General features: G+C 60.2%; 201 protein-coding genes, 5 tRNA genes, 1 other RNA gene and 2 pseudogenes (1 of these 209 only partly in view). 85 read left to right on the forward strand and 124 right to left on the reverse strand.

Going from position 1 to position 228,674, the window contains the following annotated elements; translation table 11 throughout:
• Positions 1–462: the 5' portion of a LysR substrate-binding domain-containing protein gene (locus ACJ8IJ_RS03765; protein ID WP_015378413.1), read on the reverse strand. The gene continues 435 nt to the left of window position 1, outside the view; the window shows 462 of its 897 coding nt (coding positions 1–462); the start codon lies at positions 460–462; the stop codon falls past the left edge of the window.
• A 115-nt stretch (positions 463–577) separates the two neighbouring features.
• Here ACJ8IJ_RS03765 and ACJ8IJ_RS03770 point away from each other — a divergent pair, with 115 nt between their 5' ends.
• Positions 578–1,213, forward strand: a complete 636-nt coding sequence (locus tag ACJ8IJ_RS03770; protein ID WP_033632636.1) for a flavodoxin family protein — start codon at positions 578–580, stop codon at positions 1,211–1,213.
• An 8-nt stretch (positions 1,214–1,221) separates the two neighbouring features.
• On the opposite strand, the gene ACJ8IJ_RS03775 is transcribed toward ACJ8IJ_RS03770, so the two are convergent.
• From ACJ8IJ_RS03775 to ssuD, 8 genes are all read right to left on the reverse strand, one after another.
• Positions 1,222–2,439 (reverse strand): acyl-CoA dehydrogenase family protein, encoded by a 1,218-nt coding sequence (locus ACJ8IJ_RS03775; RefSeq protein WP_015378415.1) that lies wholly within the window; start codon positions 2,437–2,439, stop codon positions 1,222–1,224.
• A 17-nt stretch (positions 2,440–2,456) separates the two neighbouring features.
• Positions 2,457–3,887: an MFS transporter gene (locus tag ACJ8IJ_RS03780; RefSeq protein WP_286093429.1), complete on the reverse strand. Its 1,431-nt coding sequence runs from the start codon at positions 3,885–3,887 to the stop codon at positions 2,457–2,459.
• A gap of 183 nt (positions 3,888–4,070) precedes the next feature.
• Positions 4,071–4,946 carry a MetQ/NlpA family ABC transporter substrate-binding protein gene (locus ACJ8IJ_RS03785; protein WP_015378417.1) on the reverse strand — a complete coding sequence of 292 codons (876 nt, stop codon included), beginning with the start codon at positions 4,944–4,946 and terminating at the stop codon, positions 4,071–4,073.
• Positions 4,947–4,948: 2 nt separating this feature from the next.
• On the reverse strand, positions 4,949–5,653 hold the full coding sequence (locus tag ACJ8IJ_RS03790) for a methionine ABC transporter permease (protein WP_425326760.1): 705 nt from the start codon (positions 5,651–5,653) through the stop codon (positions 4,949–4,951).
• Positions 5,650–6,669, reverse strand: a complete 1,020-nt coding sequence (locus ACJ8IJ_RS03795; protein WP_021505840.1) for a methionine ABC transporter ATP-binding protein — start codon at positions 6,667–6,669, stop codon at positions 5,650–5,652. The genes ACJ8IJ_RS03790 and ACJ8IJ_RS03795 overlap by 4 nt, the downstream gene beginning before the upstream one ends.
• Before the next feature lie 7 nt (positions 6,670–6,676).
• The gene (locus ACJ8IJ_RS03800) at positions 6,677–8,083 is read right to left on the reverse strand and encodes an LLM class flavin-dependent oxidoreductase (protein WP_004940847.1); all 1,407 of its coding nucleotides are present in this window, start codon (positions 8,081–8,083) and stop codon (positions 6,677–6,679) included.
• Positions 8,084–8,167: 84 nt separating this feature from the next.
• Positions 8,168–9,547, reverse strand: a complete 1,380-nt coding sequence (locus ACJ8IJ_RS03805; protein WP_442518272.1) for an FAD/NAD(P)-binding protein — start codon at positions 9,545–9,547, stop codon at positions 8,168–8,170.
• Positions 9,547–10,719: an FMNH2-dependent alkanesulfonate monooxygenase gene (ssuD, locus tag ACJ8IJ_RS03810; protein WP_004940843.1), complete on the reverse strand. Its 1,173-nt coding sequence runs from the start codon at positions 10,717–10,719 to the stop codon at positions 9,547–9,549. Before ssuD ends, ACJ8IJ_RS03805 begins: the two co-directional genes overlap by 1 nt.
• Positions 10,720–10,998: 279 nt before the next feature.
• Between ssuD and ACJ8IJ_RS03815 the strand changes: the two genes are divergently transcribed.
• On the forward strand, positions 10,999–12,912 hold the full coding sequence (locus tag ACJ8IJ_RS03815; RefSeq protein WP_286093432.1) for a sigma-54-dependent Fis family transcriptional regulator: 1,914 nt from the start codon (positions 10,999–11,001) through the stop codon (positions 12,910–12,912).
• Positions 12,913–12,996: 84 nt separating this feature from the next.
• On the opposite strand, the gene ACJ8IJ_RS03820 is transcribed toward ACJ8IJ_RS03815, so the two are convergent.
• From ACJ8IJ_RS03820 to ACJ8IJ_RS03845, 6 genes are read right to left on the reverse strand one after another with little or no spacing between them, the layout of a single operon-like run.
• Positions 12,997–14,109, reverse strand: a complete 1,113-nt coding sequence (locus ACJ8IJ_RS03820) for an alkylhydroperoxidase domain protein (RefSeq protein WP_442518273.1) — start codon at positions 14,107–14,109, stop codon at positions 12,997–12,999.
• Positions 14,106–15,149, reverse strand: coding sequence for a putative FMN-dependent luciferase-like monooxygenase (locus tag ACJ8IJ_RS03825; RefSeq protein ID WP_015378423.1), 1,044 nt, complete (start codon positions 15,147–15,149; stop codon positions 14,106–14,108). The genes ACJ8IJ_RS03820 and ACJ8IJ_RS03825 overlap by 4 nt, the downstream gene beginning before the upstream one ends.
• Complete coding sequence (locus ACJ8IJ_RS03830; RefSeq protein ID WP_442518274.1) at positions 15,146–16,804, reverse strand: dipeptide ABC transporter ATP-binding protein; 1,659 nt, start codon at positions 16,802–16,804, stop codon at positions 15,146–15,148. The genes ACJ8IJ_RS03825 and ACJ8IJ_RS03830 overlap by 4 nt, the downstream gene beginning before the upstream one ends.
• Positions 16,801–17,691 carry an ABC transporter permease gene (locus ACJ8IJ_RS03835; RefSeq protein WP_015378425.1) on the reverse strand — a complete coding sequence of 297 codons (891 nt, stop codon included), beginning with the start codon at positions 17,689–17,691 and terminating at the stop codon, positions 16,801–16,803. The genes ACJ8IJ_RS03830 and ACJ8IJ_RS03835 overlap by 4 nt, the downstream gene beginning before the upstream one ends.
• The gene (locus ACJ8IJ_RS03840; protein ID WP_004940833.1) at positions 17,688–18,632 is read right to left on the reverse strand and encodes an ABC transporter permease; all 945 of its coding nucleotides are present in this window, start codon (positions 18,630–18,632) and stop codon (positions 17,688–17,690) included. Before ACJ8IJ_RS03840 ends, ACJ8IJ_RS03835 begins: the two co-directional genes overlap by 4 nt.
• Positions 18,633–18,641: 9 nt before the next feature.
• The gene (locus ACJ8IJ_RS03845; protein ID WP_049186176.1) at positions 18,642–20,267 is read right to left on the reverse strand and encodes a TIGR04028 family ABC transporter substrate-binding protein; all 1,626 of its coding nucleotides are present in this window, start codon (positions 20,265–20,267) and stop codon (positions 18,642–18,644) included.
• A 175-nt stretch (positions 20,268–20,442) separates the two neighbouring features.
• Between ACJ8IJ_RS03845 and ACJ8IJ_RS03850 the strand changes: the two genes are divergently transcribed.
• Positions 20,443–20,685 (forward strand): hypothetical protein, encoded by a 243-nt coding sequence (locus ACJ8IJ_RS03850; protein ID WP_004940831.1) that lies wholly within the window; start codon positions 20,443–20,445, stop codon positions 20,683–20,685.
• Positions 20,686–20,698: 13 nt separating this feature from the next.
• On the opposite strand, the gene ACJ8IJ_RS03855 is transcribed toward ACJ8IJ_RS03850, so the two are convergent.
• Complete coding sequence (locus ACJ8IJ_RS03855; RefSeq protein ID WP_049186193.1) at positions 20,699–21,328, reverse strand: alanyl-tRNA synthetase; 630 nt, start codon at positions 21,326–21,328, stop codon at positions 20,699–20,701.
• 86 nt (positions 21,329–21,414) lie between these two features.
• Here ACJ8IJ_RS03855 and ACJ8IJ_RS03860 point away from each other — a divergent pair, with 86 nt between their 5' ends.
• Entirely contained in the window at positions 21,415–22,350 is a 936-nt protein-coding gene (locus ACJ8IJ_RS03860) for a LysR family transcriptional regulator (protein WP_250602222.1), read from the forward strand.
• Here the strand turns inward: ACJ8IJ_RS03860 and alkB are convergent.
• Complete coding sequence (alkB, locus tag ACJ8IJ_RS03865; RefSeq protein ID WP_325961683.1) at positions 22,333–22,980, reverse strand: DNA oxidative demethylase AlkB; 648 nt, start codon at positions 22,978–22,980, stop codon at positions 22,333–22,335. The two genes, ACJ8IJ_RS03860 and alkB, sit on opposite strands and share 18 nt — an antisense overlap.
• Positions 22,981–23,119: 139 nt before the next feature.
• Here alkB and rarD point away from each other — a divergent pair, with 139 nt between their 5' ends.
• A complete protein-coding gene (gene rarD / locus ACJ8IJ_RS03870) occupies positions 23,120–23,998 on the forward strand; it encodes an EamA family transporter RarD (RefSeq protein ID WP_004940827.1) in 879 nt (292 codons plus the stop codon).
• A gap of 1 nt (position 23,999) precedes the next feature.
• Here rarD and dhbA read toward each other — a convergent pair whose 3' ends face one another.
• The 11 genes from dhbA to citC all read right to left on the reverse strand — a co-directional run bounded on the left by dhbA (position 24,000) and on the right by citC (position 35,162).
• A complete protein-coding gene (dhbA, locus tag ACJ8IJ_RS03875; protein ID WP_004940826.1) occupies positions 24,000–24,758 on the reverse strand; it encodes a 2,3-dihydro-2,3-dihydroxybenzoate dehydrogenase in 759 nt (252 codons plus the stop codon).
• A 100-nt stretch (positions 24,759–24,858) separates the two neighbouring features.
• Positions 24,859–26,049, reverse strand: coding sequence for an isochorismate synthase (locus tag ACJ8IJ_RS03880; protein ID WP_261281013.1), 1,191 nt, complete (start codon positions 26,047–26,049; stop codon positions 24,859–24,861).
• Between the two features lie 189 nt (positions 26,050–26,238).
• On the reverse strand, positions 26,239–26,931 hold the full coding sequence (locus tag ACJ8IJ_RS03885; RefSeq protein WP_021505851.1) for a 4'-phosphopantetheinyl transferase family protein: 693 nt from the start codon (positions 26,929–26,931) through the stop codon (positions 26,239–26,241).
• Between the two features lie 161 nt (positions 26,932–27,092).
• A complete protein-coding gene (gene agp, locus ACJ8IJ_RS03890; RefSeq protein WP_280631426.1) occupies positions 27,093–28,322 on the reverse strand; it encodes a bifunctional glucose-1-phosphatase/inositol phosphatase in 1,230 nt (409 codons plus the stop codon).
• A gap of 146 nt (positions 28,323–28,468) precedes the next feature.
• Positions 28,469–29,932 (reverse strand): anion permease, encoded by a 1,464-nt coding sequence (locus tag ACJ8IJ_RS03895; protein WP_015378437.1) that lies wholly within the window; start codon positions 29,930–29,932, stop codon positions 28,469–28,471.
• A gap of 25 nt (positions 29,933–29,957) precedes the next feature.
• Positions 29,958–30,842: a triphosphoribosyl-dephospho-CoA synthase CitG gene (citG, locus tag ACJ8IJ_RS03900; RefSeq protein WP_004940819.1), complete on the reverse strand. Its 885-nt coding sequence runs from the start codon at positions 30,840–30,842 to the stop codon at positions 29,958–29,960.
• Positions 30,823–31,371, reverse strand: a complete 549-nt coding sequence (citX, locus tag ACJ8IJ_RS03905; protein WP_004940818.1) for a citrate lyase holo-[acyl-carrier protein] synthase — start codon at positions 31,369–31,371, stop codon at positions 30,823–30,825. The genes citG and citX overlap by 20 nt, the downstream gene beginning before the upstream one ends.
• 3 nt (positions 31,372–31,374) lie before the next feature.
• On the reverse strand, positions 31,375–32,880 hold the full coding sequence (citF, locus tag ACJ8IJ_RS03910; protein WP_442518396.1) for a citrate lyase subunit alpha: 1,506 nt from the start codon (positions 32,878–32,880) through the stop codon (positions 31,375–31,377).
• Positions 32,880–33,800, reverse strand: coding sequence for a citrate (pro-3S)-lyase subunit beta (gene citE, locus ACJ8IJ_RS03915; RefSeq protein ID WP_044030873.1), 921 nt, complete (start codon positions 33,798–33,800; stop codon positions 32,880–32,882). Before citE ends, citF begins: the two co-directional genes overlap by 1 nt.
• Positions 33,784–34,092, reverse strand: coding sequence for a citrate lyase acyl carrier protein (gene citD / locus ACJ8IJ_RS03920; protein WP_004940811.1), 309 nt, complete (start codon positions 34,090–34,092; stop codon positions 33,784–33,786). The genes citE and citD overlap by 17 nt, the downstream gene beginning before the upstream one ends.
• Positions 34,092–35,162 (reverse strand): [citrate (pro-3S)-lyase] ligase, encoded by a 1,071-nt coding sequence (gene citC / locus ACJ8IJ_RS03925; protein WP_280631425.1) that lies wholly within the window; start codon positions 35,160–35,162, stop codon positions 34,092–34,094. The genes citD and citC overlap by 1 nt, the downstream gene beginning before the upstream one ends.
• Before the next feature lie 313 nt (positions 35,163–35,475).
• Between citC and dpiA the strand changes: the two genes are divergently transcribed.
• From dpiA to ACJ8IJ_RS03940, 3 genes are all read left to right on the forward strand, one after another.
• Entirely contained in the window at positions 35,476–36,162 is a 687-nt protein-coding gene (gene dpiA, locus ACJ8IJ_RS03930) for a two-component response regulator DpiA (RefSeq protein WP_004940807.1), read from the forward strand.
• A 102-nt stretch (positions 36,163–36,264) separates the two neighbouring features.
• Positions 36,265–39,354 carry a beta-galactosidase gene (locus tag ACJ8IJ_RS03935; RefSeq protein WP_442518275.1) on the forward strand — a complete coding sequence of 1,030 codons (3,090 nt, stop codon included), beginning with the start codon at positions 36,265–36,267 and terminating at the stop codon, positions 39,352–39,354.
• A gap of 114 nt (positions 39,355–39,468) precedes the next feature.
• A tRNA-Asn gene (locus ACJ8IJ_RS03940) sits at positions 39,469–39,544 on the forward strand.
• 94 nt (positions 39,545–39,638) lie between these two features.
• On the opposite strand, the gene ACJ8IJ_RS03945 is transcribed toward ACJ8IJ_RS03940, so the two are convergent.
• Positions 39,639–40,472 (reverse strand): oxidoreductase, encoded by an 834-nt coding sequence (locus ACJ8IJ_RS03945; protein ID WP_004928681.1) that lies wholly within the window; start codon positions 40,470–40,472, stop codon positions 39,639–39,641.
• 105 nt (positions 40,473–40,577) lie between these two features.
• Here ACJ8IJ_RS03945 and ACJ8IJ_RS03950 point away from each other — a divergent pair, with 105 nt between their 5' ends.
• On the forward strand, positions 40,578–41,498 hold the full coding sequence (locus ACJ8IJ_RS03950; RefSeq protein WP_015378444.1) for an AraC family transcriptional regulator: 921 nt from the start codon (positions 40,578–40,580) through the stop codon (positions 41,496–41,498).
• Positions 41,499–41,693: 195 nt separating this feature from the next.
• On the opposite strand, the gene ACJ8IJ_RS03955 is transcribed toward ACJ8IJ_RS03950, so the two are convergent.
• From ACJ8IJ_RS03955 to ACJ8IJ_RS03975, 5 genes and pseudogenes are all read right to left on the reverse strand, one after another.
• Positions 41,694–42,680, reverse strand: a complete 987-nt coding sequence (locus tag ACJ8IJ_RS03955; RefSeq protein ID WP_280631423.1) for an aldo/keto reductase — start codon at positions 42,678–42,680, stop codon at positions 41,694–41,696.
• A gap of 25 nt (positions 42,681–42,705) precedes the next feature.
• A complete protein-coding gene (locus tag ACJ8IJ_RS03960) occupies positions 42,706–43,734 on the reverse strand; it encodes an alpha/beta hydrolase (RefSeq protein ID WP_004928673.1) in 1,029 nt (342 codons plus the stop codon).
• Between the two features lie 34 nt (positions 43,735–43,768).
• Positions 43,769–43,897: pseudogene (locus ACJ8IJ_RS03965) on the reverse strand (alcohol dehydrogenase); the annotation flags it as partial.
• A gap of 16 nt (positions 43,898–43,913) precedes the next feature.
• Complete coding sequence (locus tag ACJ8IJ_RS03970; RefSeq protein ID WP_071591411.1) at positions 43,914–45,131, reverse strand: MFS transporter; 1,218 nt, start codon at positions 45,129–45,131, stop codon at positions 43,914–43,916.
• Between the two features lie 184 nt (positions 45,132–45,315).
• Positions 45,316–45,609: a cyclophilin-like fold protein gene (locus ACJ8IJ_RS03975; protein WP_442518276.1), complete on the reverse strand. Its 294-nt coding sequence runs from the start codon at positions 45,607–45,609 to the stop codon at positions 45,316–45,318.
• A gap of 227 nt (positions 45,610–45,836) precedes the next feature.
• Between ACJ8IJ_RS03975 and ACJ8IJ_RS03980 the strand changes: the two genes are divergently transcribed.
• From ACJ8IJ_RS03980 to ACJ8IJ_RS03990, 3 genes are all read left to right on the forward strand, one after another.
• Entirely contained in the window at positions 45,837–46,736 is a 900-nt protein-coding gene (locus ACJ8IJ_RS03980) for a LysR family transcriptional regulator (protein ID WP_004928662.1), read from the forward strand.
• 176 nt (positions 46,737–46,912) lie between these two features.
• Positions 46,913–47,431, forward strand: coding sequence for an NUDIX hydrolase (locus ACJ8IJ_RS03985; protein WP_015378447.1), 519 nt, complete (start codon positions 46,913–46,915; stop codon positions 47,429–47,431).
• A 567-nt stretch (positions 47,432–47,998) separates the two neighbouring features.
• The gene (locus ACJ8IJ_RS03990) at positions 47,999–49,705 is read left to right on the forward strand and encodes a hemolysin (RefSeq protein WP_442518277.1); all 1,707 of its coding nucleotides are present in this window, start codon (positions 47,999–48,001) and stop codon (positions 49,703–49,705) included.
• Positions 49,706–49,755: 50 nt separating this feature from the next.
• Here ACJ8IJ_RS03990 and ACJ8IJ_RS03995 read toward each other — a convergent pair whose 3' ends face one another.
• Entirely contained in the window at positions 49,756–50,328 is a 573-nt protein-coding gene (locus tag ACJ8IJ_RS03995; RefSeq protein ID WP_442518278.1) for a hypothetical protein, read from the reverse strand.
• A gap of 128 nt (positions 50,329–50,456) precedes the next feature.
• Here ACJ8IJ_RS03995 and ACJ8IJ_RS04000 point away from each other — a divergent pair, with 128 nt between their 5' ends.
• Positions 50,457–51,347: a LysR substrate-binding domain-containing protein gene (locus ACJ8IJ_RS04000; protein WP_442518279.1), complete on the forward strand. Its 891-nt coding sequence runs from the start codon at positions 50,457–50,459 to the stop codon at positions 51,345–51,347.
• Here ACJ8IJ_RS04000 and ACJ8IJ_RS04005 read toward each other — a convergent pair.
• The 3 genes from ACJ8IJ_RS04005 to ACJ8IJ_RS04015 all read right to left on the reverse strand — a co-directional run bounded on the left by ACJ8IJ_RS04005 (position 51,344) and on the right by ACJ8IJ_RS04015 (position 53,896).
• Positions 51,344–52,072 carry a PA1136 family autoinducer-binding transcriptional regulator gene (locus ACJ8IJ_RS04005; RefSeq protein WP_049187905.1) on the reverse strand — a complete coding sequence of 243 codons (729 nt, stop codon included), beginning with the start codon at positions 52,070–52,072 and terminating at the stop codon, positions 51,344–51,346. The two genes, ACJ8IJ_RS04000 and ACJ8IJ_RS04005, sit on opposite strands and share 4 nt — an antisense overlap.
• Positions 52,069–52,944: a glyoxalase III HchA gene (hchA, locus tag ACJ8IJ_RS04010; RefSeq protein ID WP_004928649.1), complete on the reverse strand. Its 876-nt coding sequence runs from the start codon at positions 52,942–52,944 to the stop codon at positions 52,069–52,071. The genes ACJ8IJ_RS04005 and hchA overlap by 4 nt, the downstream gene beginning before the upstream one ends.
• Before the next feature lie 121 nt (positions 52,945–53,065).
• A complete protein-coding gene (locus tag ACJ8IJ_RS04015) occupies positions 53,066–53,896 on the reverse strand; it encodes an alpha/beta fold hydrolase (protein ID WP_044030866.1) in 831 nt (276 codons plus the stop codon).
• 199 nt (positions 53,897–54,095) lie between these two features.
• On the opposite strand from ACJ8IJ_RS04015, the gene ACJ8IJ_RS04020 reads away from it, so the two are divergent.
• From ACJ8IJ_RS04020 to ACJ8IJ_RS04040, 5 genes are all read left to right on the forward strand, one after another.
• Positions 54,096–55,520, forward strand: coding sequence for a coniferyl aldehyde dehydrogenase (locus ACJ8IJ_RS04020; protein ID WP_442518280.1), 1,425 nt, complete (start codon positions 54,096–54,098; stop codon positions 55,518–55,520).
• A 259-nt stretch (positions 55,521–55,779) separates the two neighbouring features.
• Positions 55,780–57,975 carry a catalase/peroxidase HPI gene (gene katG, locus ACJ8IJ_RS04025; RefSeq protein ID WP_131164918.1) on the forward strand — a complete coding sequence of 732 codons (2,196 nt, stop codon included), beginning with the start codon at positions 55,780–55,782 and terminating at the stop codon, positions 57,973–57,975.
• 524 nt (positions 57,976–58,499) lie between these two features.
• A complete protein-coding gene (locus tag ACJ8IJ_RS04030; protein ID WP_165491282.1) occupies positions 58,500–59,399 on the forward strand; it encodes a glyoxalase in 900 nt (299 codons plus the stop codon).
• A gap of 45 nt (positions 59,400–59,444) precedes the next feature.
• Positions 59,445–60,731: an alginate export family protein gene (locus tag ACJ8IJ_RS04035; RefSeq protein ID WP_442524988.1), complete on the forward strand. Its 1,287-nt coding sequence runs from the start codon at positions 59,445–59,447 to the stop codon at positions 60,729–60,731.
• Positions 60,732–61,232: 501 nt separating this feature from the next.
• A complete protein-coding gene (locus tag ACJ8IJ_RS04040) occupies positions 61,233–62,615 on the forward strand; it encodes a serralysin family metalloprotease (RefSeq protein WP_442518282.1) in 1,383 nt (460 codons plus the stop codon).
• Between the two features lie 104 nt (positions 62,616–62,719).
• Here the strand turns inward: ACJ8IJ_RS04040 and ACJ8IJ_RS04045 are convergent, their stop codons facing one another.
• The 6 genes from ACJ8IJ_RS04045 to ACJ8IJ_RS04070 all read right to left on the reverse strand — a co-directional run bounded on the left by ACJ8IJ_RS04045 (position 62,720) and on the right by ACJ8IJ_RS04070 (position 69,639).
• A complete protein-coding gene (locus ACJ8IJ_RS04045; RefSeq protein ID WP_442518283.1) occupies positions 62,720–63,772 on the reverse strand; it encodes an NAD(P)H-dependent flavin oxidoreductase in 1,053 nt (350 codons plus the stop codon).
• A gap of 96 nt (positions 63,773–63,868) precedes the next feature.
• Positions 63,869–65,479, reverse strand: coding sequence for an MFS transporter (locus ACJ8IJ_RS04050; RefSeq protein WP_154871071.1), 1,611 nt, complete (start codon positions 65,477–65,479; stop codon positions 63,869–63,871).
• Complete coding sequence (locus tag ACJ8IJ_RS04055) at positions 65,472–65,897, reverse strand: DoxX family protein (RefSeq protein WP_049187890.1); 426 nt, start codon at positions 65,895–65,897, stop codon at positions 65,472–65,474. The genes ACJ8IJ_RS04050 and ACJ8IJ_RS04055 overlap by 8 nt, the downstream gene beginning before the upstream one ends.
• 9 nt (positions 65,898–65,906) lie before the next feature.
• Positions 65,907–66,737, reverse strand: coding sequence for an alpha/beta fold hydrolase (locus ACJ8IJ_RS04060; protein WP_049187888.1), 831 nt, complete (start codon positions 66,735–66,737; stop codon positions 65,907–65,909).
• Between the two features lie 142 nt (positions 66,738–66,879).
• Positions 66,880–68,277, reverse strand: a complete 1,398-nt coding sequence (locus tag ACJ8IJ_RS04065; protein WP_004928618.1) for an MFS transporter — start codon at positions 68,275–68,277, stop codon at positions 66,880–66,882.
• Between the two features lie 171 nt (positions 68,278–68,448).
• The gene (locus ACJ8IJ_RS04070; protein ID WP_033632605.1) at positions 68,449–69,639 is read right to left on the reverse strand and encodes a sugar transporter; all 1,191 of its coding nucleotides are present in this window, start codon (positions 69,637–69,639) and stop codon (positions 68,449–68,451) included.
• A gap of 260 nt (positions 69,640–69,899) precedes the next feature.
• On the opposite strand from ACJ8IJ_RS04070, the gene ACJ8IJ_RS04075 reads away from it, so the two are divergent.
• The gene (locus tag ACJ8IJ_RS04075; protein ID WP_342577922.1) at positions 69,900–70,586 is read left to right on the forward strand and encodes an aspartyl/asparaginyl beta-hydroxylase domain-containing protein; all 687 of its coding nucleotides are present in this window, start codon (positions 69,900–69,902) and stop codon (positions 70,584–70,586) included.
• A 17-nt stretch (positions 70,587–70,603) separates the two neighbouring features.
• On the opposite strand, the gene ACJ8IJ_RS04080 is transcribed toward ACJ8IJ_RS04075, so the two are convergent.
• Positions 70,604–71,536, reverse strand: coding sequence for an aromatic alcohol reductase (locus ACJ8IJ_RS04080; protein WP_442518284.1), 933 nt, complete (start codon positions 71,534–71,536; stop codon positions 70,604–70,606).
• Positions 71,537–71,622: 86 nt separating this feature from the next.
• On the opposite strand from ACJ8IJ_RS04080, the gene ACJ8IJ_RS04085 reads away from it, so the two are divergent.
• Positions 71,623–72,045, forward strand: coding sequence for a winged helix-turn-helix transcriptional regulator (locus ACJ8IJ_RS04085; protein ID WP_004928603.1), 423 nt, complete (start codon positions 71,623–71,625; stop codon positions 72,043–72,045).
• A gap of 30 nt (positions 72,046–72,075) precedes the next feature.
• Here the strand turns inward: ACJ8IJ_RS04085 and ACJ8IJ_RS04090 are convergent, their stop codons facing one another.
• From ACJ8IJ_RS04090 to ACJ8IJ_RS04110, 5 genes are all read right to left on the reverse strand, one after another.
• The gene (locus ACJ8IJ_RS04090; RefSeq protein ID WP_004928599.1) at positions 72,076–72,792 is read right to left on the reverse strand and encodes an ABC transporter ATP-binding protein; all 717 of its coding nucleotides are present in this window, start codon (positions 72,790–72,792) and stop codon (positions 72,076–72,078) included.
• Positions 72,789–73,664 (reverse strand): ABC transporter ATP-binding protein, encoded by an 876-nt coding sequence (locus ACJ8IJ_RS04095; protein WP_342577484.1) that lies wholly within the window; start codon positions 73,662–73,664, stop codon positions 72,789–72,791. Before ACJ8IJ_RS04095 ends, ACJ8IJ_RS04090 begins: the two co-directional genes overlap by 4 nt.
• A complete protein-coding gene (gene livM, locus ACJ8IJ_RS04100; protein WP_342577486.1) occupies positions 73,661–74,947 on the reverse strand; it encodes a high-affinity branched-chain amino acid ABC transporter permease LivM in 1,287 nt (428 codons plus the stop codon). Before livM ends, ACJ8IJ_RS04095 begins: the two co-directional genes overlap by 4 nt.
• Before the next feature lie 10 nt (positions 74,948–74,957).
• Positions 74,958–75,872, reverse strand: a complete 915-nt coding sequence (locus ACJ8IJ_RS04105) for an ABC transporter permease subunit (protein WP_004928592.1) — start codon at positions 75,870–75,872, stop codon at positions 74,958–74,960.
• Between the two features lie 123 nt (positions 75,873–75,995).
• The gene (locus ACJ8IJ_RS04110) at positions 75,996–77,114 is read right to left on the reverse strand and encodes a branched-chain amino acid ABC transporter substrate-binding protein (RefSeq protein WP_033632602.1); all 1,119 of its coding nucleotides are present in this window, start codon (positions 77,112–77,114) and stop codon (positions 75,996–75,998) included.
• Between the two features lie 433 nt (positions 77,115–77,547).
• Between ACJ8IJ_RS04110 and ACJ8IJ_RS04115 the strand changes: the two genes are divergently transcribed.
• Positions 77,548–77,623 (forward strand) — tRNA-Asn (locus ACJ8IJ_RS04115).
• Positions 77,624–77,814: 191 nt separating this feature from the next.
• Here ACJ8IJ_RS04115 and ACJ8IJ_RS04120 read toward each other — a convergent pair.
• From ACJ8IJ_RS04120 to ACJ8IJ_RS04150, 7 genes are all read right to left on the reverse strand, one after another.
• Positions 77,815–78,942, reverse strand: a complete 1,128-nt coding sequence (locus ACJ8IJ_RS04120) for an NADH-dependent flavin oxidoreductase (protein ID WP_021505879.1) — start codon at positions 78,940–78,942, stop codon at positions 77,815–77,817.
• Between the two features lie 50 nt (positions 78,943–78,992).
• Positions 78,993–79,643 (reverse strand): flavodoxin family protein, encoded by a 651-nt coding sequence (locus ACJ8IJ_RS04125; RefSeq protein ID WP_076740657.1) that lies wholly within the window; start codon positions 79,641–79,643, stop codon positions 78,993–78,995.
• Positions 79,644–79,663: 20 nt separating this feature from the next.
• A complete protein-coding gene (locus ACJ8IJ_RS04130) occupies positions 79,664–80,497 on the reverse strand; it encodes an SDR family NAD(P)-dependent oxidoreductase (protein ID WP_442518285.1) in 834 nt (277 codons plus the stop codon).
• A gap of 64 nt (positions 80,498–80,561) precedes the next feature.
• On the reverse strand, positions 80,562–81,290 hold the full coding sequence (locus ACJ8IJ_RS04135) for an SDR family oxidoreductase (RefSeq protein WP_242517194.1): 729 nt from the start codon (positions 81,288–81,290) through the stop codon (positions 80,562–80,564).
• Between the two features lie 42 nt (positions 81,291–81,332).
• Complete coding sequence (locus tag ACJ8IJ_RS04140; protein WP_015378474.1) at positions 81,333–81,968, reverse strand: SDR family oxidoreductase; 636 nt, start codon at positions 81,966–81,968, stop codon at positions 81,333–81,335.
• Positions 81,969–81,983: 15 nt separating this feature from the next.
• Positions 81,984–82,919, reverse strand: a complete 936-nt coding sequence (locus tag ACJ8IJ_RS04145) for an alpha/beta hydrolase (protein WP_442518286.1) — start codon at positions 82,917–82,919, stop codon at positions 81,984–81,986.
• On the reverse strand, positions 82,919–83,839 hold the full coding sequence (locus ACJ8IJ_RS04150; protein WP_031300707.1) for an alpha/beta hydrolase: 921 nt from the start codon (positions 83,837–83,839) through the stop codon (positions 82,919–82,921). Before ACJ8IJ_RS04150 ends, ACJ8IJ_RS04145 begins: the two co-directional genes overlap by 1 nt.
• Before the next feature lie 138 nt (positions 83,840–83,977).
• On the opposite strand from ACJ8IJ_RS04150, the gene ACJ8IJ_RS04155 reads away from it, so the two are divergent.
• Positions 83,978–84,886 (forward strand): LysR family transcriptional regulator, encoded by a 909-nt coding sequence (locus ACJ8IJ_RS04155; protein ID WP_004935498.1) that lies wholly within the window; start codon positions 83,978–83,980, stop codon positions 84,884–84,886.
• A 122-nt stretch (positions 84,887–85,008) separates the two neighbouring features.
• Here ACJ8IJ_RS04155 and ACJ8IJ_RS04160 read toward each other — a convergent pair whose 3' ends face one another.
• Entirely contained in the window at positions 85,009–85,311 is a 303-nt protein-coding gene (locus ACJ8IJ_RS04160; RefSeq protein ID WP_004935502.1) for an XRE family transcriptional regulator, read from the reverse strand.
• A 4-nt stretch (positions 85,312–85,315) separates the two neighbouring features.
• Positions 85,316–85,668: pseudogene (locus tag ACJ8IJ_RS04165) on the reverse strand (type II toxin-antitoxin system RelE/ParE family toxin).
• A 438-nt stretch (positions 85,669–86,106) separates the two neighbouring features.
• Between ACJ8IJ_RS04165 and ACJ8IJ_RS04170 the strand changes: the two are divergent.
• Both ACJ8IJ_RS04170 and ACJ8IJ_RS04175 read left to right on the forward strand, forming a co-directional pair.
• Positions 86,107–87,402 (forward strand): MFS transporter, encoded by a 1,296-nt coding sequence (locus ACJ8IJ_RS04170; RefSeq protein ID WP_004935508.1) that lies wholly within the window; start codon positions 86,107–86,109, stop codon positions 87,400–87,402.
• 26 nt (positions 87,403–87,428) lie between these two features.
• Positions 87,429–88,235 carry a substrate-binding domain-containing protein gene (locus ACJ8IJ_RS04175; RefSeq protein ID WP_280631407.1) on the forward strand — a complete coding sequence of 269 codons (807 nt, stop codon included), beginning with the start codon at positions 87,429–87,431 and terminating at the stop codon, positions 88,233–88,235.
• Here ACJ8IJ_RS04175 and ACJ8IJ_RS04180 read toward each other — a convergent pair.
• From ACJ8IJ_RS04180 to ACJ8IJ_RS04190, 3 genes are all read right to left on the reverse strand, one after another.
• Entirely contained in the window at positions 88,210–89,109 is a 900-nt protein-coding gene (locus ACJ8IJ_RS04180) for a LysR family transcriptional regulator (RefSeq protein ID WP_015378480.1), read from the reverse strand. The genes ACJ8IJ_RS04175 and ACJ8IJ_RS04180 overlap by 26 nt on opposite strands.
• A gap of 103 nt (positions 89,110–89,212) precedes the next feature.
• A complete protein-coding gene (locus tag ACJ8IJ_RS04185) occupies positions 89,213–89,578 on the reverse strand; it encodes a diacylglycerol kinase (RefSeq protein ID WP_004935528.1) in 366 nt (121 codons plus the stop codon).
• Between the two features lie 219 nt (positions 89,579–89,797).
• Positions 89,798–90,922 (reverse strand): hypothetical protein, encoded by a 1,125-nt coding sequence (locus tag ACJ8IJ_RS04190; RefSeq protein ID WP_016927031.1) that lies wholly within the window; start codon positions 90,920–90,922, stop codon positions 89,798–89,800.
• Positions 90,923–91,660: 738 nt separating this feature from the next.
• Here ACJ8IJ_RS04190 and ACJ8IJ_RS04195 point away from each other — a divergent pair.
• From ACJ8IJ_RS04195 to spt, 4 genes are read left to right on the forward strand one after another with little or no spacing between them, the layout of a single operon-like run.
• Entirely contained in the window at positions 91,661–93,400 is a 1,740-nt protein-coding gene (locus tag ACJ8IJ_RS04195; RefSeq protein WP_033645743.1) for a fatty acyl-AMP ligase, read from the forward strand.
• Positions 93,397–94,311 carry an NAD-dependent epimerase/dehydratase family protein gene (locus ACJ8IJ_RS04200; protein WP_004935535.1) on the forward strand — a complete coding sequence of 305 codons (915 nt, stop codon included), beginning with the start codon at positions 93,397–93,399 and terminating at the stop codon, positions 94,309–94,311. The genes ACJ8IJ_RS04195 and ACJ8IJ_RS04200 overlap by 4 nt, the downstream gene beginning before the upstream one ends.
• 31 nt (positions 94,312–94,342) lie before the next feature.
• Positions 94,343–94,603 carry an acyl carrier protein gene (locus tag ACJ8IJ_RS04205; RefSeq protein WP_004935539.1) on the forward strand — a complete coding sequence of 87 codons (261 nt, stop codon included), beginning with the start codon at positions 94,343–94,345 and terminating at the stop codon, positions 94,601–94,603.
• The gene (spt, locus tag ACJ8IJ_RS04210; protein WP_004935542.1) at positions 94,590–95,762 is read left to right on the forward strand and encodes a serine palmitoyltransferase; all 1,173 of its coding nucleotides are present in this window, start codon (positions 94,590–94,592) and stop codon (positions 95,760–95,762) included. The genes ACJ8IJ_RS04205 and spt overlap by 14 nt, the downstream gene beginning before the upstream one ends.
• A gap of 70 nt (positions 95,763–95,832) precedes the next feature.
• On the opposite strand, the gene ACJ8IJ_RS04215 is transcribed toward spt, so the two are convergent.
• A complete protein-coding gene (locus ACJ8IJ_RS04215) occupies positions 95,833–96,564 on the reverse strand; it encodes an ATP-binding protein (RefSeq protein ID WP_015378484.1) in 732 nt (243 codons plus the stop codon).
• Positions 96,565–96,936: 372 nt separating this feature from the next.
• Here ACJ8IJ_RS04215 and ACJ8IJ_RS04220 point away from each other — a divergent pair, with 372 nt between their 5' ends.
• The 8 genes from ACJ8IJ_RS04220 to ACJ8IJ_RS04255 all read left to right on the forward strand — a co-directional run bounded on the left by ACJ8IJ_RS04220 (position 96,937) and on the right by ACJ8IJ_RS04255 (position 104,380).
• Positions 96,937–97,662, forward strand: coding sequence for a lipoprotein (locus ACJ8IJ_RS04220; protein WP_033645744.1), 726 nt, complete (start codon positions 96,937–96,939; stop codon positions 97,660–97,662).
• 30 nt (positions 97,663–97,692) lie between these two features.
• Positions 97,693–98,487 (forward strand): hypothetical protein, encoded by a 795-nt coding sequence (locus ACJ8IJ_RS04225; RefSeq protein WP_442518287.1) that lies wholly within the window; start codon positions 97,693–97,695, stop codon positions 98,485–98,487.
• 72 nt (positions 98,488–98,559) lie between these two features.
• Entirely contained in the window at positions 98,560–99,897 is a 1,338-nt protein-coding gene (locus ACJ8IJ_RS04230) for a lipopolysaccharide biosynthesis protein (protein ID WP_004935553.1), read from the forward strand.
• Positions 99,894–100,763: a hypothetical protein gene (locus ACJ8IJ_RS04235; protein WP_442518288.1), complete on the forward strand. Its 870-nt coding sequence runs from the start codon at positions 99,894–99,896 to the stop codon at positions 100,761–100,763. The genes ACJ8IJ_RS04230 and ACJ8IJ_RS04235 overlap by 4 nt, the downstream gene beginning before the upstream one ends.
• Before the next feature lie 20 nt (positions 100,764–100,783).
• Entirely contained in the window at positions 100,784–101,350 is a 567-nt protein-coding gene (locus ACJ8IJ_RS04240; RefSeq protein WP_325962340.1) for a YtfJ family protein, read from the forward strand.
• Between the two features lie 28 nt (positions 101,351–101,378).
• Positions 101,379–102,449, forward strand: a complete 1,071-nt coding sequence (lptF, locus tag ACJ8IJ_RS04245) for an LPS export ABC transporter permease LptF (protein ID WP_131164934.1) — start codon at positions 101,379–101,381, stop codon at positions 102,447–102,449.
• On the forward strand, positions 102,446–103,525 hold the full coding sequence (lptG, locus tag ACJ8IJ_RS04250; RefSeq protein WP_015378490.1) for an LPS export ABC transporter permease LptG: 1,080 nt from the start codon (positions 102,446–102,448) through the stop codon (positions 103,523–103,525). Before lptF ends, lptG begins: the two co-directional genes overlap by 4 nt.
• A 102-nt stretch (positions 103,526–103,627) precedes the next feature.
• Complete coding sequence (locus tag ACJ8IJ_RS04255) at positions 103,628–104,380, forward strand: glycosyltransferase (RefSeq protein WP_197753348.1); 753 nt, start codon at positions 103,628–103,630, stop codon at positions 104,378–104,380.
• A 64-nt stretch (positions 104,381–104,444) separates the two neighbouring features.
• Here ACJ8IJ_RS04255 and ACJ8IJ_RS04260 read toward each other — a convergent pair whose 3' ends face one another.
• On the reverse strand, positions 104,445–105,752 hold the full coding sequence (locus tag ACJ8IJ_RS04260; RefSeq protein WP_442518289.1) for a serine hydrolase domain-containing protein: 1,308 nt from the start codon (positions 105,750–105,752) through the stop codon (positions 104,445–104,447).
• Between the two features lie 107 nt (positions 105,753–105,859).
• Between ACJ8IJ_RS04260 and ACJ8IJ_RS04265 the strand changes: the two genes are divergently transcribed.
• Entirely contained in the window at positions 105,860–106,753 is an 894-nt protein-coding gene (locus tag ACJ8IJ_RS04265) for a LysR family transcriptional regulator (protein ID WP_442518290.1), read from the forward strand.
• Positions 106,754–107,041: 288 nt separating this feature from the next.
• Here ACJ8IJ_RS04265 and ACJ8IJ_RS04270 read toward each other — a convergent pair whose 3' ends face one another.
• Positions 107,042–110,884: a hypothetical protein gene (locus ACJ8IJ_RS04270; RefSeq protein WP_442518291.1), complete on the reverse strand. Its 3,843-nt coding sequence runs from the start codon at positions 110,882–110,884 to the stop codon at positions 107,042–107,044.
• A gap of 376 nt (positions 110,885–111,260) precedes the next feature.
• Between ACJ8IJ_RS04270 and ACJ8IJ_RS04275 the strand changes: the two genes are divergently transcribed.
• Positions 111,261–112,265: a LacI family DNA-binding transcriptional regulator gene (locus ACJ8IJ_RS04275; RefSeq protein ID WP_004935582.1), complete on the forward strand. Its 1,005-nt coding sequence runs from the start codon at positions 111,261–111,263 to the stop codon at positions 112,263–112,265.
• A gap of 6 nt (positions 112,266–112,271) precedes the next feature.
• Here ACJ8IJ_RS04275 and araD read toward each other — a convergent pair whose 3' ends face one another.
• The 8 genes from araD to ACJ8IJ_RS04315 all read right to left on the reverse strand — a co-directional run bounded on the left by araD (position 112,272) and on the right by ACJ8IJ_RS04315 (position 121,199).
• Positions 112,272–112,964, reverse strand: coding sequence for an L-ribulose-5-phosphate 4-epimerase (araD, locus tag ACJ8IJ_RS04280; RefSeq protein WP_033632583.1), 693 nt, complete (start codon positions 112,962–112,964; stop codon positions 112,272–112,274).
• Entirely contained in the window at positions 112,958–113,827 is an 870-nt protein-coding gene (locus tag ACJ8IJ_RS04285) for an L-ribulose-5-phosphate 3-epimerase (RefSeq protein ID WP_442518292.1), read from the reverse strand. Before ACJ8IJ_RS04285 ends, araD begins: the two co-directional genes overlap by 7 nt.
• Entirely contained in the window at positions 113,814–115,301 is a 1,488-nt protein-coding gene (locus tag ACJ8IJ_RS04290; RefSeq protein ID WP_442518293.1) for an FGGY-family carbohydrate kinase, read from the reverse strand. The genes ACJ8IJ_RS04285 and ACJ8IJ_RS04290 overlap by 14 nt, the downstream gene beginning before the upstream one ends.
• Before the next feature lie 8 nt (positions 115,302–115,309).
• Positions 115,310–116,299 carry an ABC transporter permease gene (locus ACJ8IJ_RS04295; RefSeq protein WP_004935592.1) on the reverse strand — a complete coding sequence of 330 codons (990 nt, stop codon included), beginning with the start codon at positions 116,297–116,299 and terminating at the stop codon, positions 115,310–115,312.
• The gene (locus ACJ8IJ_RS04300) at positions 116,296–117,786 is read right to left on the reverse strand and encodes a sugar ABC transporter ATP-binding protein (protein ID WP_442518294.1); all 1,491 of its coding nucleotides are present in this window, start codon (positions 117,784–117,786) and stop codon (positions 116,296–116,298) included. Before ACJ8IJ_RS04300 ends, ACJ8IJ_RS04295 begins: the two co-directional genes overlap by 4 nt.
• A gap of 53 nt (positions 117,787–117,839) precedes the next feature.
• Positions 117,840–118,757 (reverse strand): ABC transporter substrate-binding protein, encoded by a 918-nt coding sequence (locus ACJ8IJ_RS04305; protein ID WP_049189180.1) that lies wholly within the window; start codon positions 118,755–118,757, stop codon positions 117,840–117,842.
• Between the two features lie 136 nt (positions 118,758–118,893).
• The gene (locus ACJ8IJ_RS04310) at positions 118,894–119,961 is read right to left on the reverse strand and encodes an erythritol/L-threitol dehydrogenase (RefSeq protein WP_004935601.1); all 1,068 of its coding nucleotides are present in this window, start codon (positions 119,959–119,961) and stop codon (positions 118,894–118,896) included.
• Positions 119,962–120,245: 284 nt separating this feature from the next.
• Positions 120,246–121,199, reverse strand: coding sequence for a LysR family transcriptional regulator (locus ACJ8IJ_RS04315; RefSeq protein WP_442518295.1), 954 nt, complete (start codon positions 121,197–121,199; stop codon positions 120,246–120,248).
• Positions 121,200–121,339: 140 nt separating this feature from the next.
• Between ACJ8IJ_RS04315 and ACJ8IJ_RS04320 the strand changes: the two genes are divergently transcribed.
• Positions 121,340–122,521: a M20 aminoacylase family protein gene (locus ACJ8IJ_RS04320; protein WP_442518296.1), complete on the forward strand. Its 1,182-nt coding sequence runs from the start codon at positions 121,340–121,342 to the stop codon at positions 122,519–122,521.
• A gap of 22 nt (positions 122,522–122,543) precedes the next feature.
• Positions 122,544–123,332, forward strand: coding sequence for an ABC transporter substrate-binding protein (locus ACJ8IJ_RS04325; protein WP_015378505.1), 789 nt, complete (start codon positions 122,544–122,546; stop codon positions 123,330–123,332).
• Between the two features lie 158 nt (positions 123,333–123,490).
• Here the strand turns inward: ACJ8IJ_RS04325 and tmaR are convergent, their stop codons facing one another.
• The 3 genes from tmaR to ACJ8IJ_RS04340 form a co-directional block, all read right to left on the reverse strand.
• Positions 123,491–123,808, reverse strand: coding sequence for a PTS system regulator TmaR (tmaR, locus tag ACJ8IJ_RS04330; RefSeq protein ID WP_004935612.1), 318 nt, complete (start codon positions 123,806–123,808; stop codon positions 123,491–123,493).
• A 160-nt stretch (positions 123,809–123,968) separates the two neighbouring features.
• Entirely contained in the window at positions 123,969–125,036 is a 1,068-nt protein-coding gene (locus tag ACJ8IJ_RS04335; RefSeq protein ID WP_437188619.1) for an FUSC family protein, read from the reverse strand.
• A 94-nt stretch (positions 125,037–125,130) separates the two neighbouring features.
• Positions 125,131–125,898: an N-acetylmuramoyl-L-alanine amidase gene (locus ACJ8IJ_RS04340; RefSeq protein ID WP_021505907.1), complete on the reverse strand. Its 768-nt coding sequence runs from the start codon at positions 125,896–125,898 to the stop codon at positions 125,131–125,133.
• Positions 125,899–126,073: 175 nt separating this feature from the next.
• On the opposite strand from ACJ8IJ_RS04340, the gene ACJ8IJ_RS04345 reads away from it, so the two are divergent.
• Entirely contained in the window at positions 126,074–126,820 is a 747-nt protein-coding gene (locus ACJ8IJ_RS04345) for a S24 family peptidase (RefSeq protein WP_004935623.1), read from the forward strand.
• Positions 126,821–126,856: 36 nt separating this feature from the next.
• Here the strand turns inward: ACJ8IJ_RS04345 and ACJ8IJ_RS04350 are convergent, their stop codons facing one another.
• Positions 126,857–127,966 carry an SDR family oxidoreductase gene (locus ACJ8IJ_RS04350; RefSeq protein ID WP_049189265.1) on the reverse strand — a complete coding sequence of 370 codons (1,110 nt, stop codon included), beginning with the start codon at positions 127,964–127,966 and terminating at the stop codon, positions 126,857–126,859.
• A 258-nt stretch (positions 127,967–128,224) separates the two neighbouring features.
• Between ACJ8IJ_RS04350 and ACJ8IJ_RS04355 the strand changes: the two genes are divergently transcribed.
• The 3 genes from ACJ8IJ_RS04355 (at position 128,225) to sbcB (ending at position 130,192) form a co-directional block, all read left to right on the forward strand.
• The gene (locus ACJ8IJ_RS04355; RefSeq protein WP_044030834.1) at positions 128,225–128,431 is read left to right on the forward strand and encodes a hypothetical protein; all 207 of its coding nucleotides are present in this window, start codon (positions 128,225–128,227) and stop codon (positions 128,429–128,431) included.
• A 54-nt stretch (positions 128,432–128,485) separates the two neighbouring features.
• A complete protein-coding gene (locus ACJ8IJ_RS04360) occupies positions 128,486–128,674 on the forward strand; it encodes a DNA polymerase III subunit theta (protein ID WP_004935635.1) in 189 nt (62 codons plus the stop codon).
• A gap of 90 nt (positions 128,675–128,764) precedes the next feature.
• Positions 128,765–130,192, forward strand: a complete 1,428-nt coding sequence (gene sbcB, locus ACJ8IJ_RS04365; RefSeq protein ID WP_442518297.1) for an exodeoxyribonuclease I — start codon at positions 128,765–128,767, stop codon at positions 130,190–130,192.
• 71 nt (positions 130,193–130,263) lie between these two features.
• On the opposite strand, the gene ACJ8IJ_RS04370 is transcribed toward sbcB, so the two are convergent.
• Together ACJ8IJ_RS04370 and ACJ8IJ_RS04375 are read right to left on the reverse strand one after the other, a co-directional pair.
• Positions 130,264–131,631: an APC family permease gene (locus ACJ8IJ_RS04370; protein ID WP_004935642.1), complete on the reverse strand. Its 1,368-nt coding sequence runs from the start codon at positions 131,629–131,631 to the stop codon at positions 130,264–130,266.
• A gap of 535 nt (positions 131,632–132,166) precedes the next feature.
• A complete protein-coding gene (locus ACJ8IJ_RS04375; protein ID WP_031300715.1) occupies positions 132,167–133,585 on the reverse strand; it encodes a glutamine synthetase family protein in 1,419 nt (472 codons plus the stop codon).
• Between the two features lie 395 nt (positions 133,586–133,980).
• On the opposite strand from ACJ8IJ_RS04375, the gene puuR reads away from it, so the two are divergent.
• The 5 genes from puuR to ACJ8IJ_RS04400 all read left to right on the forward strand — a co-directional run bounded on the left by puuR (position 133,981) and on the right by ACJ8IJ_RS04400 (position 140,434).
• Positions 133,981–134,538 (forward strand): HTH-type transcriptional regulator PuuR, encoded by a 558-nt coding sequence (gene puuR / locus ACJ8IJ_RS04380; RefSeq protein ID WP_004935648.1) that lies wholly within the window; start codon positions 133,981–133,983, stop codon positions 134,536–134,538.
• 157 nt (positions 134,539–134,695) lie between these two features.
• The gene (locus ACJ8IJ_RS04385) at positions 134,696–136,207 is read left to right on the forward strand and encodes a sugar ABC transporter ATP-binding protein (RefSeq protein ID WP_004935652.1); all 1,512 of its coding nucleotides are present in this window, start codon (positions 134,696–134,698) and stop codon (positions 136,205–136,207) included.
• Complete coding sequence (locus ACJ8IJ_RS04390; RefSeq protein WP_004935654.1) at positions 136,204–137,199, forward strand: ABC transporter permease; 996 nt, start codon at positions 136,204–136,206, stop codon at positions 137,197–137,199. The genes ACJ8IJ_RS04385 and ACJ8IJ_RS04390 overlap by 4 nt, the downstream gene beginning before the upstream one ends.
• A gap of 243 nt (positions 137,200–137,442) precedes the next feature.
• Positions 137,443–139,431 carry a ligand-gated channel protein gene (locus tag ACJ8IJ_RS04395; protein ID WP_004935657.1) on the forward strand — a complete coding sequence of 663 codons (1,989 nt, stop codon included), beginning with the start codon at positions 137,443–137,445 and terminating at the stop codon, positions 139,429–139,431.
• A gap of 55 nt (positions 139,432–139,486) precedes the next feature.
• On the forward strand, positions 139,487–140,434 hold the full coding sequence (locus ACJ8IJ_RS04400; RefSeq protein WP_131164947.1) for a siderophore ABC transporter substrate-binding protein: 948 nt from the start codon (positions 139,487–139,489) through the stop codon (positions 140,432–140,434).
• Between the two features lie 33 nt (positions 140,435–140,467).
• On the opposite strand, the gene ACJ8IJ_RS04405 is transcribed toward ACJ8IJ_RS04400, so the two are convergent.
• Entirely contained in the window at positions 140,468–141,256 is a 789-nt protein-coding gene (locus ACJ8IJ_RS04405; protein ID WP_004935663.1) for an ABC transporter ATP-binding protein, read from the reverse strand.
• Positions 141,253–142,335: a FecCD family ABC transporter permease gene (locus ACJ8IJ_RS04410; RefSeq protein ID WP_031300718.1), complete on the reverse strand. Its 1,083-nt coding sequence runs from the start codon at positions 142,333–142,335 to the stop codon at positions 141,253–141,255. The genes ACJ8IJ_RS04405 and ACJ8IJ_RS04410 overlap by 4 nt, the downstream gene beginning before the upstream one ends.
• Before the next feature lie 364 nt (positions 142,336–142,699).
• Here ACJ8IJ_RS04410 and ACJ8IJ_RS04415 point away from each other — a divergent pair, with 364 nt between their 5' ends.
• Positions 142,700–143,800, forward strand: coding sequence for a GGDEF domain-containing protein (locus ACJ8IJ_RS04415; RefSeq protein ID WP_004935670.1), 1,101 nt, complete (start codon positions 142,700–142,702; stop codon positions 143,798–143,800).
• Between the two features lie 46 nt (positions 143,801–143,846).
• Here the strand turns inward: ACJ8IJ_RS04415 and ACJ8IJ_RS04420 are convergent, their stop codons facing one another.
• From ACJ8IJ_RS04420 to ACJ8IJ_RS04430, 3 genes are all read right to left on the reverse strand, one after another.
• The gene (locus ACJ8IJ_RS04420) at positions 143,847–145,325 is read right to left on the reverse strand and encodes an amino acid permease (RefSeq protein ID WP_033632569.1); all 1,479 of its coding nucleotides are present in this window, start codon (positions 145,323–145,325) and stop codon (positions 143,847–143,849) included.
• 221 nt (positions 145,326–145,546) lie between these two features.
• Entirely contained in the window at positions 145,547–146,413 is an 867-nt protein-coding gene (yieE, locus tag ACJ8IJ_RS04425; RefSeq protein WP_015378518.1) for a DNA-binding transcriptional regulator YeiE, read from the reverse strand.
• A 98-nt stretch (positions 146,414–146,511) separates the two neighbouring features.
• Positions 146,512–146,709 carry a hypothetical protein gene (locus tag ACJ8IJ_RS04430; RefSeq protein ID WP_442518298.1) on the reverse strand — a complete coding sequence of 66 codons (198 nt, stop codon included), beginning with the start codon at positions 146,707–146,709 and terminating at the stop codon, positions 146,512–146,514.
• 191 nt (positions 146,710–146,900) lie between these two features.
• Between ACJ8IJ_RS04430 and ACJ8IJ_RS04435 the strand changes: the two genes are divergently transcribed.
• Both ACJ8IJ_RS04435 and nfo read left to right on the forward strand, forming a co-directional pair.
• Entirely contained in the window at positions 146,901–147,974 is a 1,074-nt protein-coding gene (locus ACJ8IJ_RS04435; protein WP_044030827.1) for a YeiH family putative sulfate export transporter, read from the forward strand.
• Between the two features lie 98 nt (positions 147,975–148,072).
• Positions 148,073–148,912, forward strand: coding sequence for a deoxyribonuclease IV (gene nfo / locus ACJ8IJ_RS04440; RefSeq protein WP_004935697.1), 840 nt, complete (start codon positions 148,073–148,075; stop codon positions 148,910–148,912).
• Between the two features lie 60 nt (positions 148,913–148,972).
• On the opposite strand, the gene fruA is transcribed toward nfo, so the two are convergent.
• The 3 genes from fruA to fruB are packed head-to-tail and all read right to left on the reverse strand — an operon-like array spanning position 148,973 to position 152,738.
• A complete protein-coding gene (gene fruA, locus ACJ8IJ_RS04445; protein WP_442518299.1) occupies positions 148,973–150,655 on the reverse strand; it encodes a PTS fructose transporter subunit IIBC in 1,683 nt (560 codons plus the stop codon).
• A gap of 11 nt (positions 150,656–150,666) precedes the next feature.
• A complete protein-coding gene (fruK, locus tag ACJ8IJ_RS04450) occupies positions 150,667–151,608 on the reverse strand; it encodes a 1-phosphofructokinase (RefSeq protein ID WP_004935702.1) in 942 nt (313 codons plus the stop codon).
• On the reverse strand, positions 151,605–152,738 hold the full coding sequence (gene fruB, locus ACJ8IJ_RS04455) for a fused PTS fructose transporter subunit IIA/HPr protein (protein ID WP_004935705.1): 1,134 nt from the start codon (positions 152,736–152,738) through the stop codon (positions 151,605–151,607). Before fruB ends, fruK begins: the two co-directional genes overlap by 4 nt.
• A 247-nt stretch (positions 152,739–152,985) precedes the next feature.
• Between fruB and ACJ8IJ_RS04460 the strand changes: the two genes are divergently transcribed.
• The 3 genes from ACJ8IJ_RS04460 to torA all read left to right on the forward strand — a co-directional run bounded on the left by ACJ8IJ_RS04460 (position 152,986) and on the right by torA (position 157,289).
• The gene (locus ACJ8IJ_RS04460) at positions 152,986–153,408 is read left to right on the forward strand and encodes a nucleotide triphosphate diphosphatase NUDT15 (RefSeq protein ID WP_004935707.1); all 423 of its coding nucleotides are present in this window, start codon (positions 152,986–152,988) and stop codon (positions 153,406–153,408) included.
• A gap of 233 nt (positions 153,409–153,641) precedes the next feature.
• Positions 153,642–154,802: a NapC/NirT family cytochrome c gene (locus ACJ8IJ_RS04465; protein ID WP_031300724.1), complete on the forward strand. Its 1,161-nt coding sequence runs from the start codon at positions 153,642–153,644 to the stop codon at positions 154,800–154,802.
• Between the two features lie 12 nt (positions 154,803–154,814).
• Positions 154,815–157,289 carry a trimethylamine-N-oxide reductase TorA gene (gene torA, locus ACJ8IJ_RS04470; RefSeq protein WP_442518300.1) on the forward strand — a complete coding sequence of 825 codons (2,475 nt, stop codon included), beginning with the start codon at positions 154,815–154,817 and terminating at the stop codon, positions 157,287–157,289.
• A 237-nt stretch (positions 157,290–157,526) separates the two neighbouring features.
• Here the strand turns inward: torA and ACJ8IJ_RS04475 are convergent, their stop codons facing one another.
• Positions 157,527–157,781 carry a YkgJ family cysteine cluster protein gene (locus ACJ8IJ_RS04475; protein ID WP_015378527.1) on the reverse strand — a complete coding sequence of 85 codons (255 nt, stop codon included), beginning with the start codon at positions 157,779–157,781 and terminating at the stop codon, positions 157,527–157,529.
• Positions 157,782–158,046: 265 nt separating this feature from the next.
• Here ACJ8IJ_RS04475 and mtr point away from each other — a divergent pair, with 265 nt between their 5' ends.
• Positions 158,047–159,291, forward strand: coding sequence for a tryptophan permease (gene mtr, locus ACJ8IJ_RS04480; protein ID WP_442518301.1), 1,245 nt, complete (start codon positions 158,047–158,049; stop codon positions 159,289–159,291).
• 126 nt (positions 159,292–159,417) lie between these two features.
• Positions 159,418–159,990: an elongation factor P-like protein YeiP gene (gene yeiP / locus ACJ8IJ_RS04485; protein ID WP_004935725.1), complete on the forward strand. Its 573-nt coding sequence runs from the start codon at positions 159,418–159,420 to the stop codon at positions 159,988–159,990.
• Positions 159,991–160,032: 42 nt separating this feature from the next.
• On the opposite strand, the gene uxuA is transcribed toward yeiP, so the two are convergent.
• Complete coding sequence (gene uxuA / locus ACJ8IJ_RS04490) at positions 160,033–161,223, reverse strand: mannonate dehydratase (RefSeq protein ID WP_004935728.1); 1,191 nt, start codon at positions 161,221–161,223, stop codon at positions 160,033–160,035.
• A gap of 292 nt (positions 161,224–161,515) precedes the next feature.
• Here uxuA and ACJ8IJ_RS04495 point away from each other — a divergent pair, with 292 nt between their 5' ends.
• On the forward strand, positions 161,516–162,988 hold the full coding sequence (locus ACJ8IJ_RS04495; protein WP_442518302.1) for a mannitol dehydrogenase family protein: 1,473 nt from the start codon (positions 161,516–161,518) through the stop codon (positions 162,986–162,988).
• A 62-nt stretch (positions 162,989–163,050) separates the two neighbouring features.
• Here the strand turns inward: ACJ8IJ_RS04495 and ACJ8IJ_RS04500 are convergent, their stop codons facing one another.
• Complete coding sequence (locus ACJ8IJ_RS04500) at positions 163,051–163,359, reverse strand: type 1 fimbrial protein (protein ID WP_004935734.1); 309 nt, start codon at positions 163,357–163,359, stop codon at positions 163,051–163,053.
• Positions 163,360–163,677: 318 nt separating this feature from the next.
• Between ACJ8IJ_RS04500 and ACJ8IJ_RS04505 the strand changes: the two genes are divergently transcribed.
• The 8 genes from ACJ8IJ_RS04505 to yejF all read left to right on the forward strand — a co-directional run bounded on the left by ACJ8IJ_RS04505 (position 163,678) and on the right by yejF (position 174,047).
• Positions 163,678–164,652, forward strand: coding sequence for a CobW family GTP-binding protein (locus ACJ8IJ_RS04505; RefSeq protein WP_004935738.1), 975 nt, complete (start codon positions 163,678–163,680; stop codon positions 164,650–164,652).
• A gap of 77 nt (positions 164,653–164,729) precedes the next feature.
• Complete coding sequence (locus ACJ8IJ_RS04510) at positions 164,730–165,440, forward strand: phosphatase PAP2 family protein (protein WP_442518303.1); 711 nt, start codon at positions 164,730–164,732, stop codon at positions 165,438–165,440.
• A 410-nt stretch (positions 165,441–165,850) separates the two neighbouring features.
• Positions 165,851–166,426 carry a bifunctional murein DD-endopeptidase/murein LD-carboxypeptidase gene (mepS, locus tag ACJ8IJ_RS04515; protein WP_025303553.1) on the forward strand — a complete coding sequence of 192 codons (576 nt, stop codon included), beginning with the start codon at positions 165,851–165,853 and terminating at the stop codon, positions 166,424–166,426.
• A gap of 411 nt (positions 166,427–166,837) precedes the next feature.
• Complete coding sequence (locus ACJ8IJ_RS04520) at positions 166,838–168,430, forward strand: cyclic di-GMP phosphodiesterase (RefSeq protein WP_442518304.1); 1,593 nt, start codon at positions 166,838–166,840, stop codon at positions 168,428–168,430.
• A gap of 82 nt (positions 168,431–168,512) precedes the next feature.
• Positions 168,513–170,321, forward strand: a complete 1,809-nt coding sequence (locus ACJ8IJ_RS04525) for an extracellular solute-binding protein (protein WP_021505924.1) — start codon at positions 168,513–168,515, stop codon at positions 170,319–170,321.
• A gap of 9 nt (positions 170,322–170,330) precedes the next feature.
• Positions 170,331–171,422, forward strand: a complete 1,092-nt coding sequence (locus ACJ8IJ_RS04530) for a microcin C ABC transporter permease YejB (RefSeq protein WP_004935753.1) — start codon at positions 170,331–170,333, stop codon at positions 171,420–171,422.
• Positions 171,419–172,444: an ABC transporter permease gene (locus ACJ8IJ_RS04535; RefSeq protein WP_015378535.1), complete on the forward strand. Its 1,026-nt coding sequence runs from the start codon at positions 171,419–171,421 to the stop codon at positions 172,442–172,444. The genes ACJ8IJ_RS04530 and ACJ8IJ_RS04535 overlap by 4 nt, the downstream gene beginning before the upstream one ends.
• A 1-nt stretch (position 172,445) precedes the next feature.
• Complete coding sequence (yejF, locus tag ACJ8IJ_RS04540; protein ID WP_060559957.1) at positions 172,446–174,047, forward strand: microcin C ABC transporter ATP-binding protein YejF; 1,602 nt, start codon at positions 172,446–172,448, stop codon at positions 174,045–174,047.
• Positions 174,048–174,055: 8 nt separating this feature from the next.
• On the opposite strand, the gene ACJ8IJ_RS04545 is transcribed toward yejF, so the two are convergent.
• The 3 genes from ACJ8IJ_RS04545 to rsuA all read right to left on the reverse strand — a co-directional run bounded on the left by ACJ8IJ_RS04545 (position 174,056) and on the right by rsuA (position 176,946).
• On the reverse strand, positions 174,056–174,400 hold the full coding sequence (locus ACJ8IJ_RS04545) for a YejG family protein (protein WP_004935763.1): 345 nt from the start codon (positions 174,398–174,400) through the stop codon (positions 174,056–174,058).
• 594 nt (positions 174,401–174,994) lie between these two features.
• Complete coding sequence (locus ACJ8IJ_RS04550) at positions 174,995–176,191, reverse strand: Bcr/CflA family multidrug efflux MFS transporter (RefSeq protein WP_015378537.1); 1,197 nt, start codon at positions 176,189–176,191, stop codon at positions 174,995–174,997.
• Positions 176,192–176,232: 41 nt separating this feature from the next.
• Entirely contained in the window at positions 176,233–176,946 is a 714-nt protein-coding gene (rsuA, locus tag ACJ8IJ_RS04555) for a 16S rRNA pseudouridine(516) synthase RsuA (RefSeq protein WP_442518305.1), read from the reverse strand.
• 319 nt (positions 176,947–177,265) lie between these two features.
• Between rsuA and ACJ8IJ_RS04560 the strand changes: the two genes are divergently transcribed.
• Both ACJ8IJ_RS04560 and rplY read left to right on the forward strand, forming a co-directional pair.
• Positions 177,266–179,023 carry a DEAD/DEAH box helicase gene (locus ACJ8IJ_RS04560; protein WP_442518306.1) on the forward strand — a complete coding sequence of 586 codons (1,758 nt, stop codon included), beginning with the start codon at positions 177,266–177,268 and terminating at the stop codon, positions 179,021–179,023.
• Positions 179,024–179,185: 162 nt separating this feature from the next.
• The gene (gene rplY / locus ACJ8IJ_RS04565) at positions 179,186–179,470 is read left to right on the forward strand and encodes a 50S ribosomal protein L25 (protein WP_004935776.1); all 285 of its coding nucleotides are present in this window, start codon (positions 179,186–179,188) and stop codon (positions 179,468–179,470) included.
• A gap of 84 nt (positions 179,471–179,554) precedes the next feature.
• Here the strand turns inward: rplY and yejK are convergent, their stop codons facing one another.
• The gene (gene yejK / locus ACJ8IJ_RS04570; protein WP_004935779.1) at positions 179,555–180,562 is read right to left on the reverse strand and encodes a nucleoid-associated protein YejK; all 1,008 of its coding nucleotides are present in this window, start codon (positions 180,560–180,562) and stop codon (positions 179,555–179,557) included.
• 211 nt (positions 180,563–180,773) lie between these two features.
• Here yejK and ACJ8IJ_RS04575 point away from each other — a divergent pair, with 211 nt between their 5' ends.
• The 6 genes from ACJ8IJ_RS04575 to ACJ8IJ_RS04600 all read left to right on the forward strand — a co-directional run bounded on the left by ACJ8IJ_RS04575 (position 180,774) and on the right by ACJ8IJ_RS04600 (position 184,603).
• Complete coding sequence (locus ACJ8IJ_RS04575) at positions 180,774–181,001, forward strand: YejL family protein (protein ID WP_004935782.1); 228 nt, start codon at positions 180,774–180,776, stop codon at positions 180,999–181,001.
• A gap of 9 nt (positions 181,002–181,010) precedes the next feature.
• Positions 181,011–182,792 carry an LPS biosynthesis-modulating metalloenzyme YejM gene (gene yejM, locus ACJ8IJ_RS04580; protein WP_442518307.1) on the forward strand — a complete coding sequence of 594 codons (1,782 nt, stop codon included), beginning with the start codon at positions 181,011–181,013 and terminating at the stop codon, positions 182,790–182,792.
• Positions 182,793–182,870: 78 nt separating this feature from the next.
• Positions 182,871–182,947: transfer RNA gene (locus tag ACJ8IJ_RS04585), tRNA-Pro, on the forward strand.
• Positions 182,948–182,987: 40 nt separating this feature from the next.
• Positions 182,988–183,106, forward strand: a non-coding RNA gene (locus tag ACJ8IJ_RS04590) — RtT sRNA.
• 814 nt (positions 183,107–183,920) lie between these two features.
• Positions 183,921–184,295, forward strand: a complete 375-nt coding sequence (locus ACJ8IJ_RS04595; RefSeq protein WP_275094996.1) for a hypothetical protein — start codon at positions 183,921–183,923, stop codon at positions 184,293–184,295.
• 71 nt (positions 184,296–184,366) lie between these two features.
• Positions 184,367–184,603, forward strand: a complete 237-nt coding sequence (locus ACJ8IJ_RS04600; RefSeq protein WP_275094997.1) for a hypothetical protein — start codon at positions 184,367–184,369, stop codon at positions 184,601–184,603.
• A 489-nt stretch (positions 184,604–185,092) separates the two neighbouring features.
• Here the strand turns inward: ACJ8IJ_RS04600 and ttrA are convergent, their stop codons facing one another.
• From ttrA to ttrB, 3 genes are read right to left on the reverse strand one after another with little or no spacing between them, the layout of a single operon-like run.
• Complete coding sequence (gene ttrA / locus ACJ8IJ_RS04605; protein ID WP_442518308.1) at positions 185,093–188,164, reverse strand: tetrathionate reductase subunit TtrA; 3,072 nt, start codon at positions 188,162–188,164, stop codon at positions 185,093–185,095.
• Positions 188,157–189,182 carry a tetrathionate reductase subunit TtrC gene (gene ttrC, locus ACJ8IJ_RS04610; protein WP_442518309.1) on the reverse strand — a complete coding sequence of 342 codons (1,026 nt, stop codon included), beginning with the start codon at positions 189,180–189,182 and terminating at the stop codon, positions 188,157–188,159. The genes ttrA and ttrC overlap by 8 nt, the downstream gene beginning before the upstream one ends.
• The gene (ttrB, locus tag ACJ8IJ_RS04615; RefSeq protein ID WP_131164960.1) at positions 189,179–189,916 is read right to left on the reverse strand and encodes a tetrathionate reductase subunit TtrB; all 738 of its coding nucleotides are present in this window, start codon (positions 189,914–189,916) and stop codon (positions 189,179–189,181) included. Before ttrB ends, ttrC begins: the two co-directional genes overlap by 4 nt.
• Before the next feature lie 229 nt (positions 189,917–190,145).
• Here ttrB and ttrS point away from each other — a divergent pair, with 229 nt between their 5' ends.
• The 3 genes from ttrS (at position 190,146) to ACJ8IJ_RS04630 (ending at position 192,772) form a co-directional block, all read left to right on the forward strand.
• Positions 190,146–191,864: a tetrathionate respiration histidine kinase TtrS gene (gene ttrS, locus ACJ8IJ_RS04620; protein ID WP_239664327.1), complete on the forward strand. Its 1,719-nt coding sequence runs from the start codon at positions 190,146–190,148 to the stop codon at positions 191,862–191,864.
• Positions 191,839–192,438: a tetrathionate respiration response regulator TtrR gene (gene ttrR / locus ACJ8IJ_RS04625; protein WP_021505932.1), complete on the forward strand. Its 600-nt coding sequence runs from the start codon at positions 191,839–191,841 to the stop codon at positions 192,436–192,438. Before ttrS ends, ttrR begins: the two co-directional genes overlap by 26 nt.
• 91 nt (positions 192,439–192,529) lie before the next feature.
• On the forward strand, positions 192,530–192,772 hold the full coding sequence (locus ACJ8IJ_RS04630) for a DinI family protein (protein WP_004935803.1): 243 nt from the start codon (positions 192,530–192,532) through the stop codon (positions 192,770–192,772).
• A 141-nt stretch (positions 192,773–192,913) separates the two neighbouring features.
• On the opposite strand, the gene ACJ8IJ_RS04635 is transcribed toward ACJ8IJ_RS04630, so the two are convergent.
• The 18 genes from ACJ8IJ_RS04635 to ACJ8IJ_RS04720 all read right to left on the reverse strand — a co-directional run bounded on the left by ACJ8IJ_RS04635 (position 192,914) and on the right by ACJ8IJ_RS04720 (position 209,492).
• Complete coding sequence (locus ACJ8IJ_RS04635) at positions 192,914–194,935, reverse strand: phage tail fiber protein (RefSeq protein WP_442518310.1); 2,022 nt, start codon at positions 194,933–194,935, stop codon at positions 192,914–192,916.
• Entirely contained in the window at positions 194,932–196,092 is a 1,161-nt protein-coding gene (locus ACJ8IJ_RS04640) for a tail fiber domain-containing protein (RefSeq protein ID WP_131164963.1), read from the reverse strand. Before ACJ8IJ_RS04640 ends, ACJ8IJ_RS04635 begins: the two co-directional genes overlap by 4 nt.
• Positions 196,093–196,217: 125 nt before the next feature.
• Entirely contained in the window at positions 196,218–196,850 is a 633-nt protein-coding gene (locus ACJ8IJ_RS04645; protein ID WP_131164964.1) for a hypothetical protein, read from the reverse strand.
• A gap of 310 nt (positions 196,851–197,160) precedes the next feature.
• The gene (locus ACJ8IJ_RS04650) at positions 197,161–200,328 is read right to left on the reverse strand and encodes a host specificity protein J (protein WP_442518311.1); all 3,168 of its coding nucleotides are present in this window, start codon (positions 200,326–200,328) and stop codon (positions 197,161–197,163) included.
• A 54-nt stretch (positions 200,329–200,382) separates the two neighbouring features.
• Positions 200,383–201,000 (reverse strand): tail assembly protein, encoded by a 618-nt coding sequence (locus ACJ8IJ_RS04655; protein ID WP_080116077.1) that lies wholly within the window; start codon positions 200,998–201,000, stop codon positions 200,383–200,385.
• A gap of 28 nt (positions 201,001–201,028) precedes the next feature.
• On the reverse strand, positions 201,029–201,388 hold the full coding sequence (locus ACJ8IJ_RS04660; RefSeq protein ID WP_131164966.1) for a hypothetical protein: 360 nt from the start codon (positions 201,386–201,388) through the stop codon (positions 201,029–201,031).
• Positions 201,389–201,424: 36 nt separating this feature from the next.
• Positions 201,425–202,129: a C40 family peptidase gene (locus ACJ8IJ_RS04665; RefSeq protein WP_004935819.1), complete on the reverse strand. Its 705-nt coding sequence runs from the start codon at positions 202,127–202,129 to the stop codon at positions 201,425–201,427.
• A gap of 9 nt (positions 202,130–202,138) precedes the next feature.
• On the reverse strand, positions 202,139–202,891 hold the full coding sequence (locus ACJ8IJ_RS04670; protein ID WP_342577689.1) for a phage minor tail protein L: 753 nt from the start codon (positions 202,889–202,891) through the stop codon (positions 202,139–202,141).
• 9 nt (positions 202,892–202,900) lie between these two features.
• Positions 202,901–203,239 carry a phage tail protein gene (locus ACJ8IJ_RS04675; protein WP_004935824.1) on the reverse strand — a complete coding sequence of 113 codons (339 nt, stop codon included), beginning with the start codon at positions 203,237–203,239 and terminating at the stop codon, positions 202,901–202,903.
• Entirely contained in the window at positions 203,239–205,530 is a 2,292-nt protein-coding gene (locus ACJ8IJ_RS04680; RefSeq protein ID WP_442518312.1) for a phage tail tape measure protein, read from the reverse strand. Before ACJ8IJ_RS04680 ends, ACJ8IJ_RS04675 begins: the two co-directional genes overlap by 1 nt.
• Complete coding sequence (locus tag ACJ8IJ_RS04685; protein WP_019453673.1) at positions 205,523–205,744, reverse strand: hypothetical protein; 222 nt, start codon at positions 205,742–205,744, stop codon at positions 205,523–205,525. The genes ACJ8IJ_RS04680 and ACJ8IJ_RS04685 overlap by 8 nt, the downstream gene beginning before the upstream one ends.
• Before the next feature lie 17 nt (positions 205,745–205,761).
• Positions 205,762–206,127: a hypothetical protein gene (locus ACJ8IJ_RS04690; protein ID WP_004935834.1), complete on the reverse strand. Its 366-nt coding sequence runs from the start codon at positions 206,125–206,127 to the stop codon at positions 205,762–205,764.
• Positions 206,128–206,252: 125 nt separating this feature from the next.
• Complete coding sequence (locus ACJ8IJ_RS04695) at positions 206,253–206,708, reverse strand: major tail shaft subunit (protein ID WP_004935838.1); 456 nt, start codon at positions 206,706–206,708, stop codon at positions 206,253–206,255.
• 41 nt (positions 206,709–206,749) lie between these two features.
• Positions 206,750–207,142: an HK97-gp10 family putative phage morphogenesis protein gene (locus tag ACJ8IJ_RS04700; RefSeq protein ID WP_265260997.1), complete on the reverse strand. Its 393-nt coding sequence runs from the start codon at positions 207,140–207,142 to the stop codon at positions 206,750–206,752.
• Positions 207,139–207,528, reverse strand: a complete 390-nt coding sequence (locus ACJ8IJ_RS04705; RefSeq protein WP_442518313.1) for a hypothetical protein — start codon at positions 207,526–207,528, stop codon at positions 207,139–207,141. Before ACJ8IJ_RS04705 ends, ACJ8IJ_RS04700 begins: the two co-directional genes overlap by 4 nt.
• A gap of 56 nt (positions 207,529–207,584) precedes the next feature.
• On the reverse strand, positions 207,585–208,025 hold the full coding sequence (locus ACJ8IJ_RS04710) for a lysozyme (protein WP_442518314.1): 441 nt from the start codon (positions 208,023–208,025) through the stop codon (positions 207,585–207,587).
• Positions 208,022–208,333 carry a phage holin family protein gene (locus ACJ8IJ_RS04715; protein WP_028127738.1) on the reverse strand — a complete coding sequence of 104 codons (312 nt, stop codon included), beginning with the start codon at positions 208,331–208,333 and terminating at the stop codon, positions 208,022–208,024. The genes ACJ8IJ_RS04710 and ACJ8IJ_RS04715 overlap by 4 nt, the downstream gene beginning before the upstream one ends.
• Positions 208,334–209,129: 796 nt before the next feature.
• Positions 209,130–209,492, reverse strand: coding sequence for an antiterminator Q family protein (locus tag ACJ8IJ_RS04720; RefSeq protein ID WP_033632532.1), 363 nt, complete (start codon positions 209,490–209,492; stop codon positions 209,130–209,132).
• Positions 209,493–209,733: 241 nt separating this feature from the next.
• On the opposite strand from ACJ8IJ_RS04720, the gene ACJ8IJ_RS04725 reads away from it, so the two are divergent.
• Entirely contained in the window at positions 209,734–210,411 is a 678-nt protein-coding gene (locus ACJ8IJ_RS04725; RefSeq protein ID WP_049189214.1) for a S24 family peptidase, read from the forward strand.
• A gap of 75 nt (positions 210,412–210,486) precedes the next feature.
• Here the strand turns inward: ACJ8IJ_RS04725 and ACJ8IJ_RS04730 are convergent.
• The 4 genes from ACJ8IJ_RS04730 to blaSPR all read right to left on the reverse strand — a co-directional run bounded on the left by ACJ8IJ_RS04730 (position 210,487) and on the right by blaSPR (position 212,146).
• Positions 210,487–210,562 (reverse strand) — tRNA-Thr (locus tag ACJ8IJ_RS04730).
• A 6-nt stretch (positions 210,563–210,568) separates the two neighbouring features.
• Positions 210,569–210,656: transfer RNA gene (locus tag ACJ8IJ_RS04735), tRNA-Ser, on the reverse strand.
• Positions 210,657–210,814: 158 nt separating this feature from the next.
• On the reverse strand, positions 210,815–211,144 hold the full coding sequence (gene osmE / locus ACJ8IJ_RS04740; RefSeq protein ID WP_004935874.1) for an osmotically-inducible lipoprotein OsmE: 330 nt from the start codon (positions 211,142–211,144) through the stop codon (positions 210,815–210,817).
• A gap of 102 nt (positions 211,145–211,246) precedes the next feature.
• Complete coding sequence (gene blaSPR, locus ACJ8IJ_RS04745) at positions 211,247–212,146, reverse strand: SPR family subclass B3 metallo-beta-lactamase (RefSeq protein ID WP_442518315.1); 900 nt, start codon at positions 212,144–212,146, stop codon at positions 211,247–211,249.
• 82 nt (positions 212,147–212,228) lie between these two features.
• Here blaSPR and ACJ8IJ_RS04750 point away from each other — a divergent pair, with 82 nt between their 5' ends.
• On the forward strand, positions 212,229–213,131 hold the full coding sequence (locus ACJ8IJ_RS04750) for a LysR family transcriptional regulator (RefSeq protein ID WP_015378549.1): 903 nt from the start codon (positions 212,229–212,231) through the stop codon (positions 213,129–213,131).
• Positions 213,132–213,137: 6 nt separating this feature from the next.
• On the opposite strand, the gene ACJ8IJ_RS04755 is transcribed toward ACJ8IJ_RS04750, so the two are convergent.
• The gene (locus tag ACJ8IJ_RS04755) at positions 213,138–213,605 is read right to left on the reverse strand and encodes a nuclear transport factor 2 family protein (RefSeq protein ID WP_131164972.1); all 468 of its coding nucleotides are present in this window, start codon (positions 213,603–213,605) and stop codon (positions 213,138–213,140) included.
• 104 nt (positions 213,606–213,709) lie between these two features.
• Between ACJ8IJ_RS04755 and ACJ8IJ_RS04760 the strand changes: the two genes are divergently transcribed.
• On the forward strand, positions 213,710–214,288 hold the full coding sequence (locus ACJ8IJ_RS04760) for a TetR/AcrR family transcriptional regulator (RefSeq protein ID WP_049189216.1): 579 nt from the start codon (positions 213,710–213,712) through the stop codon (positions 214,286–214,288).
• On the opposite strand, the gene ACJ8IJ_RS04765 is transcribed toward ACJ8IJ_RS04760, so the two are convergent.
• Positions 214,282–214,698 carry a VOC family protein gene (locus tag ACJ8IJ_RS04765; RefSeq protein ID WP_442518316.1) on the reverse strand — a complete coding sequence of 139 codons (417 nt, stop codon included), beginning with the start codon at positions 214,696–214,698 and terminating at the stop codon, positions 214,282–214,284. The genes ACJ8IJ_RS04760 and ACJ8IJ_RS04765 overlap by 7 nt on opposite strands.
• A 153-nt stretch (positions 214,699–214,851) precedes the next feature.
• A complete protein-coding gene (ompC, locus tag ACJ8IJ_RS04770; RefSeq protein WP_004935890.1) occupies positions 214,852–215,982 on the reverse strand; it encodes a porin OmpC in 1,131 nt (376 codons plus the stop codon).
• Between the two features lie 695 nt (positions 215,983–216,677).
• Between ompC and ACJ8IJ_RS04775 the strand changes: the two genes are divergently transcribed.
• Genes ACJ8IJ_RS04775 through rcsB form a run of 4 tightly spaced genes read left to right on the forward strand, consistent with a single transcriptional unit; the run spans position 216,678 to position 221,660 of the window.
• Positions 216,678–217,085 carry a DUF4186 domain-containing protein gene (locus ACJ8IJ_RS04775; protein ID WP_152733910.1) on the forward strand — a complete coding sequence of 136 codons (408 nt, stop codon included), beginning with the start codon at positions 216,678–216,680 and terminating at the stop codon, positions 217,083–217,085.
• Positions 217,086–217,139: 54 nt separating this feature from the next.
• Positions 217,140–218,294 (forward strand): MFS transporter, encoded by a 1,155-nt coding sequence (locus ACJ8IJ_RS04780; RefSeq protein WP_442518317.1) that lies wholly within the window; start codon positions 217,140–217,142, stop codon positions 218,292–218,294.
• A 20-nt stretch (positions 218,295–218,314) separates the two neighbouring features.
• Entirely contained in the window at positions 218,315–221,017 is a 2,703-nt protein-coding gene (gene rcsD / locus ACJ8IJ_RS04785; RefSeq protein WP_442518318.1) for a phosphotransferase RcsD, read from the forward strand.
• Positions 221,010–221,660 carry a response regulator transcription factor RcsB gene (gene rcsB / locus ACJ8IJ_RS04790; RefSeq protein WP_004935900.1) on the forward strand — a complete coding sequence of 217 codons (651 nt, stop codon included), beginning with the start codon at positions 221,010–221,012 and terminating at the stop codon, positions 221,658–221,660. The genes rcsD and rcsB overlap by 8 nt, the downstream gene beginning before the upstream one ends.
• Positions 221,661–221,721: 61 nt before the next feature.
• On the opposite strand, the gene rcsC is transcribed toward rcsB, so the two are convergent.
• Both rcsC and gyrA read right to left on the reverse strand, forming a co-directional pair.
• Complete coding sequence (gene rcsC, locus ACJ8IJ_RS04795) at positions 221,722–224,583, reverse strand: two-component system sensor histidine kinase RcsC (protein WP_131164974.1); 2,862 nt, start codon at positions 224,581–224,583, stop codon at positions 221,722–221,724.
• Between the two features lie 166 nt (positions 224,584–224,749).
• The gene (gene gyrA / locus ACJ8IJ_RS04800) at positions 224,750–227,392 is read right to left on the reverse strand and encodes a DNA topoisomerase (ATP-hydrolyzing) subunit A (RefSeq protein WP_004935906.1); all 2,643 of its coding nucleotides are present in this window, start codon (positions 227,390–227,392) and stop codon (positions 224,750–224,752) included.
• A gap of 212 nt (positions 227,393–227,604) precedes the next feature.
• Here gyrA and ubiG point away from each other — a divergent pair, with 212 nt between their 5' ends.
• The gene (ubiG, locus tag ACJ8IJ_RS04805; RefSeq protein WP_154871019.1) at positions 227,605–228,330 is read left to right on the forward strand and encodes a bifunctional 2-polyprenyl-6-hydroxyphenol methylase/3-demethylubiquinol 3-O-methyltransferase UbiG; all 726 of its coding nucleotides are present in this window, start codon (positions 227,605–227,607) and stop codon (positions 228,328–228,330) included.
• Positions 228,331–228,674: the final 344 nt, after the last annotated feature.

Genomic DNA, 228,674 nt, shown 5'->3' on the forward strand with positions numbered 1-228,674 from the left:
CGCGGGATAATGCGCGCGGCTGTAGCGCACCGCCACATCCACGCTGGCGTCCTGCTGCAGGTCGATCACCTCGGCGCAGGCCTCCAGGCGCACCAGATAGTGCGGATGCGCCTGGTAGAAACGCCCCAGGCGCGGCACCAGCCACAGCGCCGCGAACGAGTGCGTGACCGAGACGCATAGCGAGCCGCTGCTGGGCTGCGGCCGCAGGCCCTCAAGCGTGGCGGCGACGTCCAGCAGCGCGCCGTGCACTCCGGCAAACAGCGTTTCGCCCTTCGCCGTCAGCCGCACGCCGCGCGGCACCCGCTCGAACAGCGCAAAACCCAGCTGCTGTTCCAGCGCCTTGATCTGGTGCGAAATCGCCGTCGGCGTCACCGCCAGCTCGGCCGCCGCCAGCTTGAAGCTGCGCAGGCGAGCGGCGGATTCAAAGGTGCGTAACGCGTTGACGGGCAGCGTAGCGAACATGGCGAAGCCTCTTGGGATGAGTTGAATTCATCCTGGCAGAAAAACCGTCATTTGTCGCCTGCATACATTCGCTTCTAGATTAAGGCTGAGTTCACTTCACACCAAGGAGCATGACATGAATACAGCTCATCAATCCAAGCGCCTGGTGGTGCTGGTCGGCAGTCCGCGCCGCGACGGCAACAGCGCCACGCTGGCGCAGGCGATCATGGCGGGCGCCGCCGAAGCCGGCACTTCCGCCAGCCTGCATTTTCTCGACGATTACCTGAGCGGTTTCCTGAGCGATGAACGCCATACGCCGCCGCCGGCCGATCGCTACGCCGAGCTGTTCCTGGAGCACTTCCTGCCGGCCGACGGCGCGGTATTTTGCACGCCGATTTACTGGTACGGCATGTCGGCGCAAACCAAGGCCTTTTTCGATCGCTCGTTCAGCTTCTATTCCAACGCCTACCCTCAGGCGGAACAGGTGCACCAACGCATGAGCGGCAAACGCATCGGGCTGGCGGTGGCGTCGGAAGAAACTTATCCCGGCGCGGCGCTGGGCATCGTGCATCAGATCCAGGAGTTCAGCCGCTACACCCATTCCGCCTTCGTCGGGCTGGTGCACGGCGCCGGCAACCAGCGCGGCGAGATCGCCCGCGATCCGCGCAACCCGCTGCGGGCCGCCCGCGAGTTGGGGCGCGAGTTCTTCACCCGCCCCTACTCGGATTATCAGATGGACAGCCCGCGCAGCACGCAGGTTTGGACGGAATAGCCACGGCCTCAACCGCCACTGCCGATTTGCCAGATAAAGGTCGGCGTATGGCGGTTAATTTCCCAGTCACCGATATTGCGCGCCTTGTAGATCACCGGATTATGTGAAGAGAGCGTGCGCGCATTGCGCCAGTGGCGATCCAACGCCTTGCCGGTACGGGTATCTGAAGCGCCGAGCGCATTGAACAATTCACCGGCGGCGCGCTGCACCCACTCCCCGGCGATGACCTGCGCCCTGGCCGCGTCCAGCTCCGCCGTCACGTTAAGCGCCTGCAGCAGCGCTTCATCGCCGGATCGATGCGCCTCGTAAGCCTGCTGCAGCGAGGAAGTCGCTTTTAGCACCGTCGCCTCGACCGCATAGGCCCAGGCGCTGATTTGCCCCACCACCTGCTGGATCTGCACGTCGTCCTTCACCCAACCGGCGTTGCCGTGGCTATAGATCCTTTTACGTTGCCTCACGCCCTCGCCGACGTCTCGCAGCACCGCGCGGCCGATCCCCGCCAGCGTCGCCAGCAACACATGCTGATAGAACGCAGTTTGGTAGCGGAAGCGCTCGGCAAAGTCATAGACGTGCGCCTGCTCGACCTGCGCATCAATAAAACGCGTGGTGCCGCTGCCGGTAGTGCGCTGGCCAAATCCGTCCCAGTCGTCGTCGCGCTCTACGCCCGGCTGGGCGACGTTCACCAAAGCGATCACCGGGCCGCCGCTGTCGCTGCGCTCGGCATACACGTCGATCCAATCGGCAAACAGACTGCCGGTGCTGTAAAATTTCTCGCCGTTGAGCGACCAGCCGTCGGCCTGCGGCGTTACCCGGGTATTAACCTGCCCCAGCTTCACGCCGCCGATCTCGGTCCAACCGCTGCCGACCAGCTCGCCGTCGAGAAAGCGTTCGAACCAGCGATCGCGCTCCGGTCCGTCCGGCGCGTTCAGCCGATCTTCCACGAAGGCGAAATGCGCCCGCAGCGCCTGCGGCAGGTTAGAGTCCGCCTCCGCCAGTTCGGCCAGCAGTTCGAACAGCTGCGGCAACGAAGCGCCGTCGCCGCCCTTTTCACGCGGGATGCGCACCCTGCCGAACCCCGCCTCTTTCAGCCAACGGATCGGTTCATGCGGCAGCGTGCGCGACAGCTCGCGCTCCACCGCCCCAGCGGCGATTTCGGCGAAGATCGGCCGAAAACGCGCGGCCAGCTGTGCGTAGTCTGCTCCGGTGGATAACAGGTGTTGCGTCATGTCAGTGTCCTCTGTGGTTAAGCGCGATCGGCCAGATCGTCGATATCGTGCGCCGTCGGTTCGAAGCGAATGATCAGCAGGAAGACGATGGGGATCGCCGCCGCCAGTGAAACAATCCAAAACATGTCGGTGCCGAAGCGCGCCTGCAAAATCGGCAGAATAAACAGCGCCAGCGCGCTGCCGATACCGGACAGCGAACGGCCGAAACCGACGCCGGTGGCGCGGATCGCCGTCGGGTAAGAGAGCGCCGGGTAAATCATCATCTGCGCGCCGGGGCCGAAGCCTTCGGCGAACAGCCATAGGCCCAACATCAGGATCGCCAGCCCAACGCCGAACGCCGCCTGTGGATGCCCGATCAACGCCAGGGCAATCAGCGCGATAAACTGCAGCGCAAATCCGGCGATCGCCACGTGGCGCGAAGGATACTTCCATGCCAGACGCATGCCGAGCAGGCCACCGGTAAAGGCGAACAGCACGTTCAGCCCGAGCGAGGCGGAGAGGGTTTCAAACACCCCGGCGCCGAGAAACTGCGCCAGAATCGACGGCAGAAAGAAGGCGATGGCGGTGTATTCAAAGGAAATGCAAACGTTCATCACGCAGGAGACCAGAGTGCGCTCGCGGTACGGCTTGCGGAACAGCACGCGGAAGCTGACCTTCGCCGCCGCCGGTTGGGCGGCGTCAGGTTCCGCCTCATGGGCGGCGATGCCGTATGACTCGCGCAGGATGCGCGCCGCCTCTTTCAAATCGCCCTGGTTAGCGGCCCACAGCGGCGACTCGTTCATAAACTTACTGCGCACCATGATGATCAGCAGCGCCGGCACCGCGCCGAAAATCAACGAGGCGCGCCACAGCCAGTTCGCATGTTCGGCCGGCAACAGAAAATAGAGCGCAAAGATGATCAGAAAACACATCGACGAAGCGGCGTACCACATCGGGCACCAGGCCGCCAGGCGCGACGCCTTGTTGGCCTTGCCGGAGAATTTGGAGAATTCGGCCAGATAGGCCATCGCCACCGGCAAATCGATGCCGACGCCGATACCCATCAAAAAGCGCGCGCCGATCAGCACCCAGACGTTGGGCGCCAGCCCGGCGGCGATGGCGGAAACCACAAAAAACAGCATATCGGCCATAAACACCTGATAGCGGCCGTACTTGTCGGTCAACCAGCCGCCGACCAGGTTGCCAAGAATGGTCCCGACCATGATCGAAGAAGTTACCACCCCGGTCAGCAGCGGGCTGAGGCTGAATTCACGCACCACGTCATCGATGCCGTAAGACAGCGTGGTCAGATCATAGGCATCGAGAAAAACACCGCCCAGCGCCAACAGCACGATCATGCGCGCATGGGTATTTTTCTCGCTGCGTTGGTTAATCAAACGCGCCACATCGCTGGCGGAGCCGATGGGCGCAGATAACGGCGGCGCGGTATCGATATTTAAGGTACTCATAGCTTCCTCGTTGTAATTGGCAGGTGACACCTCGTTTATAGGGTGAAAAAATTACGCCGACAAACAACAAATTATTCTATAAATATCATTAATATCAATAAATTAAACTCAGTTACAGCGTAACAGAAGCGCCGGATTAACACGCGTTAATCCGGCCTTTATCACGGCCATTTCGGGCGGGGATTATTCTGCCGAGACCGGCACCAGCACGCCTTTCACCAGCGGGTCGTCGGTGTTTTTCAGCCACGCCTGCAACCTGGGATCGGCAAACGCCCGCTGCAGCTTGCGAATATTTTCGTCCTGCAGATAGGGCGTGCCAATCACCAGCTGCGAAGCGAAGGTCTTCGGCGCCGGTGGGAACAAGATGCCCTTCTCACGCGGCACCTTGCCGGCGTCGAACTGCGACACATAGCCAATGGCCGCATCTACCGAATTCAGCGCGCGCGGCATGGTCAGCAAATCCAGCTCCTTGAAGTTAAAATGGCGTTTGTTCTCGCGAATGTCTTTCAGCCTGGCGGTGCGCGCCTCGATCGCCGGATCCAGCCCGATCAGTCCAATGCGCTGCAGCAGCCACAACGCCTGCCCCTGATTGGCGCCGTCGTTGGGCACCACGATCTCCGCGCCGTCCGGCAACTCGGCGATCGACGTATAGCGGTCGGAATAGATGCCGAACGCCCACTGAAACACCGGCAGCGTCGGGGTCAGCTTAAAACCGTTGGCCTCCACCACCTGCTTTAGCCACCACTGGTGCTGGTAGATCGTGGCGGCGTACTGCCCCTGCGCCACCGCACGATCGGCCTGCACCGGATCCTGCAGGCCAACCGCCTCCAGCCTGAGGCCGTAATCCGGCGCGATATGCTCGCCGACGTACTCGATCACCCGCTGCTCTCCGGCCATCGCCGGCTCAAAGTGCACTTTCAGCGTGCTGCCGAACTGCACCGTCTGCTGCTGGCGGGCGCTGAAGTGCCAAACCGCGGCGGCGATAATCGCCACCGCCGCGATACCCACCGGCCACGGCCAGCGTTTCTTCTTCACTATCTCAAAATCGTGATTAGGCATGATTAAAGGGTTTCCTGATGATGACGCAACGCGGCGACCAGGCGGTCACCAATAAACTGAATCAGTTGGATCGTGGCGATCAGCACCACAATGGTGGCGATCATGATGTGATTGTCGAAACGCTGGTAGCCGTACACCACCGCCAGATAGCCGATGCCGCCCGCGCCAATGGTGCCGGCGATGGCCGAATACTCGATCATCGAGATGACGTTCAGCGTGATGGCGGCGACGATCGCCGGCAGCGCCTCGCTGAGCTGCGCGCGGGTGACTATCTGCCAGATCGAACCGCCGGACACCAGCCCCACCGCCGTCACCTCCGGCGGCAGTTCACGCAGCGCGTTCTCCACCAGCCGGCCGAAGAACGGAATGCCGGCGACGATCATCGGGATCACCGCTGCCGGAATGCCGATGGTGGTGCCGGTCAACCAGAAGGTGAACGGAATAATCGCCGCCATCAGCACCAGAAACGGCAGCGAACGGCCCATGTTCACCAACCAGCTCAGCGCGCGATTCAGCGCCGGGCGCGGAAACAAGCCGCGCGATGAGGTGTTGAACAACACCACGCCGACGGCGCCGCCAATCGCCACCACAAACAGCATCACGATGCCGACCATCAGCCAGGTTTCGCCGTAGGCCGGCAGCATCAACAGATGGATCTCGCGCCAGGGTGTGTCCTGGCTCATCACGCTGTCAGACAGATTTTTCATACCGCCTCCTTCAACGCCGCCGGCTGTTCCAGCACCTCGGCGAGAATGCCCAACCGCCGCAGCTCGTCCTGCAGTTCAGCCACCGAACGCGAACCGCCGCCAAAACGCACCGCAATCTCCAACCGCCCGGCCAGGCTGCCGCCCACCACTTCAACGTGGCCGCCCAACAGATCGATCTGCAGGTCGAGTTGGCGGCTGATGCGGCTGATCCAGTCGGTGGCCGCCGGCTGACGGGCGCAGTAGGTTACCTGCAGCCGCAACGCGGCGTCGGACGCCAGCGTCTTCAGCGGGAACAGCCGGCGGCCCAGCGAGGAATCGGGCGCTGCCAACAGCTCGCGCACCGGCCCTTGCTGCACAATCACGCCGTCGCGGATCTCGGCCACCGCGTCGGCGGCGTCGCGCACCGCATCCATCTCGTGGGTGATCAGGATGATCGACAGGCCATACCGATCGCGCAGCTGTTTAAGCAGGCTGAGAATGGCCCCGGTGGCGTCCGGATCCAGCCCGGAGGTGGCCTCATCCGCCAGCAGCACCGACGGATTCAGCGCCAGCGCGCGGGCGATGCCGACCCTTTGGCGCTGGCCGCCGGACAGCTGCGCCGGGTAAAACGCCGCCTTGTCCGCCAGCCCCACCGCCGCCAGCAGGCTCTTTACCCGCTTGTCGATATCGCGCGGCACCACGCCCAGATAGGTCAACGGCAGCGCTACATTCTGCCAGGCGGTTTTGCGCTGCAGCAGCGCGGAAGACTGGAACACCGTGCCTATCGCCCGCCGCTCCCTGCGCAGCGCCTCGCCCGCAAGCCGCGACAAGTCCTGGCCGTTCACCCGGATACTGCCGCTGCTCGGCCGCTCCAGCAGGCTGATGCATTTCGCCAGCGTCGATTTGCCCGCCCCGCTGGGGCCGACCACGGCGGTAATCGATCCGGCCGGCACCCGCAGCGAAACGCCCTTCAGCACCTCAATCCGGCGCCCGTCCGGCGCGCGGTAAGCCTTGTGCAACTCCTCAATCTCTATCATCGCATCCTCACTTGACGCTCAGTGCATCGGCCAAGGACGCGCCGGCCGGCCAGCGGTAGCCCACCGCCGGGTGCGGCTCCGCCAGGCGCGGCCCCTGATTGAACAATTTTTCTCGCAGAGTGCCCGCCGTGTAGTCGCGCTTGTACGCTCCGCGTTTTTGCAGCTCGGGGATCAGCAGTTCCACCACGTCGGTGAAGGTTTCATGGGTAACGGCGTAGGCCAGATTGAAACCGTCAACATCCGTTTCCTCCACCCACGCCTGCAGTTCGTCGGCCACGGTTTGCGGGCCGCCCACCAACAGCGGGCCGAAACCGCCGATGCCGACCCATTCGGCGATGCCCTGTACTGTCCATTCACGGCTGGGATCGGCGCTGGAGAAAGTTTCCACCGCCGACTGAATGGCATTGGTGTGCAGATGCTTCAGCACCTGATCCGGCTGATACTGGCCGAAATCGATGCCGGTCCAGCCGGACACCAGCGCCAGCGCGCCTTCGTAGCTGGTATAGGATTTGTATTCCCGCCATTTTTCCTGCGCCTGTCGGTCCGTTTCACCGACGATCACCGTCTGCAGGTTGAAGATCAGGATGCTGCGCGGATCGCGCCCGGCCTCGGCGGCACGGCGGCGGATATCGGCCACGGTTTTTTTCAGCAATGTTTTCGAAGGAGAGGCGACAAACACGCATTCGGCGTGCTCCGCGGCAAACTGCTTGCCGCGGCTGGAAGCGCCGGCCTGATACAGCACCGGCGTGCGCTGCGGCGAAGGCTCGCTCAGGTGAATGCCCGGCACCTGGAAGAACTCGCCCTTGTGGTTGATCGGATGAATTTTCGCCGGATCGCTGAAGATGCGCCGCTGACGATCGCGCAAAATCGCGCCGTCTTCCCAACTGCCCTCCAGCAGCTTGTAAACCACCTGCAGGTATTCATCGGCGTAGTCGTAGCGCGCATCGTGATCGGTCTGCGCCCGGTGGCCAATATTGCGCGCGCCGCTCTCCAGGTAAGAGGTGACGATATTCCAACCGATGCGCCCCTTGGTCAGGTGATCAAGCGTCGACAATCTGCGGGCGAAAGGATAAGGGTGCTCGAATGACAGCGAGGCGGTCAGCCCGAAGCCGAGATGTTCGGTAACCAGCGCCATCGGTGTCACCAGCGCCAGCGGATCGTTAACCGGCACCTGCGTCGCCTGGCGGATCGCCGCGTCGCCGCTGCCGTTAAGCACGTCGTAAATCCCCAGCACGTCGGCGATAAACAATCCATCGAACTTGCCGCGTTCCAGCAGGCGCGCCAGATCGGTCCAATATTCGAGATCCTTATACTGCCAGGAACGGTCGCGCGGGTGCGCCCACAGCCCCGGCGACTGATGGCCGACGCAGTTCATATCAAAAGCGTTAAGACGAATTTCACGTTGCGATGACATAGCGAGCTCCACAATTATCTGCCGGCCACGGACGGAGCCGGGCCGGATGGGGGGTCTTAGGGTGTTAAAAACGGGAATGGACGATCAGTTTGCAGCCGGACATCGCGCCAGCAGGTATTGCGCGACGCTTTGGGCGTGTTCCGCCACCTGCGGCAGCCCCATCAGTTCGCCGAAGCGGCCGCGCGCCGCCGGGCCGGCCACCAGCAGGCGCGGGTTGGCAAGGCCGTCGCCGCCGATCGCCTGGCTGTCGGCATTGACCCACAGCCCCAATCCCTGCGGATCGGCGCGCAGCGCCCCCTGCTCCGCCAGCGAACTGAGCAACGGGCTGGCGGCGATCAGGCCGGCATGAGCCGGCCCCGTAGCGATCAGCAACCGCTGCGCCTGCAGCGCCCGCTCTGCGCCCTGGCGCGGCAGAATCGTCAAGCGCACGCCCTGCGGCGTGGGTTCCGCCCGCCGCAGACGAGCGGCCAATACCTGCAGCGTGCCCGCTGCCTGTTGCTCCATCAGCAGCGTGCTCACCTGCGGCGCAAGGCGATAGCGGTGCACGTCCCAATAGGCGCGCAGATGCCGCAGAAAGCGCTGCTGTTCGGTCAGCGTCAACGCTTGCCACAGGCGCTGGCCCTGGGCGCGCACCGCGTCCAACACTGCCTGCCACGGCACCCGTTGCCGAGCGGCGCGCGCCACCTCAAGGCGCACCTGCCGCACCCCGTCACGCAGTCCGGATGGCGGGGTAAACGACCACGTCGGGTACTCCCCTTCGGCATTGGCACGCGGCAGCAAGCCGTGACGAGAGAGCGCGGTAATCGGCCCGCGATGCCCGCGGCGGTGCAACGCCGCCACCGCATCGGCCATCGTCAGCCCGCTGCCGACGATCGCCAACGATTCATCGGGTTCAATCTCATCCAGCGCCCCCTCCACCCAGGGATTGGCGATCAAACGCGCGTCGCGCGCCAGTTCCGGGGCGATCTGCCGCGGCAGCGCGGGCGGCGGATGGCTGGTCGCCAACACCACATAATCGCCCCACAGCCGTTCGCCGCCGGCGGTGATGACGGACGCGCCCTGCGCCTGCGGCTGCAGGTGCTGCGCCCGATCGCGCAGGTGCCGCAAGCGGGCCTGGCCCGACTGCGCCGCCTGATGAAAACGTTCCTCGACATAGCGGCCGAAGGCGCCGCGCTGCGGATAGGCTTTACCGTCGCGCCACAACGCCTGCGGATCGGCCGCCAGCCCGCCGCCCTCGCGGAACCAGCGGTCAAAATCCCCCGCCGGTTCATCCGCCAGCTGCATCCTATCGGCCGGGACGTTGATGCGGTGAGTCGGCTCGGTGGTCGAATACGCCACGCCATAGCCCGGCGCGGCGCGCGGTTCGATCACCGTGACATCCACCGCTCCGCGCGCCAGCTGGATCGCCAGCGCCGCGCCGGTGAAACCGCCGCCGATAACGATAATATGGGCACGCTTCGCCATCAGCCCTCCCGCTGCGCCGGGCCGGGACGACGATCGCCGCCGATGGTTTCGCCAAACGGGCCGGTATTGATCGTGCGAGCCGTCTGATGAGCCGACTGCGCCAGCGGCAGCAGCGGCATCACCAGCTCGGCGAAGCGGTGGGCCTCTTCCAGATGCGGATAGCCGGAAAGGATGAAATTGTCGATGCCCAGCGCCTGATACTCGCGTATGCGCGCCGCCACCTGCTGCGGATTGCCCACCAACGCGGTGCCGGCGCCGCCGCGCACCAGGCCGACGCCGGCCCACAGGTTGGGGCCGATGCGCAGACTCTCGCGCGAACCGCCGTGCAGTTCGCTCATGCGGCGCTGGCCGGTGGAGTCCATGCGCGCAAAGATCTGCTGCGCCGCCGCGATGGTGTCGTCATCCAGATGCGCAATCAGTCGCTCGGCCGCCGCCCAGGCTTCGTCTTCAGTTTCGCGCACAATAACGTGCAGGCGAATGCCATAGCTGAGTTTACGCCCCTGCCGCTCGGCGCGCTGGCGCACCGCCGCCAGCTTTTCCGCCACCTGAGCCAGCGGCTCACCCCAGGTCAGGTAGGTGTCGATCTGCCCGGCGGCGATGTCGAGCGCTTCCGACGATGAGCCGCCGAAATAGAGCGGCGGGCCGTTTTCCTGCACCGGCGGGAACAGCAATTCGGCGCCTTCGACGCGAATATGCTTACCGCTGAAATCCACCTTCTCCCCTTGCAACAGCCGTTGATACACCGTGAGAAATTCCTGTGTCACCTCATAGCGTTCGGCATGGCTGAGGAAGATGCCATCCCCTTTGTTTTCCACCGGATCGCCGCCGGTCACCACGTTGATCAGCAGGCGTCCGTCCGACAGCCGATCCAGCGTCGCCGCCATGCGCGCCGCCAGGCTCGGCGGCTGCAGGCCGGGGCGCACCGCCACCAGGTAGCGCAACCGGCGGGTGATCGGCGCCAGCGCCGCCGCCACCAGCCAGGAATCCTCGCAGCTTTTACCGGTTGGGATCAGCACGCCGTAATAGCCGAGGTTGTCGGCGGCCAGCGCCACCTGCTGCAAATAAGGCAGGTCCACCGGGCGCCCGCCCTGCGCCGTGCCCAGATAGCGACCGTCGCCGTGGGTCGGCAGAAACCAGAAAACGTTGATGCGATCTTTCACTGACTCAGTCATTTATGCCTTTCCTATATAACTATTTTCATTATTTATCGATAGAAAAACTTTGCTTGGTTATAAAAAGAAAAGCAGGATGCGTGCCACATTGCAGATTTAAAAAAACCAATGCATATCAATATATTGATGAGATATCGACGTCAAAACGCTGCTGCATTGGCAGCAGGCGGCGGCGGAAAGCTGTTGCCAATGCAGCACCGTGCGCCTTTTATCCTCTCGCGGCGGCTCATTGGCTGGGATAAGATTTTTTTCCCCATCGTCGTCAGACAGGAGACGCCCATGTACGATCCCCAACCGTTCGCTGCCGACAAACCGGTGCTGATCGATCCGGCGTCGCTCGCTCTGCAAAGCGTGCTCGATCGGCTGGCTCCCACCGACGCCACCGTGCTGATCGTCGGTGAAACCGGCACCGGCAAAGAAGTGGTGGCGCGCTATCTGCACCACCACAGCGCGCGCCGCCATCAACCTTTCCTGGCGGTCAACTGCGGCGCGCTGACGGAAAGCCTGGCGGAAGCCGAACTGTTCGGCCATGAGAAAGGCGCCTTCACCGGCGCCGTCGGCACTCATCAGGGCTGGTTCGAAGCGGCGGAAGGCGGCACCCTGCTGCTGGACGAGATCGGCGAGCTGAACCTGTCGCTGCAGGTCAAGCTGCTGCGCGTGCTGCAGGAGCGGGAGATCACCCGCGTCGGTTCGCGCAAACCGCTGAAGATCGATGTGCGGGTCATCGCCGCCACCCACGTCGATCTGGCCGGCGCGATTCGCCAACGGCGGTTCCGTGAAGATCTCTATTACCGCCTGAACGTGGCGGCGGTGACTTTACCGCCCTTGCGCCAGCGGCCGGACGATATTCCGGTGCTGGCCAGACATTTTCTTGCGCTGTACGCCCGCCGTCTGGAACGGCCACTGCCGCGGTTGACGGCAGAAGCGCAGCAGACGCTGCTGGACTACCCTTGGCCCGGCAACGTGCGCGAGCTGGAGAACACGCTGCATAATGCGGTCTTGCTGAGCCAGGAGGGGGCGATCGCCCCGCAGCAACTGCAGCTCACCCATCGCCTGACGGATAACGACAGCGGCGGCGATGACGCCATCGATCGCTTTGTGCAGCAGCAGTTGCAAGGCGACAGCGCGCAGCTTTACCAACGGGTGCTGGATGCGCTGGTGCGCAACGCCTTCGAACGCAGCGGCGGCAACCAGCTGCAAGCGGCGTCGTTGCTCGGCGTCAGCCGCAATACCCTGCGCACCCATTTGGCGCATCTTGGTCTGATCAAACCGCGCCGCCGCAGCGCCGGCGCCCCCTCACATTCACCGGCCATCAGCGCAGCGCCGCTGCCCGAACGCGAACTGCGCATCGGCTATCAAAAGTTCGGCAACCTCGGGGTGCTCAAGGCGCGGCAAAGCCTGGAACAGCTCTTCGCCACACAGCGCATCAGCGTGCTGTGGAGCGAGTTTCCCGCCGGGCCGCAGCTGCTGCACGCGCTCGACGGCGATGAGATAGACTTCGGCACCACCGGCGAAGTGCCGCCGATCTTCGCCCAGGCACAGGGCAATGCGCTGGTGTACGTCGGTTTTGAGCCGCCGGCGCCGCAGAGCGTGGCGATGGTGGTGTCGCAAGACAGCCCGATACGCAGCGCCGCCGATCTGCGCGGCAAACGCATCGCGCTCAACAAAGGCTCCAACGTGCACTATTTATTGCTGCAGATGCTGGACGAACAGGGATTGACGTTGAACGACGTGCGTATCGTCTACGCGCCGCCGAAGTATCCGCTGTCGGCGACCGACCTGCAGGCGGTGGACGCCTGGATGATGTGGGATCCGCTGCTCAGCGACGCGCAACGCAACGGGGAACTGCGCGTGATCGCCGACGGCACCCAGCGGGTGCTCAATCAGCAATTCTACCTGGCGCGCCGCGACTTCGCCGAGCGTTCGGGCGATCTATTGCGGCCATTGATGCAGGCGCTGCAGCACACCGGCCGCTACATCAGCGCGCAGCCGAGAGAAGCCGCTCGTCACCTTTCCAACGAACTGGGGCTGGCGAGCGCCTCGCTGGAACTCGCGCTGTCGCGCCGCAGCCACGAGATCCGTGCCATGGATTTGCAGGTGATCCGCCAGCAGCAAAGCATCGCCGACCGCTTCTACGCCCTCGGGCTGCTGCCCAGAGCGATCGCCGTACGCGAGGCGGTCTGGCCGCTGTGATCCCCTGCCGAAGGCGCCGACGCCAGATGTCCGGTGGATCCCGGGCGGCAGCCGACAATGCCGCCGCCTGAAAGAGGGCAGAGATCAGATATAAGGTTCGCCCAGCGTCAACATCAACCGGTTGGCCCAGGCGAAAAACGCCGTCGCCTGCACCAAATCCAACAGCGCCAGCTCATCCAGGCCCTGAGCGCGCAACGCCGCCAGTTGCCCGGCGTCGGCCTGCGGCGGCGTGGCGGATAGCGCGGCGGCAAAGGTTATCTGCGCTTGCCAGGCGTCATCCTGCCCCTGGCTTAACGCGCCGCCCGGCGCCACCGCCAGCAACCGATCTATCTCGGCTTCGCGCTTCGACAGCTGCGCCGCCTTGCGCGCATGCACCGAGGCGCAGTAGATGCAGCCGTTCACCTTGCTGGCGACCGTCGCCGCCAACTCGCGATCCTGCCGCGACAGCCCGCCGGAGGTATAAAAAATCGCCCGGTCCGCCAGCGTGCGTTGTTCCAGCACCGGATGGTTGCGCGCCAACAGGCGGAAGTAATCGGAATCGGCGTGGCCAAACCGCTCTAGCAACGCCCGGCCGGAGTCATCGAATTCCGCCAACGGCTTGGCGGCGATCCACGGCTCCCACCCCAGTTCTTGCCGGGTAAACGCCGGCGGCGCGTGACGGCCGCCTCGCGTCGCGCTCTCCGTTCGCCAGCGGCCGGCCGTTACCGGCTGATGCGCCGCAGCGTCGTCCGTCTTGCCGCCCAACAACCGGTAGCCACGCAGCAAGCGGCTTTGGAAACTGACAAAGGCGATTAACTGCGACAATGTGACGATGGCGTCCAGCGACCAGCCGGCCTGCCGCAGCGCCTGCAAGTGCTGGGCGTTGGCGTTGGCCGGTTGAAACGCCAAACGTTCTGCATGCGCCAACGCCGCCGGCAGCCGCTCGTCTTCCGGCGCTTCGTCCTGACGTTCCAGCAGAGCAACGTAATGCGCGGCCAAGCGCGGCTCGCCATGCCATTCACTGATGCGCTGAGCCAACCGCAGCCGCTGCGCCAGCGGGAAATCGCCGGCGTCCGCAGGCGCAAACAGCGCCAGATAGCTGGACTGAACGGCATCGGTCGCCGCCTGCCGGGTGGCTCTGGCCTGCGCCAGCGTGGAATCCGGCGCAATCTCGGCCAGTTCGGCCAGCAGATCGACCTGGTGCGGTAATGTCGTCATAGCTTTTCCTCAACGTGATATTCATAAGCAACGGCGGGCGTGCCGCGCCGCCAGCCCAGTTCAGGGGCCACGTGGCGGGCGATAAGATCGATAGAACGCAGAATATGGGCGTGCGGCGGGTCGATGGAGTGCACCTGAAACGCCAGATCGGTGACGCGCGCCAGCGCGCTGTCCCGTTGCAGCGAGGCTATCACCTGATCTGGCGTGCCCAAGTGCACGTCGAAAGCGCGGATCAGGCCGTCGAGCGACGTATCGGCCAACCGGTGGCCGCTGGCGCGCATCCGCTCCAGCCCACGGCTCAACCCGGCCGTGGCGAAGTCGCGTGCCTGCTGGCCGTTCTCGCTGACAAACGCAGTGCGCGACCCCATGATGCGCGGCGCCACCCCTGGCGGCAGCGCCGCCAGATAAGCGTCAATGATCGGATTCTGCAGTTCGTCCAGCGGCAGGTCAGGCGCGTCCGCCGGGCGCGGCTGCGTGCGCGACAGCATCAGGCCGTCACCGGCGCGGCCGGCCCGTTCGCCCCCTTCCACCGAGAACGTGGCCTGCCAGACGCGCTGCGCCAGCTGCGGCGCCGCCGGGTACAGCCGGTTGTCTTCGCCGCCCAACGCCTCTCCGCGCCAGGCGCTCAGCAACGTGCGCAAATTCTCGGCGAATGCCGTGTTGCGCTGCCCGGCGTCGAGACCGAAAGCGGCGAAAGAAGACGGCGTGCCGCCGCCGGCCACGCCCACCTCCAGTCTGCCGTCGGACAACAGATCCAGTACCGCAGTGTCTTCCGCCACCCGCAGCGCCGACTCCATCGGCAACGTGATCACCCCGGTGCCCAGCCGGATACGGCGGGTGCGTGCCGCCGCCTGCGCCAAAAACACCAGCGGTGATGGCAGACCGCCCTCATCGGCATGAAAGTGGTGCTGCGCCACCCAGGCGGTGTCGAACCCGGCTCGTTCGGCGTGCACGATCTGTTCGGTCGCCAGCCGGTAGCGCTCCTGCGCGCTGCCCTGATCCAGCAATCGGGTGAAGAAACCGAGTCTTTTTCCGCTCATATCGCCTCCTCGAATTTTGGCTGTCCGGCATGCGATGCGCGGCCGGGAATGGCGGCGATCAATTGGCGGGTGTAATCGCTCCCCGGCATGGCGAACAACTCGGCGGTGGCACCGTCGTCTACCCGTTCACCGCGGTGCAATACCGAAACACTGTGCGAAATCCGCCGCACCGTCGCCAGATCGTGAGAAATAAACAGGTAGGTCAGGTCCCGTTCCTGCTGCAACTCTTGCAACAAATGCAGGATCTGCGCCTGCACCGTGACGTCGAGCGCCGACGTGGCCTCATCCAATACCAATATTCGCGGTTGCAGCACCAGCGCGCGGGCAATCGCCACCCGCTGACGCTGGCCGCCGGACAGTTCGTGCGGCCTGCGGTTCAGCAAATCGGGCGGCAGCGCGACCCGTTCGAACAGCTCACGCACCCGCCGATCGCGCTCCGGTTTGCCGATCGGCGCGAAATTCAGCAGCGGTTCTTCAATCACCCGATAAAGAGTCTGTTTGGGATCGAGCGAGCCGAACGGATTCTGATAAACCAGCTGAATGCGCTGCCGAAACTGACGCAGCGCTTCGCCCCTGAGACCGATAACATTGACGCCGTCGATCAGGATCTGCCCGGCATCCGGCCGCTCGAAGCCCAGCAGGCAACGCGCCAGCGTGCTTTTGCCCGACCCGGACTCTCCCACCAACGCATGGGTGGTGCCGCGCGGCACGCTGAATGACACGCGATCCAACGCGCGGAATCCCTGGCCGCCGGACAGCCGAAAATCCTTAACCAGCGCCTGAACCACGATCGCCGGCGGCTGCCCGCTGCGTTTCTGCGGCGGCGCAACGGCGCCGCTCAATGAAGGCGCATCGGCAAACAGTTTACGGGTGTATGCGCTGGCAGGCGCGCGCAGCACCTCGGCGGTAGCCCCCTGTTCCTGCACCCGGCCGTGGCGGAACACCAGCAGCCGATCGGCGCGTTCCGCCGCCACGCCCAAATCGTGCGTCACCAGCAGCACTGCAGTGCCGAATTCGCGCCGCAGCTCGTCGATCAGATCGAGAATGCGTTTTTGCACCGTCACGTCCAGCGCGCTGCTCGGTTCGTCGGCAATGATCAACGCCGGCTGCAGCGCAATGGCGATGGCGATCAATACCCGCTGCTTCATGCCGCCGGAAAGTTGATGCGGAAACTGGCGCGCCCGCAGTTCCGGGTGCGTCAGCCCGACGCGGGTCAACAGTTCCGTCACCCGCTGTTGTACCTGCCCGCGCGGCAACCGGCGGTGAATATTGACGATCTCCGCCACCTGCTCGCCGATGGTTTTTACCGGGTTGAGCGAGCTGGCGGGATCTTGCGGGATCAGGCTGATTTGCGCCCCTCTCACCGCATCCAGCCGCCGCGATGACCAGCCGGCGATATCGGTGCCGTGCAGCCGGATGGCGCCCTGTTCAAGGTGGCCGTTGTCGGCCAGCAAGCCGATGATCGCCTGCGCCGTGGTGGTTTTGCCGGAACCGGATTCGCCAACCAGCGCCACCACCTCCCCCGGCTCAATCGTGAACGACACCTCATGCACCACCCTTCGCCTGCCTTCGTTGCCCTGATAGGCGATGGAAACCTTGTCCAGCGCCAGTACCGGCGGCCGCGCCGCCCGTTGCCATGCCGCTTGCATGCTCATCGCGCTTTTCCTCCCAGCGAACGGCTGATGCGGTTAGCCGCCAACACCACCGCCACCACCACCATGCCCGGGAAGGTGGTCAGCCACCAGGCGGTGGAAATGTAGTTGCGCCCTTCGGCGATCAGCAGCCCCCATTCCGGGGTTGGCGGCGGAGTGCCGTAACCGAGGAAGCTCAGGGTGGCGATCGCCAGGATCGCACTGCCGAACTGCAGCGCCGAGAAGGCGATCACCGAAGTCAGCGAGTTCGGCAGGATATGCCGCCACAGCACCGCCCAAAAGCTGCCGCCGCTGCCGTAAGCCGCTTCAACGTAATCGCTGTGCCGCACTCGCACCACTTCCGCCCGTGCCAGACGGGCAAAGTTGGCAACCGAAGTGACGCCCACGGCGATGGCGGCGTTGACCGTACCGAAACCAAGCAGGATGATAATGCTCAGCGACAGCAGCAGGCCGGGGATCGACAGCAGCACATCGACGACGCGCATCACCGCGTCGTCCGCCACGCCGCCCAACGCGCCGGCGATCAGGCCGAGCGCGGTGCCGAACACCAACCCCAGCGCCACCGCCACTACCGCGCCGGCCAGGGTTTGCGACGCGCCGTACACCATGCGCGCATACAGGTCGCGTCCCAGTTGATCGGTGCCAAGCCAATGAGCACCGCCGGGCGCCAGTCGCTGCGCGCCGGCAATGCCTTCGGTGCCGCTGTAGGCGGTAAACAGCTGCGGCGCCAACGCCCACAGCACCACCAGCGCAATGACCGCCCAGGCCAGCAAAAGCGTCAGAGGGACACGGCGGCGGCTCGAACGACTGGCGGGCAGCGCGCCTTCACTTTCAGCGCCGGACAGATCGCGCTCCGGAACCGTGGCTTTTTCAAAGGAGATACTGCTCATAGGGATGCTCCTGCCTGGGTTTTCAGCCGCGGATCCAGCAGCGGGAACAGCAGATCCACCAGCAAGTTGATGATGACGAAAGCGGCGGCCGAGATCAGCACTATCGCCTGCAGCACCGCCACGTCCTGATTGACCACCGCTTGCTGGGTCAATTGCCCCAGGCCGCTGCGGCCAAACACGGTTTCGGTGATCAGCGCCCCGGCGATCAGTTCGCCGAACAGCATGCCGGCGATGGTCAGCGCCGGCAGCATGGCGTTACGCGCCACATGCCGCCACAGCACCCCGCTGCGGCTGGCGCCCTTGGCCCGCGCCACCGCGACGAACGGCTGGGTTTGCACCGCATCGATGCTGCGGATCAGAATTTGCGCCAGCGGCGCGGAGATCGGCAGCGCCAGCGTCGCGATCGGCAAAATCACCCCCTGCCACTCGCCGGGGTTAATGATCGGGATCAGCTTCAGGCGGAACGAAAAGAGCTGAATCAGCACAATGCCCAGCCAGAAGGTGGGCACTGAAACGAACAGCGACGGCAGCATCTGCAGCGCCGAACGCAGCCAGCCGAAGCCGGTCAGGTTGGAAACAAAAGCGATAATCAGCGCCAGCAGCAACGCCACCGCAAAGCCCAGCACCGCCAACTGCAGCGTGGCGGGCAGATTAGCCGCCAGCAGCGCGGTAACCGGCACCCCGGCCTGCATTGAGAAGCCCAGATCGCCATGCAGCACGCTGCCCAGGGTATGCAGATACTGCCGCCACAGGGGGACATCCGCGCCATAGGCCGCGCGCATGTCGGCGATCTGCGCCGGACTCAGCCCCATGTCCGGGTTCTGGAATTTGATCAGGATCGCATCGCCCGGCAGCACCTGCAGCAGGATGAACGACAGGGTAAAGGCCGCCCACAGCACCAATGCCGCCTGCCCGATGCGCCCCGCCAGATATCGCTTCATTGCGCCCCCTTAATGTTTCTCTAACCAGGCGCCGTAGAAGCTCGGGCGACCGACCGCTTCGAAACTCACCCCCTTCAAATAAGGCGCACCAGCGAACACCTGCGGCTCCTCAAAAAACGGGATCACGTAGGCTTGGTCAATCAGGTAGTTTTGCGCCTCGCCGGCGATCTGCAGGCGTTGTTGCGCATCAACCTCGGAGGCAATGCCGAGCAGCAGGGCATTCAGCTTGTCATCGCTAAAGTTGCTGTTGCTGCTGGTGCCGCCCTTCTGCAGCAGCCCGTCGCGGTTGGTTGGGTAAAACTGACTTTTAATCACGTCCGGATCGGCGCGCCCCACCTCCACCACCGTCGCCGGGGTTTTCTGTGGGTCGAGATTATCCGCCACCCGGCTGCCGGCGTCGCCCGCCAGAATGTTCAGCCGCGCGCCGACTTTCCCCCACTGCTGAGAAACCAGCTGCAACACCGCCTTGTTCTGCGGCTGCGGCAACGATTCATACACCGTCAGCACCAGCTTCTTGCCGTCCTTTTCCCGCAGCCCGTCGCCGCCCTTTTTCCAACCCGCTTCATCCAACAGCCGGTTGGCCTGCTGCGGGTCAAATTTCAGCTTGTCGGACAGATCGACAAAGCCGGCGGCCGAGGAGGCGATCACCGATTTGGCCTGCGGGTAGTTGGTGGAGAACAGCGTATCGACGATCTGCTTGCTGTCGGTGGCATGCAGCAGCGCTTGACGCACGCGCAGATCGGCCACCAGCGGGTTATCCGGCCGGAAAGCGACGCTGTCGTTGACGCCGCGCGTCGGTGCGGCATAAATGATAAAGCCCTGATCCTGCGTTTGCTTCTCGTCATAGGCCTGGATCTGGCGGATAAAATCCGCCTGCCCGGCCTGCAGCGCACCGATGCGCACGCTGTCCTCGCCGGTGACGATCACCTTGATGCCGTCCAGATTGGCTCGCCCTTGTTGGGGCGATTTGGCCGGTCCCCAGTCATAATCCTTACGGACGCTAAGCTCGACCTCACGCCCCAGCGTTTCGCCGCTGACCACGAACGGACCGGAACCGATGATATGGCGCGCATCGCCCAGTTCGTCGTAGCTGCGGTTCAGCGTGCTGAGCGATACCAACCCGGAGCCGATAGTGGCGGTGCCCTGCAGGAAACCCGGCGACGATCGCGTGAAATGGAATTTAACCGTCAGCGGATCCACCACTTCACTGCGCTGGTAGTTATTGATCACCTCGGAAACCGGCAGGCGTTTCTCCTTGTTGCCCAGCCCGTAGGTGTCGAAGTTCTTCGCCACTGCGTTGGCGTCCAGTGGCGTGCCGTCGGAGAAAGTCACGCCGGGGCGCAGCTTGAAGGTGTATTCGGTTTTGTCGGCGTTGCTGCTCCAGGACTCGGCGATCCAGGGTTCAATCTCCAGCGTCTTGGGGTTCTGGTAAGTCAGCTTGTCGGTGATCTGATTGAGAATACCGCCGTTGGGGTAAAACCCGCCGGAAGGCGGATAAAGATTGGTGTGCGCCTGTTGTTCGAGGTAGATCAGCGTGCCGCCCTGCACCGCCGCCAACGCCGGGCTCATCGCCGCCGCCCCTCCTAACGCCACCGCTATTCCACCGGTTAATACCTTGAAAGAAAACTTAAACATTAGTGCCGCACCCATATTATTTCTGAAAGTTATGGGTTAGATAACAAACCAAATCGGCGGGGAATTGAACGAACTAATTTCGCTAACCAATGGTGTAAATCGCACAAGACGCGTCGCTTGGCGGCGAATGCAATCTGTTATAAAGTATCAAAACCTCAGCCAAAGGAAGACGACGATGAAAATCCAGCTGTCGCTGTTATTTCTCAGCCTGCTGGCCGGCAAGGCCGCAGCGTTTCAGTCGAAAGTGCCCGAACCGCGCCCGGAGCAGGCGCGGGTGGCGGAACAAAACATCGAAAATCTGTTTTACGGCTTTCACGCCATGGACGCCCAGCCGGTGAGCATCGGCAGCTGCGCGGCGGTGCCGGTGGCGGGATGCCAATGCGCATTCTGTACCCAGCTGCGACAGGCCGGGCGCTGAGCCGCCCCCTTATTCAACCCAGCTCATATTGCACGTTCAATTGCCCTTTCTTCATCTTTAGGCCGGTAATCGCGATCGCGCCCACCTCGCCCAGCGCGGCGACATGAGTGCCGCCACAGCCGTAGGCGGGCAGCTCGCCGAAGCCGACCTGGCGCAGGCCGTCCACCGCCTGCTGGCGGCGCGGCAGATCGGCGGCGATCAAACGCATCAGCTCCGCCTGCAAAAAGTCCGCTTCTATCGTCTGCGCATCCGCTCCCGGCGCGAAAGTGATGCGCCCTTCCCCCGGCCAATGATGCGCCTTGACCGGCCGCCAGCCCCGGGTTTCGCCCAACCAGCCGATCAGATGCCCAGCGGAGTGCCAGCGGGCGTGCAGCCGACGCTGCGCTTCATCGATTTGCATCGTAACCGGCCCGTTCGGCAGCGGCGCGGCGGTAAAGTGCACCACGGTATCCCCCTGCTGCTGCACCCGCAGCACGGTAACGCCGCCTAACGACCCCACATCGGAAGGCTGGCCGCCGCCCTGCGGGTGGAACAGCGTGGCGTCCAGTTCCACGGCGTAAGCGCCCGCCTCGGCCGGCGCACAGCTCAACACCCGCGCCTGGCCCTGTAAATCGTCGCTGTAGTAATAACGTCGCTCGGTCATCATTTTTTCTCCTCGGTTCGGAGAGCCATTATATTCATGCCATAATCGAAGGATAATCCGCCGCCATCACAATGGACTTTTGCGTCATGAGCACAAATCTTTCTTACGCGCTGTTGGCCGAAATGGCCGTTTTCGTTCAGGTGGTAGAGAGCGGCAGCTTTTCCGCCGCCGCCCGCAAACTGGGCGCTTCACCTTCCGCCGTCAGCCGCAGCGTGGCGAAGCTCGAACAGGCGCTGGCGCTGCAGCTGCTGCATCGCACCACCCGCAAACTGCGGCTGAGCGAAAGCGGCGAAGAGGTGTTTGCGCACTGCCGCACCCTGCTGGCGGCGGCCGACGCGGTGATGGCGATCGGCGGGCGCGGCGCCGCGGAGCCCGAAGGACTGGTCAGCGTCAGCGTGCCCAAGGCGGTAGGCCGCTTCGTGCTGCATCCGCACATGCCGGAGTTCCTGCGCCGCTACCCGAAGGTGGACGTGAGGCTGCGGCTGGAAGATCGCTACATGGATTTGATAGACGATCGGGTCGATCTGGCGCTGCGCATTACCGATCGCCCGTCGCCCGGGTTGATCGGCCGCCAGTTGATGAGAATAGACCATCTGCTGTGCGCCACACCGCACTACCTGGCGCAGCACGGCACACCGCAGCATCCGCACGATCTGGCGGCGCACAGCTGCATCTATCTGGGGGAAACGCCGAGCGACGCGCAATGGAAATTCCGCCGCAGCGGCAAAACGGTGACGGTCAACGTGCGCGGCCGCTACGCCGCCAACCACACCGGCGTGCGGCTGGACGCAGTGAAACGCCATATCGGCATCGGCAGCCTGCCGTACTTTACCGCCCGCCAGGCGCTCGACGACGGCGAGATCGTGCAGGTGTTGCCGGAATGGGATTTCCTCAGCAGCTATCACGGCGGCCTGTGGTTGCTCTACGCGCCCAACCAGTATCTGCCGCCCAAACTGCGGGTGTTTATCGACTATCTCGTCGCCTGCCTGGCGCAGGAGCCGCAGCTAAAGCGCCTTGCGTAGCGTGATGTTGATGCGGTGGGCCCCCACCAGCGAGTGGTAGCCTTCCTTGACCGGCAGGATGCCGTGAAAACAGAGCCGAGATGGGCCGCCCCACACCACCACATCGCCGTGCGCCAGCGGAATGCGCCGCGCCCGGTCGCTGCGTTGCAGGCCACCGAACTGAAACACCGCCGGCAGCCCGAGCGACACCGAGACGATCGGCGCGCCGAAGTCGTGTTCGTCTTTATCCTGATGCAGCGACAGCTTGCTGCCCGGATCGTAACGGTTCATCAGGCAGGAATCCGGCACGAAGGGGCCGAAGCCCGCCTGCTGCGCAGCTTCGTCCGCCAGCGCCATCAGGATCGGCGGAATGGCCGGCCAACGTTTGCCGCTGCGCGCGTCGCGTTCCGAATAGCGGTAGCCGCGGCTGTCGCTGGTCCAGCCGTTGCCGCACCAGCTCATCGCCACCGACATCACGTGCCCGCCGGGGGTGGTCAAATGCCGCCACGGCACCTGCGCCACCACGCCCTGCACCGCCGCCAGCAGTGCCGGCCCGTGATCGCGCACGAAGCCGTGCATCACCACCGCGCCGGGGGCGATCTCTTCGCGCCACGGCGGCGGCAGCGCGTCTTCAAAAAGATCGATTGTCATCGCCAAAACCTGTATGAATACACAGTACCCATTGTAACCCGCCGCCGCCGATTGTCCAGCGCCCTGCGGCGCCATTGTCGTTGGCGGCAAATTTCTCTACAGTAGCCGCCATAAAATCAATCACTCACCAGGAATGCGTGTGATTAAGGGCATCACTCTTTCAGTCGTCGCCTCCATCTTGTTCGGCGCGATGTATTACTTCACCTCTACCCTCACCCCGCTGAACGGCGAGCAGGTCTACGGCTGGCGCACGCTGCTGACGCTGCCGTTCCTGACGCTGTTCATGGCGCTGTCCGGCGATTGGCGCAAGGTGGGCGACACGCTGGCCTGGATCGGCCAACGGCCGCCGCGTCTGCTGGGCCTGCTGCTCACCTCGGCGCTGCTGGGGGTGCAGCTGTGGCTGTTCCTGTGGGCGCCGCTGCACGGCAAGGCGCTCGACGTATCGCTCGGCTATTTTCTGCTGCCGCTGACGATGGTGCTGGTGGGCCGTTTGATTTACCGCGATCGGCTGTCGCTGCTGCAAAAACTGGCGGTGGCATGCGCCATGGTCGGGGTGGGCAATGAGCTGTATCAGGCGGGTGGTGTGTCGTGGCCGACGCTGGTGGTGGCGCTGGGTTATCCGCTCTACTTTATTTTGCGGCGGCGTTTCGGCACCGACAATCTCGGCGGGCTGTGGTGCGAGCTGGCGTTGATGCTGCCGGCTGCGGCCTGGTTCGCCTTCGGCGACGGTGGCGCCGCGGCGCTGCAGATCAATGCCGAGCTGTATTGGCGCATTCCGCTGCTCGGCGTCATCAGCGCCGTGGCATTGGTGTGCTATATCCTCGCCAGCCGCCTGCTGCCGTTCAGCCTGTTCGGCCTGCTGAGCTATGTGGAACCGGTGCTGCTGGTGATCGTCGCGCTGCTGCTCGGCGAGAACATCAGCCAAAGCGAATGGCCAACCTATCTGGCGATCTGGCTGGCGGTGCTGCTGCTGGCGGCGGAAGGTGCGCAACACCTGCTGCGCCGCCAGCGGGTCTGACTCAGGCGGCCAGCGTGGCGCCGCCGTCGATCACGATATCCTGCATGGTGATGTGGCTGGCCAAGTCGGAGGCCAGGAACAACACCGCGTTGGCGATCTCGTCCGGGCGGGCGATTTTACCCAGCGGGATCCCCAGTTTGAACAGCTCGGGGAAGCCGGCGATGGTGCGCTGCTGTGCATCGTCGGTCTGCCACATGCCGCGCTGCATCGGCGTGTCGGTCGAGCCCGGCGACACCAGATTGCAGCGCACGCCGTACGGCGCCATCTCCAGCCCCACGCAGTGGTTCAGGCTGGTCAGCGCCGCCTTGGAGGCGCAGTAGGCCGCCATCTGCGCGCGCGGCACGTGCGCGGCGTTGGAGCCGATGCTGACGATCGCCCCGCTGCGCTGCGCCTTGAAGTGCGGCAGCACGGCGCGGAACAGGTAAAACGCCCCCGAGGCGTTGACGTTGATGCACTGGTGCCAGTCATCCACGCTCAGATCTTCAGTATTGCCCATGCGCAGAATGCCGGCGGCATTGACCAACACGTCCAGTCGCGGGTTTTCCGCCAGCTGTTGGCGGCACACCGCCTCCACCTGCTCCGGCCGGCTGATGTCCAGCGTCACGCAAGGGTAAGGCAGATCCGGGTTGGCGAACTCGCGGTCAAACCCCACCACCTCGGCGCCCTGCGTCAAAAAATGCCGGGCGATCTGCTCGCCGATGCCGCGCGCCGCGCCGGTCACCCACACGCGTTTGCCGGTGAAATCCATCTGAATGCTCATGCGCGCACCGCCATCCGGGCGCACAGCCGGGTCATGTTGTTGTTCATCGTTGTCTCCTGCGAAAAGCATATGATGCGGCGCGCTGCGCCGCAAAGTGGCCCTACAGCGCGCCGCTGTTCAGGCCGAAAGCGTTGAGCATGGTGCCCAGTTTGGCGGCGGTTTCCATCCACTCGGACTGCGGCGTCGAGGCGGCGACGATGCCCGCGCCGGCGAACAGCCGCACCCGGTTGCCGCGCAGCAGGCCGCTGCGGATGACGATCGCCCACTCGCCGTCGCCGTTGGCGTCGCACCAGCCGACGATGCCGCTGAACAGGCCGCGATCGTGCGGCTCCAGATCGGCGATCAGCTGGCGGGCGCTCTCGGTCGGGAAGCCGCACAGCGCCGGCGTCGGATGCAGCAGGCAGGCCAGCTGCATCACGTTGAGCGCCGGATTCAGCAACTCGCCGCGAATGCGGGTGGACAGGTGCCACATGGTGCCGGTGCTGAGCAGCGACGGGCCGCTCGGTACGCTCAGGCTGGCGCACAGCGGCGCCAGGCGCCGACGAATGTCGTCGATCACCAGTTTGTGTTCGTATTTGTCTTTGGTCGAGCGCATCAGGCGCTCGCTGCCGTGGCGATCCTGCCGCGCATCGTCCTGACGGCGCGCCGACCCCGCCAGCGGATTGGTGTGGATTTCGCCGCCCTGCTTGCGGATCAGCAGCTCCGGGCTGGCGCCGAGCAGCACGCCGCCATCGGCCAGCGGCAGGGAGAAGTGGTATCCGGTCGGATTTTGCACCATCAGGTTATTGAGGATGTGGTGGCCCGCCACCGGCTGCTCCAGCTCGATGTCGAGGATGCGCGACAGCACCGCCTTGTCCAGCTTGCCTTGTTTGAAGCGGCTGACCGCTTCCGCCACCGCGTGCTTGAAGCGCGGCTCGTCCGGAATGCTGGTGCAGGCGACCAGGCGATGCGGCTGTTGCAGCATCGGGCGCGCGGCGCGGGTAAAGCTGTCGTTGGCGACAAACTGGCAGTTTTCAGGCACGTACAGGCTGGAAGGCCGGCGCGTATCGAACGGAATGGCGCCCACCACCACCGGTGCCGCCTGGCCGGCGGTTTTGGCGCGCGCCAACGCCTGGCGGATATGCTGCGCCAGCGCGCTGTCTTCCTGCTCGCCGCCGAACGCCGGCGTCTCAATGCGCTCGAACACGCCGCTGGCGGAGAGGGAACGGAATTCGGACCGGTACAAAAAGGTCGATTGTTCGGCGTACGCAAACCCGGGGAAGGTTTGGTTTTCTGTCGTCAGTGTCGCCACAAGACCACTCCTTTGTTGCGCCTCACCAATGATAATGTTTATGCGAATAGTTATCATTAGCTGTAAAGGGATGGTAAATTACACCGGTTCCCCACCGTGGGTCAATCTCCGATGAATGAATCTTTCCGCCCGCTGCGTCAAATCCGCGTTACGGCACGGAAAGCAATAACACGTTGTTATTATTGTATTTTAGCAAAAAATAAAGGTCGTGACGTCGTCACCTTCACGCCAAAAATGCCCGCTGAACCGGCGCCCGGCGGGGCAATGCGGCGTCAATGTCTTAAGCAGCTCTAATACGAACGTCTGCCGCTGCACATCCACGGCCGTCATGCGCGCATCAAGAAAATCGAAGTAACAACGCACCTGCGGATACAGCGCCTTAAACAGGCTCTCTTTGGCGGAAAACGTCAGCGTCAGCAGCGCGTTGAACGGCAGCGTTTCGCCCAGCAACGCCTCGCGCTCCGCCGGTGAAACGATCGCGCTCCACAGCTCCTCAGCTCGCTCCACGGACAGCAACGTCTCCACGTCCAGCCCAACGCCGCCCAGCCCGCTCTCGCGGTGCACGGCGCACAGCGCGGTATGCGAATTATGGCTCAACGCCCCGGCAATGCCCGGCGGCCACTGCGGCGCGCGGTCTTCGCCGCGCGCCAGGGTGAAATCGGCGAAACCGAGCGGTGCCAGCAGCTGGCGCGCCAGAACACGCCCGGCCAAATACTCCGCGCGGCGTTTCGGCACCGCGCGCGCCAGATGGTCCGGCAACGTAAAACCTGCCTCGGGATAACTCTCGTCGCGGTAATCCGCCAGCGCAAAATGGCAGCGCGCCACCTGGCCCGGATAACCGTCCGGCGTGAAAAATTCGATATTGCGGATAAAAGTGGGCAACGGCGGTATCCATGATAAGCAGGCAGGCCGATGATGTTAGCCCCCGAAACGGCCTGCAACAATGACCCTGGGCAAAATAAATGGCGTTAAGTCCCGCGCGGCGCCGCGTTAGACGAAGTGGGAAAAGGCCTCTCCCCCGCGGTCGGGAGAGAGGCCGGGCATTACAGGATGCCTTTCATGGTCTTCTCGAAATCGCTCCAGGCGCAGAAACCGTCTTTATCGATCGGGCAGCCTTTCAGCGCCAGCGTCACGCGCTGCGGCGGGGTTTGCAGCGTCAGCGGCGTCGCCTTGCGCAGCTGCTCGGTGGACTGATAGACGTACTCGATCTTCAGCAATTCACGGTCGTTCTGCGCGTCGCGCCAGCGCTGGAACACCAGTTTGCCGCCGATCGGCGTTTTCTCGTACTGCTGCGGCAGCTGATACGGCTGGAACTGCATGGCCGACAGCAACGAGGCGATATTGGAATCGTGGCCGACCAGCACCGTCAGCTTCGGCGCGTCCGGTTTGCGCTCGCCGAGCAGCGCGTTGTTGATGTAGGTCAGCAGCGGCTTGGCGACGTTTTGCGCCACCACCGGCGAGGTGAACAGCGAATCCTGATAGCCGTCTTTCAACTGCGCCAGCTGCTTCCACTGCTGCGGGGTGACGATTTTGCCCCAAGCCACCTCTTTCATCGGGAAACCTTCGTAGTACTGCAGCATAAAGGCGTCCACCAGCGAGTTGCCCACCCGCAGCGGGCCGGAGACGCCCGGCTCTTTGCCCGGCACCGCGCTCATCACGCTGGCTTCTTTGGTCAGGTCGCAGTGTTTGTCGGTCTTGCAGGCGGCGGAATCCTTGTAATCGATGATCTTCGCCAGCTGTTGATAAGAGGCGTCCAGCTTCAGCGATCCCAGCGCGGCGTTCATCGCCGCCAGCGCCTGCTGGTTGAAGGCTTCGCCGGTGTCGGTGATGATCGGGTTGAAGGTCGGATCCATCTCTCCCATCTTGTCCTGATGGTGCACGCTGACGTCGCAGCCCGGGAACGCGCCGTTGCTGAAGAACTGCGCGGTGGCCACCGTGCGCTGCAGGCTGTTGGCGTAGACGTACACGCTGCCGGCGGTCGGGCAGCCCTCTTGCGGCAACAGGCCGGTCTGCTTCAGCCAGGCGTTGAAATAGTGCCCCATATACACTTCCAGCACCCCGCCCTTGGTGGTCAGCTGGCCGCCCGGCGTTTCCCAGGCCGGCCAGGCCTTCGGCGTGGACTGCGCCAGCACGCTGCCGTTGTTGGCCAGCGGCGCGCGCAGGTTATGGCGGCTCATCACCAGCACCTGTTCCAGTTGATAACCGCCGGCGTCCGCCAGCGCGTTCCCGGTGAATAACAAGGGCAGGCACAGCAATAACGTTTTTTTTCTCATCCGCAGAGGCTCCCGGAAAATGATTATTTTTAAGGTGTTAGCGTTTGCCTGAGTATGATGGCGGGGTTAGTGTGACAAGTGTGTGACAGGGTTCACGGGAAAAGATCGTACCAGCGGCCGCCGGGCGGCGGCCGCTGTGCGTCAACTCAGTACCACAGGCTCATGATCGGCCAGCCGATCAGCAGCAGCGCGGCGATGTACACCACGCCGAGAATGCCGCCCAGGCGCCAGTAGTCTTTCGATTTCACGTAGCCGCAGCCGTAGATGATCACCCCCGGCCCGGTGGCGTACGGCGTCAGCACGCCCATGATGCCGATCGACAGCACCAGCAGCATCGACAGCTGCTCCATCGGCACGCCCGGCAACCCTTTGCCGACCGCCAGGATCACCGGCAGCATGGTGGCGGTGTGCGCCGACAGGCTGGCGAACAGGTAGTGGGCGAAGTAGAACACCAGCACCAGCGCCACCACCGTCATGTTCGGCGAGAAGCCGTCCAGATGGGTGCTCATGGTCTGGGCGAACCAGTCGATAAAGCCGGAGCGCGTCAGACCGTTGGCCATCACCACCAGTGTCGCCAGGTTAACAAGCGTATTCCAGGCGCTGGAATATTTGGTGATTTCTTTCCACGACACCACGTGCAGCGCCAGCATCAGCGACACCGCCAACAGGCACACCGCGGTGGCATCCAGCACCTTGCCGCCGAACACCCACAGGCACAGGCTGAGCAGCACCAGGCCGATCAGGGTGTATTCCTTGCGCGTCAGCTTGCCCATTTCCCCCAGCGCGGTATCCGCCCAGGCGGCCACTTCGCTGCTGTGGGTCACGCCCGGCTTGTACAGATAATAGGAGATCAGCGGCGCGATGATCAGCAGCAGCAGGCCGACCGGCAGGAACGCCAGGAACCACTGCATCCAGCTGATGTGCACCCCGGCGATCTTGCCGACGAACTCGATGCCCAGCACGTTCGGCGCGGCGCCGGTGACGAACATCGAGGAGCTGATGCTGGTACCGACCACCATCATCCACATCAGGTAACCACCGATGCGGCGCGAGGAGGGATCGTTAGGGAAGGAATCGAACAGCGGCGGCAGGTTTTTCACCACCGGGAACACGGTGCCGCCGGTGCGCGCGGTGTTGGACGGCGTGAACGGCGCCAGCAGGATATCGATGATCACCACCGCATAGCCCAGCGTCAGCGTGCGCTTGCCCATGAATTTCACCAGGAACAGCGCGATGCGCCGCCCCAGCCCGGTGGCCTCGTAGCCCAGCGCAAAAATAAAGGCGCCGAACACCAGCCAGACGGTGGTGCTGGAGAAGCCCGCCAGCCCCCATTTCAGCGCCTCTTTACCGGCCTTGAAGCCCGGCTCCGCCAGTTCCTGCGCGCCGAACAGCACCCAGTTGGCGCTGAGCACGCTGACGGTCACCGCGATAAAGCTGATGGCGGTGGCCGGGATCGGCTCCAGAATCATGCCGACGATCATCGCCACGAAGATGGCGAAGTAGTGCCACGCCTGCGGCGGCATGCCGTCGGGCACCGGTATCAATAACAGGATCGCGAGCACCGCCAGCGGCGCTATCGCTTTCCAGATCTTTTCCTGGGTTTGGGACATAGGGACTCTCCTGAAGGCTCGGTTATTATTCTTGGGCACCCAGCTGCGCCAGCAGCCAGGTCACTATCAACAGGTCGGCGCTGCCGCCGGGGCTGAGGTTGCGGGCAATGCAGTCGGCATCGAAGCGCCGCAGGCGCGCCAGGCCCGCCTCCCCGGCCGAACCGCCCTGCGCCAGCAGCAACGCCGCCCGGCGCCGTAGCCAGCGCAGTCCGTGCATGCCGCCGCGCGAGGCGACGTTGGTGTCACCGTTGTGGGCCATCAGCCACAGCAGACTGTCCAGCAGCGCCCGCTGTTCGTCGCCGTCGGCGGCCAGCCGTTGCCGATACAGCGGCAGCGCGCCGTCCAGCACCAGCCGAAAACCGGCCTCCGCCTCGCCGCGCGCGCCGCTGAGGCCGTAGGCAGCGAACAGCCGCTGGCCGGCGGTCTGCCCGGCGTTGTTGCGCCGCAGCTCGCGGTCCACCAATCCTCGGCACATCGCCGCCGTTTCGGCGCACAGCGCCGCTGCGCCGATGGCGCGCCCCTGCTGCTGCAGGCGGCCAAAGGCGGCGCACAGCAACCCGAGCGAGAACACGCTACCCTTGTGGGTGTTAATGCCGCCGGTGGCGCGAAACATCTGGTTTTCGCAGGCCAGGCCGAGCGGCCGCAGCCGCGCCAGCTGCTGTTCTGCCGGCAAAGCCGCGTCTTCCCGTCCGCGTTGGATAAAGCGCGGCAGCCACACGCCGATGGCGCGGGCGCTACGGTAAAAATGCCCGAGATCCATATCGCGGTGGGCGCCGGTGTTATGGCGATCCACCAGCCCCGGCTTGGGCGTGAGGTTGACTTCCACCAGCAGCGCGCGAAAGGCGGCGCGGGCGAAGTCGCAGGCCGGTTCGGCACGGCGGGCAGGCAGATTAATCGGCAGAGAGCGCATCGTTGAACATCCTTTCCATTTCATGCAGCAGCTGCTCGCTGCTATGCCGCCGCTGGCGGGCGCAGATCTTGGCCGGTTGGCCACACAGCAGGCAGCGCCGTTCCGGCAGGCCGATATCGCGGCGCGACAAAATGCGCCCCTGCGTATCCAGCACGTCGATGTCCCACAGCCGGCCGATCGGGCGGCTCACCTCCAGCTGCATGGCGCAATCTTTCACCCGCTGGGCGTCGGCGCGCAGCGCCACAAACCCTTCGCAGCCGGTGGAAAGCGCCAGCGCCTCGGCCTGCGGGCTGGGCCAGCCCTGTTCGGCGCACAGCCGCAGCAGCGCCGCCCAGCCGAGGTTGAAGATGCCGCGCGTCAGCGCGCTGTCCTTCACCGGGCCGGGGACGACCAGCGTCAGCACCAGCAGCGTGCACTGGTGCTGCGCCAGCCACGCCTGCTGGCGCGCCTGACGGCATTCGCGGCTGGTGAGCAGCTCCGGCAGGCTGACCGCGCGTTCGGCGGCCAGTTGGGGATCGACGGCGGCCATCGGTTACTCCGCCACCTGATGCACCACATCGATCACCGAACCGTCGCGGTAGCGCACCACCGCCACCACCTTGTCGGTAAAGGCGATCGGCTGCGGTTCACCGGTCAGCTGCAGCGCGCGGGTGCGCAGCCAGTCGATGCTCACCACCTCGAGCCCGGCCTCCCGCAGGCGCTGCGCCAGCTCCGGCCGCGCCGGGTTGACGGCGATGCCGTGGTCGGTCACCAGAATGTCGATGCTGGAGCCCGGCGTGACGCAGGTGGTCACCTGCTCCACCAGCGTCGGAATGCGCCCGCGCACCAGCGGCGCGACGATGATCGCCAGCCGCGCGGCGGCGGCGGTGTCGCAGTGGCCGCCGGACGCGCCGCGCAGCACGCCGTCGGAGCCGGTCAGCACGTTAACGTTGAAGCCGGTGTCGATTTCCAGCGCGCTCAGCACCACCACGTCGAGCCGATCGACCGAGGCGCCCTTGGAGCTGAAATTGGCGTACTGGTTGGCGCTGATCTCGATATGGCGCGGGTTGCGCGCCAGCGAGGTCGCCGCCGCCCGATCGAAGCTCTGCACGTCCAGCAGCTTGCCGATCAGCCCTTTCTCGTGCAGATCCACCATGGTCGAGGTGATGCCGCCAAGGGCGAACGCGGCGCGAATGTCGCGGGCGCGCATCTTGTTCTCCAGGAAACGGGTCACCGCCAGCGAGGCGCCGCCGGTGCCGGTTTGCAGCGAAAACCCTTCGGTGAAGTAGCCTGAACCGGCGATCACCTCGGCGGCGCGGCGGGCGATCAGCAGCTCGCGCGGGTTCGAGGTCATGCGCGTGGCGTCGGCGCCGATCTTGTCGGCGTCGCCCACCCGCTCCAGCTGCACGATCAGATCCACCCGATCCTGCGCCAGGCTGGCGGGATGATGCGGATACGGCACCAGCTGCTCGGTCAGCAGCACCACGGTGCCCGCCGCCTCGGCGTCCACCCGCGCATAGCCGAGCGAGCCGCAGCAGGCTTCACCGCTGTAGCCGTTGGCGTTGCCGAACTCATCGCAGGCCGGCACGCCGAGGAAGGCCACGTCTATCTGCAGCTCGCCGGATTCAATCAGGTTGACCCGGCCGCCGTGCGAGTGAATTTGCACCGGCTCCGCCAGCAGCCCGCGCGAAACGGCGTCCGCCAGCGGGCCGCGCAGCCCGGAAGTGTAAATGCGGCTCACCACGCCGTGGCGGATATGCTCAACCAACGGCGCGTGGCAATCGGTCAGCGAACTGGAGGCCAGCGTCAGGTTGCGGAACCCCATCGCCGCCAGCGTCTCCATCACCTGATTGAGCGTCAAATCACCACCGCGAAACGCATGGTGGAAGGAAATGGTCATGCCGTCCTGCAGCCCGCTGCGGCGCACCGCTTCCTGCAAGGAGTCGCACAGCTTGAGATCGCGCGGTTTGCGCGCCTGCAGGTTGGCTTTGGAAACGTCCTGATAGCCCGGCAGATCCGCCGGGTTGGCGAAGGTCATCAATCGTTGTTGGCGGTTCATCATGCTTCCTCCCCGTGCTGCGCCGGTTCTTCCCGTAAGCCGGACAGCGCGGCGCGCTCCAGCACCAGCCGGGCGCGTTCAATCACCGGGCTGTCGACCATTTTTCCGTTCAGCGACACCACGCCTCGCCCCTCCCGCTCCGCCGCTTCGGCGGCGTCCACCACCCGCTGCGCGTGCGCCACCTCTTTGGCGGTCGGCGCGTACAGGTTGTGCAGCAGCTCAATCTGGCGCGGGTTGATCAGCGATTTGCCGTCGAAGCCGAGCTGTTTGATCAGCGCCGCCTCCTGCAGGAAACCGGCCTCGTTGTTGGCGTCGGAATACACGGTGTCGAACGCCTGAATGCCGGCGGCGCGCGCCGCCTGCAGCAGCGAGCAGCGGGCGAACAGCAGCTCGATGCCTTCCGGCGAGCGTTCGGTGCGCAGGTTGCGTACATAGTCCTCCGCTCCCAGCGCGATGCCGATAAGACGCGGCGAAGCGTGCGCGATCGCCACCGCGTTGGTGATGCCCTGCGCCGATTCGATCGCCGCCAGCAGCCCGGTGCTGCCGACCGGCCGGCCGCAGGCCGCTTCGATGGCGGCAATCTCGCGCTCCATGTCGATAACGTCCTGCGCGCTGTCGGTCTTCGGCAGGCGCACGATATCCGCGCCGCCGCGCACCACCGCCTGCAAATCCGCCAGGCCGTAGGCGGAGTCGAGCGCATTGACGCGTACGATGGTTTCCACCTCCTGGTACAGCGGGTGCTGCAGCGCGTGGTACACCAGCCGGCGCGCCGCGTCTTTTTCACGCAGGATCACCGAGTCTTCCAGATCGAACATCAGCGCATCGGCCTGATAGATAAAGGCGTTGCTGACCATCGCCGCGTTGGCGCCGGGGACGAACAGCATGCTGCGGCGCAGCCGGGTTTTATTCAGCGTTTTCATCTTTCGCCTCCCACGGCAGTTGGCCACCCTCGCAGGCGCGCATCAGCGCGGTTTCCAGCCGGGCGCGCAGCACGCAGTCCAGCGCCCCTTTGTCGTCGACGATCACCTGCACCGGTTCCACCTCATAGCGCTGCAGCACCTCCAGCAGGGTGCGGCGGATCGCCGCGCCGAACTGTTTTTCCACGCTGCTGGCGATCAGCAGATCGTGCTGCGGCCCTTCGGCGGGCGCGATGCGCACCATGACATCGCTGGACTCCAGCGTGCCGGCCATTGCTTCTCGGATAATTTTCATCATTCACCTGATTGTGCGGACTCAAAAGGATGCGGGGCCGCCTTGGCCCGGCGCTGCGTTTGCAGATCCTGCAGGTAGTACAGGGTGTCCGGCGGCACCAGCGGCGCGGCGGCGTGGAAGTCCCCCGCCGCCAGCAGCTTGCGCACCCAGGAGGCGGAGATCGCCGTGCCCTGATATTGCAAACGCTCGATTTCCACCAGCGCGATCGGCGGGCTGGGCAGCGCCGGCGTTTCCAGCCAGTAGCGCATGTCGCGGTTGTATTTCGCGGTCACCGCGCAGAACGGCTCGTTGCCGACGAAGCGGCGCGTAATGCCCAGCGCGGGCGCCAGATACTGGCGGAAGATCTTCAGATCGATTTCGGTGTAACAGTCGTCGGCCACGCCCTGGTCCTTGATGAAGTAACAGGGGAAGGTGGCGCGCGAGATCACGTACTGCGAGCCTTCGTGTACCGTGAGGTTGGGGATGTCGGCGGTGCCGGCCAGCACCAGCCGGCGGCGGTCTTCATAGCTGAAGCGCGAGGTATTTTCCTTCACCAGAAACAGGTGCAGCCAGTCGCAGCGTTTGGCCGCCTGACGCACCAGATACTGATGCCCGCGAGTGAAGGGGTTGGCGTTCATCACGATGCTGCCGATGGTGTCGCCCGGCCGGCGCTGGCTCGCCAGCTGGGCGGCGTAGCGCTTCAGGCGGCACGGGCTGTTTTCCATCAGCACCACGATGCCCGGCACGGTGGCGATCGGGTAGAAACCGCACTGGCGGAACAGCGGCTCGTTCTGCACCTTGGTGTAGATAAACAGCTGGGTGTGGTGGCGCTCGTAGGCCAGGTTCACCAGCTCGGTCGCCAGCGCCAGCGCCAACCCTTCGCCGCGCATCAGCGGGCTGATGGCGACGCATTTGATAATATTGTCGGCGATGCCGCCGCAGGCGACCAATTTGTCGTGCTGGGTAACGGTAATAAATATTTCAACCGTGGTGTCGATATTCAGATCGTTACTGCGCAAAAAGGCGCTTATTTCTGAAATCGCTTTATGATCCGATCGCTTTACCCGATTAAATACGGCATCGCCTAACATAACACGCTCTCTGGGTTAACTGGCAAACAACAAATGAAATACAAAAAGGCATTTTAATTAACATCAGAAATGGCAATTAAAACCTTAAAAACCATGAAGATAAAATCATCCTCTCGTTCGATAAACCCATGGTAAGCAGAAAAAAAACGCCGATTATTGACCTATTTCACAAACCGATCCCGGTTAATAAGTTATTTAATGTTCTTTATTTGCTTAATTAATCTTATGGTGTTTATTATTGAGATAATCTTTATTTGGCGCCGCAATTCACTTACATTCACTTAGCATTTTTATTGCAATTACGGGTCGCACTATGGAATGGCTGAACATCCTGATCGTTGAAGACGAAACGCCGCTGGCGGAGATGCACGCGGAGTTTATCCGCCAGAACGGCGGCTGCCGCCAGATTTGGCTGGCCGGCACGCTGGCGCAGGCGCGCGCCATGACCGAACGCTTCAAGCCGGATCTGATCCTGCTGGACAACTTTCTGCCCGACGGCCAGGGCATCACCCTGCTGCGCGAACTGACGCTGAGCGGCTATCGCGGCGGCATCGTGTTCATCACCGCCGCCAGCGACATGGCCACCGTGGCCGAGGCGTTGCGCTACGGCGTGTTCGACTACCTGATCAAACCGCTGGCCTATGACCGGCTGAGCCAGACGCTGCAGCGCTTCAGCCAGCGCCGCGAAGCGCTAAAAGACAAAGCGCGCCTTAACCAGCGCCGCATCGACGAGATGTTCAACACCTACGCCCGCGGCGAACAGCAGGCGGCGCTGCCCGCCGGCATCGACGAGCTGACGCTCGGCAAGATCCGCGCGCTGTTCGCCGAGCCCGCCGCGCGCCACACCGCTGAAAGCGTTGCGCAAAAAATGGGGCTCAGCCGCACCACCGCGCGCCGTTATCTGGAGTTTTGCACCGCCGCGCAGCAGCTGCGCGCCGAGATCATTTACGGCAAAGTGGGCCGCCCACAGCGGATCTATCGTGCCGGCGAGCCGCATTAACGGTTATTTGATCGCCCTTGCAAGGTTGCGTGTAACCGCTTTACTTTTTATGCGCCGGTCAGCATCTTGGTGAGCATCACCTAGCCGACTGGACGATCGCCGATGCCCGCTGAACCCCTAGCTTCCCTGTCCGAGATCCTCGCCCGCCGTGACTGGCAAAACCCCGCCTGCACCCACTACCGCCGGCTGGACGCCCACCCGCCGTTCGCCAGCTGGCGCACGGTGGAAGACGCGCGCGACGATGCCCCCAGCGCCAGCCGCCGGTCACTGAACGGCGAGTGGCGCTTCAGCTATTTCCCGCGCCCGCAGGCGGCGCCGGAAGGCTGGCTGCAGCAGGATCTGCCGGACGCCGCCCCGCTGGCGGTGCCGGGCAACTGGCAGCTCGCCGGCTACGACGCGCCGATCTACACCAACGTGCGCTACCCGTTCCCGGTCGATCCGCCGCGCGTGCCGGAAGACAACCCGACCGGCTGCTACTCGCGCGCCTTCAGCGTCGATCCGGCCTGGCTGGCCGCCGGCCAGACGCGCGTCATCTTCGACGGCGTCAACTCGGCGTTCTATTTATGGTGCAACGGCTACTGGGTGGGCTATTCGCAGGACAGCCGCCTGCCGGCGGAGTTCGATCTCAGCCCGTGGCTGCAGCCGGGTGAAAACCGGCTGGCGGTGATGGTGCTGCGCTGGTGCGACGGCAGTTATCTGGAAGATCAGGACATGTGGCGCATGAGCGGCATCTTCCGCGACGTCAGCCTGCTGCACAAACCCGCCGCGCACCTGAGCGATGTGCGCATCACCACCCCGCTGCATGACGGCTTTACCCGCGGCGAACTGGTGGTGACGGCGCGCGCCAGCCGGCCCGGCCCGCTGCAGGTGCAGGTGCAGCTGTGGCGCGATGGTGCGCGGGTGGCCGAGCGCACCCAGCCGCTCGGCAGCGAGATCGTGGACGAACGCGGCGCCTATGACGATCGCGTCACGCTGCGGCTGCCGGTGGAACGCCCGGCGCTGTGGAGCGCCGAAACGCCCGCGCTGTATCGTGCCACCGTCGCCCTGCTCTCGCCCACAGGAGAAATTATCGAGGTGGAGGCCTATGACGTTGGCTTCCGCCAGGTGGAAATCAGCGGCGGGCTGTTGAAGCTTAACGGGCAGCCGCTGCTGATCCGCGGCGTTAACCGCCACGAGCATCATCCGCGCCACGGCCAGGTGATGGACGAAGCGACGATGCGCCACGACATCCTGCTGATGAAGCAACACAACTTCAACGCGGTGCGCTGCTCGCATTATCCCAACCACCCGCTGTGGTATCGGTTGTGCGATCGCTACGGGCTGTACGTGGTGGATGAAGCCAATATCGAGACCCACGGCATGCAGCCGATGAACCGCCTGGCTGACGATCCGCTGTGGCTGCCGGCGATGAGCGAGCGCGTCACCCGCATGGTGCAACGCGATCGCAACCACCCTTGCATCATTATCTGGTCGCTGGGCAACGAGTCCGGCCACGGCGCGAACCACGACGCGCTGTACCGCTGGGTGAAAAGCCAGGATCCGACCCGCCCGGTGCAATATGAAGGCGGCGGCGCCGACACCGCCGCCACCGACATCATCTGCCCGATGTATGCGCGGGTGGATCAGGATCAGCCGTTCCCGGCGGTGCCCAAATGGGCGATCGGCAAGTGGATCGGCCTGCCGGAGGAACAGCGCCCGCTGATCCTGTGCGAATACGCCCATGCGATGGGCAACAGCTTCGGCGGCTTTGAGCGCTACTGGCGCGCGTTCCACGCACATCCGCGCCTGCAGGGCGGCTTTGTCTGGGATTGGGTCGATCAGGCGCTGATCAAGCGTGACGAGCGCGGCGAGGAATTTTGGGCCTACGGCGGCGACTTCGGCGACACCCCCAACGATCGCCAGTTCTGCCTGAACGGGCTGGTGTTCGCGGATCGCACCCCGCACCCGGCGCTGTTCGAAGCGCAGCGGGCGCAGCAGCTGTTCCGCTTCGCCTTCGACGCCGCCTCGCTGACGCTGACCGTCACCAGCGATTACCTGTTCCGCCACACCGACAACGAACAGCTCAACTGGCGGTTGGAGCTGGACGGCGTGGAGCGCGCCAGCGGCAGCTTCGATCTGGCGCTGCCGCCGCAGGGCAGCGCTAGCTTCATCTTGCTCGAGCGGCTGCCGATGCTGCATCAGCCCGGCGAGCTGTGGCTGAACGTGGAGGTGGTGCAACCGCAGGCCACCGACTGGTCCGAAGCGCACCACCGCTGCGCCTGGGATCAGTGGCGGGTGCCGCGCGCGCTGCATCCCGCGCCGCCGCCCGTACAGGGCGTGCCGCCCACGCTGATTGAAGACGATCAGGGGCTGACCCTCACCCACGACGACCAGCGCTGGCGCTTCGAGCGCAGCAGCGGCCACCTGACGCAGTGGTGGCAAAACGAACAGCCGCAGCTGCTGACGCCGCTGCGCGACGGCTTTGCGCGCGCGCCGATCGATAACGACATCGGCGTCAGCGAAGCGGACCATATCGATCCCAACGCCTGGGTCGAACGCTGGAAGCTGGCGGGCCTGTACCGGCTGGAGGAGCACTGCGTGCGGCTGCAGGCGGATGCGCTGCAAAACGGCATGCGGGTGGTGAGCGAACACCAGTTCGGCGTGGACGGGCAGATTTTGCTGATTAGCCGCAAGCAGTGGCTGTTCGACGCGCTGGGCGCGGTGAGCGTGAACGTGGAGGTCGAGGTGGCCGACGCCCTGCCGCCGCCGGCGCGCATCGGCCTGCACTGCCAACTGGCGACGGTGCAGCCGCAGGCGGAATGGCTGGGTCTGGGCCCGCACGAGAACTACCCGGATCGCCGCCTGGCCGCGCAGCATGGGCGCTGGCGCCTGCCGCTGGCGGATCTGCACACGCCGTATATTTTCCCCGGCGAGAACGGCCTGCGCTGCGACACCCGCAGCCTGCGCTACGGCGGCTGGCGCATCGACGGCCGCTTCCACTTCTCGCTCAGCCGCTACGGCCTGCAACAGCTGATGGCCTGCAGCCACCAGCATCTGCTGCAGCCGGAAGCGGGCACCTGGCTGCACCTGGACGGCTTCCACATGGGGGTGGGCGGCGACGACTCCTGGAGCCCGAGCGTGCACCGGGATTACCTGCTCACCGCCGGCGTTTACCGCTATCAGCTGCGCCTGCAGCGGGCGCCAGAGGGCTAAATCTGCCAAAAAACTCAACGGGTTGCGCATTCTGTAAGCAAACAGTCACAGAATGTGTAATCCTCCTTTGACATGCCGACGGCGCCTCGCTATTATTCGCCCCGTTCCAACGATTCCTCTGTAGTTCAGTCGGTAGAACGGCGGACTGTTAATCCGTATGTCACTGGTTCGAGTCCAGTCAGAGGAGCCATATTTAGAGAAGCCCGCTCAGGGAAACCTGAGCGGGCTTTTTGCTGTTGGGCGGCTATGCTCGAGTATCCCCGACACTCTCTACCCGAAACCGGTCAGCCATCCGTTGAACGGGTAAGTTTCTCCCATTGTTCAATTTCCTGACCTAACGCCTCGAGCTTTTGCCGCACCAAACTTAATGCGTCACTGCCTAACAACAGATGCGTGGGTGGGTTCCGGCTCTCAATCACTGCCAGCATGGCGTGAGCCGCCTTAATCGGATCGCCGAGTTGCTTACCGCTTTTTTCCTGACGCGCCTGACGAACAGGTTCAAATAACGCGTCATAGTCCGGGAGACGGCGAGGGCTGCGCACCATTGAACGCCCGGCCCAGTCCGTTCGAAACGAGCCGGGCGCTACTGCGGTCACGTAGATGTTGAACGGGTCAAGCTCTTTACTTAACGTTTCTGATATCCCTTCCAGTGCAAATTTGCTGCCACAGTAATAGCTGATACCGGGCAAGGTAATGAAGCTGCCCATTGAGGTAATATTGATAATGTGGCCGCGACGGCGCTGGCGCATGCCCGGTAGCACGGCTTTGATCATCGCCACCGCGCCAAACACATTGACGTCAAACTGGCGGCGCAGCTCTGCAAGCGGGGACTCTTCCAGAATGCCTTCGTGGCCGTAACCGGCATTGTTCACCAGCACATCTATCGGACCGACGGCGGACTCAATCTCTCCAACCACCTCATCAATACGCTCAACGTCCGTGACATCAAGCAGATAGCCAAAAGCCCGCTGCGTATCGAGCGCGCCGAAAGCCTGCAGTGCTTCGCTGTTGCGCACCGTCCCTACAACCCGATGCCCTACGGCGAGGGCTTCCCGCGCCAGCGCCTGGCCAAAGCCACTGCTGACGCCGGTGATTAAAATCGTTTTTGCAGATGCCATAAAAAGAACTCCCATGAACCATGAAGGTTGCATGGTATTCTCTGCTCTGCCGCATTTTTAGGCCGTATCTTCTCTTTTTCTTGCCTGATTTTATGAGGTGGTGGGATGTCCGACATGATTGCCCTGATGAATAGACTTGCGGTGCAAGAGGGATACAACCTCACTGCCCTACCTGATGTGCGAATTTTGCGTTCCGATCGCCCGCTTGCCAGAACGCCGGTGCTTTACGATCCGGGGATCGTGATTGTCTGCCAGGGCAGCAAACGCGGTTATTTCGGTCAACAAACCTATTTATATGATGAGCAGCACTACCTGGCGGTTTCGGTGCCGGTGCCGTTTGTGATGGAAACCGACGCGTCGGCAGCACATCCGCTGCTGGCGATTTATATGCATCTGGATTTTCAGCTTGCCGCTGAACTGATGTTGCAGATTGAACAGCATGGCGCCCCGCATCCTCCCGTCGCACCGCAAAGCATGATGTCGAGCCCGATGGACGACAGGGTAAAAATGGCCGTTCTTCGCTTACTTGACGTCCTGACCAACCCGCTTGAGGCGGCGATCCTCGGCCCGGCGCGGGTGCGTGAGCTTTATTTTCGCGTGCTGACAGGCGCACAGGGCAACGCAATGCGTGCCGCTCTGGCCTTGCAGGGCCAGTTTGGCAAAATCGGTAAAGCGTTGCAGCACATCCATGCCGCTTACGCGGAGCCGTTAACGCTGACGCAGCTGGCGATGGGGGCCGGCATGAGCGTGCCGACCTTTCATAGCCATTTCAAAGCGATAACGCAGATGCCGCCGATGCAGTATGTGAAATCGGTACGCCTGCACCAGGCACGGATGCTGATGGTGCGCCAACAAATCACCGCCGCCGCCGCGAGTTACGCCGTTGGCTATGAAAGCCCATCGCAATTTAATCGAGAATTCAAACGTCTGTTTGGCCTACCACCGGCAGAGGAGATAAAACGCATGCAGCGTCACTTCGCCATTCCGCCCGCGCAGCCTGCCTCGGTATTTGTTTCATCGCACTGAGGCTTATGTGGTCAGGCGAACGATAGTCCGCTTCTGGCGCCAGGCGGATCGGCACTTGGGGAGAAAGTCCGCTATGAGCGAGAGCGGACATCAAAGTATTAAAGCAAAGAACAACATCTTCAGGTGATAAATAAATTTGACTGAAATAACGTACTTACCGACCCGAAGGCCGGTCATTGTTAACACGGATAACGGTTACCATGCGTAGGCTTCAGGGGCTTCCCCACCCGGTCCCGGCCAGATGGTATCCAGTCTTTTGAGCGTATCGCCTGAAAGGGACAACGTCAGGGCATTGAGATTCTGACGGAGCTGTTCAGCTGTGCGCGGACCACTGAGCACAGCGGTAACCACGGGGTTCTGCAACAGCCAGGCCAACGCCACGTCTGAGGGCGCCTCCCCCAGCTCATCACACAGCGTTTCCCAGGCCTCCAGTTGCGGCCGCAAGCGATTGATTTGTGCCTGCAGCTGCGGTGTTGCCCGGCGGCCATCGGCAATTTTTTTCAGCACGCCACCCAGCATCCCCATCCCGACCGGGCTCCAGGGGATCAGGCCAATGCCGTAATGGCGCAGTGCCGGAATGACTTCAAGCTCAACCGTGCGCTGGGTCAGGTTGTAAAGGCTCTGTTCCGATGCCAGCCCCAGCAGGTTGCGCGCATCAGCCGTGCACTGTGCGGTGGCAATATCCCAGCCGGCAAAGTTACTGCTGCCCACGTAGCTGATTTTACCCTCACCGATCAGCTGTTCCATGGCCTGCCAGATTTCCTCCCAGGGGGTGTTCCGGTCGATATGGTGCATCTGGTAGAGATCGATATGGTCCGTTTTCAGTCTTTTCAGACTGGCCTCACAGGCCCGGCGAATATGGTAAGCGGACAGATATTTGTCATTCGGGCCCGTATCCATCGGCTGGTAAACTTTCGTGGCCAGCACGATTCGGTCACGCAGGCCACTGCGCGCCAACCAGTTACCGATGATTTCTTCGGATGTCCCGTACCCCTTTGCCATATCCGGTGACTGCGGTCCGCCATAGACGTCAGCGGTATCGAAAAAGTTGATACCCGCATCCACGGCTTCATCCATGATCCTGAAGCTGGCCGGCTCATCCGTCAGCTCACCGAAATTCATGGTACCGAGACCGATGCGGCTCACCCGCAGGCCGGTACGACCCAGATGTTTATAGTTCATGTCAGATGCTCCTTAACTGAACGTGTTATTGCAGGTTCTTACGGAAAAAGTCTGTCAGTTTGTCAAAAGGGATCACGTCGGTACGATCATAGAGATCGACATGCCCTGCGCCCGGTACGACATAAAGCTCTTTAGGCTGACCGGCGCGTTTGAATGCATCCTCGCTGAACTCTTTTGAGTGAGCCCGATCGCCGGTGATAAACAGCATCGGACGCGGTGAAATGGTTTCAATATCGTTGAACGGATAGAAGTTCATAAACTTGCCGATACTGCTCAACATCGGTTTCGTCGTCAGTGCTTCTTTCTCACCCTTCGGGGTGTAACCACCGCGTTCGGTGCGGTAGAAATCGAAAAACTCACGCTGAATATCCGGCGTTGAAGCGTCCAGTGTATTCACGGTACCGGGAATGTAGGCCGTCTCGCCTCCCTGAAACTCTGCTAAACGCTGCTCTGTGGCTGACCGGATAAAGGCCTTTCGTTGTTCCGGCGTCTGGGAATGGTTGAGGCCGTTGCGAAATGCAGCCCCCATGTCATACATGCTGACGGTGGCAATGGCTTTCATACGCGGGTCAATCTTGGCAGCACTGATAACAAAACTTCCGCTGCCGCAGATACCTAATACACCGATGCTATCCGGATCAACAAACGGCTGTGTGCTTAGATAATCAACCGCCGCGCTGAAATCATCTGTGTAGATTTCCGGTGAAATCAGGTGCCCCGGTTTGCCCTCGCTTTCTCCCCAGAAAGAGAGATCGATAGCCAGCGTGACAAACCCCTGCTCCGCCAGCTTCTGCGCATAAAGATTCGAACTCTGTTCCTTAACGGCTCCCATCGGGTGACCAACGACGATCGCCGGGTGTCGGGTATTCTGGTTCATCTTTTTCGGGATAAACAGGTTGCCGACCACGGCCATCTGATACTGGTTTTTAAAGGTGACTTTTTGCTGCGTCACCTTATCGCTTTTATAAAAATTATCGGCCCCACGGGACATATCCGCCGCAGAGGAAGCAAATGCACTGATCAACAGCCCCAGCGCTAACGTAAATTTTTTCATGATGGTCTCCTTATCATTAAGCCAGGGTGGCGTTATCCGAATGGCAGACGCCGCAGAACGCGAAATCAATCTGCACATCACGGGCGCCGGAGGCGCGACGGGTGATATCCATCGGCTCCAGCGGCAGTGTGCCCGCATGGGCACCGTAAGCTTTACCTGTCATGACATAACTCCAGGGTTTATGAATGGTCTCTGGCAGAGGTGTCTGCGCGTGAGGTCAGGAAAATCAGCCCGGCCGCGATAAGCAGCATCGTGACGCTGGCCAAGAAAGTGCTCTGGTAGCCGTGGTGATCGAAAAGCAGCCCCCCTACCGTTGAACCTAGCGCAATGGATAACTGGACCATTGCCACCATCAGCCCGCCGCCGGCTTCGGCATTCTGCGGAAAGATACGCGGTACCCAGGCCCACCACCCCACCGGCGCACCGGTAGAAATCAGCCCCCACAACCCGAGCAGCACCATCACGATGGCCACCTGACTGCCAAAAGCGATCAGTGCCAGCGCGGTGATGGCCATCAGCACCGGAATGGCTATCAGGGTCGAGTAGAAGCCGCGTTTCAGCACTCTGCCAATCAGCGTGGTGCCGATGAAACCCGCGACACCGATAACCAGCAGGATTAGGGTGACCACTGAAGCATCCACCTTCGTCACCGTTTCAAGGAAAGGCCTGATGTAGGTAAAGAGCGTGAACTGCCCCATAAAGAAGATGCCGACGCCCAGCATGCCTAACGTGACCACTCGACGGCGAAACAGCGTGAAGACATTGCTGGCACCGTTACTCTGCCGGGTGACCTGCATGGAGGGCAGGCTGAACAACTGCCAGATAAACGCGGCGATCGCGACCGGCACCAGACAAAAGAAGGCCCCGCGCCAGCCGATCACCGAACCGAGCCAACTGCCCAAAGGGGCCGCGATGACCGTGGCCAGTGCATTGCCGCTGTTAAAAATGGCCAACGCCAGCGGAACTCGGTGCACCGGAACCAAACGCATCGCCGTGGCTGCCGACATCGACCAGAACCCGCCGACTACGATGCCAATCAGAGCCCTGCCCGCCATATAGGTCAGGTAATTGGGTGCCATCGCAATAACAGCACCGGAAATTGCCATCATGCAGGTCAGGCCGAGCAGCAGCGTTTTCCGGTTAAGCGTGCCTGCCAGCACGGAAATAAACAGGCTGGTTACCACTGCAAATGCCCCGGAAATGGCGATGCCCTGTCCGGCCATGCCTTCGGTGACACGAAGGGTCTGCGCCATCGGTGTCAGCAGGCTGACCGGCATGAATTCGGAGGCGATCAGGGCGAAGACGCACAGCGTCATGGCAAAGACACCACTCCAGTGCGCAGGCTGTTTCCCGCTTCCGGTGTTTTTTTTTCTGTTTTCGTCTGTCTTATTACTCATTCAGGGATTTCTTTTCAGTAGATAACATGAAGTCTGTGCCCCGGAGCCTTCAGCGCTGCAGGAAGAGCTGAAACGGCATACGGAGACGGGATAAGGGGGATAATCGCGGTACGGAAGGTGCTGCGGGTCAGTTGGCGACCCTGATCTGCACCGCAAGAGGTCCGTGGCGCTGCAGGACCGGCAGTCAGGAATCCACTTTCCCTAACGGGATCAGTGAACGGGCGTAAGCCCTGCCCTGGGCAAAAATCGCCAGGTTGCCCCAGGGCGCGTAGTAAGTGATATCTCCGGCTTCCGGCGTCATGCCGTCCGGTGCCTGCACCGTGGAAAGCCTGCGCGGCAGGTCGCTTATACGCTCAATATCGTCATAGTCTTCCAGCGTCAGGCTGAGGGGAAGCAAAGACGCAAAGTCCCGGCCTGTCGGCGTATCAAAGAGGGTGGCGGTGGCGGTTTCTCCCTCCACAATGATCTCAATTTTCATAAGCGTCTCCTGCGCCACTCCCCGGTCGTTGTCACCCGCCATAGCGGACTGCGTGACGAAAAGCAGGCCGGCAAGGAGCAGCAGTGATGTTCTGCAGTAAGCGTTTTGCATAAGGGTTAGCGTTGACTTTTTCATCGCATTATTGTTACCAATATGCAGCGGGTTAACTAGCTAATGAATACTTAATACCCTTATAAGTAAAATTTATAAATGGACCGGAAACGAGCATGGCCAGACGCAATCTCAACGACTTACTCTCTTTCGTCACCGTGGCGCGTGAGGGCAGCTTTACGCGCGCTGCCGCCCAGCTCGGCGTGACCCAGCCCGCACTGAGCCAGGCGATTTCCGGGCTGGAAGAACGGATGCAAATCCGCCTGCTGACGCGAACCACGCGCAGCGTGTCAGTGACCGCCGCCGGGGAACGCCTGCTGCAGTCTGTGGGCCATCGTATTGATGAGATTGAAGCCGAGCTGGACATGCTGACGGCACTGCGTGATAAACCTGCGGGGACCGTCCGTATTACATGTGGACCTAATGTTCTGAAGACCACGCTGCTGCCAAAGCTGACACCACTGCTACGCGAATATCCTGATATTCATATTGAGTTTGATGCCAACCACGGGTTCCGGGATATCGTGGCGGACCGTTTTGATGCCGGCGTGCGGCTCGGAGACACTATCGACAAAGATATGATAGCCGTACCCATTGGCCCGAAACTGCGCATGGCGGCTGTAGCTTCCCCTGAGTATTTTGCCCGGTGCGCCGCCCCTCAGACGCCACGCGATCTGATGCAACACTGCTGTATTAATGAGCGCATGGTTCAATCGGGGAAAATTTACGCCTGGGAGTTTGAGCAGGAAAACGGTAAATTTCACGTTCGGGTTGAAGGGCAAATGACGTTTAACACATCGGAACACGTCGTTGACGCAGCTCTTGCCGGACTGGGCATTGCCTTTTTACCTGAAGAGGAGTTCGGCACACATCTGCAGGAAGGAAAACTGATCCGCGTGCTTGAAGAATGGTGCCGTCCTTTTCCCGGCTACTATCTTTATTATCCCAGCCGTAAACAGCCTTCCCCAGCGTTTTCACTCGTTGTGGATGCGTTGCGTATTAACCGGAAAATTTAACGCTGAATTATCGGGCCAATATTTCAAGAACGGACGTGAACGTCCGCTTCTGGCACGCAACGGACAGGCTACGTGGTCATTGGGTCTGCTTTGAGCGAGGAGCGGACTTTAGTAGAAAAATAGAAGGCAGTATGTAGACTATCTTCTTTTAGTGTTTATTTGTTATGGCCTTATTTATGTCTTCTGAAATGATTTTCCCACTCAAAGAAACTGAGCGGCGCGCGGTAAGAGTTGTCCTGATTGATAAGACCTGCTCGATCCTGCTTCTCAGCACACGTGATGTCAGTAATCCTAACTTCATAAATTCGTGGGAATTACCTGGCGGTGGCATTTTGGAGGGGGAATCTCACGCGGACGCAGCCATACGTGAAGTGTTTGAAGAAACGGGTTTGATAGTTCCTTTCCAAAGCGTCCGTGTACCTCAGTGGTTCAGAGATGTTCATTACTCGTATCGCGGTGAAAGGCGCCTGCAACACGAAGCTATATCCCTTGCCTATATAAATGATTTCAAACCTGATATCCATTATGCAGAACGGGAACCTTTTGAACTGGAAGATCATCTCGAGTATCACTGGTGGTCCCTGGAGGAACTAAAATCGTCGTCTGCGACTTTTTATCCAAGGAACTTACCTAAACACATTGAGCAACTGCTCCAGGGGGAAAGTATTAATGATCCCATTGAGATTTGGGATTAACTGGCTGATCTGTAATCATAATTGAAGTACTTTCTGCCAACATTCCCGATGTAAGCAAAAGAGTTTTCAGGTTTGTCGGCTAACCTGTTCAAGATTGTTAACGTCCGCTACTGGCACAAAACCGACCGCCAGAGTCCCCACTCCAGCATTCCCCCCCATTCCACACTCCAGCAGCGCCAGAGAGAAATCGCCCTCCTGCGTTGCCGTCGGTGTGAACCCGCAAAGCGGCAGCCACCGCCATAACGCCGACGCTTGGCCCCACCAGCGAAACCCACTCTTTTATCTAAGAAGATTCCTAACCCAGCTGACGGAAATCCCTCCCTGGCACCAATACGCGGGTTAACCCGCCGATTTACAGCAATAATCCTGTAAAAACAATCGATAAGCGAATTTCTCGCGCTCGGCAAGTTGCGTCTATCCTTTCGCTATGGGTGCCTGCTGCCCATCGTTCGCTGCGGCTCGCGGCATGCGCGTTTCTGGCTGTTCGGGTTTCGGTTTATTCCATCGCGCGCTTCCATTCATCATGTTGAATTTCAAAGCAATCTCTCAGCAACAAGGAGTGTTTATATGGCTTACGTCATTACCGACCGAGAAAAACTGCAAGCGATTTGGGAGGCCGCCAAAGCCGGCGACTGGCCGGCCGTGTATGCCGCATCCGTCGATGCGCTCACCGATCCCAACCATGCCAACCAACCCATTGAGGGCGTGGATATCGCGGTGTATACCTGGATCAAAGGCGCCTATGGCGTGAACTCGAATCAGGGGGCGTTTGCCCATTACATTCGCGACCAAACCAAGTTGCAGTATGAGCTGCGCACCGGGCATGTGCCCGATGACTGGGAGGCGCGCATTCAGAATGCCTCCGACAACATCGCCAAAAACTTCGCCAAAACGCTGTTTGGCGTCGATCTGAGCAGCGATCCCAATGCGCCGCTGCCGGATGCCCCGCCCACCAGCGCCAAAGTGCCGGATATTCACGAGGTTGGCCTGATCGACGCCGGTGCGGCGGCGTCCGAAGTGTTCACCGACGCCTCCTCGACCGGCGCCCCCAACTATTCTCCCTGGGCCGGCACCACGCTGTTCTCTTATTTAGGCGACACCTCGTTCTTTACCGAATGGGTGGCGACCAACGACACCTCGGCCTTTAAGGTGGAAGGCGGGACTTACGATCTGATTGCCGCGGCGCAGGTCTCCATGCAGATGAAAAACCTCAGTTACGTGGTTGAAACGCTGCTGGCGGGCGAAGTGCCCACCTATTTGACCACCCTCGGCATTGGCCACGAGACCATCCGCCTGGCCGCCGAGGCGGCGCGTGATTTCTACACTGAGTCCTACGGCAGCAGCGTGACCGGCGGCGGCAGCATTATCCCCGGCAAGCTGGATATCGGCTCGGCGATTTTCAACGACATTGCCGACGTGCTGTCCACGCCGAATCTGTACCGCGTCGGTACGCTGCATGATGATGATTTCACGCTGGCGTTCGGCAATATCGCCGTTAACACCGGCAGCGGCGACGACACCATCAGCGTGCCGCGCGGCTGGCAAAACAACGCCGGCAACTACGGCTGGACGGTGATCGACGGCGGCAGCGGCCACGATACGGTCGATTATTCCAGCCTGTCGCACGGGGTAAACCTGAAGTTTGACGACCAGGGCAGCTATGGCGGGCGCGGGGTAATCGAGAAAAACGGCATCGGGCTGTATGGCTTTAAGGACGGGCTGTACAACATCGAAGCGGTTAAACTGACCGACTTTAAGGACAACGTCACCTTTAACGATCGGGTGCTGACGCCGGCCAACGGTCTGGAGGTCAACCTGGGCAAAGGCTCCAGCGAGATTCGCTTCGAGCATGGTTATACCACTGCGCCGGGTGGGAGTGCGCCGCAGGATTATCTCGGCGTAAACCTGAGCATGCTGTCCAACGATGTGCCCTTCCCCAACAGCCTGCTGAACATTCCCGTGAAGCAGACCCACAATATCTACATCGACGACAGCTTCGAGCTGGGCTTTTTACAGGCCTCCTCCCTGTCTATCGATAACCACCTGCTGGCCTTCGGCGCCGAAGGATCAAACAGCAGCTTCTCACTGAATTACAACGCGCAAACCCATACGCAGGATCTGTCGATATTCATGCAGGGCGAAAGCGCGCTCAATCAGCACGTCGTCAATATCTACAATTGGGATCAAGGATACTTTGGCATCAATCTGGAGCAGCCGGCCATTCAGCTTGTCGGTTTGCAAACCATTGCCCCGCAAGAGCTGGCGGCCGCCTAAGCGAAGCCCGCCGGGTTTACCGGCGGGCTGTTTACCTGCAGCGCGGCGGCTCACTCCCTGTCACGCTCCGCAATCCGCGCCATCAACGCCCCCAGCAAGGCCAGATCGACCAGCAGCGCCAGCGCGAAACAGGCTCCCTTTATCCCCGGCGCGGCATAGGTTTGCACCAGCGAAACGGCAACCACTACGGCCACGAGAGTCACCACCGTCGTCAGCCTGCACGCCACGGCGAAGGCCCCTTTCTCCCCCACTGCCGTGCGGTAGGCGACGCCCTGGCCCAGGCCACCGAGGGCGAGGCCCGGCAGCAGGGCCGGCCAGCCGTGGCCGCCGAACAGCATCAGCAGCATCAATAGCCATCCCGCCGCCGCCAGTAAAAAGCCGTGGCGGAGAATAGCCAGCGCAGGCCGGTTCCGCAGCGTCCGCCAGCGGGCCAGCGCGGCGCCGCCGAGAAACGCCAGCGCCAATGCCGTCAGCAGCATCAGGGTCGCGCCGATGCCCAGCAGATTTTCGGTCTTCAGCAGCAAGGCGCCCGCCGCGACCGGCACGCTGAGCGCCAAGGCGCTCGCCGCCGTTCCCGTGTGTTCCATGGCGCCCAGGGCGCCGTTGTTGATATAGAGGCTCATCGTTCACTCCGACATAATGGAAATGATGAAATAAATTCATTTCCCTGTTCACATGTCAGTAGCCTATCTCTTGTATAATGGGTCAGACAAACTCATAGTTTTCAGCCTTGGATGAGAATAATTCAGCCATGAGAAAAACCCGTTTGCCGCCGCTGGGCGCGCTGCGCGCTTTCCACGCCGTGGCCGTCTGCCGCAGCTTCAAACTGGCCGCCGAGGAGCTGGGCGTCAGCGCAACGGCGATCAGCCATCAGATCAAGCTGCTGGAGTCGGTGCTGGCATGCCGGGTGTGCGAGCGCAGCGCGCAGGGCGTCAGCCTGACCGAGACTGGCGAGGTCCTGTATGCCGGCACCCAGCGCGCCTTCGCCACGCTGGAGCAGTCCGTCGCCCAAATCACCCGCGCCCGGCAGCCGCCGGCGCTGACCGTCACCACCACCTCCAACTTTCTCACCCACTGGCTGGTGCCGCGCCTGGCGGATTTCAAGGCGGAGTTTCCCGCCATCGATCTGCGCCTGCACACCAGCGTCGAGCGGGTGGATCTCAGCCAGCGCACCGTGGACGTCGCCATCCGCTACCGTGAAACGCCGGAAAGCGATCTGCACTGCCCCCTGCTGCATGAGGATCGCTTTATCGTGGTGGCCAGCCCGGCGCTGGCGCTGGAGCACATCGAAGATTTGCTGCGGGTGACGCTGTTTCACGTGGAGCATCGGCAGGTGCCCGCCGACTCACCGACCTGGGATAACTGGCGGCGGCGCTACGGGCCGGAAGGATTGAACGTGGAAGCCGGGCTGACCTTCAGCGACGAGACCCATGCGCTGCAGGCGGCGGTGGCGGGCCAGGGGGTGGTGATCGCCAGCCGGCTGCTGGCGCGCGATTTGTTGCAGCGCGGCGTTCTGGCGGCGCCGTTCGAGATGTCATTGCCCGGCGCCAACTACTATCTGGTGGCCACCGAAGAGACCGCGCAGCGCCCCGATATCATGGCGCTGCGCGCGTGGCTGCTGCGGCAAATGGCGGCGGGCTAACGGCTCTCGGGGGCGATTTCCCCCAGGCGGATCGCCACGCTGATCGCCTGCGCGGTGGTGGCGGCGCCGAGACGTTGGCGAATGCGCCGCAGGTGATTTTCCACCGTGCGTTCAGACAGGCCGAGCATCGCGGCGATATCCGCCTGCCGCCGGCCAATGGCGGTCCAGCTCAGCACCTCGCGCTCGCGCGCCGACAGCCGGCCCTCCCGTTCACCGGCAGCAGGTTCGAACAGCCGCCGCGCCGCCAGAAAGGCCGCCGCGCCTACCAGCGACAGCGCCAGCCGCACCGGCGGCGAGGCGTCGATGCGCTCGCCCCCCAGGCTGACCGCCCCCTCCAACCCGGCGGGGCCGAATACCGGGATCTGCACGCCGTGCAGACCGGCGCCGCGCGGCGTGCGCACAATCCGGTAGCGCTCGCCCTGCTGCGCCCGGTTTTTGGTCCAGAAGAACGGTTCGGCGGCCCGCAGCATGTGCCGGGTCACCGGGCAGTGCCGCACGTAGGTCAGCGCATCGACCGCCTCCCCCTCACCGAACCAGTCGCCCTCGACCCAATAAATATGCTCGATCCCCGCCTCCGCCGCCGCGGAGGCGGAAAACAGCACAAAGCGGTTGAAACCGAACGGCGCGGCGAAGGCGCGAACCCGCCCCTGAATGGCGGACAAGGTGCGCTCGTGGTCCATCGCCAACGCCGTCTGGAAAGCGCGCTGCGCGATCTCGTCGCTCATCGCGCGGCGACGTCGGCCAGCAGCGTTTCTGCCGCCAGTTTGCCGAGGTTGTTGGAAGCCAGCGGGCTGTCGCCGGTCAGCAGGCGCCGATCTTTATGCACCTTGCCGGTGATGTCGGCATTGACGATCTTCACGCCCAGCTCACGCAGGCGTTCGCCCACCAGCCAGGGCATCGGGCCGGGGATATAGCCGATGTCGATGTTGGCGCCGGTATCGAGCGAGTCCGGGAACACGCACATCTCATAGCCGCGATAGAGGAAATCCGCTTTGCTCTCGCCAATGCCCGCCGCCAGCAAACCGGCCGGCCCGTGGCACAGCGAGATCACGTAGCGATCGTTATCATGGGCCCAGTGCAGCGTCTTTTTCACCTCTTCACTGAACGGGATATCGTTGAGCACGCCGTGGCCGCCGGGAATGAAAACGCCGAGGTAGTTGCCGCCATCCAGATCCTTCACCACTTCCGTCAGCTTTTTCGGCTGCTTGAGTTGGCTGCGGTACTTCTCGTAGGTGGCCTTGACCGCTTCATCTTCATGCGGGAACGCCCACATCTCCAGCTTCACCGGATCGCCGGACGGCGTAGCGACGTCGATCTCGAAACCGGCCAGATCCAGGTGATACATCGGCAGCAGCATCTCGACCGGATGGTTGCCGGTGGAGAAGAACTTGCCGTTTTGCATCAGCAGGTAGCGCTCCTGCGAGGCGATCATCAGCACCTTCCACTTGCCGCCGCGATAGGCGTTCGGGTAGCTGGCGCCCGTGAAGTCGGTTTTGGACGAGGTGTACTGGCTGAGGGAGTAAGGGGATGGGAAGAACGCGTTGTCTTCCGCCACATCCGGGGTGGGATTACGATCGTTGGACACTGAATCAGTCATGATTATCTCCATATTCATCGTTGCATTGCCCATTCAGCTTAAATAACCGCCGGCAGGGCCGCAATGAGGGATATCCCTCAAGCAGCGCCCAGGCGGCGGAGCGTCCCCCTGGGCGCTGTTCTTAGCTGTTCACAAACGCCAGCAGATCGGCGTTGACCTGATCGGCGTGGGTGGTCGGGATGCCGTGCGGCGCGCCCTTGTAGGTATGCAGCGTGCCGTTTTGCACCAGCTTGGCCGACAGCACGCCGGAATCCTGATAAGGCACCACCTGATCGTCGTCGCCGTGGATCACCAGCACCGGAATGGCAATCTTCTTGAGATCTTCGGTGAAATCGGTCTGCGAGAAGGCGACGATGCCGTCATAGTGCGCCTTGGCGCCGCCCATCATGCCCTGGCGCCACCAGTTCCAGATAATGGCCTCCGACGGTTTGGCGCCCGGACGGTTATAGCCGTAGAACGGGCCGGCGGGCACGTCGTAATAGAATTGCGCCCGGTTGGCGGCCAGCTGCGCCTGGAAATCATCAAACACCGCTTTGGGGGTGCCCTGCGGATTGGCGTCGGTTTTCACCATCAGCGGCGGCACCGCGCTGATCAGCACCGCTTTGGACACCTTGTCCTCGCCGTGGCGCACGATATAGCGCACTACCTCGCCGCCGCCCGTCGAGTGACCCACGTGCATCGCGCCCTGTACGCCCAGGTGTTTCACCACCGCGGCGACATCATCGGCGTAGTGATCCATGTCGTGCCCTTCCCACACCTGGCTGGAGCGGCCGTGGCCGCGGCGATCGTGCGCAACCACGCGGAACCCTTGGTTCACGAAGAACAGCATCTGGGCATCCCAGTCATCGCTGGACAGCGGCCAGCCGTGGTGGAAATAGATAACCTTGCCGTTTTTGGGGCCCCAATCCTTGTAGAAAATCTCGACGCCATCGCTGGTCGTTACATAACCCATGTCGTTTCTCCCATTTACACTATGGTTAAAAAAGAAGGTTTATACTGCGCGCGGCGCCGGGATCTCTGGCTCCCTCATCCCGGCTGGCCGACGATCTTGCGTTGATCGTTTAACGAGTATAGGTTTAAAGCTCACTTTAAGGTCAAACCCAATTCGGCAAACCGCATTCCCGCTTTCGATCGGCATCAGGAGTATTCAAGTGCAAGGAGATGACACCGCCACGACGATGGAGCAACGGCTTGCCGCCCAGCGCCACGCCTTCCTGCGCGACGGCGCGCCGACGATGGATCAGCGCAAGGCCGCCCTGCGCCGCCTGCGGAGCGCCATTCTGGCCCAGCGCGGCGCGCTGGCGGCGGCCGTCAGCGCGGACTTCGGCCACCGCTCGCCTTACGAGACCGACATTCTGGAGATTCTGGTCACCGTGCAGGCGATCGATTACCTGCTGCGCAACCTGAAACGCTTCATGCAGCCGGAGCGCCGCCACGTCGCCCTGCCGTATCAGGCCGCGCGCGCCTATGTGCAATATCAGCCCAAGGGCGTGATCGGCGTCATGGCGCCGTGGAACTACCCTTTATCGTTGACCTTCATCCCGCTGGCCACCGCCCTGGCCGCCGGCAACCGCGTGATGCTGAAACCTTCGGAGCTCACGCCGCATACCAGCCAGCTCATCGAAACGATGCTGGCGGCGCGGTTTCCCGCCGATGAGGTCGCCGTGGTGACCGGCGGGCCGGACGTCGGGGCCAGATTCAGCGAGCTGGCGTTCGATCATCTGGTGTTCACCGGCAGCACGGCGATCGGCCGTCAGGTCATGCAGGCGGCCGGCAAACATCTGGTGCCATTAACGCTAGAACTGGGCGGCAAAAGCCCCGCCGTCATGGCGCACGGCGCGGTTAACGCCAGAAACGTCCAGAGCGTGGCGTTCGGCAAGCTGTCGAACGCGGGCCAAACCTGCATCGCGCCCGATTACCTGCTGATCCATCAGGACGATCTGGCAAGCTTCATGGCGCTCTACGACGCGGCGGTCAAAACCTTTTATCCCGACGGGCCAACCGGCGACGACTACGGCGCCATCATCAACGACAGGCACTACCACCGCTTGCACGATCTGCTCGCCGATGCCCAGGCGCGAGGCGCGCAAATCATTCCGGTCGGCCATCGCCCGGACTCGGCGTCTGAACGGCCGAAAACCCTGGCCCCCACGCTGGTCGTCGGCGCCCCCGACGACAGCCGGATCATGCAAGAAGAGATCTTCGGGCCACTACTGCCGGTGCGCACCTACGCCGCCTTTGATGAAACGATCGACATTATCAACGCCGGGCCGCGCCCGCTGGCGCTCTACTACTTTGGCCCGGCAGACGCGCAGCAGGATCGGCTGCTGGCGCGCACCGCCTCCGGCAACGTCAGCATCAACGCCACCCTGCTGCACTTCGCTCAGGACGACCTGCCGTTCGGCGGCATCGGCCCCAGCGGCATGGGAGCCTGTCACGGCATCGAGGGATTTCGGGCGCTGAGCCACGCCAAGGGCGTTTTCATCCAGAGCCGCTGGCGCTTTACCGACCTGCTGCGCGCGCCGTTCGGCAAGCTGGCGGACGCGGTGCTCGCGTTCATGCTGCGGCGCCGATAACGCGGCGTGTTGACTATCAATAGCACACCCATAAATCGCCGCAAGCTATCACAATATTCACTCATTCCTATTTTATCTCTCCGCCGCCGCTGACTAAGCTTAGCCATGAGTCACCCTTTGCCCGTTGGCGGCGAGGATGACGTAAATCGATTGAGTTCAGTTATTTAGCGCAATACCCGACGCAAGCCTTACCCGCATGCCTTGTTAACCGCTCCACGCCCGGCGGCTGGAGCATCTTTACGGAAGCAGAGAGCGCATTATGACAACTGAAAGCAAATGCCCGTTTTCGGGCGGCAAGCAGCCCGCACCGCAGAACGGCCCCACCAATCAGGATTGGTGGCCTAATCAGCTCAGCCTGAAACCGCTGCATCAGCATTCCCCCCTGTCCGATCCGATGGATAAAGACTTCAACTACGCCGATGCCTTCAACAGCCTCGATCTGGCGGCGGTCAAACAGGATCTGCACGCCCTGATGACCGACTCGCAGGAATGGTGGCCGGCGGACTTCGGCCACTACGGCGGCCTGTTCATCCGCATGGCCTGGCACAGCGCCGGCACCTACCGCATCGGCGACGGCCGCGGCGGCGCGGGCGAAGGCCAGCAGCGCTTCGCCCCGCTCAACAGCTGGCCGGACAACGTCAGTCTCGACAAGGCGCGCCGCCTGCTGTGGCCAATCAAGCAGAAATACGGCCGCAACATCTCCTGGGCCGACCTGATTATCCTGACCGGCAACGTGGCGCTGGAATCGATGGGCTTCAAAACCTTCGGCTACGCCGGCGGCCGCGCCGACACCTGGGAGCCGGACGACGTCTACTGGGGGTCTGAGAAGATCTGGCTTGAACTGAGCGGCGGGCCGAACAGCCGCTACTCGGGCGACCGCGATCTGGAAAACCCGCTGGCGGCGGTGCAGATGGGCCTGATCTACGTCAACCCGGAAGGCCCGGACGGCAACCCCGATCCGGTGGCCGCCGCGCGCGACATCCGTGAAACCTTCGCCCGCATGGCGATGAACGACGAAGAAACCGTGGCGCTGATCGCCGGCGGCCACACCTTCGGCAAGACCCACGGCGCCGGCCCGGCGTCTCACGTCGGCGCCGATCCGGAAGCGGCCGGACTGGAGTCGCAGGGCCTCGGCTGGCACAGCACCTTCGGCACCGGCGTCGGCAAAGACGCCATCACCAGCGGCCTGGAAGTGACCTGGACCACCACCCCGACCCAGTGGAACCACGACTTCTTCCGCCACCTGTTCGAATACGAATGGGAGCTGAGCCAAAGCCCGGCCGGCGCGCACCAGTGGGTGGCGAAAGACATCGGCGAAACCATTCCCGACGCCTTCGATCCCAACAAGAAGCGCCGCCCGACCATGCTGACCACCGACCTGTCGCTGCGCTTCGATCCGGCCTACGAGAAGATTTCACGCCGCTTCTATGAACACCCGGAAGAGCTGGCCGACGCCTTCGCCCGCGCCTGGTTCAAGCTGACCCACCGCGATATGGGGCCGCGCGCGCGCTACCTCGGCCCGGAAGTGCCGCAGGAAGAGCTGATTTGGCAGGATCCGATCCCGGCGGTCGATCATCCGCTGATCGACGAGCAGGACATCGCCGCGCTGAAAAGCAAGGTGCTGGCTTCCGGCCTGCCGGTGTCCGCGCTGGTTTCCACCGCCTGGGCTTCCGCATCGAGCTTCCGCGGTTCCGATAAACGCGGCGGCGCCAACGGCGCGCGCATTCGCCTGGCGCCGCAGAAGGACTGGGCCGTCAACCAACCTGCGCAGCTCGCCGCGACGCTGGCCACGCTGGAAGGCATCCAGCGCGCCTTCAACGACGCGCAGACCGGCGGCAAGCGCGTCTCGCTGGCGGATCTGATCGTGCTGGCCGGCGCGGCGGGCGTGGAACAGGCGGCGAAGAACGCCGGCTTGACCCTGACGGTGCCGTTCGCCCCAGGCCGCATGGACGCCTCGCAGGAACAGACCGACGTGGACTCCTTCGAGGCGATGGAGCCGCTCGCCGACGGTTTCCGCAACTTCCTGAAGGGCAAATACCGCGTGCCGGCCGAAACGCTGCTGGTCGACAAGGCGCAGCTGTTGACCCTGACCGCGCCGGAAATGACGGTGCTGGTCGGCGGGCTGCGGGTGCTCGGCGCCAACGTTGGCGGCACGCAGCACGGCGTGTTCACCCATCGCCCGCAGGCGCTGACCAACGACTTCTTCGTCAACCTGCTCGACATGGGCACCACCTGGCACCCGGTGGGTGACGACGGCCTGTTCGAAGGCCGCGATCGCCGCAGCGGCGCGGTCAAATGGACCGGCACCCGCGTCGATCTGGTGTTCGGTTCGCACGCGCAGCTGCGCGCGCTGGCCGAAGTCTACGGCAGCGCCGACGGGCAAGAGAAGTTCGCCCATGACTTCGTCGCCGCCTGGAACAAAGTGATGAACCTCGATCGCTTCGATCTGGCGTAAACTCCCCGCAACGGTCTGCTTCGGCAGGCCGTTTTTCCTCCCGAGAGCAACACCGCCTCCGCTCAGCGCCAGCCGTAGCGCACGTCGTTATATTTCTTTTCCCGCTTATTCGTATTTACTCAACAAGTCATATAAAAATTTGATGGGCGGCAATTCTTTTAATGCTGTATTTATATTTTGAGGGCAATGAAGAACGTAAATTCAGCGCGCTAATACGATATATCCCATCAAGGAGAACACCGTTATGGATTATCCCCAATTCACTTCAACACGCGGCGAGGCGGACCGCATTATCAGCGCCGACCCTTAGCGATAGCGGGCCTGCTGGCCCGGCGCCTCACCGTTTACGCCAATAAGAATAAATGTTCTGCCCCTGCGCCATATTCGCCGGGGCGTCAGAACTTCGCCCCTATTTAGCGTTTCATCACGCGCGTTGCGTTTTTAGCTTTTATTTTTCAGCCGACGGGAAAGCTCATAGGAAATGACGTTTCACTCAGGAAAATAACCGCTACCTGGAGGTCAACATGCAACACATTATCGGTATTTCTTCTCGTCGGCTGAGGATATCAGCCCTTGCGCTGCTGCTCCCTGCCGTATCATGGGCGGCCGATACGGCATCTCTCGCCGTGGGGCCGCAATATGACACCACCCATGTCTACGTCGAACGCGGCAAGATGGACGCCTTTGTCGACAGCATCCTGAAAACCTTCGGCGGCACCAGTACCGAACGCGTGCTGGTCAACGTCACGCCGACGCCGAGCGAAACCTACTCCCAGCTGATATTGACGCCGGCCGGCAGCTTCTCGGTGTTCGATTTCAAAACGCCGATCCCGTACCCGTTCGGCGTCGAACGCAACGGTTTTCTGGTCAGGGATATGGACGCCGCTATCCGGCAGGCCAGGGCCGCCGGCGCCGATGTGCTGGTCGCCCCCTTCGACGATCCGATTGGGCGCGACGCGGTGATCCAATGGCCCGGCGGCGTCAACATGCAGCTTTATTGGCACACCAAAGCGCCCAACTACAAGCCGCTGCTGAGCGTGCCGGAAAACCGCCTGTATCTCTCCGCTTACCGCGTCGATGACTTCCTGAAAAGCTATCAGACGTTCTCGCACGGCAAAGTCGTGCGCGACGAGCAGGTCAGCGATGCGGCGATCGGCCGCAACGATAACGGCAAGATCCGCCAGATCGAACTGGACTCGCGTTTTGGCAAAACGCGCATTTTCGTCACCGATGGGCATCTGCCTTATCCGTTCGGCCATGAGCGCACCGGCTATGGCGTCGAGGATCTGCAGGCCACGCTGGCCAAAGCGACGGCCAGCGGCGCGCAGGTGCTGTGGCGTTCGACGGCGGCGGAACGCCGCGCCTCGGCGCTGGTGCGTTTCCCCGGCGGCTACATCGCCGAAATTCACCAGACAGCCAAATAAACCCAAGGCGCGCTGCGGCGCGCTTTTTTACTTCGGATATTCATGATGAAACGCACGCTACCCGCACTGTTGCTGTTCTCCACGCTCCCCACTCTGGCGGCGGAGCCCGCCGCTTCCCCCTGGAAAAACATCCCGTTGGGCGATGCGGCCACCTTATCTTTCGACGGTTCACTGCGCGAGCGCTATGAATGGACGGATCAACGGGATCTGAGCGGCGGACGCGACGACACTTTCATGCAGCGCTTGCTGGTTGGCGCGCGCCTCGACTACGGCGACTATTTCGGCGCCTATGTGCAAGTGGGATCGTCGCTGGCCACGCCGCGCGATCGCGGGCGCAAGCCGACCGACGAAGATCATGCCTACCTCGGGCAGGGCTATGTGGATATGAAACTGCCCACTGCCTACGGCCTCGGCACCCTGCGGGTCGGCCGCCAGGAGATTGCGCTGGGCTCGCTGCACCTGCTGGGCACCCGCGACGGCCCCAACGTGCGCCGTTCCTTCGATGCCATCCGCGCCAGCTGGGTCAAGGATAAAAACCGCCTCGACGCCTTTATCGGCCATCCCGTCACCCTTAAAACCGGCAGTTTCGACGACGATACCGACAACAGCCAAAAGGTGTGGGGACTGTACGGCACCACGCCGCTGACGCCGCTGGCTTCTTCGCTCGATCTCTACACCTTTGGCTTTGAGGATAACGACGCCCACTACGCGCAGCTTAGCGGGCAAGAGCGGCGCTATACCGTCGGCGCACGCATCTTCGGCGCAGCGCGGGGGTTCGACTGGGATAATGAAGCTGCCTGGCAGTTCGGCAGCGCAGAACAGCGCGATATCCGCGCCTGGTCGGCGTCGGCGCACGCCGGCTATACGGTGAGCGACTGGCGCTGGCGGCCGCGCTTTGGCGGCAAGATTGGCATCGCCAGCGGCGACAAAAACGGTCACGATGGGCAGCTCAACACCTTCAACGCCATGTACCCCAAGCTGCCCTACCTGACCGAAAACGGGCTGGTGGCGCCGGCTAACCTGATCGCCATCCATCCTTCGGTCACCATCACGCCGTGGCAAACCCTGGCCATCGATTTCAGCTGGGACGCCTTATGGCGGCAACGCCGCGAGGACGCCTTCTATCTCGGGCCAATGCGCCCGGTGAAAGGCAGCGAACAGGGCTCGCGCTTTATCGGCAACCAGTACCAGGTCGAAACCACCTGGACGCCGAGAAGCGATCTCCAGTTCAAGGTGGCCTACGTCTACTTCGACGTCGGCCACAGCCTGCAGCACCATGCCGGGCTGAAAGACATGAACTTCGTGCTGGCGCAGGGCACCTACAGTTTTTAAGTATCAGGCAAGTTAATCGGTGTACGCGGGCGCCCTCAATAATCCCATATCCGATTAATGACGACAGCCGGCGTGCGGCCGCCTCTATGCGTTACGGCAATGGCGGCTACTCACCGCATTTCACAGATAAAAAGCTGGAAAAACAGAAAGATAAATCAGCAACGCAAATGCCGCGCGCCGATTACAGAGAAATATTAAATAAAGATTTAATTCCAACGAATTATTTAAACAAGTCTTTTACTCATATCTTATGTAAAAGATTCATATAAGAATAACTAATTAATAAAATAATTGTGTTTATACTGCTTTAACTCAATCGCAGTGCACAATTAATTCCTCACCGTGACTAATGATAAGGATATATTCCGCTTGAACGCAATATTCAAGCCAGACCAAGGAGGCAAGCCAATGATATCACATTAATTATCCCTGATTTTCAAACCTGTGTACGAGCATATAGAGCGTTAGGTGCAATATTGTCAACGTCCAAAGGAGTTTGATATGTCATTAGCTACCGATAAGATTTCCGATTATTTAACCAGTTATGAAAGAGGCGATCACGCGGAGAGCAATAAACCGTCATATACCACGCAAGAGGTTTCAGATCTGCTGCTGAGAAGCCATTATTCCGCCAATGGCAAAGGCGTGACAGACCATGCGGCTACCTTGACCTACTCTTTCCCCGTCTATACCGGCAGCGACAAGACGGGCGCCGCGCAGCTTACCGCCGCTCAGCAAACCCAAACCAAGCTTTCATTGCAATCCTGGTCGGATGTGGCCAACATCACGTTCACCGAGGTTAAAGGCAACGATGCGAAAAATGCAGATATAAAGTTTGGTTTTTATAAGGCGGCCAGCGGGGGCAATTACACCTCGTATGAAAGTACGCAGAGCGATCTCAAAAGCACCATTTGGATCAGCGGTAATAACGGCTACGACGCCTCCAATCCGCAAACCAATAACTACGCCAGGGATACGCTTACCCATGAAATAGGGCATGCGTTGGGGCTTTCTCATCCCGGCAATTATGATGCGTCAAATGCCACCTACCCCACCTACGCCAACTCGGCGAAGTATTATGAAGACGACCATCAATATTCTTTGATGAGCTATTTTAACGAACAATACACCAGCGCTGACTATAAAGGCGTTTGGCCATCAGGACCGCAGCTGGATGATATTACCGCCATACAGAAGCTTTACGGCGCGAATACCACCACGCGCACCGGCGATACCACCTATGGTTTCAACTCGAATACGGACAGAGACTTTCTGAGCGTTAAAGCGTCCACGGACAAAATCGTGGCGGCTATCTGGGATGCCGGCGGCAATGACACGCTGGATTTTTCAGGCTACAGCCAGGATCAGCGCATCAACATTAACGAAGGCGCATTCTCTGATGTAGGCGGCTTGAAGGCGAATATCGCCATCGCCTACGGCGCGCAGATTGAAAATATCATCGGCGGCAGCGGTGCCGACATTCTTGTGGGCAACGCGCTGAACAATACGCTAAAAGGCGGTGCAGGCAACGACATCATTTACGGTGCCGGCGGCGCCGATCAGCTTTGGGGCGATGCAGGCGCGGACACCTTTGTCTTCCGCGAAGCCGGCGACAGCCGAGCCACCACGCCGGATTGGATCCGCGATTTCCAGACCGCGGAGGATAAAATCGACCTGTCGTGGCTCAACCAGACGGCTAAGGCCGAGGGGGGCGAGTTGCACTTCGTGGATAATTTAAGCGGCTCGTTATATGAAGCGGCGCTGAATTATGACGCGCAGCAGAATGTCACCGATCTGGCCATCAATCTCTCCGGCAATCAATTGCCTGATTTTCTGGTTAAAATCGTTGGGCATGTCGACGCTTCCGCCGATATTCTCGTCTAGCCAAGAAACCAACAGTCCGGTGCGAACGCCGGACTGTTCATCTCTTATCAGGCCTCACCCGGCGTCTTTTTACATTGCCACAGCAATAAATCGCGCAGACGAGGTCACACCGCTTCCAGCTCCGCCGCCAGGGTGGCGACCAGCTGCGCCGCCGGCATCGGCCGCGCCAGGCCCACGCCTTGCCCGGCCCACAGCGACATAAACTCCCCGCGCCCGGCCTTGGCCGCCGCCTGGCGGATATCGCCGGTGAGCGCGTTCTGCACCGGATAAGGCAGGATCTGCGCCTCTTCCGCGCGCATCTGCCGCATGAAATCATTGACGATGCCGCGCGCCGGGCGGCCGCTGAAGGCGCGCGTCAGGCGCGTGCTGTCATCGCCGGCGTTGCTCAGCGCCGCCCGCCAGGCTTCGGCGATGCCCGACTCCGGGCTGCACAGAAACGCGGTGCCGAGCTGCGCCGCCTGCGCGCCCAGCAATTGCGCCGCCGCGATGCCGCGCCCGTTCATGATGCCGCCTGCAGCGATCACCGGGATTTTCACCGCCGCCACCACCTGCGGCAGCAGGGCCATCAGCCCGACGCAGGATTGTTCGATATCGCCAAGGAAGGTCGGGCGGTGGCCGCCCGCCTCCGAGCCCGAGACGCAAACGAAGTCGGCGCCCGCCTCTTCCCAGGCGCGGGCTTCCGCCACCGTGGTGGCGGTGCCGATCACCCGTGAACCGGCCTTCTTGAACTGCGTGACCGTGGCGCGCGGCAGCACACCGAAGGTGAAGCTGACCACCGGCGGCGCAGCCTCCAGCAAGGCTGCGATCTGGTCGCGGTTGTTTTCGGCGAATTGAGTGGGGATCGGCGGCTCGCTCAGCCCCAGCGCTTCGCGGAACGGCCGCAGCAGGTGCTGGGCGCGCTTCAGTTCGGCGAGCCCCGGGTGCTGCTCATTGAGCAGAAACAGATTGATGTTGAACGGCGCGGCAGTCTGTGCGCGGATCTGCTGCACACGTTCGAGGATCACCGCCGGTGAAAACAGCGCCGCCGCGCACGATCCCAGCGCCCCGGCGTTGCTCACCGCCAGCGCCAACGCCGGCGGTGACGCGCCGTTCATCGGCCCCTGAACGATCGGATAGCGCAGCCCAAGCTCGCGGGCAAAAGCAGAAGGTGCCGTCATCAATGTGTCTCCCTGTACTGACTACATTCGTCTTACGGCGGCCGCGCCGCCGAACCGACCAAAAGCATAGCACCTTCTCACCGCCTGGCCGTGCAGTTAATGCTTCACCTGCCGCCTGTCCAACGACAGGAAGTGATGCACCACCGGTTTCTCCGGGCCGATATGGAAGCGCAGCGCCTCCTGCTGCAGATCGGCGTCGGCGTGCGACACCCGCTGGTGCTGCCGCAGATGCTCCGCCCAGGACTCCACCAGGAACCACTCCATGATGCATTCCGGATCGCCGGTATGCTCGGTGATACCCCAGGCGTAAGCGCCATCGCGGCGGCGCGCCCGCTCCAGCATCAGCAGCGTGCGCAAGAACTGCGGGCGATCCTGTTCGCGGATACGGTACTCCACCTGAATCATGACCGGGCCGCGATCGTTTTCGACCGGCGTGTTGACCAACGGTTCCGGCCAATGGTTCGACGGCTGCAGATCGGCCTCACCGGTCGGCAGACGCAGGCGGTGGAACAGCAGCCCCGCCGCCAACAGGCCGACGCCGCCGACCAGCAGCGTGGCGGCCACGCCCAGCTCCTGCGCCACCAGCCCCCACAGCAGGCTGCCCGCCGCCATCGCGCCGTTGAACACCATCAGGTAGATGGCCAGGCCGCGGCCGCGCACCCAGTTGGGCAGCACGCCCTGCGCCGCACCGTTGAGCGTGGTCAGCGCGATAATCCAGCCTGCGCCCAGCACCAACAGCAGCACCACCGCCAGCCACTGCGGCGGCGCCAGCGACAGGGCCGCCATCACCGCCGCCGTCAACACCGCCGCCAGCAACACCAGCCCGTCGGCATTCAGCCGCTGGCGCAGGCGCGGCAGCACAATAGCCCCGAGGATCGCCCCGGCGCCCACCGCCCCCAGCAAAACGCCGTAAAAGCCGGCGCTGCCGCCCAGCATGCGGCGCGCCACCAGCGGCAGCAGCGCCCAGACCGAGCTGGAGAAGGCGAAGAACACCGCCGCCCGCAGCAGCACCACGTGCAGCTCGCGGCTGGAGCGGGCATAGCGCAGGCCGGCGCGGAAGGCGCCGAAGAAATGCTCCGACAGGCCGCTGTCTTCGGCCTTCGGCCGCTTCCACCACAGCAGCGCCGCAATCACCAGCACATAGCTCATCACGTCCGCGCCGTAGGCCGCGCCGGCGCCGAAGCTGGCCAGCAGCAGCCCCCCGGCCGCCGGGCCGATGGAGCGAGCGATGTTGATGCCCAGCGAGTTCAGCGCCACGGCGTTTTTCAGCTCGGCGCGCGGCACCAGCTCCGGCACGATCGCTTGCCAGGTCGGCCCCATCAACGCCGCGCCGATGCCGCCGACGAACGTCAGCGCCAGCAAATACTCCACCGTCAGCGAGCCGGTCTGCGACAGCACCAGCAGGCTGCCGCTCACGCAGGCCAGCAAGATTTGCACGAAGATCAGAAAGCGCCGCCGATCGAGAATGTCCGACAGCACCCCGGCCGGGATCGCCAGCAGGAACACCGGCAGCGTAGCGGCGGTTTGCATCAGCGCCACCGCCGAAGGGTTGCTCGACAGGTCAGTGATCAACCACGAGCTGGCGACGTCGCGCATAAAGCTGCCGACGTTGCCGAGCACCGTCGCGCCCCACAGTACCGCAAATAATGGGATTTTCAGCGGCGCGAAGCCACCCGCCGCCGCCTTGTTTTCCGTCTGCTCAGCCATCTGTTCGCTCCTTCAAATCGTTAAATGCCACCAGCAACAGCGCGCCGGCCAGCCCAAGGTGTTCAAAAAATCCGTTCATCATCTGGCCGCGCTCCGCCCCGTCGAACTGCCAGAACGGATTGGCCATCAGCGTCGCCATCAGGGTAAAACCGGCCAGCGCCAATGCGCCGAGCCAGCGATAAAAGCCGCTCAGGATCAGCGCCGACGCCGTCAGTTCGAGCAGCGTCACCAGCACGGCGAACAGCGCCGCCGGCTGCAGGCCGAAGTGGCTCATCTCGGCGAGCGCGCCTTCGACGTTCAGCGCTTTGACCAACCCGCCCTGAATATAGGCGGCGCAAATGGCGAGCAGCAGCAGCCAGCGCACCACAGGCGCATGCAGCCGCTGTGCGCAGCGGGCGGCGATAGCAGTCAGGTTCATCGCGCCCCCTTAAAACGGCGAATTTTGGATGAAGGCCAGCAGATCGGCGTTGAAGCGATCGGGATCGACCTGCGCCAAACCGTGCGAACCGCCGGCGTAAACATTCAGCTCCGCCTGTTGCATAAGCTTAGCGGCTTTCAGCGCTGAGGCGCCGATCGGCACGATCTGATCGGCGTCGCCGTGCACCAGCAGCGTCGGCTTGTCGATCGCCAGCAGGTCGGCGGTGTAATCCACTTCGGAGAACGCGCGCACACACTCGTACTGCCCTTTCACGCCGCCCTGCATGCCCATCAGCCAGAAGTGGTCGATCAGCCCCGCATTGCTCTCCACCTCGTCGCAGTGGAGACCATAGAACGGCACCGCCAAATCTTTGAAGAACTGCGAGCGGTTGCCCGCCACGCCGCTGCGAATGCCGTCGAAGGCCGCCATCGGCGTACCCTCAGGGTTGACTGGCGTTTGCAGCATCAGCGGCGGTACGGCGCCGACCAGCACCACCTTCGCCACCCGATCGCTGCCGTGACGGCCGATGTAGCGCGCCACTTCGCCGCCGCCGGTGGAATGGCCGACCAGGATCAGATCGCGCAGATCCAGCGTTTCGATCAGCAGGGCCAGATCGTCAGCGTATTGGTTGATGTCGTTGCCGTGCCAGGTTTGATCCGAACGGCCGTGGCCGCGACGATCGTGGGCGATCACGCGGAATCCGCTCTGGCCGAAAAACAGCATCTGGTTGTCCCAGGCGTCGGCAGACAGCGGCCAACCGTGGGAGAACAGGATCGGCTGGCCGCGGCCCCAATCCTTATAAAAAATGCGTGCGCCATCGGGCGCGGTAAGGGTGCTCATGACGTGTTCCCCGCTCGGTATCGAATTGGATTTTGTACGGGTTAACAGTACGGCAGGCGTAAAGGCAGTGATAACGGAATAATTTTCGCATGATCGCGAGTTTTTTTGCTGAAGAAGCCGGCGTCGCCGCCGGCGCAAAACGTCAGATGTTTTCCAGATCGATACCGCGCGTTTTTGGGCCGAACAGCCCGATCACCAGCATCACGATCAGCATGCTGGCGACGATAAACGCGATCACCCCCAGCGAACCGCCGTACTGCAAGATAATGCCGATGATGATGCTGCTGAACACCGTCGACAGCCGGCTGAAGGAGTAGCAGAAACCGACGGCGCGGGCGCGGATATGGGTCGGGAAGATCTCGGATTGATACGAGTGGTAGCTGTAGGTCAGCCAGGCGTTGGACCAGGTGATGAAGAAACCGCACAGGATCAGCCACAGCGGGTTGTTCTGCAGTGCGAACAGCGAGCCGAAGATCACCGTCACCAGGCAGGACAACACGATCTGCCACTTGTTCTCCATCTTGTCGGCGTAGAAGCTGCACAGCAGCGAGCCCAGCGGGTAGGCCAGCGTGATAAAGAAAGCGTACAGCAGGCTGTGGGTGACCGACGCGCCCTTGCCCGACAGCAGCGCCGGCAGCCAGTTGCCGAAGCCGAAGAAGCCGATGGCCTGAAAGAAATTCATCACTACCAGCATCAGTGTGCGATCGCGATATTGCGGCGCCCAGATGTCGCGAAAGCGGCCGCGCAGCGGCGCTCCCTCGGCATCGTCAACTGGGCGCGACGGGAAGTCCGCGGCCGCCACGCCGCAGCGCCGTTCCATGTCCCGCATCACCTGCCGGGCCTGCGCATAGCGCCGCTGTTGCACCAGCCAGCGCGGCGACTCCGGCAGCCCCTTGCGCACCAGCCAGATCACCAGCGAAGCCAGCGCGCCGGCAATCACCACATAGCGCCAGCCGCTCAGCCCCCAAATCGTCTGCGGCACCAGCCACCAGGACATCAGCGCCACCGCCGGCACCGACAGAAACTGCACGAAGAACGCGAAGGCGAAAGCCCGGGTGCGCAAGTGCGCGGGCACCCACTCCGTCAGGTAGGTATCGATGGTCACCAACTCGATGCCGAGCCCGACGCCCACCAGAAAACGCAGAAAGATCACCCATTCCGCCTGCTGTTGAAACGCCAACAGCAGCGAGAAGGCGCCATACCAGATCAGGGCGAACATAAAGGTGGCGCGCCGGCCGAAGCGATCGGCGTACGGGCTCAGCAGGCTGGCGCCGACGAACAGGCCGAGAAAGGTGGCGGAGGCAAAGGCCGCCTGATCCGACACGCCGAAAACGCCCTGCGCGCCGGTGTGGAAAATGCCGTCGGCGATAAGGCCAGTGCTGATATAGCCGGTCTGGAACAGATCGTAGAGTTCGAAAAAGCCGCCCAGCGACAGCAGAATGATAAAGCGCCACAGGCCGGCCGACGCGGGCAAGGCGTCGATTCTGGCCGCCAAATCCCGCGCATGGATCGGCGACGCCGCTACAGATTCACTCACCATTAACCTCGCATTAACATTTTTGATGACTTTCTATGCTAGCGAAGCGGCGTCGGAGTTAAATTTTTAATTAGCAGACTATGAAAAAAAGTTAAGCATAAAACGCTGCAGCAGCCTGTTTTATAGCAGGAAAATGTAGCGCGGGATGCCGCAGCGGCATCCCGAATCGGCAGGTTAACGGCTGTGGTGCTGCTGCAGCCGTTCGCTGCGGTAGACGCTCAACAGGCACCAGCCGAGGGCGATCAGCGCCAGCGGCGCGGCGACGAAGCCGATGTTGCCCATGCCCAGATGCAGGCTCACCTGGTTGCCCAGCAGCGCGCCGCTGCCGATGCCGAAGTTGTACAGGCCGGAGAAAATCGCCATCGCCACGTCGGTAGCGTCCGGCGCCAGGCTCAGCACTTTAGCCTGCATCGACAGGCCGATCGCCATGATCGCCATCCCCCAGAAGATGCACAGCACCGTCAGGTGGCTTTCACTGCCGGCCGCCGGCAACAGCAGCAGCAGGCTCAAGGCCAGCAGCGTGATGGCACCGATGAAGAAGCCGGAAGGAAACCGCTCGCTGTAGCGGCTGAACAGCAGGCTGCCGACGATGCCGGCGGCGCCGAACAGCAGCAGCATCAGCGTGGTGAAGTTCTCCGACAGCCCGGCCACGGTCTGGATAAACGGCTCGATGTAGCTGTAGGCGGTGAAGTGCGCCGTCACCACAATGATGGTCAGCATGTAAAGCGCCACCAGCGCCGGGCGCTTGAACAACAGCGGCACGCTGGCCAGCGAACCGGAATGCTCGCTTTTCAGCACCGGCAGCAGGCGCCACAGCAGCACCAGCGCCAGGGTGGCACACACCGCGATGCCGATAAAGGTCATGCGCCAGCCGAGCAGTTGCCCGACCACCCGCCCGAGCGGCAGCCCGAGCACCATCGCCAGCGCGGTGCCGCCCGCCAACAGGCTCAGCGCCTGGGCTTTCTTGCCCGGCGGCGCCACCCGGATCGCCAGCGAGGCGGTGATCGACCAGAACACCGAGTGCGCCAGCGCCACGCCGGCGCGCGAAATGACCAGCGTGGTGAAGTTCCAGGCCACGGCGGTCAGCACGTGGCTGGCGATAAACAGCATGAACACGCCGATCAGCAACTTGCGGCGCTCAATCTTGCTGGTCAGCAGCATGCACGCCAACGAGGCGGCGGCGACGATCCAGGCGTAAATGGTAATGATCAAGCCGACCTGTTCGGTTTGCATCGAGAAGCTGGCGGCGATATCGCTCAGCAGACCGACCGGAATAAACTCGGTGGTGTTGAAGATAAAGGCCGAGACGGCGAGGATAACCACGCGCAACCAGGCGGTTGAGCGCGAAACGGGAGCGTGTTCCATGGTAAACAAAATCCGGACAGGTGCGGGCAAGTCGCGATATTTTAACCAACCGGCCCGCTAAATGCGATATACGTCACACTTTAATTGTGTGGTTTTTTTCACCGCCCATCGACACGCTCACCGACGCACGGTTGCCAAAATGCTGTGCTAATCTATTGAAGCGTACCAATTTTTCCTGCCGTTCTTCCCAGGCCGTCCACGCGCCGCGCCGAAGAAGCGCGCAGTGTCCCTTTGGCGTTTCCTGAGGCGAGGTCATTATGATGTCCGCGATTTATGATTGGTCCGTGCTCGCATTGCGCAATGTTTACGATCGCCGCATTCAGGGCCAACCGGTGCTCGACAGCGCCGCGCTGTTCCCCGACGCCGAACGTTTCACCGCCCAATGGCGGCAGATCCGCGAAGAGGCGCTGACCGTCGCCCACGATCTGCACAATATTCCCCGTTTTCACGAGATCATGAGCCAGCAGGCGTCGATCTCCGCCAACGACGCGCGCGACTGGCGCATGTTCATCATGAAGGCCTACGGCCAGCCCATCCCCCACAACCTGGCGCGCAGCCCGACGCTGGCGGCGCTGATCGCTTCGTCGCCGGACGTGCTGTCCGCCTCGCTCTCCTTCCTGGCGCCCGGCAAACAGGTGCCGCCCCATCGCGGGCCGTTTCGCGGCATTCTGCGCGGCTATCTGGTGCTGGACATGCCCAAACGCGCCGACGGCGCGCCGGCGGCGGTGCTGAAAGTGGACGGCCGCGAATACCGGCTGCACGAGGGGGAGTTCATGCTGTGGGACGATACCTTCGAACACGAGGTGTGGAACGACAGCCCGCAGGTGCGCACCGTGCTGCTGCTGGATATCCGCCGCCGCGATATGCCCGCCGGGCTGCGGCTGCTCTCCGGCGCCATCATCGCGCTGGTGCGGCTGAACGTGCGCTGGATGCAGCGCCAGTTCTGACTGCGGCGCTCAGGCGATTAACCGCCCTGAGAAGCCAGCCACTGCTCGGCGGTGGTGGTGGTTATGCCCTGGCGCGCATTGAAGGTTTTCGCCTTATCCCAGGCCACGCCGTCGGGCCGGGCGAAAGCCAGCCGGTATTTGGCGCCGACATCATGCGGATGATTGCGCACCTCCGCCTGCAGCCGCTCTTTGTCCAACAGGACTCTGTTGACCTCCACGCCCCAGTGCGCCTGCATGACATCGGCAAGCTCGCGGTAGGTCAGCGTGTCGCCGGCGATATAGACCACCTGGTTGCGAAACGCGGGCCGATGGAAAAAAATCGCGGCCGTCAGCCGGCCAATGTCCTCAGGGGTGGTCAGCGTCACCGCGTAGCGCCAGTCGCCCAGCGCGCGCACCGTTTTGCTTGCCGCATCCACCACGCCAAAGCCGGGGTCAAACAGGTAGCTGGTGAAAATGCCCGTGGAAACAATCACCCACTCCGTCACACGCTGCGCACGCAGCAGGTGGCGCACCTCAAGCTGTTCATCCCACACCTGTTGCCCGCTGCCTTTACCCACGACATCGTAGTCCACGCCGAACTGCCACGGGAAGTAGCGCGCCACGCCCGCCTGCAAGACGGCCTGGGTGATCTTTATCTGCGTGCCCGCCCCGCCGACAAAGCCGCTGCAGTTGATCACCGCGTCGAAGGAACGGAATAGCGCGCTCAGCGCCTCCACGCCGTTTTGCTGCAGATCGCCTTCCACCACGGCGATGCCGAGCCGCGCCAGCGCATCCCGCCGCGCCCGGAGCGGGCCGCTGACGGCGCGTGCAGCCTCCGGCCGGAGCAGCACGCTGATTTTTAAAGATGGAGATAACCGAGCCTGCCGGCTCATCGCACGCAGTACCGGCAGCCCCAGTTCACCGGCGCCGAGTATGAGCACGGTATTGATAGATGGATTTGTGGATTTCATGCTTGCCTCCTGTCTTGACACTGCGTCATCCTGACAGCAGACAAAAACGGGTTCAATTAGGTACACGCGTGATACCGGAGAGGAATATGACGAGCGATCGGGAAGCGCTGCTGCAATTTTCGCAGGCGTTCTGTGAAGAACTGAGCAACGACGATGAAGGGTTGAAGCGTGAGATCCTCGCGCATGCGGGCAACCGTTGGTCGCTGGGGGTATTGCATATCCTGGGCACTCACGGGCCGCTGCGCCACGGCGAGATAAGCCGCCAACTGGCGGGCGTGACGCAGAGAATGCTGACGCGGACGCTGCGCCATCTCGAGCGGGACGGGCTGATATCGCGCTGCGATTATCAGGAGAAACTGCCCCGCGTGGTTTACACCATCACCGACGCGGGGGAAGAGATGCTGCTCAACATGCTGCCGCTCTGGTCGTGGATTATCGCCTCCGCCGACGCCTTCAGAGCGGCCCGTTCGCACTACGATGGCCAAGAGCGCAACGCCGCTGAAAAATGAACGCGGGCATCCCTGCCCGTGGGGCGGCGCTCAGCCGCCGCCCAGATAGGCCTTTCTCACCTCCGGATCGTTTAACAGCTCCTGGCCGCTGCCGGTGAGGCGGATCTGGCCATTGACCATCACATAGCCGCGATCGGACAGTTTCAGCGCGTGGTTGGCGTTCTGCTCCACCAGAAACAGCGTCATGCCGCTGCGGGTCAGCTCGCGCAGTACGCCGAAGATCTGCCGCACCACGATCGGCGCCAGCCCCAGGCTCGGCTCGTCCAACAGCAACAGCTTCGGCCGGCTCATCAGCGCGCGGGCGATCGCCAGCATCTGCTGCTCGCCGCCGGACATGGTCATCGCCCGCTGGTTGCGCCGCTCCTTGAGGCGCGGAAACAGCTCGAACATGCGCGGCAAATCCTCCTCCAGGTAGCGATTGCCGACGGTGATGGTGCCCATCAGCAGGTTCTCCTCCACGCTCATGTCCGGAAAGATGCGCCGCCCCTCCGGCGCCTGCGCGATGCCGCTGCTGGCAACAAAGTGCGTGGAGCGACGGCTGATGTCCTCGCCGCCAAACAGGATCTGCCCGCCGGCGATGCGCGGCTGGCCGAAGATCGACATCAACAGCGTGGACTTGCCCGCGCCGTTGGCGCCGATCAGCGCCACCGTCTCCCCGGCGTTCACCTGCAGCGACACCTGGCGCAGCGCCTGGATCGGCCCGTAAAACACATCCACTTCGCGAAATTCCAACATCGCTTCGCTCATCCCGCCAGCTCCTCTTCGTCCGCGCCCAGGTAGGCGGCGATCACCGCCTCGTTGTGCTGGATCTCCTGCGGCGTGCCGCGGGCGATCACATCGCCGTGATCGAGCACGATCACCCGATCGGAGATCTCCATTACCATGCCCATGTCATGCTCGATCAACAGCACCGTGATGCCGTGATGCTGCCGCAGGAAGCGAATGATGCGGCTCAGCGTGGCCGTTTCCACCGGGTTCAGCCCGGCGGCCGGCTCATCGAGGCAGATCATCTCCGGCGCGGTGCACATGGCGCGCGCGATCTCCAGCCGCCGCTGCTGGCCGTAAGACATCTCTCCCGCCAGCCGGTTGGCGCAGCTCACCAGATCCACCACCTCCAGCCAGTAGAAGGCGTGATCGAGCGCGGCGCTCTCCGCCCGGCGGTAGCCCGGCGTATTCAGCACCCCGGCGATCAGGTTACGGTTGCTCTGCATGTGCTGCGCCACCAGCAGGTTCTCCACCACCGACATTTCACGGAACAGACGGATATTTTGGAAGGTGCGCGCCAGCCCGGCGCGGTTCACCAGGTGGGTGCCGCCGAACATCTTGTAGTAGAGGCGCGAACCGAGGCGCTTTGGGCGTATCCAGTCGCCGGCGCGGAACTTCTGCCCCAGTACCTGGATCACGTCGGTCGGCCGCTTGTGGGTATTGAGCAGGATCGCGCCGCCGCTGGCGCGGTAAAAGCCGGTCAGGCAGTTGAATACCGTGGTCTTGCCGGCGCCGTTGGGGCCAATCAGCGCGGTGATGGAGCCGCGTTCCACCTCCAGATTGACGTCGTTCAGCGCTTTGATGCCGCCAAAGTGCATCATCAGGTGTTCCACCTGCAAAATGGCGTCGCTCATGGCGCCACCCCCTTGCGTTCGGCGAAGCTGGATCGGCTGATGCGCACCAGCCCGCGCGGCCGCCAGATCATCATCGCCACCATCAGCACGCCGAACAGCAGCACCCGGTATTCGGCGAAGCTGCGCAGCAGCTCCGGCGCCACCGTCAGCACGAAGGCCGCCAGCACCACGCCGAGGGTGGAGCCCATGCCGCCCAGCACCACGATCGCCAGGATCAGCGCCGACTCGAAGAAGGTGAACGAAGTCGGGTTGACGAAGCCCTGGTAGGTGGCGAAAAACACCCCCGCCAGCCCGGCGGTGGAAGCGCCGAGCATAAACGCCGACAGCTTCACCAGCACATGATTCAGCCCCAGAGAACGGCAGGCGATCTCATCCTCGCGCAGCGCCTCCCAGGCGCGGCCGATCGGCATGCGCGTCAGCCGGTGCTTGATATACAGCACCAGCAGCACCACCAAAAACAGCACCGCGTAGATGAAAATGAACTTGAGATTCGGGTTGTAATCGATGCCGAAAAACTCGTGGATCGGCACCCCGCCGTCTTTGGCGCGGCGGCCGAACTCCAGGCCGAACACCGTCGGCGCCGGCACCGAGACGCCGTTCGGTCCGCCGGTGAGCGACATCCAGTTGTTCAGCACCAGCCGAATGATCTCGCCGAACCCCAGCGTAACGATCGCCAGGTAGTCGCCGTGCATGCGCAGCACCGGAAAACCCAGCAGTGCGCCGGCCAGCGCCGCCATCAGCGCCCCCAGCGGCAGCATCGCCCAAAACCCCAGCCCGAGATATTGGTAGCCCAGCGCCAGCCCGTAGGCGCCAATGGCGTAAAACGCCACGTACCCCAGATCGAGCAGCCCCGCCAGCCCGACCACAATGTTCAGCCCCAGGCCGAGCAGCACGTAGATCAGGCCGAGGATCGCCACCGTCAGCAGGTATTTGGTGGCGACAAACGGGAACAGCAGCGCGATCGCCGCCATCAGCGGCAGGATCCAGCGTAGGTTGGATTTATAGCCCAGCGGCTGCACGTAAACGCCGTCGTTGCCGCCGTCGAAACGCGCCAACACCCTGCGCCCCGGCGCGGTTTGCAGGAACAGGCTCAGCAGCAGCCGCCCGGCCATCACCGCGACGATGATCCACACCAGCCGGTGCGGCTCGAAGTTAAAGCTGTAGCCGTTCAGCACGATGCCGACGATCGGCCCGAACACGATCAGGGCGATCAGCCCGGCCAAAACGGCATCCAGCAGGCTGCGTTTAACGTCCAGCCCGCCGTTGATCACGGATTGCGACATGGCGTTCTCCTTAAACCTTGGCGATCAGGGGCCGGCCGAGCAGGCCCTGCGGACGGAAGATCAGGATCGCCACCAGCAACCCGAAGGAGAACACGTCCTTGTAATCCGAATTCACCATGCCGGCAAACTGCGCCTCCGCCACCCCGAGCAGCAGCCCGCCCAGCATCGCGCCCGGCAGCGATCCGATGCCGCCCAGCACCGCGGCGGTGAAGGCCTTGATGCCGATGATAAAGCCGACGTAAAAATCGAAGGTGCCGTAGTTCATGGTGATCAGCACCCCGGCCAACCCGGCCATGGCGGCGCCGATCACGAACACCAGCGAGATCACCCGATCGGTATTGATGCCGAGAATCGAGGCCATTTTGCGATCCTGCTGGGTGGCGCGGCAGATGCGCCCCAGCCGGGTGCGCTGAATGATGTAGGTGAGGATCGCCATGCCGAGCAGCGACGCCACCAGAATGAACACTTTGGTGTAGGTGATCTGCACCACGCCGCCGTCGAACTCCAGGCGGAACACGCCGCTCAGCAGCGTCGGGATACCCTGCTGGCGCGGCCCCTGGCTTATCTGCGCGTAGTTTTGCAGGATTAACGACATGCCGATGGCGGAGATCAGCGGCGCCAGGCGGGTGGAGTTGCGCAGCGGCTTGTAGGCGATGCGCTCGATTACCCAGCCGTACACCCCGGTGATGACGATGGTGAACACCAGCGTGCCGAGGATCAGCAGCGGAAACGAGTGCAGCCCGAAGAACGACAGCAGCGCCAAACCGATGGCGCACAGGTAGGCGGAGATCATATATACCTCGCCGTGGGCGAAGTTAATCATGCCGATGATGCCGTAAACCATGGTGTAGCCGATGGCGATCAGGCCATACACCGCGCCGAGGGTCAGGCCGTTGATCAGCTGTTGCAGAAAGAATACATCCATAATGAGCAGTCTCGCCTGGTAAGGCCGCCAACGCAGTCCGACGCGGCCAAAGGTCATCGCGGAACGGGCGCGCCAGGGCGGCGGCCCGTCGGTCATAGGGTCATAACTTCACGGTTCGGCCGTTTACAGCTGGTGATATTTGCCCTTGTCATCCCATTGATAGACCACGTAGTCCGAGACCTTCAGGTCGCCCTTCTGGTCCCAGGCTTTCTTGCCCATCACGGTGTCCACGTCGTGTGACTTCAGCCATTCGGCGGCCTTGGCGCTGTCTTTGCCGCCGGTGGCGTTGAAGGCGGCGGCGATCGCCTGGATCGAGGCGTAGGAATAGAGGGTGTAGCCTTCCGGCTCAAAGCCGCTGGCGCGGAACTTGGCGATCACCGCCTTGCCCTCCGGGATCAGGCGCGGATCGTTGCCGAAGGTCATCAGCACGCCGTTGGTGTACTGCGGCCCGCCGGCGGCGGTCACCAGCTCTTCGGTCACCACGCAGTCGCCGGAGAAGAACTTGGCGGTCACGCCCTGCTCGCGCATCTGGCGCACCAGCGGCCCGGCTTCCGGATGACAGCCGCCGAAGTAGACCACGTCAGGTTTGACCGAGGCGATCTTGGTCACCAGCGCGTTGAAGTCTTTCTCACCTCGCGACAGCCCCTCATACAGCACTTCCTTGACCCCGCGCTTGTTCATCGCCGCCTTCGCTGCGTCCGCCAGCCCCTGGCCATAGGTGTCTTTATCGTGGATCACCGCGATGCGTTTGGCCTTCAGGGTATCCAGCATGTAGTTAGTGGCGATCACGCCCTGCTGATCGTCGCGCCCGCACATGCGGAACATGCTCTTCATGCCACGCTCGGTGATCTGCGGATTGGTGGAGCCGGGGGTAATGGCGATAATGCCGGCCTCGTCATACACCTCGGAAGCGGGCATGGTGGATGAGGAACAGAAGTGGCCGACCACCGCCGAGACCTTGTCCTGATCCACCAGTCGGTTGGCGACCGCGACCGCCTGCTTCGGTTCGCAGGCGTCATCCCCCTGCACCAGCTTGATTTTTTCCCCTTTGATGCCGCCGGCGGCGTTGATGTCCGCCGCCGCCTGCGAAGCCCCGCGCCAATACTGATCGCCATAGGTGGCGTTCGGCCCGGAGAACGGCCCGGCGACGCCGATGACGATATCGGCCTGCGCGGAAAAAGCCGTACCTAAACAACCGATGAGCAAAGCAGCGAGCGGACTTTTTATCAATTTCGATGACATTGTTATCTTCCTCAGCACTGTTGTAGCGAAACGCCCTGGGGCGCGGATCAGTCACTTTATGTGTAGACGGGGAAAATAATTTTCTTGAGAGCGCAGTCGCATTCCCCAAAAATGGGTAAGCAAAAATCCAGCCATTGTGACGACGAATACATATTGTTTGCTTATTCATCCTACATATCAGTTGCAGCGCGGCGTGTGGCGGGGATAACCGAGAGTCTGGGCAGTGCGGCTAGCGTGAGAGGGAGAACGGCCTTGCACCATCGCCGTGCAAAGGCTTGTGCAATCGTTGTGGGCCGCAAAATCACCGCACAGCGATGGAAAATGCCGAAAAACAGCGCAAGGTGCTCATTCCGCCAGCAAACGCGCTTTTTTTGCAGTTTAGCGCTTTGACAAACCCCAGGCGCCCCGCTATTATTCGCCCCGTTCACACGATTCCTCTGTAGTTCAGTCGGTAGAACGGCGGACTGTTAATCCGTATGTCACTGGTTCGAGTCCAGTCAGAGGAGCCATATTTAGAAAAGCCCGCTTAAGGCAACTTAAGCGGGCTTTTTGCTTTTCTGGTTATAACTCGCTGCAAGAGAGGGTTCATTCATCCAGGAATGACGACCGGTTACCTGGATCGCTAACCGGTGTTTCAATAGGGTTTACGGTGCATGTCAGCACATCATCACCGCCCCAGGGACAACATGACAATGGCGGTTCAGCTCGGGAACCAGCCTGGGGTATTTTGAATCGCTTGCCACAGTTTATGTGGGATCTGTAATTCATCCGGATCTTGCGACAAATTGAGTTTGACGTTCATGCTTCCTTCATGACCTGATTGTACTCTCTCCACCCATTGGGGATTCATAACCATCGCGCGTCCCAAAGCGACCATGGACAATCCGGCATCCAGCGCTTGCCGTGCCACGTCCGACGACGTGATTTTTCCGGCGGCCAGTATCGGTAAACGGCCGTTATTCTGCTCAATGAACCTTGCCAACGTCCCCTTTTCATCATCGTCATCCCGAGGGGTGTCCGTCAGTACATGGTGCAGCGAGATGTGCAAATAATCGATAAGCGCCTCTTCCGTCAATTGGTTCGCCAACGCCAGAGAATCATCTATACGCAGTCCCTTTTCGCCGGATTCTTCCGGAGACAACCGATACCCCAATAAGAAAGGCTGCGTAGCATGGCGTTCGATAACTCGCCGAACTTCGCGCGCCACTTCCAATGGGAAACGCATGCGATTCTCCAGCGAACCGCCCCATTCATCCGTGCGCTGATTGAAATACGGGGAGAAAAAGTTTTGGAGCAGGAAACCATGCGCGCCATGCAATTCCACGCCATCGAACCCCGCCTCAATCGCGCGGCGAGTGGCTTCGCCAAAATCGCGGATCACAGTCAGAATTTCATCATGGCTTAACGCGCGGCCGGCTTTTTTGCCATCGTTAAACGGGCCTGCCGGTGCGGCTAGCGCACTGGCGCTAACGAGCTCGCCATCGGGGATCAAGGCCGGAACGGCTTTGTTTCCCGCGTGAAAGAGTTGCAGGATCGCCGGCGCGCCGCCGCTTTTAGCGGCATCCGCCAGCCGTTTCAGGCTCGGAATAAAGCGATCGTCATAGGCCGCGAACTCATGAGTAAACCCGATGCCATTTCGCTGTACATGGGAACAGCCTGTCAGCACCAACCCAACACCGGTCGCGCGTGCCCGATAATAGGCTAACTCCGCATCTGAAATAGTTTCATCATCATTGGCTGACCAGGTGGTCATTGGGGCCATCACGATGCGATTACGCATCTCAAGACCGTTTTTAAATAAAAATGGCTGCATTAATGGATCTTTCATCATTCTCTCAGCATTTAACATTTTGATCTAAAATCAAAAATCATAAACAATCACTTCGCCAGCGGGGGTCCCAGCCAGCGATCATCGATAAATTGCAGCATCTGTTCCGGTGTGATTTGCTGCGTCATTCGCCCTCGCAGCACCGTGCGATGCTCGAAAGTTACTGCTCCCCGTGCAAGCACCTGGGCTTTAAAACGCGCGATATGCTCGTCCGAAAAGTGGCTGTTGTGGGTATTAAACAGGATGACCCGTTTACCGCTGAAATCGCTGTTCTCGATAAAAGCCCAAATCGGCGGCGCCGGACTGTATAGCCAGATCGGCGAGCCCAACCAGAGGGTGTCAAACGGCGTCAAGTCAATCTTGGCCGGCGTTATCTCGGGCAACGCATCCTGCCGCTCTTTCAGCAAAGTGGCGTCTTTCAGCGCATATGCCAGCCCCGGCAAGCCAGGGGCATAGTTCGGCGCATCAAGCCTGAAGAGCTGTGCATCCAGGCGGTGAGCGATATGGCGAGCGGCCAGCGCCGTATTCCCTGAACGAGAAAAATAAACGACGGCGGTACGCGATGCGTTTTCTCCTGAATGCGCATGAGGCTCTATCTTGGCCAACTGGGCGGCTTGTCGATTTTCAATCAGCGTGACAGAGGCCAATACGCCCAAAATGGCCAGCAAAACGACCGTCAAACCGATGAGGGTTCCATACATAGGTAAGCGCCTTGCTGCCATTAATCAAAATCGGTCGTCTTGCTGAGCGCCTCAAACTCCCACGTTTCTGCGATGCGGGACTGCAATGTCGGCATGACGAAATCGATAGCATCATTACCGATTAATAGCTGGCGCGGAGGCGTGTCCATTTCCACCAACCGGCAAATCACCTGCGCAAGTTTGGCAGGATCGCCCTGTTGCTGACCATCGGCGGATGCCAGTAGCTCGCGCGCGCTGCCAAAAGCGGCATAATCGGCAATGCTTCTTTCCCCGTACCGGGCAGAACTGTCATTGAGAAATTCGGTGCGGAAAAAGCCAGGCTCAACGGCGGTGACGGTAATTCCAAGAGGCGCGACCTCATCGGCCAATGCCAGGGTCATACCTTCCACGGCAAACTTCGACGCGGAATAAAATGTGGCGTTCGCGACGGCTTTTACGCCGGCGATGGAAGAGGTGTTGATAATGCGCCCGCTCCGCTGGCGCCGCATCACCGGCAGCACCGCGCGCAATACATTGGCCATGCCGAAAACGTTGGTTGAAAATTGCTGCTCTATCTGTTCGGCTGTCGCTTCTTCAAAGCGCCCCAACAGACAGAACCCGGCATTATTCACTAATACATCAATGCGGCCAAAACGGCTCACGGCCGCATCTGCAGCCGCCAGCGCCTGATGTTCATCACGAACATCAAGCTCCAGCAGCTCAATCTTTTCCGCTGCAACATCGCTGCATGTCCGGCGCAATTTTTCCCTATCCCGCCCCGTTGCAACCACACAGTCTCCCTGTTGCAACGCAGCCCTGACAATATGGGCGCCCATGCCGCGCGCGGCGCCGGTGACAAACCAAATGCGATTCATATCTGTTCACCTTAATCGGTTTAAAAACTCGTACTGCCTCATTGCAGTACGCGGTGTCGAGGCACTAAAGCGTCAATTGCAAACTAGGGCGTATCACGATGTCATCGAGTAATACACCGGGCGGTTGAGCAAATGAATAGACCAATGCACGAGCCACATCATCCGGCATGAGAGCCTGAATGGCATCACGACGTTCGCGCATCATGTCCGCAGAAACATTGTGTCCCCATTCCGTATGCACCGCCCCCGGATGAATCAATGACACGCGTATCCCTTCTTCAGCCAGCTCCTGCCGCAAACCGTCACAGAACCCCCTGACTGCAAATTTGGTGGCGCAATACACGGCCCAGTTAGGCGCGCTGCTTTTCCCCCCGACGCTGGATACCGTGGAGATCATTGCGCCGGAGCGATTTTTCATCAGAGGGATAGCTTCGTAGGAACAGTTCAACACGCCGTACATATTCGCATTGATCTGCTCCTGCCAGCCCTCGGGTGAGCTCTCCTCGAACCGACCGAAAATCCCCATGCCCGCGTTGTTGAAAAGCAGATCCACACCGCCGAAGCGGCTCTTCACCTCATTAAAAAGTGACCGGACCTGAGCTAAATCAGCAACGTCAGCGTCAAAGGCGACGGCGGCCCCGCCCAGTTCGGCAGCCAGGCTTCCGATTCGCTCTTTGCGTCTTGCTACCAGCACGACCGAAACGCCTTCCGCAACCAATCGGCGGGCGGCAGCTTCACCAATACCGCTTGAAGCCCCGGTGATAACAGCGACTTTACCGCTGAGACTGTTCATCTCCATCGTCCTGCCTCTATAGAAAAATTTTATGGCGGGTATTTACATAAAATACGGCTTGTCACCGTCAGTGCCCGGCTGGTTGACGCCGATGTTCTCACCCAGATGTTTTTTCGGTTGCTCGATGATGTCGGCAACTAAAGCGGCGACGCTCTTGCGCGATACGATGGTTCCTTTGAACGGCGCATCGCGGGCGGTAAGCTCATAGTCAACCAGGTCTTCATCCGTTAACCAGGCCGGGCGCAGAATGGTGTAGTCCAGCCCGGAGGCTTCAATCGCGTCAGCCGCCCGACGAAATGGCTTGAGGGGCTCACCGATGATCGCGTTGTTCCATTCACCGAATTTTCCCGGGACCTCATCATAAATCCCCAGCGAAAGAACGAAGATCAGGCGTTTGACGCCGCTGGCCTGCATGGCGGCAATCACCGCCTCAGCCTGCACATCCAGATCCTCTCCCGTCAGGTTGGCATACACCAGATCCTGGCCCTGCATCGCTTGTTCCAATGCGGACGGATTCAACACATCGCCGATAAGGATCCGGCCGTTGGCCGGGCGCGACCGGATTTTTTCCGGCTGGCGAGCGAACAACGTTTGCACAAGCGACTGTTCATCCGCCAATCTGTCGATAACATGGCGGGCGATTTGGCCGCCGGCGCCAAGGATCAATACATTCTTCATGGTGTTCTCCATCGGTTATTCACCCAGGTGCGCGGCCAAAAACGGCAGCACCTTGTCCATCGCTGCGCGAACGGCTTCCGGTTTGTCATACAGCTCGTAATGTGAAAAGTCCGCTAACGAGACCAGCTCGCGATGCGCTGAAGCCGTTGCGCGCCCATAGACTTCCATGCCATCGCGATAGGCGCCGAAGGCACCGACTTTCTCGCCCACCACCACCATCACCGGCTGAGTCAGCAGCACCTCGGTAAAGGCGAAGGCATCCCAGGCCAGCGTTTTTTGCGCATGCGAGAACAACATGCGCGTCGCGCCACCCGGCTGTTGACCGCGCGCGGTCTTGTAATAGTCTGTCGCTTCGAAAACGTCGCGTTCGGTGAGCCCATGGGCCGTTGCCTCTTGAGGACTGGCGGGCAGCAGTTCATTGACCTGAAGCTCTCCGCCCCGCGCTTCCCGGGTGCGCTGCGCAGCCATCGCGCTCAGCGCGCCCAGCGGATCGTAGCCGCTGAAGCCTTCGCGGAAGAGTCGCCCAATATTAACGCCGGTGATGCTCACCACGGCTTTGATGCGTTTCTCTGTCAGCGTGGCATTGACGGCATAACCGCCGCCGCCGCAAATGCCCAGCACGCCGATACGCTCCGCATCGACATACGGCAAGGTGACGGCATAGTCGATGACGCGGCTGATGTCTTCCACCCGCTGGGTCGGATCTTCTATCCAGCGCGGCGCCCCGCCCGACTCCCCCTGAAAACTGGCGTCATAGGCGATAACGACGTACCCCTGCTCCGCCAACGCCTTACCGTAAACATTGCCGGAGGTTTGTTCCTTGCAGCTGCCGAAAGGATGGACGCTGACCACCGTCGGGTAGCGCTTGGATTCATCGAACCCCGGCGGCAGCTGAATGTGGGCGGCGATGTGCCAGGCCATATCGGCGTTTTGGATGCGGATATTTTTCATTACAGCGTCTCCTCAAAGAACGGCGCCAGGACGGAAACGGCTTCGGCGACATAGGCTTTACCGTCATACAATTCCATATGATTCGCGCCTTCGACGATGTGGTAACGCTTGTCGCTGCTCGCGGCGCGGTCGTATAAATCGTCACTCATCCATTTACTGCCCGCCACGCTGCCCGCCACGATCTGCATCGGCTGGGTCAGATACACTTCGGCCATATGGTAGGCGTCGTAGGTAATGATCTGGTTGAGGCTGCGCAGCGTCGCATAGCCGGGCGCCGTCGGATATTGCGCGCGCGGGGTGTGGTAATACTCCCAGGCCTGGCGCAGCTCTTCGTTCGGCGCATCGGATTCTTTCATCGGCGCCAGCGGCATGGTGGCATGTTCACCGCTGCTGATATCGCCGGTGCGGGCGTTGGAGCCCGCCTCAACGTACGGCAGCGCATCAATGGACTTCACATTGTTTTCCCACCCGTTGCGGAACATCGAGCCGATATTGACGGCGCTGACGGTGCCGATGGCCTTGATGCGGCGATCCTGGATCGCGGCGTTGGCGGTATAGCCCGCACCGGCGCAAATGCCCATCGCGCCAATGCGCTCGTTGTCGACATAAGGCAGCGTGGTCAGGTAATCAATCACCGCGCTGACGTCTTCGGTGCGGATATAAGGGTTTTCCAACTGACGGGGTTCACCGCCGCTTTCCCCCTGATAAGAGGCATCGTAAGCCACGGTCACGAACCCCTGCTCCGCCAGTTTTGCGGCATAGGTGCCGGCGGTTTGCTCTTTCACGCCGCCCCCCGGGTGAGAAACGACGATGGCCGGATACTGACGGCCCGCGTCGAAGGCCGGCGGGAAGTAGAGCACTGCGGAAAGATCGATGGTTGGGTTATTGCTATTCGTGAAGCTGATTTTCTGGTTCATCATCCGGTTCCTCATCAGGGTGGTCGGTTAACTGCATCGTTTCTGATTCTCACTATAGACATTGAACATTAAGATGATTAGACCCAAAATAATGATTAGACCTATCACTTAAATGATTAATCAGCCGAACGGAAAACAGAGATGAAACGTGATGAGATAGCCGATTTGGTGGCATTTGTGGTGGTCGCCGAGGAGCGCAGCTTCACCCGGGCCGCGGCCCGCCTGGGCATGGCGCAGTCAGCGTTAAGCCAGATCGTCCGCCGCATCGAAGAACGGCTGGGGTTTCGTCTGCTGACGCGCACCACGCGCAGCGTAGTGCCCACCGAGGCCGGAGAGCAGCTCTTGTCGACCCTGGGTCCCATGCTGCAAGACCTGGATTCCGTCATGACTTCACTGGGCGAGCTGCGCAACCGCCCTTCCGGCACCATACGCATCACCACGGTGGAGCATGCCGCTAAAACCCTTTTGCTGCCCGCCATGCGCATGCTGCTGAAATCTCACCCAGAAATTAACGTGCAGCTCATCATCGATTATGGTCTTAGCGATGTGGTCGCAGAACGTTTCGATGCCGGCGTCCGTCTGGGGGGAGAGATGGATAAGGATATGATTGCCGTGCGGATTGGGCCTGATATTCCGATGGCGATCGTTGGCGCGCCGGATTATCTTGCCCGGCGAGGCACCCCGACCTCGGTGGCGCAACTGGTCGATCATCAGGCGATTAACCTCTATCTTCCTACATCGGGCACCGCCAACCGTTGGCGGCTCATGCGCGGCGGACGTGAAGTTCGGGTTCGCATGGAAGGCCAACTGTTGTTAAACACCATCGACCTGATCCTGGACGCCGCTCTCGACGGGCACGGCCTGGCCTACCTGCCTTGCGATCAGGTGCAGAACGCCCTTGACGAGAAAAAACTCGTCCGCGTGCTGGACAAGTTCACCCCGGACTTACCGGGGTATCATCTTTACTACCCACACCGCAAGCACCCAGGATCGGCCTTTTCTTTGCTTATCGATGTGCTTAGGTTTAACGACGCGCAGAAGCCCAAATAGCGTGCTGCCGCCTGAATCCACTCCGACAGGCACAGGTATCGTCTCCTGTCAGAGAAACTCTGGTTGAGAAAAGCCCGCTCAGGAAGACCTGAGCGGGCTTTGTGCTTTTCTGCCGTTAGCGCTTACAGCACAAATTCGTAGTGCGAACCGTCCGGCAGTTCGACATCCAGGCGCAGTTTGCCGCCGGCCGCCTCAACATAGCGTTTAAGCGAAGACAGTTTCAGATCGCGGCCCGGTTTTTCCATCACGGCGACGGTCGGTTGCCTGATACCCAGCGCCTGCGCCATTTCAACCTGGGTTTTCTGCACCTTCTCGCGCAGCTCGGCAAGATGGATGTTCAGCATAATGTCCGTCGCCATTGCCTGCGCTTCGGCCACGACCTCGGGCTTTTCCTCCGCAATAAGCTGTTCCAGCGTTCTGCCCATCGCGTCACTCCTTCTCTTTTAGTGTGTTCAGCCAATTCGTGAATTCCCGATCGGCAATCTGCAGCATTCGATCGTAAAAACGTTTTTCATCGCCCGCTTTATTGCCCGCGCAAAGCACCATGCCGACGCGGTACGGATCGAAGGCGAAGAATGCCCGCAACGGTTCGCCACGGCTCTGAATACGCAGCTCTTTCATGTTGCTGTAACGCGAGCCTTTAACCGTATCGGCATAGGGTCTGGGCAAGCGGGCCCTTTTTCCCGCAGGACCATCAATGCAGCAAGCACGCAGGCCCGGTCGGCATCGCTGAGTGATCTGAACCAATGATCAAATGCATCCGTTGTTTTAATTTCCCACACGGGACCTCCCTAAAATATAGATCAATAGCTATATAGATGTAAAGCTATAGCAGAGAGGCGCTGGGATAGCATGCAAAGGCATGCGTTGTTACTGCAAGGCTGAACGTACATCCACGCATTTTGCAAACGCAGTACGGGGCATTCACCTTTTTACGCGCGGTATCGAATAATCGTTCAGAGGCACGGGGCGTTTCCCCGCCGCCCCTTTATGAACCCTGTCACAAAAAGCGCATAACGTTTTCGGCGTTCTGCGCTGCGGGCGGTGAGCGGCAAACTTGTTAACGCCACGTTACATCGGGTTAGGCAACATTGTTAACGCCGATTGATGCGCCAAACGCATCGCGCCATGCGTTTATTGCGCTTATTTACTTTATTTTCCTGAGCGAGTCTTCAGCAACAGGCGCGGCGTCAGGCGCCAATAACAAACTGGAGATAACGATGCATTCCTCTACCTCACCCATGACCATCCGGGCCAGATCCGGCGCGATACTGCGCGTCACCTCCGGCAACTTTTTAGAGCAGTTCGATTTTTTCCTGTTCGGCTTTTACGCTACCTACATCGCACACACTTTTTTCCCGGCCAGCAGCGAGTTCGCCTCGCTGATGATGACCTTTGCGGTGTTCGGCGCGGGCTTTTTGATGCGCCCGATCGGCGCCATCGTGCTGGGCGCTTACATCGATAAAGTCGGCCGCCGCAAAGGGCTGATCGTGACCCTGTCGATCATGGCCGCGGGCACCTTCCTGATCGTATTGATCCCCTCTTACCAGAGCATCGGGCTTTGGGCACCGCTGCTGGTGCTGTGCGGGCGTCTGTTGCAAGGCTTCTCGGCGGGCGCGGAGCTGGGCGGCGTGTCCGTCTATCTGGCCGAAATCGCCACGCCGGGCCGTAAAGGCTTCTACACCAGCTGGCAGTCCGGCAGCCAGCAGGTGGCTATCATGGTGGCGGCGGCCATGGGCTTCGCGCTCAATGCGGCGCTGGAAGAAAGCGCCATTCGCGAATGGGGCTGGCGCCTGCCTTTCCTGTTCGGCTGCCTGATCGTTCCCTTCATCTTTTTCCTGCGCCGCAAGCTGGAAGAGACGCAGGAATTTACCGCTCGCCGTCACCACCTGGCGATGCGCGACGTGTTTAAAACCCTGCTGAAAAACTGGCCGGTGGTGATCGCCGGCATGCTGATGGTCGCCATGACCACCACCGCGTTTTACCTGATCACCGTCTATGCACCGACCTTCGGCAAAAAGGTGCTGCTGCTCAGCGCCTCCGACAGCTTGCTGGTCACCCTGCTGGTGGCGATCTCTAACTTCATCTGGCTGCCCATCGGCGGCGCGCTGTCGGATCGTTTCGGCCGCAAACCGGTGCTGGTCGCCATGACGTTGCTGACGTTGGCCACCGCCTACCCGGCGCTGAGCCTGCTCGCCGCCGCCCCCAGCTTCGGCATGATGCTGGCCGTGCTGCTGTGGCTGTCCTTCATTTACGGCCTCTACAACGGCGCCATGATCCCGGCGTTGACGGAGATCATGCCAACGGAAGTGCGGGTGGCCGGGTTCTCGCTGGCCTACAGCCTGGCGACGGCGGTGTTCGGCGGCTTTACGCCGGTGGTCTCCACCGCATTGATCGAATACACCGGCGACAAGGCTTCACCGGGCTACTGGATGAGCTTCGCCGCGCTGTGCGCCCTGCTGGCGACGCTGTATATGTATCGCCGCATCGCCATGCCGCTGCAAACCGCGCGATAAGCCGCCATCTCAAAAGGAATAATGCCATGCAAAAACTCACTCGTTCGATCCTCGCCGCGCTGGTGTGCGCCTCCTGCAGTACGGCGGCGCTGGCCAAAGACGTGACCGTCATGATCTCCGGCGGCTTCAAAGCCGCACTAGAGAAGCTGGCTCCGGAGTATGAAGCCCAAAGCGGCGACAAAATCATTCTGGTGTCCGGCCCCTCGATGGGCAAAACGCCGCAGGCGATCCCCGCGCGGCTGGCGCGCGGAGAGCAAGCCGATGTGCTGATCATGGTGGGCGACGCGCTCACCCAACTGGAAAAAGAGCACTGGACCCAGCCGGGTTCACGCGTGGAGCTGGCCGATTCGCCGATCGGCATGGTGGTGAAACAGGGCGCGCCCAAGCCGGTGATAAAAACGGATGCCGAGCTGCGCAATGTCCTGCTGCAGGCTGACTCTTTCGCCTATTCCGACAGCGCCAGCGGCCGCTATGTCAGCGGCCAACTGTTCAAAAAGCTGGGCATAGAGGAACAGGTGAAAGGGAAAGCACATAAGGTTGAGCGCATTCCGGTGGCCTCTGAAGTGGCGCAGGGGAAATACGCGCTGGGCTTCCAGCAGGTCAGCGAATTGCTGCCCGTGGCGGGCGTCACCTTTATCGGCGAGCTGCCGGAAAACGTGCAGTACATCACCCGCTTCGCGGGCGCGGTGACCGCCAAGGCGGAGCACCGCCGCGAAGGCAAAGCGCTGCTGGACTTCCTCGCTTCCCCTCAGGCGCAGCCGACCATTCGCGCGACCGGCATGCGAACCGTGCCGGCGCCGCAGCCGGTCAGGCAGAGTGATACTGTTCAGTAATCAGCTTTTCCAGCTCGGCGGCGACGAAAGACTGCATGCGGCCGCCGCGTCTGATGAGACCCACGGTACGTTTCACCACCGGATCGACCAGCGGCACCGACGTCAACACCGAGTGCTCTGAAGCAGGCATCGACATGGCGGGCACGGCGGCAATGCCGATGCCCGCCTCAACCATGCCCAGCATGGTCGTCACATGGCGAGTTTCACACACGCTGGGGCGTTCCGGCACGAGGTGTTCCAGGCGCTGATCGAGCAGATTGCGATTGCCGGAGGTTTTATCCAGCGAGACGTAATCCTGCTGATAGAACTCTTGCCAGGTGAGGCTCTTTTTAGCGGCGAGCGGATGGTCGCGCCGGCAGGCGGCCACGTAGACGTCCCCCACCAACGGCACAAATTCAAGATTAGGCTGCAGCCGCCCGGCGAAGCAGATGCCGAAATCGGCCTGGCCGCCGGTGACCGCCTCGATGACATGACCTGCGCTGCCGTCGATCAGCTTGACGCGCACGCGCGGATAGCGCAGCCGGAAACGGCGTATCACGTCGGGCATGAAATAGTAGGCCGCCGAGGGCACCGTGGCGACGGTAACCAGCCCCACCCGCTCCTGGCTGACCTTGTCGATATCGGCCAACACCGCTTCGACGTTCATCAGCAGCTGATCCGAACGCTCGGCAAAAGCCTGCCCGTACAGCGTCAAGGTCACGCGCCGGGTGGTGCGATCGAACAGTTTGCTGTCCAGCGCGTTTTCCAGCTTCTCAATCCTGCGGCTCAGCGCCGACTGCGACAGGCAGATGGACTCCGCGGCCAGCCGAAAATTGCCGTACTCCACCAGCGCGCGAAACGCATAGAGATCGTTGAGATCAAAATTCACGGGCATAGCGGCATACTCTCCTTGCTGAAATGGCAGAAGACGCAAAACAGCGATGATAACCGCTTATATCGCCACGTTCACCGACTGGGTGGTTGAACCACCCAAGCCCCTATCGCCCCAGCAGCACCATTCCCCAAATAATGATAGTCATCACCACGGCTACCAGCTGCGCTGCGCCGCCCAAATCTTTGGCGCGTTTGGATAACGGATGCAATTCCAGCGAAATGCGATCGACCACGGTTTCAATCGCCGTATTAAGCAGCTCAACCACCAATAGCAGAAAACTGCAGGTGATTAATAACAGCCTTTCTATATTTGTAATATCTAAACCAAATGTAACAACCAGTAAAATGGCGTTAATAACCAATAATTGGCGGAACGCATCTTCGGTAAGCACAGCATCAATAAACCCGGCCCAGGAATTCCTAATGCTGTAGGTTAATCGGCTTATTCCTTTTTTCTTTTCCACAGGCATACAATCAGCTCTCGTCAAAACTACGACAGTCACTCACAAATAAATCACGCAGCGTGAATTTATCTCGAGTTTATTAATTAAAAACCTTAACCGTTCTCTTTCAGGAAACGATGCATTCACTCACTCGCCGTCCCCCTGCTCCTGAAACGCCACCGCCCGAAAATGCCCTGGCGCGGTTATTATTCTGGGAGCGTAAAAAGGGGACGCGATATCAGCCGCTTAAAGCGTTTTCTCGTACAAGCGGTAACGCTTGTACGGCACCGCGCCGATGCGTTCTAAAATCGTCCGCATGCCGGTATTGGTTTCCAGGATCCACGACATTTCCAGCGCGTCGATATTGCGCTTCGCGAAAGGCTCGCGCAGCGCCTCAATCAGCAGCAGCGCAATAATGGGCCCGATACGGCTGAATTGATATTCCTGGCGTACGCCCATCAACGGCACGCGCGCGGTGCGCACGCCGCTGACTTTCAGGCGCCACAATAGCTTCGCCCAGCCGAACGGCAATAAACGCCCCTGCAGATCGGCAATCGCTTCGTTAATGTTCGGCAGACCGACGATAAAAGCGCAGGGGGCGCCATCCACCTCGGCGATATGGATCATATCGTCGGGCACCAGGAACTTCAGCTGATCCCCCATGGTGGCGAACTCGTGCTCGGTGAACGGGACAAACCCCCAGTTATGTTGCCACCCGGAGTTGAACACCTCGCGCAGCACCTGCATCTCCTCGCGAAAGCGCTTGCGATTGAGACGGCGGACGGTCACCTTTTTACGCACCTGATCCATCATCCGGGTTAACGACGGCGAAAAATGCAGGTCGGTTCTTTTCATCCAATAGGCAAGCAAATCAATCCCTTCACTGTAGCCCTGCTGCGCTATCTGGGCCGCGTAGTAAGGTTTCGCGTGCGTCATCAGGGCGGAAGGCGGGGTATCGAACCCTTCGACCAACAGGCCGCTTTCCTGATTGATATTGAGGCTGAATGGCCCGGTGATTTTACGCGCGCCTTTCGACCTCAGCCACTCCTCCGCTACCGTGAATAAGGTGCTGAACACGGCGGGATCGTCAACGGCGTCAATCATGCCGAAATGGCCGGTATCCTCACCATGCAGCTCCCGGTGCAGAGAATCGATTTGCGCAGTGATGCGTCCAACCACTTTGCCCTGTTTTTTGGCCACCCATGCCTGCCATTCAATATGGTCGGTCCCGGGATTCTTCTTTGACAGGTGCTCTTCGCGCTCTACATGCAGCGGCTCAATCCAGTTCGGATCATCGCGAAACAGTTGCGAGGGGAAAGCAATAAATTCTTTAAGTTCGCGTTTATCCAGAACTTTCTCAATACGGATCATAAATAGCCTTACGTTTTAATAAAATAATTAAATAAGCACGCGACAACGCCTTTAGCATTTTTTATGCTGTTGCCTTTTATTGAATTGTGTATTGCCTCCGGCTCACTGATAAGAAAAACCGAATATTCCCCCTCGGCGAATCAGCAACGTGTTGCCTGACATTCACCCTGTGATGTCCATAATTGATAAAAAAAGGAAACAGAAAGCGGCGCAGCCAGGCTACGCTAATAGTGCTCTTTTATTATTTCGTGCTGTTATGGTAAAAGAAACTCGCCGCTTTTAGTGTACCGACTTTAATCAGGAGGTGCGCCGCCATTTTTACCACTTAATGCTATTTTTAAGATTAGCCTTAAATGAATCGTTCACTTTTGAATTTCTTGCGGCATACTGTTTAGGAAGTGTTTAAGTTCCAAGATAGCCATGCATGAGGTCATAACCTATGAGCCGACAGTTATTTCCTGCCCGACAGATGCAGACTAAAGAACGGCGAAGTCCGGATATTACAATAGTCTCTCATATCTCGCCAGGGTGCCGCTCAAGGCTGATGACTCGGGCTACTTACGCTCTGCCCGGTTAATAACCGGCATGCCGCTCGAGCACGGCAATATACGCTGTTCGCGGAATGAAGATGGTTGAATAACAAACTTATTCAAAACCTATTCATAGTAAAACATCAATTACCTCGCCAAGAGTGATTTCTCTCTTTTGGTGATTTTTAATCTATGGCTAAGTTTGTCTATGTCTGAAACAAGTTCCGTTCATTCTCTTCCCATGCGCTATGCGGACTTCCCCACGTTAGTGGACGCGTTGGATTACGCGGCACTCGGTAATACGGGAATGAATTTTTACGACCGTCGCAATCAACTCGTGACCGTTCTCGACTATCGCACGCTGCAGCAAAAAGCGATCGCGGGCGCGCGGCGTTTATTGTCCCTGAAGCTCAAGAAAGGCGATCGCGTAGCGCTTATCGCCGAAACCAGCCCGGGCTTCGTCGAAGCCTTTTTCGCTTGCCAATATGCCGGCCTGGTGGCAGTGCCGTTGGCGATCCCGATGGGCGTTGGCCAGCGCGACTCCTACACCGCCAAACTGAAAGGGCTGATCGCCAGCTGCAACCCCGCGGCGATCATCAGCAGCGAAGAGTGGACACCGCTCATCGCGTCGGCCACGGAAAACACGTCGGCGATGCACATCCTCAGCGACGCGGACTTTAACGCCTTGCCAGAGCCGGAGATCGCGTTGCCGGCGCCTTCGCCCGACGATATCGCCTATCTCCAATACACCTCGGGCAGCACCCGCTTTCCGCGCGGCGTGATCATTACCCAGCGGGCGGCCATGGCGAACCTGAACGCGATCAGTCGCGACGGGATCAAGTTGCGCGCCGGCGACCGCTGCGTTTCGTGGCTGCCCTTCTATCACGATATGGGCCTGGTCGGTTTCCTGCTTACGCCGGTGGCGACCCAGCTGTCCGTCGACTACCTGCGCACGCAAGATTTCGCCATGCGCCCGATGCAGTGGCTGAAACTGATCGCCAAGAATCGCGGCACGGTGTCCGTCGCCCCGCCGTTCGGCTACGATCTGTGTCTGCGCCGCAGCAACGCCAAAGAGCTGGCCGATCTGGATCTTTCCAGCTGGCGGGTTGCGGGCGTGGGCGCCGAGCCGATCCCGGCCGAGCTGCTCGCCCAGTTTGGCGAACACTTCAGCAGCATCAACTTCGACAGCAAAGCCTTCATGCCGTGCTATGGCCTGGCCGAGAACACCCTGGCGGTGAGTTTTTCCGACCCTTGCTCCGGCCCGCAAACCAACGAGGTCGACCGCGATATTTTGGAATACGAGGGTAAAGCGGTCGCGCCGGGCAAGAAAACCCGCGCCGTCTCGACCTTCGTCAACTGCGGCCGTGCGCTGCCCGGCCACCGCATCGAGATCCGCAGCGAAACCGGGCAACCGCTGCCGGAACGTCAGGTCGGCCATATCACGATTTCCGGCCCCAGCCTGATGAACGGCTATTTCTGCGACGATGAGTCCCAGCAGCAGATCCAGGTGACCGGCTGGATGGACACCGGCGATCTCGGCTATCTGCTGGACGGCTATCTGTACGTCACCGGCCGCAAGAAGGATTTGATCATTATTCGCGGCCGCAATATCTGGCCGCAGGATATTGAGTACGTCGCGGAATCCGAACCGGAAATCCGTTCCGGCGATGCGATTGCCTTCGTGACCGAAGAACACGACGAAGCGGCCAGGATCATTTTGCAGATCCAGTGTCGAGTCAGTTCGGAAGAACGCCGTGAACAAATCGTGCATTCGCTGAGCGCGCGCATTCAAAGCGAGTTCGGCATTGCGGTGGACATCGAGCTGCTGCCGCCGCACAGCATTCCCCGCACGTCGTCGGGTAAACCCGCACGCGCGGAGGCCAAGAAACGCTGGCTGAGCGCTTCGCTCTACCCGCAAATGCCGCAGCTGGCCGGTTTCGCGCAATGAGCGGCACCGTGGCAGTGACGGGCGCGACCGGCTTTATCGGCCGGCATATCGTCCAGGAACTGCTGGCGCAAGGGTTTAGCGTGCGCGCCCTGACGCGGCAAGCCGGAAAAGCCGCCGCAGACAACCTGCAGTGGATCCCCGGCGCGCTGGAAGATCGGCCCTCGCTCACCGAACTGGTGCGCGGCGCGGAGTGCGTCGTGCATTGTGCGGGCCAGGTGCGCGGGCATGCTGAAGCGGTGTTCACCCGCTGCAACGTCACCGGCAGCCTGAATTTGATGCAGGCGGCCAAACAGAACGGCCGCTGCAATCGCTTCTTGTTCATGTCGTCGCTGGCGGCCCGCCATCCGGCGCTGTCCTGGTACGCCCATTCAAAACAGGCCGCCGAGCAGCAACTCATCGCCGCCACGGGCGATATCGCGCTGGGGATTTTCCGCCCGACGGCGGTTTACGGGCCCGGCGATAAAGAGCTGAAACCGCTGTTCAACGGCCTGCTGCGCGGCGTGCTGCCCCGCCTGGGCGCGCCTGACGCCAGGCTCTCTTTTCTGCACGTGAGCGATTTGGCAAAGGCGGTCAGCCAATGGGTGCAGACCGAACCCGCGCAGCCAAATATTTACGAACTGTGCGACGGCGTGGCCGAAGGCTATAACTGGCTGCGCCTGCGGGACATCGGCGCCGCCGTGCGTCACGGGCCGGTGCGTCTGGTGGGCATTCCGCTGCCGCTGCTGAAAGCCCTGGCGGATATCAGCGTGGTGTGGAACCGCCTGGTAAAAAAAGAGCCGATGCTGACGCGCAGCAAAATACGCGAATTAACGCATCGCGACTGGTCCGCCAGTAATCAGGCGCTGTCGCAACAGATTAATTGGTTTCCACAGGTGAGTTTGGAACGCGCGCTGCGTGAAGGGCTGTTTTAATTATTCCAAGTAGAGGTGTGTCAACGTTCTTATGCTAAATCGCGATGCTGTAATGGATTATATCCTGACGTGTTTGCAAGGTATCGTCGAAGGCGGAGTGGAAATAAAACCTGATAGCGATCTCGTCAATGATCTTGGCCTGGAATCCATCAGAGTCTTGGATCTGCTGATGATGCTGGAAGATGAATTAGATATCTCCATTCCGATCAATATATTGCTTGATGTCAGAACGCCTGAGCAACTGCTTGACGCGCTGCGCCCTTATCTGGAGAAACACCATGGGACTGTATGATAAGTTTGCGCGGCTCGCCAATGACCGTGAACAATTTCAAACGTCCGGTCTGAATCCGTTCGGCACCTGTATCGACGAAGTGTATTCCGCCACCCAGGGGCGCATCGGCGATCAAAAGATTGTCCTCGCCGGCACCAATAATTACCTTGGCCTGACGTTCGATGCGCAGGCGATCGCCGCCGGCCAGGCGGCTCTGGCCGCGCTCGGCACCGGCACCACCGGCTCGCGCATGGCGAACGGCAGTTACGGATCGCACCTGACGCTGGAACGGGAGCTGGCGGAATTCTTCGATCGCCCGAGCGCCATCGTGTTCTCCACCGGCTATACCGCCAACCTGGGCGTCATCAGCACGCTGGCGGGGCCGGGTGCCGTGGTGCTGATCGACGCGGACAGCCACGCGAGCATTTACGACGCCTGCGCCCTCGGCGGCGCGGAAATTATTCGCTTCCGCCACAATGACGCCGCCGATCTGGAGCGCCGCATGGTGCGCCTGGGCGAACGCGCCCGCGAGGCGATCATTATCGTGGAAGGCATCTACAGCATGCTGGGCGACGTCGCCCCGCTGGTGGAAATCGTCGACATCAAGCGGCGATTGGGCGGGTATCTGCTGGTCGACGAAGCGCACTCCTTCGGCGTAATGGGCGAGCACGGCCGCGGCCTGGCCGAAGCGCTGGGCGTCGAGCAAGACGTGGATATCATCCTGGGCACTTTCAGCAAAAGCCTGGCTTCGATCGGCGGTTTCGCCGTCGGCGGCAAGGGGATGGACGTGCTGCGCTACAGCAGCCGGCCGTATATCTTTACCGCTTCGCCGTCGCCGTCCAGCATCGCTTCGGTGCGCACGGCGCTGCAAAAAATCGCCCGCCATCCCGAGCTGCGGGAAAAACTGTGGAGCAATGCGCACCGCCTGTACCACGGCCTCGCCGAGCTGGGCTATACCCTGGGGCCGCGCATCAGCCCGGTGGTGCCGGTGATGATCGGTTCAAAGGAAGAAGGGTTGCGTTTCTGGCGCGAGCTGATCGCCCACGGCGTCTATGTGAACCTGGTGCTGCCACCGGCCGCGCCGGCGGGCGTGACCCTGCTGCGCTGCAGCGTCAATGCCGCGCACAGCGATGAAGAAATCGACACCATCGTGCGCGCCTTTGCGGCGCTGAAAAAATAAAGTCTTTCCTTCTCGGCCGCGGCGGCGGTGCCGAAAATGGCCACGCCGCCCTGCCGAATCGATGCGCACCTCAGTGCGCAGCCGTTGATACCCCATCAGCCGAATAGCGATACCCCTGCGCCGCCATAAATTCCGCGATGGCTTTTTCCGCCGCCGAAAGCACCTCCTCGATCGGCCGATCGGCATCGAGATCCACGATGTCGGCGCCTTCGAACGTCAATAGCGGCGTGACGGCGATCTTCTTCTCCAGCGCCGCTTTGCGGTGATCGGGTTTGCGCGCGCAGGCCACGTCCAGACTGACATTCAGCTTGAGCACCAGATCCGGTTTTTGCCCCGCCATCCATTGAAACGCCGCCCGTTCACGCGCCGCCAGCCAACGGACGAAACGGCTGCCTTCAACGTCGACGGGAAAAACCGTGCCGTCGTAAGCGCCAGGGATCTGCGCCTGCGGAAAACGGTCGGTCAACACGATGAACCCTTGCCGGCGATACGCCAGCATGCGGCGAAAACGCAGCAGCCGCCGCCCCACGAAAGCGATGATCACCGCCGACGGCAACAGGCCAATCCGGGATTTTTTCGTTTTGACTTTTTTGGTATTGCTCTCGATAGCCTTGCCCACCGAGCGCCCGAGCAGCGGCAATTTCGCCGCCGCGCGCCCGACGTTACCCGCCTGTTTGCCCAGATGCACCTGCACCGCCGGGCCATAATGTTTCACATACTCGATCAGATGTTCACAAACGGTGGACTTACCCGATCCGTCGCTGCCGATAACCGCAATCAGCGGCGGAAATTTTGCACTCATAATAAGACTCTCTTTCAATACACCAGAAACGGCGTGCCATATTTGAAGCGAACGATCGCTTATCATTGCCGCGGTGGCTGCGTGAAAAAAAATTTGCCATACGCAGCGCCAAAAAGCACAAAAGATTAAGCGAAAATTGAAAACCTCTGCTCTTTTTTCGCCGTGAGCCATGCCGAGAATTAACATAAAAAGCGAAACCGGCCCACGCACGAACAATTAGCACAAAATAACAAGAACAAACGCCATGAATATCAATTCAAATAACGAAAAAGAATACCGATCTCATTATTTTATCGCAGCAAAGCACAATAAATATCTTGAACCCAAGGCGTATTGGAATACAATAGTTTTTTTCGCATTGGATCAATTATTGTGAGTCAGCAGATAAGACCTTCATCTGATCGCTCGCCCGTGCGCGTAATAGCGATAACCGGCTGTGACGGCTCGGGAAAATCCACGTTAGCCGCCAGCCTGGTCAACGCTTTATCGGCACAAGAACCTGCCGAACTGCTGTATCTCGGCCAGTCTTCCGGGCGTATTGGCGAATGGATCAGTTCGCTGCCGATTATTGGCGCGCCCTTCGGGCGTTATTTGCTGAAGAAATCGGAACGCGTGCATGAGCGCCCTTCCACACCGCCGGATAATGCCACGGCGCTGGTGATATTTTTACTCTCCTATTGGCGCGTTTATAAATTCCGTCGCATGCTGAAGAAAAGCCGCAGCGGCGCATTACTGATCACCGATCGTTATCCGCAAGCCGAAGTGGCGGGGTTTCGTTTCGATGGCCCGCAGCTGGCGAAAACCGCCGGCGGCAATCGCTGGATCCGCTGGCTGAGAAAGCGCGAACAAAACCTGTACCAATGGATGGCGTCTTATCAGCCCTTATTATTAATTCGGCTGGATATTGACGAACAAACGGCCTATTCACGCAAACCCGATCACTCGCTGGCGGCGTTGCGTGAAAAGATCGCCGTCATCCCGCACCTGACGTTTAACGGCGCTAACATATTGGATTTAGACGGCCGCGAACCGGCCGACCGTATTTTCGACGCATCGCTGCACGCCGTTAAAATATCGCTGAGGGCCGCCAATGCCTAGCCGACAAATAACCTTTCCGTACCGAAACAGATGAAAAAAAATAAACTCACCGCCGAACAGGATACCTCTCCCACCTGCATCACCGGGCTGATTGCCGTGGTGGGCAGCGACGGCACGGGCAAGTCCACGCTGACCGCCGACCTGGTGAAAAACCTGCAGCAACATCGCCCCACGGAGCGGCGCTATTTGGGGCTGATCTCCGGCGAAGACGGCGACAAAATCAAGCGTTTGCCGTTCATCGGCGTGTGGCTGGAACGGCGCCTGGCGGCCAAATCCGACAAAACCCAGCGCATGAGCAACAGGCCGCCGGCGCTGTGGGCGGCGCTGATCATGTACGGCTTTTCGCTGTGGCGCGCATCCAACCTGCGCAAGGTGCGGCGGCTGGCGCAGAGCGGCGTTCTGGTGATCAGCGATCGCTACCCGCAGGCGGAAATCTCAGGTTTTTACTACGATGGGCCCGGCATCGGCGTGGAACGCGCAAAAGGGTGGCTATTAAGCCGCCTGGCGGCGCGCGAACGCCGTTTATATCAACGCATGGCCGTCTATCGGCCGGAGCTGATCATTCGCCTTGATATCGACGTCGATACGGCCTTTTCCCGCAAGCCCGATCACAGTTACGAAGAGCTGAAAGACAAGATCGCCGCCATGGTGCGCCTGCAATACAACGGTTCGCGCATCATCGAGCTGGACGCCAGAGCCCCTTACGACGAGGTGCTGAGCAATGCGCTCAACGCCATTTCCGCCGTGGTGAACCCCGCGAAGCGCCCGCAGAGCGATCTCGGGCACCCCGGCGAGAACGCCGGTAAAGAAACTCAGGTTTATTAAACGAATACAGGGCAAACGCATGACTGCGGAACACAAAATGCAGCAAAACAACGATAACGGCTGGTTTTGGCTATGAAACGGTGGTTTTCCGACGGCGCGTTTCGTTCCATTTTACGTAATGCCGCCTACCTGGGCTCCGGCAGCGTCGCCAGCGCGCTGCTCGGCCTGCTGGCGCTCTCCTGCGCCGGTAAAGGCATGTCGCCTGAAATGTTCGGCGTGCTGGTGGTGATTCAGGCCTATACCAAAGCGGTCAGCGATTTCATCAAATTCCAGACCTGGCAGTTTGTGGTGCAATTTGGCACTCCGGCACTGGAGCATCAAAATACCGGGCGCTTCCGCGACGTCGTCGCCTTCTCCTTCGGCCTGGATATCGCCAGCGGCGTCATCGCCGTACTGGGCGGCATGATCATGCTGCCGTTCTTGTCTCACGCTCTGGGGCTGGACAGCGAAAGCTTCTGGCTCGCCATGCTGTACTGCACCCTGATCCCATCGATGACCTCGTCCACGCCGACCGGCGTGCTGCGCGCCTTCAACCGCTTCGATTTAATCGCCATCCAGCAGGCGATCAAACCGTTCCTGCAGGCGGTGGGCAGCGTCATCTCCTATTATTTCGATCTGGGGTTCCCCGGCTTTATCGTCACCTGGTACGCCTCTAACCTGATCGGCGGCACGCTGTTTTGGTGGTTCACCGCGCGCGAGCTGCGCCGCCGCGATATCCATGGCGCGCTGAGGCCGCGCCTGTTCAACGTCGCGCGCCGCATCGAGGGCGCCTGGAATTTCGTCTGGACCACCAACATCGCCCATACCATCTGGGCCGCCCGCAACTCCTGCACCACCGTGCTGGTGGGCGTGGTGCTCGGCCCGGCCGCCGCCGGGCTGTTCAAGATCGCCATGACCTTCTTCGATGCGACGGGCACCCCGGCCAAGCTGCTGGAGAAAAGCTTCTATCCCGAGATCATGCGCCTGGATCCGCGCACCAAGACCCCGTGGCTGCTCGGCCTGCGCTCTTCGCTGCTGGCCGGCGGCATCGGCCTGGCCGTTGCGGTGTTGATGTTGCTGGTGGGCAAGCCGCTTATTTCCGCGGTATTCGGGCAGCAATACCTGGAAGCCTATGACCTGATTCAAATCATGCTGGGCGCGATCATCGTCTCCATGATGGGCTTCCCGCAGGAATCCTTACTGTTTATGGCGGGCAAACAGCGCGCCTTCCTGATCGCGCAGGCGACGGCCTCGGCGGCCTACATTGCGCTGCTGGTGTCGATGGCGTATGCCTTCGGCGTGCAGGGCGCCGCCTTCGCTTATTTACTTGGGCAATGTTTAGACGTTCTGTTATCCCTGATACCGACGATCGGCGCCTACCGCAATCGCTTTATGTTGGGGCTGAATGTGCCCAAAGAGAGTAATCAATGACCGCTAGCAATAATTGGAAAAAGTTCTCAGCCGAAACCACCCAGGCGCTGTTTGTCGCGGTGGAAGAGGACGACCTGGTTGAGGCGAATATCAGCCTGCCGCAGCAGATTGATCTGGAATGCTCCCCCGAGAGCATTCGGGACAACTACGCGCTGTGCCTGCAGTTTTGGGAAGACGGCTTTTCCCGCCGCGAGCTGCTGCAATTGGTGAACGGTTTCCTGCAAGACCCGCAGTTGGCGGCGGCTACCCGCATGCGCTACAAATATATCCGCGCCCGCTATAAGCACCTGCGCTTCGCCCAGCAGCTGTACGGCGCCCCGCACCGCGCCAACCGCCTGTTCCACACCACCACCGTGGTGCTCGGCCATTTTCAGGACGCGTTTCGCAACGGCAACCAGAAGAACCTGACGCTTTACGGCAACCTGCTGCGGCTGCTGCTCAGCAAGCCGGTGTGGTCTTACGTGCGCTATGCGCTGCGCCACACCCGGCTGGAAAGTGCACAGGGCTTTATCACCTACCGCCAGGAGCAAATGCGCCAGCTGCAAACGCTGATCGCTGGCCCGGCGCTGACCGGGCATCAGTTCCATGACGTGCGCAAAATCGTCAGCCGCCAGGTCTCGTTCTACGACACGCTGAGATCGATCGATCCCGACAACCGCGAGGCCCGGCAGATCTCGCGCTTCCTGGCGGCGATTAACGGCCTGATGGGCGACCGGCATGACGTGATGGTGGCGGACAAGCTGGCCGGCGGCGATATCTATGATCGGCCGGCGATCCTGGATATCGACATCCGCCAGCGCCTGGAGCTGCTGCTGGCGCGTTTTCCGCTGTCGTTTTCCCAGCCGGCCATCTCGGCGGGCAGATAAGCGGGTTGCCCGGAGCCATGATGACGTTACGTCGCTTGCTGACCCTTGCGCTGCTGCTGTCGCCGCTGACGGCATCTGCGCATAACTTCGTGCATGGCCGGCCGGTGGCGCCGATCGCCATCGCCGATCGCGGCGAGCTGCTGCTGCGCAACGGCGATTTCAGCTACCGGCCGTGGAACAGCGCAAAACTGGCGGGCAAGGTGCGGGTGATCCAGTACATCGCCGGGCGCACCTCCGCCAAAAAGAAGAACTCGCTGCTGATCAACGCCGTTAAGGACGCGAACCTGCCGGGCGATCGCTTCCAGCCGACCACCATCGTCAACACCGACGACGCGATACCGGGCTCCGGCTTCTTCGTGCGCGGCAAGATCGAGAAAAACAAGCGGCATTACCCCTGGGCGCAATTCATCGTCGACAGCGACGGGCTGGGGCGCATGGCCTGGCGGCTGCCGGAGGAGAGCTCCACCATCGTAGTGCTGGACAAGGCCGGGCGCGTGCAGTGGGCGAAGGACGGCTCACTCACCCCGCAGGAAGTTGACCAGGTGATCGCCCTGCTGCGCGCGCTGATCGCGCAGGAGACGCCATGAAGCGCACGCCGCCGGGAACCGATAACGCATGTCTTTGATTGAACGCTATATCACGGTTGAGATCCGCCGCCTGGTGATGATGATCGCCGGGTTTCTGATCTTCATGTTCGCCAGCTACTCCGCTCAGCGCTACCTGACCGACGCCGCCAACGGCACGCTGGCGCTGCGGGTGGTGGCCGACGTGGTTTTCTATAAATCGCTGATCGCGCTGGAGATGATATTGCCCGTCGCGCTGTATGTCTCGGTGGCGGTCGCGCTGAGCCAGATGTACAGCGATGCGGAGATCACCGCCATGCTGGCCGCCGGCGCCAGCCCGCTGCGGCTGTACAAGGCGGTGCTGATACTCGCCGTGCCGCTGGCGATAGCGGTCACGCTGCTGTCGCTGTATGGCAGGCCCTGGGCGTACGCCAATATTTATCAGCTACAGCAACAGTCGCAATCGGTGCTGGACGTGAGCCACCTGCAGGCCGACAAATTCAACGTCAGCGGCAACGGCCGCATGATCCTCGCCAGTCACGTCGACAAAACGGCCAACCACCTGACGGACGCCCTGATTTATGTACGCGGCGGCCATCACACCAACCTGTACCGTGCGCAGTCGGTGGAGGTGCTCGACGCCTCCCCCGCCAGCCCCGCCGTGCGGCTGAAAACCGGCACCGCCTATGTGCTGGATCGTGAGGGCGCCGACGACAACGGGCAGAATTACGACAACTTTGACATCGCGCTCAAACCGTTCGTGCCCAGCGCCGAGAGCCGGCACAAATCGGCCTCGCCGGCGGAACTGGCGCGCTCCGCAGATCCGGGCGACGCCGCCGAACTGCAATGGCGCGAGAGCCGCGGGCTGACCACCGTGCTGATGGTGCTGCTGGCGATCCCCTTTAGCCGCATCAAGCCGCGGCAGGGGCGCTACGCCGCGCTGCTGCCCCTCACGGTTCTGTTTACCGTGATTTTCTATGGCGGCAACATTTGCCGCACGCTGGTGGCCAACGGCTCTCTGCCAACGATCCCCGGCGTTTGGCTGGTGCCGATAGCGATGGCTGTCGGTATCGCCCTGCTGCTGGCGCGCGACCTATCCCTGCTGCGGAAACCCTCCCGATGACCCTTTTTAGCCGCTACCTGATCCGCAACGTGTTCATCGGCTTCGCCGCCGCGGCCGGGCTGCTCATCCCGCTGTTCACCACCTTTACGCTGATCAACGAGCTGGAGGACGTGACCCCGGGCGGCTACCGCTGGCAGCAGGCGCTGCTGGTGACCGTGATGACCCTGCCGCGCAGCCTGGTCGATCTGGGGCCGTTTATCGCGCTGCTCGGCGGCATCGTCGGGCTGGGGCAGCTCTCCAAGAGCCTGGAGCTGACGGCGATCCGTTCCGCCGGGATGTCGATATTCCGCATCGCGCTGGTGATGCTCGCCGCCGGGCTGCTGATGAACCTCTCGCTCGGCGCCCTCGATGAATGGGCCGCCTCGCCGCTGCAGCAACGCGCGCTGCAAATGAAGAATAACGCCCTGGCGCAGTCAAATAATAACGACGTTACCGTTAACCCGCTGTGGGCGCGGCGCGGCAACGAGTTTGTAACAGTGAAGACCGTCGATGAGAACGACCAGCCCCACGGCATTGAGATCTTCCGTTATCAAGCCAACCGCGCGCTGGAGTCTTACATTTACGCCGACAGCGCCAGCACCGCCGCCGACGGCAGCTGGCTGCTGCACAACGTGATGCAGAAAAGCTGGCAAGGCAGAAAGGAGACGATTGCACGACAAGACAGCCTGCTCTGGCGCTCACTGTTCGCCGTGCCGAGCCTGAAAGAGCTGACCCTGCCGGCGGGCAGTTTCTCGCTCCAACAGCTGGATCGCTATATCGATTACCTGCAAGGCTCGGGGCAACCCAGCACCGAATACCGCCTGGCGCTGTGGAAAAAACTCGGCCAGCCCCTGCTGGTGCTGGCGATGATTTTGCTGGCCATCCCGTTTACCTTCACCGCCCCGCGCGCCCCCGGCATGGGCAGCCGGCTAGCGCTTGGCGTCATCATCGGGCTGCTGACCTACATCGCTTACCAGATCGTTCTCAACCTGGGGTTGCTGTTCGCCCTCAACGCGCCCTTCACCGCCCTCGCCCCGCCGCTTTTGCTCCTGGCGTTGGCGCTGGTGCTGGTTTATCGGTTTGACCGGCGGGGTTAAGCATTTTCTGAGGTTGATAAGGGATAAGAAGAGAATCGCAATTTCCATTCCAGAGAAAACATCAGGCACTCACCTGCTCGCGATTTTTAAGGATGTTAGTTAATGGCAAAGATAGCTGTTTGTATACTGACTTTTAACTCCTCTCGTTTATTACACGAGGTGCTTTCTCCACTCATGGGCATTGCGGATGAGTGGATTGTGGTGGACTCCGGCAGTACGGATAAAACGCTGTCTATTTGCCAAAGCTTTGGAATAAGCCCTATTTACCATCGTTTCGAAACGCATGGACGGCAAATGAACTTTGCGATTTCTCAATCTCACCATGATTGGGTACTGTGCCTGGACAGCGACGAAATCCTTGATGCCGAAACCATAGCGTCCATTTTAAAATTCAAAGCGCAGGCAAACCCACCGCCACAGCAAGCCTATAGAATAAAAAGGAATTGGTTTGTACTCGGACAGCCAGTCAGAACGATTTATCCCATCTCCTCACCGGACTACCCCGTTCGGCTGTTCAATAGAACGCAGGTCAGGTTCAATGATGCTCCGGTAGATGATGCCGCTGAAGGCTATATTCACACGTCGGTCATTCCCGGCAATGTTAAGCACGATACCTTTTACTCTCTCCATGAAATATTCAACAAGCTCAATAGCTATACGACAAGGGTAGTAAAATACAGAAACATTAGGCCCTCGATATTTCGTGGCGTCGTTAGCGCGATCGGCGCATTTTTTAAATGGTACGTACTGAGCGGCGCATGGAAGGAAGGCAAAGTCGGCGCCGTCACTGGGTTTTATGCCGTGGCTTACAGTTTCCTGAAGTATTTTAAATCCTGGTATGGCAAAGACAGATAACGTTAAAGACAGAAACAGGGGCTGAATGGTAACCGCCATCCAGCCCCTGCTTGCCCAGCCGACGTTAACGCAATTCCTTCGCTATCGCGCTAAACATCAGCGACGCCTCCAGCGGTTGCGCGCTGAAAGAAGGCTCCGCCTGCGGCCAGGTGGACCATTGGACGATCACCAGATTCTCCGCCTGATTCACCATGATCATCTGGCCGAAGATCCCCAGCGCCCACAGGGAATGCTTGAGGGAGGTCTGCGGAGCAGGCTCAACGTTAGTCACATTAGCCGGCACTTCGTTGTTCCACCATTGGAAGCCGTAAATGCCGTTAGGATGCGCCGCCGACACCGAGCCCGCCGCCAGCGTCCAGTTGGACGACTGGGCTACCCAATCTTCCGGCAAGATCTGTTTGCCGTTCGGCAACGTTCCGTTATGCAGAATGAACTCACCGAAGCGCCCCCAGTCTTCCAGCGTGGCGTTAAAGCCGTGCGCGCCCACGTCGTGCTGGCCTTTGGCGTAGGCATGCCACACGCCGTCGCTCGCCATGCCGTAGGGCTGCCAGATGCTTTGTTCCAGATAGGTCGCCAGCGGCATGCCGGTGGCGCGTTCCAACACGTCGCCCAGCAACCAAGCGCCGCCGGAGGAGTAAGACCAGTTCTGCCCGGCCGGATGCGTACGCTGCAAACCGGCTACCAGCTTGCGCACGCAGGCGTAGGTACCGGGCTTGGCTTCACACTCTGTCAGCTGCGCGAAGTCCGATTTCGGGTTGGTGTAATCCTCATTCCACGCCACGCCGGAGGTATGGGTGATCAGCTGCCTGAGGGTCACACCGTCCCACGCGGTGCCTTTCAGATCGGGTTCGTATTGCGTGATGAGATCGTCGAGCGAGTGGATTTTGCCCTGTTTAATCGCCACGCCAACCAGCGTGGCAACCACGGATTTGCCCACCGAGCGCGACGTCCACAGGGTAGCGTCGGTATTACCCTGCCCCAGATATTTCCAGGCGATTTTGCCGTCTTTCAATACCAGCATGCCGCTGACGTTCTGGCGCTGCAGGTAATCCTGCAGGTGGTAGGTTTTGCCATTCACCCGATAGCTGGCGTCCGTTAACGGTTTAGCGGCAGCCGCCAGCGGCGCGGCGTTGCCGTGATGAAACACATCCCCGGCATAGTTGCGGTAGTCGTTACGAAAACCGATCACCCGGTCGCTCTGGCTCCAGGTGAGCATCTTGTGCGTGTCCGGCAGTTGCGCATCGAAAGGCGCGGGACAGGCGCTGAGTTCGGTGCCCGCACAGGCGGCCAGCGCGGCGGGCGCCAGCAGGCCGCTGCAGAGACTGATGACAACGCCCGCCAACAGGCTGCGGTTAAACACTTTGTTTTTCATATTTTTTCTCGCTTAGCTCAGGAAGGCGTTCAGCTTAAAAAAACGCGGCCTATAATAAAAAACGCCTGATGGGGGAAAATCCCCCGCAAAATCGACGGGAGAGCCGCGTGCCAAGCCTGATTTATTCCTTTGCCCAACTGGAAGCCTTCACCGCCGTGGCCGAGCACGGCAGCCTGGCGAAAGCCGCGCTCAAACTGGGCAAAGATCGCACGACGCTGCGCGATTTGATTGATTTTCTCGAGGATGGCTTGGGCTATGCGCTGTTCCTGCGCGAGGGGCGCAGCCTGCACCTAACGCCGGAGGGCGAACAGCTGCAGCGCCAGGCGCACCTGCTGATGCGCCAGGTGAAAGCGTTTGAGGCATTTGCCAAAGACGTGCCCAAGAGCGCGGCGCAGGAAATCTCGCTGGTCTACGATCCCTTTACCCCCCGCGCGCTGCTGCAGGCGCTGATTGCCGCTATGGCCCAACGCAACACGCGCCTGAGCCTGATTAACGCCTCACGCGACGAAGCGGAAAGCCTGCTGGCAAACGGCCAGGCCGATCTGGGCATCTGCCAGGCGCGCCATCGCAGCGTGGGCGACGCCATGGAGTGGCGCGCCTTAGGGGCGATAGAGATGGATTTTTACGCCGCCAAAACGCTTTTCCCCGGCGCGGAACAGCCGCTCTCGCTGCTGGAACTTTCGCTAACACCGCAGGTGATCATGCACCCGGATTCTGACGAGCCGGTGGCGCGCCGCCTGCAAATTTCCGGGCATACAATATTTACCAACGAGCTGGAAATGCTGCGCGCCCTGCTCGAACAGAGCTGCGGCTGGGGATTCCTGCCGACGCATATGCATGCCGAACAGTGGAAAAACGTCAACACACTGCGCACCGAAGTCGGCAGCCAGGGGATCAGCCAAACCATGGTGACCATCTGGAAGCCTGGCAATGACCGGCGAACGCTGATTGATGAGACGCTGGGGTTGTTGCCGGGGTTGTGGCGGGGAGTTGGGGGGTGAAAAGTCGCGGCTAGATTAGCGGTGTTGTTATCGGTAGTCGAGCGTAGGGTTCATCATCTGCGTTGTTTTTTCGATCATTCTTTGGCGTGGATTGCTGTTTTCACCCAATGAGCCCCTCACCGCCGTCGCTCCTACGCTGCTGGCGCTGGTTTGTTGCTTTGATTGGCGGTATTAGAGAGGCTGCTTTGAGCGAAAAGCGGACGTTATGCCTGCAATTGAGATGCGTGAAAATACTAGTGTCAAAGTGCCTTGAAGATCGGTGGCGATTCAGATCATTGCGGGTAACCATCACTCAAACCGCTGCTCACTTTCACGATCTTTCTGCTGTTCTCGAATTCTTTGACGCTCAATCATAGGTATCAATCTCTCATGTATCTTTTTTGCAGCCTTTGAAATGTCATCCCGCTCGTGTGCAATGAGTTCACCGAAACCGTCAGTCCGGGACTGTAATATGTTTGCAAGACTGCCACTCCAACTTGACGGACTAGTTAATTCAGCAAAAGACTCAAGAACCACTGAAGGTTCAGGTGCAGCCTCCAGGAATTTGATGGCGTTCTCGCGCAAAGTAGTCCTGCTTGTGTCAGTACTACTTGACCAGAGTTCTAACCCCTGCGGCACATATGCCCATACCTTGGTATTCTCATTCCTGAAGCACCAGTCAATCACGATTTCTATGCCAACACCAGAAAGCAGTGGAGTATCCGAAATGCCGCCACGCATGAAGAACAACCGCATACATATTTGATCTTCAGAATCAGCAAAGAGACGAGAGAGAAACTCTACGGGTATGAGTGTCACCGTTGTCTGAATAGTTTTATGGTAATCATTCATGTAACCATAATGTTTATCGATCGCTGAGAAGACTGCGTCCAGCCAGTTTTCTGTCAGCCCATCATGACTGTCAAACTGCAATGCCGCCGCTACGACAGATGCCATAAAGCCATCAACGAAACCGCCCCGATCATCAGTCTCTTTCTGTAAAACCTGAATTGCTGCCCTGAGACCGATTTGACGGAGTTCCGGGCCAAGTATGTCCTCTGTCGCTTTGTTGTCATGTAACCTCATCCCTAGCCCATTCAAAATCACCTCAGCGCCGTTTTCTATGGCTAAAAGTCGTTCTGCCAGTTCAAGCACTCGGTTTAATGGCAAATGCAGGTATTTTTTTTGCCAAAGAATGGCGTCAAACATAACTATACGAGTATCAGGTTTATTCAGAATCGACATACATCGATAGAGGTCGGTTTCTGTAAAATCTCGCTGGGGATGCAAATTAACCAGAACTCGGCAGAGTGAAGGATGCACAGCACAGTGATCCAGAAATTCATGGGCTAGCACTTCCTTACTACGATCCACGCCTTCGATAAAGCCTTGAAACACAGAAAAATCTTTATTTTCAGTAGAGTTCTGTTCCAGTTCTTTTATAAGTAATTGCCAGACTTCATGGGGATTCGCGGTTCCCTCAGCGAGCCCCTTCCCGAATGCGCTCCGGTAAGGCATCCATTCAGAAGAGAACAGATTGGGTCTCAGGTCAGAAAGACAAAGTATTGAAGTGGCAAACTCACGCCCCAGTTGCTCTGCTCTGGCCATCAGTCGCTCTTCTGCTTCAGTGTATCGTTCCTGGTCACTGCGGTTAAATTCGTCATCAAGCACCCAGTTATAGTGGCCTTTACTCAGGACATAAAGCCGGATAGCGGAAAGCAAATCATTCGGTCTGAGCTCCCTTTCCAGAGCATCAAGAGTTTCAAGCAGCACGGACGATACCTGAGGCTCCTTCCGCATAAAGTACAGTTTTGTCCGAATCGCCTTCCAGCCCTCTCCCCAGGGAAGACGGGCATGCAATGTACGTGCGGCATCAACGAGGACGGAGCCCATCCTCTTATCACGCCACAGGCCACTGAGTGCATTTGCCAGAATTGTCCGCGCAGCGTTGGCAAGATGCATATCATCGGCGCTCCCGACGCGAACGGCAATCTCGATGAACGAGCATCTCCACGCCATCAACGCGTTATAGTCTGGTTCTGCCCCGTAATCCCTCGGGCGGGCACCAAACTCATATATACCCGAACTTGTCCACGTCGAACCGCTAAGTCCGGCAGAAAGCATTTTCAGCCCCAGAGTGCGACGCTGTGATAAACCTGAAGTAAGACACTCCTCCAGAAGCGCAATTCGCTGCTCCAGAGAGGCATGTGTACCTGACAGATAGGGCTGACAGAACAATGTGAGTCTGTCTCGCGCATTCTCCTGACGAGTCTTATCTATTTCATGATCCGCTATTTGCAGCAGAAGGCTGGCGCAACGGTTGAAGTATGAAGGTTCCCAGGCCAGTGCCTGCAAAAGGTTGAGGATGGTACTCCAGCGGGGATCGTAATGTCTTTCCCGGCCTTTAAAGTCTGCGGCCCTGAGGACCTCGTCAATCCGGTTAAGCAGAACGTCAGGCACCACCGGTGCTATGTACTCCAACATACGAGCCGGCAAGTCCTCTAATGCCAGCAGGTTACCCAGCATGGCTTCCGGCTGGAGCCATGCAGCCGCAATCTCCTTTGCCACCGGATGATCGTGTAAAAGGCCCAGCCGGTGAGCAAATGACATAAGGAGGCGCTCCCGTCCCGGCACTTCAAAGGTAGACCTGAGAAACGCAACCGGAAAGCTATTCAGCGCGGAGGCTGCCAGTTTGTTCGCTATAGCATGGGGTAAGATGGCTCGCCAGTGCGATCTGGCCTGAAGAATGCGGCGATCGGTCAGCTTCTTGAGCGTACGGTACAGCTGGTTATGTGAATAGCCCGCGAGCGTGCCAAGAATCTCCAGTTCACTGTCGCCTGTTTCAGAAAAGTCACTCGAAAACGAGTATACCAGCGAAAGTATCTCAGCCTGCTCCCGTAATCCCTCATCTCGCTCATGACGTTGTTCAAAAAGTCTGTCGAAGAGTTGTGCATCGGACAGAACGGCCAACGACTCCCCCTCATCCACTCTCTCAGCGATAGCCAGCGAGACTCTGGCATTTCCGTCAGCGAACTGCGCGATTCGACGGGCGTTCAACTGTCCGATACCGGGGAAGCGCCGCAGCAGAAGTTTTTCCGCCACTTCCGGTCCTACCGCCTCGATGTGGATCACCTCCGTGGTCTGAGGTTTGTCCTCCCGAATATCATACTCAACGGTAATTAGCTTGATCCTACCCCCCACCGAGGTAACTCTCGCCGCGAGGGCAGCATGCAGTTCAGACGGGCAGTTATCAAGAACCATAATTGCGCTGCGCTGGTCAGCGATGAGGCGTTCCAGCATGGCTGCAGCAGAAGGGATCGGATCGTCACCGGTATCGGCATAAACCGCCAGGGTGCGGTCCAGGGCATCGGCTCCTACGGATTCATCAAACAAGGCCTGAACAATCCTCGTTTTACCGACGCCCGATAAACCAGTAATACGCACGGCTTTACGAGTGGTCAGGATAAGCTGGCGTATCGGCCCGATGGCATCCTTAATACTCAGGGGATGACCTTTTTCTGACGGAGTTGAGATCGTGATGCCGGACGCGGTTATCAGGGTATCTTCCGCCCCATCTGGAGGGCAACTCCATGATCCATATGGTTGCCAGCCGGAATATCCCCGCCCCAGTATTCTGTTTACCCACAGCATTACTGACGGATGCTGTCGTATCCACTGAGCCAACTTTGCGCGATCATAGAAAGCCAGATGAAGAGTTGGGTGAGACGGAGTATGCCTGACGGCCTCATACATCGCCTTGACGCGTTCGGCAAGCATAGTGGGGGAACAGTCCTCATCCAGACTGACAATGATATAGCTTCCCCCCTTTGTGGCCTGGCCGGATATCATGGGAGAAAGGACGCCAGAGGGAGCCATCTCTCGCAGAATATCTGCCCTGCGCATCCTATGTTTTTTGGCCTGGAAGACGGTATCCGGTCGCTCAATATACCCGGAGTTGAGCTCTTCGACCGGCACCTGCACGTGGACATCAATTCCACCATCAGGTGTGTTGATCGATCCCGACCAGCGCACCCACGCCGGGCTATGACCGCAGGCCGCCACTTCGGCTTCAGCAAGGCGAGCAATTAACTCTTCCAAAAGAGTATCTGAGAGTCCGAGTAATTCATCTTTATTGATATCGAAGATCGCCACGGCATAGTCCTGACAGAAAATTGAAATTTTTCACAACTGATGCCCAGAATATTAAGCAATTAGAAACAGATTGTCCTGTGACTAGCTCCCATAGCTCCATACACAAGCAGATTAGCAATGTCCGCTTATGGCACAAAGCGGTTTTCCATGTCCGACGTCGCCCGTAGAAAGCTCCTTACTGAACTATCTTGCGAACAACAATACAATTACATCGAATTATTTAATTCTGAATTAATAAACACATGGCATTATTGATAATCTTTGCATTTTTATTTCCCCCTCCCACAAACAAATCTCATCCCCCATCCCCCCTAGCACCGCCCCCGCCCTTTCCCTACAATAAGGGATCTGTTGAGGCATAACGCAAGGAAAGACGGTGTCGAAAGCCAATCCCAATGCCACTATCGTGGATATCGCCCGCCGCGCCAGGGTGACCAATATCACCGTTTCCCGCGCCTTCAATAAGCCCGAGCTGGTCAAGCCGGAAACCCGCGAGCGCATTCACGCCATCGCCAAAGAGCTGAACTATGTGCCCAACGCGTTCGCGCAGGGGCTGAAAAGCAGCAGCAGCCAGATTATCGGCATCGTCACCAGCAGCATGTACAACCCGTTCTATTCCGGCCTGATCAAGACCGTGTCGCGCATTGCGCGCCAGCAGGGCTACCAAATCATGCTGTTCGACACCGACGGCAGCGAAGAGGCGGAAATGCGCGCCATTCAGGCGCTGTTCGGCTACAAGGCGCGCGGCATCCTGCTCTCGGCGGTGCGCGACGACAAGCGCTACCGCCCCGCCTATCTCGAGCTGGCCGAGGTGTACGGCGTGCCGCTGATCCTGATCGACCGCGATCTCTACGATCAGCAGCTGAGCGGCGTGTTCCTCGATAACCGCGAGATCGGCGTGCTGGCCGGGCGTTATCTGGCAGAGCAGCCGGAGCAGAAGCTTTTGATTATCGGCGGCCCGGCGGATTCGGAAATTACGCTAACGCGCACCGCCGGCATCGTCGCGGCCTTGCAGGGCAGCGGCCGTGAGATTCATATCATCAACGGCGACTACGATTTCACCTCACAGGAAAGCGAGGTGCGCGCCTATCTGGCGCAGCCGGAGAACCGCCCGGATTACATCATCGGCCTGAACGGCATCATCACGCTGGGCGCCATCGCCATCTGCCACGAGATGGGGCTTTATCAGCAGGTGAAGTTCTTCTCGATAGACGAGCCGCCGCGCGCCGGCGCTTACGGCCTGCACATTCCGGGGGTGTATCACGATACGCAGAAACTGGGGGAGATCGCCGCGGAGCTGCTGTTCAGCGCCATTAACAGCCCGCGCGGCGAGTTGCCGGTGCGCAGAGAATTCTTCACCGGCTCGCTGTTGAATCGCTGACGGGCGCTATTGCCCGTAGTAGGCGTGTTTGCCGTGCTTGCGCAGGAAATGTTTGTCCAGCAGCTCCGGCTGCATCGGGGCGATGGCCGGCGCCAGCTGGCGCGTCGCCATCGCCATGATCGCTACCTCTTCCAGCACCACCGCGTTGTGCACCGCATCCGCCGCGTCCTTGCCCCAGGCGAACGGGCCGTGGGAATAGACCAATACTCCCGGCACCTGCTGCGGATCGCGCCCCGCCTGATTGAAGGTCTCGATAATCACCTTGCCGGTTTCCCCCTCGTAATCCCCGGCGATTTCCGCCTCGCTCATCGGCCGGGTGCAGGGAATGTCGCCGTAAAAGTAGTCGGCGTGGGTGGTGCCCAGCGCCGGGATCGGCTGCCCGGCCTGCGCCCAGATGGTGGCGTTGCGGCTGTGGGTGTGCACCACGCCGCCGATATCGGCGAAGGCGCGGTACAGCGCCAGGTGGGTGGCGGTGTCGGATGAGGGTTTGCGGTGCCCCTCGCGCACTTTGCCCTCCAGATCCACCACCACCAAATCCTCCAGCGTCATCGCCTCGTAGGCGATGCCCGAAGGTTTGATCACCACCAGCCCGCTCTGGCGGTCGATCGCCGAGACGTTGCCCCAGGTAAAGGTCACCAGCCCGTATGCCGGCAGGCTGAGGTTGGCGGCCAGCACCTGCCGCTTGAGTTCGTTCAGCATGCGATGCCTCCCTCATTCATCTGTTGTTCGATCCAGGCCTTGGCCTGGGCGATGCGTTGCTTATCCCGCCCGTCTTCGCGCGCCCACATCTCCAGCAGGTAGGGGCCACGATAGCCGAGCGCGTTGAGCACGGAAAAAGCGTGGGCGAAGTCCACGCAGCCCTCGCCGAACGGCACGTCGCGGAACTGCCCGGCGCTGCCCGGCCCCACCGCCACGGTGTCTTTGAGGTGTATGGCGGTGATGCTGCCGATGCCCAGCGCCAGCTCGGCGGCGACGTCGTTGCCCCAGGCGCTGAGGTTGCCGAGATCGGGATACACCGTGAACCACGGGCTGTTGACGTGGCGGGCGATGTCGCGCCATTTGCTGATGCTGTTGATGAACGGCGTGTCCATCACCTCCACCGACAGCATCACCTGCGCCCTGGCGGCCTGCGCCGCCGCCCACTGCATGCCCTCGATAAAGCGCTCGCGGCTGTGGCGATCGGCGGGTTCGTAATAGACGTCGTAGCCCGCCAGCTGGATGTTGCGGATGCCGAGATCCGTCGCCAGTTCCAGCGCCTTGCTCATCAGCACCCGCGCCCGCTCGCGGGTGGCGGCGTCGTGGCTGCCGAACGGATCGCGCCGGTGCGCCGACAGGCACAGGCTCGGCACCGTCACCCCGCTGTCGAGCCGCGCCTGGATAAACGCCAGCCGCTGGCGGCGATCCCAGTCCAGCCGCTGCTGGCGCGCCGGCTGTTCGTCGATCGACATCTCTACAAATTCAAAGCCCAGCTCGGCGGCGGTGGCCAGCCGCTGCGGCCAGCTCAGATCGGCGGGCAGCGCCTTTTCATACAGCCCCAGACAGGCGGCGTTAGTCGTTTGCATCAGTCACCTCACTCAAAGCCTGAGCGACCGCCAGATAGCGCGCCTGCTGGGCGCGCAGGCGCCGATGGGCGGCGGTCGCGGGATAATAACAGCGCAGTTTGGGCGGCGCGGCAGCGATCGCCTCGGCGAACCCGGCGTACTCCCCGGCGCCGACGGCGGCGCACAGGGCGGCGGCGCGGCAGCCGCTCTGGCGCGTTTCCACCACCTCGAGCGGCAGGTTGCCGGCGTCAGCGTACATCTGCATCCACACCTCGGACTGTGTCGGCCCGCCGGTCATGCGCACCCGCTCGATGCGCGGGTTCAGCTGCACCATGCGCTCCTGATGGATCAGGTGCGAGAACACGATGCCCTGGTAGATCGCCTGCACCACGTCCGCCATCTCGTGATGGGCGCTCAGGCCGATCAGCCCGCCCGGCGTGTTGCCGCCGAGGTTGGAGCCGTACAGATACGGCAGGAACAGCAGCCCGCTGGGCTGCTCGCGGCGCTCGGCCACCCAGGCGTTGAACTGGGCGTAGCGCTGCCGGTCGTCGGCGCAGAACTGGCGCAGGAACCAGGCCAGGTTGCCGGCCGAGGTCGGGCTGCCTTCGTGCACGAAATAGCGGCCGTCGATGCAGTAGCGCCCCCAGGCGTAGGGGTAATCGGCGGGAATGATGCGCTCGGTCACGCAGGTGGCGATCGACCAGGTGCCCGCCACCGCGCTGAGCGTGCGATCGTCGGCCACGCCGGAGCTGAGCGCCGCGCCCACCACGTCGAACAGGCCGCCGTACACCGCGGTGCCCGCTCGCAGGCCGCACTGCGCCGCCGCAGCGGCCGTCACCCGCCCGGCCAGCTGCGCCGAGCCGATCGTTGGCGCGGTCTTCTCCTGCGCCTCTTCGATGCCGAAGGCCGTCATCAGCGCCGGATCGTAAGCGCCGCTGCGCTGGTTAAACAGGTTGCTGCCGGAGATGTTGGTCACTTCGGCCGCCGCCTCGCCGGTGAGGCGAAAGCGCAGGTAGTCGTGCGCCATCAGGATGCGATCGACGGCGGCGTACTGCGCCGGTTGCCGCTGCTTCAGCCAGCGCAGCAGCAGCGCCGGGTGGCTGGGCCACAGCGGCTGCAGGCTGCGCGGGTAGGTCTGCGCGTCCACCCCGGCGCAGCGCAGCTCAGCCGCCGTGGCCGCCGCGCGGTTGTCCGAAGAGAGGATGCCGTTGCCGACCGGTTTGCCGTGGCGGTCGATGGCGTACAGCCCTTTGCCGTGCGCCGAAAAGCTGACGCCGCGCACCTGCCCGGCCTCCAGCCCCGCCGCGTGCAGCGTCTGGCGGATCGCCGCGCAAACGTCATCCCACAGCGCGTCCATATTGCGTTCGCTAAAGCCCGGCTGGGCGGCAATCGCCGCGCCGTCGCGCTCGGCGATCGCCAGCTCTTCGCCACTTGCCCGGTACAGCCCGGCCTTGATCACCGTGCCGCCGACGTCTATGCCAAGAAAGACTGACATCGCGCCTCCTATTTGCGCCGCACGGAGCTGAGGTAGATGGCGGCCAGGATGATGCCGCCCTTCACCACGTTCTGGATATATGGCGACACGTTCATCAGATTGAGGCCGTTGTTGAGCACCCCGAGCATCATCGCCCCCACCAGCGTGCCGACGATGGCGCCGCGCCCGCCGGAGATCGCCGCCCCGCCCAGCACTACGGCGGCGATGGCGTCCAGCTCGAAGCCTTCGCCGGCGTTGGGCTGCCCGCTCATCAGGCGCGAGGTCAGCACCAGCCCGGCCAGCGCGGCGGTCAGGCCGCTGATCACGTACACCAGCATCTTGTAGCGCGGCACGCGGATGCCGCTCAGGCGCGCCGCCTCTTCGTTGCCGCCCATCGCGTAGACGTAGCGGCCGAACGGCAGCTGGTTGAGCATCAGCCAGGCCAACACATACACGCCGAGCATGATCAGGATCGGCACCTGGATGCCCAGCACCGTGCCGCGGCCGAAGAAGGAGAAGACGTCGGGCAGGCCGGAGATCGGGTAGCCGCCGGTATAGAGCAGCGCCAGGCCGCGGGCGATGCCCATCGACGCCAGGGTGACGATGATCGGCGGCATGCGCAGGTAGGCGATGCAGGCACCGTTGGCCAGGCCGAACAGCGCGCCGAGCGCCAGCGCCGCTACCATCGCCAGTGGAATGGGCACCGCCGCCAGCATCAGCCCGGCGGCGACCGAGCCGGCCAGCGCCATCACCGGCCCCACCGAGAGATCGATGCCGCCGGTCAGGATGGCGCAGGTCATGCCCACCGCGATGATGGCGTTGATCGACACCTGGCGCGCCACGTTGGTCAGGTTGTTGACGCTGAGGAAGCTGTCGTTCAACAGGCTCATCAGCACGAACAGGACAGCGAAGCCGATAAACGGCAAGACCGCCGGGTGATGCAGCAGTTTTTCCCAGCGCTTGCCGAGGCTGGGGCCGGCGGCGCGGCGCGCCACGGCGGGTTGTTCAATTCCGATCATAAGGCACTCCCGGTCGCGTGAAGCATGATGTGGTTGGATTCGATGTCGTCGCCGGTCAGCTCGGCGGCGATGTGGCCGCCGCGAAACACCAGCACGCGGTCGCACACGCCGATGATCTCCGGCAGTTCGGAGGAAATCATGATGATGGAGATGCCCTGCTGGGTCAGTTGCTGCATCAGCTGGTAGATCTCGGCCTTGGCGCCCACGTCGATGCCGCGTGTCGGCTCGTCGAAGATCAGGATGTTGCAGTCGTTGTTGAGCCAGCGGGCGATCACCACCTTCTGCTGGTTGCCGCCGCTCAGGGTACTGACGGCGGTCTCGGCGTCCGGGGTTTTCACCCCCACGGCGCGGATCAGCCGCTGCACCACGTCGCGATCCTTGCGGGCGCTGACGAAGATCTTGCCGCGCCGGTGGTGCCGGTTGAGGGTGATGTTCTGCGCCACCGAAAACGGCAGCACCAGGCCCTCGGTTTTGCGGCTCTCCGGCAGCAGGCCGATGCCCTGCGCCAACGCCTGCGCCGGGGAGCGCAGCGCCGCCGGTTGGCCGCCGAGGCTGACGCGTTTGCGGTGGCAGCGGCTGGCGCCGATCAGCGCCGAGACGGTCTCGGTACGCCCGGAGCCCACCAGCCCGGCGAAGCCGAGGATCTCGCCCTTATTCAGCCGAAAACGGTCGGTCGCGCCGTGCTTCTCGCGCTGGATCTCCGCCTCCAGCAGCACCGTCGCGGTATCGACCGGGTGCTGTTTCACCGGGAAGGCGTTCTCGATTTTGCGCCCGACCATCAGCCGCACCAGCTCTTCCACGTTGGTGTCTCCGGTGGCCAGCGTTTCGATGTAGGCGCCGTCGCGCAGCACGGTGATGCGATCGCAGATGGTGAAGATCTCGTCCAGATGGTGCGAGATAAACACCATGCCGACGCCCAGCAGCCGCAGATCGTTCATCACGCTGAACAGGTGTTCGGCCTCGCCCGGCGTCAGCGTGGCGGTCGGCTCATCCAGCACCAGCACCCGCGCCTCCAGCGACAGCGCCTTGGCGATCTCCACAAACTGCTGCTGCGCCACGCTCAGCTGCTCCACCGGGCAATCGAGATCGATAGCCACCGTCAGCCGCTTGAAAATGGCCTCGGCCTTGCGCCGCATTGCCCGCCGATCCAGCAGGCCCCAGCGGTTCCTGATCTCCCGGTTGAGGAAGATGTTGTCGATGGCGCTCATGTAGGGAATCAACGAGAATTCCTGAAAAATAATGCCGACCCCGGCCTCGATCGCCTGGCGATAGTTGTTAAAGCGGCGCTGCTCGCCGTCGATAAAAATGTCGCCCTCGTCCGGCTGATGGATGCCGCACATGATTTTCACCAGCGTCGATTTGCCGGCGCCGTTTTCGCCCAGCAGGGCGTGCACCTCGCCCCGTTGAATGGCCAGATCGATGCCGTCCAGCGCCTTCACGCCGGGAAAGCTCTTTTTTATTCGCTTCAGTTCCAGTAAAGGTGTCACCGCATTGCCCTCCGCGCCGAACGCCCCGCCGCAGCGGGGCGAACCTGCCGCTGTTACCAGCTAAAGCCGGCCGCATTGCTGCGGTCGATCAGCTTCACTTTGACCGGCACGGTTTTCGGCACCGTGGCGCCCCAGTAGCGGGCCAGCGCAATGCCGAGCGCGATGCGCAGCTGGTCACGCGGGAACTGCGCCGAGGTGGCGATAAACGGCGAATTCGGCTTGAGGATCTCTTTGATGGCTTCCGGCTGGCCGTCGACGCTCACCAGCTTGACCTTGGCGCCGTTGCTTTCAATCGCCGCCAGGGCGCCGAGCGCGCCGACGTCGTTGACGCTGAAGATGCCCGCCAGATCCGGCGCCGACTGCAGCATGTTTTCGGTGACGGTCAGCGCGGTGTCGCGCTCCTGCTTGCCGTTTTGCTTGGTGACGATCTTGATGTCGGGGTATTTTTTCATCGCCGTTTCAAAGCCGCGCACGCGCTCCAGGATCGGCACCACCGGGATACCGTCGAGGATCGCCACCTTGCCTTTGCCGCCCAGCGCTTTCGCCAGGTATTCGCCCGCCTGGAAGCCGGCGTCGTAGTTTTCCGAGCCGACGAACGAGTCCAACGGCCCTTCGGCCTGCGCGTCGATCGCCACCACCACCGCGCCGGCCTTGTGGGCGGAGATCACCGCCGACTGCACCCCCACCGAATCGGTCGGGTTGATCAGCAGGATATCCACCTTCTTCTGCAGCATGTCCTCCACGTCGCCGATCTGTTTGGCGACGTCATGGCGCGCATCGGCCACGTACACCTTGGCGCCGATATCCGCCGCCGCCTGATCCAGCGCCTGCTTCATGGTGACGAAGTAGTCGTTGTTCATTTCCTGGAACGACATACCGATAGTGATTTGCTTGGCCAGCGCCCCATGGCTGGCCGCCAACATTCCACCGGCGACGATAAAAGGCAGGGTCTTTTTGAATAATGAAAACATAGCCAATTCTCCTGTAGGGAAGCTTCTTGTTGTGGTTATCAGAGCAACAGCATGTCTTTACGTTTGGCCGACCGGCCGGCCCCCCCATTGCGAGCGGGCCGACGGTCGTGACTGCAACAGCGGTACGGCGGGAGGGTCAGGGAACCAGGATCACCTTGATGGAGTCGGTCGAGTCCGCCAGGGCGAAGGCTTCATCCCAGTCGTTCAATGAATAGCTGTGGGTCACCACGCCGCTTGAGGTCACCAGCCCGCGCTCGAACAGATCGATGGCGATCTCATAGCTGTAGGGCGCCAGGTGCGCGCCGCGAATGTCCAGCTCCTTGCGATCGCCGATGATCGACCAGTCGACGGTGGTTTCCTTGCCGAACACGCTGAACTCCACGAAGCGGCCCAGCTTGCGGATCATCTGCAGCCCCTGGGTGACGCCGATCGGCGCGCCGGTGGCCTCGATGTAGACGTCGCAGCCGTAGCCGCCGGTCAGCGATTTGACGATCTGGTCGGCGTCTTCCTTCAGCGGGTTGATCACCACGTCGGCGCCAAACTCCTTCGCCAGCGCCAGCCGCTCGTCGATGGCGTCGATCACGATCAGTTTCTTCGGCGTCTTCAGGCGTGCCACCTGCACCATGCACAGCCCCAGCGGCCCGGCGCCGGCCAGCACCACCACGTCGTCCAGCTGGATGTCGCCGCGCGCCACGGTGTGAATGGCGCAGGCCATCGGCTCGATCAATACCGCGTCTTCATGGCTCAGGCTTTCCGGGATCTTGTGCACGATGGCGTTCTCGGAAAAGCGCATGTATTCCGCCATGCCGCCCTCCGCCACGTCTTTCTGGAAGCCGTAAATGTTATGCGTCTCACACATCCAGTAACTGCCGGATTTGCAGTAACGGCACTCCCAGCACGGCACGATTTGCTCGGCAATCACCCGCTCACCGATCCGGTATTTGCCTTCCGCGCCCTCGCCCAGCGCGGCGATACGGCCGTAGAACTCGTGCCCCGGCACCACCGGCGGTTTGACCCACGGGTTCTCTCCCCAAAACATCTGCGCGCCGTTCTTGCACTTGCAGTCGCCTGCGCAGATGCCGCAGCCTTCCACCTTGATCACCAGCTCGCGCGCCTTCGGCAGCGGCGTGGGCACCTGTTCGAAACGGTAGTCCTGCGGGCCGTGGCAAACGACCGCGCGCATTTTTTCCGGCAACTGACTCATCCACTCCTCCAATACACTCGTTAAACACTTGAAAAACCTAAATGTTGACGTTGTCATTTTTATCAAACAAAAAACAAACTGAGTTATAAAATTATAAATTTCAACAAATTAACCATTGCATATCCCGATAACTAAAAATGACAACGTGAACATAGAGCGACATATAACCAAAGCTGCAAAAATAATTATTTGAGCAAAATCACAGTTCGTTAACATTGCGGCTAAAAATGCTACAAATGCGGATCGCGATCCCATTTACGGGATCGCCGATCCGGGCAGATCCGCTAAATCAGCAGGCGCACGCGATCGTAGATCTGGCGATCCTCCGGCCGCGACGATCGCACCTGCTGGCGCAGGGTGCGTACCAGCGTGTCGATAAACGCGTGGGCGGCGGCGCTCAGAATGCTGTTGCGCCGGGTGACGATATTCAACTGCGCTGGTTGGCAGCTCTCCCGCAGCGCCAGCGGCTGCACGCGGGAGGCAAACTGCGGCAGCGCGGCGATCGGCCGCGGGCACCAGGTGCACATCTCGGCGGATTCCACCAGCGCCTGCAGCATGCCGAACGAATGCGCCTGGATAATGCGCTGGCGCGGCAGGCGCACGCCGTGGCGGTGGAACACCTCGTCGAGCAGCGCATCGAAACTTTCCTGGGTATAGCTCATCACCCAATCCTGCTCCAGCAGCTGATGCAACGAGGTGCTGTGCGCCAGCGGGTGGCCGCGCCGCACCATGTACGCCGTTTCATACTCCAGCAGCGGCTCGCAGTGAAACTCCTGCGGCGCCGACGACGCCGGCAGCGGCGTGATGGCGAAATCCATCGTGCCCTCGCGCAGCTGCGACTGGGCGTTGGCCATCAGGCTTTCCGACAGTTCCAGCCGCACCGCCGGCACCTTGCTGCGAAACGCCATCACCGCCGGCGGCAGCACCGTCAGCATCAGCCAGGGAGTGATCGCCGCCTTGATCAGATCCGCCGCACTCCCGCGCAGCGCCGCCATTTCGCCCTGCGCCTGCTCCAGTTGGTTGAGCACCAGTCGGGCGTGCGCCAGCAGGGTTTTGCCGTAGGGGGTAAAACCCAGCCCGGTCGGCGTGCGGATCAGCAGCGGCAGCGCCTGTTCTTGCTCCAGTTCGCGCAGTGCGCGGGTCACCGCCGCCTGCGACAGCCCCAGATGCCGCGCCGCCGCGCGAATGCTGCCGCTGTCAGCGCTGGCCACCAGCGCCTGCAGTTGGTGCAGTTTCATGCCCACCTCCTGACAATCATAGGTTGTCAGCATAACCGAACGGCGGCTACCCGGCAAAAACGGAGTTTGTTAGTCTCGATGCCTATCCCCTCTGCCCCGTTCCGTGCCCGTTGGCCGGAATCCTTTTGCCGGAGACCGTGATGACGCATTCACTGGTACTGCCTGAGATCGCCGCCGTTCATGATGAGATGGTCGCGCTTCGCCGCCACCTTCACGCCCACCCGGAGCTGGGCTTCCAGGAGTTTGCGACGTCGGATCTGGTGGCGCAGCGGCTGGAGGAATGGGGTTACCGCGTCACGCGCGGCGTAGGACAAACCGGCGTTGTCGCCACACTGCAGCGCGGGCCGGGAAAATCGCTCGGCATCCGCGCCGACATGGACGCCCTGCCGATTGCCGAAACGACCGGCTTGCCGCACGCCAGTACCCATTTCGGGGTGATGCACGCCTGCGGCCACGACGGGCACACCGCCATGCTGCTGGCGTCGGCGCGCTATCTGGCGCGGCAGCCGAACTTTTTCGGCACGCTGCATCTGATCTTTCAGCCGGCGGAAGAAGGCGGCGGCGGCGCCAAAGTGATGATCGAAGACGGCCTGTTTGAGCGCTTCCCCTGCGACGCGGTGTTCGCCATGCACAACGTGCCCGGCTTACCCACCGGCCACCTGGGCTTCGCCGGCGGCCCCTTCATGTGCTCGGCCGATACGGCGCACATCACCCTGCACGGCCACGGCGGCCACGGCGCGGTGCCGCAGAGCACCGTCGATCCGGTGGTGGCCTGCGCGGCGATCGTCATGAGCCTGCAAACCATCGTGGCGCGCAATATCGATCCGCAGGAAACGGCGATCGTCACCGTGGGGGCGATGCAGGCCGGCCAGGCCGCCAACGTGATCCCAGCGACCGCCACCCTGACGCTCAGCGTGCGCGCGCTGACGGCGGCGGTGCGCACGCGGCTGGAACAGCGCATCACCGAGCTGGTCACGGCGCAGGCCGCCAGCTTCGGCGCACGCGCGGAGATCGACTATCAGCACGGCTACCCGGTGCTGGTGAACCACCCGGCAGAAACCGAGCTGGCGCGCGCGGTGGCGCTGGAATGGGCCGGAGAGAGCCGGGTGATCCCCACGCTGCGGCCATTCACCGCCAGCGAAGATTTTGCCTTTATGCTGGAGAAGTGCCCAGGCAGCTACATCTCGATCGGCAACGGCCCCGCCACGCCGGGCAATTCTCTGCACAACCCCGGTTATGACTTCAACGACGACAGTCTGTCGTTGGGCGCCACTTACTGGGTCAAATTGGTCGAGCGCTTTTTGGCTCGCCCCGCGGTTTAATCGCCAACACAGAGGAAATGACATGAAAATCATCAAAGGGCTGTTGTTGTTGCTGCCGCTGGCCGCGAGTTTTCCCGCGCTGAGCGGTGAATTCAGCGGCAAAGTGATCAAGCTGGGCATCGATCCCACCTTTCCGCCGCTGGAGTATAAAAATCCGCAGGGCAAGCTGACCGGCTTCGGCGTCGATATCGCCCAGGCGCTGTGTGACCAGATGCAGGCCAAATGCGTGTGGGTGGAAAGCAGCTGGGACGGCATGATCCCCGGCCTGCAGGCGAAGAAGTTCGACGCCATCGCCTCGTCGATGACCATTACGCCACAGCGCCGGCAGCAGATCGCTTTCTCCAGCAAAGTCTCCAACGCCCCGGCGCGGCTGGTGGCGCATAAAGGCAGCAATCTGCAGCCTACCGCCGCCTCGCTGAAAGGCAAATCGGTCGGCGTGCAGCAAGGTTCCAGCCAGGAGGCCTACGCCAACGCGCTGTGGCGGCCGGCCGGCGTCAACGTGGTGGCTTACCAAAGCCAGCAGGAGGTGAACGAAGATCTGGCCAACGGCCGCCTGGATGCGTCGCTGCTGGCCAGCGTCAGCGCCAGCGAATTCTTCAAAACGCCCGGCGGCAAAGACTTTGCCTTTATCGGCGCCGAATTGAGCGACAGCAAGTACTTCGGCGTCGGCGACGGCATCGGGGTCCGCAAAGAGGATACCGCGCTGCTTAACGCCTTCAACGCCGCGCTGCAGGCGATCCGCGCCAACGGCACTTACAAGAAAATCAACGACAAGTATTTCGACTTCGACATGTACGGCGCGGAGCAGTAACACGCGTTCCCCGGCGGTCACCTGCAGATCCTGCAGGATGGGGAGGCGCCTTCGGCCGCCGGGGAACGCCCCAACGGAAACGGCAATGTCGGCAAGAACGGAAAATCAGGCGGGATAAGGATGCGGGCCAGGCAGGACGCCCGGCCCGCTAAAGCGGGTTACTTCACTTCGCCCATCGCCTTCAGCTTTTTGGACAGCTCGCGGCGTTCTTTGGACAGATCGGCATTTTTGATGATGTAGTCATCAACGCGATCTTCGTAGTCGCTGCGCATGTTGGCGATGATGCCCTGAATGTCTTCAATGCTCATGCCGGGCTTGATGTACTCACTCAGGTTGTCGAGCAGCAGCACGCGCTTCTGGTTATCACGAATTTTCTTTTCGTTGTCGACGATCTCGCGTTGCAGTTTGTTTTTGCGGCGAAACATACGCACAAACTCCAGCACGTCCTGGAAACTCGGCTTATTTGCATTATCCATCTTTATACCCTTGCTTTAGTAATACACAGATTCATTTGCTTACGGCCACATGGCACCAAGATACAGGTTTGTGGCGGTCCGGCACAACAGTGATTGGCTTATCTTACCCACTTTGCCCCGGCGGCCAAAACCCAAAGCGCCGCCTTCATGATCTGACCCCTTATTCGCGCCCGGCGGCGGTGCAGACCTGGAGCAAATCCCCCAACTCTTCCAACTGCTGCGCCAGCTCCATGCTGAGCCAGACATAGCCGTAAATCGGCGCTTCGCCGTGCTGGCCAAGGCTGACCTCCTGCATCAGCGTTTTCAGCTCGCCGGCGATCTCCGCCAACTGCCCCGCCGCCGCCTGCCGCTGCGCCTGCGGCCCTTCGCGCATCAGCACCGCCAACGACTCCAGCGAGCTCAGCGTCAGCAGCTGGGTGCTGCGCAGCGTGCGGGCGTTCAACATAATGAAGTGCGTTTCGCGCGAGGCCCAGTAGGCGTCGGCCATCAGCTCCAGCGTGCACACCAGATTGCGGCTGAGGGTTTGCACCGCCTCGAACACCGCTTTGGGGATGTGGGTTTCCTTGCTGGCGGGCACGATCAGGCTGCGCAGCTTCACCACCTGATTCAACAGATCCTTGAGCTGCGGCTCCAGCCGCGGCCGCTCAATGACGTTCGGCGAAAAATACGCGCCGTAGATACGGGCGGCGGTTTGCAGACAGTCCGCCATTTGCATGCGCCACAGAATATAGGCGCGCTGTGGGTAGATGCTGGTGAACAGCAGCGCCAGCAGCGAGCCGAAGATCACGTCGCCGCTGCGCCACAGCGCGGTATGCATGTCGCCGGCGCCCGCGCCGCACACCACCGCCAGCGTGATCCCCACCAGCAGCGCCATATACGGCCGTTTGCCGAGCGTCAGATAACCGCAGACGAACATCACCACGCCGCACCATGCCAGCATCAGCGGCAGCGAATAGAGTTCCAGATACAGGGCGATCAGGCCGGAAGCCGCGCCGAACACCGTGCCGGCAATGCGTTGCAGCGCCCGCTGCAGCACGTTGCCCCAAAACGAGATCGGCCCCATCACCACCACCAGGGTGATCAGCGGCCAGGTGCCTTCGGGCACCGCCAGCAGGCGGATCAGCAGAAAAGTCAGGATAAACGCCAGCCCGATGCGCACGCCGTGGACGACGCGATAATGGCGATAGGTCAGCAGTTCAAGTGAAGAGATTTTTCGATCGAGGCGCACAGTGCCTCCGATAAACACCAGCCAGGCCGCTATTTTAGCGGAGGAAGCCCGGCAAGGAAAAGGCGAATGAGGCGTCCCCCATTCGCACTCAGGCTCAGGCGGCGTATTTGTCGACCAGCGCGCGCAGAACGGCGGCGGTCTCCACATCCATCACGCCGTCATACTTCTGCGGACGGAAGTGCAGCTGGAACGCACGCACCAGCTGGCGATAGCCTTCTGCGGTGTTCGCCGCCGAGGTGTCGTAGCCGTATTGGGCGAACAGTTTCAGCAGCTCAGCCTGCGCCGGCAGGCCCTGGCTGCAGTATTCCTGCTGGCGCTGCTGCTTGGTCGCTTCGTCATACCAGGCGCCGACGCCGGCCTGATACAGCTGCTGCCACGGGAACTGCGGGCCCGGATCGCTCTTGCGGCCCGGCGCGATGTCGGAGTGCGCCACCACGTTCACCGGCGAGATGTCCGGATAGCGCTGCAGGATGTTCTGCGCCAGCTGGGTGACCGCCTCGATCTGCTGCGGATTGAACGGCGGGAAGGTGATGTTTCCACCGTCGCCGCTCGCCAGGTTGACGATCTCGATGCCGATCGAGGTGTCGTTGATATTGCTGCGGGTGCCCCACTGGCTGGTGCCGGCATGCCAGGCGCGCTCGTTCTCGTCCACCAGGTTGAAAATGCGCACGCCGCTGAAGCCGGCGGCCTGGTAGGTGGCATCGGTCGGATCCGGCACCAGATAGTGCGCGCTGACCGATTTTCCGGTCAACGACGTCACCGAGTCGGCGAAGTTTTGCGCCGTGTAGTGCAGCACCAGAAAGCGCACGCGGTGGCCGAAGCTGGCGACCGATCGGTAGCTATTGTAATCAATCTTGTACATCGTAAAGTCCCTCTCTCGTTTGATTTCACTGAGCGGCCTCTCATCATGACAGGCCGCTCCGCACAGGTGAACCCTTGGCTCACCCTTTTGTTTTAGCTAATTGCTAAATCATGCGCAAGCGTTTTTTAGCAAAACCGTTATTTACCTTTTTGCTAAAGAGTGCGATCATTGCACGATGGAAACTAAAGAAATCAGGCGCAACAATCTGCGCGAATTGATGGCCCGCTACGCCCGGCAAGGCGTCAACCAGAATGAGTTCGCCACGCTGGTTGAGTCTTCCGCGCCGACGCTGAGCCAAATCATCGGGGAGAAATCCTCCCGCAATCTTGGCGACAATCTGGCCAGGCGGATCGAGGCCAGGCTGAATTTGCCCAAGGGCTGGTTCGACGTGTTTCATGAAAAGCAGCTGGTGCGCCCGTTTGACAACGTGGCGGCGGAGTCGGACTTCCAGCCCGCCCGTTTGAAACCGGTGGTATGGGAAGATACCGAACAAGACAAGGAAGAGTTTGTGGAGATCCCGCTGCTGGATATCGATTTTTCCGCCGGCGACGGCTGCTACGAAATCGTCGATCGCGAGGAGTTTTCGCTGATCTTCCGCCGTTACTATCTGCACAAGATGGGGGTGGCGGTCAACGCCGCGCGCATTATCCGCATCTCCGGCTCCAGCATGGAACCGCGTCTGCAGGACGGCGACGTGGTCGGCATCAACACCGACGATACGCGCATCCGCGAGGGCAAGACCTACGCCATCCGCCACGGCAATTTGCTGCGGGTGAAGGTGCTGATCGAACAGCCGGACGGCGGCGTCGTCATCCGCTCCCTCAACCGGGAAGAGTACCAGGACGAGCATCTCAGCTATCAGCAGCGCAAGGAGCAACTGGTGGTGCTCGGCCGCGTCTTCTGGTCGTCTTCGTCCTGGTAACGGACGATAACCTCGGGCGCCCGTTGCGCCCGGCGGTTATTTGAAGTCCACCACCATCTGCTGCTGGATAGACAGCCCGCGCGTCGACTGCACGCAGCCGGCGATGTAGTCGGTGAAACGCGGCGGTTTCGGCATGCCCAGCTTGAGGATCTTCTCGTTGCTGAAACGCACGTTGAGCATGGCGAACGATCCGTACAGGCGCATCGCCTTCAGCATCAGCCGTTCGTTGCACGGGCCGAAAATGTCTTTCAGCTGGCGGCGCATTTTCACCAGCGCGTCATAGGTCACCTGCGCATACTCATCGCCCACCGGCGCTTTTTCCAGGGCTGCCGCCATGGCGTTGTCAATTTCGGCAAAGCTGACGCTGCTCTCCTCACCGGCGGAGATGTGATAAACGTCGTTCTCCAGTGTTTCGCTGTTCATCAGCATCACCAGCGCATCCGCGCAATAGTCCGCCGGGATCACGTCGATATTGTCCTGCAGCGAGCACATGAACTTGCGCAGCATCAGCGCCATGCCAAACACCCAGAAAATGCTGCTGGAAGGCTGGCAGCCCAGGCGAGTGTGCCCCACCACGATCGACGGACGAGCGATGGTCAACGGCATTTGCGGGCAGCGCTGGCGCATCAGCTGTTCGATGGTGGATTTGGAACGGGTATATTCCACCAGGTGTTCGGCGTCTTCCTCAAACTCGCCGCTCTCCGCCACCAGCGAACCCGGCTCCGGCGAACAGGACATGGCGGTGCCGACGTGCAGGAAACGTTTTAATCCCGGTACCTGCGCCATTCTTTCGGCAAAGGCCAGAGTGCCTTCTACGTTTACCTTCCAAATGAGCGGGTTATTACCAAATGAAGCAACGGCCGCGCAGTTAATAACGTGCGTAACATTGTTAATACGCGCGTCAGTTAAAAAGTCGGCCGGCTCGGAAAGGTCGCCCAATAATATATTTTCAATCGTAATTTTAGACAGCAGATTCGCATCGATATTAAACTTTTCCATATTCGTGCGAATACGGGCCAGCCCTTGCTGCGCATCGTCTGCACGCACCAGCAAAAGATAATTAACAGACTGATTTTCAATCAATAATTTTTCGAGAACCGCACCACCAAGAAAGCCGGTAGCGCCGGTCAACAGTAGCGTTTTCATCATTGTCACCCACATTGGCATTGAATGTGGTTGATTGTATCCGCGGATATTTAAACAAATATTAAATAGAATTACGGCGCCCTTAAACACTTTTCTTAATATTATCTTAAGGAATCTTTTGAAACATCCATCATGGGTTTAGTAACAAAAGAACCGCGTAGACTCCATGATTAATCTCCGCCGTTTAAATACCATTGATGTAGTGCCTGATTAAATTTAACGGTCAATGTTATTTCTCTTCTCGTCCGTGGAGGACTTATGACCTATAACCAAAAAATCTGGTTGGGGGTTTTGCTGCTGTGCACCCTGTTTTGGGCGGCAGTGATAAGCGGCGCCTGTTCGCTGTATAATCGGGCAGATCGCCTCAATGCGCACCAGGCGCAGAGCGAGTTCGCCGCCCGCCACAGTCTGCCCCCCTGCCCGCAGCAAAGCGTTCAGGCCTCCGCCGCCCCCCGGAATGGGTAGGGACAAGACCGGCTAACGATCCTATTATACCCTAAGATTAACAGGGAGATAACGATGGCTCGAAAGCTGGATAGCTTACCGCAGGCGCAACGCGAGAAAATAGAAACCGATTTGCTGGCCATCAGCGTGATCTACAACGAGCGCTACGGCATCGCCTCGACCCAGACGGAAACGGAACAACAAATCCCCGATCACCTGCTCCCCTACTTTCATCAGCGGCTGGATTACTATCGCCGTGCGTAATTGCGCGCATTTCGCTAACCGCCGCTTGGCATCGCTCCCCACGCCGTTACAATAGAGACATATTGTATCCGCCACTGAAGAGACGCGATTTTGAGCAGCAAGGCAACGGCCACATTTTATATTCACGATTACGAGACCTTCGGCAAGAGCCCGTCGCTGGACCGCCCGGCGCAGTTCGCCGGCGTGCGCACCGATATGGATTTCAACATTATCGAAGAGCCGCTGGTCATCTACTGCGCCCCGGCCGACGATTACCTGCCGGAACCCGAGGCGGTGATGATCACCGGCATCACGCCACAGGTGGCGCGCGCCAAAGGCGTTAACGAGGCCGAGTTCACCCGCCAAATCCATCAGGCCTTCAGCGTGGCCGGCACCTGCATTCTCGGTTACAACAACATCCGCTTCGATGACGAAGTGAGCCGCAATATCTTCTATCGCAACTTCTACGATCCCTACGCCTACAGCTGGCAAAACGGCAACTCGCGTTGGGATCTGCTGGATGTGATGCGCGCCTGCTACGCCCTGCGCCCGGACGGCATCGTCTGGCCGGAAAACGAAGACGGTTTCCCCAGCTTCCGCCTCGAACATCTCACGCGCGCCAACGGCGTCGAACACACGCAGGCTCACGACGCGATGTCAGACGTATACGCCACCATCGCCATGGCCAAGCTGGTTAAGCAGGCGCAGCCGCGGCTGTTCGATTTCCTGCTGCAGCACCGCAACAAGCACAAGCTGAACGCCCTGATCGACGTCGCCGAAATGACGCCGTTGGTGCACGTCTCCGGCATGTTCGGCGCGGCGCGCGGCAACACCAGCTGGGTGTCGCCGCTGGCCTGGCACCCGGACAACAAAAACGCGGTGATCATGTGCGATCTCGCCGGCGACATGACGCCGCTGCTGACGCTGAGCGCTGAGCAGCTGCGTGAACGGCTGTACACCCGCCGCGACGATCTGGCGCCGGATCAGGCGCCGGTGCCGATCAAGCTGGTGCACATCAACAAATGCCCGGTGCTGGCGCCGGCCAAAACCCTGCTGCCGGAGAACGCCGAGCGGCTGGGCATAGATCGCCAGGCGTGCCTGCAAAATCTGCAGCTGCTGAAACAGCACCCGGAAGTACGCGAGAAAGTGGTGGCACTGTTCGCCGAAGCCGAGCCGTTCAAAGGTTCCGAGGACGTCGACGCCCGCTTGTACGACGGTTTCTTCAGCGACGCCGACAAGGCGGCGATGAGGATTATCCAGCAGACCAAGCCGCAGAACCTGCCGGCGCTGGATCTGGCCTTCAGCGACGGCCGCATGAAAGAGCTGCTGTTCCGCTTCCGCGCGCGCAACTATCCGAATACGCTGGACGACGCCGAGCAGCGCCGCTGGCTGCAACACCGCCAGGAAGCGCTGAGCGCGGAGCGCGTGCAGAGTTACCTGCTGCAGCTCGAATCACTGTATAACCTGCACGAAGGCGACAAAGAGAAAACCTCCCTGCTGAAAGCGCTGTTCGATTACGGCAAAGAGTTGGTGGGATAAAACCCGCAGCAAGCAGAAAAGGAAAAGGCCGCGAAAGCGGCCTTTTTTGTGGCTGAGGAGACAGCTCGCGCTTAGGCGGCGTCTTCGCTCGCTTGCGGCACCGGCAGACGGAAGCTGCGGGTGACGAAGGCCAGGTAGATCAGACCGATGGCCGCCCAAACCAGGCCCAGCGTCATCGAGCTGGCTTCCAGGTTGATCCACAGCGCGCCGACGGTCAGTGCGCCCATCACCGGCAGGATCAGGTAGTTGAACGTGTCCTTCACGGTGCGGTTCATCTTGTCGCGAATATAGAACTGCGAGATCACCGACAGGTTGACGAAGGTGAAGGCCACCAGCGCACCGAAGTTGATCAGCGCGGTCGCGGTCACCAGGTCAAACGACACCGCGGACAGCGCGATGGCGCCAACCAGCAGTACGTTCAGCGCCGGGGTACGCCACTTCGGATGCACATAGCCGAAGAAGCGAGTCGGGAACACGCCGTCGCGGCCCATCACGTACATCAGACGCGAAACGCCCGCGTGCGCCGCCATGCCTGACGCCAATACCGTCACGCAGGAGAACACCAGGATCACCGACTGGAAGAACTTACCCGCCACGTACAGCATGATTTCAGGCTGCGACGCGTCAGGATCCTTGAAGCGCGAGATGTCCGGGAAGTACAGCTGCACGAAGTAAGACACCACGATAAAGATGATGCCGCCGATCAGCGCCGTCAGGAAGATGGCTTTCGGGATCACTTTCTCTGCGTCTTTGGTTTCTTCGGACAGCGAGCTGATGCCGTCGAAGCCCAGGAACGAGAAGCACAGGATGGTCGCGCCGGTAATCATCGGCACCACGTGAGCGTTATCGGACCAGAACGGGCGGCTGCTGACCAGCGTACCGGCGCCTTCGCCGTGGTAAACGCCGTTGATCACCAGACCCAGGAACACGATCATGATCGCCACCTGCACCACCACGATGATGGAGTTCAGGTTGGCCACCAGCTTGATGCCGCGCAGGTTGAAAATCGTCATCAACCCGACCAGCACCGCCACGAAGATCCAGGACGGGACGCCCGGGAAGATCGCTTCCAGGTAAATCTTGGCCAGCAAAATGTTGATCATCGGCATGAACAGGTAGTCCAGCAGCGATGACCAGCCCACCATAAAGCCGACGTGCGGGCTGATGGCTTTCTGGGCGTAAGTGTAGGCGGAACCGGCGGAAGGGAACTTCTTCACCAGCTTGCCGTAGCTCAGGGCGGTAAACAGGATCGCCAGCAGAGCGAAGGCGTACGCGGTCGCGACGTGACCATCGGTCAGGCCGGATACGATGCCGAAGGTATCGAAGATGGTCATTGGCTGCAGATAAGCCAGACCCATCATCACTACCGGAACTAATGTCAGGGTTTTACGCAGCTGAGTGCGCTGAGCCGGAGCGGCGTTAAGGGTGTTATCGGACATTGTTCAGCCCCCCCTTACCTTGAGCCTTGCGGATGGCGGACACGCCAAGACTTAAGGTTGCGGGGAAACTTCGCAACGAGCGACTTAATTCTAAAAGAAGGGGATTGTAAGCTGGATAACGGGTCGAGGTAACCTCGGCTGCTCCATAGTCGCTGCGGCCACAGCGGAAACCGGCGGGCACCGGCGCTAAAGTGAAAAATTGCCCCATCTTTCTAATCCTCATGAGTCACGACCATAAAGTTTTGTTTGATCGTGCACGAAACTATTTATCTATCCGGATCGGTGTCCGGCCTCGCTTGGTGTATGAAACGCTACGTTGGTAAAACTTAATGCAAAAAAAATAACCGACGCTTTCAAAACGTCGGCTATCTGCATTTGAGATATTTTGCACCAGAATGCCTCCGGATGACAAGATCCGGAAGCCCTCAAATACAAATTCTTTTTGTCGATCGAACGGAAAACCAGCCCGGCAGGCGAATTAATCCGCTACCGGCAGGCCGGTCGCCCGCACATACTTCTTACTTTATACGCCCATTCAGGCATTTTTCAACATCCAGTCGATCTCGGTTTCCGTCACCCGCCGTTCAAACTGCAGCAATTCGTCGGTCTTGCAGGCGTGATAAACCTGGGTGAAACGCTCGCCCAGATAGTGGGTCAACGCGTGCTGATGTTCAAACTCGTACAGCGCATCGCTCTGGCGGATCGGCAGCGGCAGCCCCTCTTGCTCCAGCCCGTTGCCGGTCACCGGCTCAGGCAACGGCAGCGCGTTGTCCAACCCGTACAACATGCCGGCCAGGATCGCCGCCATCACCAGATAGGGGTTGGCGTCGGCGCCGGCCACGCGGTACTCCACCCGATGATTCTCCGGTTCGCCGCAGGGAATGCGCAGCGCCACGGTGCGATTGTTGTGGCCCCAGGCGGCCTGGATCGGCACATACATCCCCGGCTGGAAACGCCGATAGGCATTGACGTTCGGCGCCAGCAGCGCCATCGACGCCGGCATCAGGGTGATCATCCCCGCCAGCGCCTGTTTCAGCAACGGTGAATCCTCGCCTTCGCCGTCGGCAAACAGGTTGTTGCCCGCCCCGTCCTGCATGCTGACATGCACATGCATGCCGCTGCCGGCGTAATCCTCATAGGGTTTGGCCATAAAGGTGGCGTGCATACCGTGGTTCTCAGCCACCAGCCGCACCAACCGTTTCAGCGCCAGCGCGTGGTCGCAGGCCAGCAAGATGTCGTCGGAATGGCGCAGGTTGACCTCGAACTGCCCCGGCGACGCCTCCGCCACCGCGCCGTCCGCCGGCAGCCCCTGCAGCTTCGCCAACGCGTCGATATCGTTCAGCACCTCGGCGAAATGGTTCAGGTTATCGACGGAGTACACCTGGCTTTGGGTATTGCGCTCCTGAGTGCCGGGCGCACACGGCGGCTGCAAATCGCCTTCTGCGTCGCGCTGCCTGTCGATGAGATAAAACTCCAGCTCTACCGCTGCCACCGGGAACAAGCCGCGCTGTCGCAGCGCCTGCCACACGCGGTTCAGCACATTACGGGGTTCAACGTCAAAGGGAGTGCCATCTTCATCCAGCATGGTCAGCAACACCTGGCCGATATGCTCCGGATCGGCGGCCGACGGCGTCAGCGAACCGGGCACCGGCAGGCAAATGCGATCCGGCTCGCCGAGCTCCTGCCCAAGACCGGTCTCCTCCACCACGTTGCCGAGGATGTCCATGGCGAACACCGACGCGGGGAAGTAGCTGCCTTTTTCCAGTTTTTTCAACCCTGAGACGGGTATGCGTTTGCCGCGGAAGGAACCATTGAGATCGGTGAGAAGGATATCGACATACTGCGTGGCGGGATGGCGTTCCAAATAATGAGCAACCTCATTTTGGAACGCGCTACTTCGCCTCTCTTCATGATGCTGTGCAAAATGTTCAACTGCTGCGCTATTGGTTTGCATACGTCACCCGCCATTATGCTCTTAAGGCGCGTTAGCGCCCGTCCGCCGTTCGATTCAACACATGATTGGATTTCTCGCCAGGTCGCGCCGCTGCCGGGCGCTCAAAATAACATCCACAATATGAAACATAGTATTAACAGAATGGGTTTGCAAATGTTACAATCCTGTTTGATTATTCACCACCGGCTGCTAAATTGATAAAATATTGACCGAAAAGGCCTTGCTGCCATTTTTACGTCAACTATTTCGTCCAACGCACCGAGAGTGAACATGGGCAATATATTTTCCAAACCTGCCCTAACTATCGATATCATGCAGCATCGTTATCGCCCAGACAGGCGCCCGATAACGATATTCATGTCTGCCTGTCGCCCCTACCAGAAGGAAGTACCGCTATGAGCGAAGCCAGCTTGGCACCGGGCAAACGCCTGTCACAGATCCGTCAGCAATTGGGTTTGTCGCAGCGCCGGGTCGCCGAACTGTCCGGGTTAACCCACAGTGCGATCAGCACCATCGAACAGGACAAGGTCAGCCCGGCCATCAGCACGCTGCAAAAGCTGCTGAAGGTGTATGGCCTGTCGCTGTCTGAATTCTTTGCCGAACCGGAGGCCGTCGACGAACCGCGCGTGGTGATCGACGCCGAGGATCTGATTGAGATCGGCAGCCAGGGGGTGTCGATGAAGCTGGTGCACAACGGCAGCCCGACGCGCAACCTGGCGATGATGCTGGAAACCTACCAGCCCGGCACCACCACCGGCGAAAAGATCAAGCATCAGGGCGAAGAGATCGGCACCCTGCTGGAGGGCGAGATCGTGCTGACCATCAACGGCCAGAGCTATTGCCTGAGCGCCGGTCAGAGTTACGCCATCAACACCGGCATTCCGCACAGCTTCAGCAATACGTCGGCTCGCGTTTGCCGCATCGTCAGCGCACACACCCCTACCACCTTCTGACCGCTTCTCGCACCGGCGCAGCCTGACGCGGGTTGCGCCCCTGCTCACCCACGCTTTTTTCATCGCCGTTATGCCATTTTGTTGGTTGCCAACGGCGCAATCTGTGTTACAACAGAGCAAAACAGCCATCTAAACATCTAAACGGCCTTAACACCCTATGTCAACCGCAACGCCTTCACGCCTCGAGATGCGCAATATCTCGATCGCCTTCGCCGGCTTCAACGCGCTACAGGACGTGGACTTCACGCTACAGGGCGGATCAATCCATGCGCTGGTCGGCGCCAACGGCGCGGGCAAGTCGACGCTGATGGCGATCCTCTCCGGCGCCCACGATCATTATCGCGGCGAGATCCTGATCGACGGCCAGCCGGTGGCGATCCACTCCCCGTTGCAGGCGCGCCGTCACGGTATTCACGTGGTGCAGCAAGAGGTCGACGTCGCGCTGATCCCCACGCTGTCGGTAGCGGAAAACATCATGCTGGACTGGCTGAACGAGCCGGGCCACTGGCTGAACTGGGCGGAGCTGCACCGCCGCGCCGCGCAGCTGCTGCAGCAATGGGCGCTGCCGCTCAACCCGCGCAGACGCCTGGCGGACTGCACGCTGGCGGAAAAACAGCAGGTGCTGCTGGCGCGCGCGCTGTCGCACCGCTGCCGTTTTCTGGTGCTCGACGAGCCGACCGCGCCGCTCGATCGCGCCGAGAGCGAGCGCCTGTTTAACGTGGTGCGCCGCCTGCAATCCGAAGGCATCGGCATCGTGTTTATTTCCCACCGCATCCACGAACTGAGCGACATTTGCGATCGGCTGACGGTGCTGCGCGACGGCCGGCGCGTCAGCGAAGACGCCATGCGCGGGCTGAGCGGCGAACAGATCGTCGAGAAGATGCTCGGCCATCGGCTGGACGACATTTTCCCGCCACCGCGCCCGCCACACCCTGAGCGAACGCTGCTGCAGGTGCAGGGCTTGCACGATCGCCATAAGCTGCGCGACGTTTCGCTGCGGCTGCATGAGGGCGAGATCCTCGGCATCGCCGGGCTAGCCGGGGCGGGCAAAACCGAACTGTGCAAGGCATTGTTCGGCGCCAGCGCCGTGCAGCTCGAGCGCGGCGAACTGCGCGGGCAGCCCTGGGTGCCACGCGCGCCGCACCTGTCGGTCGAACAAGGATTGGCGCTGGTGCCGGAAGAACGCCGCAAAGAAGGTATTTTCATCGACGAGGCGATCCCGATGAACCTGAGCGTCAGCGCCGACGACAGCTTCTCGCGCTGGAGCCTGTTCAGCCGGCGGCAAGAGCTGCGCTGGGCGCGCGAGATCATGCAGCGTCTGAATATTCGCGCCTCCGGCCCGCAACAGCGGCTGGCGCGCCTGTCAGGCGGCAATCAACAAAAAGTGGCGATCGGCAAATGGCTGCGCGGCGACGCCGAGGTGCTGATCTTCGATGAGCCGACCAAGGGCGTGGACATCAAGGCCAAACAGGAGCTGTTCAGCCTGATCGACGGCCTGGCCCGCGCCGGCAAAGGCGTGATTTACGCCTCCGGCGAGTTCGCCGAGCTGATTGGCCTGTGCGATCGCATCTGCGTGCTGTGGGACGGCCGCATCGTGGCGGAATTGAACGCCGCCGACATCGACGAAGAAACCTTATTGCTCTATTCCACCGGAGGAACCCCTGCGTGAGTAAAGAATTTGCCTTGCGGCCTGCGCTGCCCTGGCGCCAACAGCTGTTTGATTTCCTCTACAAGTGGGGCATGCTGCTGACCGTAGCGGCGCTGATCGCCCTGTTTGGCCTGGCGTCGGACAACTTTCTCGATGCCAACAACATCATCAATATCCTGCGTTCGATCGCCATCGTGACGGTGATCGCCATCGGCGTCTCCATCTCGCTGTCGGTCGGCGGTTTCGATCTGTCGGTCGGCTCGACCGCCTCGCTGGCCAACGCACTGGTGATTTCGCTGTTCGTCTGGCACGGGTTCGGCACCACCGGCGCCATCGTGGTGACGCTGCTGCTGTGCACGCTGGTCGGCCTGTTCAACGCCCTGCTGATCGTGGTGTTCAGAATTCCCGATATGCTGGCGACGCTGGCCAGCCTGTTCGTGATCCAGGGCGTGGCGATGACCTACAGCTATGGCGGTTCCATCACCCAAAACATGGTGCTGCCGAATGGCGACATGGCGGAAGGCCCGATCCCGGAAGTGTTTGCCGCTCTCGGTCAGGTGCCGGTGATCGTGCTGATCATGCTGGCGGTCACCGTGGCGGTGCAGCTGTTCCTGTCGTTGACCAAGCACGGCCGCCGCATGTACGCCATCGGCGGCAACCCCGAGGCTGCGCGTCTGTCGGGCATCCGCACCGTGCGTTACAGGGTTGCCGCTTACGTCATTTCCTCCTGGCTGGCGGCGCTTGGCGGCATCTTACTGGCGTCACGTATTGGCTCTTCGCAGGTCAATGCCGGCGGCGGTTATCTGATGGACGCGGTGGCGGCGGCCTATATCGGCTTCTCGCTGGCTGGCGCCGGTAAACCCAATGCGCTCGGCACCCTGATCGGCGCGGTGATCCTCGGCGTGCTGCAAAACGGCCTGGTGATGCTGTCGGTGCCCTACTACGCCATGGACATTATCAAAGGCCTGGTGCTGGCGCTGGCGCTGGCCATCACCTACATCCAGAAACGCTGATCCCCCCGGCGCACGCCCGCTGCGCCGCTTTTCCCTTTAATTCATCCGGTTACCCTTTTCCGTCAGCATAACAAGCATACAAATGATATGAATTATCATTAGCGTTTACATTAAGAAAAAAATCCTTACAATACCCTCACGCAACGCTGACGAAGCGGAGTATTTCTCAGCGAACGATGAATAATTTCATTAGAAATTCAATTGGTTAATTACTTTCACTTCAATCCAGGAAAGGTTTACCTCATGGAAACGCCACGTTACAGCAAGCTCGCCGCTCTGGTGATCGCCTCACTCAGCGCCACCGCCGCACTGGCCGCGCCGCAGGACGACACCCAGGACACCATGGTCGTCACCGCCTCCGGCTTTCAGCAAAAAATTCAGGACTCTGCCGCTTCCATCTCGGTGATCCCGCGCCAGCAGATCGAAGATAAAGCCTATCGCGACGTGACCGATGCACTGAAAGACGTACCGGGCGTAGTGGTCACCGGCGGCGCCAGCAGCAGCGACATCAGCATTCGCGGCATGTCTTCCAAGTACACGCTGATCCTGGTGGACGGCAAGCGCGTCGACACCCGCGGCACCCGGCCGAACAGCGATAACGCCGGCATCGAACAGGGCTGGCTGCCGCCGATGGAAGCCATCGAACGTATCGAAGTGGTGCGCGGGCCGATGTCTTCGCTGTACGGTTCCGACGCCATGGGCGGCGTGATCAACGTCATCACCCGCAAAACCTCGCGCACCGAGTGGAAAGGCTCGCTGCACGGCGACGCCACCCTTCAGGAAAACCGCGATTCCGGCGATCTGTTCCAGACCAACGCCTACGCCTCCGGCCCGCTGGTTGAAGGCCTGCTCGGCCTGCGGGTCAACGGCCTGCTGTCGCGCCGCGCGGAAGATAAAATCACCAACGGTTACAACGAGCAGCGCATGCGCAGCGGCACCGCGGTGTTCACCCTGACCCCGGACGAGAAAAACGAATTCGACTTTGAAATCGGCCGCTCGCTGCAGGATCGCAACAGCACGCCGGGCAAATCGGTGGTAGCGGAACGCTGCAGCAAAGGCAAATGCACGCCGACATCGCGCAGCGAAAGCCTGTATACGCGCACCAACTACGCGCTGACCCACAACGGCTATTACGACTTCGGCAACTCCACCAGCTACGTTCAGCGGGAAGAGACCAACAACCCGGGCCGCAAAATGAAGATGTACAACACCATCTTCAACACCCAGAACCAGTTCGAGCTGGGTTCACACATGCTGAACCTCGGCGGTCAGTATCGCTATGAAAAACTGAGCGACAGCGGCAACCAGCTTGAATCGGCGCAAGGTCTCAGCAAGCTGACGCGCTGGAGCTGGGCGCTGTTCGCCGAAGATGAGTGGGCATTGACCAACGACTTCAGTCTGACGACCGGCATCCGCATGGATCAGGACGAAAACTTCGGCAGCCACTGGACGCCGCGCATGTACGGGGTCTGGCACCTGACCGAACAGTGGACGCTGAAAGGCGGCGTCTCCGCCGGCTACAAATCGCCGGATCTGCGCCAATCCTCCGCCAACTGGGGCCAGGTCACCGGCGGCGGCGTGCGTAAAGGCATCATCGTCGGCAACCCGGATCTGCAGCCGGAGAAGAGCCTGAGCGAAGAGATCGGCCTGATGTGGGATAGCCTGAAAGGTGTCAACGCCGGGGTCACCGTCTTCAACACCGACTTCAAGAACAAGATCACCGAAGTGCGCCGCTGCGAAGACACGCCGGACTGTAAGATCGGCAATGACGTCTACGACTTTATCAGCGATCGCGTCAACGTCGACAAAGCCAATATGCGCGGCGTAGAAGCCACCTTCGGCTGGCAGATCAACAAAGACTGGAAGTGGAACACCAACTACACCTACACCTCTTCCGAGCAGAAGAGCGGCGAGTTCCAGGGCAAGGCGCTGAACCAGATGCCGAAGCACATGGTTAACACCGTGCTGGATTGGCGCGCCACGCAGGACCTCAGCCTGTGGTCGCGCGTTAATTTCCGCAGCAAAACGTCTGAGTATCTGAGCCGTACCTCGATGGCCAAGAGCACCCCGTCCTACACCTTCGTCGATGCGGGCCTGAGCTACCAGGCGGCGAAAAACCTGCAGCTGACCGGCGGGGTCTACAACATCCTCGACAAGACCGTGGATTACGATCACTACAACACCACGCTGGACGGCCGCCGTTACACCGTCGGCATGACCTACAACTTCTGATGCCCCCGGGCGCGCGCTGCGCGCCCTTTTCATTCCATCACCGTGAGGAAGCCCCATGAAATTACGCCGCTCCCCCCTGATGATCGCCCTGCTGACCGCGATGGCGCTGGCGGGTTGCCACAGCAAAACCGACGCGCCGGCGGCCCCGGCCACCGTCAACGTCCAGCACCTGAACGGCAGCACCGAGGTGAAGAAACACCCGCAGCGCATCGTGGTGCTGGATTACGCCTCGCTGGAAACGCTGCAGCTGCTGGGCGTCGAACCGCTGGCGCTGCCCGGCAACCGTAAGAATTTGCCGGATAGCCTGAAGCGCTATCAGGACGACAAATACCTCAATGCCGGTACCCTGTTCGAGCCGGATATGGCCGTGCTGCGCGCCGCCAAACCGGATCTGATCCTGATCGCCGGCCGGGCGTCCAAAGCCTATGACGAGCTGAACACGCTGGCGCCGACGCTGAATATGTCCGTCGATCAGCAGGATCAGTTGGGCAGCCTGAAACAGCGCACGCTGCAGCTGGGTGAGCTGTTCGATAAGCAGCAACAGGCGCAGGCGGCGGTCGATAAGCTGGATGCGCAGATCGCGGCGGTCAAACCACAGGCCGCCCAGGCCGGACGCGGGCTGGTGGTGCTGTTCTCCGGCGGCAAGATCAGCGCTTACGCCCCCAAGAGCCGTTTCAGCTTCGTCTATGACGCCCTCGGCTTCGCGTCCGCGTTGCAGTCCGATGAAAAAGACGTGCGCGGCAATAAGCTGACGCCTGAGCAGGTGGCCAAACTGAATCCGGACTGGCTGTTCGTCATCGACAGAGACGCCGCAACCGGGCGGCCGAACGCGGTGGCACCGCAGAAAATCCTTACCGGCACCGCGCTGAAGAAAACCACGGCGGTGAAAAAAGGCCAGGTGGTTTACCTGCCGGCGGCCGAGGTTTATCTGTCCGGCGGCATCGTCACCGCTCAGCACGTCGTCGAACGCGTGAGCGAGGCGCTAACCCACGCTGCGCGATAAAAAAAGCCCGGCGATGCCGGGCTTTTTCCTGGATTAAATCGTCGGCTGGTTTACCAGGCCGTCTATCAGCACCTGCGGCGTGCCCTGCGAACAGCGCTCGATGCGCCCGCGCACGCCGTAGACCCGCGCCAGGCTCTGCGGCGTTATCACCTGATCCGGCGCGCCGTCGGCGATCAGATCGCCATCCTGCAGCATCAGCACGTGGTCGCCGTGACGCAGCGCGATGTTGATGTCATGCACCACCACCACCGTCACGATATTGCGCTTGCGGGTTTCACGGCGCACCAAATCCATCACGTGGAACTGGTAGTTGAGATCGAGCGCGCTCAACGGCTCATCCAGCAACAGCAGCGACGGCTGACGGATCAGCGACTGCGCCAACCCCACCAGCTGTTTCTGGCCGCCGGAGAGCTGATCGAGGTAGCTCAGCGCCAGGTGGGCGATGCCCAGCTGTTCCAGCAAAGCCATCACTTCCGCTTCGCTGCCGGCGTTGCTGCGGCCACCCGAGGCGCGCTGCGCCACGATGATCGACTCCAGCACGTGCAGATGCACCCCGGCGGGCAGCGACTGCGGCAGGTACACCACTTTCTCCGCCCGACGGGCGAACGGCATCTGCATCAGATCGCCGTCGTCCAGCCACAGCTTGCCCTGCGCCGGGTTCAGCCCGGCCAGCGAGCGCAGCAGCGTCGATTTGCCGCTGCCGTTCGGCCCCAGCAGCACGGTGATTTGCCCGCGCGGCAGCATCGGCACCGAGAGATTGTCGATCACCTGACGCTTCGGGTAACCCGCCGAGAAGTTTTCTATCCGTAAACCCTGGCTCATACGTTCCCCCGATGGCGCAGAATAATGCTCAGGAAGAACGGCACCCCGACCAGCGACGTCACGATCCCCACCGGGATGATTACCCCAGGCACCAGGTTTTTCGACGCCACCGAGGCCATCGACAGCACCAGCGCGCCAATCAGCGCACTGGCCGGCAGGTAGAAACGGTGATCTTCGCCGAAGATCATGCGGGCGATGTGCGGCGCCACCAGGCCGATAAAGCCGATCGGCCCGACGAAAGCCACCGCCAGCGCCGAGAGAATGCTGATGCGCAGCAGCGTGGTCAGCCGCAGGCGGCGCACGTCGATGCCGAAGCTCACCGCCCGGTCTTCCCCCAGACGCAGCGCGGTCAGTTTCCACGAGCTCATCATCGACAACGGCAGCAGCACGGCGAACACCCCGAACAGAATGCCCAGCTTGTCCCACGAGGCGCGCGCCAGGCTGCCCATGGTCCAGAACACCAGCCCCTGCAGCGTGTCCTCGCTGGCGATGAACTGCATCATCGAGACCAGCGCGTTGAAGGTAAACACCAGCGCGATGCCGAACAGCACCACGCCGGAGGTGGCGACCCGCGTCCAGCGCGTGATGCCGTCGAGCATCAGCGCAGCGAACAGCGCAAAGATAAAGGCGTTGGCGGAGATGAACCACTGATCGGGAATGCCCGGAATGCCGATGCCGAGCACGATCGCCAGCGCGGCGCCAAAGGCCGCGGCGGATGATACGCCGAGGGTGAAGGGGCTGGCCAGCGGGTTATTCAGGATGGTCTGCATTTCCGCCCCGGCCAGACCGAGCGCAAAGCCCACCACCACCGCCATCAGCGCATAGGGCAAGCGGATGTCCCAGACGATCACCCGCGTGCCGGCATCGGCCGCGGCGGGATCAAGCAGCGTTTGCCACAAAGACGACAGCGACAGGCCGGATGGCCCCATGGTGAAATCCAGCAGCAGCGAACCCAGGATCGCCAGTGCCAACACGCCCATCATCAACAGGCGATGGCGAAGAATATGCTGATAACGCCCCATCACGCCGGCGTTGGGTTGCCCCTTGGCGTCAGTCATGGGATCGGTGGATACGCTCATTCGTTAAGATACCTGTTACAACCATCATGACAGCGGCGCGAAGGCGTCCGCCGTAAACCGGAAAGCGCGCGGCGACCGCCTGCGCGCAGCCGCCCACAATAAAGCAAACGATAATACTTATCAATCATATCAATAGGTGAAAACGGCGTTGTCGAAATGTAATAATTTGTTTTTTATCGCCATTTTTCAAACCACCACGCTTTCCCCCGCCAACGGCCAGTAGGTTAATTATTCTGAAAATTATTCCTGATCCGACCAGACTCTGACAAATAGCGGCAAAACCACATAGAATCCAAAACCACAGCACCGCGCGTGCAAAAAACTTTCAGGCCGCCGCAAGAGCGGCCTTATTGACGAGGCTGTAATGAGAAGTCCATCTCCGGCGGTAACGCCCAAACGCCCGGCGCTGCTGAACTGGCTGTTGCACAGCCCGCTGCACGCCGATGACGAACCGTTTCAACGCCAGCTGCGTCTCACGCTGACGCCCTCTCCTCTCACCCCCTGGCTGAATGCCGTGGGGCCGGCCGCGCTGTTGGTAGGGTACGCCTGGCTGAACCAACCGCTGGTCGGTATCGGCCTGCTGCTGCTGTTGCTGCTGTTGACCGCCGGGCGTGCCAGGTTGGCGCAAAGGCGCCAACCCGCCTGGCCGAACGCCATGCTGGTGACGGTGTTGTTGTGGGCGCTGCTGGTTGGCGCCAGCGCCGCGCTGGCGATGCTGTCGGGCCGCTTCGTGCTGATCCTGTTCGCCGGCCTGACCATCACCGCCCTGGCCTGCTGGTTGATGCAGCGCCATGCCGCCGCGCCGCGCTTCGCGCTGCTTGAGGTGATCGCGCTGACGCTGCCCTACCTGCTGGCGGCGCCGCTGTCGCGCGTGCAAAATCTGTTTGTCATGGCGGATCTCGCGCCGCTGTGGCTGGTGCTGGCCCATGGCATGATCGCGCGCTACCACCGCCAGTTGGTGCAGCACGTCACGCTGAACTGGGAGAAGCAGCAGGCATCGCACCGCGATCGCCTGACCGGCTTTCTCAACCGCGCAGGCGGCGAGGTGGTGATGCGCAGCATCTGCCGCCCCGCAACGGCGCAGCCGATCTCCCACCTGTTCATTCTCGAATTCGGCCCGCTGGCGGCACTCTACCAAAGTCACGGCGTCCAGATCGGCGACGACGTGCTGCGCACCGTCGGCGAGCGCCTCAAGACGCTGATCCGCCCGAGCGACTACGTCTGCCGCTATACCGGCGGTCTGTTTCTGATTCTGGTGCACGATCTGCCCTACGGCGCGGAAAGCGAGTTTCTGGCGCGCATTGTGCCGCCGCTGGAGGCGCCCTACGATTTTGGCGCGTTCGGCGAGGTGAACATGCGGCTTAACGCCGGCATTTTGGCGCTGACGCAGAATTACGCGACGGTAGAGAGTTTGATGAGCTCGGCGCAGCAGGCGCTGGCGGAAGCCAAAGGCGGGAAAAAGTAAAAACAAAACGCGGCGGGAGCCCCCGCCGCGCGTCACTCACCGAAGATTACTTCACGTCCATCTTCGGGAATTCCATTTCGCTGTACTTCACGACACGGGTGCCTTGCGACAGCTTGTAACCGAACCAAATCAGCAGGAACAGCGGAATGCCGATGTAGGTCGCGGTCACGCCGTACCAGTCGATCTTGTCTTGCAGGAAGGCCTGGTAATTCTGGCCCAGGGTAATGATCAGACACAGCACGAAGGCGAAGATCGGCCCCAGCGGGAAGAAACCGGAACGGTACGGCAAGTCGTTGAGATCGCGCCCCTGCAGCATGTAACCGCGACGGAAACGGTAGTGGCTGATGGCGATGCCCAACCAGGCGATGAAGCCGGTCATGCCCGAGGTATTCAGCAGCCACAGGTAAACCGACTGGTTGCCGAACATCGAGGTCAGGAAGCACAGCCCGGCCACCACGCAGGTCGCGTACAGCGCGTTGCGCGGCACGCCGCCTTTCGACAGCTTGGCGAAGATACGCGGCGCTTTGCCTTCCGATGCCAGGGTGTACAACATGCGGGTCGATGCGTACATGCCCGAGTTACCGGCCGACAACACCGCCGTCAGGATCACCGCGTTCATCACCGCCGCCGCCGACAGCAGGCCGGCATGCTGGAACACCAGGGTGAACGGGCTGACGCTGATGTCTTTCACGTCATTGCGCAGCAGGCTCGGATCGGTATACGGAATGATCAGGCTGATGATCAGGATGGCGAAGATATAAAACAGCAGGATACGCCAGAACACCTGACGCACCGCGCGCGGAATATTTTTACCCGGGTTTTCCGATTCGCCGGCCGCGATGCCGATAAGTTCAGTGCCCTGGAACGAGAAGCCGACGATCATGGCCACGCCGATCATCGCCGAGAAGCCGCCGGCGAACGGCGCATCTCCAATGGTCCAGTTCTGCCAGCCGGCATGCTCGCCGCCTTTCAGAATGCCGACAATCATCAGCACGCCGACGGCGATGAAAATAATCACGGTGCTGACCTTGATCAGCGCGAACCAGTATTCCGCCTCGCCGAACCCTTTCACCGAAATGTAGTTCAGCAGGAACATCAGGCCGAGGAACAGCGCGCTCCAGATCCAGCCGGGCGTGTCCGGGAACCAGTAGCTCATCACCAATTGCGAAGCCACCAGGTCAACGGCGATGGTCACCGCCCAGTTGTACCAGTAGTTCCAGCCCAGTGCGAAGCCGAAGCCTTCTTCCACGTATTTGGCGCCGTAGGTGGAGAATGAACCGGAGACCGGCATAAAGGCCGCCAGTTCGCCCAGACTGGTCATCAGGAAGTACACCATCAAACCGATCAGAGCGTAAGACAGCAGCGCCCCGCCGGGGCCTGCCTGAGAAACCGTGGCGCCCGAGGCGACGAACAGGCCGGTGCCGATGGAGCCGCCGATGGCGATCATGGTCAAATGCCGGGCTTTCAGCTCGCGGCGCAATCCGGGAGCTTGCTGCCCCGATGTTTTTATATCCTGCTGAGCCATTCGTTCCCTATCTATCTGCTCTTCGAAAAATGAGGGCGGATTGTAACAAATACCCGCCGGTGAACTAGCAACATTGCACCGATATAAGATAGCTTCATAATTCAGAGGCAATTATTAGCCGCGCCCCTTATAGCCTTACTTACTCTCATTAATGTGAGCGCGCGCAGGTTTTTATGCTTTCTTTGGCCTGCGCGGCGATAGAAGACGTGACGCACTGTCGATCACAGCACGCAATAGCTGAGAAAACGCTGCAACGCGTTGGAAATGTGCTTTTGCCGATGGCGGATCAGGTACAGCGTGCGCCGCAGCGGCGGCAGCGGCACCGGCAGTTCCACCAACGCGCCGCTGGCCAACTGTTCCGCCACCACCCGCCGGGACAGGCAACTGATGCCGATACCGTGCCGCACCGCATGCTTGATCGCCTCCGAGTTGCCGAGCTCCATCACCAGCTGGAAGTGCGGCAGGTGCGCCAACAGCAGATGATCCAGCACCTCGCGAGTGCCCGAACCGCGCTCACGCAGGATCCAAGGCGCATTCGCCAGCGCCTCCAGCGTCGGCGGTTGACGGGTCAGCGGGTTATCCGGCGCAGCGAACACCACCAGCTCGTCCTCCAGCCACGGCTGCGTCACCAGCTCCGGCATATGGCAAGGCCCTTCGATCAGCCCCAGATCGACGCGAAAATCCGCCACCGCCACGATCACATCCTGGCTGTTGCCGACATTCAGCTCCAGCGGCGTGGCCGGAAAGTCCCGGCGGTAACGGGCGATCATCTCCGGCAGCATATAGTTGCCGATGGTGCTGCTGGCGGCGATGCGCAGCGCCCCGCCATCATGGCGAAACAGCTGCTCGATCTCCCCCGCCTGCTCCAGCAGCGCCAGCGCCTTGGGGTACAGCAAGCGGCCGTGTTCGTTGATCACCAGCCGTTTGCCGACGCGATCGAACAGCTGCACGCCCAGCTGCCCCTCCAGATCCGCCAGCGCCGCGCTGACCGCCGACTGCGACAGCGCCAGCACCACCGAGGCCTGAGTGGTCGAACCGCTTTTCAGCACTTCGGTGAAAACTTCCAGTTGACGCAACGTGATATGCATAGCCGTCCCGGTATTGAAAGAAGGTTCTGCCAGAGAACCCCAACATGGTGATGTGGGCAGCCCGGCCAGGCTACCCTGTTTGCGGCCAGATCGGCGCGCTATTTGCCCAAGGCGACCAGCTGCGCCGCCGCGGCCAGCACCGGCTCTCGCGGCGTGCCGGCTTCGTCCCGCAGTATCAATTGCAGCATCGCCACGAGATGCTCGCGGTCGATCGTCTTGTTTTCTTCAATCAACCGCCGCACCGCGCGGCCCACTTCCTGATCTACCTGCTCTCTGCGTTGACCGTCGGTATCCATCGCCTGCTCCTGTTAGTTGGAAAGTTACGGCGGCTCGCCGCTCCTCCACACCCTAGCCGCAATGCGGCGTTATGCCAATGCCTGATCCCATACCACTTATTCAGATAGGTTATAAATATATAATCAATTTCTCTTTTATTCAGCCCAAACGTACTCTTAGCAGCAAGAAACAGACTGAAGGACTGACTTTTATGGCGACTGATACCACTCACACCTATCCCGAGCGACGCTTTCCGCTGTTTGGCCTGCCGCGGCTGGTGCCGGGGCTGGCGCTGACCGGCGCGCTCACCGCGCTGGCCGTCTGGGCCGGCGATATTCCCTGGGTGGCGGAGCTGGGGCTAGGGGCACTGACGCTGGCGATCCTGCTCGGTATTCTGGTGGGCAACACGCTGTACCCCCACTGGCAAACCGTTTGTCACAGCGGCGTACAGCTGGCCAAACAGCGTCTGTTGCGTCTGGGCATTATCCTTTACGGCTTCCGGCTGACCTTTCAGCAGATCGCCGACGTCGGCGCCAGCGGCATCATCATCGACGCGCTGACCCTGATCACCACCTTCCTGCTGGCCTGCTGGCTCGGCAAGAAAGTGTTCGGCATCGACAGCCAAACCGCGATACTGATCGGCGCCGGTAGCAGCATTTGCGGCGCGGCGGCGGTGATGGCCACCGAACCGGTGCTGAAGGCCGACTCCAGCAAAGTGGCGGTGGCGGTCTCGACCGTGGTGGTGTTCGGCACCCTGGCGATCTTCGCCTACCCGTGGCTGTATCAGTTGAATGAACACTTCCAGTGGCTGCCGTTCAGCCAGGAAACCTTCGGCATCTACGCCGGCTCCACCATTCACGAAGTGGCTCAGGTGGTCGCCGCCGGACACGCCATCGGGCCGGACGCCGAAAACGCAGCGGTGATCGCCAAGATGATCCGCGTGATGATGCTGGCGCCGTTCCTGCTGCTGCTGTCGGGCTACATCAGCCGCGGCAGCGCAGGCAAGGCGGAAAAATCCGCCATCACCATTCCGTGGTTCGCCGTGCTGTTTATCGCCGTCGCCGGGCTGAACTCCTTCAACCTGCTGCCGGCCACGCTGGTGCGCCATCTGATCACCGCCGACACGTGGATGCTGGCAATGGCGATGGCGGCGCTGGGGTTGACCACCCACATCAGCGCCGTGCGCCAGGCCGGGGTGAAACCGATTCTGCTGGCCACGCTGCTGTTCGTCTGGCTGCTGGTCGGCGGCGGCGCGATAAACCAACTGGTGCAACACCTGCTGTAATCGCCCTCGGCGGCCCGCTTCGGCGGGCCGCCGCTTTTCACCATTCAATCCGCCCGCCATCAATGCCATAATGTCACCGATAACACAGGAGAATGAAGATGAAGTTTGTCGGTGCACATGTCAGCGCGTCAGGCGGCGTGGATCAGGCGGTTATCCGCGCGCACGAATTGGAGGCGACCGCGTTCGCCCTGTTCACCAAAAATCAGCGTCAATGGAAGGCCGCGCCGCTGGCCGCGGACGTGATCGATAAGTTCAAGAGCGCCTGCGCCCAGTACGGTTATGGGCCGGGGCAGATCCTGCCGCACGACAGCTACCTGATCAACCTGGGGCACCCGGTGGCCGAGGCGTTGGAAAAATCGCGCGAAGCGTTTATCGACGAGCTGCAGCGCTGCGAACAGCTGGGGCTGACGCTGCTGAACTTCCACCCCGGCAGCCACCTGCTGCAAATCGATGAAGATAAATGCCTGGCGCGCATCGCCGAATCGATCAACATCGCGCTGGATAAAACCGCCGGCGTGACGGCCGTGATCGAAAACACCGCCGGCCAGGGCAGCAACCTGGGCTTCAAATTCGAACACCTGGCGGCGATCATCGACGGCGTGGAAGACAAAAGCCGCGTCGGCGTCTGCATCGACACCTGCCACGCTTTCGCCGCCGGTTACGATCTGCGCACCGAAGAGACCTGCGAACACACCTTCAAACAGCTCGGTGACATCGTCGGTTTCAACTACCTGCGCGGCATGCACCTGAACGACGCCAAGAGCGAGTTCAACAGCCGCGTCGACCGCCATCACAGCCTGGGGGAAGGCAACATCGGCAAAACGGTGTTCAGCTACATCATGCGCGATCCGCGTTTCGACAACATCCCGCTGATTCTGGAAACGGTAAACCCGGATATCTGGGCGGAAGAGATCGCCTGGCTGAAGGCGCAGCAGTAACGCGGCGCCCAAACGACAAAACCGGAGCCTGGGCTCCGGTTTTTTATGGCTGGTTCGCCGTTACGCCACGCTGGCTGCCGGTACTTCAGCACGTTTCAGCAGGGCATAAGCCACCCCGGCCAACAGCGTGCCGGCGGCGATCGCCACCAGATACAGCAGCACCGGCGAAATCGCGCCCGGGATCAGCAGCACGAACAGCCCGCCGTGCGGCGCCATCAGCTTGGCGCCGAAGGCCATCGACAGCGCGCCGGTCAGCGCCCCGCCGGCGATGCAGCACGGCAGCACGCGCATCGGGTCACGGGCGGCGAACGGAATCGCCCCTTCGGTGATGAAGCACAGCCCCAGCACCAACGCCGCCTTGCCGCCTTCCTGTTCGGATTTCGGGAACTTGCGGCGCGCCAGCAGCGTCGCCAGACCCATCGCCAGCGGTGGCACCATACCGGCGGCCATGATGGCTGCCATCGGCGCATACACCGAGGAGCTGAGCAGCGCCACGCCGAAGGCGTAGGCCGCTTTGTTCACCGGCCCCCCCATGTCGGTGCACATCATGCCACCGAGGATCGCCCCCAGCAGCACGGCGTTGGCGGTGCCCAGAGACTGCAGCCAATGGGTCAGGCCTTCCATGATTTTCGCCACCGGCGTGCCGACCACGTAAATCATGATAAGGCCGGTGATCAGGCTGGCCACCAGCGGAATGATCAAGATAGGCTTCAGCGCTTCCATACTCTGCGGCAGACGCAGCTTGCTGCTGATCGCCCTGGCGACGTAACCCGCCAGGAAACCGGCGATGATGCCGCCGAGGAACCCGGCGCCGGTGCTCACCGCCAGCATGCCGCCGATCAGGCCCGGCGTCAGGCCCGGACGATCCGCGATGGAAAAGGCGATGAAACCGGCCAATACCGGCACCATCAGCGCGAAGGCGGAGCCGCCGCCGATCTGCATCAGCGCCGCCGCCAGGGTGCCCTTGACCTCAAACGCCTTGATGCCGAACACGAACGACAGCGCGATGCACAACCCGCCCGCCACCACCATCGGCAGCATGTAGGACACGCCGGTCAGCAGGTGACGATACGGGCCGTTGCCCTCTTTCTTTTTCGCCGCCGGCGCCGCGTTGCCGCGCTGCTGCGGCTGGAACACTTCCGCCTCGGCCTGCGCCTTGTCCAGTTCCTGGGCGGTTTTCTTCAGCGCCAGGCCGGTCGAGGTGCGGTACATCGGCTTACCGGCAAACTTGTCCAGATCCACTTCGATGTCCGCCGCGACGATCACCAGATCCGCCGCCGCCACTTCTTCCGGAGTGATAGCGTTGCCGGCGCCGACGGAGCCGCGCGTTTCCACTTTCACCCACCAGCCGCGTTTCTTGGCTTCGCTTTCAATGGCTTCGGCCGCCATAAAGGTGTGCGCCACGCCGGTTGGGCAAGCGGTGATCGCCACGATGCGTTTTTGTCCATCGGCTTTCACCGCAGCCGCCTGCGGCGCCTGATAGGTTTCAGCTTCGGCCTTGGCACGCGCCAGAAAAGCGTCCGGTTCCCGCACCGCCTGTTCTACCTCGCCCACATACACCAATTTGCCGTTCAGCCCGGCGTCAGCAGGAGCAGCCTGCCCCGCCACCGCCACCAGTTCGGCGTCCTGCAGTGACTCGACCAGCGTCAGGCCAGTTTTGGCCGCGGCGGCCTCCAGCATGCGTTTCGCCAGGTGGCCACGGGCCTGCCCCAGCGAACTGTCTACCATCAGCAGCGTTTTCATTCTGCCTCCTGCTATTGATTGAAAGGTTTCAGATCGACGCGCGCCATCATCGCGGCCAACTGGGGACGATCGGTCACGCCGACGTTGCTCTGGCTGACCGCCAGCGCCGCTACCGCCGTGGCCAGACGCAGAGTGTGTTCGCTGGATTCGCGCATCAGCAGGCCATAAATCAGGCCGCCGACCATCGAATCGCCGGCGCCCACGGTGCTGACCACCTCACAGGACGGCGGTTTGGCGATCCAGGCACCGGACGCGTTAACCCACAGCGCGCCTTCCGCACCGAGGGAGATCACCACGTGGGCGATGCCCTGCTCGCGCAGCGCATGCGCGGCCTCAACCACGTCCGCCAGCGCCGGCAGCGGGCGACCGGCCCAGATTTCCAGCTCGCGGCGGTTCGGCTTCACCAGCCACGGCGAGGCCTTCAACCCGGCGACCAGCGCTTCGCGGCTGCTGTCGAAAATGATGCACGGGCACTTGGCGCGCAGCTGGGTCATCCAGTCGGTAAAGGCGTCGGGATCGACACCGGCCGGCAGGCTGCCGCTCACCGCCACCATGTCGAACTGGCCCAGCCAGCTCAGCGAGTCGCTGACGAAGCGATCCCAGTCCTGCGGCGTCACTTCGAAACCGGAGAAGTTGAAGTCGGTGACTTCGCCGTCTTTTTCCGTCAGCTTGACGTTGATGCGGGTACGGCCCGGCACCACCTGAAAGCGGTTGGCGATCCCCAGATCGCTGAACAGCAGCTGGAAACCGTCCTGATTGTCTTTGCCCAGGAAGCCGCCGACGGTGACGTCGATGCCCAAATCCTTCAACACCTTGGCGACGTTGATGCCCTTACCGGCGGCGTGCAGGCCGGCGGTTTTTACCCGGTTGACTTCCCCGCGTTCGATCTGCGGGCAGAAACCCACCAGATCGTACGCCGGGTTCAAGGTGATCGTTGCTACTCTTCTGCTCATGCTGCGCCCTCGCCCAGTCCTTCATTAATCGCTTCGCCAATCGCCTTCAGCGCGGCTTCAGCATCTTCTCCATTGGCGGTAAAGCGCAGGTGATGCCCTTTCTTCACGCCCAGCGCCACCACCTTCATCAGGCTGCGCCCGTTGGCCGGCTTGCCGCTGCCGTCCAGGTTGGTGACGGTGATGTCACTGTTGAAACTTTTGATCACGTTGACCAGCGCCGTGCCCGGCCGCGCGTGCAGACCGTGCTCGTTGCGGATCACGAACTCGGCGCTCAGCACGCTGCTCTCCTCAGCCACTTCGCTGGTCAGCAGCGCCAGCACGCCGGCGGCATCCGCCTTCAGCAAGCGTTCAGCTTTATTGGCCAGCAGCAGATCGCTGAGGTAGTTGAGCACCGCCAGCGGCTGCGCGTCGGCGACCGACACCGTCAGCAGCAGCGCCACCGGCTCGCCGTCTTCCACGAAAGCCTGCGCCGGGCGGCTGACGGTGGCCGCGCTGGCCAGGTTGCCTTCGACGCTGTCGCTCAGCCAGATGCCCTGCCCCAGGTTCAGCGGCTTGCGGGTGATGACATCACTGACGAACTGCGCGTTGACCGCGCCGGCCTTTTGCAGCCGGCCGGCGTTCAGCGCCTGCAGCGTCATCAGGCTGTCGGCGGCGACGTCGAGCGCAATCAGCGAGACGTCGAACTGGAATTCGGCGCTCTGCTGCTCACCCATCAGCAGGCTGCGCAGCTCTTCCGCAGAGGTGGTTTGCGCCAGCCGCTCCGCCACGCTGTCATCGCTCAGCACGTGGGTGAGCTGACGCAGCAGCGCCAAATGCTCGTCGGAGCGGGCGGCGATGCCGATCGCCACATAGGCGGTCTGGCCTTCGCCCCACGCAATGCCCTGCGGGAACTGGAACACCTGCACGCCGGTTTTCAACACCAGATCGCGGGTATCGGTGGTGCCGTGCGGAATGGCGATGCCGTTACCCAGATAGGTGGACGTCTGCAGTTCGCGCTGCAGCATGCCGTCCACGTAACCGGCGCTAACGCAGCCGGCTTCGGTCAGGGCGGCGGCCACCAGGCGGATGGCCTCTTGCTTGCCGTCGGCAACGGCGCCCAGATGAATGTCTTGCGGTGACAACTGGAACATGATTCTCCTCTCCTGCTGAATTGAATCGTTTCAGCTTCATTGAGAAAAAGGAGCGTTATCCGTTCGCCACAAGCGGCCGGACAACGCTGAAACGTTTCAATGAGTGTGTGAGCAGCACAAGGCGAAAGCAAGCTTTCTCCCTTTCGCCATTGCAGATTTTTGAGCTTACGCACACTTTTGCCGGCGTATTGGCCAGCGCCGGGGCAAAATGACATACTGTGCTGAAACCTTGCTGACGGAGAAAAGCATGAATGTAGTGACGGGCGTCGGGGTGATCATCGTCAACCCTCAAGGCGAGATTTTGTTGGGCAAACGCTGCGGTTCCCACGCGCCCTTTTGGTCGATCCCCGGCGGGCATCTGGATGCCGGTGAAACCTTCGAGCAGTGCGCCCAGCGCGAAATCGCCGAAGAGACCGGGTTGCTCATCGACCCGCCGCGCTTTGTTGGCGTCAGCAACAATCTGCAAACCTGGCGCGCCGAAGGCAAACACACGGTGTCAATCTGCCTGCAGGTGGATCACCCCGGCGGCAACGCCGAGCTGAGAGAGCCCGAGAAATGCGCCGAATGGCGCTGGTGCGCGCCTGAAGCCCTGCCGGAACCCCATTTCGAAGCCAGCCGCACCGCCATCCGCCTGTGGCTGAGCGGCCTGGCCTATTTGCCCACGGCCTGACCCATCGCGAGCGCGTGCTGCGCTCGCTTCCCCTGCCGCAGCGCCCTATCGTTATATAAATTAGAATATAACGCTATTTTTTGCGATATACGCCATTTTTTTGACTACGGATAACCCTATGGGGTTAACCCTCTTCTATCATTACCCCTGCAATCGACGTGGCATTCTGACCTCCGGTCGGCGGCCTTTTGGCAAGATTTTATTTTAAATTCATAATTATAAGCGGGTTTACCATGAGCAAAAAACTGACTGGCTTTGAAAAAAAGCGTCGGTGGGGATGGCTATGGCTTTTGCTGCTGGGGATTATCCTCGGCGCAGCGCTGTTGGCCGGGACCGCCACCGTCTTCCATAAAACCAGCGATACCGCCTTCTGCGTTTCCTGCCACACCATGCAACAGCCGCTGGCCGAATATCAGGGCAGCGTCCACTTCCAGAACACCAAGGGCATCCGCGCCGAGTGCGCCGACTGCCACGTGCCGCACCAGCCGATCGACTACCTGTGGACCAAGATCCGCGCGGTAAAAGACATCTACGGCGAGATGGTCGGCACCATCGATACGCCGGAGAAATACGAAGCGCACAAGCTGGCGATGGCGCAGTCAGTCTGGAAAACGCTGAAAGAGAACGACTCGGCCACCTGCCGCTCCTGCCACAGCTACGACGCCATGGACATCACCGCCCAGCGCCCTGAGGCGCGCCTGCAGCACCCGGTGGCGATCAAACAGGGCGAAACCTGCATCGATTGCCACAAGGGCGTGGCGCATATCCTGCCGGACATGAGCGGCGAAACCCAGGCCGGCGCCGCCGAGCTGGCGAAGGCCGCGGCGCTGACCGCACCGGACGCCACCACCCTTTACACCATCGCCACCGAACCGTTCTTCCTCGGCGCAGACGACAGTCATAACGCCGGCAACCTGATGCCGTCCACCGAAGTGCAGGTGGTCAAGCAGGATGGCGACAAGGTGCTGGCCACCGTGAGCGGCTGGCAGCAGGACGGCGTCAGCGAAGTGTTCTACGCAGCGCAGGGCAAGCGCATCCTCAGCGTGCTGCTGGGTGAGGATGCGCGCCAACAGCTGAAGACCGCGTCGACTCAGACCGATGCGGAAACCGGCCTGGTCTGGCATCAGGTTTCTTTGCAGGTGTGGCTGCCGCGCAAGCAGCTGATCGACGATCAGCAAAAAATCTGGCGCTACGCCGCGGACATGATGTCGGCCAACTGCACCGGCTGCCACGGGCTGACCGCGCTCGATCGCTTCAACGCCAACCAATGGATCGGCGTCATCAAAGGCATGGCGCCACGCACCTCGCTGACGCAGGAACAGCTGCGCGTGCTGACGCAATACGTACAAAAACACGCCAGCGACATGCCACCTGCCGCACCGGCCAAGCTTTAAGGGAGAAGCGCAATGAGCAACCAACAACCGTTAACCATGAGCCGCCGCCGCTTCCTGACCGGCGCCGCCGCGCTGGCCGCCGCCCCGCTGCTGGCGGGCTTATGGCCCAAAGCGGCGCTGGCGCAGGCCATCAGCGAAGCGCTGCCGCAGTTCATCGTCTTGCGTCAGGCGCAAAAAGGCATTCTGACCGGCGCCCACTGGGGCGCGTTTGAGGCCATCGTGCAGGACGGCAAGATGATCGGCGTGCAGCCGGTGCAGGACGATCCGTATCCCAATGAGCTGATCACCATGGCGCCTTATCAGGTGCACGCCGAGAACCGCATCAAATATCCGATGGTGCGCAAAAGCTGGCTGGAAGGCGGCCCCGGCAGCCGCACCGAACTGCGCGGCCGCGACGAGTGGGTGCGCGTCAGCTGGGACAAAGCGACCGAGCTGGTGTGCAATGAGATCGTTCGCCTGCAGAAAGATCACGGGCCGCAGTCGATCTACGCCGGTTCCTATGGCTGGAAAAGCGTCGGCATGCTGCACAACAGCCGCACGCTGCTGCAGCGTCTGATGAACCTGACCGGCGGCTTCCTCGGCTACGCCGGCGACTACTCCACCGGCGCAGCGCAGGTGATCATGTCGCACGTGGTCGGCTCGATGGAGGTCTACGAACAGCAGACCGCCTGGCCGAACGTGATCGAGAACAGCGAGCTGGTGATCCTGTGGGGCTGCAACCCGATGGTCACGCTGAAAAACAGCTGGAACGTGCCGGATCACGTCGGCCAGACCGGCTTCGAGGCGCTGAAGAAGAAAGGCACCCGGGTGATCAGCATCGATCCGGTGCACAACGACAGCGCCAAGTTCGTCAATGCGCAGTGGATTGCCCCGCACCCTTATACCGACGGCGCCATGCTGATCGGCATCGCCCACACGTTGCTGACCGAGAAGCTGCATAACCCGGACTTCCTGAAAACCTACACCGTCGGCTTCGACAAGTTCCAGGCCTACCTGCTGGGCGAGAGCGACGGCGTGGCGAAAACCGCCGAATGGGCGGCCGACATCAGCGGTGTCGATGCCGACACGCTGCGCAGTCTGGCGCGTGAGATGGCGAAGCATCGCACCATGATCATGGGCGGCTGGGGCATTCAGCGCCAGCACCACGGCGAGCAGCAGCACTGGCTGCTGGTGACGGTGGCGGCGATGCTCGGCCAGATCGGCCTGCCGGGCGGCGGCTTCGGCTTCAGCTATCACTATTCCTCCGGCGGCAGCCCGACCGCCAAGGGCGGCATCATCGCCGGCATCTCCGCCGGCAACGCGCCGAAGAACTCGCCGGCGCCGATCCCGGTGGCGCGCATCGCCGAATGCCTGAGCAACCCGGGCAAAACCATCGACTTCAACGGTGCCAAGGTCACTTACCCCGAGGTGAAAATGGTGTATGTGGCGGGCGGCAACACCTTCCACCAGCATCAGGACACCAATAACCTGGTCAAAGCCTGGCAGCGGCCGGACACCATCGTGGTCAACGAGCCTTACTGGACCGCCACCGCCAAGCATGCCGATATCGTGCTGCCGGCCACCACCAGCTACGAGCGCAACGATCTGGAAATGGGCGGCGACTATTCGCAGCTCTACGTGTTCCCGATGCATCAATGCGTGCCGCCGCAGCACGAGTCGCGCAGCGACTTCGACATCTTCTCGGCGATGGCGGCCAGGCTGGGCGTGCAGGAAGCCTTCACCGAGGGCAAGGATGAAACCCAGTGGCTGAAAGGCATGTACGACGACATGAAGAACCAGGCGCGCGCCGCGCGGGTGGCGCTGCCGCCGTTCGACATGTTCTGGCAATCCAACAACTACGTGCGCTTCCCGGTGCCGGAGGCCAATAAGCAGTGGGTGCGCTTCGCCGACTATCGCGACAACCCGCTGCTGAACCCGCTGGGCACGCCCTCGGGCAAGATCGAGATCTACTCCGACGCCATCGCCAAAATGCATTACGAGGATTGCCCCGGCATTCCGACCTGGATGCCGCCGCACGAGTGGTATCGCGGGCCGGAAGCGGCCAAGTATCCGCTGTCGCTCAATACCGCTCACCCGACCAACCGGCTGCACTCCCAGCTCGATAACACGCCGCTGCGCGAGAAATACGCGGTAGCGGATCGTGAAGCGATCCTGATCCACCCGCAGGACGCGCAGCCGCGCGGCATCAGCGGCGGCGATCTGGTGCGGGCGTTTAACGATCGCGGTCAGATCCTGGTGGGCGCGGTAGTCAGCGAAGACGTGCGGCCCGGCGTGGTGCGCATCAGCGAAGGCGCCTGGTTCGATCCGGCCGATCCGGCGCAGCCCGGCTCGCTGTGCAAGAACGGCAACGTCAACTGTCTGACCTTCGACATCGGCTCTTCCAGCCTGGCGCAGGGCAACTGCGGGCAGATGGCGCAGCTGCAGATCGAGAAGTATCAGGGGCCGGTATTGAAAAACACCGCACACGCGGTGCCGCAAGGCGCCTGATCCCATGGTAAACAGAGGGCACAACGCGTAATGCCGGTCAGTTAAGCCTGACCGGCATTTTTTTATCCAGTCTCTGTACGCGCCGTGCAAAAGGAATAGCCTTAAATATCCGGTATTTCTCTGCGACCGCCATGAACGGCATCTGGAGAGACAGCCACTACGCCGGTCCCCCACACCATTCGGGGCGGCTGCGATGGCGGCAGGCGCGACGCTGTGTCTGTGGAGGCTGAGGGCAGCTTAGGGCGCGGTGTCCGCTTCCAGTCTGGCGAGGTAGATCAGCGCCTGATCGCGGTGATCGTGGCACATGTCGCGGCTCGGCTGCAGGCTGCCGCACACCTTCGGCCGCAGCGGCGAATGAAACAGGCCGCAGCGCAGCCGTTCATCCAGATGAATGCAGCGAGTATTGGCGGGCTTGCCGTTCGGCATGCCGGGGATCGGGCTGGATATTGACGGCGCGATACAGCAGGCGCCGCAGTCGCTGCGACAGTCCATCAGCGCTACTCCTGGTGGGCTGGGGGGAAAGAAGCGCGACAATAGCAGCCGCACGCGGCCACCGCCAGCAGAATCCCTGCGTCCCCGCGATCTTTACACTCATCGCTCTGCGCCGGCCGGCTGCACCCGATGGCGAATAAACGCCCAGCAAACCTTGATTTAAAGAAAAAAACGCGTGAAACGTGCAATTCCTTCGCTTTACATGCGCCATGCGCCCATGTACTATTGAGCTAGTACAAAAGAACTTCTTCCCTCAGGAGCACGCATGTCTACGGACACCATTCAGAAGCTGGCCCGCCCTTCCGTCCTCGGCGGCGCGATGATCATTGCCGGAACCGCCGTTGGCGCCGGCATGTTTTCCATTCCGATCGTCACTTCCGGTGTCTGGTTCAGCGGCTCCGTCGCGCTGCTGGTGTATACCTGGGCCTGCATGCTGCTGTCCGGCCTGATGATCCTCGAAGCCACGCTGCACTACCCGAGCGGCGCCAGCTTCAACACCATGGTCAAGGATCTGCTGGACAAAGGCTGGAACGCCGTGAACGGCCTGTCGGTGGCGTTCGTGCTGTACATCCTGACCTACGCCTATATCTCCGCCGGCGGCTCGATCATCGCGCACACGCTGGAGGGCATCGTCGGCGTCGGCCAGACTACCGCCGGCCTGGTGTTCGCGTTGGTGGTGGCGTTTATCGTCTGGCTCTCCACCCGCGCGGTCGACCGCCTGAGCACCATTCTGATCGGCGGTATGGTGATCACCTTCGTGATGTCGGTGGGCGACATGTTTACCCACGTGCAGCCCGCGGTGCTGTTCAACACCGGCGACGATCGGGCCAGCTATCTGCCTTACGCCCTGGCGGCGCTGCCTTACCTGCTGACCTCGTTCGGCTACCACGGCAACATTCCCGGGCTGGTGAAGTACTACCACAAGGACAGCGGCTCCGTGGTGCGCAGCCTGGTGTACGGCACCCTGCTGGCACTGGCGATCTACATCCTGTGGCAGTATGTGATTCAGGGCAATATCGCGCGCGACGCCTTCAAGCAGGTGATCGCCGAGGGCGGCAATATCGGCAGCCTGCTCAAGCAAATGGGCAACGTCTCCAGCAGCCAGACCGTCAGCCAACTGCTGAACGCCTTCTCCTATATGGCGCTGGCCAGCTCGTTCCTCGGCGTGTCGCTGGGCCTGTTCGATTATCTGGCGGACTTCTGCAAGTTCAAGGACGACGCCGTCGGGCGCAGCAAGACCGCGCTGGTGACCTTCGTGCCGCCGACCCTGGCCGCGCTGCTGTTCCCGAACGGTTTCCTGTACGCCATCGGCTTCGCCGGGCTGGCGGCCACCGTCTGGGCGGTGATCGTGCCGGCGCTGATGGCGCGCGCCAGCCGCCGCCGTTATCCGCAGGCCGGTTACCGTGCACCGGGCGGCAACGGCGTGATCCTGTTCGTCATCCTGTTCGGGTTGATCAACGCCGCCGCACATATTCTGTCGCTGTTCGGCCTGCTGCCGGTCTTCCGGTAATCCTCGAAGGGAGAGCGCCTGCTCTCCCTTTCCTGCACTGTTTTTACGCCGGGCTATTGCCTGAAATCGGCGGCGCGAGTACCTTGTCGCAACTTCTCTAATACTCTTCATTGCGGATGAATTGAAATGGCAAGAGCTAACGAAATTAAGCGCGGCATGGCGATCAGCTACAACGGCAAGCTGCTGCTGGTAAAAGATATCGACGTGCAGAGCCCGAGCGCCCGCGGCGCCAGCACCCTGTACAAAATGCGCTTCTCCGACGTGCGCACCGGCCTGAAAGTGGAAGAACGCTTCAAGGGCGACGATATCCTGGACACCATTTCCCTGTCGCGCCGCAAGGTGAACTTCTCCTATATCGACGGCGAAGAATACGTGTTCATGGATGACGAAGACTACACCCCGTACATTTTCAAGAAAGACCAGATCGAAGACGAGCTGCTGTTCATTCCAGAAGGTGGCCTGCCGGGTATGCAGGTGCTGACGCTGGATGGCCAGGTGCTGGCGCTGGAGCTGCCGCAGACCGTGGATATGGAAATCGTCGAGACCGCGCCGGGCATCAAAGGCGCTTCCGCCAGCGCCCGCAACAAACCGGCCACCATGGCGACCGGCCTGGTGATCCACGTGCCGGAATACCTCAGCGCCGGCGACAAAATTCGCATTCATATCGCCGAACGCCGCTACATGAGCCGCGCAGACTAGTCGCGCCTACGGGGCCGATACTCGGCCCCGTTTCATTTTCCGCTACGGCAATTCCGGGAAAAAGCGCCGCTTGAGCGCCAGCTCGACGCCGCGCAGCTCCGCCAGCCCTTTCAACCGCCCGATGGCCGAATAGCCCGGATTGGTTTTCTTTTTCAAATCGTCCAGCATCTGATGCCCATGATCGGGGCGCATCGGGATCGGCCGCCGATCGCCCGCCCGCTGCCGACGCAGTTCTTCGGTCAGGATCGCTTCGATCACCGCCACCATGTCCACATCGCCCTGCAGATGCGCCCCCTCGTGGAAGCTTTTCGGGTTTTCTTCGCGGCAGGTGGCGCGTAAGTGGGTAAAGTGAATGCGATCGCCGAAGGTTTCAATCATCCGCACCAGATCGTTGTCGGCGCGCACGCCGTAGGAACCGGTGCACATGGTGAAGCCGTTATGAATGCTGTCGACAGTCTGCTTCAGCCACTGCATGTCTTCGATCGTGGAGACGATGCGCGGCAGGCCGAGGATCGGCCGCGGCGGATCGTCGGGATGCACCGCCAGCCGGATGCCGGCCTCTTCCGCCACCGGCACGATGGCACGCAGAAAGACCGCCATGTTTTCGCGCAGTTGCGCCTTGTCGATGCCGTCGTATTCCGCCAGGCGGCGACGGAACTGCTCCAGCGTGTAGCCTTCTTCCGCACCCGGCAGCCCGGCGATGATGTTGCCGGTCAGCGTGGCTTTCTCCTCCTCGCTCATGGCGGCGAAATAGGCCGCCGCCTGACTGCGCTCTTGCGCCGTATAGTCCGCCTCGGCGCCGGCGCGCTGCAGGATGTGCAGCTCGAACGCGGCGAAGGCTACCTGATCGAAACGCAGCGCTTTGGAACCGTCCGGCAGCGGATAGGCCAGATCGGTGCGCGTCCAGTCGAGGATCGGCATGAAGTTGTAGCAAACGGTGTCGATGCCGCAGGCCGCCAGATTGCGCAGTGACTGCTGGTAATTGGCGATGTACCGCCGCCAGTCGCCGCTGTGGGTTTTGATCTCCTCATGTACCGGCACGCTCTCCACCACCGACCACACCAGCCCCTTTTCCGCCAGCAGCGCCTGCCGCGCGCGGATCTCGTCGATCGGCCAAACTTCGCCGTTCGCAATATGGTGCAGCGCCGTGACCACCCCGGTCGCCCCGGCCTGACGCACGTCATCCAAAGAGACCGGATCGTTCGGGCCATACCAACGCCATGTTTGTTCCATGTTGTGTCCTTATGCCTGTCTCGCATCGCGATGTTGTTATACCAGTTTAATTTAGATGTCAGCTAGCTTTAACTTACTCTTTCGCCGCGCGCTGTCAAAATTGAACCGTTCATTGGTTGATCCGCTTCACGATTCTGGCTTATTTTGGCCTGACCAATTCCCTTAACCTGCCGACAACTTTAGACTGGTGGCAGTTTTTTATCGTCAGCGCGCCCTTGTTGATGGGGCGACAAACTGGTCCGCTAACTTGACGCAAGTGGCCCGCCAGCTGTCTACTCGCTTTGGAGATGAGATGAATACGATCGCCAACACCCCGCTGCCGGGCGCCGTCCGGCAACCGAATTATGATCGCCGGGCCCTGCGCAGCCGCATCGTGCACCTGGGTTTCGGCGCGTTCCACCGCGCGCATCAGGCGCTGCTGACCGATCGGGTGCTGAACGCCCACGGCGGCGACTGGGGCATTTGCGAGATCAGTCTTTCCGGCGGCGTGCCGCTGTTTGAGGCGCTGCGGCAACAGGATCATCTGTACAGCGTGCTGGAGAAAGGCGCGGACGGCCATCAGGCCATCGTGATCGGCGCGGTGCATGAGAGCCTGCACCGCAAACTGGAGGGCATCGCCGCGGTGCTGGAGAAGCTGGCCGAACCGCAGGTGGCGATCGTCTCGATGACCATCACCGAAAAAGGCTACTGCATCGAGCCCGGCAACGGACGGCTGGACCGACAGCATTCGGGGATCGTCGCCGATCTGGCGTGGCCGCATCAGCCGCAGACCGCGCCCGGCATTTTGGTGGAAGCGCTGCGGCTGCGGCGCGAACGCGGCCTGCCCGCCTTCTCCCTGCTTTCCTGCGACAATATTCCGGAGAACGGCCACGTGCTGCGCCGGGCGGTGCTCGATCTGGCGCAGGCGCGGGATCCGTCGCTCGCCGACTGGATCGCCACCGCCGCGACCTTCCCCTGCACCATGGTGGATCGCATCGTGCCGGCCGCCACGCCGGCCACGCTGGATGAGATCGCCGCCGCGCTGGGCGGCGTGCGCGACGAATGCGCCATCGCCTGCGAGCCCTTCATTCAATGGGTCGTGGAAGACAACTTCACCGCCGGACGCCCGGCGTGGGAGTTGGCCGGCGCCCAGTTGGTCAGCGATGTGCTGCCGTTTGAACACATGAAGCTGCGCATGCTGAACGGCAGCCACTCGTTCCTGGCATACTTAGGCTACCTGGGCGGCTACCGCTATATCAACGAGTGCATGGCGGATGAGCACTACCGCCGCGCCGCCCTGCGGTTGATGCTGGACGAACAGGCGCCAACGCTGAGCGTCACCGGCATCAGCCTGCCCGATTATGCCGCACAGCTTATCGCGCGCTTCAGCAATCCGGCGCTGCAACACCTTACCTGGCAGATCGCCATGGACGGCACGCAGAAGCTGCCGCAGCGGCTGCTGGATGCCGTGCGCTGGCATCTGCGGCACGGCGGCGACTATAGCGGGCTGGCGCTGGGCGTGGCGGGCTGGATGCGTTACGTCGGCGGCGTCGATGACGCCGGTGAGCCGATCGACATTCGCGATCCGCTGGCAGACGTGCTGCAACAGACGATCGCCGCCACAACGGACGATCGACGGCGCGTAGCGGCGCTGTTGGCGTTGAAATCGGTATTCGGCGAAACGCTGGCGGCGCATGCGGCGTTTAGCGAAGCGGTGACGCAAGCCTATTTATCGCTGCGCGATCGCGGCGCGCGTGAAACGGTGAAGGAGTGGGTAATGCGGTGAGGAGCCTGCAGGGCCGAGAATAACCATGCCGGCGTAACGTTACGCCGGCATGGCGGAACGACTTAACGATAAACGACCGTCATAACAGCGAGTTTCTTCTGTTGGTCTACCCACTTCATTTCGGTTGTGCCTAGATTTAGCGGAAGTTCTTTGCGTGTAGTATCAAAACCTGACAACGCTTGCTGGGCCTGATAATGCTGGCCGTTGCGGTAACATTGCGTATTCGCCTTAGAATCTGCAATCTTGACCGTGCAAGGACTTTCAACGATAGAGCCGACGAAGCGAATTACCCCGCCGGCCACTCCTGCCTGACTCACTGCCGTCCATGAAAACAACATTCCTACGATCAAAAATAACCGAAAGGTATTCATGGCAACCTCATTTTTAGTTAAGCCAATTTAACCATAGAGGATCTTGTTAGGAATAATCGCAAGGAAAGGGACGAGATTTGATCGTTAATCTCGTCATTAACAATGTAAAAACAAGCTACTAACAAAAGTTAACCGCATCTAATACAGGGTTTTATCTAAGAATTTTCTTGTTATAAACGGTGGATTTTGTCGGTTGAAAAGCGCATGGTGACGTGCAAAATTTGCGAGATAGAGCACAAATTAAATCGCGGCCGTTTCACCGACACGGCTGCGTAACTCATTTATTAAGCAGGTTAATTTTTGCGCCAGGAATTATTAATGACCAAAACCAATTTGATTACCGGTTTCCTCGGCAGCGGCAAAACCACCACTATCCGCCATTTGCTGGCTCATAAGCCCGAACATGAACGCTGGGCGGTATTGGTCAATGAATTCGGCGAGATCGGCATCGACGGCGCGCTGCTGGCAGACAGCGGCGCGGTGCTCAAAGAGATCCCCGGTGGCTGCATGTGCTGCGTCAACGGCCTGCCGATGCAGGTGGGCTTGAATATGCTGTTGCAGCAGGCCAAACCGGATCGGCTGCTGATCGAGCCGACCGGGCTCGGGCATCCGAAACAAATCCTGTCGCTGCTGACCCAGGAGAGCTATGCCGGCTGGATCGATCTGCAGGCCACCCTGTGCCTGCTGGATGCCCGCCAGCTCAGCCAGCCCCGCTACCGCGACAACGAAAACTTCCGCGATCAGCTGGCCGCGGCCGACATTATTTTGGCCAGCAAAAGCGATACCTACCGGCCGGAAGACAGGCTGGCGCTGGAGGCCTGGAAGGCGCAAGACCCGCTGCAGCGCCCCTGCTACGCCATCGCGCAAGGCGAAGCGGATGTCGCGCTGTTGTCACTTCCGCGCACGAATCGTACAGAATTGCCGGACGCGCAGCATCATCATGGTCAGGCGAAAAAGCAGGGGCTGGCGGCGCTGCGGCTGCCGGAGCACGCCCGCTGGCGGCGAGCGTTGAATGAAGGGCAAGGCTTCACCAGCTGCGGCTGGATTTTTGACGGCGATACCCGGTTCGACACCGTCGGCTTCATGGAATGGGTGCGACTCGCGCCGGTCGAACGCGCCAAAGGCGTGGTGCGCATCCCCGAAGGCACATTGCTGATCAATCGTCAGGGGCAGGATCTCAACATCGAAACCCGCCCGGTCGCGCCGCTCGACAGCCGAATTGAGCTTATCCACAGCGAAAATGCCGATTGGAATGCCCTGCAATCCGCCTTGTTTAAGATTCGTTTAAGTTAGACCCCGTACCGTTGCCCCCCGGTTGCCGCAGGGCTGCCGGGTTTTATTTCGTTTTCATTTTTCCAACAGGTTATGTCATGACACGCCGCAATTTACCCCTCATTCTCTTCTTCAACTTACTGGGCGTTGCGCTGTTTCTGTCCTGGTTCCTGCCGGCCAATCACGGCGGCTGGTTTACCCTGGATTCGGCGATTTTCTTCTTCTTTAACCGCCATCTGGCCACCGACCCGGCGTTTTTACACCTGGTCGCCATCACCAACAACCGCGCGTTCGATGTGATTTCGCTGCTCGCCATGGGGCTGCTGTATCTGTACTTTTATCTGAAGCAGGACGCCGCCGGCCGCCGCCGTCTGGTGATCACCGGCGTGGTGATGCTGCTGACCGCCGTGGTGCTGAACCAGCTTGGCCACCTGCTGCCGGTAAAACATCCAAGCCCCACCCTGACCTTTGACAATATCCATCGCGTCAGCGAGCTGACCGGCATCCCCACCAAGGACGCTTCCGGCGACAGCTTCCCCGGCGACCACGGCATGATGCTGATTATTTTTTCCTGCTTTATGCTGCGCTATTTCGGCCGCGGCGCCTTCGCCGTCGCCCTGCTGATTACGTTGCTCTTCTCATTGCCGCGCGTGATGATTGGCGCCCACTGGTTTACCGATATCGCCGTCGGCTCATTGTCCGTGGTGCTGGTTGGCGCCAGCTGGGTGCTGATGACGCCTTGCAGCGACTGGATCGTCGATCGGTTGAATCGCCTGTTGCCCGGTAAGCACCGCCCCGGCCAACCATAATTTGTGTTTATGACTCATGCCGGGAGGCTTACGCCTCCCGCCCTCTTCCCCTCGCCGCGCGTAAAAATTTCCCCGCCGTTCGTTAACGCTTTTGCAACCTGATTTCACGCCAGATTCATACATCGGACAATTGGCGTTTTTTATATGAAGATTTACATTATGTTACATCACAAATTCATATAAAAAAGACGGGAAAAAGGCTCGCAATCCCCTATTGGTTCCGGTAATCTCAGATGCGTTTGTGCCTGGTTTAAGTCGAATCAGTATGAAATCCGATAAAAATGTGCGTTCTCGCACGTTTTCAACGGTAACTGGTTGTCGATGCAACAGGTGCGGACTAGGCTCGTTTCGTTTGGCATTTTTCAGGTAGCGACTTTCGTCGTTAAGGACTTCAAGGGAAAACAACAACAATGGTCAAATCTCAACCGTTTCTGAGATATTTTTTGCGGGTAGTCCCTGCAATTGCCGCTGCGGTTATGCTGTCAGCGTGCAGCTCGACTCACACTTCGAACTTGAATAACGCACAAACTGAGATGCGTGCAGTTAATGACAAAGACGGTCTTTTACTGCAAGCCTCTCAGGATGAATTCGAAGCGATGGTCCGCAACGTTGACGTCAAGTCAAAGATTATGGATCAGTATGCGGATTGGAAAGGCGTTCGCTACCGCTTAGGCGGTGACACCAAGCGCGGCATCGATTGCTCGGCGTTTGTACAGCGCACCTTCCGCGAACAGTTCGGCATGGATTTACCGCGTTCGACCTATGAACAGGAAGATCTCGGCAAGAAAATTCAGCGCACCAAGCTGCGCGCCGGCGATTTGGTGCTGTTCCGCGCCGGTTCTACCGGGCGCCATGTCGGCATCTATTTAGGCAACGATCAGTTCGTTCATGCCTCCACCAGCAGTGGGGTCATGATTTCCAAGCTGACCGATAACTATTGGAATAAACGTTATCGAGAAGCGCGCCGGGTGCTGACCAACGGTTAACGGCGCAACGCCCTGAAGATCCTGAATACCAAACGAGCGATAAGCGCCGCCCACGGGCGGCGTTTTTTTGGTTGTCGAACAGGTATCATCAAAATTGATCCCTGCCTTATCGTCACCTTTCCCTGCTTAACGCCGCCGCACGCCATTATTTTGATAAACTGTTGGCGGGAAATCGCCCCGTCGAGGAAAAACTCGCCTATTATCGTCAGATGACGGCAACGGCGCCCCGGCGTTATTTAAAACGTTTCCGCTGATATTATGCGCATGATATTTCTGTCGGCGACGCCACATATTTAAATGGCGCCGCCGGTTGGTACGGGATAAAAAGGCAAAAATGAAAAAAAAGCCGTTGGCACAATCCATTAACTGGCTGCGCGACACGCCTGACGCCCGGTTGCAGAGGACTCGGTTATGGGCTTGAAAAGAGCTTTCGCCCGCAGCGTGTCTCACCGACAACGCAGCCTGGCTAAAAGCGGTGTCGCCGCCCTGGTATTTTTTACGCTATTCACCGCGGTCACGCTTTCTTTGATTAACCACCAGCGCACGCAATATCAACATAAGGTCGAAGCGCGCACGCAAAAGTTCACGCTGGGTTATATCTCGCATCTGACGGCGGTGATGCGGCAAATGATGCCGCTGCTGGGCAAGCCTTGCCTCTCCAGCCAGTCGGATATTACCTACCAGGCGGCCTTTACCAGCGGCGTGCGCACCTTCCTGTTGGTGAAGGACGGCTACGCCTATTGCTCCTCCGCCACGGGCGACATGATGTTGCCGATGAAAAATATCTACCAGGATATCGACTGGGATCTGTCTCTGGATCTCAAGCTGCAGCAGGGTACGCCGATGGTGCCAAATAAACCGGCGGTTGCGGTTTGGCTGCGACATCCCGGCGAAAAGGCCACCGGCATCCTCGCTACGCTGGACATCGATCTGATGCCCTACCTGCTGTTCACCTCGCACGACGAACAGGCGCCGGGCATCGCCATCGTGATGGGCAACCGCGCGCTGACCACTTTCAGCCCGAACCTGATGCCGGTCAATCAGCTACCGAAGGGCAAGGCGGATACCCTGACGCTGCCCAATCTGCCGCTGACCATCCTGTTCTACAACGAGAAACTGACCCCCAACGACATTCGCCTGACGCTGCTGGGCAGCCTGGTGCTGTCATTGATGACCGGCGTACTCTGCTACTACATGCTGCTGCTGCGGCAAAGCCCGGAACGCGCGCTGCTGCGCGGCATCAAGCGCAACGAGTTCTTTATCGAATACCAGCCGGTGTTCCATACCGATAGCAACAGCATAGGCGGGCTGGAAGCGCTGATCCGCTGGCAGCATCCGATCGAGGGCCGCATCCCGCCCGATGTCTTTATCCCCTACGCCGAAAGCAACGGGCTGATCGTGCCGCTTACCCGCCACCTGTTCAGGCTGATCGCCGAAGATGCGCCACAGCTCGCCAAAGCGCTGCCACGGGGAGGTAAAGTCGGCCTCAACATTTCCCCCGCCCACCTTAGCGCACCGTCGTTTCACCAGGACGTGTATGAACTGTTGACGCAGCTGCCGGGCGATTACTTTACGCTGGTGTTTGAAATCACCGAACGCGGCATGGTGGAAGAAGAGAGCGCGCTGACGGAGTTTGACTGGCTGCACAAACAGGGCATCGAGATCGCGGTGGATGATTTTGGCACCGGGCACAGCGCGCTTATTTATCTTGAGCGCTTCACCATGGATTATCTGAAGATTGACCGTGGCTTCGTCAACACCATCGGCCAGGATACGGTCACCGCGCCGGTGCTGGATGCGGTGATCTCGCTGGCGAAAAAGCTGAAAATGCTGACGGTGGCCGAAGGCGTGGAAACCGCCGAGCAGATGCAGTTTCTGCAAGAACACGGCGTCAACTTCATGCAGGGGTACTACTTCAGCAAGCCGCTGAGCATCGATGATTTCGTCGCTTACTGCAATGCTAATCAGGTCTTTGATTATCAGGAAAAAATAGTTAATCTTTAAGCATCTTTACCCTGCGCACGTCCGAAGAATGTTATGCTGGGCGCAGGTTGTACTTTATTCCACAGCAGGAGCTTACCGTCTGATGTCCGTGCGCATTTTCGCTGCTCTGGTGCTCTCGGCACTGAGCTTCGGCCTGCGGGCCGAAGCCCTCAACGAAAGCTACGCTTTCGCCCTTCTCGGTGAACCGAAATACGCCACCGACTTCAGCCATTTTGACTATGTCAACCCGGCGGCGCCCAAGGGCGGCGACGTGCGGCTGGCGGCCATCGGCACCTACGACAACTTCAACCGCTTCGCTACCCGCGGCGTGCCCGGCGAGCGCACGATGGAGCTGTACGATACGCTGTTCACCAACTCCGACGACGAACCCGGCAGCTATTACCCGCTGATTGCCGAATCGGCCCGTTTCCCGGCCGACATGCGCTGGATGGAATTGGATATCAACGCCCGCGCCCGCTTCCAGGACGGCAGCCCGATCACCGCCGCCGACGTGGCCTTTACCTTCAATAAATTCATGACCGAAGGCGTACCGCAGTTTCGCTCCTATTACAAAGGCGTCACGGTCAAGGCCATTTCCCGGCTGACGGTGCGCATCGAGCTGCCTAAGGCGAACCGTGAGCAAATCCTCAGCCTGCTCAGCCTGCGCGTATTGCCGGAAAGCTTCTGGAAAAACCATAAGCTCAACGAACCGCTCAGCACCCCGCCGCTCGCCAGCGGCCCGTATAAAATCGGCGATTATCGCCTCGGCCAGTACATCACCTATCAGCGGGTGCGCGACTACTGGGCCGCCAATCTGCCCGTGAACCGCGGCCGCTACAACTTCGACAGTATTCGCTACGATTATTATCTGGACGATAAGGTATCGCTGGAAGCCTTCAAGGCCGGCGCCTACGATTTCCGCATCGAGCCGTCGCCCAAGAGCTGGGCCACCCAGTATCAGGGCGGCAACTTCGCGCGCAACTACATCATCAAGCAGGACGAGACCAACCAGGCGGCGCAGAATACCCGCTGGCTGGCGTTCAATCTGCAAAAACCGCTGTTCGCCGATCGTCGGGTACGGGAAGCGATCGGCCTGGCTTTCGATTTTAACTGGATGAACAAGGCGCTGTATTACAACGCCTATCAGCGCGCCGACAGCTATTTCCAAAACACCGCCTACGCCGCCCGCGGCTACCCGGACGCCGCTGAACTGGCCTTGCTGGCACCGCTCAAGGGCCAGATACCGCCGGAGGTATTTACCAGTATCTACCAACCGCCCTCTTCCGACGGTAGCGGCAACGATCGACAAAACCTGCTGAAGGCGACCCAACTGCTGAAAGAAGCCGGTTGGGTGGTCAAAAATCAAAAGCTGGTCAACGCCAAAACCGGCCAGCCGTTCACCTTTGAACTGATGCTGCTGAGCGGCAGCAACTTCCAGTACGTGCTGCCGTTCCGCCACAACCTGCAGCGGTTGGGCATCGAGATGCAAATCCGCGAGATTGACGCCTCGCAGTACACCCGCCGCATGCGCGAACGCGATTTCGACATGATGTCGACGGTGTATATGGCGATGCCGTTCCCCAGCGCCGATCTGCAAATTCTGTGGGATTCGCAGTACATCGATTCCAGCTATAACACCCCCGGCGTCAAAGATCCGGCGGTCGACAGCCTGGTCAGGCAAATCGCCGCCCATCAGGGCGACGAAAACGCCCTGTTGCCGCTCGGCCGCGCGCTGGACCGGGTGCTGACCTGGAACAACTACATGCTGCCGATGTGGTACTCCAGCCACGACCGCTACGCCTATTGGGACAAGTTCTCCACGCCGTCGGTCCGCCCGGCCTATGCGATCGGCTTCGACAACTGGTGGTACGACGTCAACAAGGCGGCGCGCTTACCGGCTCAGCGGCAATAAGGAGTCGGAATGGCGGCCTATCTGATACGCAGACTGTTATTGGTGATCCCCACGCTGTGGGCGATCATCACCATCAACTTTTTTATCGTGCAAATCGCCCCCGGCGGTCCGGTCGATCAGGCCATCGCCGCCATTGAGCTGGGGCACGGCAGCGGGTTTGGCAGCGGCGGTGTCGGCGAAGGCCTGGGCCACGCCCGGACGGGCATCGCGGCTGGCGACGGCCAATACCGCGGTTCGCGCGGTTTGGATCCGGAGGTGATCGCCGAGATCACTAAGCGTTACGGCTTCGACAAACCGCTGCACGAGCGCTACTTCACCATGCTGTGGAACTATATGCGCTTCGACTTCGGCGACAGCCTGTTTCGCGGCGCTTCGGTGATGCAGCTGATCGGCCAGAGCCTGCCGGTCTCCATCACGCTGGGCCTCTGGAGCACGCTGATCATCTATCTGGTGTCGATCCCGCTCGGCATCCGCAAGGCCGTCCACAACGGCAGCGCGTTCGATACCTGGAGCAGCACGCTGATTATCATCGGCTACGCCATTCCGGCCTTTCTGTTCGCCATTCTGATGATCGTGCTGTTCGCCGGCGGCAGCTACCTGGACTGGTTCCCGCTGCGCGGCCTGGTATCGAGCAACTTCGACACCCTCTCCTGGCCGGCGAAGATCGCCGACTACCTGTGGCACATCACCCTGCCGGTGCTGGCGACGGTGATCGGCGGTTTCGCCACCCTGACCATGCTGACCAAGAACTCATTCCTCGACGAGATCCGCAAACAATACGTCACCACCGCCCGCGCCAAGGGGCTGGACGAGAAAAAAATCCTCTACCGCCACGTGTTCCGCAACGCCATGCTGCTGGTGATCGCCGGTTTTCCGGCCACCTTTATCAGCATGTTCTTCACCGGCTCGCTGCTGATCGAAGTGATGTTCTCGCTCAACGGCCTGGGGCTGCTGGGCTACGACGCCACGCTGCAGCGCGACTACCCGGTGATGTTCGGCACGCTGTATATCTTCACCCTGATCGGCCTGCTGTTGAATATCCTCAGCGATATCACCTACACCCTGGTCGATCCGCGCATTGACTTCGAGGCCCGCCAATGAGCCGCCTTAGCCCGATCAACCAGGCGCGCTGGGCGCGTTTTCGCCGCAACCGCCGCGGCTACTGGTCGCTGTGGATCTTTTTGGTGCTGTTCACTCTGAGCCTGGCCGCCGATCTGATCGCCAACGACAAACCGCTGTTGGTGCGTTATGAAGGCCGGTTGTACCTGCCGTTTATGATTAGCTACAGCGAAACCGCCTTCGGCGGCGAACTGAATACCGAAGCCGACTATCAGGATCCGTTCGTGCAGCGGCAGATCGAACGGCACGGCTGGGCGGTCTGGGCACCGATCCGCTTCAGTTACGACACCATCAACTTCGCCACTGAGGTGCCCTTCCCTTCGCCGCCTTCGCGGCACAACCTGCTGGGCACCGACAGCAACGGCGGCGACGTGCTGGCTCGGGTGCTGTACGGTTTTCGCATTTCGATGTTGTTCGGTCTGGCGCTGACGCTGTTTTCCAGCCTGATCGGCGTGTGCGTCGGCGCGACGCAGGGGTATTACGGCGGGCGTTTCGATCTGTGGGGACAGCGCTTTATCGAAGTGTGGTCGGGCATGCCGACGCTGTTTCTGATCATTCTGCTGTCGAGCATCGTCCAGCCCAATTTCTGGTGGCTGCTCGGCATCACCATCCTGTTCGGCTGGATGAGCCTGGTGGGCGTGGTGCGCGCCGAATTCCTGCGCACCCGCAATTTTGACTATATCCGCGCCGCGCGCGCCATGGGCGTGCCGGATCGGGTAATCATGTCCCGCCATATGCTGCCCAACGCCATGGTGGCGACGCTGACCTTCCTGCCGTTTATCCTCTGCGGCTCGATCACCACCCTGACGTCGCTCGATTTCCTCGGTTTCGGTCTGCCGATAGGTTCGCCGTCGCTCGGCGAATTGCTGCTGCAAGGCAAAAACAATCTGCAGGCGCCGTGGCTCGGCATCACCGCCTTCCTGGTATTGGCTGTGCTGCTGTCGTTATTAATCTTTATCGGCGAAGCGGTGCGCGACGCCTTTGACCCCAGCAAGGCGCATTGATATGGCCACTCCTTTGCTCGCTATTCAGGATCTCAGCATCGCCTTCCGTCAGGGCGACACCGTCACGCCGGTGGTCAACGAACTCTCGCTGCAAATAGCGCCGGCGGAAACGCTGGCGCTGGTAGGGGAATCCGGCTCCGGCAAAAGCGTCACCGCCCTGTCGATACTGCGTCTGCTGCCCGCGCCGCCGGTGGTGTACCCTGCCGGCGATATTCTGTTCAACGGCGAGTCGTTGCTGCATGCGCCGGAGACTGACCTGCGCAAGGTGCGCGGCAATCAGATCGCGATGATCTTTCAGGAACCGATGGTGTCGCTTAACCCACTGCACACCATCGAGAAACAGCTGGCGGAAGTGCTGATGCTGCACCGCGGCCTGCGGCGCGAAGCCGCGCGCGCAGAGATCGTCGAATGCCTGGAGCGCGTCGGCATCCGCCAGGCCAAAAACCGGCTGCAGGACTATCCGCATCAGCTGTCCGGCGGCGAACGCCAGCGGGTAATGATCGCCATGGCGGTGTTGACCCGCCCGAAACTGCTGATCGCCGACGAACCCACCACCGCGCTCGACGTGACTATCCAGGCGCAGATCCTGACGCTGCTGCAAGAATTGAAGCAGGAGATGGGCATGGGGTTGCTGTTCATCACCCATAATCTGAATATCGTGCGCCGCCTGGCAGACAACGTGGCGGTGATGCGCCAGGGGCGCTGCGTAGAGCAAAACGGCCGCGCGCAGCTGTTCAGCCGGCCGCAGCATCCCTACACACAGCAGCTGCTGGCCGCCGAAGACGTCGGTGAGCCGCTGCCGCTGCCCACCGCGCGCCCCGGCGACGAGCGGCCGCTGCTCAAGGTGGAAGATCTGCAGGTGCGCTTCCCCATCCGGCGCGGCCTGCTGCGCCGCACGGTGGATTATCACTATGCGCTGAAATCGTTGAGTTTCGAGCTGCGCGCAGGGGAAAGCGTGGGGCTGGTGGGAGAATCCGGCTCGGGTAAAAGCACCACCGGGCTTGCGCTATTGCGTCTGCTGGCCTCGCAGGGCGCCATCTGGTTCGACGGCGAACCGCTGCACCCGCTCACGATGAAGCAGATGCTGCCCTACCGCAGCCGAATGCAAATCGTCTTCCAGGATCCCTATTCCGCCCTGAATCCGCGCCTGAACGTGCAGCAGATCATCGCCGAGGGGCTGGAAGTGCACCAGCGGCTTAGCGCCGAGCAGCGGGAACAACGCGTGATCGAGGTGTTGCGGGAAGTCGGCCTGGATCCGCAGCTTCGCCACCGCTATCCCACCGAGTTTTCCGGCGGCCAGCGCCAGCGTATCGCCATCGCGCGCGCGCTGATCCTGCAACCGCAGCTGCTGATCCTCGACGAGCCGACCTCTTCACTGGATAAATCGGTGCAGGCGCAGATCCTGACGCTGCTGAAATCGCTGCAGCAACGCCACCGGTTGGCTTATCTGTTCATCAGCCATGACCTGCAGGTGGTGCGTTCGCTATGTCACCAGGTCATCGTACTGCGACAGGGGGAAGTGGTTGAACAGGGAGACTGCCGGGCGATTTTCGCGGCGCCCGCAGCCGACTATACCCGTCAACTGCTGCAGTTGGCGGATTAGCGGCGAATTCAGAAGGGGTATTGCGCGCTGAGCGGTTCGGCGATCGCGGCACCGACGTTTTTCAGGCGGCACATGGTGGCGCTCTCGTCGCTGCGCTGCACGAACAGGCAAGGTTCCCCTTCCCATTCGACGATCGCACAGTCGACCTGAATCTCCTGCAGCGACAGATTGAGCTGTTGCATTACCTGCCAGGCCTCGGCCCCTTCATGGCTGAGCAGCTTCAGCCCAATCAGGTTGTTATCTTCGTCTATTCCGTTAAACGGAATCGGTTCGACCTTCACGCCGGTGAAACCGGATAGCCAACGATAACTTTGCGGCAAGCGATGCACTACCGAAAGTTGGATACTCTCCACATGAAATCCCTAGTTTGAAAAGGTGAAACACTTTTACCTGACAGGGTTACTAAGTTATAGCCGTTGACTCCCGACTCTGCCGCGCACAAATGTTATTTAAATGTAAATTTTGCCGCAAGCCATTAACCTGACCCCGTGCTTGCCGATGCCGTGCCACTTTTTGGCGCGCCGTGCGGTGTTATTTCACGGCATTTTGCGACTCAGCTCGCATTTTTGCGTTATATGTAACCCTTTCCCGCAGCGATCTCAACTCTTTTTTCTTGCAATGCGACTACTTTTTCGTCGCCATATTTTTACAATGAAGAAACATCTTACCCGTCACGTTAGCGCCGCCACCGCTGCTAATACCTTGATATACATCAATCCTAATACAAATCCCCCGCGCGGCTCAGCCGACAGCGCGCCGCGCCTCCCGGGGAATATTGGGCGGCACGGCGGCAGAATTTTTTAACAAAAAGCACACAGGTGAGAAAGCGGTCAATTGATTAGCTTGCGTATATTTAGCAACAAATTTTTCATTGCCGGTTGCACCCTGAAATGGCAGGGCGCAACCCCGTGACGATGCGGAGCGACACGCCCCGAATCGGGAGAACGTCAGGCTGCGCGATCGCGCGGCCGGCTGGCGTAAACATAGAACAGCACCGCCACGATGCTGCACAGCGCCATCGAGGTGACCATTGGCCAAGCGCTTTTGCCCGGCGCCATCGACAGCACCGCCCCCACCAGCGCACCGATGCTGAAGCGCAACGTGCCGGCCAGGGAAGAAGCGGTGCCCGCCATATGCGGAAAATCATCCAGGATCACCGCCATGGCGTTGGAGGAGATCATCGCGATGCACCCCAGATAGACCGCAACGCCGATCACCAGCGCCCAGAAGCCCAGGCCCACGGTGCTCACCGCCATTAGCCACAGCCCCATCGCCAGCTGTACCAGCAGCCCCAGCTTGAACATCTTGACCGCGCCGAAGCGCCGCACGTTGCGGCTGTTGATCAGCGTCGTCAGGAACAGGAAGACGATGTTCAGCGCAAAATAGTAACCGAAATGCTGCGGCGAAACGTGGTTCAGTTCGATGTAGACGAACGGTCCGGCGCTGAGGAACGAGAACATGCCCGCAAACGAGAAGGCGCTGGCCAACATGTAACTCAGCACCCGCTTATGGCGGAACAGCGAACCGAAGTTGCCCAGCGTGGTGCGCAGGTGGAACCGCTGGCGCCGCTCTTTCGGCAGCGTCTCCTTGATGAACAAGGCCACCAGCAGTGAACCGATCAGCGCCGCGGCGCCCATGGTCCAGAAGATGGCGTGCCAGCTGAACCACAGCAGCAGCGCACCGCCGATCATCGGCGCCAGCAGCGGCGCAATGGTCATCACCAGAATGACGAACGACATCATGCGCGAGAACTCATCCTTGGTGAACATATCGCGCATCAGGGCGTTGATCACCACGCTGGCGGCCGCCGCCGCCAAACCGTGCAGGAAACGCAGCCCGATCAGTTGATCGATCGACTGCGCCATGGCACAGGCGCAGCCGGCGATGGCGAAGATCAGCGTTCCCCACAGGATCACCGGCTTGCGGCCGATGCTGTCCGACATCGGCCCATAGAACAGCTGCCCGAAGGCAAAGCCGAGCATATAGGCGCTGAGCGTCATCTGCACGCTGCCGGACTCGACGCCAAACTGGGCGGCGATCACCGGCATACTGGGCAGGTACATGTCGATGGCCAACGGCATCAACATGGACAACAGGCCCAGAATGAAAATCAAACCGAGATGAGAGGTTCGGTTCTGTTGCACGTTCCACGACTCCTTAATCGGCCGCAATCAATGATCGGTTATCAGTCCTGCAGGTGCGGCGCGCCCACGCTGGCGATCTCTTCTTCTGTCAAGGGGCGGTATTCGCCCGGCGCCAGATCGTCATCCAGCACGATGGCGCCGATGCGCTCGCGGTGCAACGCGATCACCCGGTTGCCGACGGCGGCGAACATCCGCTTCACCTGGTGGTAGCGCCCTTCGCTGATGGTCAAGCGCACCACGTGCTCGTCGACCTGCTCCAGCGTCGCCGGCCGCGTCAGATCTTTCTCGTTGTGCAGTTGCACCCCTTCAGCGAAACGCTGCGCGGTGTCTTCCGCCAATGGGTGCTCCAGCGTGACCAGATAGGTTTTCTCGCAGTGGTGGCGCGGCGACGTGACACGGTGCGACCATTGACCGTCGTCGGTCATCAGCACCAGCCCGGTGGTGTCGATATCCAGCCGCCCGGCGGCGTGCAGCTTGTACGCGACCGGCTCATCGAGGAAATACAGCACCGTCGGATGATCGGGATCGTCGGTAGAGCAGACGTAGCCCTGCGGTTTGTTGAGCATGAAATAGCGCGGGCCGTTCTGCTGCTGCAGCGGATTGCCGTCGAACGCCACTTCTTGCTCCGGGCTCAGTTTGACAGCCCCGCTCTTCACTACCTCACCGTCCACGGTGACGCGTTTAGCCCGAAGTTCGCGCGCGACCAGCGCACGGCTGATGCCTAACTGCTGAGATAAAAACTTGTCCAATCGCATGGGATCTGCTTTGCCTGTCGTTGTTATGATCGCATTGATCGTATTGCCAAAATATGACGCCCGCCGTTGCACCGGGTGCAAATAGCAGGTTCAGGGGGGGAATCGCGTGGGGGAACAGCGATTGCTGTCACACAAGTATAGCGACACAACGCGTTGCCCGACAGAGGTAATTTTCACGCTTCTCGCACCGCGCGTGCGCAGAAGGCATAATAGTAGAAATTTTTCGGCCGCCCGGGGCGTAAAATGTCGCTGTTTCTGTGGGAACGGGGGCGACAAGACCTGTACCCGGCGGCCCATTCCACTCTACGGCGTTCATTTTATGGCCTTTACCCTACGCCCCTACCAACTGGAAGCGGTCGAAGCCACCATCAACCATTTCCGGCGGCGTCCCGAACCGGCGCTGATCGTGCTGCCGACCGGCGCCGGCAAAAGCCTGGTGATCGCCGAACTGGCGAAGCGCGCCCGTGGGCGGGTGCTGGTGTTGGCGCACGTCAAGGAACTGGTGGCGCAAAACCACGCCAAATACTGCGCCTACGGCCTGGAGGCGGACATCTTCGCCGCCGGTCTGCAACAAAAAGAGAGCGCCGGCAAAGTGGTGTTCGGCAGCGTGCAGTCGGTGGCGCGCAACCTGCCGCTGTTCGACGGCGCCTTTTCGCTACTGATCGTCGATGAATGCCACCGCATCAGTGACGACGACGACAGCCAGTACCAACAAATCATCCAGCATTTGCAGAAAACCAACCCGCAGCTGCGGCTGCTGGGGTTGACCGCCACGCCCTATCGTCTGGGCAAGGGCTGGATTTACCAGTATCACTACCACGGTTTTACCCGCGGCGACGGCGCCAGCCTGTTTCGCGACTGCATCTATGAGCTGCCGCTGCGCTATATGATTAAGAACGGCTTCCTGGTGCCGCCTGAGCGGCTGGACATGCCGATTGTGCAGTACGATTTCAGCCGGCTGGAGGCCAGAAGCAACGGCCTGTTCAGCGAAGCGGATCTGAACCGCGAGCTGAAGCGGCAAAACCGCGTCACGCCGCACATTATCAGCCAGATTGTGGAGTACGCCGACGATCGCAAAGGGGTGATGATCTTCGCCGCCACCGTCGAGCACGCCCGCGAGATCCACGGCCTGCTGCCGAACGGCGAGGCCGCGCTGGTCAGCGCAGAAACGCCGCCCACCGAGCGCGATGCGCTGATCGAGGCGTTCAAACAGCAGCAGTTGCGCTATCTGGTCAACGTAGCGGTATTGACCACCGGTTTCGACGCGCCGCACGTCGATCTGATCGCGATCCTGCGCCCGACCGAGTCCGTCAGCCTGTATCAGCAGATCGTCGGCCGCGGGCTGCGGCTGGCGCCCGGCAAGGAGGATTGTCTGATCCTCGACTATGCCGGCAACCCGCACGATCTGTTCACGCCGGAGGTCGGCGTCAGCAAGCCGCACGGCGACAGCCAGCCGGTGCAGGTGTTCTGCCCGGCCTGCGGCTTCGCCAATCTGTTCTGGGGCAAGTGCACCGAGAACGGCGATATCATCGAGCACTACGGCCGCCGCTGTCAGGGCTGGCTGGAAGACGACGACGGCCACCGCGAACAGTGCGATTACCGCTTCCGGTTCAAGAGCTGCCCGCACTGCGGCGCGGAGAACGACATCGCCGCACGCCGTTGCCATCAGTGTCAGGAGGTGCTGGTCGATCCCGATGACATGCTGAAGGCGGCGCTGAAGCTGAAAGACGCGCTGGTGCTGCGCTGCGGCGGCATGGAACTGCAGAGCGGCCGCGATGACAAGGGCGAATGGCTGAAGGCCACCTATTACGACGAGGACGGCACCAGCACCAGCGAGCGCTTCCGTCTGCAGACGCCGGCGCAGCGCAAAGCGTTCGAGATGCTGTTCCTGCGCCCGCACCAGCGCGCGCCGGGCGTGCCGTTCGCCTGGCACACCGCCGCCGACGTGCTGGCGCAACAGCAGGCGCTGCGCCATCCGGATTTCGTGGTGGCGCGCAAACGCGGCCAGTTTTGGCAGGTGCGCGAGAAAGTGTTCGATTATCAAGGCCGTTTCCGCCGCGCCAATCAATTGACCTGAGCGAACGGTCCCCAATCTGGACAGGTTTTCGTTGCCCTGCAGGCGGCTTTCCGTTAAAATGCCGCGCGCTTTACCTGGGCCTGCCCAGCGTTAAAGTGGATTTCCGAACTTGCTACTTGGGTCGCCTGTAGCAGGGTAAATTTTCTTTTAAGAGAAAAAACAATGTTCACTATCAATGCAGAAGTACGTAAAGACCAGGGTAAAGGTGCGAGCCGCCGCCTGCGTGCAGCAAACAAATTCCCAGCTATCGTTTACGGTGGCAAAGAAGCTGCAGTTTCCATCGAATTGGACCATGATTCTGTTAAGAACATGGAAGCTAAACCAGAATTCTACAGCGAAGCAGTAACTCTGGTTATCGACGGTAAAGAAACCAAAGTTAAGGTTCAGGCTGTACAGCGTCACCCGTTCAAGCCAAAACTGGCTCACATCGACTTCGTTCGCGTTTAATCGCTACGTTTTCGAACCTTTCGGGACGCCGAAATAAAGAACGCCGCAATTGCGGCGTTTTTTATTGTCTGCGATCCGGCGCGCTTACTTGCCGCTGCCGGTCCGGCGCTGCAGCTGATCGCGCAGGTTCGGCGGCGTGCCTCTGATGGTCAGCGTGTCGGTGGCCGCATCCCAGAAAATGCGCTCGCCCAACAGCATGGCGTCGAAATTCAGGCTGATGCCGCCGCCGCTGCCGGCAAATTTGGTCAGCTGGCGCAGCGTGCCGCGATCGGCCGGGAAGCTTTCCTCCAACTCATACCCTTGCTCGCTGGAGAACTGCATGAAGTCTTTCTCACCGACCGGCGACAGCTCCTGCGACAGGGCCTGCAGTTCAATCTCTTCGCCCGCCTGCAGCTGTTCGTTGCAGTAGCTGTACACCTGTTGGCGCACCGACTGGCGCTCGTTCTTGTCCAACTGCGCATCGGCGCAGTAGTCGTCCACCGCCTGCAGCAGCCCGCGGTTTTGCGCCTTGGTGTCCAACCCTTCGGACGCCGCCAGGAAATCCATGAAGAAGTCGGCGACCTTGCGGCCTACGCGCCCGCGCAGGAAGGTCAGATAGCGGGTCGATTCCGGGTTGGTTTCCCATTCGGTCAGATCGATGCGCGCGACGATATCGGCGTTGTTGATGTCCAGATAGTGCGTGGTGTTGATATCCAGCTCTTCGTTGACGCGCATGCTGTTACGGCTGTTCAGCACCGCGATCAGCAAGTACTCCACCGCCAGATAACGGTATTGGCCGAACAGCACCACGCCGCCTTCGGCAAACGGATACTTCGCCAGTTCGTCGCGCAGGCGGCCGGTCGCCGCGCGGCTGAAGGCCAGAAAGTCCTTATCGTCCTTGCGGCAAGTGCGCAGCGCTTCCGCCAGTTCGCTGCCTTCGTTGAACAGGCCCAAGGCCTTGCTCTTGGCGCTGTAGACGCGATGCAGTTCCGTCATCATTTCTTCCACCGCCGCGTTGGTGGGAAGCAAGGTATCGCGCAACACCACGTCCAGCGTTTGCTCGTCGCGTTTCACCAATTGGTGCAGAGCGATCTGGTCGATATCCAGACTCATGATAAATCCTCCTGTTCTTTAGGCGCGTATTCAAACACTGAAGACCCCGCCCTGCAATACTAAAAAGCTGCGGCAAACCGGAAAGGCGCAGCGGGGCCCCGCCCCGGCGCGGGCGAACAATTTCCCGAATGACAGGAAGTGATAAAAGAGCGGAAAATCACTGCCCTATACGGTAAGATAGGGCACTTTGCAGATTACTAAGCGCAATTTTATGCCACAATCATCCCGTTACAGTGACGAACACGTTGAACAACTGCTCTCAGAGCTGGTCAATGTTCTGGAAAAACACCATACCCCCACCGATCTTTCCCTGATGGTGCTGGGCAACATGGTCACTAATTTGATCAACACCAGCGTTGCCCCCGCGCAGCGGAAAACCCTGGCGAGATCGTTCGCGGAAGCCTTGCAGGCTTCTGTCCGTGAAGATAAAGCACATTAATATTGACTTATGGTGACAAACCGTCAGCGTTATCGTGAAAAAGTCTCCCAGATGATCAGCTGGGGGCACTGGTTCGCCTTATTCAACATCCTGCTCGCCCTTGGGCTGGGCAGCCGCTACCTGTTTGTCACCGACTGGCCCGCATCCCTGCTGGGCCGGGTCTATGCCTTTGTCAGCCTGCTGGGGCATTTCAGCTTTATCGTGTTCGCCGGCTATTTGCTGGTGATCTTCCCGCTCACCTTCGTGGTGATGTCGCAGCGGCTGCTGCGATTTATTTCCGCCGCGTTCGCCACCATCGGGCTCACGCTGTTGCTGGTCGACAGCGAAGTGTTCTCCCATTTCCACCTGCACCTCAATCCGGTGGTGTGGGATCTGGTGGTCAACCCGGATCAAAGCGAACTGTCGCGTGACTGGCAGCTGATGTTTATCTGCGTGCCGGTGATCTTCCTGGTGGAGATGCTGTTTGGCACCTGGAGCTGGCAGAAGCTGCGCAGCCTGAACCGCCGCCGCTTCGGCAAGCCGCTGGCGGCGCTGTTTATCAGCGCCTTTTTCGCGTCGCACCTGATTTATATCTGGGCCGACGCCAACTTCTATCGCCCGATCACCATGCAGCGGGCCAACCTGCCGCTCTCGTACCCGATGACCGCGCGCAAGTTCCTCGAGAAACACGGCCTGCTCGACCAGCAAGAGTATGAACGCCGTCTGGTGCAACAGGGCAACCCGGAAGCGGTGTCGGTAGAGTATCCGCTCAGCGATCTCAGCTACGGCGATAAAGGCAGCGACTATAACCTGCTGATGATCGTAGTGGACGGCATTCGCGCCAAAGACGTGGCGCAGGACATGCCAACCCTGACCCGCTTCGCCCAGGAAAACGTGCGTTTCAGCGATCACTACAGTTCGGGCAACCATGCCGATACCGGGCTGTTCGGCCTGTTCTACGGCATTTCCCCGACCTATCTGGACAGCGTGCTCGCCGGCCGCAAGCCGTCGGCACTGATCAATGCGCTCGGCGATCGGGGCTACCAGCTGGGGCTGTTCTCCTCCGATGGCTTCAATGCCAGCCTGTACCGCCAGGCTCTGTTGACCGACTTCTCGCTGCCGACGCCGGCGCCGCAAAGCGACGCCCAGACCACCCAGCAATGGCAACGTTGGTTGGCAGACCAGGGTAGCAAAGAGCCGTGGTTCTCCTATATCAACTTCAGCGGCGCCGAGCCGACCGAAGGCGACAAAAAGTCGGTTCCGGCCGACTTTATTCGGCGCTACCGCACCGGCGCGCAAGATGTGGATGCCCAGATAGCCCAGGTGCTGGACACGCTGAAACAGCGCGGCCTGCTGGATAAAACCGTGGTGGTGATCACCGCCGAGCACGGCGTCGAGTTCAACGACAGCGGCAAAGGCCAATGGGGCGCCGGCACCGCCTTCAACCAGGCGCAACTGCAGGTGCCGTTGGTGATCCACTGGCCAGGCACCCCGGCGCAGACCATCAGCAAGCTGACCGGCCATAACGACGTCATGCGCACCTTGATGCAACGCCTGCTGCACGTGAAAACCGCGCCGAAAGACTATTCGCAAGGCGAGGATCTGTTCACCGCCCAGCGCCGCAACAACTGGATCGCCACCGGCGATGGCAACCAACTGGTGATAACCACGCCGACACAAACACTGATGCTGGACAACAGCGGCAACTATCGCGTCTACGATCAGAACGGCGATGAAATAAAAGACGAGAAACCGCAGCTTACTCTGCTGTTGCAGGTGTTGACCGATGTAAAACGCTTTATCGCCAACTAACTGCTTAAAACTAAAGCAATCAAGTGGCGAGGCGCTTGCATTAACATCGGGAATCGGTAGTATGATTTTTCATAGCGTCGGCATGTAGCGCAGCCTGGTAGCGCACCGTCATGGGGTGTCGGGGGTCGGAGGTTCGAATCCTCTCATGCCGACCAAATTTAAGAAAACCTGCTGTTACAGCAGGTTTTTTTTCGTCTGCACTTTGAGAGGATGAGAATCTCCGAAGGAGGTTTGAGCCGAACGAAGTGAGACCACGTTGCTTTAGCAACGGCCCGCAGGGCAAGCATCGAAGATGCGCAAAGAACCAACAATCAAGATCTGGCGGGGGCGGTCGACGTGCCGGCGCTAGCGCCCCCATCGGCGACACGAACGCGCTACAACACGGCGAGCGAAGCCGGCGGGCATTCTTGCCGCTGTTCGATGGCGAGACATTACTCCGCTGGAGTCCTGCGAATTTGCCATCTGGTGATTGCCGAGTGTGTGGGGGGCTGTGGCGTAATATCCCCATCCCCTGCCTCTGACTCGCAGCCTGTCGCGTACCGATGCTGCTGGACGGCATCATGCGGCAACATACCAATGGCATGGTTCGGCTGGAGAAATCCGAGGCCAAATTAACGCCTGACATAGCCAGATTGGAATTGGTGCGGACAAGGGTTCGCCTTGCTCAAGCAAAAGCCGCCAGGCGCTCAGTAATATTTTGATCGTAATCTGACAGGGCGCGAAGCCCCTCCGTAGCATAATGAGTGCGAATTCCCTTTTGTTACTTTTAAGCCCCTCTTTAATGCGGTTGCCTAACTTAATTCATTCATTTTGGTACGCGCACCGAAGCAAATGATAAATATGAGTACGATACCTACCAGCTGCGGCCAAGTTGCGCCGAAAAGGAAGTCTTCCCCTATATGCTTACTGAGATCGAAGCATGTGTAAGCCGTAGCTCCAGAGAACCAAGCTTTTATCCAAGATAATTTTCTTCATGGGTTCTCCCTATTCCAAAACATTTTAATATGTCACATAACATAGTAAATAGTTATGAATATAAACATTGATTCGATTGTGGAAAAGAGCTAATTATAAATAGCCTTACGGAGGCTTACATAGTGTCAACAAAATAATCAAAAGGAGTTGTTTATGAAAGTTATTGATTCTTCAATGCTAAATTTCGTTTCTGGCGCAGGGAATTTTTCGGATAACCGTAGCAGTAACGGCAAGGTCAACAATAATAATGGGGGCCGTGGTGCTTCAACTAACTATGGTGGCCAGGCTAATGGCTTTATTAGCAACTCTTCAGCCGGCATGAGCAAGGATTGTGCTATAGCACTAGGATTGGCAGCGGCAGGTGGCGTTATCGGAGGACTTATATCGCAAGGTGCCAGGGCTGTTATTGGTGGTGTAGTGGGATCTTCTATTGGATCCCTTGGAGCATGCATTGGTGGAAGCAACAACAATGGTTCTCAAAACGTCTCTAAAGGCGGAGGTTATAACGGGGGCACCTGTTCCTGGTAATTACACACGAAATACTAACAGTGCTTATAAAAAGCTTGCATGGTGTTTTTTGAAAGGAGGAAAGGAAGAAAATGAAAAATCCATTTATTGTTTTTGCTTTTGTTTTCATAATAATTTCATTATCGCAAAGTGTTTTTCACACTCTGGGAATAACAAGTTACAACGGATTTTTAAATATCAGCTTACCTAAAGATCTCGCTCTGAGCATTGTAATTATTTCTGTTCCAATAGGGATTTTGGCAATCATGTATCGGATCTATTCATCTGTTAAATGGTTTGCTAAAACGTGGAATAAATCTGGAGGGTAACAGATTACTCCCTATGCGATAGTGGAGGGTAAACTCTCCCCTATCGCTGGTTTATTATTATTTAATCCAACCTAATCACTCTATCAATGCAGGCAGTAAAAAAAATTGCAACAACTCAATAGGCGGTTCTTGTAAGGTTTAACTTTACCTTCAAGAACATAACATTACAATATCAGACAGGACTAAGACGGTGACAAGGATTATCAGTTCATTAATTGTGTTTTTATCCATCCTGGCCGGTTCTTTTTTTCTGAGTGGCGCCGGGGTAATTGGTTACCAACCGTGGTTTTCTGCACCCGTGAATTTGTCAAAATTTGTGATTATCGTTGTCACCTACTGCTCTTTTGTTTACGGCGCATTAAGTATTTATAGAAAACTTAAAAAAAAAACCATAAGAAAGCCATAAAACAGGCATGCCGTTTAGTTTTGGGTTAAAGAATAGAATTAACTATAAATTAACCCTCGATAATTCAGTTTTTCGTCTGCCGTTTACGCGGAAAGTTTGACGATCACCGCCGGAATACCCTGACGCACCGCCGCACCGGTCACCCAATCCAGCCAGGTATTCGGCACTTCGCGCGTCGGATCGGCAAACCCCAGATCGTTGAGGTTGATGCCGGCGGCGATGCGCTCATCCATCGCCAGCGGTTCGCCATCCAGGTAGTGCTGGCTGGCCCCCATCTCCCGGTGGCCGTAGCCGTGTTCCACCGCGATCACGCCGGGCATCACCCCCGCCAGCAAACTGATCTGCGCCTCGCGGCTGCCGCCCGGCGTGCTGATGCGCACCCAATCACCGTGTTGAATGCCGAAACGCGCTCCGTCCGCCGGGTTCAAGGCCACCAGGTTCACCGGCTTCACGTCGTGCAGGCGCCGGATCACCGCGGTGGAGCTGCTCATCACATTAGATTTGAAGGACATCAGGCGCAGCGGCCACTGCCGTTCTGGGTAGAGCGCTTCCACCGCGCGGCCGTCCGACAAACGCGCCGGGTAGCAGGTGGGGCAGCCGCTGAAACGCTCGCCGGTGATCGCATGCCGGTGCTTCGCCACTTCCGCATTCCAGATCTGCAGCGGTTTCTCCCAGCGGTTGCCCACGCTGCCGTCGCGGCGGCCGCTGTCGTGATCGGCGAAACGGCCGCCGCGGCTGTAGATAAACGCCACGCGGTCGATCTCATCGGCGCGCAGCGTCTGCGCCAGCTGCGGCAGCAAGCGATCGACACCGCTCAGCGCCAGTTCGTCCGCCCTCGCGGCCGGCACCGGTGCCTTGCCGGCAAACGCCACGTTGGCGGCGGCGCGCAGATAATAATCCTCGGCACGGTTGAGCGGCAGCAGCCCGCCCTGGCCGTCGCCGATAGCGCGATCGCCGAACCCCGGCAATGCCAGGCGTTTGGCGATGGCAATGCAAAACGCCTCCATGGAAATCGGCTGCCCTTGCGCCGTTTGCGCAGTCGCCGGCGTCACTATCGGCCAACGCGCGGTGGTAGTCTTACTGGCGACGCCGCCCCAGGGGGCGCTGAATCCCCAACTCTCAAAATTATGGGTATCCGGGACGATATAGTCGGCCAGCGCCGTCGTTTCGTTGATAAACGCATCGATAGCGATAAACAGCGGCAAACGCGCCGGATCTTTCAGCCGCTCCTCCGCCACGCCGCGCAACCCGGCGATACCGTACAAGGGGTTGGTCATGTTCGAGATCCAGGCTTTCAGCCCATACGGGTACCCTGCCAGCGCCGAGGTCAGCAGCTCGGTCAACTGCCCGGCGACGAACGGATACCAGGGCGCCCTGGCCGGCCAGGGCGAAACGCCCGCCGCCACTTTTTCGCGGTATTCGTCGGAGGTTTCATAGGCGGCCTTGCTGCGCGCGATATTCAGCCCTTTCGGTTTTACCAGGCCAGGAAACTCGACCAGGTTATAGCGCGGCCCCTCGGCGAAGCCGTTGAATTTACCGCCGCCGACGAACACGCCCCCCGCCAGGCTCAGGTTGCCGATCAGCACGTTAAGCATCATCACCGCCCAGGTATTGTAAAACCCGTTCGCCGCCATCATCCCGCCATGGGCGATCACTGCCGCCTTGCGCCCGTGGGCGGTAAAGGCCTCGGCCAGTGCCGCGATGCGTGCCACCGGCACACCGCATTGCCGGCTGTACGCCTCCGGCGACAGCTTGTCGGCGGCCTCTTTCAAACACTGGAAGCCGCTTTTCACCTCCACCTGCGCGCCATCGTACAGCGTCACCGTACGGGTTACCCACAGCTCGGCGCTGTCGCACGTCTCGGCCGCCACCAGCTCACCCGCGCCGTTGACCACCAGCGGCGACGCCGACCCGGCGCCGTTGAGATCGGCCAGCGTCAGGTGCTGCCCCGCGCGCGGATGCTCGCTCTCGGCGATCACCAGATGCGTGGCATTGGTCCAGCTCTTCTCGCCGGCGCGTTGCATGGCGCCCTCCGACGGGATGGCGAGATAATCGGCCTGATAACGCCGGTGGTCGAGGATCCAACGGATCATCGCCATCGCCAGCGCCGAGTCGGCACCCGGCAATATCGGGACCCAATGGCCATGATCGTCCGCCAACGTGGTGGTCAGCGGCAGCGCCGGCGCCACCACCGCATAACGGAATTCGCTGCGCAATCTGGCGCTGGCCAATTGCCGGGCCTGGCGCTTGAACGGGTTGCCGGACTGCGCCGGTGAGGTCCCCATAAACAGCGCGAATTCGACCTGTTCCCAGTCCGGTTTCACGTGCGGGTTCTTGTCCAGATCGTTCATCAACGCGCCGGAACCGGCACGGTAGGCCAGCCCGCAGTAAGCGCCGTGCGCGCCGAAGTTTTTGCTGCCGAAACTGTTCTGGGCGAAGCGCCGCAGGAAGCTATCGCGCCCGTCGTCACCGGCGTTGGTCACCAATAGCTGGTTGGCTTTCGGCCCCAGCCCCGGCCGTCGGGCATCGATCGGCGTCTCCAGATCGCGGATCGCCCGCAGGCCGTCCACATGCCCCTCGCCGAACAGATTGCCGCCCTCCACCACTTCGGCGATCAACTGCTCAAAGCTGATGCGCTGCCACTTGCCCTCGCCGCGTTTGCCGACGCGCTTCATCGGCTCCAGCACGCGCATCGGGCTGTAAAGCCCCTCCAGCAGCGTGGCGCCGCGTGCGCAGGCGGTGGAGCGGGCATCGAGGCCGCGTTCGCCACCCAACTGCGCCAACGCCTCCTGCAGCGGCAACGCAGAGTCGACGTGCCGTTCCTGAGACAGCGGATGATAAGGGTTGCCGGCAATGCGCAATACCCGGTCGGTCTGCCTGTCCACCCGTACCCGCACGCCGCATTGCGTCCAGCAGCCGAAACACTGCGTCATCGAGATGGCCTGTTGCGGATTGCCTTGCCATTCCGGCATTGCCCGTCCTTCGGGCGATAGGGAATTGCCGTTGATGCGATCCAGAGTCACCCGCCCTGAGGTGCCGTGAATCAAGCCGTCGATCGCCCGTTTGGCGACTTCACGATAGCTCAGGCCGAAAGCGGACAATCCGCCGAAGGCCAGGCCCACTTTCAACCACTGACGCCGGGTGAGTTTAGCCATGTTGTTTTCTCCGCAGTAAAAACGCCTGTGCTTCACGCACCATGATCATTAACGCCAGCCACAAGCCGAAGGTGCCGACGATCGCCAGCAAACCGTCGGTGCCGAGCGGCAGGCTATAAGGGGAGTTAGACGCGTTGTATTTCGGGATGGTTTGTACTTCGATCAACAGCGTCCAGCGCATCAGCCAGCTCAGTCCTAGTGCGCCGGCCACCAGCAGCGGCGCGCCGCCGCGCGGCAAGCGCCGATAGCCGGCCCAGGCGGCGCACGCCAGCGTCGGCCCCCATAGCGCAATCCATCCTGCGGCATACCGGCGAGCCATCGCCTGCGTCTGCAGCCAGTGGCGTACCGCCGCGCCGGATAACGTATCGCCGCATACCCACAGCAGGATCGCCCCGCCGAGCAGCAGTAACGTCAGCAGCATCCCGCGCGCCAGCGGCGCCTGCAGACCGGGCCGTTCGCGCATCGCCAGCAGCAGCAAAGCCAAGAGCGCCTGCAGCGCGCTGAGGAACATCACGATCGGAAACCCGTAGCTGAACCAAATTGGGCGGGCGCGCACGATGGAAACCTCTCGCCCGGTGTACAACAGCAGGCCGATAGCCAGCAGCGCGCAGGCGGGCGCTATCCCACGCAACAGCGCAACCGGTCTGCCCGTCAGCCGCGTAAATTCAATCGCGATAAACCACAGGCCGATCAGCAGGGTAAACAGCGGCAAGAACAGCGCGCCCCACGGCATCCACGACCAGGGCGTCGGGTAGGCGTAGAAATGCCAGAAACGGGCGGTTTGATGCAGGTCGGCGGTCAACGCCAGCGGTGCGGTAATGGCGCACGTCAGCCCGATAAACAGCGCCATGCGCTCCAGATGCGCGGCATTATCTCCACCGCGCCAGCGCCATACGCAGGCCAGCAGCGCGGCGCAGGCGGCGATGCCGATAAAGAAGAAATATTGTACGGCCCACGGCAGCCAGCTCACCGCCTGCGGCTGGCTCAGCACTTCTGCGATCATCAGTTGGCGGCTCATCGTCTTTCTCCCCATAAGGCGACCTGCGCCCGCCCCGGCAGCGGCGTGACGAAGGCATCATCCAGCCCCAGATAGAACACGTGGGGCGCGGTTTGGTTCTCCGGCTTGAGGACTTTTATCTCAGCCTCGTGGCGCCGCAGCAGCTTGCTCAGCGTGCTGTGCGGATCGCGCATATCGCCGATAATCCGCGCTCCTCCCACGCACGACTCCACGCATGCCGGCAACAATCCCGCCTCCAGCCGGTGCACGCAAAAGGTGCATTTGTCCGCCGTTTGGGTCGTGTGATTGATAAAACGGGCATCGTACGGACAGGCCTGTACGCAATAGGCGCAACCCACGCAGCGTTTGTTGTCGACCACCACGATCCCGTCCTCGCGCTGAAAGGTGGCCTGTACCGGACATACCGGCACGCAGGGCGGGTTGTCGCAGTGATTGCACAGCCTGGGCAACAGCACGTTGGTCGCAGCGGCTTCGCCTTCGAGGCTGACCTGATACTGGTTTACCGTGGTGCGAAACTCCCCGTGCGGCGTCTGGTTTTCAATGGCGCAGCTCACGGTACAAGCCTGGCACCCTACGCAGCGCCGCAGGTCGATCAGCATCGCGTAACGGCGGCTCGCATCCCCCTCGCGCCGCGTCGGTGCTAACGTCAGCCCGGCCTCCGCCACGGAGATCAGCGAAGCCCCCGCCGTCAACACGCCCAGCCGCTGTAAAAACTGCCGTTTACCGAAATCCATGCGCCTCTCCCACGTCCTGGGCATCACCCCGATCACGCTATTGATGCCCGTTAGATGAATAAACAATGTCGATGATTTACAGTGTAAAAATGACATTGGGCTCAGCTCTATTGTGGTTAACCACATACCGGACCTAACGTTGATCTAAAACAAGTGACGGCAGGCAGATTGCCCATCAGGAGGGGCCGTGAGGGTCGTGTTATTACTGCTGCTCAGTCTCGGCTGGGGGATGGCGGCACAGGCGGGCGAGTGGTCGGTCGGCGTGCTGGCGATGCGCGGCGATGCGGCGACCGCGCGTGACTGGCAGCCGCTGATCGACAGGCTCAACGGCAGCGTCGGCGGTGAGCGCTTCCGCCTGCAGCCGCTCGATCTGGCGCAGATGCGCGAAGCGGTCAATCGGGGCAGCGTGCAGTTCGTGGTCACTAATCCGGCGCAGTTCGTGCAGTTGAACAGCCACTATCATCTGCGCTGGCTGGCGTCGTTGCGCGCCGCCAACGGCGATCGGGCAACGGGCAACATCATCGGCAGCGTGATTTTGGTGCGGCGCGACAGCGGCATAACGACGCCGCAGGCGCTGATGGGCAAAACGGTGGGCGCCATCGATCCCCAGGCCTTCGGCGGCTATCTGACCGGCTATAAGGCGCTCAGCGATGCCGGTATGCGGCCCGAGCGCGATTTTCACCTGCGCTTTACCGGGTTCCCTGCCGACGCCCTGCTCTATCTGTTGCGCGAGCACGCCATTCAGGCCGCCATCGTTCCCGTCTGTCTGCTGGAGAAAATGGGTCGGGAAGGCTTGATCAACCCGGCGGATTTTCGCCCGCTGTTGCAACGGCCCACATCGGTTCCCTGCGTCACCAGCACGCCGCTTTATCCCAACTGGTCGTTCGCCGCCCTGCCCGGTCTGGATAACTCACTGGTGGATGCGGTGGCAAGAGCCTTGCTGACCGCACCGCCGCAGTCTCCCTTTCAGTGGGGCGCACCGGCCTCGACCAGCGCGGTGGAAGCGCTGCTGCGCGCCGTCAATCAGCACCCGGAACAGCGGCGCCTGTGGCTGGATATCAAGAGCTGGCTGATCCAGCATCAGACGGCCGTCAGCCTGTCGCTGGCGGTGCTGGCGCTGTTGATTGTCAACCATATCTGGATCGCGCTGCTGGTGCGCCGGCGTGGGCGACAGCTGCTCCATGCCGGAGAACAACTGCGCCGTCAGGAGCAGGCGCTGGAGAACGCCAGGCAGTTGAACGTGCTGGGAGAGATGGCCTCCGGCTTTGCGCATGAGCTCAACCAGCCGCTGGCAGCCATTCGCCACTATGCGCAAGGGTGCCTGATCCAACTGCGCAAAACGGACGCCGGGCACCCGCTGCTGACGCCGCTGGAAAATATTGATCGGCAGGCGCAGCGCGGCGGCGAGACGATTCATAACCTGCACCAGTGGGTGCAGCCCCCCACCGAGACGGTAGACAAGGCGAGCTGGCGCCCCATCGCGGTAAGCGAAACCGCCGAGCGGGTGTGGGCACTGCTGCGCCTGACGCAGCGCTACCCCGACCTGAAACTGTTCAACAACGTGGCGCCTTCGCTGACGCTAACCCTGCCGCCGGCGTTGCTGGAACAGCTGCTGGCGAACCTGCTGCTGAATGCTGCGCAGGCCGGCGCCAACGCCGTCTGGCTTTCCGCCGACGAGCACGAACGGGCGCTCGATGTGCGTTTGCAGGACAACGCGGGCGGGATGAGCGCGGTCGGGCTGGAGCAGGCTTTCCGCCCCTTCAACACCACCAAGACCGGCGGCATGGGGATGGGGTTGGCCATTTGCCGCCGCCTGGCCCGGTATGGCGGCGGCGAGATCCAACTGGCTAACCGCCCCGCCCCCGACAGCCGCAATGGGCTATGCGTCACCCTGCATTTCATATCTAACAATGAGGAAAACCATGCCGCTAATTCATCTGGTGGATGATGACGTCGCCGTCACCGACGCCTGCCATTTTTTACTGACCAGCCTCGGCCACGACGTGCAATGCTGGAATGACAGCACCGACTTTTTGGCGCAGGCCGATCTGTTTCAGACCGGGATCGTCTTGCTGGACATGAGGATGCCGAAACTCGATGGGCACCAGGCCTACGCTGAACTGCGCCGCCTCGGCAGCACGCTGGCGGTGGTGTTCCTGTCCGGCCATGGCGACGTGCCGATGGCGGTGGAGCAGATGAAGTACGGCGCGGTGGACTTCCTGCAAAAACCGATCGCCGCTGAACCGCTGATCGCCGCCCTCGAACGGGCGCGGCAGGTCTCGGCCAAAGCCTGGCGACGCCATGAAACTTGCGGCCGCTACCGCACGCTCACGCCGAAAGAACGCGACATCGCGCAGCTGGTGGTGCGAGGCATGATGAACAGGGAAATGGCGGAGCGGTTGAATATCGCCCTGCGCACCGTAGAGGTTCACCGGGCGAAAGTGATGGAGAAAATGCAAGCCGCCAGCCTGGCGGAATTAGTGATTCAGTTGCAGGGGTTACCGCACGCCGCGCAAGAATGATCGCATCATGCAAAATTCCGCCCCCCCTCTTGCCAACCGGCCTTCCTCAGGCCAGAATACTGTACATTAATTCAGTGTTTACAGGTGAGCCATGTTTGTAGAATTGGTGTACGACAAACGCAACGTCGCTGGGCTGCCCAACGCGGCCGAGATTATTCGCAACGAGCTGGAAAAACGCGTGCATGCGCTGTTCCCGGAAGCTGACGTGCGCGTGAAACCGATGCAGGCCAACGGCCTGAACTCCGACGCCAGCAAAAGCGATCGTGAGAAGCTGAACCGAATGTTGGAAGAGATGTTCGAAGAAGCGGATCAGTGGCTGGTCACTGATATTTGACGGGCAGTAACCCCCAGCGGGAACCTTGCCAGGCGGAACGGGCTGCGTGTTTGCCCGAGCCTCTCGGTGATAATGCCGGCGCCGATGCATTAGGCGGCCAATAACCTACTGCACCGGCATTTTACCTGGCATCCACTTTATTTATGAAACCGCGTTGGTTTCCGATGACGTGTCATCGTTTGATACCAGCGCCTCCGGCGGCAGCACTTCCACCCTTTCGCGCGCCGGCATGGCGAGTCGCAGATCGATCCAGCGCCCTTCAGGGATATCCATCGCTTCGCCGGCCACGACCGTCGCGGTATCGATGTCAAAACGACGTTTGCTGATTTTCACCGTAATGACGCCGTCGTTATCGGTGGCGGTTTCCACAAAGCACAGGCGGTTGCCGTTCACGTCCTGCGGCACTTCGATAGTCCAGCCCTCCTTTGCCAACCCCAGCGATCCATTCAGCTGATAAAGGCCGGTAGCGATTCGTTCCGCGCTCACCCCGTCCGCCTCACCATTAACCGCCGCGCAACCGGCCAGCGCAAAGCCGCCTTCCAGATAGTCAGCCTGCATATGCTCAGGCGCAGCGGACAATCTGGCGATCGGCGAGGCTTTCTTGATAAAACCGTTGCCGTCAACCGTGGTGTTGGCTTCCGACCACATCCAAACCCAGGGGGTAAACGTGGTGCCATTCCAGCTGCGCACGGCAATTTTCCCCGTTTGCGCAGCACTCACGCCATAGCCGTAACAGGTTTGCACCGTTCGATAGCTGTCGTCGGTTCCCGCCTGCGTCACCGCCCATGAGCGCGTATCGAGGAAATAAGTCCCGGTATCTTTGAATGGATTACCGATCGGATCGGTAGCCGCATACCCCCGGCGGCTTTGCATTTGCGCATTGAAATTGCCTTTATTCGCCGTAGTCACGCCTTTACTCAATCCCCAGTCTTTCAGGTTTGCAATATCCGCGACGGTGGGTTGATCGGACGAGCTGAATAACCGCGACCAGGTGATAGTTGAAGGCAATGCGGTAGATGAACTCCCCACCCAAGCCTGCCGCGCAACCGATGTAGCAAAATACGCGCACGAAGGGCCGCCATCGACCGGCAGCGTTAATAACCCCCCTGACGCATTGCCCGGCCGATTGGCCGTCGCCACCGTGTAGCGTTGAATGGAGGATTTATTATCCTTCGCAAACGCATCCTCAGTATGAATTGGTCCGGTGCCAAACCCACCGATCGCAGATTGGGCGACAGTGGCATAATCGGGTAGCGCCTGGGATTGCGAGAACGAGACGCCCGTGCGCATATCAATTCTCATCACCCCGACCGGCTCCACCGATTGTTTTACCGCCTTATGCTCCCAGCGCAAGCCGGCCGCATTAGCGTAGGTAATTTGCTCAACCGTATACCAGCAGTTGATGGTGAAGGTATTCACTTTCACATAAATATCATAATTATCACGACTGGATTCAATAACCTGAATATCCAAGATCGCCGTTCCGGCATCGTTAATAAAGGTGCCGCCGATACGATTGGCCTTATTGGTCGTATCGCTGGCACCAAGATTACCCGTTCTCAGCATCAGGCGTGATAAGCCAGCGTTATAAACAAATCCGTTATAGCCATTCGATCCGTAGAAATTAAGCGCTATCCCGACGCCATTTTGCCCCGCATTTTTAAACTGCCCCAACAGGAACCAGACAGAGGCATTGGTGTTGTTCTCCGGCAGCTTAAAACGCACATTATCAAAGGCGGTCACCACCTGAGCGGCGCTCTTCGTCGCATTTTGTTCGCTCACTTTTGCCGCCGCAGCAGAGGAAGATGCCTTGCCTGCGGAAGCGGCCGCCTCGGCACGCAAACGATCGACGGTTTGCACAATCTCCGGCGTGATATCGCCTTCCCCTGGCCGGCGCAGGAAATCATTGAGCGTGCCAGGCAAGGAATCGTTATAAACTTCGATAGCCCCCACTCGCTCCGGCTGCGCACCATACACAGAGATAATGACCTCGTAAGCGCCCGCCTCCACGGGTAGGGAATATTTACCGCTATCATCCGTTACTGATTGTGATTTAGCCAGGCTCAATACCGTTGACGAGGTTCTGACTGCGCGCAGGGTAATGGTTACGCCGGAGCGAGGATCGCCGTAAGGGCCTTTTAATACGCCGCTGATTAATGTCATTGCACTTTCTCCATGAGTTCTTTGATTAATTCATCCTGGCGATCGATTCTATCCAGAGCCTGATTCAATGCAGCCAGGGCCACATATCCCAGCGTTGAATAATCGACGGATTTTACCCGAGTAACAGTTTCGCCGTTTTGCAATTCTAAAGAACCACCTTCAGCAACAACCTGGGGAAGTTTCTTTTCAATTTCTTGTGCGATACCACCGATAAATGGCTTGCCATCACGCTTGCCGGTATAGAGTTTTAAACCGCGAATGAGTGTTATAGGGTCTTCAATTTCTTTTACTTCCGTTTTAATTCTAAGGTCTGAGCCGGTCACCCAATTTCCGGTTAAATTATTAAAGTCTCCATTATTCTGTAGACGTACCTCATGCCAGACATTGGCGTAATCCTTAAATGAAATCGCACCATAATCAGTTACACCAATTTCGCGACGACAAAACATTTGCATGGCAGTGACAACGCCACCTGCTGTTGTCATGACCGATAGTAATGTCGGGCCATCTACAGTTCCGGTAGATCTGGTAAACGTCTTTTCAGCACGAACATTAGACGACCCCGTATCACCAGAGTTTAAATGAATGCCATTTCGCCCCATCATGGTATCATCAAATGTCGTTGACTTACGGAAACGTGAATATCCCCCCACGTCAAGGTTTGCCGTTTGCCCTGTCACCAAAGAACCCTGTAAAGACAGTGAACCTTTAATCTCCTGGGCAGCGCTAGTCGTCTTGTCTAACTTATTATTGAGTGAAGCTGAAATATTATTCCAGGCCGGGCCGCTATAGGTGCTGCCATCCGGCAACTTAACGGTAATATTTCCGGTATTGCTGAAGACCTGCTGCCAGTTCTCTTTATCGAGGTTCAGCCCACGCAAAGCCTTTGCCATCTCGGCAGCCAACTGGGCGGTGATAGCGTTCATAGCATCGCGCGGAACGGCATACCATGCTGCGCCCGCCTGCGTTGGGCCATCATAGGCTTTAATCAACGTGACCTGGGTGGCGCTATCAACGGTTTTCACCGGCAACGTATAGGTGACGCCGCCGACCACGCTCACGATGAAATCACCGGATTTTAATTCGGTATTAAAGGCCGTCCCCGTACCTTTCACTACGGCGGAATTATTTGTTATGGTAAGAGTGCCTACTGGCATAATACTCTCCTGAATTTTGAAAATAAAAATAAGAAGGTGTCAGGATTACGTTCTTGTCTAGCAAGGTTTATACTTATACCAACCAATGCGATATTTGTTACGAGTGCCTATTTCATTTTCTTGACTTATCTATTCATGAACGTTGCAATAGGAAATTTCAAATATCCTCGTCCAGAAAATCGCTCCGAATATGTCTGAGTCCGATATTTTAGCCACGTCAGTTGAAGTTCCATCCCTGTCCATCGAACTAAAATACCTGCATTTTGTGCAGAAACCTCGCTTTCAAATGAGTCAGCTGGCATGCAATTGATTGGAAACCACGGGCTAAAACTAGATGGTACTGACTGTATCCCGTTGTCTACTGCATTAGTTACCTCAACTATGCTCCGTACTCGTGGCATATCACTAGCTGATTTTGCGGTCCATATAAGCTCAGATTCAGCAGAGAACACATCTAAATATCCGGACTGCATTGCGATATTATGCGATGTAGCAATAAGCTCAACACCTCCCGCCGTGAAGTATTTAGCGCCTGGCCAGCACCAAGCGCCCGGGGATAGCCGAGCCCAATACAGCAACCCAATCGAAAGTTCATTAATAGCTAAGCAGCTTAATTTATGAAGGTCACCAAATATAGTATCACCCCATAAATCAGGCGGGTAAAATTTTGGCACTTTGTGCTCAGCAACAAGAGTATGCTTATACTCACTGTCTATTACCAATGAGCCATCCGAGTTGTAAATTTGAAAATTAGACATTATCGAATCTCATAAATGTGGACAGTATAATATTTATCATATCCGTCCGTTACAGAGCTTATTAACCACACTCCTCCATCTCTTGTGCAGACTGTAACCCCATCAAATATAATGTCTCCATGAAAAAATGGTCCAGCTCTAGCAATGGCTGCAAAATGCCTATCCGAGGTCACACCTGGGTAACTAATATTAACTGCTGCCTGATTTTTTGGTAGCGTTGCATCAATAGAGGCAAAAAATCTAGTGCTACAATCACCCAGATCGACTGTAATGTTTCCATTACTATCCCAGCATTGTAATCCATTACCCATTACCAAAGCCCCATTCTGACGCGTAGTACATTATTACTGTCAAATATCTGAATGAGTGTACTAGTAATCAACATTCTGCCTCCTCCGGCCACGCCATTTATCTCAAAGCTGCCAGTTTTATCTAATCGCCACCCTTGTGAGCCCACAACATAGTTATTCGACTGGATATAGTTACCAATCTTGGCATTACTGATTGTTCCATCCTGAATAAAGGCATTATTTATAAACACCTGCCCATCGACCACAGCAAACGGCGAATACTGATTGCTGTTGTTGCCGCTCATCAGCACGAACTGGTTGGCGTTAAAGCCGACGCGGGTGGTGACCGGCCTGCCGTTTTCCGCCAATACCGCGATCGACATGCCGGCGTTATAGAAGGTGCCGTTCACCCGCACGCCCGCTTTCAGCGTATGGATGGCCGTGGCGCCGTCGGCGTCTACCGTCGCCGTCAGTTTGTCTTCCAGCACCGCCGCCACGTCGTCAATCTGCGCCTGCACCTGGGTTTTCATCTCGGCCAGCCCGCGATCGACCTCCGCGATGGTGGTTTTCACCACCATGATATCGGCGCGCACCGTGCCGTACTGCGCCCACTGGTGATCCACCGTCGCCTTGTTGGCCAGCGCATTCTGCAAGATGGCGTCGATGTTGGTGTCGATATCGCCCACCAGCCGCTCGCCGTCTTTCGCGGTCAGAAGATCGTCGCCGATGTTCTCGAGATAGTCACCGGCGTCCGCGTTCGCCTGCCCGGCGCTCCAGCCTGTCCAGTCGCCCTGATTGCCGGTGCGGTCTTGCAACCGCGCACGGAACCAGAAGCCCTGGCCCGCCTTCAGCCCGGTCATGGCGTGGGTGTGCAGCGGATACGGGATATCGGCCAGCAGCATCGCGTTATTCCCGGCGGCGTTGTCCGCATACTGAATTTCGGTCTTGAGCGTATCTTCAGCGCCGGTGGGGAACGCCCAGTCGAGCTGGATGCCCCACAGCAAAGGCGATGTCTTGAAGCCAAGCGGCATCGGCGGTTTACCCTCTTTGCCCTTGAGGTAGGTTTCCATCGAGGTCGCCCAGACAGACGACACATTGCTGGCGTTGATGGCCCGCACCCGCACCCGATAACGACCGGCGTAAATCCCCGGCACTTCAAAGCTGAGCGCCGAGGTGCGCGGCACCGACACCCAGTTGCCGTTATCTTTGCGCCATTCCGCCTCATAGGCGATGGCATTTTCAACCGCGCCCCAGGCGGCGCGCAGGGTGGTAATGGCGATACCCTGGCTCACCGAGGAGTAGCTGTCGATGGTGATGTTTTTCGGTGGCGCCTGCACGCCGGGCGGAATGATGGAGATCGGACGATCGTCGATACGCGCGCCGGTATCGATGCGGGCGTACTTGTTCGGATCGTGTTCCGCGGCGTTGACGGTATAAGTGTTATCGCCGTTGTCGGCGATGCCCACCACGCGGTAAAGCTGCACCGCCAGGTCGTCCGCGTCGATGGACCATACCGCTTCCGGCGCCGGCGTCTCGCTGTAGGCGGTGGTGACGGTCACTACGCGATCATTCACCGCCTGCACGGTGCGCGCCTGCGCTTTACCTGAAGGCAGGTTAACGATCAGGCGATCGCCGGCTTTAGCGCCCGGCTTTCTGTCCAGCGTCAGTTTACGTCCGTCCACGCCGCTGAGGCGCCCGCCAATCACTCGTCCGGCCAGCATCTGGTCCGCCACGCCGACGATATGCCCCGGCATGGGGATCATGCCGTCCAGCCCCACGGAGAAGCTGACCGTACGATCCTTGCTGTTGGTCAACAGCGCCCAGCGGCCGCGGCGGTTCGCTTCGCTCGGCGTGGTGCAGCCGATGGCCGTCAGCTCGGTCTGGTTCACGTCGTAGCGGCGTACCAGATCGCTGTCGAATACCGCCTCTATCGCATCGGCGTAATGGTTGCCCGGATCGGACCAGCTGACCATCGCCGTACTGTAGCGGGTGCGTTCGCTGGCGGACGAGTAGGTAAACTTGCCGTCGATCACGTTGGCGCGGGTGTAGGTGAAGTCCATATCGCGCGGCATGTCCGCCAGGGCGACCATTTGGTTTTGCCCCCAATAGGTCATGCCGCGGAAGATGCCGGCCAAATCGCTCAGCACCGTCCAGGCCTCTTCCCGTGACTGCAGATAAACGTTGCAGGTGAAGCGCGGCTCCATGCCCTCGCCGCCGCGCCCGTCCGGCACCGGCTGATCGCAATACTGCGCGATGCGGTACAGTTCGGACTCGGAGACCTGGGAGGCGTCGATGCGATCGCCCAGGCCAAAGCGCTCGGCCAAAATAATGTCGTAAAACACCCACGCCGGGTTATCGCTGTAGGCCCACTTAAAGCCGCCGCTCCAGATGCCGGTATAGCTGCGCGTTTGCGGATCGTAATTGTCCGGCACGCGGATCAGGCGGCCGCGCGGTTTACAGCTGATCTTCGGGATGTTGGGGAACTGCTTCGAGTCGAACTCCACGTAAAGCAGCGCAGTGTTCGGGTAGCGCAGCTTGGCGTCGATGATTTCGGTCAGCGCCTCGATGTTCATGCGGTCGGCGATCCGGGCGCTGTTGGCATTAGGCGTCAACCGGCGCACGCGCAGCTGCCATCCCGTGGTGGCCTTCGGCAAATTGATGCGGTGCGAGCGTTCATACAGCGAGGTGGTTTTATCGTCGATCGCCGCCGTTAACACCTCCTGATAACTGCCGCCGTCGGTCGCCACGTCGATGGCGTACTCGATGCGATAGCCGTTGACGTCGCCGTTGTCCGCCTGCTTTTGCAGCATGGGCCACCCCAGGCGCAGTCGAACGGCGGAAAGTTGCAGGTTAGAGACGGAGCGCACCCACGGCGTGCCGCTTTTCAGTTCGCTGCCGACTGAGATCTCATTTTCAACGGCGGGAATGCCCTGGATATATTCCTGCGCCTGCGAGCCAGGGCGGAATTCCCAGCGGAAACCGGGAAAGTTTTCCGTTCCATCGCTGCTCAGCACCGGCGTACCGTCAACAAAAATGTTTGTGCCATCCAGCCCGCCGGCAAATTCTCCTTCGCCTAATGCGAACAGCATCTTCGCTCTGGCGATCGACTGAATGCTGTCCGGCGATTCTACCGGCGTGTGGCCGCCACCGCCGCCGCCTTTTCGCCCACGGATCATGTTCTGTGCCATATTTCGCCCATAAAAAAAGCCGCTATTGCGGCTGTCTGTTCAAACGGATGATGGTTATTGCTGGTCTTCGGTATAAATACCTGCTGAGATAATCGCCCCGCCAATTTCACGCGTGCCGTACAGCACACCGACGGGGTTGCCCTGCGCCGTGGTGTTGACCGGCCCGCCAAAGGCATAGCTCGGTTTATTTTCCGGGCCTTGCCGCATGCGCAGCCCGCCCATTTGTGGGGAAAGCATTTGGACGACACCGCCGAGGGCCATTGCGGCACCGCTCATTGCCAACACCCCACCGAACGTACCAGTCGAACCAAAAGCCGCCCACCCAGCAGGGCCGGTTAGCATCGCAGCCCCAATCAAAGCGATACCTAAAATAGTTTGGAATAGACCTGCACGTTTGCTCCCAATCACGACAGGAACAAGGTGAATATCTTCCGTCCCTTTGGTTAACTCCAGTTCCTCCTGCCCGACATTGCGCTTACCAACGAAAACTGAAAATGTCAGACCGCGTTTGTGAGCTTCAAGCATGTAGCGCTCAAAGCCGGGCAGCAGATTTTTCATGGCATCAATAGCCTTTGGTACATTGCGAGCACGATACTCAAATTTTTTTCCAAATATGCCAACCATCGGGCCATGGAATCGTATTGTTCTCAATGGTATTTCAATAAAAGTCATAAGGCCTCGAAAAAATATTTTTAAATCCCTACAAGCAAGATTTAATCGCTATTAAGGTCACTTTTATTCTCCGCTCAGGAAAAAGAACGGACCTTGTCCCTTCGCCATAATAAACAACTTTCGTTCCGGTATTAATCTTAAGTAAATCGATAAACTCCAGCCCAGCCAGTGGAACTAAAGTTACTCCATTTTCTAAAGGCTTAACTGTTGTATTAATTGCAGGCCCATTATAAGTTTCACTATCTAATTTTGGAATTAAACATGTTTCCATTTGCTCCAGTGTTTTGGTTGTCGAAAAGGTTTGCGTTGGATTTTTTCTAATGTCTGTATAACTCATTGCACATCCCGCCAAACCCAGTACCACCAGCCCAATCATTAACTTTTTCATTACCTTTTCCTTAAGCTGAAAAGTGGAATGATAGCATCACATCAGGGCTTTGTGGCGCAACACCTTCACCGTTCGCTCCTTCCAATAACCACCGTAAGGCACCCGCTGGCTGAGCATGCCGTACATATGGTGCAGCAACAGGCCATCTGCCAGCAGAATACCGGCGTGGTTGGCCACCGGCGCCGAAACCTGCATGACCGCCATGTCGCCTGGGCGCGGCGGGCCATCGAACTCGCGAAAGCCGCAGGCATGCCAGTTTTCCAGATAGCGGTTTTCACCCTGCTCCCACCACGGGTAATCAACGCGGTAATCCTGGAGCGTTATGCCGTGCTCCTGGCGGAAATAGCTCATGATCAGTCCCCAACAGTCGGTATGCCCCAGCACGAACTGGCGGCCCACCAGCGGCAGTTCGCCGCGCGGCAAAATGGTGCGCAAATCCCCCTCCGGCCAGCTGACTATCGCCCAAGGCAACTCCATCGCATCGCACTGCGCCTTGTCGAGTTCACTTGGCTGCGTAGTGGCGTCCGGGTGGCTGTGCACTATGAGGGTGATGGTGCCCCATTCGGCGGCGGCCACGTAGTCTTCCGGCGCCAGATGAAACTGTTCGGTGGGGTTGTCCGCCAGGTTGCGGCACGGGAAATAGCGCTCCACGCGGGACTTTTGCGCCACCACACCGCAGCATTCGCGCGGATACTCAGCCCTGGCGTGCGCCATAATGGCCGCCGCGGTTTTTTCTTTCATGCTCGCCCCCTACTGCCGGATCAACGCCGCGCCGGGGAAGCCGCCGAACGGCAGCGGCTCGTACTCGCCAAAGCGTTTTTGGCAGTCGCTCAACAGCCCGCCGCAGCGATCCTGGCTCGGGTCATCCACCGGGTTGCCCTTGTCGTCAAAGTAACGGCTACCAGCGTAATCGCAGCCCTTGCCGGTGCGATAGCCGCCGCGCGAGCACCAGGTGCACAGGCTGTGGATTTGCCGGGTCGGGATGCGCAATCCCCGCAGGTCAGCCGGACTCGAGAGTTCGAACTCCACCGCTTCGTCGCTTTCTGTCGCCTTGCGATCGATGTAGAACACCTGCAGCTTTTCCTGCAGCGGATCGGCCGAAGAGTTCCCTTGCGGGAAGTTGCGGGCATCAAGGTAGTGCACCAGCGTGTCGTGGATCCGCACCTTGGCCTGCGCCATGTCCTCAAACTGCAGGCAGAGCGCGCTGATCAGGCCGTTGATATTGGCGACCGACAGCTTGGGCGCGTTGCCCTGGCTGTCGGCGGAGATCTCCAGCCCTTCGACGCTAAACGGCCACGGGCCGTACTCCTGCCCCTGCCACCAGATCGATTTAGCCGGCAGTTTACTTTCATCACCGCCGGCGGCGGCCAGCTCTTGCGGCGTAAAAGGCAGGGTATCGCAATGAAAGCGCAGAATATCGGCGCCAAACCGGGTGCCGTCTACCTCAATCAGGCGGATGCGGTTGCCCGGCTCCAGCTTTTGCAAATCTGAATTCAGCATCATCTCCCCCGGTTAAACGTGGAAGGCCTCGGTAAACGTGGCCGTCAGTGAATAGTTGTCCCCGCCCATGGCGACAGGCTTATAGCCCTCGCAGCGGTACAGGCCGGGAACCTGCGTCGGTGGCGTCCATTGGAAGGACTTCACCCCGTGATGATTTTCCAGAAAGACGATGATCGGCGTGATGTAGTCATACTTGCCGACAAAGGTCAGATCCCAGGAGCGTACGATCGGGTTAATGCCGTCGCCGGAGACCTGCGCATAGCCGTCGCCGAACTGCGCCTTTCTGACGCGAAAGCGCATATCGCCGGCGGCATTGACGCGCGCCGGAAATTCAAATGTCTGAATGCCCATTACATCCCCTTGATTGCTTTCCAAATCGGCTGGCCCGGCATCAGGTTACGGTTGATTACCTTTTGGCTTTCCTGCGCGGCGATATTGCCCATCCGTTTACCGAACTCACCCCACCCCGGATCGGCCTGCGAATTGACGTTGCCGCCGTTCTCGATGGTGATGTAGACATTCGGCGCCGCGGCAGGCTGCTGGCCGCCGCCGATCGCCCGCACGCCGAGCGAGCCGTCCGCGCCGCGTTTGAGCGGCATGATGGCCTCCGGCCCGGCTTCGCCCATCAAGCCGGCGCCTCTGGCGAACGCGAACAATGTAGGATTGCTGACGATCTGGCCGCTGAATGCGCTAAGCGAAGGCGAGGCGTACACGCCGCCCTTGGCGTTGGGAACATAGCCTTGCCAACCGGTCGGCATGCCCATCGCGCCTGAACCAGCCGCGCCCGCGCCGGCGCTTGCAGCCCCGCCCAGCAAGCCGCTGCCGATATTCATAAAGGTGGAAAGAATGGTTCTGGTCAACAGCGCCTGCATCGCCAGATCGATCAGTTGCTGAATGATGGACTGCGTCATGGAGGTCATCAAACCGAGCATGCTTTGCTTAAAGTTTTGCGTCCCGGTCAGCAGATCGAACATCATGCCGGAGGTCCGTTCCCGCGTCATGTCCACCAGCCCCAGCGCCATCTTGTGCACGCGGCTCTGCCCGCCGAACAGACTCAGCGCCTGCTGATACTGAGCGTCCGACGATTCTTGCGTCGCCGCCTGCATCAGCTGTTCATAGCGCTGTTTATCCAGAATGCCTTGCTGGTAGTAAGCCTGGTATTGCGCCAGCTGCTGCACCAGCTGGTTGTTAAGGCGAGCGACCGGATCCACATCACCGGCAATGTTCATACGCGGCGCAGCGAGCGCGTCGGTTTCAGCCTTCAACCGCTGGCGCGTCGTTTCTTGCTGCTGCATCCGGCTGGCGGTCTGGTACTCGCGTTCGGTCAACAGACGCCCGTCATACAACGCCTTCAGCTCCTTGCCGATCTCTTGCTCTTTGCGCACCGCCGCCTGCCCTGGCGCGTATTGTTCAGCGAGCTGTTGCCGCTGCCGCTGATACTTCTCGGCGATCAGCGCCATCGCACGCTGCACATCAGCCTGCCCGGCACCGGCCGCCTTGGCCGTTGACGCCAGCTTGGCCTGTGCGCTTTGTTCATCCTGGGTGATTTTGTCGAGGCTGCTCAGATGCGCCTGCTCGATTTCCTGACGCAGCTGTTGGTACTGATCAAGAGCCTGCTGCTTACCGTTATCGTTTAAAATACGACCGACAGGAGGAGCGCTAGTTTGATGGCTCTTAGGCTTAACAGGTTTGATCTCAACATGGCTGTCATTGCCATTTTGTGCTTTGACGGCGTTGTTTCGCTGAAGCCGGATCGCTTTCTCGCCCTCAATGATATCTTCCAACTGCGCTTGCAAGGCGTTCCGTTCTTTCCTCACCTCTTTGGGATCAGAGTAGAGGAATCCCAATATCCCTTTGCTTCGGCGCTCTAAGAGAGCAAGTCGGATATCGCTCCGATTCGCCAGTTGTTTCTCGATCTTGGCTTTTTCCTCACTGAGCGTCTTTAGCTGATCGTCGAAGGTATCAATTTTGACGGCGAGCTTTGCCTTGGAGAGCTTGCTGAGATCTTCGGCCGTCTCGACCGCCGCATCTTTCAATGCCAAAGCCGATTGACGGGCCAATTGGTTTTGCTCATGGAAGTACAGCATCGCCAATCCCGCCTGGATGGCGACACCGATCGGGCCGCCAAGCGCCCCCAGCGCGACATTGGCGACACGAGACGCCGCGCCGACGCCCGATGTCGCCTGAGCCGCCCCGCGCGCCGCCGCAGCCTGATCGCGCCAGGCCGCCGCGCTGTCATTCAGGCCGCCGGCCAGTTTCAGCATCTCCTCCGCCCGGCTGCCGCCTTCGCCGGAAGCGCTGCTCGCCTGGCGGGCCGCATCGTCCAACTGTTTCATCTGCGCCGTCGCGGCGACGGTGATGGACGCAAGTTCGGTGAGCGCCTGCCCATACTGGCGCGAGGTGGCGGCGAGGCCCTGCAGCGACAGCTCAACGCCGGCCAGCCCAGCCAGTTTCCCCGCCAGGCCGCCAAGCGTGCCGCCGATGCGTTGATACGACTCGTCGGTCTTCTTCGCATCCTGCTGAGCCTGGCGGTTAAATTTGGCGGATTGTTCCCCGGCGGTGCGGTAAGCCGCCGTCAGTTTGTTTTTAAAGTTGGTGTCATTCAGTTGCAACCCGACGACCAACTGTGCGGTATCAGCCATTTCCCAGCACTCGCATAACGTCAGCACACTGCATATCAATACTGCTTTGCGCGGGCTGACCGGATTGATGAACGGGGGCACTCTCCGCCGCATCGGCCGTCATGCCTTGCAGTTTGAAGTATGCCCGCCAGTGATTCAGGATGTGCGCCGGCAGCGCGGCGATCTTGCGAGGATCCGACTCACCCCAGCGATCGGCCAGTTGGAACACCAACATCAGCCAGGGCGAGTCAGTCAGTTTTTTTCCGCTTCCTCCAGGCTACCGACCGCATGGCGCTTGACGGCGCCGATGGCTTCGACCAGCGTTGGGTTGTCGTGCGCCGCCAGCAGATCGTCAACGCTCGGCAAGGCGCCGGCCGGGATACGTTTGCCGTCCGGCGTCATCAGGCATGACAGCAGCAGCTGCACGTTGAGCTGAGCGGCTTTGCTCATGTCACCGCTGTCGATGGCGGCCTTCATGCCGTCTTCGTTTTCCTGCAGTTCCGCCGCTTTCAGGCGGCGAATAAAGGCTTTGGCGCCAAAGATCTGCGTTTCAATCACGTGATCGTCGGATTTCAGCAGCGCCGCTTTCAGCGCTTTCAGATCGTATTTCTCACTCATCGGTTTTTCCTTGTTCAACTCGGTTTACTCTGTACATCAGCGGGTTGCCGCAGACCGCATAGCCCGCGGCGGAAGCGATCGCGCCGAACGCCCTCAGGCGTTAACCCAGCGCGATCGTCGGATCGTCACACTTTCGGGGTGACCGTGCCCCAGGTGTTGCTGTTTTGCTTGCCCTGGACGGTAATCTGAATGACTTCGCTCGCCGGGGCGGTGATCTCATTCATTTTCCAGCCGGACAGCGACAGGATGGAGGTGGAGGTGCGGCCGTTCGGCAGCTCGACGTAGAACTGCACCGTTTCGCGTTTGTCCGCCGCATTCAACAGCGCCGCGAAATCGGCGTTGGACGGATCGTCGATGAAACCGATGGATTTCTCCGCGCCTTCCGGCAGGTCGGAAATAAACTGCTTGGCGGTATCCAGCAGCGTGGTGCAATCGACAAAACCGCCGGTTTGCCCCATTTCACCCACCGCTTTACAGTTGGTCAGCGCCTTCATGGCCGTCGGTGCAGCCCCAACGGTGCCCCATTTGACGATAGTGCCGGCAGGCAGCATGGCGTATTCTGGCGAAGTTTTATCAGCCATAGTTTTTCTCTCTCTTTTTTGATGAAGGATGGTAGCGGTCGCTACCGGTTTTCGATGCCATAGCGGACGTTAGCCGCCAGGATGCGTAACACTTGGTGTTTGTGGTGATCCAGCGCAGGGCGAATAAACGGGGCGGCGGCCTGCGTTGCCGTGCCGTACTCCTGCGCCAGGGCTCTGTGGTAATGCTGTTTACTGGGGCCGACACGCAACGTCACCGCGTTCCATCCGGTAACGGCCGGACGTATCGCGATGCCGGCGCTCAGCGATGGCTCGCTGTTTGACGCCCCCCGCTCGGCACACTGCCGCATCGTGCTGAGCAGCGGCGCCAGCGCGGCGTGGCCTGCCTCCGGCAGAATGTGACTGGCGACCTCGCGCCGAATCGCTTCCAAGCGGCGAGCCAATTCCGCCATGCCGGAAACGTTTATGGCGATCACGCCGCCACCTCGGAATGGGTAATGAGGTAATCGCGCGCCATCCGATACTGAACGCGGTTATCCGCCAAGGGCGTGGCGCTCTGCAAAAGGGTGCTGCGCATAACCGCCTGTACCGGCCATTGGCCGATGTGGCCATGCCGAACCCCTTCCCAGGCGTTCAAAACCGCCTTATCCAGAGCGATCTGCCGGGAGTAATCGTCGATCACGTACAGCACGATCTGAAAACGGCTCTGCACCAGCGAGCTGTCAACCAGACCGGTGTTCACTTTCAGATCGCTGATCTTCTGATAGGTCACACCTTCTTGCTGCGGATCCGGCAAGATCAGCGGATGAACCGCCAGGTGGGTTAGCGCGGCCAGCGAGCGTTGGATTTCATCTTCAATCATTTGGGCAAGGTCTCCATCGTTTTGAGGGGGAATCGTTTTACAGACGCATTCAGGCATCAGGAAAGGAACAGCGCGCGTTCCGCCGCACGCCGGGCAACCAGCCCATCGAGCCGCACACCGCCCGCATTCACCCATCGGCCGAACTGGTCGGCCGCCCCCTGCCGATCGCCGGCATTCAGCCGGCGCAGCAGCGTCGATTTCTCCAGCGCGCGCAAGCCCAGGTTATAAGCGAAGCTCACCAGCGCATCGAACTGCCCCTGCGTGATCGTCACCGCCACCAGCCGTTCGACGCCCTGTTCGAATTGGGCGACACCGCACATCAGCAAACGCTCGGCCGTTGCGGCATCGATCGCCATGCCGGCCCCCACTTTTCGTCCCGCTACCGGTTGAGTCCACCCGTAGCCGATGGTCCAAACGCCGACCGAGTCCTGATAAGCCTGCAACCGCAGGCCTTCGAAACGCTTAATCAGCGCCATGCCATCGTCACTTATCTTCATTGGTTTCCTCCTGACGCTTTATTGAGAAATCGGCGTTCCAATGCCTTGATCAGCGATGCTCCCGACCACCCCGCCATGCCGCATACGCCGCCCATCACCTCCGAAGGCCAGTCGTAATGCAGCGCAATCATCACCATGGTCAAGCCGGCGAAAATAGAGACGAACAGCTGCAAAAACAGCGTCCTCCAGCTAAAGGTTTCGCCGTTCAAAACCTTGAAGGAATAGCTGGCGATCGCCCCCAGCAGCGTCATGCCGAAAGCAAGCAGCATTGAAAGGATGTTTGGTTCATTTTTCCAAGGCATAATCATCACCCTCCCCTTACCGGGGCATAGCCCGATCGTCGGGAGTCATGGAAAAGAGCGGCTAAATGCGGCGCCCCTCTTCGTCATTCCTATTCCATTTAAAAAGCGGCCATTTACGCTGTTGAAAATGGCTTATCCATTCTTTTCAACCTGAGCAGATAAATAAGGATTGCGCCGTTTTATAAAGGAGAAGGATTAGCCTCCCCTCGTGGTCATTCAACGACAGTCATTATTCAGTGAGTGATTGACCGTTTTGACAAGGAGGCTAAAAATGAAAAACCCCGCCGAAGCGAGGTTTATTTGTCGTGCGGCGGCGCCGGCAACAATTCAGTTTTATCAGATTACACACTTATTTGCGTACGCGTGATCCTTTTATTATAAAAAAAATAAAAGCCCGCCGGAACGAGGTTTAGCTATCGTGCGGCGGCGTCGGCAACAATTCAGTTTTATCAGATTACACACTTATTTGCGTACGCGTGAGTCTTTTATTATAAAAAAACAAAACCCCGCCGGAGCGAGGTTTTGTTATCGTGCGGCGGCGCCGGCAACGACTCAGTTTTATCAGATTACGCGTTTATTTGCGTACGCGTGAGTCTTTTATTATAAAAAACAAAACCCCGCCGGAGCGAGGTTTAGTTATCGTGCGGCGGCGCCGGCAACGATTCAGTTTTATCAGATTACGCGCTTATTTGCGTACGCGTGAGTCTTTTTTTAAATTATTGCAACGCGCATACGCTATTGTTATTCCTGATGTCACAGTGAAACGAGAAATAAACCCTCATCAACTTCAACGACAGCAGTTTCAGCGATCCATACTCAACTTTATATCCAGCATCGCCAGGCATCCCCCGATGAATCCCTCCGCCGTTTGCATCTCTTTGCGTATCGTACCGTCTGAACATTTCCTTTTCAGGGCGATCTTACGCAGAGATATGCCATAAACATGGTGGGCAATGATGAGATCGAACTCTTCGGGTTTGTATTTCTTCAATCTGCCCACGCAACCGTCGATCACCAGGCCATCATCATCGCAGCAGGAACGTTCACCTTTCGATTTATAGGACAACAGCCCTCTGAACCCGGCAGCAATGGGGGAATAATCGATGCCGCTGTTATCCCTGGCCCATACGCCCCACCGCTCCAATACTTCATTCATATCTCTCATGCTTCCACCTCCTTTGGGCGTTTGCCACATCGCCAGGGCTCCATGTCGTTGACCGACGTCGGTCGAGCCGCTCTTCTGCTCGGCGTGCGCCAACACGCAACAACCGCTCCGCCCGGCGTGCTCGCCGAGGGTATTACACCAAATACTGTATAAATAAACAGTATCAAGTATACCCAGAGGTATCTTTTTTTCAATAGCGAAAATCCATTTACCTATAGGTAAATTTAGGTACGATGGCCCCATGAAAAACGAGCAAAAAATGCACCTCCAGGAGATGCGGCGAGAGCGCCTGATCATCCTGATCGATAACCTCGGCGTCGGGGGGCAAAAGCGCCTTGCGGAGGCGCTCGGTATTGCCGCAGACTATGTCTCTCGCCTGCTCTACCCGCCGGGCAAGAAAGGCAAAAAGGGCATCAGTGGCGATATGGCGCGAAGGATTGAACAGTACTTTGCCGTGCAAATCGGCTGGCTGGATGGCCTGGAGCAAATCGGGCTACGCCCCGCCAGGCAGAAGACTTCGCAGACCTTGGGTAAAACGCTGCCGCTGCTGGCGTGGACATTGCCGTTGTCTCATGAACAGCTGCGCAAAGGAACGACCGTCCACTACCCGGCGATGGTGCAATGCAGCGCTCAGGCCTACTGGTTGCCGGTCCGGGATGACACGATGAACGGCTCTGCCGGCGCCAATTACCCAAAGGGCGCCTTGATACTTGTCGAACCCGTTACTGCCGGCATAACCGAGCTCATGTCCGGCGATAAGGTGATAGCGAAACGCTGTGACAGCGCGGAGCTCATCTTTAGAAGGTATGTCGAGGAAGCCGGGCATCGATGGCTTAAGGGAAGCATGCCGGGTTGCCCGGCGCAGAATGCCGATGAGTACGCGATTATCGGGGTGGTGCTTGGCGCCTGGCTGCCCTAGCCCATGCGTGCCGCGTTGAGAACCGCATAAAGCAAAAAACCGCCAACCTTGCGGCTGGCGGTTTTTTGGCACTCATGGTGCCGGCTACCGGAATCGAACTGGTGACCTACTGATTACAAGTCAGTTGCTCTACCTACTGAGCTAAGCCGGCTGAATTTGGCGGAAGGACAGAGATTCGAACTCTGGGAGCTGTTACACTCGACGGTTTTCAAGACCGTTGCCTTAAACCACTCGGCCATCCTTCCAATGGGCGCTGATATTAGCGATACCGTTATGAAATGTCTATCATTTTGATGCAAAAAAAATGGCATGGGCGGTGCAGTTGCCTAAACTTCAGGCCTTAAACGCTTAAAAAATGAAAAGCCCCGCAAAAGCGAGGCTTTTATGTTCGGCTGAAACGCGATTACTTCGGCTGCGAATCGTAGTCGGAACAGGTTTGATAGCCCTTGTTCATGACATGGCCCGTGTCGTTGTAGCTGACAAAGTACGTTTGCACTTTGCCATCGCGCGGCGCGACCGCATAGGTATCGCAAGTGCCTTGCGCATGAATCAGCGTGGCAGACGTCGACGGCGGACCGGCAATCGCCCGCACCTGCTGCTTGGTCATCCCTACTTTGACATCGCTGACCACCGGCTCATTGACATAACTGGTTGCACGGTCATAGGCGGTGCAGCCGGCAAGAATGGAAAATACCGCTGCAGTACCGACGGCCAAAACCAACTTCTTCGTCATAGCTTGTCCTCTTGGAGTACGTTTGTTGTCCCCTAAGTCTAGAAGTGGAAAGGCTTTTCTACAAATTCCCGTTTGTCGATCGGTGCGGTTTACGCTCGTCGATCAGCGTTTGACGTTTTCCTGTCGTTTCAGCTGCTCTTCAAACTCCTGCTGTGACTCCTGCACGTAACGCTGCAGCCCTGCGGGATCGATAAATGCCTGCGTATCGCCGGCCTGCAAACGCCGCCATTTGTCGGCTAAAGCGAAACGCGTCCCTTTATTGGCGATAAATATATCCGCCTGCACCCGCGCCAAACGGGCGAAACTGCCGCGAATGTCCTCAATCAGCTGCGGATAGTTTTTGTTGCCGATCAGGTAGTAATCCGGTGTAGCCAGGCTGTCAGCATAGATAAAGCGATACGGCTTGCCGTTATGCCGTAGCGTGATCAACCACGACGTCGCGCCCGGCAGATGCCCCGGCGTCATCATCGCGGTCAGCGTCAGGCCGCCAAGGGTGATGCTGTCGCCATCGGCAACCACAATATCCGTTTGCACGGCCGGGAAAGTGAGCGTATCCCCCAACGCGAAATCCTGCCGTCCACCTAACGCCAACTGCCGCGCATTGGCCGCGCTGGCCACCAGCTTCGCGCCGCTCCAGCGTTTCAGCTGCGCAATGCCGCCGGCCTGATCGAGCCTTGCATGGCTGTTCAGGATATATTTCAGATCCTTAATGCTGAACCCCAGCCGTTCGATATTCGCTTTGATGCCCGGCGCACTGCTCTCCAACCCCGCATCGATCAAAATCAATCCCTGCGGCGTGCCCAACAATACCGACGACAGGTTACTCGTGCCGACGTAATACACCTGCTCAAAGATCTGGAACGGCGCTATCGGCTGCGCCCACTCTTCAAACAGCGAGTATGGCGGAGCGCTAGACAACGGCTGCGCCGGGTCTAACTTCGCCTGCGTGGAGAAGCTCAAGGAAAAGGCCATCACCATCAGATAATGCATGCTTTTTTTCATTTTTCTCTTCTGTCTGTGTCAACCGGGCAGGAGTATACTCGGCCTGATATTGAACAGTATTCAATTAAAAAAAGGACAATTGATGAATATTCTACAAATGGACATGAATCTGCTGAAAGTGCTGTATCTGCTGATGGTAACGGGTTCCAGCCGTAAAACCGCCGAGCGGCTGGGCATCAGCACCTCCGCCGTCAGTCATGCGCTGGCTCGCCTGCGGGAAGTGTTGGATGACCCGCTGTTTCGCCGAGAAGGACATCGCCAGGTTCCCACCCTGTTTGCACTGTCGTTGAAAGACAAGTTGGCGCCGCTGTTCTCCTCGCTGGACAGTGAAATGTTCGGCCAACAACCGCAGGCGCCGCGTCGCTTCACGCTGGTGGCGCCCCCCGCTCTGCACCCTATTCTGTTGCCTTTGCTGGCGGAAAAGGGCGCCGCTTGCCATGCCGATATTCACTGCCAAAACTTTGAACGACGCGCCTGGCGCGAAGAGTTGCTTGAGGGGAGCGTCGATCTGGTGCTGGCGGTGGGCGATCATCAACAACGCACCAGCGCACTGCATTATGAAGCGCTTGGGCGCACTCGCCTGATTGCGCTGTATGGCCCGCCGCTATACCCAGTCCTGCAAGATAAACGCGCGCTGGCCTTCAGCGAACTGGCGGATTACGCGCATTATTATTGCCATCCGTGGCCACAAACGGAAAACGAGCTGGATCGGCAGCTTGAGCGCCAGGGGTTGCACCGCCGCATTGCCCTGAACTGCGCCGACTACGCACAACTTCCACCGGTGCTGCGCCGCGCGCCGTTGCTGGCGGTAGTGCCTCAACCATGGTTTACCGCCCAGCCCGACAAGCACGGGTTAAGCGCGCTGCCGATTAGCGATAACCTGGCTATCGGTCACCTTTTTTCTCAATACCGAAAAGGCGAGCCGGAGTGGCGAAAGCGGCTGATTTCCGCCATCCACGCCGAGCTGCGACACTACTACCGCTAAGTAGGATCAGAAACCGAAATCGCTCAGCGCCGGGACATCGTCCGGGCGCCGACCGAACGGCCAATGAAAACGCCGATCCTGTTCGCGAATCGGCATGTCGTTGATGCAGGCATGGCGGTTAATCATCAATCCATCCTGATTAAACTCCCAGTTTTCATTGCCAAAGCTGCGATACCAGTTGCCGGAATCATCGCGCCACTCATAGGCGAAACGCACCGCGATGCGCGCGCCGTCAAACGCCCACAGTTCCTTAATCAGCCGATACTCCAGCTCTTTCGCCCACTTGCGTTGCAAAAATGCGACCACCGCCGCGCGGCCGTCGACAAACTCTGCGCGATTACGCCAATGGGTATCGAGAGAATAGACCTGCGACACCCGCTCAGGATCGCGGCTGTTCCAGGCATCCTCCGCCAACCGCACTTTTTCGCTGGCCGATTCACGGGTGAAAGGCGGCAATGGGGGTTTAATGCTCATGATCATCTCCTGCGTAATAATGTAGACAACTCTGTCTACATTATTACGCTAGCGAATGTAGACAGAGTTGTCTACAATCACTCGAAAATAGCTTGGAGAAAATGATGACCGCCGATCGCAATACCTTACCCGCCCGCCAGCGCATCCTGCTAACGGCTCACGATCTGTTTTATCAGGAAGGGATCCGCGCCACCGGCATCGATCGCATCATCAAGGAATCAGGCGTCACTAAGGTGACGTTTTATCGCCACTTTCCCAGCAAGAACGATTTGATTACGGCGTTTTTGGCCTATCGCCACCAGCAGTGGCTCACCTGGTTCAGTACAGCGCTGGATCGCCATGTGGCACAAACCGGCGGGTTGCTGCCGGCGCTGGCGCCCTGCCTGGCGGAATGGTTCGACGATCCGCGCTTTCGCGGCTGCGCGTTTATCAATACGGCGGTGGAAATCGCCGATCTGCTGCCGGAAAGCCTGCAAATCGCCGGCCGGCATAAACGGCAAATGGAGGATGAACTGGCGCGTCACCTGCCCGCCGGCCCACAGCGGGAACAGCGGGCGGCAATGCTGGCGATGCTGATCGACGGCGCCATCGTCAGAGTGCAGATAGAGCGGCAACCGCAGGCCGCGCTGCAGGTGCTGAATGCCGCGTTGGACATGTTGGCGCAAGGCGGGTTCGATCAGTAATTGGCCCAAATGCCCGGCGTCACCAGTTCCAACAGATGGGCGTCGGGATCGCGAAAATAAATGCTCTCCCCGCCGTGTTCCCAGCGCATCCGCCCCTCAATCTCCACGCCGTTGGCCACCAGATACCGTTCCCAGTGCGGCAACTGCTCTTTCGCCACCGCCAGCCCGATATGCGCCGGCCCCACGCCATCGTGCGCAGGAATAAACCCGGTCGGATAGTGCGCCCCGCGCAGCGAATCACCTTCGATAAACAACAACAGTACGCTCCGATCGCCGACGTTGTAGGCGCGAAACCGTTCGTTGGCGGCCATCGTCGGCAGCTTCAGCACCTCCTGGTAAAAAGCGTCCGCGCGTTCAATATCGCTGACGTACAGCACCGTTTCTATCACCCTGTCGATCTTGAGTTCCATAATAGCCTCCGCTCTGTTTTCCGTTCTGACAGCGTAGGTCGAACGGAGGCGAGCCGAAGCGCTTCCCGAGCCGACAATGGATCAATCCGTGCTTTTTACCAGCAAAAAAAAACGCGGCCCGAAGGCCGCGCTGTGTGATTCACACGCTGGTGCTTAGAACTGGTAAACCAGGCCCACGGCAACCACGTTGTCGGTGTTGATGCCGGCAGCGTCGGTGAAATCGTTGTTGTCCACCAGGTTGATTTTGTAATCAACATAGGTAGACATGTTTTTGTTGAAGAAGTAGGTCGCACCCAGGTCGACGAATTTGACCAGGTCTTGATCGCCGTAGTCCTTGCCGTTGCCGGCGCGGCCCAGGTCTTTACCTTTGGTCTGGTTATAGCCCACAAACGGACGCAGGCCGAAGTCGAACTGGTAGTGCGCATAGGCTTCGAAGCTCTGCGCCTTATTGGCGTAGCCGTAAACGCTGCTGTCGGAGCTGCCGAAACGCGCCGCGTTATAGGACTGGGTGAACATCACCGCCAGGTAGACATCGTTGGCGTCATATTTCAGACCGCCGGAGTAACCTTCAGCCTTGTCGCCGCGGCCCATGATGTTCTGGTGACCGTTAGCGCCGTTCTGCTCGCTGGTGCGGCGAGAGTTGAAGAAGGCGCCCGCGGCGCTGATGCCGTAGCCCATGTCATAGCTCATGGACATGCCGTAGCCTTCGCCGTTTTGGCCCAGAACGTCACGACCGTTGTTGGTCTCTTCGCCGTTGCCGTTTTTACCCTGGTACTGCAGGGCGAAGTTCAGGCCGTCAACCAGACCGAAGAAGTCGTTGTTACGGTAGGTCGCCAGGCCGCTGGAACGCTGGAACATGAACTGGTCGGCGCCGTAGGTCATACCGTCGAACTCGGGCTGCAAGTCGGTATACGCCGCGACGTCGTACAGCACGCCGGTGTTACGGCCGTAGTCGAAGGAGCCGTAGTCGCCGAATTTCAGACCGGCGAAGCCGTAACGGGTGAAGTTCTTGTTGTCCTGGCTTTCAGCGTGGTTCAGGTTCGCCTGATATTCCCACTGGCCGTAACCGGTCAGCTGATCGCTGATTTGCGTTTCGCCGCGCAGGCCAAAACGCATATAAGACTGATCGCCGTCCACGCCGTTGTTGCTGGAGAAATAGTGAAGCCCGTTTACTTTACCGTACAAATCCAGTTTATTACCGTCTTTGTTGTAGATTTCCGCCGCGCCTGCTGTGCCTGCAACCAGCAGTGCGGGTACCATCAGAGAGAGTACTCGAAGTTTCATCGTTATTATCCTCGTTAATTATGTCGAGCTACGGCCACTGCCCTTTTCGAGCATTATTAGCACGACTGTGCATTACCATTCTGGTAACAAGGGTTATATTAATCCAGAAAGAAAATGATACCAAGTATCCGATAGTGTTTCATTGTAATTAATAAAGGTTTCAAAATGTAAATACGCGCGAACTTTCACAAAACATTACCGACAAACAAAATAAAGCACTTAAAGATAAAAAATAGACCAATTGATAAAAAATCATGTAGTTATACATATCTTTAAGAAAAAAAAGCCAACCATACAATTGAGCGAGACAATAAGCACATTGTGCCAAAACGCGAACCACGCGCAGCCGCTATAATCACCTCGCTATCATCATTATTTTCATTATTACCTTCATTATCCGAAGATAATTTCTGCATTCCTTTAACCGGCTTCTGGCCGGTTTTTTATTTTCCTCCCTCCTCTCCTCACAATTTCAGCCCGTACAAATAGCACGCAAATAAATAACCTAATGATATAGTTTCATTAATTTACTTTCGCACTAATTGCTAATCTTTTTCCTTATTTTAGTCTACAAATTGAACTTGCTTTTCATTTCGTGCTTTATCTCATCGATTATTTCCCGCCGCAGGCACAATTAGCCGCAGAGATTCAGTTCTGGTAATCTGAAAAAAGCGCACCTTCAGCGAGTAAAATTCATGATGCCCTTTCAACCCGACGTGCTGTGGCGGCGGCTGCAAAGTTCCCCCTTCCGCGCTCGCTTCCGTTTAAATGCCAAGGACCAGACTTATCTCGAGGGTAAGGGATTGCCGCTGATCCTCAGCCATGCCCGCGATTTTATCGACCGCCGCCTGGCCGCCGCCCACCCTAAGAACGACGGCAAGCAAACCCCGATGCGTGGCCACCCGGTGTTCGTCGCCCAGCACGCCACTGCCACCTGCTGCCGCGGCTGTCTGGAAAAGTGGCACGGCATACCGCAGGGCGTCGCACTGGACGAACAGCAAAAGGACTATATTGTCCAGGCTATCGCGCTGTGGCTGGTGCGCCGAGGCGGCGCCAGAGAGGAATCAGGCGCGAATCTTTTCGACCCGGATCGCGGATTGTGATAAAAACTGTCAGTAACTTTCGCCACTCTTTTGACCCAAGATCCTGACGCTTACATGACAGCCACCTTGTGCAATGAACAGCAAACGCCCGGCGTTCCTCAACAGATCGCCACCCGCCTGGCCTTTTTCGTCGCCGGCCTCGGCATGGCCGCCTGGGCGCCGCTGGTGCCCTTCGCCAAAACGCGCATCGGCCTCGATGACGGCTCGCTCGGCCTGTTGCTGCTCTGTATCGGCGCCGGCTCCATGTTGGCGATGCCGCTGACCGGTTTCCTGACCGGCAAACTGGGTTGCCGTGCGGTGATCCTGATGGCCGGGCTCGGGTTGTGCATCGATCTGCCGCTGTTGGCGCTGATGGACTCCCTCGGCGGCATGGCCGCGGCGCTGCTGCTGTTCGGTGCGACGATCGGCATGATCGACGTAGCGATGAACGTGCAGGCGGTGATCGTCGAACGCGCCAGCGGCAAGGCGATGATGTCCGGTTTTCACGGTTTCTTCAGCATCGGCGGCATTGCCGGCGCCGGCGGCGTCAGCACGCTGCTGTGGCTGGGGCTGACGCCGCTGCAATCCACCCTGCTCACCGTGCTGGCGGTGATCGCGCTGCTGACGCTGGCCAGCCGCCATCTGCTGCGTGAGAGCGGCGCTGATGACGGCGGGCCGATGTTCGTCTTGCCGCGCGGCTGGGTGATGTTCATCGGCTTTTTGTGCTTTATCATGTTTTTGGCGGAAGGATCGATGCTCGACTGGAGCGCGCTGTTTCTCACCACATTGCGCGGCGTCGAACACAGCCAGGCCGGTCTGGGCTATGCGCTGTTTTCCATCACCATGACGCTCGGCCGGCTCAATGGCGATCGGGTGGTTAACTCGCTGGGCCGCTACCGGGTGCTGCTGCTGGGCAGCCTGTGTGCCGCTCTCGGCCTGAGCCTGGCCATCGCCTTCAATCACGCTACCGTTTCGCTGGTCGGTTTCATGCTGGTCGGCCTGGGCGCCTCGAACGTCGTGCCGATCCTGTTCAGCGCCGCAGGCAACCAGCGCGACATGCCGGCCAACTTGGCGATCGCTTCCGTCACCACCGTCGGCTATGCCGGTATTCTGGCCGGCCCGGCGCTGATCGGCTTCATCGCTCAGTTTTCCAGCCTGACGGTGGCCTTCGCTTGCGTAGCCGCTCTGCTGTTGGCGGTGGCCGCCAGCGCCAGGGCCGTCACTCGCTGATTCAGGAATGCGCAGCCACTATGCAAAATAAACAATTGACCATAAGCTCCAGCAACATTACCCGCTGCTTCCTGCTGTTTATCGTGCTGCTGACGATCGGCATCGGCCTGTATGGCTACAACTACACCAACGCCTGGCTGGCGGAAAAGAAGTACACGCTGAACAGCATCGCCGGTTCGCTGCAAAAGCGTATCGATGCCTACCGCTATATGACCTATCAGGTCTATGACAAATTCGGCAATGCGCCGGCGCAGAATGTCGATCCCGGTTTGCAGGAAACCCGCCTGCGGCCCGATGTCTATTATGTCGAGAAACCGCACAAGAAAACCGACGCGGTGATCTTCGGCAGCCATGACGAAAACACGCTGGCGATGATCGCCAACATCTCGGACTACCTGGACACCCGCTGGGGCGCCAAGACCGAGAACTACGCCATGTATTACCTCAATGGTCAGGACAATAGCCTCAGCCTGATCACCACCCAGCCGCTCAAAGAGCTGGCTTCGCGCTTTCGGGAAAGCTACCTGACCACCTCGGCGGACGAACGCCGCGCCGAGATGCTGCAACAGGCCAATATGCTCGACGAACGCGAGAGCTTTTCCGACCTGCGCAAGCAGCGCTTCCAGAACGCCTATTCGTTTTCGATTCGCACCACTTTCAATCAGCCGGGGCATCTGGCGACGGTGATCGCCTTCGATTTGCCAATCAACGACATCATTCCGGCCAATCTGGCTCGCGCCAATTTCCTGCTGCTGCCGGACGATGTCGATCTCGACGATAGCGCCATCCCGGCGGAAACCGTCCTCGGTACCCATGCGACGATGAGCGGCGGCTGGGTGGAGTTCAGCGCCGCTCTGCCCAATGCGCCGCTGAAGGTGATGTATCGCGTTTCGGCCATCAATCTGGCCATCGATCTGCTGCGCAACAACATTTGGCTGATCGCAGTCAACTTGCTGCTGCTGGCGCTGTCGATGCTGAGCATCTACTTTATCCGCCGTCAGTACATTCGCCCGAGCGAAAATATGGCGGTAGAGCTGGAGGCCGAGCGCGCGCTGAATCAGGAGATCGTCTCCAGCCTGCCCTCCGGCCTACTGGTCTACAGCTTCGCCAACAATACGGTGATCGCCAGCAACAAAATCGCCGAGCACCTGCTGCCGCACCTCAGCCTGCAAAAGATCGCCCATATGGCCGAACAGCATCACGGGGTGATCCAGGCGACGGTCAACAACGAGGTGTATGAAATCCGCATTTTCCGCAGCCAGCTGTCGCCGGACACCTACCTGTTCCTGATGCACGATCAGGATAAAGAGGTGATGGTGAACAAGCGGCTGCAGCAGGCGCGGCGCGAATACGACAAAAACGTTCAGGCGCGCAAGCTGATGCTGCACAATCTTGGCATTGAGCTGAATCAGCCGGTACGCAAGATGCACGATCTGGTCGACAGCCTGCGCAACCAGCCGGATGAGGAACAACAGCAGGCGCTGCTGGGCCAGCTGACGGCGGCGTCGGCTTCGGTGCTGGAGTTGATCGATAACATCACCCTGCTGACCCGGCTGGAAACCCAAGACTGGCAACCGACGCGCGAACCGTTCAACCCGACGGCGATGATCGACGAGTTGCTGCTTGAGGCCCTGCCTGCCCTGAATCAGAAGGGGCTGGCGCTGTTCAAGCATTTCCAGCTGGACGTCGAGCAGAACTATATCGGCGACGCCAACGCGCTGCGCAAGGTGATCTCGCTGCTGGTGCATTACGCCATTATCACCACCGCCTGCGGCAAGGTTTCTCTGGTTATCGACCATGAGCCCGAGCACCCTGACCGCCTGATTTTCCAAATTAACGATACCGGCTCTGGCATCTCCAACGAAGAGATCAGCAACCTTAACTATCCGTTCCTCAGCCAGACGCTGGTGGATCGCTTCAACCACGGTTCCGGCCTCACTTTCTTCCTGTGCAATCAGCTGTGCAAGAAGCTTAACGGCCAGTTGGACATTCGCAGCAAGGTGGATATCGGCACTCGCTACACCATTCGCGTCGCCATGGAGATGGAGAAAAAAGAGCCGCAGGAGCAGGAAAAGCTGCTCGACGGCGTCACCGCCTTGCTGGACGTCACGTCGGATGAAGTGCGCGGCATCGTGACCCGTCTGCTGCAGGCCTACGGCGCCGACTGCCTCGTCGCCGAAGATCGCGCGGTCAATCGCGATTATGACGTGCTGCTGACCGATAACCCGCAGCGCGCCGATGATTACACCCTGTTGCTGGCGACCGATGAGCCGGGCTGGCAAGCGCTGGATAAACGCTACATTCGGGTGAACTATAATCTGAACGGCGCATTAATCGACGCCGTGCTGATGCTGATCGAACAGCAAATGGCCGCGCTGGAACAGGAAGAAAGCCCGCTTTCATTGAGCTCAGAAGATATCCAACTCTATGAAAAACAATTGAAATCAAGTGATTACTATGGGCTGTTTGTCGATACAGTACCCGACGATGTCAAAAAACTGTATACTGAGGCGGGCAGCAGTGATTTCAATGCGCTGTCACAAACCGCACACCGCTTGAAAGGCGTGTTTGCCATGTTAAATCTGCTTCCCGGCAAGCAGCTGTGCGAATCGTTAGAACAGCGCATCGCAGAAGGTGATGCGCCCGAGATCGAGAATAACATCAGTCAGATTGATTTTTTCGTCAGCAGACTGCTGAAGCAAGGTAGCCAACAACATGAATAACCTGAACGTAATTATTGCTGATGACCATCCTATCGTACTGTTTGGCATCCGGAAGTCACTTGAGCAAATTGAATGGGTGAATGTCGTTGGGGAGTTCGAAGACTCAACCGCACTGATCAACAATCTGTCCAAGCTGGACGCCAACGTGCTGATCACCGATCTGTCGATGCCGGGTGACAAATATGGCGACGGCATCACGCTGATTAAATACATCAAGCGTCATTATCCGCAGTTGTCGATCATCGTGCTGACCATGAACAACAACCCGGCGATCCTGAGCGCGGTATTGGATCTGGATATCGAAGGCATCGTGCTGAAACAAGGCGCGCCGACCGATCTGCCGAAGGCGCTGGCCGCCCTGCAAAAAGGCAAGAAGTTCACGCCGGAAAGCGTCTCCAAACTGCTGGAGAAGATCAGCGCCAGCGGCTATGGCGACAAACGCCTGTCGCCGAAAGAGAGTGAAGTGCTGCGTCTGTTTGCCGAAGGTTTCCTGGTGACCGAAATCGCCAAGAAACTCAACCGCAGCATCAAAACCATCAGCAGCCAGAAGAAATCGGCGATGATGAAGCTGGGCGTCGAAAACGACATCGCCCTGCTCAACTACCTCTCGTCCGTCAGCATGACGCCGTTGGACAAAGACTAAAGCCCGCCTCACGGCAGGTTAACGCCAAACAGGCACGGCATCCGCCGTGCCTGTTTGCTTTTCAGACCTCGCTGCGGTTGTAGCGTACCTGCTGGCTGTAATAAGCCAGCGTCTGCTCCAGCGTCTCCAGCGTAACCGGCTTCGACAGGCAATTATCCATGCCCGCCTCGAGGCAGCGCTGTTTCTCTTCCGCCAACGCGTTCGCCGTCACGCCGATCACCGGCGCGCTGAACTGCATCTGCCGCAAGGCCTGCGTCAGACGATAGCCGTCCATGTTCGGCATATTGACGTCGGTCAGCACAATATCGACGTGGTGCTGTTTCAGCACGCCGAGCGCGTCGACGCCGTCGTTGGCGGTCACCACCTGATACCCCAGCGACCCCAGCTGATCGGAAAGCAGGCGACGGTTGATCGGATGATCGTCAACCACCAGCAGATAGATATCGCCGTTGTCCGCCGCACTGGCCTTGGCGGGCACCGGCAGCTGTACCAGCGCCTCTGCCGCGCCGTTGCCGACGCCGAACAACCGGTTGATTAAGGTCAGCGTTTCACGCGGCGTAGAGGTGCTGTGCATCCAATAGCCCGGCCGGGTTTCCTGCGATGGACCGATATGTTCGGTGGAGAACTGGATCTGAGCCAGCAGCGGCGTGTTCAGCATCAGCGGGTAATCGCTGAGCATCACCTCGCCGGCGACGGTATCCTGCCCGTCATAGCGCTGGATATCGGCGCCGTAGCCGCCCAGAATCGCCATCAGGTAACTTTCCAGGCGCTGATTGCGGATATCCAGCCACAGCCGCCGGCCCTGCCAGGTATCGCTGGCCTGCGGGATCGGGAACTGGGCGTTAAACAATGGAATGCGAATACTGAACAAGCTGCCCAGCCCCGGTTCGGACTCGACGGAGACGTCGCCGTCCATCAGGTTGACCAACTTCTCGCAGATCGCCAGCCCCAAACCGGTTCCCTGGAAGTGGCGCTGCACGCCGGTTCCCACCTGGAAGAACGGATCGAACAGGCGCGAGATTTCCTTCTCCGGGATACCGACGCCGGTATCGCGCACGCTGAATTCCAGGTAGCTGCCGCGGGTGCAGACCTGCAGCACGATACAGCCGGTATCGGTGAACTTGATGGCGTTGTTCACCAGGTTGGAGAGCACCTGCTGCAGCCGCACCGGATCGCCGAAAATGCGCTCCGGCACGTTCTGTTCGATAAAGCAGTACAGCCCCAGACGTTTCTTCACCACCAGCGGCAAATAGTTGCCGGCGATATGAGTGATCACCTCCAGGCAGGAGAACTCGCGCGGTTCGATCTTCAGCTGCTCGGACTCGATTTTGGAGAAATCGAGAATATCGCTGATGATTTTCAGCAGCAGGCCGGAAGAGTTATTCATCGCGTTGACCAGCCGATCGACCCCTTGCGGCAGCGCCTTGGTCTGCAGCAAATCGAGGTTGCCGATAATGCCGTACAGCGGCGTGCGCAACTCATGGCTGACGGTAGCCAGGAACATCGATTTGGACTGGCTGGCCTGCTCCGCCGCCGCCGCCATCTCCTGCAGCGACTCTTCCATCTTCACGCGCGCGCTGACGTCCACCAGTACGCAGATCGCCACTTCTTCGTTGCGGTAGCGCGAGTGGACAAAGCTGATCTGCAGGTTGTTATTGTTGCTGGTCATCACATCGACGAAATTCGCCTGCTGTTCGCAAATGATGCGCGTAATGCGATCGCGATCTTCGTGGGTCAACAGGTTGATGTAGTTGTGCGCCAGTTCGTTACTCAGGATATTGGTGCCGTCGCTGATACGCAGGATGCAGATGCCCACCGGCGCCGAGGCGACAATCTTGCGGTTGAACTGCTCGTGTTCTTCCAGACGGAAGGCGTTCTCCTCCGCCGGCAAGAACATCTTGCGCTCAAACAGCCAGGCCAGCGTGAACAGCACGATAGCCGATAACAGGTTCAGCAACAGCGCGTTGAGGATCAGCATCTTGAAGCGTTCCACCACGCTTTTCACCGGCAGCGCATAAACGATGCTCAATGACGAAGGCGGCAACGCTTTCTTCAGGATCAGGTCGCGGTAATTGTCGACATAGCCGAAGTAGGCATGATCTGCGGGATAGTGGTTCAGTGAGGCGGCATAGCGATCGCCGTCCGCCAGGCGCAGCACCGGCTCGTTATTCTCATCCAGCAGCGTGACGCCGATCGGCAGGCTGCCGGCGGTGACGAAATCTTCCAGCCGGACGGTTTGCTCGATGCCCAGCAGCGCCTCCAGCTTATTACCGATATAGAGAGGCGTCAGCACATACAGATAACCGATGTCGGGCCGCTGCGCACTGGGGCTGATCCAATACAGGTTGTTGTCTTTGTCCAGATTCTTGGCGTTGCGGTATTTCAGAATGCGCTCATGCAGGGACTTCAGCACGTTTTCCCGATTGGCGCTCGCGTTGCCGCCGCCGAATTCCGCCATGCACAGGCTGTCGCCGCCGATGAAGAACACCCGGTTAAGATCGTAGGCCGCCACGAAGTTCTCTTTCCAGTACTGGATCAGGCCACTCAGCGAATCGAGCGAACTGCGGTAGGTGGTGCTCAGCGTGCAGTTGGACTCCGGATACAGCGGAAAGAATTGCGGCGGGCTGCCTTTGCCGGGAAACACGCCGCTGAACATGTCCAGGCTGCTGACCGAACCGTTGAGGCGATTCTCCGCCATATACTTGATGTCGCGGATGATGTCGGCGGAGTGACGGATGTAGCCCTGCGCCTGATCGAAGTTGAGGTTGTACTCCTGCCGGATGTCAGATTCTTTCTGATGCAGGATATTCAGAATATAAAAGGTGGTGAGCAGCGCCCCCAACGACCACAGCAAAATCGCCAGTACCCGGAACAGATAGCGGGATATCTTCAGCGTAGTTCGAAAAGAGGCTAAGTATTTCAATCGGATACCATACGAAAGTCAGTGACGGCGCGCGTTGTCGCCGGCGCGGCGGCCGGCGGCTCGGTGCGCCAATTAAACCATATAACTGAAAAAGGGCCTAGCATCGCTGCCAGGCCCTTTTGTCTCAGTGCATTACGGTGTCGGCATGCCGACGCCCTCACCTTGCTTAAACGTTGTCGTCGTCCATCGGCTCAGCCGCGTCGTCGCCATCGTCCAGCGGCGTAGTGTCTTCTTCCACCGCTTCCGCGCCCGGTTCCAGGCTGTCCAGCTCTTCGTCTTCCACCGGCTCGGCCACGCGCTGCAGACCGACGACGTTTTCGTCTTCCGCCGTACGGATCAGCGTCACGCCCTGGGTGTTACGGCCCACCACGCTGACTTCCGAAACGCGGGTACGCACCAGCGTGCCGGCATCGGTGATCATCATGATCTGGTCGCTGGTTTCCACCTGTACGGCACCGACCACCTGGCCGTTACGCTCGCTCACCTTGATGGAGATAACCCCCTGAGTGGCGCGCGATTTGGTCGGATACTCGGTCACCGCGGTGCGTTTACCGAAGCCGTTTTGCGTCACGGTCAGGATGTCGCCCTCGCCGCGCGGCACGATCAGTGAGATCACGCTGTCGCCTTCGCCGAGGTTGATGCCGCGCACGCCGGTCGCGGTACGGCCCATCGAACGCACCTGCGTTTCCGGGAAGCGCACCACTTTACCGTTGGCGGAGAACAGCATCACTTCGTTGCTGCCGTCGGTCAGATCGACGCCGATCAGCTCGTCGCCCTCGTTGAGGTTGACGGCGATGATGCCGGCGCTGCGTGGGCGGCTGAACTCGGTCAGCGCGGTTTTCTTCACGGTACCGCTGGCGGTGGCCATGAATACGTGGCGCCCTTCTTCATACTCGCGCACCGGCAGAATGGCGGTGATACGCTCATCGGCTTCCAGCGGCAGCAGGTTGACGATTGGGCGACCGCGCGCGCCACGGCTGGCTTCAGGCAGTTGGTACACCTTCATCCAATACAGGCGGCCACGGCTGGAGAAGCACAGGATCGTATCGTGGGTGTTGGCCACCAGCAGGCGATCGATAAAGTCTTCTTCTTTAATACGCGCGGCGGACTTGCCTTTGCCGCCGCGGCGCTGCGCTTCATAGTCGGACAGCGGCTGATACTTCACGTAACCCTGGTGAGACAGGGTCACCACCACATCTTCCTGGTTGATCAGGTCTTCGATGTTGATGTCGGAAGTATTGGCGGTGATCTCGGTGCGACGGCCGTCGTTGTACAGCTCTTTGACCGCCACCAGCTCTTCGCGGATCACTTCCATCAGGCGCTCTGGGCTTTCCAGAATAAAGATCAGCTCGGCGATAAAGTTGAGCAGTTCTTTATATTCGTCCAGCAGCTTCTCGTGCTCCAGGCCGGTCAGTTTCTGCAGGCGCAGATCCAGAATTGCCTGAGCCTGCTGCTCGGTCAGGTAGTATTTGCCGTCGCGGATGCCGAACTCCGGCTCCAGCCACTCAGGGCGAGCGGCGTCGTCACCGGCGCGTTCCAGCATGGCGCTGACGTTGCCCAGATCCCACGGCTGCGCCACCAGCGCGACTTTCGCTTCCGCCGGGGTCGGCGCACGGCGAATCAGCTCGATAATCGGGTCGATGTTGGCCAGCGCGATAGCCAGCGCTTCCAGAATATGGGCGCGGTCGCGGGCCTTGCGCAGTTCGAAGATGGTACGGCGGGTGACCACTTCGCGGCGGTGGCGCACGAAGGCTTCGAGGATGTCTTTCAGGTTCAGCAGTTTAGGCTGCCCCTGATGCAGCGCGACCATGTTGATGCCGAAGGTGACCTGCAGTTGCGTCAGCGCATACAGGTTGTTCAGCACCACTTCGCCGACCGCGTCGCGTTTGACTTCGATCACGATGCGCATGCCGTCTTTATCGGACTCGTCGCGCAGCGCGCTGATGCCTTCGACGCGTTTCTCTTTCACCAGCTCGGCGATCTTCTCGATCAGACGCGCCTTGTTCACCTGATACGGGATTTCGTGAACGATGATGGTTTCGCGCCCGGTCTTGGCGTCGGCTTCCACTTCTGCGCGCGCGCGCAGGTAGACTTTGCCGCGCCCGGTGCGATAGGCCTCTTCAATGCCGCGGCGGCCGTTGATGATCGCCGCCGTCGGGAAGTCCGGCCCCGGGATGTGTTCCATCAGCCCTTCGATGCTGATGTTTTCATCGTCGATATAGGCCAGGCAGCCGTTGACGACTTCCGCCAGGTTGTGCGGCGGAATATTGGTGGCCATGCCCACGGCGATGCCCGACGAGCCGTTGACCAGCAGGTTCGGGATCTTGGTCGGCATGACGGCCGGGATCTGCTCGGTGCCATCATAGTTAGGCACGAAGTCGACGGTTTCTTTTTCCAGATCCGCCAACAGTTCGTGAGCAATCTTGGACATGCGCACTTCGGTATAACGCATCGCCGCCGCGGAGTCGCCGTCGACGGAACCGAAGTTACCCTGGCCGTCCACCAGCATGTAGCGCAGTGAAAACGGCTGAGCCATACGCACGATAGTGTCGTAAACCGCGCTGTCACCGTGCGGGTGATATTTACCGATCACGTCCCCGACGACACGGGCCGATTTCTTGTATGGTTTATTCCAGTCGTTACCCAATACGCTCATCGCGTACAGAACGCGGCGGTGAACCGGCTTCAGTCCATCACGAACATCTGGCAGCGCACGTCCGACAATAACGGACATCGCATAGTCCAGATACGAGTTTTTCAACTCGTCTTCGATGTTTACCGGTGTGATTTCTCTGGCAAGGTCGCTCATGGAGCTGCTATCCCTCTACTAATGATTCATCTGCCCGCTGCCATAGTGGCAAAGGTGTAAAACTATATCACAAAGCACGCTTTACGGGAAAATAACCGCCGTTGTTTCACGGAAATTGTGCAGATAAGTGCGCTAAAAACGCATCGGCACAGACGATGCCGCGCCGGAACATGTATAATCCGCGCAACGAGAACAAGGAGCCAGACAAGCCCATGAACGCAGAATCATCCAGCCGAGTGCAAAACGTTGACCACCAGGAAATCGCCAAGTTCGAGGCCGTCGCCTCCCGCTGGTGGGATCTGGAAGGCGAGTTCAAACCGCTGCACCGCATCAACCCGCTGCGCCTGAACTACATCATGCAGCGCGCCGGCGGCATTTTTGACAAGCAGGTGCTCGACGTGGGCTGCGGCGGCGGCATTCTGGCGGAGAGCATGGCGCGCGAAGGCGCCAAGGTAACCGGGCTGGACATGGGCGCGGAGCCGCTGCAGGTCGCCCGGCTGCACGCGCTGGAAAGCGGCGTGAACGTGACTTACGTGCAGGAGACGGTGGAAAGCCACGCTCAGGCCAACCCGCAGCGCTACGACGTGGTCACCTGCATGGAGATGCTGGAGCACGTGCCGGATCCGGCCTCGGTGGTGCGCGCCTGCGCCCAACTGGTGAAACCGGGCGGCCACGTGTTCTTCTCCACCATCAACCGCAACACCAAAGCCTGGTTGATGGCGGTGATCGGCGCGGAGTACGTGCTGAAGATGGTGCCGCAGGGCACCCACGATCATAAGAAGTTTATTCGCCCTTCCGAATTGATCGGCTGGGTCGACGGCACGCCGCTGCGCGAAAAGCACATGATCGGCCTGCATTACAACCCGATCACCGATCATTTCAAGCTTGGGCGCAACGTTGACGTGAACTACATGGTGCACACCCAGCACGAAGGCTGAGCGCTGTAAACCGCGCCGGCCCTACGTTATCGGGGTTCGGCGCCAACGCGCTGTTAGGAAAAATACCTAATTTCCGCGACTTCGATCAAAATCGTGGTTGTAGACAGTTTTTTAGAATATTAAATCAGATCAATATGCCGTTTTTTTCTAACGTTTAATAAAGCGCCAAACGATCGGTTTTTTCAGTTTTTCAGTAAAATCTGATCTCGCTTATTGACAAGCTTGTCGCGCCAGTCACGGCGCGCACTGCGAACGGCAAGTTACATTTCACCCCCAAGTTATCCACAAATTAGGCCGGTTTTGTTCACTTGCAAACGCCGTTTTTTCTCACTATCTTGTTACCT

The sequence above is a fragment of the Serratia sp. CY40230 genome, from assembly GCF_052168835.1.
Lineage (GTDB): Bacteria > Pseudomonadota > Gammaproteobacteria > Enterobacterales > Enterobacteriaceae > Serratia > Serratia nematodiphila.

Bases quoted from the DNA above. Each gene is read 5' to 3' on its own strand.
- ACJ8IJ_RS03770 (WP_033632636.1), top strand. From the start codon at position 578: ATGAATACAGCTCATCAATCCAAGCGCCTGGTGGTGCTGGTCGGCAGT.
- ACJ8IJ_RS03775 (WP_015378415.1), bottom strand. From the start codon at position 2,439: ATGACGCAACACCTGTTATCCACCGGAGCAGACTACGCACAGCTGGCC.
- ACJ8IJ_RS03780 (WP_286093429.1), bottom strand. From the start codon at position 3,887: ATGAGTACCTTAAATATCGATACCGCGCCGCCGTTATCTGCGCCCATC.
- ACJ8IJ_RS03785 (WP_015378417.1), bottom strand. From the start codon at position 4,946: ATGCCTAATCACGATTTTGAGATAGTGAAGAAGAAACGCTGGCCGTGG.
- ACJ8IJ_RS03790 (WP_425326760.1), bottom strand. From the start codon at position 5,653: ATGAAAAATCTGTCTGACAGCGTGATGAGCCAGGACACACCCTGGCGC.
- ACJ8IJ_RS03795 (WP_021505840.1), bottom strand. From the start codon at position 6,669: ATGATAGAGATTGAGGAGTTGCACAAGGCTTACCGCGCGCCGGACGGG.
- ACJ8IJ_RS03800 (WP_004940847.1), bottom strand. From the start codon at position 8,083: ATGTCATCGCAACGTGAAATTCGTCTTAACGCTTTTGATATGAACTGC.
- ACJ8IJ_RS03805 (WP_442518272.1), bottom strand. From the start codon at position 9,547: ATGGCGAAGCGTGCCCATATTATCGTTATCGGCGGCGGTTTCACCGGC.
- ssuD (WP_004940843.1), bottom strand. From the start codon at position 10,719: ATGACTGAGTCAGTGAAAGATCGCATCAACGTTTTCTGGTTTCTGCCG.
- ACJ8IJ_RS03815 (WP_286093432.1), top strand. From the start codon at position 10,999: ATGTACGATCCCCAACCGTTCGCTGCCGACAAACCGGTGCTGATCGAT.
- ACJ8IJ_RS03820 (WP_442518273.1), bottom strand. From the start codon at position 14,109: ATGACGACATTACCGCACCAGGTCGATCTGCTGGCCGAACTGGCCGAG.
- ACJ8IJ_RS03825 (WP_015378423.1), bottom strand. From the start codon at position 15,149: ATGAGCGGAAAAAGACTCGGTTTCTTCACCCGATTGCTGGATCAGGGC.
- ACJ8IJ_RS03830 (WP_442518274.1), bottom strand. From the start codon at position 16,804: ATGAGCATGCAAGCGGCATGGCAACGGGCGGCGCGGCCGCCGGTACTG.
- ACJ8IJ_RS03835 (WP_015378425.1), bottom strand. From the start codon at position 17,691: ATGAGCAGTATCTCCTTTGAAAAAGCCACGGTTCCGGAGCGCGATCTG.
- ACJ8IJ_RS03840 (WP_004940833.1), bottom strand. From the start codon at position 18,632: ATGAAGCGATATCTGGCGGGGCGCATCGGGCAGGCGGCATTGGTGCTG.
- ACJ8IJ_RS03845 (WP_049186176.1), bottom strand. From the start codon at position 20,267: ATGTTTAAGTTTTCTTTCAAGGTATTAACCGGTGGAATAGCGGTGGCG.
- ACJ8IJ_RS03850 (WP_004940831.1), top strand. From the start codon at position 20,443: ATGAAAATCCAGCTGTCGCTGTTATTTCTCAGCCTGCTGGCCGGCAAG.
- ACJ8IJ_RS03855 (WP_049186193.1), bottom strand. From the start codon at position 21,328: ATGACCGAGCGACGTTATTACTACAGCGACGATTTACAGGGCCAGGCG.
- ACJ8IJ_RS03860 (WP_250602222.1), top strand. From the start codon at position 21,415: ATGAGCACAAATCTTTCTTACGCGCTGTTGGCCGAAATGGCCGTTTTC.
- alkB (WP_325961683.1), bottom strand. From the start codon at position 22,980: ATGACAATCGATCTTTTTGAAGACGCGCTGCCGCCGCCGTGGCGCGAA.
- dhbA (WP_004940826.1), bottom strand. From the start codon at position 24,758: ATGAGCATTCAGATGGATTTCACCGGCAAACGCGTGTGGGTGACCGGC.
- agp (WP_280631426.1), bottom strand. From the start codon at position 28,322: ATGAGAAAAAAAACGTTATTGCTGTGCCTGCCCTTGTTATTCACCGGG.
- ACJ8IJ_RS03895 (WP_015378437.1), bottom strand. From the start codon at position 29,932: ATGTCCCAAACCCAGGAAAAGATCTGGAAAGCGATAGCGCCGCTGGCG.
- citG (WP_004940819.1), bottom strand. From the start codon at position 30,842: ATGCGCTCTCTGCCGATTAATCTGCCTGCCCGCCGTGCCGAACCGGCC.
- citX (WP_004940818.1), bottom strand. From the start codon at position 31,371: ATGGCCGCCGTCGATCCCCAACTGGCCGCCGAACGCGCGGTCAGCCTG.
- citF (WP_442518396.1), bottom strand. From the start codon at position 32,880: ATGAACCGCCAACAACGATTGATGACCTTCGCCAACCCGGCGGATCTG.
- citE (WP_044030873.1), bottom strand. From the start codon at position 33,800: ATGAAAACGCTGAATAAAACCCGGCTGCGCCGCAGCATGCTGTTCGTC.
- citD (WP_004940811.1), bottom strand. From the start codon at position 34,092: ATGAAAATTATCCGAGAAGCAATGGCCGGCACGCTGGAGTCCAGCGAT.
- citC (WP_280631425.1), bottom strand. From the start codon at position 35,162: ATGTTAGGCGATGCCGTATTTAATCGGGTAAAGCGATCGGATCATAAA.
- dpiA (WP_004940807.1), top strand. From the start codon at position 35,476: ATGGAATGGCTGAACATCCTGATCGTTGAAGACGAAACGCCGCTGGCG.
- ACJ8IJ_RS03935 (WP_442518275.1), top strand. From the start codon at position 36,265: ATGCCCGCTGAACCCCTAGCTTCCCTGTCCGAGATCCTCGCCCGCCGT.
- ACJ8IJ_RS03945 (WP_004928681.1), bottom strand. From the start codon at position 40,472: ATGGCATCTGCAAAAACGATTTTAATCACCGGCGTCAGCAGTGGCTTT.
- ACJ8IJ_RS03950 (WP_015378444.1), top strand. From the start codon at position 40,578: ATGTCCGACATGATTGCCCTGATGAATAGACTTGCGGTGCAAGAGGGA.
- ACJ8IJ_RS03955 (WP_280631423.1), bottom strand. From the start codon at position 42,680: ATGAACTATAAACATCTGGGTCGTACCGGCCTGCGGGTGAGCCGCATC.
- ACJ8IJ_RS03960 (WP_004928673.1), bottom strand. From the start codon at position 43,734: ATGAAAAAATTTACGTTAGCGCTGGGGCTGTTGATCAGTGCATTTGCT.
- ACJ8IJ_RS03970 (WP_071591411.1), bottom strand. From the start codon at position 45,131: ATGAGTAATAAGACAGACGAAAACAGAAAAAAAAACACCGGAAGCGGG.
- ACJ8IJ_RS03975 (WP_442518276.1), bottom strand. From the start codon at position 45,609: ATGAAAATTGAGATCATTGTGGAGGGAGAAACCGCCACCGCCACCCTC.
- ACJ8IJ_RS03980 (WP_004928662.1), top strand. From the start codon at position 45,837: ATGGCCAGACGCAATCTCAACGACTTACTCTCTTTCGTCACCGTGGCG.
- ACJ8IJ_RS03985 (WP_015378447.1), top strand. From the start codon at position 46,913: ATGTCTTCTGAAATGATTTTCCCACTCAAAGAAACTGAGCGGCGCGCG.
- ACJ8IJ_RS03990 (WP_442518277.1), top strand. From the start codon at position 47,999: ATGGCTTACGTCATTACCGACCGAGAAAAACTGCAAGCGATTTGGGAG.
- ACJ8IJ_RS03995 (WP_442518278.1), bottom strand. From the start codon at position 50,328: ATGAGCCTCTATATCAACAACGGCGCCCTGGGCGCCATGGAACACACG.
- ACJ8IJ_RS04000 (WP_442518279.1), top strand. From the start codon at position 50,457: ATGAGAAAAACCCGTTTGCCGCCGCTGGGCGCGCTGCGCGCTTTCCAC.
- ACJ8IJ_RS04005 (WP_049187905.1), bottom strand. From the start codon at position 52,072: ATGAGCGACGAGATCGCGCAGCGCGCTTTCCAGACGGCGTTGGCGATG.
- hchA (WP_004928649.1), bottom strand. From the start codon at position 52,944: ATGACTGATTCAGTGTCCAACGATCGTAATCCCACCCCGGATGTGGCG.
- ACJ8IJ_RS04015 (WP_044030866.1), bottom strand. From the start codon at position 53,896: ATGGGTTATGTAACGACCAGCGATGGCGTCGAGATTTTCTACAAGGAT.
- katG (WP_131164918.1), top strand. From the start codon at position 55,780: ATGACAACTGAAAGCAAATGCCCGTTTTCGGGCGGCAAGCAGCCCGCA.
- ACJ8IJ_RS04030 (WP_165491282.1), top strand. From the start codon at position 58,500: ATGCAACACATTATCGGTATTTCTTCTCGTCGGCTGAGGATATCAGCC.
- ACJ8IJ_RS04035 (WP_442524988.1), top strand. From the start codon at position 59,445: ATGAAACGCACGCTACCCGCACTGTTGCTGTTCTCCACGCTCCCCACT.
- ACJ8IJ_RS04040 (WP_442518282.1), top strand. From the start codon at position 61,233: ATGTCATTAGCTACCGATAAGATTTCCGATTATTTAACCAGTTATGAA.
- ACJ8IJ_RS04045 (WP_442518283.1), bottom strand. From the start codon at position 63,772: ATGACGGCACCTTCTGCTTTTGCCCGCGAGCTTGGGCTGCGCTATCCG.
- ACJ8IJ_RS04050 (WP_154871071.1), bottom strand. From the start codon at position 65,479: ATGGCTGAGCAGACGGAAAACAAGGCGGCGGCGGGTGGCTTCGCGCCG.
- ACJ8IJ_RS04055 (WP_049187890.1), bottom strand. From the start codon at position 65,897: ATGAACCTGACTGCTATCGCCGCCCGCTGCGCACAGCGGCTGCATGCG.
- ACJ8IJ_RS04060 (WP_049187888.1), bottom strand. From the start codon at position 66,737: ATGAGCACCCTTACCGCGCCCGATGGCGCACGCATTTTTTATAAGGAT.
- ACJ8IJ_RS04065 (WP_004928618.1), bottom strand. From the start codon at position 68,277: ATGGTGAGTGAATCTGTAGCGGCGTCGCCGATCCATGCGCGGGATTTG.
- ACJ8IJ_RS04070 (WP_033632605.1), bottom strand. From the start codon at position 69,639: ATGGAACACGCTCCCGTTTCGCGCTCAACCGCCTGGTTGCGCGTGGTT.
- ACJ8IJ_RS04075 (WP_342577922.1), top strand. From the start codon at position 69,900: ATGTCCGCGATTTATGATTGGTCCGTGCTCGCATTGCGCAATGTTTAC.
- ACJ8IJ_RS04080 (WP_442518284.1), bottom strand. From the start codon at position 71,536: ATGAAATCCACAAATCCATCTATCAATACCGTGCTCATACTCGGCGCC.
- ACJ8IJ_RS04085 (WP_004928603.1), top strand. From the start codon at position 71,623: ATGACGAGCGATCGGGAAGCGCTGCTGCAATTTTCGCAGGCGTTCTGT.
- ACJ8IJ_RS04090 (WP_004928599.1), bottom strand. From the start codon at position 72,792: ATGAGCGAAGCGATGTTGGAATTTCGCGAAGTGGATGTGTTTTACGGG.
- ACJ8IJ_RS04095 (WP_342577484.1), bottom strand. From the start codon at position 73,664: ATGAGCGACGCCATTTTGCAGGTGGAACACCTGATGATGCACTTTGGC.
- livM (WP_342577486.1), bottom strand. From the start codon at position 74,947: ATGTCGCAATCCGTGATCAACGGCGGGCTGGACGTTAAACGCAGCCTG.
- ACJ8IJ_RS04105 (WP_004928592.1), bottom strand. From the start codon at position 75,872: ATGGATGTATTCTTTCTGCAACAGCTGATCAACGGCCTGACCCTCGGC.
- ACJ8IJ_RS04110 (WP_033632602.1), bottom strand. From the start codon at position 77,114: ATGTCATCGAAATTGATAAAAAGTCCGCTCGCTGCTTTGCTCATCGGT.
- ACJ8IJ_RS04120 (WP_021505879.1), bottom strand. From the start codon at position 78,942: ATGAAAGATCCATTAATGCAGCCATTTTTATTTAAAAACGGTCTTGAG.
- ACJ8IJ_RS04125 (WP_076740657.1), bottom strand. From the start codon at position 79,643: ATGTATGGAACCCTCATCGGTTTGACGGTCGTTTTGCTGGCCATTTTG.
- ACJ8IJ_RS04130 (WP_442518285.1), bottom strand. From the start codon at position 80,497: ATGAATCGCATTTGGTTTGTCACCGGCGCCGCGCGCGGCATGGGCGCC.
- ACJ8IJ_RS04135 (WP_242517194.1), bottom strand. From the start codon at position 81,290: ATGAACAGTCTCAGCGGTAAAGTCGCTGTTATCACCGGGGCTTCAAGC.
- ACJ8IJ_RS04140 (WP_015378474.1), bottom strand. From the start codon at position 81,968: ATGAAGAATGTATTGATCCTTGGCGCCGGCGGCCAAATCGCCCGCCAT.
- ACJ8IJ_RS04145 (WP_442518286.1), bottom strand. From the start codon at position 82,919: ATGAAAAATATCCGCATCCAAAACGCCGATATGGCCTGGCACATCGCC.
- ACJ8IJ_RS04150 (WP_031300707.1), bottom strand. From the start codon at position 83,839: ATGATGAACCAGAAAATCAGCTTCACGAATAGCAATAACCCAACCATC.
- ACJ8IJ_RS04155 (WP_004935498.1), top strand. From the start codon at position 83,978: ATGAAACGTGATGAGATAGCCGATTTGGTGGCATTTGTGGTGGTCGCC.
- ACJ8IJ_RS04160 (WP_004935502.1), bottom strand. From the start codon at position 85,311: ATGGGCAGAACGCTGGAACAGCTTATTGCGGAGGAAAAGCCCGAGGTC.
- ACJ8IJ_RS04170 (WP_004935508.1), top strand. From the start codon at position 86,107: ATGCATTCCTCTACCTCACCCATGACCATCCGGGCCAGATCCGGCGCG.
- ACJ8IJ_RS04175 (WP_280631407.1), top strand. From the start codon at position 87,429: ATGCAAAAACTCACTCGTTCGATCCTCGCCGCGCTGGTGTGCGCCTCC.
- ACJ8IJ_RS04180 (WP_015378480.1), bottom strand. From the start codon at position 89,109: ATGCCCGTGAATTTTGATCTCAACGATCTCTATGCGTTTCGCGCGCTG.
- ACJ8IJ_RS04185 (WP_004935528.1), bottom strand. From the start codon at position 89,578: ATGCCTGTGGAAAAGAAAAAAGGAATAAGCCGATTAACCTACAGCATT.
- ACJ8IJ_RS04190 (WP_016927031.1), bottom strand. From the start codon at position 90,922: ATGATCCGTATTGAGAAAGTTCTGGATAAACGCGAACTTAAAGAATTT.
- ACJ8IJ_RS04195 (WP_033645743.1), top strand. From the start codon at position 91,661: ATGTCTGAAACAAGTTCCGTTCATTCTCTTCCCATGCGCTATGCGGAC.
- ACJ8IJ_RS04200 (WP_004935535.1), top strand. From the start codon at position 93,397: ATGAGCGGCACCGTGGCAGTGACGGGCGCGACCGGCTTTATCGGCCGG.
- ACJ8IJ_RS04205 (WP_004935539.1), top strand. From the start codon at position 94,343: ATGCTAAATCGCGATGCTGTAATGGATTATATCCTGACGTGTTTGCAA.
- spt (WP_004935542.1), top strand. From the start codon at position 94,590: ATGGGACTGTATGATAAGTTTGCGCGGCTCGCCAATGACCGTGAACAA.
- ACJ8IJ_RS04215 (WP_015378484.1), bottom strand. From the start codon at position 96,564: ATGAGTGCAAAATTTCCGCCGCTGATTGCGGTTATCGGCAGCGACGGA.
- ACJ8IJ_RS04225 (WP_442518287.1), top strand. From the start codon at position 97,693: ATGAAAAAAAATAAACTCACCGCCGAACAGGATACCTCTCCCACCTGC.
- ACJ8IJ_RS04230 (WP_004935553.1), top strand. From the start codon at position 98,560: ATGAAACGGTGGTTTTCCGACGGCGCGTTTCGTTCCATTTTACGTAAT.
- ACJ8IJ_RS04235 (WP_442518288.1), top strand. From the start codon at position 99,894: ATGACCGCTAGCAATAATTGGAAAAAGTTCTCAGCCGAAACCACCCAG.
- ACJ8IJ_RS04240 (WP_325962340.1), top strand. From the start codon at position 100,784: ATGACGTTACGTCGCTTGCTGACCCTTGCGCTGCTGCTGTCGCCGCTG.
- lptF (WP_131164934.1), top strand. From the start codon at position 101,379: ATGTCTTTGATTGAACGCTATATCACGGTTGAGATCCGCCGCCTGGTG.
- lptG (WP_015378490.1), top strand. From the start codon at position 102,446: ATGACCCTTTTTAGCCGCTACCTGATCCGCAACGTGTTCATCGGCTTC.
- ACJ8IJ_RS04255 (WP_197753348.1), top strand. From the start codon at position 103,628: ATGGCAAAGATAGCTGTTTGTATACTGACTTTTAACTCCTCTCGTTTA.
- ACJ8IJ_RS04260 (WP_442518289.1), bottom strand. From the start codon at position 105,752: ATGAAAAACAAAGTGTTTAACCGCAGCCTGTTGGCGGGCGTTGTCATC.
- araD (WP_033632583.1), bottom strand. From the start codon at position 112,964: ATGCTGAACGAACTCAAGCGGCAGGTGCTGGCCGCCAACCTCAGCCTG.
- ACJ8IJ_RS04285 (WP_442518292.1), bottom strand. From the start codon at position 113,827: ATGCAAACGACTAACGCCGCCTGTCTGGGGCTGTATGAAAAGGCGCTG.
- ACJ8IJ_RS04290 (WP_442518293.1), bottom strand. From the start codon at position 115,301: ATGTCAGTCTTTCTTGGCATAGACGTCGGCGGCACGGTGATCAAGGCC.
- ACJ8IJ_RS04295 (WP_004935592.1), bottom strand. From the start codon at position 116,299: ATGATCGGAATTGAACAACCCGCCGTGGCGCGCCGCGCCGCCGGCCCC.
- ACJ8IJ_RS04305 (WP_049189180.1), bottom strand. From the start codon at position 118,757: ATGTTTTCATTATTCAAAAAGACCCTGCCTTTTATCGTCGCCGGTGGA.
- ACJ8IJ_RS04310 (WP_004935601.1), bottom strand. From the start codon at position 119,961: ATGAGTCAGTTGCCGGAAAAAATGCGCGCGGTCGTTTGCCACGGCCCG.
- ACJ8IJ_RS04315 (WP_442518295.1), bottom strand. From the start codon at position 121,199: ATGAAACTGCACCAACTGCAGGCGCTGGTGGCCAGCGCTGACAGCGGC.
- ACJ8IJ_RS04320 (WP_442518296.1), top strand. From the start codon at position 121,340: ATGACGCATTCACTGGTACTGCCTGAGATCGCCGCCGTTCATGATGAG.
- ACJ8IJ_RS04325 (WP_015378505.1), top strand. From the start codon at position 122,544: ATGAAAATCATCAAAGGGCTGTTGTTGTTGCTGCCGCTGGCCGCGAGT.
- tmaR (WP_004935612.1), bottom strand. From the start codon at position 123,808: ATGGATAATGCAAATAAGCCGAGTTTCCAGGACGTGCTGGAGTTTGTG.
- ACJ8IJ_RS04340 (WP_021505907.1), bottom strand. From the start codon at position 125,898: ATGTACAAGATTGATTACAATAGCTACCGATCGGTCGCCAGCTTCGGC.
- ACJ8IJ_RS04345 (WP_004935623.1), top strand. From the start codon at position 126,074: ATGGAAACTAAAGAAATCAGGCGCAACAATCTGCGCGAATTGATGGCC.
- ACJ8IJ_RS04350 (WP_049189265.1), bottom strand. From the start codon at position 127,966: ATGAAAACGCTACTGTTGACCGGCGCTACCGGCTTTCTTGGTGGTGCG.
- ACJ8IJ_RS04355 (WP_044030834.1), top strand. From the start codon at position 128,225: ATGACCTATAACCAAAAAATCTGGTTGGGGGTTTTGCTGCTGTGCACC.
- ACJ8IJ_RS04360 (WP_004935635.1), top strand. From the start codon at position 128,486: ATGGCTCGAAAGCTGGATAGCTTACCGCAGGCGCAACGCGAGAAAATA.
- ACJ8IJ_RS04370 (WP_004935642.1), bottom strand. From the start codon at position 131,631: ATGTCCGATAACACCCTTAACGCCGCTCCGGCTCAGCGCACTCAGCTG.
- ACJ8IJ_RS04375 (WP_031300715.1), bottom strand. From the start codon at position 133,585: ATGCAAACCAATAGCGCAGCAGTTGAACATTTTGCACAGCATCATGAA.
- puuR (WP_004935648.1), top strand. From the start codon at position 133,981: ATGAGCGAAGCCAGCTTGGCACCGGGCAAACGCCTGTCACAGATCCGT.
- ACJ8IJ_RS04385 (WP_004935652.1), top strand. From the start codon at position 134,696: ATGTCAACCGCAACGCCTTCACGCCTCGAGATGCGCAATATCTCGATC.
- ACJ8IJ_RS04395 (WP_004935657.1), top strand. From the start codon at position 137,443: ATGGAAACGCCACGTTACAGCAAGCTCGCCGCTCTGGTGATCGCCTCA.
- ACJ8IJ_RS04400 (WP_131164947.1), top strand. From the start codon at position 139,487: ATGAAATTACGCCGCTCCCCCCTGATGATCGCCCTGCTGACCGCGATG.
- ACJ8IJ_RS04405 (WP_004935663.1), bottom strand. From the start codon at position 141,256: ATGAGCCAGGGTTTACGGATAGAAAACTTCTCGGCGGGTTACCCGAAG.
- ACJ8IJ_RS04410 (WP_031300718.1), bottom strand. From the start codon at position 142,335: ATGAGCGTATCCACCGATCCCATGACTGACGCCAAGGGGCAACCCAAC.
- ACJ8IJ_RS04415 (WP_004935670.1), top strand. From the start codon at position 142,700: ATGAGAAGTCCATCTCCGGCGGTAACGCCCAAACGCCCGGCGCTGCTG.
- ACJ8IJ_RS04420 (WP_033632569.1), bottom strand. From the start codon at position 145,325: ATGGCTCAGCAGGATATAAAAACATCGGGGCAGCAAGCTCCCGGATTG.
- yieE (WP_015378518.1), bottom strand. From the start codon at position 146,413: ATGCATATCACGTTGCGTCAACTGGAAGTTTTCACCGAAGTGCTGAAA.
- ACJ8IJ_RS04430 (WP_442518298.1), bottom strand. From the start codon at position 146,709: ATGGATACCGACGGTCAACGCAGAGAGCAGGTAGATCAGGAAGTGGGC.
- ACJ8IJ_RS04435 (WP_044030827.1), top strand. From the start codon at position 146,901: ATGGCGACTGATACCACTCACACCTATCCCGAGCGACGCTTTCCGCTG.
- nfo (WP_004935697.1), top strand. From the start codon at position 148,073: ATGAAGTTTGTCGGTGCACATGTCAGCGCGTCAGGCGGCGTGGATCAG.
- fruA (WP_442518299.1), bottom strand. From the start codon at position 150,655: ATGAAAACGCTGCTGATGGTAGACAGTTCGCTGGGGCAGGCCCGTGGC.
- fruK (WP_004935702.1), bottom strand. From the start codon at position 151,608: ATGAGCAGAAGAGTAGCAACGATCACCTTGAACCCGGCGTACGATCTG.
- fruB (WP_004935705.1), bottom strand. From the start codon at position 152,738: ATGTTCCAGTTGTCACCGCAAGACATTCATCTGGGCGCCGTTGCCGAC.
- ACJ8IJ_RS04460 (WP_004935707.1), top strand. From the start codon at position 152,986: ATGAATGTAGTGACGGGCGTCGGGGTGATCATCGTCAACCCTCAAGGC.
- ACJ8IJ_RS04465 (WP_031300724.1), top strand. From the start codon at position 153,642: ATGAGCAAAAAACTGACTGGCTTTGAAAAAAAGCGTCGGTGGGGATGG.
- torA (WP_442518300.1), top strand. From the start codon at position 154,815: ATGAGCAACCAACAACCGTTAACCATGAGCCGCCGCCGCTTCCTGACC.
- ACJ8IJ_RS04475 (WP_015378527.1), bottom strand. From the start codon at position 157,781: ATGGACTGTCGCAGCGACTGCGGCGCCTGCTGTATCGCGCCGTCAATA.
- mtr (WP_442518301.1), top strand. From the start codon at position 158,047: ATGTCTACGGACACCATTCAGAAGCTGGCCCGCCCTTCCGTCCTCGGC.
- yeiP (WP_004935725.1), top strand. From the start codon at position 159,418: ATGGCAAGAGCTAACGAAATTAAGCGCGGCATGGCGATCAGCTACAAC.
- uxuA (WP_004935728.1), bottom strand. From the start codon at position 161,223: ATGGAACAAACATGGCGTTGGTATGGCCCGAACGATCCGGTCTCTTTG.
- ACJ8IJ_RS04495 (WP_442518302.1), top strand. From the start codon at position 161,516: ATGAATACGATCGCCAACACCCCGCTGCCGGGCGCCGTCCGGCAACCG.
- ACJ8IJ_RS04500 (WP_004935734.1), bottom strand. From the start codon at position 163,359: ATGAATACCTTTCGGTTATTTTTGATCGTAGGAATGTTGTTTTCATGG.
- ACJ8IJ_RS04505 (WP_004935738.1), top strand. From the start codon at position 163,678: ATGACCAAAACCAATTTGATTACCGGTTTCCTCGGCAGCGGCAAAACC.
- ACJ8IJ_RS04510 (WP_442518303.1), top strand. From the start codon at position 164,730: ATGACACGCCGCAATTTACCCCTCATTCTCTTCTTCAACTTACTGGGC.
- mepS (WP_025303553.1), top strand. From the start codon at position 165,851: ATGGTCAAATCTCAACCGTTTCTGAGATATTTTTTGCGGGTAGTCCCT.
- ACJ8IJ_RS04520 (WP_442518304.1), top strand. From the start codon at position 166,838: ATGGGCTTGAAAAGAGCTTTCGCCCGCAGCGTGTCTCACCGACAACGC.
- ACJ8IJ_RS04525 (WP_021505924.1), top strand. From the start codon at position 168,513: ATGTCCGTGCGCATTTTCGCTGCTCTGGTGCTCTCGGCACTGAGCTTC.
- ACJ8IJ_RS04530 (WP_004935753.1), top strand. From the start codon at position 170,331: ATGGCGGCCTATCTGATACGCAGACTGTTATTGGTGATCCCCACGCTG.
- ACJ8IJ_RS04535 (WP_015378535.1), top strand. From the start codon at position 171,419: ATGAGCCGCCTTAGCCCGATCAACCAGGCGCGCTGGGCGCGTTTTCGC.
- yejF (WP_060559957.1), top strand. From the start codon at position 172,446: ATGGCCACTCCTTTGCTCGCTATTCAGGATCTCAGCATCGCCTTCCGT.
- rsuA (WP_442518305.1), bottom strand. From the start codon at position 176,946: ATGCGATTGGACAAGTTTTTATCTCAGCAGTTAGGCATCAGCCGTGCG.
- ACJ8IJ_RS04560 (WP_442518306.1), top strand. From the start codon at position 177,266: ATGGCCTTTACCCTACGCCCCTACCAACTGGAAGCGGTCGAAGCCACC.
- rplY (WP_004935776.1), top strand. From the start codon at position 179,186: ATGTTCACTATCAATGCAGAAGTACGTAAAGACCAGGGTAAAGGTGCG.
- yejK (WP_004935779.1), bottom strand. From the start codon at position 180,562: ATGAGTCTGGATATCGACCAGATCGCTCTGCACCAATTGGTGAAACGC.
- ACJ8IJ_RS04575 (WP_004935782.1), top strand. From the start codon at position 180,774: ATGCCACAATCATCCCGTTACAGTGACGAACACGTTGAACAACTGCTC.
- yejM (WP_442518307.1), top strand. From the start codon at position 181,011: ATGGTGACAAACCGTCAGCGTTATCGTGAAAAAGTCTCCCAGATGATC.
- ACJ8IJ_RS04595 (WP_275094996.1), top strand. From the start codon at position 183,921: ATGAAAGTTATTGATTCTTCAATGCTAAATTTCGTTTCTGGCGCAGGG.
- ACJ8IJ_RS04600 (WP_275094997.1), top strand. From the start codon at position 184,367: ATGAAAAATCCATTTATTGTTTTTGCTTTTGTTTTCATAATAATTTCA.
- ttrA (WP_442518308.1), bottom strand. From the start codon at position 188,164: ATGGCTAAACTCACCCGGCGTCAGTGGTTGAAAGTGGGCCTGGCCTTC.
- ttrC (WP_442518309.1), bottom strand. From the start codon at position 189,182: ATGAGCCGCCAACTGATGATCGCAGAAGTGCTGAGCCAGCCGCAGGCG.
- ttrB (WP_131164960.1), bottom strand. From the start codon at position 189,916: ATGGATTTCGGTAAACGGCAGTTTTTACAGCGGCTGGGCGTGTTGACG.
- ttrS (WP_239664327.1), top strand. From the start codon at position 190,146: ATGGCGGCACAGGCGGGCGAGTGGTCGGTCGGCGTGCTGGCGATGCGC.
- ttrR (WP_021505932.1), top strand. From the start codon at position 191,839: ATGCCGCTAATTCATCTGGTGGATGATGACGTCGCCGTCACCGACGCC.
- ACJ8IJ_RS04630 (WP_004935803.1), top strand. From the start codon at position 192,530: ATGTTTGTAGAATTGGTGTACGACAAACGCAACGTCGCTGGGCTGCCC.
- ACJ8IJ_RS04635 (WP_442518310.1), bottom strand. From the start codon at position 194,935: ATGACATTAATCAGCGGCGTATTAAAAGGCCCTTACGGCGATCCTCGC.
- ACJ8IJ_RS04640 (WP_131164963.1), bottom strand. From the start codon at position 196,092: ATGCCAGTAGGCACTCTTACCATAACAAATAATTCCGCCGTAGTGAAA.
- ACJ8IJ_RS04645 (WP_131164964.1), bottom strand. From the start codon at position 196,850: ATGTCTAATTTTCAAATTTACAACTCGGATGGCTCATTGGTAATAGAC.
- ACJ8IJ_RS04650 (WP_442518311.1), bottom strand. From the start codon at position 200,328: ATGGCACAGAACATGATCCGTGGGCGAAAAGGCGGCGGCGGTGGCGGC.
- ACJ8IJ_RS04655 (WP_080116077.1), bottom strand. From the start codon at position 201,000: ATGACTTTTATTGAAATACCATTGAGAACAATACGATTCCATGGCCCG.
- ACJ8IJ_RS04660 (WP_131164966.1), bottom strand. From the start codon at position 201,388: ATGAAAAAGTTAATGATTGGGCTGGTGGTACTGGGTTTGGCGGGATGT.
- ACJ8IJ_RS04665 (WP_004935819.1), bottom strand. From the start codon at position 202,129: ATGAAAGAAAAAACCGCGGCGGCCATTATGGCGCACGCCAGGGCTGAG.
- ACJ8IJ_RS04670 (WP_342577689.1), bottom strand. From the start codon at position 202,891: ATGATGCTGAATTCAGATTTGCAAAAGCTGGAGCCGGGCAACCGCATC.
- ACJ8IJ_RS04675 (WP_004935824.1), bottom strand. From the start codon at position 203,239: ATGGGCATTCAGACATTTGAATTTCCGGCGCGCGTCAATGCCGCCGGC.
- ACJ8IJ_RS04680 (WP_442518312.1), bottom strand. From the start codon at position 205,530: ATGGCTGATACCGCACAGTTGGTCGTCGGGTTGCAACTGAATGACACC.
- ACJ8IJ_RS04685 (WP_019453673.1), bottom strand. From the start codon at position 205,744: ATGTTGGTGTTCCAACTGGCCGATCGCTGGGGTGAGTCGGATCCTCGC.
- ACJ8IJ_RS04690 (WP_004935834.1), bottom strand. From the start codon at position 206,127: ATGAGTGAGAAATACGATCTGAAAGCGCTGAAAGCGGCGCTGCTGAAA.
- ACJ8IJ_RS04695 (WP_004935838.1), bottom strand. From the start codon at position 206,708: ATGGCTGATAAAACTTCGCCAGAATACGCCATGCTGCCTGCCGGCACT.
- ACJ8IJ_RS04705 (WP_442518313.1), bottom strand. From the start codon at position 207,528: ATGATTGAAGATGAAATCCAACGCTCGCTGGCCGCGCTAACCCACCTG.
- ACJ8IJ_RS04710 (WP_442518314.1), bottom strand. From the start codon at position 208,025: ATGAAGATAAGTGACGATGGCATGGCGCTGATTAAGCGTTTCGAAGGC.
- ACJ8IJ_RS04715 (WP_028127738.1), bottom strand. From the start codon at position 208,333: ATGATTATGCCTTGGAAAAATGAACCAAACATCCTTTCAATGCTGCTT.
- ACJ8IJ_RS04720 (WP_033632532.1), bottom strand. From the start codon at position 209,492: ATGAGAGATATGAATGAAGTATTGGAGCGGTGGGGCGTATGGGCCAGG.
- ACJ8IJ_RS04725 (WP_049189214.1), top strand. From the start codon at position 209,734: ATGAAAAACGAGCAAAAAATGCACCTCCAGGAGATGCGGCGAGAGCGC.
- osmE (WP_004935874.1), bottom strand. From the start codon at position 211,144: ATGACGAAGAAGTTGGTTTTGGCCGTCGGTACTGCAGCGGTATTTTCC.
- blaSPR (WP_442518315.1), bottom strand. From the start codon at position 212,146: ATGAAAAAAAGCATGCATTATCTGATGGTGATGGCCTTTTCCTTGAGC.
- ACJ8IJ_RS04750 (WP_015378549.1), top strand. From the start codon at position 212,229: ATGAATATTCTACAAATGGACATGAATCTGCTGAAAGTGCTGTATCTG.
- ACJ8IJ_RS04755 (WP_131164972.1), bottom strand. From the start codon at position 213,605: ATGAGCATTAAACCCCCATTGCCGCCTTTCACCCGTGAATCGGCCAGC.
- ACJ8IJ_RS04760 (WP_049189216.1), top strand. From the start codon at position 213,710: ATGACCGCCGATCGCAATACCTTACCCGCCCGCCAGCGCATCCTGCTA.
- ACJ8IJ_RS04765 (WP_442518316.1), bottom strand. From the start codon at position 214,698: ATGGAACTCAAGATCGACAGGGTGATAGAAACGGTGCTGTACGTCAGC.
- ompC (WP_004935890.1), bottom strand. From the start codon at position 215,982: ATGAAACTTCGAGTACTCTCTCTGATGGTACCCGCACTGCTGGTTGCA.
- ACJ8IJ_RS04775 (WP_152733910.1), top strand. From the start codon at position 216,678: ATGATGCCCTTTCAACCCGACGTGCTGTGGCGGCGGCTGCAAAGTTCC.
- ACJ8IJ_RS04780 (WP_442518317.1), top strand. From the start codon at position 217,140: ATGACAGCCACCTTGTGCAATGAACAGCAAACGCCCGGCGTTCCTCAA.
- rcsD (WP_442518318.1), top strand. From the start codon at position 218,315: ATGCAAAATAAACAATTGACCATAAGCTCCAGCAACATTACCCGCTGC.
- rcsB (WP_004935900.1), top strand. From the start codon at position 221,010: ATGAATAACCTGAACGTAATTATTGCTGATGACCATCCTATCGTACTG.
- gyrA (WP_004935906.1), bottom strand. From the start codon at position 227,392: ATGAGCGACCTTGCCAGAGAAATCACACCGGTAAACATCGAAGACGAG.
- ubiG (WP_154871019.1), top strand. From the start codon at position 227,605: ATGAACGCAGAATCATCCAGCCGAGTGCAAAACGTTGACCACCAGGAA.